The sequence below is a fragment of the Priestia sp. YIM B13551 genome (genome assembly GCF_042787905.1).
Taxonomy (GTDB): domain Bacteria; phylum Bacillota; class Bacilli; order Bacillales; family Bacillaceae_H; genus Priestia.
Map to the genome: position 1 here is coordinate 1 of NZ_JBHZOX010000007.1, position 181,035 is coordinate 181,035.

The window sequence follows — 181,035 nt, forward strand, 5'->3', positions numbered from 1 at the left end:
TTGATAGGTCAGAGGTGGAAGCGTGGCGACATGTGTAGCTGACTGATACTAATCGATCGAGGACTTAACCAAACTTTTAAAAGCGTAAGCTTTACTCAGCAAACTGTTACCTAGTTTTGAGAGAACAATCTCTTGTCTGGTGGCGATAGCGAAGAGGTCACACCCGTTCCCATACCGAACACGGAAGTTAAGCTCTTTAGCGCCAATGGTAGTTGGGACTTTGTCCCTGTGAGAGTAGGACGTTGCCAGGCCAATAAAAAGACTAGTCATTCAATGACTAGTCTTTTTTGTTTCTAAAAATTACAGCGTGAATTTAACTTTTAAATTATGTTACACTATAGTGGATTCATTTAATTTTTTATTATAAAAGTTCTTTTTGACGTTGTAAGAAACTTCTTTCGAACTGGAGGCTGCATTTTGGGTAAGAAATCAAAAAAAGTACTATACGAATTACAGGAAAATGAAACAATCGCAAGTTGTTTAGATCGGATGAAAAAAGACGGGTATATGCCCGTTCGACGTATGGAAAAGCCTATCTTTGAAGAAAAAGAAATAAATGGTAAAAAAGAGTACGTTCCAGTAAGACAACAGATTGTTTTCGAGGGCAAAAGTCTCTAAATACGAACATTTTAATGATAAAAATAGTAAACATTCGATTTTTGGGTTGACTTTTTTCTGGTTTGGCTGTTATTATTAAGTTGTCAATTGAGATATCCGAAACCTCATATAATAGTGGGAATATGGCCCACGAGTTTCTACCCGATGACCGTAAATCATTGGACTATGAGGAGAGTACAATTACTAAATAGGTAAACAAGATTCCTTTTCAAAAGGAATGTTGATACATGAAACCTAGGGTAGTTGTGGCTTTCCTTTAGTGAGCCATAACGTACCCTAGGTTTTTTTATAACGTGAAAAAGGAGCTTTTATTCATGAATGTAAAAGTTGCTGTTGTAATGGGCAGTCAGTCAGACTGGAGCACTATGAAATATGCGTGTGACATTTTAGATGAATTAAATATTGAATATGAAAAGAAAGTTGTATCAGCACATCGAACGCCGGATTATATGTTTGAGTACGCTGAAACTGCTAAAGAACGAGGGATTAAAGTTATTATTGCTGGCGCTGGTGGCGCTGCTCACTTACCTGGTATGATTGCTGCAAAAACAATTTTACCTGTAATAGGTGTACCGGTTAAATCAAGTAACTTAAACGGTTTAGATTCACTTTTATCGATTGTTCAAATGCCAGGCGGCGTACCGGTAGCTACAGTAGCTATTGGAAAAGCTGGTTCTACGAACGCTGGCCTGCTAGCAGCACAAATCTTAGCAACACAGGATCCCACGTTAAGTGATCAACTTGAAAATCGTAGAGAGTCTATTAAATCATCCGTGTTAGAAAGTAGTGATCAACTTGTCTAATTTACTTATACCTCCTGGTAAAACAATTGGAATCGTAGGCGGTGGACAGCTAGGAAGAATGATTGCACTATCTGCTAAAGAAATGGGTTATTACATTGCAGTGCTTGAACCAACAGAAGATTCTCCTTGCGGTCAAGTAGCAGATATTAAAGTCATTGGCAACTATGATGATAGAAAAGCGGTTGAACAGCTTGCTGAAGTGTCAGATGTCATCACCTATGAATTTGAAAACGTTGATGTTGAGATGATGAAATGGCTAGAAACAAAATGCTACGTGCCACAAGGCAGTCATTTACTAGCCGTTACACAAAATCGTCGTTTAGAAAAAGAAATGATTACAAAGCTTAATCTAGACGTTCCTGATTACGCAATCGTTACGACTGAAGAAGAACTTTTAAAAGCTGTCGAAACAATTGGTTATCCATGTGTCGTAAAAACTTGCCGAGGCGGATATGACGGTAAAGGGCAAGTTCTAGTGAAAAATGAGAATAATATTCGTGAAGCAGCTGAGCTATTAGCACAGTCGGAATGCATTGTAGAACAGTGGATGAACTTAGATAAAGAAGTATCAGTTATTGTACACCGCAATGCAAAAGGCGAAACGGTATGTTTACCAGTAGCTGAGAACATTCATAAGCATCATATTTTGCACCAAACGATTGTTCCGGCACGTATTACAGCAGATCAAGAAGCGAAAGCTCTTCAATATGCGCAAGAAATAGCAAAAGGATTAGATTTAGTTGGTACATTAGCAGTTGAGATGTTCTTAACTGAAGAAGGTCAGCTTTATATAAATGAAATGGCACCTAGACCTCATAATTCAGGTCATTATTCAATCAATGCTTGTGATCTTTCTCAATTTCAGCAGCATGTAAGAGCCATTTGTAACTGGACCCTAGCACAGCCGACTTTATTAAAACCTGCTGTTATGGTTAATCTATTAGGGGAACATATTGAGAACACAATGGCAAAAATCGAATGTTTAGATGATATGCACTTGCATTTGTACGGAAAAAAAGTTGCAAAAGAGAAGAGAAAAATGGGACATATCACGGTATTAGCTGATAAGATAGATGAGGCGATAGAAAAAGCCGAATCTCTAGGAATTTGGGAAAGAACGGAGGAAGTAACAACATGATTGAACGTTATACAAGACCAGAAATGGCAGCTATTTGGACAGAAGAAAATAAATTTAAAGCTTGGTTAGAAGTTGAAATTCTAGCTTGCGAAGCATGGTCAGAATTAGGACATATTCCGAAAGAAGATGTGAAGTTAATTCGTCAAAATGCATCTTTTGATATTAACCGCATCAATGAAATTGAACTAGAAACGCGTCATGACGTAGTAGCTTTCACTCGTGCAGTATCTGAAACGCTTGGTGAAGAGCGCAAGTGGGTACACTACGGTTTGACTTCAACTGACGTAGTTGATACAGCTCTATCTTATTTATTAAAGCAAGCTAATGAAATCTTGCTAAGTGACGTAGAGCGCTTTGTAGAAGTACTAAAGGAAAAAGCTCAAGAACATAAGTATACGGTTATGATGGGACGTACGCACGGTGTACACGCTGAGCCAACGACATTTGGTTTGAAAATGGGATTATGGTACGAAGAAATGAAGCGTAACCTAGAGCGTTTAAAACGTGCAGCAGCTGAAGTGGAATTCGGTAAAATGTCAGGAGCAGTTGGAACGTTCGCTAATATCGATCCTTTCGTTGAAAAATACGTATGTGAGAAGTTAGGAATTTCACCAGCACCAATCTCTACGCAAACATTACAGCGTGACCGTCATGCACACTATATGTCAGTACTAGCGTTAATTGCGACATCTATTGAGAAATTTGCAGTAGAAGTTCGCGGTCTTCAAAAGAGTGAAACACGTGAGGTTGAAGAGTACTTTGCAAAAGGTCAAAAAGGATCATCTGCAATGCCTCATAAACGTAATCCAATCGGTTCTGAGAACGTAACGGGACTTGCTCGCTTAATTCGCGGCTATATGGTTACAGCTTATGATAATGTACCGCTTTGGCATGAGCGTGACATCTCTCATTCATCGGCAGAGCGTGTCATCTTACCTGATGCAACGATTGCTTTAAATTACATGTTAAATCGTTTTGCAAACATTGTTAAAAACTTAACAGTATTCCCTGACAACATGAAGCGCAACATGGATCGTACACTAGGATTAATTTACTCACAGCGTGTACTGTTAACACTAATCAATAAAGGCATGGTACGCGAAGAAGCATACGACTTAGTACAGCCAAAAGCAATGGAAGCATGGGAAACGCAAGTTCCTTTCCGTTCTTTAATTGAAGGCGAAGAACGCATTACTCGCCACTTATCACCAGAAGAGATTGAAGATTGTTTCGATCATAAGCACCATTTAAAAAATGTAGATATGATTTTTGAACGTTTAGGTCTTTAATAAAAAAGGCAAGGCACGTCCTTGCCTTTATCTAAGAAAGTGTATCTGAATATTCTGTATGTAGAGGTGACAGCATGGAAAAGCAAGAGTTACTTTATGAAGGAAAAGCGAAAAAGATTTACGCTACTGATGAGCAAGATGTATTGTGGGTTGCTTATAAAAATGAAGCTACAGCATTCAACGGTCAGAAAAAAGCGGAGATTAGCGGAAAAGCACAGTTGAACAATCAAATTAGTAGTTTACTATTTTCAATGTTACATGAGCAAGGGATTACAACTCACTTTGTGAAGCAGCTTTCAGATCATGAACAAGCGGTTAAGAAAGTAGAAATTGTCCCGCTTGAAGTTGTTGTACGAAATGCTACAGCAGGAAGCCTTGCGAAGCGAATTGGCGTAGAAGAAGGTATTCGTTTTGAACAGCCAATCGTTGAACTTTACTACAAAGATGATGCGCTTGGTGATCCATTAATTCTTGCAGAACATGCGATTTTCCTTAAAGCTGCAACTCAAGAAGAGATTGATAGTTTAAAGGCACAAGCACTTCAAATCAACGAAATATTATCGAAATTTTTCAAAGATAAAGATATTTTCTTAGTGGATTTTAAATTAGAATTCGGCCGTACTTCTCAAGGCGACATTATTTTAGCGGATGAAATTTCACCTGACACTTGCCGCTTCTGGGATGTTCATACGAACGAAAAATTAGATAAAGATGTATTCCGCAGAGATTTAGGCGGTTTAACAGAAGCATACGAAAAAATCTTACAGCGAATCGGAGGATAACCCAACCATGTATAAAGTAAAAGTATTTGTCACATTAAGAGAAAGTGTATTAGACCCTCAAGGAGTAGCCGTTAAAAATTCATTGCACCGTATGTCTTATGAAGAAGTAGAAGAAGTACGCATCGGTAAATTTTTAGAGCTAACAATCGACAGCACAGATTCATTAGATGAACGCGTAAAAGAAATGTGTGAAAAGCTTTTAGTTAATACAGTAATTGAAGATTACCGTTACGAGGTTGAGGAGGTTGTCGTACAGTGAAATTTGCTGTAATTGTTTTTCCAGGATCAAACTGTGACGTCGATATGTATCATGCTATCAAAGATGAGCTTGGTGAAGAAGTAGATTACGTTTGGCACGATACAGAATCATTAGATCAATATGATGGTATCTTGCTTCCGGGTGGTTTCTCATATGGAGATTACCTTCGTTCAGGTGCTATCGCTCGCTTCTCAAATGTAATGGACGCTGTAAAAAAAGCAGCAAGCCAAGGAAAGCCAGTACTAGGTGTATGTAATGGATTCCAAATTTTATTAGAAGCAGGATTACTGCCAGGTGCTATGCGCCGTAATGAAAACTTAAAATTCATCTGTAAAACAGTGAATTTGAAAGTAGCTAATAACGAAACAATGTTTACAAATGCTTATGGCAAAGATGAAGTAATTGCTATTCCAGTGGCACACGGTGAAGGCAACTACTATTGTGATGAACACACGTTACAAAAATTGATTGAAAACAACCAGATTCTTTTCCAATACGCAGGTGATAATCCAAACGGAAGTCTTCAAGATATTGCAGGGATTACGAACGAAACAGGCAACGTATTAGGAATGATGCCTCACCCAGAAAGAGCGGTAAGCGATCTTTTAGGAAGCGCGGACGGACTTAAATTATTTCAATCAATCGTAAAGCAGTGGAGGGAACAAAATGTCGTTACTTCTTGAACCAAATGTAGAGCAAATTAAAGAACAAAAGTTATATCGAGACATGGGATTAACAGACGAAGAGTTTGCGAATGTAGAGCAACTGCTTGGTCGTACTCCTAATTATACAGAAACAGGCTTATTCTCTGTTATGTGGTCAGAGCACTGCAGTTATAAAAACTCTAAGCCTGTACTGAAAAAATTCCCTATCACGGGTGAAAAAGTATTACAAGGTCCTGGTGAAGGAGCTGGTATCGTTGATATTGGTGACAACCAAGCCGTTGTATTTAAAATCGAAAGTCATAACCATCCATCAGCGATTGAACCTTATCAAGGAGCAGCAACTGGTGTAGGTGGTATCATTCGTGACGTCTTTTCAATGGGAGCAAGACCGATTGCACTTTTAAACTCTTTGCGTTTTGGTGAATTAACTTCTCCAAAGGTTCGTCATTTGTTTGAGGAAGTAGTAGCGGGAATCGCAGGTTACGGTAACTGTGTAGGAATCCCAACAGTAGGCGGAGAAATTCAGTTTGAAGCTTCATATGAAGGAAATCCGCTTGTTAACGCTATGTGTGTGGGTTTAATTAATCACGAAGACATTCAAAAAGGTCAAGCTAAAGGCGTTGGCAACACGGTTATGTACGTAGGAGCAAAAACGGGCCGCGACGGTATTCACGGGGCAACATTCGCTTCTGAAGAACTATCTGATCAGTCAGATGAAAAGCGTCCTGCTGTACAAGTAGGAGATCCATTTATGGAAAAACTTCTTCTTGAAGCTTGCTTAGAACTTATCAAGTGTGACGCTTTAGTCGGTATTCAAGATATGGGTGCTGCGGGCTTAACAAGTTCTTCAGCAGAGATGGCAAGTAAAGCAGGTTCTGGTATTGAAATGAACCTTGATCTTGTACCTCAGCGTGAAACAGGTATGACACCATATGAAATGATGCTTTCAGAATCTCAAGAGCGCATGCTCATCGTTGTTGAAAAAGGCCGTGAAAATGAAATCGTAGAAATCGTAGAAAAATACGGATTAGAAGCTGTTTCAGTCGGTCACGTAACCGACGATAAGCGCCTTCGTTTAACTCATAACGGAGAAGTAGTCGCAGATGTTCCTGTAGATGCATTAGCAGAAGATGCACCGGTGTACCACAAGCCATCTCAAGAACCAGCATACTATCGTGAGTTCCAAGAGCAATCAGCATATGCTCCTACTGTTGAAAATCACAGTGATATGTTAGTAACACTTTTAAAACAGCCTACTATTGCAAACAAAGAGTGGGTTTACAACCAATATGACTATCAAGTACGTACAAACACAGTTGTATCTCCTGGATCTGACGCGGCGGTTGTTCGTGTACGTGATACAAATAAAGCATTAGCGATGACAACAGACTGTAACTCTCGCTATTTATACCTAGACCCAGAAGTAGGCGGCCGTATTGCAGTAGCAGAAGCTGCTCGTAACCTTGTATGTTCAGGTGCACAGCCTCTTGCAATTACAGACTGCTTAAACTTCGGTAACCCTGAAAAACCAGAAATCTTCTGGCAAATTGAAAAAGCAACAGACGGTATGAGCGACGCTTGCCGTGAGCTATCGACTCCGGTTATCGGCGGTAACGTATCTCTTTACAATGAAACAAAAGGTGAAGCAATTTACCCAACTCCTGTTATCGGAATGGTTGGTTTGATCGACGATATCAACCATATTACAACTCAATATGCGAAGCAAAAAGATGACTTAATCTATGTTATTGGTAAAGCTGAAGCAGAATTCGCAGGTACTGAGCTTCAAAAAGTACTAGAAAACGGTACGGTATTTGGGCATTCACCTAAATTAGATTTAGCAGTTGAAAAAACACGTCAAGATCAGCTTCTTCAAGCAATTCGTGAAGGTGCAGTTCAATCTGCTCACGATATTGCAGAAGGAGGATTCGCGGTAGCCCTAGCTGAAAAAGTGATGAACGGCAGCGGATTAGGTGTGGACGTAACGGTAGACGGCGAAGCAACAGCAGAGCTATTCAGTGAAACACAATCACGTTTTATCGTAACGGTTGCTCCAGAGAATAAAGAAAAATTCGAAATGCTTGTACAAGATGTAACATTAGTAGGACGCGTAACAGAAGACGCAACATTAACTGTTAAACATCAAGAAAATGTTCTTGTTCAATTATCAGTTGAAGAATTAACTACTGCTTGGAAAGGAGCGCTTCCATGCTTGCTGAAATCAAAGGCTTAAACGAAGAATGTGGCGTATTCGGTGTATGGGGACATGAAAATGCAAGCCAGATTGCTTATTACGGTTTGCATAGCTTGCAGCACCGCGGACAAGAAGGCGCTGGTATTGCTGTAACAGACGGAGAAAAAGTGACAGTAATGAAAGGCGTCGGTCTTGTTAACGAAGTATTTGGCCACGGAGAGTTAGAGCAACTAAACGGTAAAGCAGCAATTGGACACGTTCGTTATGCAACAGCTGGAGGCGGAGGGTTTGAAAATGTTCAACCCCTTCACTTCCGCTCTCATAGCGGAAGCCTTGCGTTAGCTCATAATGGAAACTTGGTTAATGCAAATGCATTAAAGCATCAGCTGGAAAACCAAGGGAGTATTTTTCAATCAACATCGGATACAGAAGTACTGGCTCACTTAATTAAACGAAGCGGCTATGAAGATATGAAAGATAAAGTAAAAAATGCTTTATCAATGGTTAAAGGCGCATACGCATTCGTTATCTTAACAGAAGATACGATGATGGTTGCACTTGACCCTCACGGATTGCGTCCGCTATCAATTGGACGATTAGGTGATGCTTATGTAGTAGCTTCTGAAACATGTGCATTTGATATTGTTGGAGCAGTTCATGAGCGTGATGTAGAGCCGGGTGAATTACTCATTATTAACGATGAAGGTATTCAATCAGAACGTTTCACATTAAACGTAAACCGCGCAATTTGCAGTATGGAATATATTTATTTCTCAAGACCAGATAGTAATATTGATGGAATCAATGTCCACTCTGCACGTAAAAATTTGGGGAAACAACTTGCAGTTGAGTCACCAATTGAAGCAGACGTTGTAACAGGCGTTCCAGATTCAAGTATTTCAGCAGCGATCGGTTTTGCAGAACAGTCAGGTATCCCATACGAATTAGGTTTAATTAAGAATCGATACGTAGGCCGTACATTCATTCAGCCTTCACAGGAACTGCGTGAACAAGGTGTAAAAATGAAGCTGTCTCCAGTACGTAAAATTGTAGAGGGTAAACGTGTTGTTATGGTAGATGATTCTATCGTTCGCGGCACAACAAGCCGTCGCATTGTTCGTATGCTTCGAGAAGCAGGAGCAACTGAAGTACATGTACGCATCAGTTCACCACCTATTAAAAATCCATGTTTTTATGGAATTGACACGTCGTCATCTTCTGAGCTAATTGCTGCTACGCGCTCTGTTGAAGAAATTCGTGAATTAATTGAAGCTGATTCACTTGTTTTCTTAAGCAACGAAGGATTAGTAGATGCAATCGGCAGACAGTATGAAGGCAACGGCGGACAGTGTATGGCATGTTTCACTGGAAAGTATCCAACTGAAATTTATCCAGATACTGTACACCCTCATGAAAAGGTAACTTGTTAGTTTTAACGTAAAAAAGGAGTGACAACATGTCATATTCATATAAACAAGCTGGAGTTGACTTAGAAGCAGGATATGAAGCTGTTTCACGTATTAAAAAGCACGTAGAACGAACTGCTCGTGCAGGTATTATGGGAACAGTCGGCGGCTTTGGCGGAATGTTCGATTTATCTACATTGAATTTAAAAGAACCTGTTCTTGTTTCTGGTACAGATGGAGTAGGAACAAAATTGAAGCTTGCTTTTCAAATGGATAAGCATGACACAATTGGTGTGGATGCAGTTGCCATGTGTGTAAACGACGTGTTAGCACAAGGAGCAGAGCCTCTTTACTTCTTAGATTATATTGCTTGCGGGAAAGCAGTTCCTGAAAAAATTGAATCGATTGTAAAAGGAATTGCAGACGGCTGTGAACAATCCAACTGTGCGTTAATTGGCGGAGAAACAGCTGAAATGCCAGGTTTGTACGAAGAAGATGAATATGATCTTGCTGGGTTTACAGTAGGAGCAGTAGAAAAGTCAGAAATTATTACTGGAGATGAGATTGAAGCTGGTCAGCTGTTGATCGGTATTTCATCTAGCGGTATTCACAGCAACGGCTACTCTCTTGTACGTAAAATTGTTGATGATCAAGGATTAAATCTTCACGAAACTTACTCTGGTTTTAATGAAAAGCTTGGAGTTGAGTTATTAACACCAACAAAAATATACGTGAAGCCGGTCCTAAAAGCATTACATGCAGCTAAGATTGCAGGTATGGCTCATATTACTGGAGGCGGATTTGTTGAAAATATCCCTCGTATGCTTCCTGAAGGTTTAGGTGTAGAAATCGATTACGGTTCTTGGCCAATTCCATACGTGTTTGATTTCCTTGAAGAGCAAGGCAAGCTGGACCGTAAAGAAATGTTTGAAGTATTCAACATGGGAATCGGATTTGTTTTGGCTGTTGAACCTGAAGATATGAATAAAGTCATTGAAGCAATTGAAAACGAAGGCGAAAAAGCATTTGTTATCGGACGTGTAAAAGAAGGAACAGGTGTTGAATTTGCTGGAGGGACGTTTGCATGATAAATATTGCAGTGTTTGCTTCTGGAAACGGCAGTAACTTTCAATCCATCTACGAAGCAACTCAGTCAGGTCGATTAAAAGCAAATATTGCGCTTGTTGTTTGTAATAAACCGGATGCATACGTAATTGAACGAGCAAAAGCATGTGGAATACCATGCTTTGTTTGTTCGCCTAAAAACTATGAAAATAAAGAAGCGTACGAGGAAGCAATTCTTGCAGAGCTTACATCAGCTAAAGTAGAATTTCTTGTTTTAGCAGGATATATGCGATTAGTTGGTTCGACGTTGCTTAAGCCATACAAAAATCGTATTGTTAATATTCATCCGTCGCTTTTACCTGCATTTCCTGGGATTGATGCTATTGGTCAGGCTTTTGATGCAGGAGTAAAAGTGATTGGAATTACCGTGCATTTTGTAGATGAAGGAATGGATACAGGACCAATTATTGATCAGCAGGCTATTCGCATTGAAAAAGGCGATACAAGAGAAACAGTTGAGGCCCATATTCATGAAATTGAACATCAATTTTACCCCGCGGTACTAAATGAATTATTTGAACAAGCCGCAGTTAAATAAATAGGATGTAACCTTGTCAAAAAAGTTTTAATCCTTTACTATGGTAGAGTAGTAGTGAAAGAAAGATTTTAAATGAGAGATCGGATCAGGAGGAGTTTACAAAATGACAGCAAAACGCGCACTTATTAGCGTATCTGATAAAGAAGGTATTGTTTCATTTGCACAAGAATTAAAGGACTTAGGAGTAGAAATTATTTCAACTGGCGGTACAAAGCGTACTCTAGAAGAAAACGGTATTGACGTTATCGGAATTTCTGAAGTAACTGATTTCCCAGAAATTTTAGACGGCCGTTTAAAAACATTGCATCCTAACGTTCACGGTGCTTTATTAGCGTTACGCGATAATGAAGAGCATCAAGCACAAATGAAAGAGCATAATATCTCGCCAATCGACTTTGTAGTTGTAAACTTATATCCATTTAAAAAGACAATTGAAAAAGAGGATGTAACGCTTGCTGAAGCGATTGAGAATATTGACATCGGTGGACCTACAATGCTTCGTTCAGCTGCGAAAAACTATCGTTCTGTCTCAGTTGTAGTAGATCCAAGCGATTACGCAACCGTAGTAGAAGAGTTAAAAGCTGATGGCAATGTTTCATTTGAAACCAATCAACGATTAGCAGCAAAAGTATTCCGTCATACGGCAGCTTATGATGCATTAATCGCTGAATACTTAACAAACATTACAGGTGAAACAACTCCTGAGAAATTAACAGTAACGTATGAGCGTGTTCAAGGCTTACGATACGGAGAAAATCCTCACCAACAAGCTTCTTTCTATAAAAAGCCGTTAACACAAAAAGGTTCTATTGCAACAGCTACGCAGCTGCATGGAAAAGAGTTATCATACAATAATATCAACGATGCAAATGCAGCTCTTCAAATCGTAAAAGAATTCAAAGAGCCGGCTATCGTAGCGATCAAACATATGAATCCTTGCGGTGTAGGTGTGGGTGAAACAATTGCTCAAGCTTATCAAAAAGCATACGAAGCGGATCCTACATCTATCTTTGGCGGTATCGTAGCAGCTAACCGTCCTATCGACCGTGAAACGGCTATTCAGTTAAAAGAAATTTTCTTAGAAATCATCATTGCTCCTGCGTTCGATCAAGAAGCATTAGATGTATTAACAGCTAAGAAAAACCTTCGTTTACTAACGATAGAGCTTGATGAAAAAGCAGAAAAAGAAGCTTTCTTAACATCTGTAAAAGGCGGCGTGCTTGTTCAGGATGAAGATGTGTTCGGATTTGATGATGCAACGATTACTGTTCCAACGAAACGCGAGCCAACAGAAAAAGAGTGGGCAGATTTAAAATTAGCATGGAAAGTTGTTAAAAATGTTAAGTCTAATGCTATTGTACTTGCAAAAGATGACATGACAATCGGCGTAGGGGCTGGTCAAATGAATCGCGTAGGCGCTGCAAAAATTGCGATTGAACAAGCTGGTGAAAAAGCACAAGGTTCAGCTTTAGGTTCAGATGCGTTCTTCCCAATGGGTGATACAGTAGAAGCAGCAGCTAAAGCAGGAATCACAGCTATTATTCAGCCAGGCGGATCAATTCGTGATGAAGAGTCAATTGCAAAAGCAGATGAATACGGCATTGCAATGGTATTTACAGGCGTAAGACATTTTAAACATTAATGAGGTGAAGAACGTGAATGTTTTAGTTATTGGAAAAGGCGGAAGAGAGCATACAATTGCATGGAAAGCTTCAAAAAGTCCACTTGTTAACGAAGTGTTTGTAGCACCAGGAAATCCGGGCATGAGAGATGTGGCAACGATTGTACCAATCGATGAAAGCAGCCAAGAAGAGCTTGTGCTATTTGCAAAAGAAAACAAGATTGGATTAACAATTGTTGGACCAGAAAATCCGCTAATTGAAGGCATTGTTGATCGATTTGAACAAGAAGGTCTTCCAGTCTTTGGACCGCGCAAACAAGCAGCGATGATTGAAGGAAGCAAAAGCTTTGCAAAAGAGCTCATGAAAAAGTATGATATTCCAACCGCAGCGTATGAAACATTTACGTCTTACGAGGAAGCAAAAGCATATGTGGAAAAGCAAGGCGCTCCAATTGTTATTAAAGCAGACGGCTTAGCGGCTGGTAAAGGTGTAACTGTTGCTTTAACAGTGGAAGAAGCTGTAGATACATTACGTGATTTTCTAGTTGACCAAAAATTTAAAGAAGCAAGTGCAAAAGTAGTTGTAGAAGAATTTTTGGATGGTGAAGAATTTTCATTAATGGCATTTGTACGCGGTACAAATGTATATCCAATGGTAATTGCACAAGATCATAAGCGTGCTTTTGACGGCGATCAAGGTCCGAATACAGGAGGCATGGGAGCTTACTCTCCTGTTCCGCAAATCAGTGATGCAGAAGTACAAGAGGCTGTAGAAAACATCTTACTTCCAATGGCTAAAGGATTAGCTGAAGAAGGCTGTGAGTATACAGGAATTCTATATGCTGGTCTGATTCAAACACAAAAAGGACCAAAAGTTATTGAATTTAATGCGCGTTTTGGAGATCCTGAAACACAGGTTGTACTGCCGCGTATGAAAAGCGATTTAGTCGATGTGCTTCTTCGCATTTTGAAAGAAGAAAAAGTAGAAATTGAATGGGATGATGAAGCGGCTATCGGAATCGTATTAGCAGCAGCAGGCTACCCAGAAGATTATCAAAAGGGTGCGCCAATTAACGGATTGGATGCGATTAGTGAAGACGCGCTTGTTTTCCACGCTGGTACAGCTTTAGAAAACGACACATACGTTTCAAACGGCGGCCGTGTTCTATTAGTAGGTGCTAAAGGAGCAACTCTTCAAGAAGCGCAGCAAGAAGTATACAAACAAATGGCTCATATCGATTTAGAAAAAGGCTTTTTCTACCGCAAAGACATCGGCCATCGTGCATTAACAAAAGCAGCTTTAAAATAAAAAAGGAGAGCTTAGGCTCTCCTTTTTACCTTACGAAGGATTATACGTTTCTTCATTTCCATTTGGATGGTGTTCATGTTCATCGTGTTTTTGACATGAATCATAAGCGTACGTAAGGGGGCAAAAACGTGTGATGCCTTCTGCCGCTTTTAAAGCTCCCATTAACCCTAGGAAGATGTATGAATCTTTGTACGGTCTGCGAGATAAACGAGATGTTGTCCAAGAAAGAAGGGTAAAGCCCAGTGTAAGTCGAATTAATGCGTTAACAATGCCGATATTTGGTTTCATGTTTTATCACCTTTATTCATAAAATTAATAACAGTTTCTGAATGCGTTTACATCAAGGATGTGTTACGATAAAAATACATAGTAAATTAGGGGGAATTTAGCATGCCGGAACAAAGATACCGCTGGAAAAGCAAACATATTAGACAGCAGCTCTTAGTATTAAACGGTCAAAAAGCACCAACTATTGTCTTAAAAGATGCAACATATTTGAACGCTCGAATGAAGCAGTGGAAAAAAGCACATATTTGGGTTTACCAAGATCGTATTGTATACGTTGGCTCAGAGATGCCTAAGCACACAGACGCTTCTACAGAGATTATAGACTGCAGTGAGAAATATGTGGTTCCTGGATATATTGAGCCGCATGTTCACCCGTTTCAGTTATATAATCCCCAGACTTTTTCCCAATATGCAGCCAAGCACGGAACAACGACTTTATTTAATGATAATTTAATTCTCGCTTTACAGCTTGAACAAAAAACGGCATTTTCATTGATTGAAGAAATGAAAACGTTACCACAATCGCTGTACTGGTGGTGCAGATTTGATTCGCAGACGGAAATTGATGAAGAGGCTGACATCTTCTCACATACGAACATTACTTCTTGGCTACAAAATGAAGCTGTCTTACAAGGAGGCGAACTGACAAGTTGGCCGAAGCTTTTAGACGGGGATGATTTAATGCTTCACTGGGTTCAAGAGACAAAAAGGATGAGAAAGCATATTGAAGGACATTTCCCGGGGGCATCAGCATTTACCTTGGCAAAAATGAAATTACTAGGGGCAGACAGCGATCATGAGTCTATGACAGGGGAAGATGTTGTTGCTCGGTTAACGCAAGGCTATGACGTTGCTTTGCGCCACTCTTCAATTCGGCCAGATTTGCCAAAATTGCTACAGGAGTTAAAAGAGCTGCAGGTAGATTATTTTGACCATATTACGATGAATACAGACGGTTCTCCGCCTTCTTTTTACCAAAATGGCGTGTCAGATATGTTAATTACATTAGCTATTTCAGAAGGGGTTCCCGTGTTAGATGCTTATAATATGGTTTCTGTAAATATTGCTCGCTATTATAACATGGAACATTTGCACGGGCATGTAGCAACAGGCTGTGTGGCTAATATTAATATTTTAGAAGATCCTATGCGGCCTACTCCGGTCTCTGTACTAGCAAAAGGAAAGTGGATGAAAAAAGAAGGCAAAGAACAAGCATTAGCCTCAGTAGAATTTCCTTGGGGAAAGTTTGGTTTTTCACCGCTAGAGTTGGACTTTGATTTAACGATGGACGATTTTCAATTTTCCATGCCAGTAGGCGTAAAAATGAAAAATGCTGTTATTATGGAGCCGTATTCAATTCACTTGAATGTGAGCGGAGATGTATTAGCCTCTGATCATGATGAAAGTTTTTTAGTGCTGGTGGACCGAGAAGGCAAGTGGCGGATCAATACGCTGTTAAAAGGATTTGCGACAAATGTATCGGGACTGGCGAGTTCATTTTCAAATACAGGTGATTTTATTTTAATTGGAAAATCGAAAAAAGATATGATGTGTGCATTTAAACGTATGAAAGAAATTGGAGGCGGTATTGTCATTACCGAAGATGAGAAAGTAGTATACGAACTGGATCTTCCGTTAAAAGGAGTCATGTCGAATCTGCCGATGGAGGAGTTAAGTAAACGAGAGGTAGAACTCAAGAAAGTGCTGGGTGAGCGAGGATACAAACACGATGATCCTGTCTATTCACTGCTGTTCTTTTCGTCTACACATTTGCCTTATATTCGTATCACGCCAGTAGGAATTTATGATGTTATGAATAAAAAAGTACTTTTTCCGTCTATAATGCGTTAAAATATAAAAGTATCAAAGGAATTTGAAATTTGTATGAAATTGGCTGTCTTCATACAGAATGAATGTATGTGCAAATAAATATAGAAACTGTATTTTATAGATAGAAACAACCAGTAAAGAAAGCCAATGATAAAGGAGTTCGATACGATGCAAATCAACAAACTACGAGGAAAAGAATTAGATCAGCTATTTCAAGCGATTTTATCATTAGAAAACATTGAAGAATGCTATCAATTTTTTGATGACCTATGTACAGTTAATGAAATTCAATCATTAGCACAGCGCTTAGAAGTGGCAAGAATGCTAAGAGAAGGCAACACGTACCATAAAATTGAGACGGAAACTGGAGCAAGCACAGCAACTATTTCCCGTGTTAAACGCTGCTTGAATTATGGAAGCGATGCGTATCAAATGGTGTTAGAACGCCTTCAAGAAGATTCAAATCAAAAGTAAAGCGTATGGCTGAAGCAGCCATACGCTTATTTTTTAATTAAAATTGAGTTGCTTCTTCAATGATATTTTTAAGGTCGCTAATTGCTACACGTTTTTGTTCCATTGTGTCGCGGTTACGGATTGTTACTTGATTGTCTTCTAATGAATCGAAGTCGAATGTAATACAGAACGGCGTACCGATTTCATCATGGCGACGGTAACGTTTCCCGATTGAACCAGCATCATCATAGTCAATCATAAAGTATTTTGCTAAATCTTCAAAGACAGCGCGAGCTTCGTTAGAAAGCTTTTTAGAAAGTGGCAATACAGCAGCTTTAAATGGTGCTAAAGCAGGGTGAAGCTGCATAACTGTACGAGAAGAGCCATCTTCTAACGTTTCTTCTTCATATGCATCAATCATATAAGCTAATGTTACACGGTCAGCGCCTAAAGAAGGCTCGATGCAGTAAGGTACATAGCGTTCGTTTGTTTCTTGATCAACATATTGGAAGTCTTCTCCAGAGTGTTCCATATGCTGCTTTAAGTCATAGTCTGTACGAGAAGCTACGCCCCATAGTTCGCCCCAGCCGAATGGGAACTTGTATTCAAAGTCCGTTGTTGCATTACTGTAGTGAGAAAGTTCATCATCATCATGGTCGCGAAGACGAACGTTTTCTTCTTTCATACCAAGAGAAAGAAGCCATTTGTTACATGTTTCTTTCCAGTAGTTAAACCACTCTAATTCAGTGCCTGGTTTACAGAAGAATTCAAGTTCCATTTGTTCAAATTCACGCGTACGGAATGTGAAGTTACCAGGTGTAATTTCGTTACGGAAGCTTTTACCCACTTGGCCGATACCGAACGGAAGCTTTTTACGCATTGAGCGCTGAACGTTTTTAAAGTTTACGAAAATACCTTGAGCTGTTTCAGGACGAAGGTAAATTTCATTTGTTGATGTTTCAGTTACACCTTGGTGCGTTTTGAACATTAAGTTAAATTGACGAATTTCAGTGAAGTTAGCTGAACCACACTCAGGACATGTAATTTCATGTTCTTTAATTAAGTCAGCCATTGCATCAAATGAAAGGCCGTCTACGATCATTTCAATGCCTTTTTCTTGAAGTTTTTCTTCAATTAATTTATCGGCACGATGACGAGCTTTACAATCCTTACAGTCGATCATTGGGTCATTAAAGTTTCCTAAGTGACCAGAAGCTTCCCATGTTTTTGGGTTCATCAAAATCGCAGCGTCTAAACCAACGTTGTATGGAGATTCTTGAATGAATTTTTTCCACCATGCTTTTTTAATATTGTTTTTTAATTCTACGCCAAGCGGGCCGTAATCCCATGTATTTGCAAGACCGCCGTAAATTTCAGATCCTTGAAATACAAAGCCGCGGTGTTTAGCGTGAGATACGATTTGATCCATTGTTTTTGACATTCTAATTCCTCCTGTAAATGGTAGTGATTCAAGCGAAACAAAAAGAGCGGGTACAAAAAAACTCTCGTCCCTGGGCATATCAACAATATGCCCAGGGACGAGAGTTTTTCCCGCGGTTCCACCCTGGTTGATACAAAATGTATCCACCTTCGTCTGTATATACTCCAGATTGCCTTTTCCTTAAACCATTCTCTAGGCTCCCACTGTCCCTAGTTCGCTTTGTGAAGAGGATTTAAGTACTATTGATCCTTCAGCGTATATCATATGAATTTTAGTAGCTATATATTAGCATATCCTATGCAGAGAAACAATAACCTTGTGCAAAATGGGCTTTTTTTGTGATGTTTTCTTCCGGAATTTGAGGATAAAACCATATCTTTTATACATATTTTTTGAAAACAAAAAACGTAATGAAAAGTTCGGTTTTCCTTTCATTTCACCCTCTTAGTTTTGTTATAATGAACAAATGGACGAGCGCGAACTTTTAAGTGTAAAGAAATGGAGGAACATATATGTATGATATTAAAGAGTGGAGACATGTCTTTAAATTAGATCCTAATAAAGAGATTTCAGATGCAGATTTAGAAAAAATTTGCGAATCCGGCACGGATGCGGTTCTTGTCGGAGGATCTGACGGAGTGACTCTAGACAATGTACTGCAGCTGTTAATGCGGATTCGCCGCTATACGGTGCCGTGTGCGCTTGAAGTATCAACAATTGACTCTGTCACACCTGGGTTTGATTCTTATTTTATTCCGACCGTTTTAAACAGCAAGGATCCAAAGTGGATTGTTGATTTACATCACGGGGCGATGAAGGAATACGGAGAGATCATGGACTGGGATGAAATTTTTGTAGAAGGATACTGCGTACTTAACCCCGAAGCAAAAGTAGCTGCGCTAACGGAAGCGAAAACAGATTTGAACACAGAAGACGTTGTAGCGTATGCTCGTATGGCTGAACGCATGTTTCATTTGCCCATTTTCTATCTAGAATACAGCGGAACGTATGGAGATCCTGAATTAGTGGCAGAAGTTAAAAATTCGCTAAATGAGACGAAGTTATTTTACGGCGGAGGTATTGAGACAAAAGAGCAAGCGAGTGAGATGGGAGAGCTAGCCGATACGGTTATTGTAGGAAATGTTATTTATACAAATTTAGCGGAAGCGTTAAAAACTGTAAAAGCAGTAAAAAAGAATATTGCACAGTGAAAAATAAATAAAGTAGAATAGAGAATATATGTTCGATATAGGCGGTGAAAACGTGAATTTTTTAAGTGAAAAATTATTAACAGGATTAAACCCTCAGCAGCAAGAGGCAGTTAAAACAACAGACGGACCACTATTACTTATGGCCGGTGCAGGAAGTGGAAAAACACGTGTATTAACGCATCGAATTGCGTTTTTAATGGCAGAAAAAGAAGTTGCACCTTGGAATATTTTAGCCATTACTTTTACAAACAAAGCAGCTCGTGAGATGAGAGAGCGTGTGGCAAGTATCGTTGGCGGAGTAGCGGAAGATATTTGGATTTCAACTTTCCACTCGATGTGCGTACGTATTTTACGAAGAGATATTGATCGTATTGGCTTTAATCGAAACTTTACAATTTTAGATTCAACGGATCAGCTGTCCGTTATTAAAAACATTTTAAAAGATCAAAACATCGATCCAAAAAAATTCGATCCGCGCTCGTTATTAGGAAGCATCAGTTCAGCTAAAAATGAGCTGAAAGTAGCGGAAGAATTTGATAAAACAGCAGCGGGACCATATGAAGAAGTTGTAAGCAAAGTCTACAAAGAGTATGAAAAGCGTTTAAAGAAAAACCAAGCGCTCGATTTTGATGATTTGATTATGACAACGATTCAGCTATTTAAACGAGTTCCTGAAGTGTTAACTTACTATCAGCGCAAGTTTCAATATATTCATGTGGACGAGTATCAAGATACAAACCATGCACAGTATATGCTGGTTCGCTTGCTAGCTGCAAGATTTGAAAATGTATGCGTAGTAGGGGATTCAGATCAGTCTATTTACCGCTGGCGCGGGGCTGACATTACAAATATCTTGTCATTTGAAAAAGATTACCCAAAAGCCAAAACCATTTTGCTTGAACAAAATTATCGTTCAACTAAAACGATTTTGGCTGCAGCAAACGGTGTCATTGCAAACAATATGAATCGTAAAGTGAAAAACTTATGGACGGAAAACGATGAAGGCCAGAAGATTTATCATTACCAAGCAATGAGTGAGCATGATGAGGCACAGTTTGTAGCACGTAAAATTAAAGAAGCAGTAGACAGCGGAAAGCGTAAATACAGTGATTTTGCCATTTTGTATCGTACAAATGCACAGTCTCGTGTGATGGAGGAAGTGCTGTTAAAATCCAATATTAATTATACAATTGTCGGCGGCATTAAGTTCTACGACCGCAAAGAGATTAAAGATTTACTTGCGTACTTGCGCTTAATTGCCAACCAAGATGATGACATTAGCTTAGCTCGTATTGTAAACGTTCCAAAGCGCGGAGTTGGAGCTACTTCAGTCGATAAAGTGGCCAATTACGGAAACGTTCATGACATTTCTATTTTCAAAGCGCTGGATGAAGTAGAATTAATGGGGTTAACAGGCAAAGCAACAAAAGCCCTTCGTGATTTCCAATCGATGATTTCGAATTTAGCTCAAATGCAAGACTATATGTCTGTTACAGAGCTTGTGGAACAAGTATTAGAAAGAACGGGATACCGTGAAGCGCTTAAAGTGGAAAAAACAATTGAAGCACAAAGCCGCTTAGAGAATATTGATGAGTTTTTATCTGTCACAAAAACGTTTGAAGAAGCAAGTGAAGATAAAAGCTTAGTAGCATTTTTAACCGATTTAGCACTTGTTGCTGATATCGATAAGCTTGACGACGAGGAAGAAGAAGAGAACGAACAAGTGATTCTGATGACGCTTCACTCGGCAAAAGGTCTAGAGTTCCCGGTTGTTTTTCTAATGGGTATGGAAGAAGGCGTATTCCCTCATAGCCGATCATTATTCGAAGATAATGAAATGGAAGAGGAACGACGCTTAGCCTACGTAGGGATTACACGTGCTGAACAAGAATTGTATTTATTAAATGCTCAAATGCGCACACTATTTGGTAAAACAAACGTTAATCCAAAGTCGCGCTTCATTGGAGAAATCCCAAGCGAGCTTGTGGAATCTTTAAATGAAGCAATGCGCAAACCTGCTGCTGGTCGTTCAGGGGCTTCAGCTTCGCCGTTTGCAGCGCGCCGACAAGCGGCCGTGGCAAAAACGAAGCTTGTGTCAACAGGCAGTGAATCAATTGGATGGAGCGTTGGAGATAAGGCCGAGCATAAAAAATGGGGAATTGGTACAGTTGTAAGTGTAAAAGGAGAAGGAGATTCAAAAGAATTAGACATTGCTTTTCCTAGTCCTACAGGTGTAAAAAGACTGCTTGCTAAATTTGCCCCGGTTACGAAAGTGTAATCGTGAAAAGGAGCTAGAATATGGAGTTTGAGACAGCAAAATCACGCGTTCAAGAATTACGTGACTTATTAAATCAATATGGCTATGAATATTATGTGTTAGATCAGCCATCTGTTCCAGATGCAGAATACGATAAGTTAATGAATGAGTTAATTGAGATAGAAGAATCATTTCCAGAATTAAAAACAGCTGACTCACCTACTCAGCGCATCGGCGGCCAAGTGCTCGATGCGTTTGAGAAGGTTCAGCATCAAACGTCTATGCTAAGTTTAGGAAATGCATTTAATGAAGAAGACCTTCGGGATTTTGATCGCCGAGTGCGCCAAGCCGTTGGAGATGAGTTTTCTTATGTATGCGAACTTAAAATTGACGGCCTAGCTGTATCTCTTCGCTATGAAGATGGATACTTAGTACTGGGGGCTACGCGCGGAGACGGTACGACGGGTGAAAATATTACTGAAAACTTAAAAACAATTCGCTCTATTCCACTGCGAATTAAAGAACCGTTATCAATGGAAGTTCGCGGAGAAGCATTTATGCCGAGAAAATCATTCGAAGCACTTAATGAAGCAAAAATGGAAAGGGATGAAGTTCCGTTTGCTAACCCGCGTAACGCAGCTGCAGGCTCACTGCGTCAGCTAGATCCTAAAATTGCGGCAAAACGTAATTTAGATATCTTTGTATATGCCATGACTGATACAGGAGAATTAGAAATCGACTCTCACAGCGAAAGTTTGAATTTGCTCGATGAGCTTGGTTTTAAAACAAATAGAGAAAGACAGACGTGTGAAACCATTGATGATGTGATTGCTTACATCGAAAGCTGGCAAACGCAACGTCCAGAACTATCTTATGATATTGATGGCATTGTTGTAAAAGTAGATTCATTTGATCAGCAGGCTGAGCTTGGAACAACGGCCAAAAGTCCACGCTGGGCTATTGCTTATAAGTTTCCTGCTGAAGAAGTTGTAACCAAGCTTGTAAATATTGAGCTGACGGTAGGCCGGACAGGGGTCATTACGCCAACAGCTATTCTGGAGCCGGTTCAAGTAGCAGGTACGACGGTACAGCGTGCGTCTCTTCACAATGAAGATTTGATTCGTGAAAAAGACATTCGCATCGGAGATTATGTCGTAGTGAAAAAAGCAGGAGATATTATTCCTGAAGTAGTGAATGTGATTGAGGAGAAGCGAACGGGAGAAGAGCAAGAGTTTACGATGCCTACTCACTGCCCGGAATGTGAAAGTGAACTGGTGCGTTTAGAAGGAGAAGTTGCGCTTCGCTGCATTAATCCAAGCTGTCCTGCTCAAATTCGTGAAGGACTTATTCATTTCGTGTCCCGCAATGCGATGAACATTGATGGACTTGGTGAAAAAGTTATATCGCAATTATTTCGCGAACAGTTAATTAAAGATGTAGCGGATATTTATACGCTGACAAAACAGCAGTTAATCGAGCTTGAGCGCATGGGTGAGAAATCTGCTGATAATTTGATTGCGGCCATCGAAGCATCGAAAGAAAATTCGCTTGAGCGTTTGCTTTTTGGTTTGGGCATTCGCCATGTCGGAGCAAAAGCTGCAAAGACGTTAGCTCAGCACTTTGAAACCATAGACAAGTTAACAAAAGCAACGTATGATGAATTAGTGGCAATTAATGAAATTGGTGCCAAAATGGCTGATGCTATTGTCGCTTACTTTACACAAGAAGAGGTTCAAGAACTTATACATGAATTAAAAGAGTATGGAGTAAACCTTACATACAAAGGACCCAAGCTTGTAAGTGTAGAAAATGTAGATTCTGTTTTTGCTGGTAAAACCGTTGTATTAACAGGTAAGCTTGAACAGCTATCTCGCAATGAGGCAAAAGCACAAATTGAAGCACTTGGCGGTAAAGTCACAGGAAGCGTAAGTAAAAAGACAGACCTTGTTGTGGCAGGGGAAGAGGCTGGTTCCAAACTGACAAAAGCTAACGAGCTTGAAATTGAAGTATGGGATGAGGCAAGGCTACTTACGGAATTAAATAAATAAGAGGTGTGTGTAGTTGAAAAAGATATTGTTACTTTCTCTTGCGGTCATGCTTGTAACTTCAGCGTGTGCACCGAATCTTTCGGACGATAAAGAGACTGTTCAACAAACCAACAACAAGAAAGAAAAAGCAGTTATTCCGAAGTATAGTATTTCAGATGATTATTACCGAACAATTCTTCCATTTAAAGCGGGAGTGGCAAGAGGCTTAGTAGCAGCAAACTTAAACAACCGCTTGGATGCGCAAGAATTTGAAACAGGTTTAATGCGCTTATCGACAGATAGCTATTCTCCGAAAAAATATGTGTATCAAGAAGGCCAGTACCTTGATAAAGATACTATTCGCTCATGGTTAAGCCGTAAGCTGAGCGATAAACAGTTTAAAGATCTTCAAAGCAAAACAAAAGATGCTACGGCGAAAAAGAAACTTAAGAATAATGGATTAAACCCAATTGATACAGAAAAAGGCGATTTGAAAACTCGTAACGAAACAAGTCCAATGTACTTAGCGAACATTACTGAGCAAGATTACCTTATCCAAGACGGAGACGACAAGGTAAAACTTGGAGGCGTCACAATTGGCCTGGCGATGAATTCTGTTCATTATTATACAGAAGAAAATGGTTATGCTCGTGAAAAACAACTAACTGATAAAAATATTGAAGAGCAAGGCAAAAAGATGGCCGATGAAATTGTGCAGCGGATGCGTAATATCAAGGGCTTAGAAAACGTTCCAATTCGAGTAGCGTTATTTAAACAAAGTGCTAAGGCTTCTTTAACGCCAGGTAACTTTATGGCTGTCGGAAATGCAGGTTCAAATGATACGGCCGTTGGCAGCTGGGATGATTTAGACGAGAAATATTATTTATTCCCATCATCAGATGCAACAAAAGATCACCGAGATGATGCGATGAAATTTGATGAGTTCAAAGCGCAAATCGAAGACTACTTCCCGAACTTTACAAGCGTAGTAGGGAAAGGGTATTACAAAGATGGACAGCTTCAAAAAATGACGATTGATATTCCCGTCCAATTTTACGGAAAAGGTGAAATTGTAGGATTTACTCAGTACGTTGCTGGTTTAATGCTTGATCATTTCCCTTCATATATGGAAACGAGTATCTCTATTAACTCAGTAAGCGGACCTGAAGCTCTCATTGTTAGAAAAGCAGATGAGGACAAGCCGTTCGTTCATATTTACGAAGAGTAAGCAAAAAAGACACTGCTCAAGCAGTGTCTTTTTCTAATTCTATGAAATTGCCTCCTATGAAGGAATGGCGTGAGAATTTTGTCTTGTAAACTTAGCAAGATAATAAGCAGCAAATGCAAATGCATCTTGTTCAGTTGTCCGCTCTTCATACGGGCGCTTTTTATCCAGCTCAAATTCTTTCTGATAATAAGGGATGTGATCTTGAATATAGTGGCGCAGCTCGTGAAAGATCGTTTCAATAAGCGGAAGATAGTCATCAAATTTAAAAATAAATATAATGCCGACTTCTCGCCAGTAAACGCCTGATGCAAACTGCAGGTATTCTGCTTCTTCTTCTCCAAGAGCAGAGACAATTTTATTGGCTTCGCATGAATCACAAAAAATTATAGGAATATGAAAGGCTTTATTTAAACAAGCAAAAACATCTTTTTGCAAGGTGGACAAATCCCACTTGAATTCTTCATCTAATACAAACCATCTTCCGCTTTGCTGATACACAGGGCGCTGGTGGATGACTGACTGTATAAGTATTTTATTCAATTTTTATAGCACCTCTTTTACGGTAAAGTAGTTATTCGTTTTCTTTACTTTCCCAAAGACTAGTGAAATTAAAACATGGTGGTGTGTTCATCTGAAGCATGTTTCTCTTTCTATCTATCTTTTCTAAAAAGAAGGTTATTTTATACCTATGCAAGAGAGAAATATTTTATGACGAAGGAAAAGTATGGAATGTTGTTTGAATGAAATGGATTTGGTATAAAATAGAAGTGATAAATGTAAGCCCTGTCTTGCCTGGCGGGGTTTTTAATATTTTAGGAACTAGTCTCAGAAATGTTGCCTGTTGCTAGTGAAGTTTGGTATTATCAGTATATTGTAGTGGGACGAATATTCGGAGGTGAAGGAACATGTCAAGAATTTCTGTTGATCAAGTAAAACACGTTGCAAACTTAGCGAGACTTGCGGTGACGGATGACGAAGCAGAACTATTTACAAAACAATTAGATGCTATTATTACATATGCAGAACAATTAGATGAGTTAGATACTACAAATGTAAAACCAACTTCTCACGTGTTGGATATGAAAAACGTAATGCGTGAAGATAAGCCAGCTAAAGGTTTACCAATTGAAGACGTAGTAAAAAATGCGCCAGACCACAAGGATGGCTACATTCGAGTACCAACTATTTTAGAATAAGGAAGGAGGCTTTACGATGTCTTTATTCGATCGTAAACTTTCAGAACTACATAGCCTTTTACACAAGAAAGAAGTACGTGTACAAGATTTAGTAGACGAATCATATAAACGTATTAATGAAGTAGATGATAAAGTAGGTGCGTTCTTAGCGCTTAATGAAGACAATGCTCGTGCTTATGCAAAAGAGCTAGATGAAGCACTACAAACAAAAGATGAATTTGGCCTATTATTTGGTATGCCAATCGGTGTAAAAGATAATATTGTCACAAAAGATTTACGTACAACTTGTTCTAGTAAAATTCTAGCAAACTTTGATCCGATTTATGATGCAACAGTTGTTCAAAAATTGCAGGCAGCTGAAGCGGTAACCATCGGTAAATTAAATATGGATGAATTCGCAATGGGTTCTTCAACTGAAAACTCAGGTCTTCAGTTAACGCGCAACCCATGGAATTTAGATTACGTACCAGGTGGATCTAGCGGTGGTTCAGCTGCAGCTGTAGCAGCAGGCGAAGTTCCGTTTTCTTTAGGTTCTGATACAGGTGGCTCAATTCGTCAGCCAGCTGCTTATTGCGGTGTTGTCGGATTAAAACCAACGTATGGTCGCGTATCTCGTTACGGATTAGTGGCATTTGCATCTTCTTTAGATCAAATCGGACCAATCACAAACTCTGTTGAAGATAATGCATACTTACTTCAAGCAATTTCAGGCGTAGACCCAATGGATTCTACTTCTGCTAATGTTGATGTACCGGATTATGTATCTGCTTTAACAGGTGACGTAAAAGGTCTTAAAATTGCTGTTCCAAAAGAATACTTAGGCGAAGGTGTGGGCGAAGAAGCTCGCCAGTCTGTTTTAGATGCACTAAAAGTGTTAGAAGGACTAGGCGCAACTTGGGAAGAAGTATCGCTTCCACACTCTAAATACGCATTAGCTACGTATTATCTATTATCTTCTTCTGAAGCGTCTGCTAACTTATCTCGTTTTGACGGCGTTCGCTACGGATATCGTACAGATAATGCTGAGAACTTAATCGAAATGTACAAGCAGTCTCGAAGCGAAGGCTTTGGAAACGAAGTAAAACGCCGTATCATGCTTGGAACATTTGCGTTAAGCTCTGGTTATTATGATGCTTACTACAAAAAAGCACAGCAAGTACGTACGTTAATTAAGCAAGACTTTGAGTCTGTATTTGAAAACTATGACGTTATCATTGGACCGACTACACCAACTCCATCATTCAAAATTGGTGAGAAAACAGACGATCCATTAACAATGTATGCAAACGATATTTTAACAATCCCAGTAAACCTTGCTGGAGTACCTGGTATTTCTGTGCCTTGCGGCTTATCAAATGGATTGCCATTAGGGTTACAAATTATCGGTAAGCATTTCGACGAAAGCACAATCTATCGTGTTGCTCATGCATTCGAACAAGCAACTGAGCATCATAAAGCGAAACCAGCACTGTAAGGGGTGAGATAAAGATGAACTTTGAAACGATTATTGGTCTTGAAGTACACGTTGAGCTTAAGACAAAATCTAAAATTTTCTCAGCAAGTCCAAACGCATTTGGTGCGGCTCCAAATGCTAACACAAGTGTAATTGACTTAGGTTATCCTGGAGTATTACCTGTGTTAAACAAAGAAGCAGTTGATTTTGCAATGAAAGCAGCGCTTGCGCTAAACTGTGAAATCGCAACAGATACAAAGTTTGACCGTAAAAACTATTTCTATCCGGATAACCCAAAAGCTTATCAAATCTCTCAATTTGATAAACCAATTGGCGAGAACGGTTGGATTGAAGTAGAAGTTAAAGGTGAAACGAAGCGTATTCGTATCAACCGACTTCATTTAGAAGAAGATGCTGGTAAGTTAACGCATACAGGCGATGGCTATTCACTAGTAGACTTCAACCGTCAAGGTACACCTCTAATTGAGATTGTATCAGAAGCAGATATGCGTTCTCCTGAAGAAGCATATGCTTATTTAGAAAAATTAAAATCAATTATTCAATATACAGGCGTATCTGATTGTAAAATGGAAGAAGGTTCACTTCGCTGTGATGCCAATATTTCTTTACGTCCAGTTGGACAAGAAGAGTTCGGTACAAAAGCTGAGTTAAAGAACTTAAACTCATTTAACTATGTGCGCCGCGGTCTTGAACACGAAGAAATTCGTCAAGAAAAAGTGTTATTGTCTGGTGGCTTAATCGAGCAAGAAACACGCCGTTTTGACGAGTCTACGGGCGAAACAATTCTAATGCGTGTAAAAGAAGGATCTGACGACTACCGCTACTTCCCAGAGCCTGACTTATTAGAATTACACATCGACGAAGAGTGGAAAGAACGCGTTCGTGCTTCGATTCCTGAACTTCCAGATGCTCGTAAAAAGCGCTATGTAGAAGAGCTTGGCTTACCTGCTTATGATGCAATGGTATTAACGCTAACAAAAGAAATGTCTGATTTCTTTGAAGCAACGCTTGCTGCGGGCGGAGACGCGAAGCTATCTTCTAACTGGTTAATGGGTGAAGTTTCTGCTTACTTAAACTCAAACCAAAAAGAACTTTCAGATGTAGCCTTAACACCTGAAGGTCTAGCTGGTATGATTCAATTAATTCAAGAAGGTACAATTTCGTCTAAAATTGCGAAAAAAGTATTCAAAGAATTAATTGAAAATGGCGGAGATGCAAAGAAAATTGTAAAAGAAAAAGGTCTTGTACAAATTTCTGATGATGCAACTTTACGTAAATTCGTAACAGATGCATTAGATGCAAACCCTCAATCTATTGAAGATTTCAAAAACGGTAAGGATCGTGCAATTGGCTTCTTAGTTGGTCAAATTATGAAAGCTTCAAAAGGCCAAGCGAACCCACCGATGGTTAATAAAATTCTTTTAGAAGAAATTAATAAACGCTAAATTTGATAACTAAATGTGAGGTGGATATCCATCTCACATTTATTATGAGTAAGGGCGATCGCGCTGAAGGTATGAATAAAAACCGAAACGTGAATATTGTATATCAAGGTTAATTTCTTTATAATATGTTTGTTCATGCCCCCTCTTGTTGATGATGTAATGTGAGGGGGCATTCTTTCACTGATAAAAGTAGGCAAAGATTTGTGACAAATTATCATTATTAGGATGATGAATATGAAAAGAGCGAGAATTATTTATAACCCGACATCGGGCCGTGAAATTTTTAAGAAAAACTTACCGGAAGTCTTGCAAAAGCTAGAGCAAGCAGGCTACGAAACATCTTGTCATGCTACAACTTGTGCTGGTGATGCAACAGAAGCTGCTAAAGTAGCGGTAGAACGTCGTTTTGACGTTGTAATTGCAGCCGGTGGAGACGGTACCATCAATGAAGTCGTAAACGGTATTGCCGGACAAGACTATCGCCCGCAGCTAGGTATTATTCCTGTGGGAACAACCAATGACTTTGCTCGTGCCATTAATGTGCCGCGCACGATTGAAGGCGCTATTGATGTCATTGTAGAAGGCGTAACAAAGCCAATTGACTTGGGCTGTGTAACAAACGACGGAGAAACGCATTACTTTGTAAATATCGCCGGAGGCGGCCGTTTAACTGAATTAACATATGAAGTGCCAAGCAAGTTAAAAACAATGCTTGGACAGCTAGCTTACTATTTAAAAGGCATGGAAATGCTTCCTTCTATTAAACCAACATCTGTTGAAATTGAGTATGACGGAAAATTCTTTGGCGGCGAGATTATGTTCTTCCTCGTTTCCTTAACGAACTCAGTCGGCGGCTTTGAAAAGCTGGCACCAGATTCTTCTTTAGATGACGGTATGTTTGATTTGATTATTTTAAAGAAAGCAAATTTAGCTGAATTTATTCGAATTGCGACACTTGCGCTGCGAGGAGAACATATCAATGATCCTCATATTATTTATACAAAAGCGAACCGTGTTAAAATTCATACGAATGATAAAATGCAGCTAAATCTAGATGGCGAGTACGGAGGGTTATTGCCTGGGGAATTTGTAAACTTATATCGCCATGTAGAAATCTTTGTTCCAAAAGCAACAGCTGAATTGATGGAAAAAAATGAGATCGCCTAATTGCGATCTTTTTTCATGCTTTTCTTTGTTTGGCTTTCGCTCTTATGGTACAATCAGTTCAGCATTTTCAAATGACTAAAAGGATGTAACGATAAATGGAAAAATTAAAACCACCTGTAGAAAAAAATGAATATATAGATGTTGCGTTTGAAGATTTAACGCATGACGGAGCGGGTGTAGCGAAAGTGAACGGATTTCCTGTTTTCGTTCAAAATGCGCTGCCCGGCGAAAGCGGCCAAGTAAAAGTCATTAAAGTAAAAAAAGGCTATGCGTTTGGCAAGCTTATCAAACACCATACAATTAGTGAACAGCGTGTTGAAGCACCTTGTCCGGTCTACAAGCAGTGCGGAGGCTGTCAGCTGCAGCATGTAAGCTATGAAGGACAGCTGCAATTTAAACAAAAGCAAGTAAAAGACGTCATGGCGCGAATTGGTCATTTACCTGACGTTCCGGTACATTCGACGCTAGGAATGAACGATCCTTGGCGCTATCGAAACAAAGCTCAAGTGCCCGTAGCAGAACGAGAAGGCGGTTTGGTCGCTGGGTTTTATCAGCAGCGAAGCCACGACATCATTAACATGGATGCCTGTTTGATTCAGCAGCAGGCAAATGATGATGTTGTTCAAGCAGTCAAATCAATCTGTGAAAAGCATGGCGTTTCTGCTTATCAGGAACAAAAACATAAAGGCTCGCTTCGTCATATCATGGCGCGTTACGGGCTTGTAACGGGTGAAATCATGGTTGTAATTGTGACTCGTACAGCTGAGCTGCCAAACAAAAAGCGTATTATAGAAGACATTATCGAAGCCGTGCCGAACGTAAAATCAATTGTTCAAAACGTAAACAGCAAGCGCACAAACGTCATTTTAGGGAACCAAACGAACGTACTTTGGGGAGAAGAATATATTTACGACTATATCGGCGACGTTAAATTTGCCATTTCAGCAAAATCATTTTACCAAGTAAACCCTGAGCAAACGAAAGTGCTTTATGACAAAGCGCTTGAGTATGCAGATTTAACAGGAGAAGAAACGGTAATTGACGCCTACTGTGGAATCGGAACAATCTCGTTATTTCTCGCTCAAAAAGCGAAAAAAGTATATGGCGTTGAAATCGTGCCTGAAGCGATTGAAGATGCAAAGCGAAACGCTGAGCTAAACGGTATTCACAACGCTGAATTTGAAGTAGGCGAAGCAGAAGTCGTCATTCCAAACTGGTACAAACAAGGCATCAAAGCGGACGTCATCGTCGTAGATCCGCCGCGAAAAGGATGCGACGAAGCTCTTTTGAATACCATCATTGACATGAAGCCGAAAAAAGTTGTCTATGTGTCATGCGGACCAGCAACTCTTGCGCGTGATTTAGCTATTTTAGAAAAAGGCGGATATGAGACGGTTGAAGTTCAGCCTGTTGATATGTTTCCGCATACGACACATGTGGAGAATGTGGCGGTCTTAAAATTAAAATAACTCTTCATCAAAGCTGCTATCTTAGTAAAGATAGCAGCTTTTTATTTTGAATAAGCAAGAAAAAGACAAAGTTAGAGTGCTCATACCAAAAGCAGATAAAACTCGATATAAAAGCGCTAATTGCCGTTATGTCCGTTTTATTTTGCCGTTTGTCCACCCCACCAACACAACAAATTTCTGAATATACTTTTTTTAAGGTTTTCAATATTTTAGGAATTATAATAAAGAAGCAATAAATGAAAACATTATATTTGTGGTAAGAGGTGAAAGGACATCATGTATAGAGCAATTGCTATTATAGCAGGTTCTGTGTTAATTGGATTTGCATACAATTGGTTTTTAATCCCCCATAAAGTGTTAAGCAGCGGCATTAGCGGTATTGCTATGATTATAGGAATTTTAACGCCTGCAAGCACGGGAACAATGAATTTTTTGTTGAATTTACCCCTTTTAATTATTGGTTTTATGAAGTTAGGAAAGCGGTTTGTTTTACATACCCTGCTGTCCGTTGTGGCTTTATCAATTGCTTTATACGTGATTCCCTTGAGAGCTGTTAGTACAGATCCTATTCTGTCAGCTGTTTTTGGAGGAGTTTTAACTGGAATTGGCGTAGGGTTTGTTTTTCGTCAGTCAGCTTCGACAGGTGGATTTGATATTATTGCGATGCTCCTTACGCATAAAAAAGAATTCCCGCTTGGCGCTATATTATCAGCGATGAATGCCGTGGTTGTGTTTGTTTCAGGTTTTTTTGTGAATTGGGACGCGGCTTTATATACGATGCTTTCGATTTTCGTCACAGGAAAAGTAGTGGATGCAATTCATACTCGCCATATTAAGCTCACGTTAACCATTATTACGAGAAAAGGTGAAGAAATGAAGCAGCAGCTTCTTACGAATTTGGTGCGCGGCGTGACGTTAATGAACGGTGAAGGAGCTTATTCAAGAGAAGACCGTAAAATATTAATGACGGTGATTTCACGCTATGAGCTTGCAAACCTCAAGCAGTTAATTCAATCGGTGGATCCTGAAGCTTTCGTAAATATTACGGAAACGGTAGAAGTAATGGGGTTGTTTCGACGGGATGCCTATTAATATATTTGTTATTTCAGCGCCCATTTATGATAAATAGCCATTTTTATAGTATAAAAGTTATAAAAAAAGCCTTAAGAGTAGTTCTTGAGGCTTTTTTTGCGTAAAATATGAGTAAGAAAATATCGTGTATGAAAAGTATAAAAAAGGGAATTTGATAGAGTACATAAAATATTGACATCAAAAAGGAGAGACTATATGACGGTAGAATATCAGTTAACGAAAAAGAAATATTACGAAACGTTTATGCAAGAAAATGAAAATCAGCCGCCTGTAAAGGTCCTTGGACAAGCTTATTACGAAGAGCAGCAAAAAGAGTGGTACGACTTATCGCTCGTTCGCTTAGCCCAGGGAGAAGTTTACTTCCATAATCAAGATTTTGAGTCCGCGATTTTTAAGTGGGAGAATGTAAATGGTGAATTTAAGCTGTGGGCGAAGAAAAATACAGCCGACGCGCATTATGAATTGGGATTGTCTACGCTAGCTGAAGAGCTTTACCTATCCATCGAAACGGATTCAAAAGTATTAAAAGCTGAAATAGCGCTAAAGCTGTTTTCGCTTTATACGGACCATAACAATATTGAACGAGCTTATGAAGTCATTAACGAGCTGGTTGCTTCTCAGCCGGATTATCCAAACGTCACGGCGATTGCACGCAGATTTTATGAAGAGCAAGAAGACTTTAACAGCGCAGTGGAGCTTGCGGTAGATGAATGTATTCGGACAGAATCGTTAAATTGGTTTGCGGTATTAAAGACTTACGTAGATAAAGGATATACAGCAAACTTTATCCCTAACTATTTTTATCAAGTGATGATTGCATTTTACAAAGTGGATCAAGTGTATTTCAAACAGCTTGTCTCAGCTTTATGGAAACAATATAAGAGCCAGCCTCCTTATCTTGCTTGGATTAAAACCATCAATGATATTTTCTTGAATATTGAAGTGGGCCTCTATGATTATTGGCAAGAGATTTCAACTCTTTATCAAGAAACGTATACCGACTTGATGGAAAGTGATCATTCTGTAAAGGAATTGCATGAAGTCATTCCGAACGTATTAACAAACTGGCTTAAAATTACCAATAAGTCACGTGCGTTATTTCCGTCTGCGGCCGTGCTTTCATGGAATGAAAAGTTTCCGTCAACTATTGATACCATTACAATCGAAAATGCAGGCAGATTAATTTTTGAGGCGCGTAACGACATTGATGGTCTTGAATATCACTACAAGCTTTGCCACGGCATTATTAAATGGGCTAATGAAAATGGTTTAGAAGTGGGGCACACCTTTAAATGGTGGGTAGATTTTTTATTAGATGCTCATACGACACACTTATTAATTACAGGAACAAATGCTGCAACGTCTTCATTTGTGGGATCGATTACAGAAGAAAAGGTACCGCAAAATCACGAAACAACCTTTGTGTTCATTCATGATGAGGAAGAATCTATCCAGCAAATCGCTGATCAAGAAATCATTCCGATGGAAACGATTGACGGAGCGGAGCAATCTCCTCACCAGGCGCTTGTAGAAGTGAAAAAACCTTTTGCGTTCCTTGATAAGCATAATTGTTCATGCATTATTACGCCAAGCTTTACAGAACAAGAGGCACGTGAGCAGGATGCATTTAAATATGCTCCTTTAGCAGATGGTTTACTGTTTGTGCTTGATGCAAAAGAATCGCTGCTTGATGAAGAAAGAGAATTATTGCTGGAGATAAAAGAGCATGCGCCAAATACGCCAGTTCATTTTGTCATCAACAATATGGACAGTCTTTATAATCAAGCAACGATTGAGCGAATTACAAAAGAATTTGAAGCAAGCATTGGAGCTGATTTCCCGCAGGCACATGTATTAGCCTATACGCCTCACTACGTATCGAGTCAGCACCACGGAGACTTGGCTCAGTTTATTAAAGCTAATTTCTATTACGATCCAAACGACGTTGGAGTAGAAGAGCGTGCGCGCAGACTGCTGTTCTTCATTCAAAGCATGCTAAAGAGCTTAGTGGAGAAGAGAAATCAAACAGAAAATCATTTGATTGAAAGCATTAAATGGAACGAAGATATGCTTGTGCGATTAAATGGCTTCTTGCATCGAGTAGATGACTTAGAACAAGAAAAAGCGAGTAGTATTGTTTCGGCTTATCACGGAATCAAAGAGGATATTAGCAAAAAGCTAAAAAATAAAATTCCTCGTTTACTCAAAAAGTCTTCAGAATTAGTGAAGGAAGACAGTGATTTTAGTACGGTTCATATTGAGCTGAATAAACAAATGAATATGCGCGTGGAAGAGCACTTGCAGCAAGATGTCCTGCCCAAGTTCCGCATTTCTTTAAAGGACTGGATTGCTACATCAAATGAAGAGCTGATTGCGAGTCAAGTAGACATTGAAGAAGTAGCAGAGTCATTAAATAAGATGTACAATGAGCAAAAATTAACGTTAGCCTGCGATTTTAAAGTACTGGACGACTGGCGCCGCGACGTTAATCGTATGGCTAATCGGGTTCAGCTGGATGAAGAAAATATTTTACTTCGCGTTAATCCAACGCAGCTCTTGTTAAAAGGAGCAGGAAAACTGTTTTCTTCCATTCTTCAGAACCAAACGCTGCTTTATAATCAATATAAAAAGTACATTGAAAGTCAAGACTATCAAGATATCACAGAATCAATGCTGGCAAAGTTTTTTATGCAATTTAATTTATTTGAGAAAAATTTAGAAGTTGATATTGAACTATTCTTTGAAAAGCCAAAAGAGGTTTTAAAAGAAACGATTGAAGAAACACAGGCGCATATTAATGAAAATCAAGACGTGTTAAGTCATATGAAAGCCAATCCTGAAGCTTACCATGATCCTTTAATATTATTCCAGCTTCGCTTGCGTCAGTATGAGTTAATGGTTAAAGCTACAGAAGAGGTACACTACAACGTATAAAAGGTGGAGCAGGATGTATTTAACGATAAAAGAAGCAGCAGAGTATCTATCTTTTCCTGAAGAATATGTGCAGAAATTGATTCAAGAAGGAAAAGTACGAGCTATATTTGATGGTGAAAACTACTTATTAAATAAAGAGCAGTTTAACACCCATTTAGAGCAAATGGAAAAGTACAAAAAACAAATTGAAGAATACCTAAATGAGCCTATCCCTGAAGACATGGATGTAAAAGATGAAGATTGAAGGCAGAAGCAGAAAACAGATGTTTTCTGCTTTTTTCTTTTGGAATGAAAGTGTTAAAAAAGGTAAGATATGAAAGAAATGTCGAAAAAAGTTGGAATTTCGTTAAAGATGTAGTCTTTTTAGATGCTTTTTTTATATAATGAAAGTATGCTAAACAAAAAGGAGAAGGTCTATGCAACGATCAAGACAGTTAAGGCTGATTTTATTGCTTGCCCTGATTGTTGTCGCTTCGTTTTTAATTATTATTATTTCGAAAACACAAGGGATTATAAGTCAGCAAACGACAAAAAAAGTAGAAAACACAAGCGTTGCAATTCTCACCTCTGATGTACTGACAGATCAAAGCTGGGGCAGTCTAGCTTATAAAGGAAAAATCAACATCGAGCAGCAGTATCCTGTTTCGGCTCAAGTTATTAGCGAAGTAAATACGAACCAAAAAATGAAGGAAGCTGCTGAAAAAGTTATTCAAAATGGAACAAAAGTCGTAATTGGACATGGAAGAGAATTTTCTACCGTTTTTACAGAACTAGCTCCTAAGTATCCTCATGTTCATTTCGTCACCATTCACGGTACTTCAATGTATAAAAACCAAACTGTATATACATTTGATCAAACAAAAATAGAGCACCTGGCAGGCACGGCAGCTGCCATGAAGACAAAAACGAAAAAAATTGGATTACTTGATACATTTGCAAAAGAAAAAAATCCAGGGTTCGAACAAGGAATCAAAGCGTATGATTCATCGATTGCTTTTTATTATCGAGTTGTAAACAGCCGAGACGATGGAGCAAAAGCAGTAAAGCTGCTCCGCGAGTTAAAAGCTCAAGGTGTCGATATCGTCTATGCTAAAGGAAATTCGTATAATCAAGAAGTTATTCAAGAAGCGAAAACACAAGGAATGTACGTAATAGGATATTTAGATGATCAGGCGTACATGGGTAGGTCTGTTATTTTAACAAGTGTGATAAATGATGTTCCTCAAGCTTACAACGTGATTATGAAAGACTATTTTAGTAAAAAAGGTCTTCCATCTGGAGAAGTCAAACTTGACGCCAGGGACGGTGTTTATAAACTAGCGCCTTTTGGACCGATGTACAGTAAGCGGGAAAAACAAATTTTATATTCGAAAGTTAGAATGTCTACACAGCCGAAGTAACTATGAAAAAGAAAGAGATGATTATGAATCAATTATTTCGCAACATGTCATTCCGTAGCCAAATATTAACGATTCTTCTTTTGATTACATTCATGTTAAGCGGGTTCTCTTTAGTTTTAGTGCATGCCATTGATAAAATGAATCATGTAAGCAACGAAATTAAAGATGAAGATGTTCCTCAAATGGTGTGGCTTTCTTATTGGGAAGAGCAGCTGAACATAAAAGAATACATTGTGAAAAATAATCTAAAGAACCCCACTGTCTCTTTGATAGAAGAATATCAATCATATGATACACGAGTTATCGAAAATAATGAAAGATATAAGCAGCCTGTGCCAAAATCGTTGATTCCACTAAAGGAAAAAATTGAGCTGCTGGATTTTAAGATTTCTAATAACGTGCAGGGACTGCTGAAGTACGGAGATATAGAGGGAGCAAAAGAGTATCTTAAGAGAAATTATTTGCCGGATCTGCATCAGATAAAAAAAGATATTAATAGTTCAAAAGAAGAGACGGTTGATTCACTTGATACACTATCAGATACACTGTCTGTCATTATTAAAGATTCATTAATTTTACTATTGATTTTAACAGTAAGTGCTATTGTGGCTTCTCTTTATGTTTCTTATCGTATGAGTGCGAGCCTTACGAAACCAATTGAACAAATGATTGAAAAAGTGAATGACATTGCAGACGGAGAATACGGTCTTGTTCTTCAAGACACAAAGCAAATCGAGCTGAAGCAGCTTTCGGCTTCTATCAATCAAATGTCGGTTAGTTTAGAAGATTCATTTTGGAAAATCATTAAAGATAAAGCATATCGCCAGCAGATCTTAAATTCACTGCCTGTTGGAATTATCACAATAGAAGATGAGACAAATAGTATATTTGCCAATACCTCAGCAAAGCAGTTTTTAGATCTCGACGAAAAGGATATTTGCGGGTATATGGAGGAATGTCCTGAATATAATACTGAATTTTGGAGCATGGTGAATTCGGGAGAAATTCACGAAAATAAAAAAGTATTATTTGGAACGAAAGAGACGTGCTATTGCTTTTTAGCCTCTCAAACGCAGCTGTTTAATGAGAAGAACGAGAGCATCGGAAGAATTTTTTATTTCATTGATATATCGGATACCGAAGAATTAGAAAAGCGAATGCATCAGTCTGAGAAACTTGCTCTAGTTGGAGAAGTGGCAGCCGGAGCTGCTCATGAGATTCGTAATCCTCTTGCCGTGATTCATGGATTTATATCTCTTATGAATCAGTCTCTCTCTGATGAGGAGAAAAAGCGTTTTTACCTGCCTCTGCTTATGAAAGAGTTAGAGAGGATTAATTACATCATTGAAGAAATGCTGCTGTTATCAAAACCAGGAGCTCCGGTAATGAAAAAAGTCAGTATGCAGGATATTATTAATGAGCTATTGCCTTTGATTACTCACTCAAGCAAATTTACAGAAAAAGATAAGCTTATCTTTGATGTGAAACTGCAGCCGCATATACTAAAGGTAGATGAAAAACAAATCAAACAAGTTCTTCATAATTTAATTCGAAACAGTATGGAAGCCATGGATGGAGAAGGAGTCATTACAATCTATTCACAGGTTCATGATGATAATTATTGTCTGTATATTGAAGATAATGGAAAAGGGATTCCTTTGCATATGCAGCAGTCGCTGTACCAGCCGTTTTCCACTTCAAAAGATAGTGGAACAGGTCTTGGTCTGCCAATTGCTCAGCGTATTCTAGAAAGCCACGGAGGACAGATTAAATTATTATCTACTTCTTCCCGCGGCACAGTTTTTGTTATTAAATTTCCTCTACATTAAGAAAACAGCCTCAAAAGGGCTGTTTTTTTAATGTGCTGTTAAAATAAGAGGACCGTTTTTCGTAATCGCAAGTGTATGTTCAAATTGAGCGGATAATTTACCGTCTGTTGTACGAGCCGTCCAGCCGTTTTTATCCATTTTAGAATGCCATGTACCAGCATTCACCATTGGCTCAATTGTAATAACCATACCTTCTTTTAAACGTGTACCTTTGCCAGCTTTTCCGTAGTGAAGAATTGTAGGCGCTTCGTGCATGGTATTTCCAATTCCGTGTCCTGTGAAGTCGCGTACGACAGAGAATTTTTCGCCTTCTACATAGCTTTGAATAGCGTGGCCAATGTCACCTGTGCGATTTCCTGGCTGTGCTTGCTCGATTCCTTTTAAAAGCGCTTCGTATGTAACATCTACTAGACGCTGTGCTTCGTCTGAAATGTCTCCAACGGTGTGAGTCCATGCGGAATCTGCTAAGCCCCCGTTTAAATTTACAACCATATCGATGGTTACGATATCGCCGTCTTTTAACGGTTTATTTGTTGGGAAGCCGTGGCAAATTTCATCATTTAAAGAAGCGCACGTTGCATATTGATATCCTTTGTATCCTTTTTGTTCCGGCGTTGCTCCGTGCTTTGCTAAGTACTCTTCAACAAATTTATCAATTTGCATTGTTGTTATGCCTGGTTTGATCATTTTAGCGATTTCTTTATGACAAGAAGCTAATAATTTACCTGCTTCGTGCATTAAATTAATTTCGCGTTCACTTTTTAATGTGATCATTGTTGTTCACTCCTTTTTTGATGTAACTTTACGAAAAAAGTTGAGCAGCGGTTATAGCGATGAAAGTCGACTATTCATCAGTTCATTCTTCTTTATTTGAAAATCCAAGAAATACAGAAGCCGTCTGCTATGGGGCGATATAAAATCATCCTTAATCATAACGCCCCATGGTAGGAAAATGCAAGATGCAGGCTTAAAAAGGAAGGGTTTGACGATAGGCATGTAGGGAAAACTGATAAATGAACGTTGAATTGGAGCATTCTCTATAACAAATGCGGTATGATATAGTAAAATAAATGAAACAAAACAATTCTTTAGGAGGGGTATAGGAAAATGAGTGAACATGGAAAATTTATTGGATTTGCAGGTACATATACAAAAGCAGGCAGTGAAGGTGTCTATACATTTACGTTAGATACGAAGGCTAAAAAGATTGTAGAAGTAAAAGCCGTGGCTAAAATTGAAAATCCTACATACTTAAATGCAAGCAAAGACAACGAACATCTTTATACAGTTATTAAAGAAGGAGAAAAAGGCGGAGTAGCTGCTTTTAAGGTTGATCCAAACACGGGGCAACTAAAGTTTGTAAACAAACAGCTGCTAGACGGCGCGCCTCCTTGCTATGTTTCAGTGAATGAAGATAATACGCTTGTTTTATCTGCTAACTTTCATAAAGGGAGCGTTGAGACGTATTCTGTTAATGAAGAAACAGGGGAAATTGAATATGTAGCATCCGTAGTGGAACATCCTCATTCAGATCTCAAAAAAGGACAACAAGGAAAACCGCACGTACACTATGCCGATTTTACTCCTGGAGAAAAGCACGTGGCCGTTGTGGACTTAGGTATTGATAAAATCGTGACATATGAAGTAGAAGAGAATAAATTGAAGGAAGTCAACAGTCTTTCTACATCTGTTGGTTCGGGCCCTAGACATTTAACGTTCCATCCAAATGGCCGCTATGCGTATGCAATGACAGAATTCAGCTCTGAAGTTTTATTTTTAACTTATGACGAAAGCAAAGGAAGCTTCACTCAACAACAAGCTGTTTCAACAATTCCAGCTGATTTTACAGAAAATAATCAAGGGAGTGCTATCCACATTTCTTCAGATGGCCGCTTTGTCTATGCAGGAAACCGCGGACATAACTCAATTGCAACATTCAAAGTAGATCAGGATTCTGGACAGTTAACATTCATAGAATGGACAGCCACTGAAGGCGACTGGCCGCGCGATTTTGTTTTAGATCCAACAGAACAATTCATTGTAGCGTCTAATCAAGAAACAGGAAACTTGGTACTGTTTGAAAGAGACAAAGAAAGTGGAAAGCTAACGCTTCTTCAATCTAACGTTACGGTTCCAGAAGCTGTATGCGTAAAGTTCCTCCATTATAAGTAATCGATGTAGAAAGCCAGACCTGATCAAAGAACAATCAGGTCTGGCTTTCTAAACCTAAGCGGCTGTCACTCCCCTTACGGAGTTAGTGTCATCCACATAGGTGAACCTTTGAGGGAATAATCAGGTAGTGCGCGTTCCTTAGCATCATTTATGATCTCAATTTTTGAAACGAGCATAATCTATATATGGAAGAAAAGCCCTTTTGGAGGGCTTTTTTTTTCTGGGGTTATAGTAGAATGAAGAGAGAACGCATGAAAGGCTGAGGTGAGAAGTGTGGAAGATATATGTAAATATCCAATTGTACAAGCTCCCATGGCAGGAGGAGTTTCGACGCCTAAACTAGCTGCGGCAGTATCTAATAGCGGAGGACTAGGGTTTCTAGCTGCGGGATATAAAAGTGCGCGTGAATTGGAGCAGGAAATTATAGAGATGCACTCACTTACGAAAAAAACTTTTGGAGTGAATCTGTTTGTGCCGACAAATGAAAAAGTAGCAGTTGATGCACTTGATTGTTATCAAAAAGAACTGTCAAAAGCAGCTGAATATTTGGAGTGTCAAGTTGATATACCAAAGAATGATGATGATGAATGGAATGCCAAGCTCGACATCATTCAAAAACATCGAGTACCTGCTGTGAGCTTTACATTTGGGTGCCCGGATCGAGAGATTGTAGCAAGTTTAAAAGGAATTGGAAGCCGTGTTTTCGTTACGATTACAACACCTCAAGAAGCCGAAGTGGCTTTGAGAGCAGGAGCGGATGCGCTATGTTTGCAAGGCATTGAAGCCGGCGGCCATCGATCTACTTTTTTAGAGAGTTCGGTGGATTACCCGCTTATGAAATTGCTGAAAGAAGTTCGCTCAATCACTAAAAAGCCATTGATTGCTGCGGGAGGGTTGATGACGGGGTCTGACATAAAACGTGTGTTACAAGAAGGGGCTTCTGCTGCCCAGTTAGGTACGGCTTTTATTTGTTGTCCAGAAAGCGGAGCGAGTGCTCTTCATAAAGAAAGCATTCTTCAAAAGCGTTTTAATGAAACAGGTGTCACACGAGCTTTTACAGGGAAACGTGCTAGAGGATTTGTGAATGCCTTTTTTATTTCCTATGATAAATCAGCACCATCCGCCTACCCTCATATTCATTACATGACAAAGCCTATTCGAGCAAAAGCTACACAAATGAATAATCCAGAGTACACTTCTTTGTGGGCAGGAACCGGATTTACGCTGGCAAAAAAACTGCCTGCACATCTTATTGTGGAAGAGCTTGTACAAGAACTAAATGAATGACGAGAATTACGGTGTTACTTGCTTTAAGTGCAAGCAGCTTTACATAAAGAAGGTGAACTTATAGTGCAAAACAAATTTACGATTGGACAAATGGCCAGACTGCATGATATTCCGGTTAAAACACTTCGCTATTATGATGAAATTGGCCTGTTCGAGCCTTACGAAGTTGATCCACAAACCGGTTATCGATATTATACGTTAGAACAATTTAAGAAATTAGATATCATTGTCTATTTAAAGCTGATGGGAGTTCCTTTAAAAGAAATTAAAAGAAAGATGGAGCACAGCAGCTTGGATGAATTTATTGAAACTTTAGCGGAATATCAGAAGGTAACAAAAGAAAAAATTCGTCACCTTCAAAGAGTGAATGTGCAGTTAACAACTCGAATGAAGGAATTAGAACAGACGAGACATATTAACCAAATAGGAGCCCCGTTCATAAAACACCTTCCTTCTCGTGAAGTTGTGCAAGTAAAAGCAGAGGTAGGTACGTTAGACGGGACTGAAAGTGTTCTCCGTGATTTAAAAAAGAAAATTAGTCATATTACCCCGATTATGATTGGGAAAGTAGGGTTTATGCTATCGGTAGAAAACGCGAAAAAACAACAATTTACAGATTACGATGGCATTTTTTTATTGGTCGAAAGTGATGTTTCTTTTAAGCATGAACTCGTTACGTTAATACCTGAAGGAGATTACGCATCTATTTATATGAGAGAAAAGAGAGATACCACAGGAGTCTATTACGATGCATTACTGAACTTTATTAAAGCGGAAGGATACAAAGCAGAAGGTCCTTTCTTAATTCGGCGGATTGTAGATTCATTTATTTCACATCATGAAGAAGAGCGGCTGACGGAAATTCAAATTCGAATTACGTCTTGACTATCCAGTAGCTGGAGGGTTTAAGATGAGACTATTGTAAAACTGCTGAAGGGAGAGACAACAATAGATGAATCAGCAAAGTATTTCCCAAGGAATGTCTTTAAGCCGAGGAAATCGTATTTTATTTATTTTAATTTTGGGTTCACTGAGCGCATTTGGACCGTTATCAATCGATATGTATTTGCCAGCGCTGCCGACGCTTGCGAAAGAATTGCATACTTCAGCTTCTTTAGCGCAGGTCAGTCTGACAGCTTGCTTATTGGGCTTAGCATTTGGGCAAGTGGTCATGGGGCCATTCAGTGATATTCGCGGAAGGAAAAAGCCGCTTGTAGCAGCATTAATCACCTATGCAGTTGCATCTGTTTTATGCGTGTTTGCACCGTCTATTTGGATTTTTATCGTTTTGCGATTTATTCAAGGTATGGCAGGAGCAGCAGGAATGGTTATTTCAAGAGCGAGCGTGCGAGACTTGTTTTCAGGTTCGGATTTAACAAAGTTTTTCTCCATGCTTATGCTTGTAAATGGCTTAGCTCCTATTTTAGCTCCGGTTGCTGGTGGACAGCTGCTGACGATTATGTCGTGGCGAGGAGTATTTGGTGTGTTAGCAGTGATTGGTGCACTAATGTTTTTTGCCGTTTTATTTGGTTTAAAAGAAACGCTTCCGCTCGAACGCCGTAAAGAAGGTGGATTAACAGAAGTACTGCGTACATTTGGCGTATTGCTAAAAGATGGTGTCTTCGTGGGATATGCGCTGGCGCAAGGTTTTATTATGAGTGCCATGTTTGCTTATATTTCAGGTTCTACATTTGTCCTTCAAGACATTTATGGACTATCTCCGCAGATGTTCAGCTTTGTTTTTGCTATTAACGGTTTTGGACTAATTATAGCTACTCAAGTGACAGGACGTTTAGCGGGTAAAATAAAAGAAGCAACTCTTCTTATGTATGGATTGCTTCAAGCAGCTGTTGGAAGCGTGCTTTTAGTGGCCGTGATTGTTACTCACATGTCCGTTATTTTGGTCTGCATCTTGCTTTTCTTTGTAGTATCGAGCGTAGGAATTGTGAACACAACCGTTTTTTCACTCGCTATGGAAAATCAAGCTTCGAACGCGGGAAGTGCTTCAGCGCTTCTAGGGTTGCTTCCGTTCTTGCTCGGAGCAGCCGTAGCTCCTCTTGTTGGTCTTGGAGGAGGGCAAAATGCTCTGCCGATGGGCATTGTGATTATGGTCTGCGATTTATTAGCATTAAGTGTGTACATGACGTTAGTGAGAAGGAAAACTGCATCATAAAAAAGCTACTTGGCTTTCAACAGCCAAGTAGCTTTTTTAGTTATTGAGCTTTGTGCTCGTGATTTTCAAACGGCATTGTAACGCCAAGCTTTTGTATTTCTTTTTTTGCATTTTCCAAAATGGTTTCAGCTTTCGCTTTTGTTTCAGCATCTACCCCGCTTAGAAAATCTTTCTTTTTAGCAGGAAAATTCACGCCAAGTTCTTTTAATTTGGCTTCCGCTTGTTCTTTAGTCAGCGTGCCGTCGCGAAACTGATCCATAATAGCTTTCGCTTTTTTCTTTGTAGCCGCATCTAAATTGTTAAAAGGACCGCCTCTATGTTCAGGAAAATTCACGCCAAGTTCTTTTAATTTGGCTTCCGCTTGTTCTTTAGTCAGCGTGCCGTCGCGAAGCTGATCCATAATAGCTTTCGCTTTTTTCTTCGTAGCCGCATCTAGATTGCTGAAGGGGCCGTCTTTGTGCTGAGGCAAGTTTACGCCGAGTTTTTGTAATTTTTCCTGTGCTTTTTTCATAATATCATCAACTTTTTGTTGTGTTGCATCATCCGTATTTGTTGTACTGCCATTTGTTCGCTCTACAACTGTTGAAGAGCTTGTTTCATCTTTGCTGGCTGCAAATGCCGTGGAGTTTGCAGCGGCCATAACTCCTAGTGTTAAACCGCTTGCCATGATATAACCGAATAGTTTCTTTTTCATGCTGTTGTCACTCCTTAAAAGTTATAGGGGTGTGGTACAGAGCTGTCCACAATTGTTAATGTAACCACCAATAGTGAAAAAATGGTGAAAATAGATAAAAAACGAAAAAATATAGACGTTTGTTGAACACTACAGCTCTTTTATTGGATAACAAAATGAAATTCGATATGATTTTATCTAAACAACAGCAAAAAAGAATGGAGACTTTATATAGATGAACGTTCTTAAAAAATTGGGAATAGCTTTGATAGTTACGATAGCGGTAAGCCTGGTATTTTTGTTTCGCGATGAGTTAAAGCCAGGTCCAACGCTAGAAGATTTTTCAGGAGCAACTGATTTGCATCCTGTCGTAGAAGAAAAGAAAAATAAACTTGTTCAACAAGCAAGTGACCAAGGAATCTCGATTGTCATTACGGAAGGTTTCCGTTCAAAAGAAGAACAAGATAAGCTTTATGCAAAAGGCAGGACGGAAGAAGGCAATATTGTTACCTATTCAAAGGGCGGCCAGTCTTATCATAACTATGGACTAGCTATTGATTTTGCTATTCAGTTAAAAGACGGAAGAGTTATTTGGGACATGGAATATGACGGTAATAATAACAATCAGTCTGATTGGATGGAGGTTGTAGATATCGCAAAAAATTTAGGATTCGAATGGGGAGGAGATTGGCAAGGATTTAAAGACTATCCACATTTTCAAATGAGTCTGGAAAATATAAAAGACCACACACGCTAATAAAGCGTGTTTTTTTTTAGAGGGATAATACAATTTCACTATATCTATGTCAGAACCTCTAACACGAATAGAAGCTTGTATTTTCTTTTTTGTTAATTTACCGTTAAGAGAATTATATATATTAATATAATAAAGATAATAGACGGATAATTAGAAAGAGGGGTGATTAGAGAGAACTGGCCCCTAAAAATGAAAGACAATTCGTATAAAGATATGCGTTAACTAATATAATCTATTGATTAAGCTTATACAAGTACCTTCAGCCTAGCGAACGTATGCTTACATATCGGCAAATGCCAACAAAGCCTTTTATTTTTCTAGCATATTTTATTTGAAGAAAGTTCATTTTGATTACAAAAAAGAGATAATTTGTCAACTGTTGACTTTGCTTTAAGGGTAAGAATATAATTTTTAACATATTTTAAATATTTTAAAAATTTAAATATTTATTGTTGTTCGCAAATTAGGAGGGGGAAAATGATTGTTTTTGACGGAGTGAATAAATATTACGGTGATTTTCACGTATTAAAAGATATCAATTTAACAATTGAAAAAGGTGAAGTTGTCGTCGTAATTGGACCTTCGGGTTCAGGTAAAAGCACGATGCTGCGATGCATAAATTATTTAGAAACAATATCTAACGGACAGTTAACGGTAAATAATATATTGGTCGCGGATAAAAAAACAAATATTAATAAACTGCGCCGCAATATAGGTATGGTGTTTCAGCATTTTTATTTATATCCGCATAAAACAGTTTTAGAAAATATCACTTTAGCACCTATGAAAGTATTGGGACAGTCGTCAGAAGAAGCTAAGAAGACAGCCCTATACTATTTAGATAAAGTCGGAATCGGTGAAAAAGCTAACGCCTACCCATCCCAGCTGTCAGGCGGCCAGCAGCAGCGTGTAGCTATTGCGAGGGGACTTGCGATGAAGCCAGAAATTATGCTTTTTGATGAGCCTACCTCTGCTCTTGATCCAGAAATGATTGGAGAAGTGCTGGATGTCATGAAAACATTGGCTAAAGAAGGAATGACCATGGTAGTTGTAACTCATGAAATGGGGTTTGCAAAAGAAGTAGCGGACCGCATTGTATTTATGGATCAAGGAAAAATCTTAGAAGAGGCAACTCCGGCTGAGTTTTACGAAAACCCGCAAGAAGAAAGGGCACGTTTATTTCTTAGCCGTATTTTAAATCATTAATTGTTTAATAGGGGGAGTAATATGAAGAAATCAAAAACGTTTTTAAAGGCAGCTGTGCTTTCATTAGCAGCGGCTATGATGTTAGCAGCTTGCGGAGGGAAAAGTGAAGAAACGAGTGGATCATCAGCTAAAAAAGATGCGCTCACTGAAATCAAAGACCGAGGGAAAATCGTCATTGGAGTTAAAAATGATACGCGTTTGTTTGGCTTAAAGAATCCAAAGACGGGTGAAGTAGAAGGTTTTGATGTTGATATTTCTAAGCAGCTGGCTAAAGAGATTTTAGGCGATGAAAACAAGGTAGAATTTAAAGAAGTTACGTCCAAAACAAGGGTTCCTCTTCTTCAAAAAGGAGATATTGATGCTGTTGTTGCAACAATGACTATTACAGATGAACGTAAAAAAGAAGTAGACTTTACGGATGTATATTTCCAAGCTGGACAGTCTCTGCTTGTGAAAAAAGGCAGTAAAATTAAAAGCGTTGATGATTTGAAGAAAGGTACTAAAGTGTTGGCTGTTAAAGGATCAACTTCAGCTATTAATATTCGCGAAAAAGCACCAGAGACAACGGTATTAGAGTTTGAAAACTATGCAGAAGCATTTACAGCTTTAAAATCTAAGCAAGGAGATGCTTTAACAACTGATGATGCTATTCTTTATGGAATGGCTGATGAAGATCCTTCTTATGAATTGGTAGGAAAGCCGTTCACAGAAGAGCCTTATGGCATTGCTGTGAAAAAAGGAAACAAAGAGCTGGTAGATGCCTTAAACGATGCGCTTAAAAAGATAAAAGACTCTGGAAAATATGATGAAATTCACGACAAGTGGATCAAACAATAAGCGTACAGTTTTCTTTTCTCAGGATGAGCAGCATTATGCTCATCCTGCTTGTTTAGTTGAAAGGAGGAAGAAAATTGCTGGATTTTTCAATTCTGACGAACAATATGGATCTTTATTTAGAAGGTTTTAAGTACACCATTATCGCCAGTCTGATCGCTTTAGTGGCCAGCTTTGTACTTGGCACGATCATTGCGGTAATGCGAATAGCCCCTCTCAAAATAGTAAATGTAATTGGTACGGTCTATGTAGAGTTCATTCGAAATATTCCCCTTGTGGTTATCGTCTTTTTTATTTTTATTGTGGCGGGAATCAGCGGTACAGCTGCCGGAGTGCTGGGACTAACTATTTATACGGCAGCTTTTATAGCCGAAGCCATACGAGCGGGAATTATGGCTGTTCCAAAAGGGCAGCTTGAAGCGGCACGTTCATCCGGCCTTACGTACGGTCAGGCGATGCGGTTCATTATATTGCCTCAAGCCATTAAAATCGTCATTCCTCCTCTTGGAAATCAATTCATTAATTTAGTCAAAAACTCATCCGTGTTAGGGATTGTTGCTGGTTTTGATTTAATGTATCAGGCAGATCTTGTTTCCTCTCAAACTTACGTAGTGTTTGATGTGTATATTTTTGTGGCTCTGTTCTATTTAGTTCTAACCATTCCGTTAAGCTTAGGAGTTGGTTATCTTGAGAAACGTCTTGGTAAAACAAGCTGAAAGGAGTGAAAGTGATGGATTTTATGGGTGCTTATTCTCCTGATCACCTTTCCTTCTTAATGGAAGGATTTTGGGTCACTTTAAAAGTGGCATTCATTTCGATTGTGTTAAGTTTTCTTATTGGAAGTATAGTAGGTATTTTAAGGTATGCCCGCATTCCAGTTCTGTCTCATGTACTCGCTTTTGTCGTAGAAATTATCCGGAATTTGCCGCTGCTTTTAATTATCTTTTTTACATACTTTGCTTTACCTGAAATCGGAATTGATATGGAAATTACGTCAGCAGCGATTGTGGCCCTCACTGTATTTGAATCTGCTATGATTTCAGAAATTATCCGAAGCGGATTGAAATCAATTGAAAAAGGACAAATTGAAGCGGCGCGTTCATCAGGTTTAAACTATTATCAAACGCTTCGTTTCGTTGTGCTGCCTCAAGCTTTGCGGAGAATGGTACCTCCTTTAGTTAGTCAATTTATTTCCTTATTAAAAGATACGTCGCTTGCAGTAGTGATCGCACTTCCTGATTTGCTGCATAACGCTCAAATCATTTACGGACAGAAACAAAGTTACGTAGTCCCAATGTTTTTGATCATCGCGATGATGTATTTTATTGTAAACTATGCTTTATCCATCATTGCAAGAAGACTAGAAGTCAAAAGGGTGTAGATACTCTTTTGACTTTATTTTTGGAAAATAAATAACATTGACAATGTATTAATTCAACGCATAAAATGACTAAAGTAACAGTGGTAAAATCAGATCATTTTCATTCATCATAGAGAAGAAAAACAGTGTTGGTTCACCCCCTACTGAATATCCGGTAGGGGTTTTTGCGCAAGAAGTGATTTGGTTAAACTAACACGTAAAATGAACAGAAGGGACGGGCATCATGGAAAAACAAGATCAAAATTTAAAAAAAGGTCTGTTGCCTCGTCATGTGCAGCTCATTGCGCTTGCCGGTATGATTGGGACAGGTATTTTTAAAGGTAGTGCTGATACGCTAGGTATTGCAGGACCAAGTGTTGTACTGGCGTATTTATTTGGCGGTCTTATCTTATTTATTGTAATGACAGCATTGGCGGAGATGGCAATTGTCTATCCGAATATGAACGTACAAAATTTAGTGCATAAGGCATTCGGTACGCAAACCTCTTTTATTGTAGGGTGGCTGTACTGGGTGAACTGGATTGTCGTGACAGTTGTTGAACTGCTTGCGGGAGGAAGCTTTTTGAAGTTTTGGTTCCCTTCTGTACCTCTTTGGCTCTTAAGCTTTCTCTGTGCAGTGCTGATTGTAGGGATGAATTTATTTCAAGTTAAGTATTACGGAGAAATTGAGTTTTGGTTTGCCGGTATTAAAGTAATTGCTCTTACCGCTTTTATCATTTTGGGAGCTTTCATTTTATTCGGTGTGATTCCAAGTGATGTGCAAAACCCCTGGGCAAATTATACGGCTCATGGAGGCTTTTTCCCTCACGGCATGAGCGGTGTGCTGAGTGCCTTTTTAATTGTGATGTTCTCTTACGGCGGAGCTGAATTAATTGGTGTGGCCGTAACGGAAACAAAAGATGTGAAAAACGTGTTACCGAAAGTGATCAAAGGCACAGTATGGCGGGTGATTGGCTTTTATATTTTGCCTATTTTAATTATTTGCGGCCTTATGCCCTGGAATTCTGTATCAGGACAAGACAGTCCATTTGTGCAAGTGTTTAGTATCACCGGACTGCCGGGTGCGGCTCATATTATGAACTTCGTTTTATTAACGGCCGTTTTATCAGCAGCGAATTCAGGGATGTATGCAACTTCGCGTACGCTCTATGCTATGGCTCAAAGCGGAGAAGCATCAAAGCGCTTCTTGAAAGTTTCGAAAAACGGTATTCCGATTAATGGTTTGATGATTACGGCTGTTTGTATTTTAATGGGTGTGTTTTTAGCTTATAAAACACCGGATAATGTAATTAGTTATTTAATGACCATTCCCGGCTTCACGATTATTCTTATTTGGGTAAGTATTTGTTTAGCTCAATTAAAGCTGCGTAAAGGGTATAAAGAAAAGCCGTTTTTCGCATTAAAGTGGTTTCCTTATACAACGCTCTTTGCAACAGCAGCACTGCTTGTTATTTTTGTATCATTTATGTTTAACAAAAACAATGTGATTGGATCCAGTGTATGTGCGGTTATCTTGGTCGTACTCCTCATTTTTTCATTTATTAATAAAAGTCGAAAAGAAAAAAAGTTTGAAGTATAGCAAAAAGGCAATATACTAGAAAGACGAGGATAAAAGCTTGTCTTTCTTTTTTTTGCGGAAATTTCTGTATCACGTTACATATTTCTAGATGAAATGTTTAGTTAAATAAATAAAGGATGAGGACTACAATGGAATCAAATAATGTATTTACAACAAACCCAAAGAAGAAATCAAAGCACTTAGCCGTGATTTCTTTGGCGATTATGGGAGTGGGCTTCGTTGCCACAATGCCTTTTGGTGATTCAATTTGGGGTCGGTTGCTTCAAGGTGGGTTCGAAGCTGGATTAGTCGGCGGATTAGCGGATTGGTTTGCCGTTACGGCTCTTTTTCGTCACCCTTTAGGCATTCCTATTCCACACACTGCGCTGCTTCCTAAAAACAGACAGCGTATTACAAGAGGGCTAGTCTCAACCCTTGAAAACGACTGGCTGTCAAAAGAAAGTATTCAAGAAAAAGTAAAAAGAATTGCGTTTACACAGCGTTTGCTTCCGATTGTTCGAAAAGGTGTTCATTCGGAAACGATTCAACAAAAAGGAACCGCACTGCTTGTTGATGCGATTAATCGTGTGGATACAGAGAAAGTCGTTCCTATTATTGAAAAAGAGCTCAAATCATCGCTTTCAGCAATAGAGTTAAAGCCTATTGTGCATTCGATTGTTGGAGAAGTGGTAAAAAATCAGTATGATGAAAAAGCGCTTGATGTTCTTTTAAATAAAGGGGAGAGCTGGATTAAAAAAGAAGAAACGCAGTATCAGCTTGGAAGTATTGCTAAAAATGCGCTTGATAATATTGAGCTTGATGGTATTTTACAATTTGCTCTCAAATCATTTCAAAGCATGATTAATGAAGAGAAGCTAGGGTCTATTTTGCAAAATTTATTGCTTTCTATTACAGGGCGTCTTCGTAACGAAGAGGATGAATACCGCCTTGCTTTGGTAAACGGAATTAGAAAAGAGCTGCAAGGCTTGGAGCAGAATGAAGAACTTCTTGAAAAATTAGAAGCATGGAAACAAAAAACGATTAATGAATTAAACGTAACGAATAAATTAACAGAAATCGTCGATAAAATGAAAGCGAAAGTGATAGCATTCATTGAAAGCCCTGAATTTATGAAAAGCTACGCCGTTCCTTACGTAGAGAGCTGGCTGAATGCTCTTGAAGAGGATGTACAGCGTCAAGAAGCAATTGATACGGCTATTCAAAAGCAAATCATGAGCTTTGTAGACGAGAATCATTCGAAAATTGGACAGCTTGTTCAAGAAAACTTAGATAAATTAGATGATGAAACACTTGTGGATATGATGGAAAACAATGTCGGAAAAGATTTGCAGTGGATTCGAGTGAACGGAGCTCTATGTGGATTCTTAATTGGTATTGTATTAACGGTTATTAAATTAGCGGTATAAAAAAAGAAGCACGCTCCTTTTGGAGTGTGCTTTTTCTATTAATCATCTATTTCTACACTGATCACGCCGCCGTTTTTGGCATCTACTGAAACAGTTGCTTCACGTTTATCGGCTGTGTCAATTTCAATTTCATATACTAAACGGTTGTTTTCTTGGTCTAGATCCGTTTCATTGACGGTTCCTTTAGCGCTCTTTAAAGCTGTTTTTATCGCTTGATCTAATGAAATAGCAGGGGAAACGTTTTGAAGTTCCTCTTCTTTCTCATCTTCACCGTCTTTTTGCTCTTCATCAAATTCAATGATTTTACCGCTGCTGCTGTCAATGTCTACATCGTATTCTTTATTACCTTTTGTGATGTCTACTTCATATTGTTTAACGCCGTCATCTACGGCTAATTGGATATTTGTAATGTCGCCGCCGTCTGTTTTTTGAAGGGCAATGTCTTTTGCCTTTGCTTCTTCAATCGTTGTGGTTTGCTTCTTATCATTGCTTTTGGACTGGTCTGTCATTGCATATGCGCTTGCACCTAATCCACCGACTAGTACTGCACTGGCTAAAACGGTTGTAATAACTTTCATATGTTATGGCCTCCTCGATTTGTTGTTAAGACTATCTTAGCTAATGAACTTTAAAGGAAAAGAAGAAGAAGTTTAAAATTTTCTTAGAAATAAATAAAAATGGATAAAAAAAGCACAGCTTTCCGCTGTACTTTTAATCATCGTCATTTTCATAGGTGAGGGAATCTACATGTCCGGAGTAAGCATTTATCATCACTTTAGCTTCTCTTGTTTTAGACTGATCAATTTCGACTTCGTAAAAGGTTTGGCCTTCTTCCTCTTCTATTTCAACTGAAGAAAACGTTCCTTTTACTTTTTGTAAAGCAATGTCTCTTGCTTGTTCCATTGAAATGAGAGGCTCGTCGGATGTAGGAGAAACTGGTGGTTGCTCGCTCTTTTTTTGCTCTTCTTCTGTATTATTTTTAGTTTGAGTAGACGTTTGTTTCTCTACTTTTTGTTTGATTAATGACTGGACTTCTCCATTTTCTCCATTTACTGTGATGTGGTATGGAATATCATCTTTAAGCAAAGTGATTCGATAAATCGGTTCATCATCTTTTTGAGAAAAGCTTGCATTTTCAATAGTGCCGCCATATTTTTGCTGAATCATACTGCTGACGTCAGATTCGGATAAAAGTGTATCAGGACGATTCACTGCTTTTGCTATTCCGTAAAAGCAAGCTGAACCAACAGCAAGAAAAATAAGTATAAAAAGCACCGTTTTCTTCATACATTCACCTCCAGTATCTTAAAAAGTAGTATAGCAGGCAATTCTTAAAAATCTCTAAGAAAAGGCGAGAAATCAAAGAGGAAAGGAAACCGTTACTGATGTCCCTTTTCCTTCTTGGCTGTTAATCTCAATACGCCCGCTATGAGCTTCTACAATCTTTCGAGCAATGGATAATCCAAGTCCAGAACCACCGGTTTCTCGATTTCTTGCTTTATCTACGCGAAAAAAGCGTTCATACACGTTTGATAAGTCTTCTTTTGGAATACCAATTCCTTGATCTGTGACCGTAATCATAAAGCTTTTGCTTCTTGTTATGGTTACCTCTACCGCTTTTTCACTATATTTAATGGCATTATCTAAGAGGATGTACAGCAGCTGCTTTAAGCGTTTTTCATCCGCTGTTACGACGGGATGATCCGTTTTTATATTTAAATAAATGGTTCGTTCAAAGGCTTGTTCTAGATGCTTGATTGTTTGGTTACAGACGGCCGCCGCATCTACGTGTTCCATGTGAAGCTCCCACTGCGACTCATCTTTCGCAAGCACCAGCATTTGAGACGTAAGCTGTTTCATGCGTAAAGACTCAGAGTGAATAGCTTCGATGGCTTCTTCTAAAATATCCGGCCGCTTCATTCCCCAGCGTTTTAGCATATTGGCATAGCTTTCTACAACGGTCAGGGGTGTTTTTAATTCATGAGAAGCATCGGATACGAACTGCTCTTGTTTTTTATAGTTTTCCTCTAATAAATCCATCATATTATTGAAGGTGTTGGCCATTTGATCTAACTCATCTTTAGAAGGAGAAGAGAGGTCAATTTTTTTGAATGTGCGAGACACTTGAATTTCTTCCATAGTATGAATAAGAGATTTGATAGGCCGCAAAATAATTTTACTTAAAAGCCGTCCAGCAAATATAGTTGGAATTAATATAACAAGAGAGGCAATGAGCAAGATAAATTTTAATGTCTGCAGAGATTGTTCCACATCTGCCAGTTGTTCCGTGACTTCCAAAGAAACAACTTCACCGTTCGTCCAAATGACAGGGGTGTGTGAAATCGCGTATAGATGGCCGTCATCTTCTTTGATGCTTGTTTGTTCATTTGAATAATAGGAATAAGGTAAGTCCTGAAGCTCTTTCGTTTGATCCGTAACGGATACAACTAAAGGACTGCCGGATTTGGGTAAAATACGAATCATCCCGTTAGGAGGCAAATAGGCACGAAGCAAATTGGCTTGTTTAACCGTCGCACTTGTTTGCTTTAGCCCATTTGTTACATTGCTTGTTTCTGCTTGCAAACGTTCAATTGCGTTGTCTTCCATGGTCTTCTTGAAAATGAAGTAAATCGAACTGTTTGCAATTACTAGTAAAATAAAAAGCAGCGCAGTTGATGTAAGAATAATCTTTGTTTGTAGTTTCATAAGCTACTCCTTCAGCATGTAGCCAACGCCGCGCACTGTTTGAATGTAAGGAGTTGAAAATGAAGCATCAATCTTTTTACGTAAATAACGAATGTATACGTATACAATATTTGTGTCTCCGTAATAATCAAATCCCCAAACGTTTGTAAGAAGCTGTTCAAAGCTCAGCACTTGATTTTTGTTTTGAAGCATATAGACAAGCAAATCATATTCTTTAGGAGTCAGCTCAATAGCTTCATTTTCACGCGTAACTTCTCGCGTTTTTTCGTTAACGACTAAATTGCCTAGTTGAAGAGTGGCCGTTTCTTGTTCAGCAGGCGATGTTGATGCAGGATGGCGAAGCCATACGCGAATGCGTGCAAAAAGCTCTTCAATTTGAAAAGGCTTTGTAATGTAGTCGTTCGCTCCTAAATCTAGTCCGCTTACCTTATCAGGAAGGGCGTCTCGAGCTGTTAATAAGATAACGGGCGTTTGATCATCATTTGCTCGAATGCGACGAAGTACTTCGAGTCCGCTCAGTTCAGGAAGCATCACATCTAAAAGCAGCAAATCCCAATCGTGTTCTTGAAACTCTGCCAATCCTTCTGTTCCAGTGTAAGCCATGCCCGTTTCGTACCCTTCATGTTCAAGCTCGAGCTGAATTAAACGAGCAATTTTGCGCTCATCTTCTACAATTAAAATTCTGCCTTTACTCAACAAAAATTCCCCCTTGTGTCTATGTATAGTTGCGTACATTATAGCACGGAGAGATTGGAGGTGTATAAAAACAGCCGGAGGTTAGTCCGGCTGTTGATCTGCTGAAAGAGGAAGGTGCAAGATAATGGCAGTGCCTTCGTGAAGAGTAGATCTTACTTCGATATGTCCTTTATGAAGTTCACAAATAGCTTTTGCGATGCTCATGCCAAGTCCAGCACCTTCTGTTTTTTCGGTTGTATTTGTGCCGCGGTAATAGCGGTCAAATAAATTTTTCTGCGTTTCTTCATCCATTCCAATTCCATCATCTTGAATCGTAATCAAGACGCAGTCACTTTTTATCGCGGTCGAAATCGTAATGGTAGTGTTCTTAGGGTTATGTTTAATAGCATTAAAAATTAAATTATCAAGCATTCGTTCAAACCAGCGCGGGTCAGCTTGAATAAAAGGTTGAAGATGAGCGGGCACATAAGAGAAGTGAACATTTTCAATGGTTCTATCGTTAACGAATTTTAAAACAATATGCTGAAGTAATTGATGAACGTCCACTTTTTTTGTTTCTAAAACAACCACGTTATTTTTAAGCTTAAAGGCCAATGAAAAATCCTCTACAAGCTCCACCATGTATTCACTTTTATCACGGAGTGTTTGGCCAATTTCTTTTAACTCTTCTTCGTTCCAATTGTAATGGCCGCTTTCAAGCATATGCCCATATCCTTGAATCGTTGAAAGAGGTGTGCGCAAATCATGTGATATTCCCGTCATCCATTCTTCGCGAGTAGTTTCTAGCTGCTTTCGTTCTTTTTCAGCTAAGCTAAGCTGCTCCGCCATCTCATAAAAAGCTGTGATTACTTCTGAATACAAACGATATTGTAAGCGTACTTTTCCATTCTTCCGAAAGACGCGCTTCCGCTCTTTTTCTGTTAGCACTTCTGAATAGTTTCCGCTTCCCATGCGCCCGAGCCAGCTCGTGAAGAGAAGTAAGGGGCCACCGTAACGAAAAGCGTTCCAGATGGAAAAAGTGATAGTGGCTATAAGAACAGAAACAGCCACGATAATGGAGATCATCCAGGCTGTTCGAATAATAGATTCATCGGTTATACTGTGGTAATTATTGGGAGTGTAAAAAATCCATGAAATTTTCTTCTTCGAGTCATGGAATACAGTAGCTGTTGAATCATATTTATCTTGTTCAATTTTTCGGGAAATAATTTCTAAAGGATCGTAATGTTTTTTTTCTTTAGGCATTCTAATGGAAGCTAAGATATCACCGTTATCATTTAAAATTTGAAGCGAAGCATTTTTTTCTTTTAACGCCTTTTTGATAAGAGGGATATCGCTTTTTGGAGGCACACCTTCTTTATTATAGTTAGCATACATAGCATATAGCTGGTCTTTTAAATCACTTTTATAGCCCAAAATATAATAAGTAGGTGTAGTCAAAAAGGTATCAAGTTCTGTTACTACACTATAGCCTCTAAATTTCTTGGTTTTATCCATTTCTAATAATTCGGAAAGACCGTATTGGTGGGGCAAGTCTTTTGGGGAGTTAATTTCTCCAATTACTTTTCCTTGTTTGTTCAGCACTTGATACCATAGTCCTTCCTGTTTAAGCTGTTTTGCTAAATCTTCTGAAACGTTCGCTTTCCCGTTTTTAACCGTTGTGTCCGTAGTTAATACGCTAAGTGATCCAGAGGGCAAGTCTCTTTTGATATCTTGCTTTGTAAGGTAATAGCCTAGAAATATTAAAGCGCAAAAAAGAATGCAGCAAACACATGCAATAATCGCAATAAACTGAAATGAAAAATGAAAGGTCAACCTTCTTTTAATTGATTTCATAGCGCTTTTCCGTTCACTAATTTATATCCAAGTCCGCGCACCGTAACTAAATGCTTTGGACTGCTAGGATTATCTTCAATTCGTTCTCGAATTCTTCGAATATGTACGGTTACTGTATTGTCGTCTACAAACTGATTGTATCCCCAGACGGCTTCAAGCAGCTGTGATTTAGAAAGAACAATATTCATATTTTTACAAAAGTGAAGAAGCAATAAAAACACTTGTGCGGGGCAAGAAACCGTTTGACCGTCCACAATGAGTTCTCCTGCCGATTCATCTACAGTAAAACGATCAAACTCATAGCGATTTGATGATTGTGGTTCCGTTCTTATAGAAGTTCCTTCAGTCAGTGCTTGCTTTCTGCGCAGTCGTGCTTTAATTCGTGCTGCAATTTCTAAAGGATTAAACGGCTTAGTTACGTAGTCGTCTCCTCCCATGGCGAAACCCGTTAGTACATCCAAGTCGGATACTTTGGCTGTTATGAATAAAATATACGCGTTTGAGAGCTCACGAATTTTAGGACAGATATCAAATCCGCTTTGATCGGGAAGCATTACGTCCAACAAAATAATATCAATTGTTTGATTATGTAAAACATCCAGTGCTTCTTGAGCGGTGTGAGCTTTATAAATTTGGTTGAATCCTTCTTTTTTTAATACTGTCTCCAGCATTTTGACGATGGCAATTTCATCATCAACTAGCAATATAGACGCATCTTCCAACGTAAATCACCTCTGTTTCATTTCATACGTATTCGATTTTAGCATAAGAACATTACGAAAAGATTAACAAAATTGGAAAATGTTAAAGAAAAGATAATCTCCCGTTTATTTTCTTGAAAACTTCATTTCATATACTAAATATACAGACACATAGTAAAGGAGTTAAAAGGATGAGTAATGATTTTAGGCGGGTTAAAGTAATTGATAGTATGAGAGGATTCAGCTTGTTTGGTATTTTACTAGCGAATATGCTGATTTTTCAATATGGTATTTACGGAAAGGATATGACTCATCTCTTCTCGCTATCACCAAGTGATTCAGCAGCCTATGTCTTTTTAAAAGTCGCGGTAGAAGAAAGTTTTATGCCAATCTTTACTTTTTTATTTGGTTATTCAATGGTGAAGATGAAAGAAAGCTTAGAAAGAAGGCAGTTAGGAGTAAAAAGGCATTTCTTTCGCCGCTTTCTTCTGCTTCTAGGGTTTGGCCTACTGCATGGAGTACTTTTATGGGAAGGAGATATTCTTACATTTTACGGAATGATGGGGATATTTTTATTAGTTTTCTTTTTAAACCGTAAAGCTAAAACGCTGTTGGTATGGGCATCGATTTTACTAGTTCTTACGGGAGCAGCTGGTTACGGTTCATTAAACGATAATATGTATCTTCTTAGTGATAAACAAACGCTTACCACATACGTAAAAGATACGATTCATGTGTATGGAAGTGGAACTTATGAACAAATTAAAGACCACCGCAACAACGTTGATCCGATGAATATAGCAGGATATAAATTTGCTTTTGCCTTCTTGTTTACGCCATTTATAATGGGCGCTTTGTTTTTATTTGGTATGTACGCAGGAAAGAAAAAGTGGTTTTACGACGCTTCAGCTAATCAAAAACAGTATGGCCGTTGGGCAGCCGCGCTGATTCCGCTTAGCTTGCTGTTAAAAGGAACTATGTACGTATGGCCAGATGCTAATTGGGCTGGTTCTACACATATGTTAGGTGGGAGTCTCCTATCTCTTGGTTATATTGCAGGTTTTGCTTGGGTATATGCGAAATGCGAGAAGTCATTTTTGATGAAGGCTTTTGAAAGCGTAGGCAGGATATCGCTTAGTAATTATTTAATGCAAACGGTTATATGCACGACGATTTTTTACGGTTATGGATTAGGTTATTTCGGAAAGCTCGGCATGATAGCAGGGATTTTTGTCTGCATAGGTATTTATGGAATTCAGCTGATCGGCAGTTATATGTACGTGCAAAAATTCCAAACTGGACCGGTGGAAAAGCTGCTGCGCATATGGACAAATTTTTCTTGGAGTGGAAAGCCAAAAGAGAAAAAAGCTTTACCGATAGAAGTAAATCATCCTTTTGTTGGATGATAGGGGTCAAACTTATGTGAAAAGGAGATTTTAAAAATGTGGGCTATTAGTGTAAAAGAGTTTCAAAGCTTATTTAAAAGTGTTAAATCAATTATCGTTATTTTAATCGTATGCGGTGCTTCCTATGGAATAGCCCATATAGTTAGTCAACTTGGAGGTCAACTGACGAGTGCACAGATTCGAGATGGAGCCAACGGGGGAATTTTGGTGATGCTTCTCGGGTTCGGACCTTTATTTATTTCAAGTCTTTCTCATAATGTTATTAATCAAGAAATTAAAACAAGAACAGCAAGGTTTTTAGTTACCAAAACATCAAGAGAGCGTATTGTACTAGGGAAATTCTTAGGTATTTGTTGTTTCTGGCTTGTTTGTATCTCTATTTCATTTCTACTGATTGCGTTTATTTCACATCATGTTTCTTTTTATATATTTTTAGAGTGCCTGCTATTCACCGTTTGTATCATTTCATTTGTTTTAATGCTTTCAGCTTTAATGCCAAGCCCAACTCATACTATGTTTTTATCAATTATTTTATCGTTTGTTCTACCGGTACTGAGTGGATGGAGCATATTTTCATCAAAAGCGTACATTGCATGGTTTAAGTATGTGACACCTTACTACTATTTAAAGCTGGAGAAAGGGTATCTAACAGTTCTTCTTATTTTTGCAGCACTTTGTTTATGTACGGCACTTTGGAATTTTAAAAGGAGAGAAGTATAATATGTATGCCATTGAAACAAGTAAATTAACTAAAAAATATGGATCTAAAACAGTTGTTAACGGTATTAATTTACAGGTACCACAAGGAGAAATTTACGGGTTTTTAGGAAGAAACGGAGCAGGAAAGTCTACCTTTATTAATATGCTTACCGGCGTTTCATTTCCTTCAGCAGGAGAATTTACGCTGCTGGAACAGAGTGATATTGATTTAGAGCTTCAGAAGAAAATAGGTGTGCTTCCTGACTATGCTAACTTTTATGATGAGATGACAGCGCTCAATCATTTGCGCTATTTTTTAAAGATAAACGGCCATCGTTTTTCGAAAGAACACTGTAGTAATGTACTGAAGAAAGTAGGATTAGAAGGACATGACCATCAGAAAGTTGGAAAGTTTTCATTTGGAATGAAAAAGAAGTTAGGAATTGCTCAAGCAATTGTAACAGACCCAGATCTTATCTTTTTAGATGAACCAACTTCTGGAGTAGATATTGAATCTGCTCTCTACATTCATGAACTAATAAGAGAACTCCAAAATCAAGGCAAGACAATTTTTATGACGTCTCATAATTTAAATGAAGTTGAGAAGATTTGTACACGTGTAGCGATTATGAAAAATGGGGTCATTTTAATAGAAGGTACAATGGAAGAGCTGCGCTTTCAATATCAAGCGAAAAAAACGGTGATGATCAAACATGATCCTTATCCAAACAGTCACAAAGAATACATTCAACAGTTTTTCCGTACGTTGAGTCCCGAAGTTGAATACCATCACATGTACACAAAAGTGATGCTTCAAAAAGAAAGAAATATTCCTCTTATTATTCGCGAATTGATTCAATGCGGCATCGACATTTATCAAGTTCACGTCGAAGAACCTTCTTTAGAAGAAATCTTTTTGCAAAAAAATATTGTGGATCACTCACAGGTGAGTTAATGGGCGAAAGGCCGTTGATTTACTACTCAGCCTGAATACATTATTTATAAATACCAGTTAGGAAGCTTCTGACAAAAACATGTTCATTTTCTCAAGAAACTGATAAGATAGCTAATGACATTTAAAAATAAGAAAGGATTTCGATTATGTTATCAGCTATTAATTCAGTAGATTATACCATTTTCCATGCGGTGAATCAGTACGCTTCGCATGTGAAGTTTGTAGATTCGCTGATGGTATTCTTTGCAGATTATGCCCAGTACGTACTTATCGTTTTACTCGGTTTGTTTTTACTTATTAATAAAAACGGCAGCCGTGTTGTAGCATTCCAAGCTTTATGTGCTTGTGCCACCGGAGTCATTATCAATAAAGTGATTAGTTTATTTGCTTATCGAGATCGTCCGTTTATCTCTCACCACGTGAATCAGCTTATTGATCACGCCGCAAATTCTTCATTTCCAAGCGATCATGCTACATCTGCATTAGTTATCACTTTTACCATTTGGCTGCATTTCAAACGTTCAGGGCGCATGTGGGTTGTCATGGGCGTACTCATTGCCTTTTCACGCGTATGGGTTGGCGTTCATTATCCATTCGATGTGTTAACAGGAGCCGTTTTAGGCTGCGTGCTGGCGCTGTTTATTCATTATGTTATTTTTAATACGAAACTGATGAGGGCTATTACCAACTTGTCTATTTTTCGAAAATCAGCTTATGACGAACAGTCTCAATATTATTAAGAAAAAGTCGCAAATACGCGGCTTTTTTTATTGGGAAATTTTTAATGTATTTAATACTTGTTTTTTAAAATTAAATTGTGTACAATTAAATTACAGAAACGATAAATAAAAAACTTTTAATAAAATTAACGAAAAAGAGGAGAGGTTTATACATGAAAGCTTTATATGAAACAACAGTCGTTAACACAGGTGGAAGAACAGGGGAAGTTCACTCTTTAGATAACATCTTTAACTTAGACGTTGCAACACCTCCAGCGCTTGGTGGAGAAGCAACAACAGCAACAAACCCAGAGCAGCTGTTTGCAGCTGGATACAGTGCTTGTTTCAACAGCGCGTTAGAATTTATGTTGAAAAAACATAACGTAGAAATCAAAAGCAGTGAAGTAAAAGCTACTGTTCAGCTGCTTCCTGATAAAGCTGATCAAGGAGTGAAAATTGGAGTAGCGCTTGAAGCTCATATCGAAGGCTTAGATTTAGAAACAGCGAAAAAATATGTAGACCTAGCTCACTCATACTGCCCGTATTCAAAAGCAATCAGCGGTAACGTAGACGTAACGGTAGAAGTAGTTTAATTGCTTTAAAAAGCCTAAGCATGTAAAGCTTAGCAGGGCTTTTTTATTTGAATTTTCTCTATTCATTTGTAAGAAGTACTAGTATAATGAGGAAGAAAATGAATCATTCGCACAGTTTAGGTGCTCTTACATAGCGTAAGAGGTAACAGGGAATCGAGTGCAAATCTCGAGCGGTCCAGCCACTGTAAGCAGGGAGTTTTCTATCTTATCGTCACTCAAAACGGGGAAGGCGGTAGAAAATGATGATCTCAAGCCAGGAGACCTACCTATTCTGTACACTTGACTCTTCTAGGAAAGAGGCGGTGTATCAAGGTACGCAGTGAGCAATTGCTGTTTATTTTCATATGCCGACACATCCTCAATTTCTATAGAATTGAGGCTTTTTTACGTTTTATTTTAAAAAAAGGAGTGTAGGAAATGGAAGGTTTATCAGTTTTTTTACTTGTCTTTTTATTAGGAATCAGGCACGGATTGGATGCAGATCACTTAGCTTTTATTGATGGCCAGACTCGATATAATTGGCGAATGGGCAGCCGTTTTGCCCCGTGGGTCGGAACGCTGTTTTCACTAGGTCACGGAGGAATGGTGGCCGTCACGGCCGGAGTGCTGGGCGTGGTGATGAAGAATTTTACGTTTCCATCGTATTTCGATCATTTTGCATCTTGGGTATCCATTATCTCTCTCTTTCTAATCGGGACATTAAACACATATCATTTGCTTCGAACCAAAAATAAAGAGGAAGAGTTTCAGCTGAGCGGGTTAAAAGGAAAGTTTATTCCGAAAATCGCAAAAGGAACAACGAATCCTTTTTTAATTATTCTTGTAGGAGCATTGTTCGCTTTAGCAGCCGAAACGGTCAGTCAAACGGCCGTGTGGTCTCTAGCTGTAGGGAACGCAGGCAAGTATACGCCGCTTTTGTTAGGACTAGTGTTTATGTTTGGTATGATGCTTACAGATACAATCGATTCGATGATTGTACATAAAATGGTGAATGAATCGAGTAAATTTGGACAATCTGCTTCCCGCTTGATGGGCTGGGTTATTGTTGTCCTCGCGTATGGTGTGTCATTCTATTTAGCATTCACTTTCTTTAACCCATGGGCCGAAGTAAACTTTGAAATGGTTGGCGTTATTCTGTTTATTTTTTTAGTGTCTATGTTTGTTTTTGTGAGTGTGAAGTCAAAAGGGAAAAATATTAAAATAAATGTCAATTAGTCAAACGAAAGCTTTAATCTGATGAAGATTGAAGCTTTTTTGTATGAATTTGTTGAAGTTTATGGCTATTTTCGGTCGGTTATGAATAAGTTAAAGTATTATCTGTATTTAAAGGATGGAAAATTGTCTGAAAACCATTATAATTAAGGATAATTTAAGGTCGTTATGTGAAACGTAGAACATAGTTATACGTACGATAAATAAAAGCATTTAATGCAAGCAGCAGGGGTTGTTTGGAGGAGGAATTGATTTGAGTCAGGTAATGGTAGAACAAAGCGTGTTTAGTTATTTAAAAGAACACGAACAAGAGATGCTTGAAGATTTAGTTGGATTTGTGAAAAAAGAATCACCGTCCTACAGTAAAGAGTTAGTAGATCAGTGTGGAATGTATTTAACGCAGCTGTTTCATAAACGGTTAGGGGTAGGATACGAAATCATAGAAGAAAAAGAAGTAGGAAACCATTTGAAATTTACGATTGGAGAAGGAGAAAAGCAGCTTTTAATTATCGGTCACTTTGACACGGTATGGGAAAAGGGAAGGCTGAGTCTAAGAACAGAGGGAAACAAGCTGTACGGTCCGGGAATTTTAGACATGAAAGGCGGCATTGTGCAATCTATATGGGCGATTAAAGCGATTCAAGAGCTTGGCTTATCGCTCGATAAAAAAATTGTGTTTTTCTGCAATTCGGATGAAGAGATTGGGTCAATTTCTTCTAAAAAATACATTGAAGAAGAAGCACAAAGGAGTGAAGCAGTGCTAGTAGCGGAACCGGCGGTGGCGGGTTCAGGCGCGTTAAAAACGTCGCGCAAAGGAGCGGGAATTTTCACCGTGAAAGCATGGGGACGAGCAGCACACGCGGGTAATCACCACAAAGAAGGAATCAATGCGATTGAAGAGCTGGCGCGCCAAGTGATTTTCTTGCAGGGCTTAACAGATTATGAAAAAGGTACAACGGTGAACGTTGGGACATTTACGGGAGGCAGCGGTACAAATGTAGTGCCGGAATATGCAGAAGCGCACGTGGATTTACGTGTTTCTACAGAAGAAGAAGCAAAACGCATGACGGATATTATTTTGAATTTAACACCCATTTTAAAAGGGATTAAGCTCGAAGTAACGGGAGGAATGAATCGTCCCCCGATGGTCAAGTCTAAACAAACGGAAGAGCTATTTGAATGTGCTCAATCAATCGCGGCCAAACTGGGTATGAAATTGGAAGAAGCAGCTGTGGGCGGCGGAAGTGATGGCAATTTTACAGCGGCCATTGGTGTTCCCACGTTGGATGGATTAGGAGCATGCGGAAAAGGAATACATGCGGAATATGAACATATTCAAATTGATACGTTGTCCGAGCGTTCTTCTTTATTTGCCAATTTGCTGCTGCAAATATAAAAAAAGCCCGCCTCAAACGGCGGGGACTAATCTGAAAGCTTATATTGGGAGAGTATAAGCTTTCTTTTTTTATTTACTGCTTTCTTCTTGAAGAGAAAAGGCAGTTTCTTTCTTTTTGAATACCACTGCATCAAGAGCAAGGAACTGGCTTCCTGCAAGAAATAAGTGAGCAGACATGGCAATTAAGGCAATATCAAACTCAAACCCGCCAACAAATCCGCTTTTAAGCTTGGCTGTAAAAATGGCGCCAAGCATAACTGCCACAAATAAAGCAGATACGACTCTTGTTGCTAGGCCAAGAATAATAAGAACCCCACCTACAAGTTCAATGGTTGCAACAATATATGCCATGAAACCAGGGATTCCTAAGCTATCGAAGAACCCTACTGTATTTTCAATCCCGCCTTGCCATTTTTGAAAGCCGTGTACTAAAAATGTAAAACCTAATACTAAACGAATAATAAGTGAACCAATTTCGACGTTTTTATTCACTTTACTTCCTCCTTTAAGTGTGTTTGAAAAACACTACATTATGTAGTGTAAAAGCCCGAAAAAAGAAATGTAGTAATTAAATCAGAAAGTCTTTCTTATTTGGATAATTTTACAACATTATGAACATCACACTACACATTGTAGTGTGATGTTTGTCCCCAGTCAAGTGAAAATATAAAATTAGACCATTTGGCATACAAAAATTTTCTGAAGAGCACTTGAAAAATCCTTTAATTATGTACAAGTTAGTCCCTTATTTTCAATCTTATTCTCCAACATGCTATACTGATGGCGGAGGTGTTACGATGCGTTTAGAAAATAAAAGAGTTATTGCGCTTGTTAGTGCAGACTTTGAAGATCTAGAACTATGGTATCCAGTGATGCGTCTTCGAGAAGAAGGAGCAGAAGTACATTTAGTTGGAGAAAAAGCAAACGAAACGTACATGGGGAAATACGGTGTTCCAGCCGTATCGGACTACGCTTTTAAAGATGTTGATCCAGCTGAATATGACGCTATTTTAGTACCTGGAGGCTGGGCGCCGGATAAACTGCGCCGCTACCCTGAAGTAATTGAAATGGTTCGTCATATGGATGAACAGCAAAAGCCAATCGGCCAAATCTGCCATGCAGGATGGGTATTAATCTCTGCAAAAATCTTAGATGGCCGAAACGTAACAAGTACGCCAGGAATCAAAGATGATATGGAAAATGCGGGAGCTATTTGGCATGATGAAGCAGTCGTAATCGACGGTCACATCATCTCAAGCCGCCGTCCGCCAGACCTTCCTCCTTATGCAAAAGCATTTGCTGATGTACTAGCAGAGCAATAAGAAAAAGCCGAAACCAGTGTGGTTTCGGCTTTTTTGTAAGATCCGCTAAAAAAGAAATGATAAAGTAAATAAAAAACCATCATTAAAAAAGCGAGCAGATGCATCTGCTCGCTTTTGTTCGTGTTTCTTATCAGTAACTTGCTTTTGCAAGTGTAAAAACAAAATGATTACTTTCTTTATAAAATCCATGATTACGGTTTTTGTATGTTTCGTTGTTGTTAGGGCACAATTAGCATTGATTGTGCTTGCATGGATTTCATCCATTGCCGCGGTTTGTTTTTCCACATGATCGATTAACCTAAACGACGCAAGCCCTACCTCTCTTGCATCCTTACGGCTCCGAAGCCGATCCAGTGTGAATAAGTTTTGTTCAAAGACATGTGTCGAATGCCAGTATTTTTACCTTGCATTGTACGATACATCCTTTCAAGTTACTTTCACTATGTCCAGCTCTTAAAGAAAAGCCAGAAATATAAATATAACACCTCAGTTGATCTATGTCAAATAGAAAATATGATTTTTTCACGTGAAACAATTGCAGCTAAAACATGGTTAAGTAAAGGGATATCCTTTTTATATAGAAGAGTTTTTTGATACGATAAGCTAGAGGAATCCTAGAGGAGGATTAAATATGAATAAAAATGAACAGTTTCGAAATGAAGTATTGAGCAGTGTAGAATCATTAACATATGAACAATTAAATCAACAGCCAGCATCTAATACATGGAGCGTTATGCAAGTATTAGAACATTTATATTTGATGGAGCGCATGATTGTTTCACGTGTAAAGGATCAGTTAGAAAACGGTGTGGATCAGCCGACTGAAGATAAGCCGTTTCATTTAGCGGTAGACCGTTCACGGAAAGTAGATGCACCGGCTCAAGTTACGCCTTCTAATGAAAAGCAGACATTAGAAGAAATGAAGAGTACGCTGGCAGAATCAAGAGCGGCTTTAATAGAGCTAGAAGAAACAGCAAGTGAAGACAAGCTAAAGCAAAAATCATTTCCACACCCTGTGTTTGGGTTAATGGATTTAAAGCAGTGGATTGATTTTATTGGCTATCATGAAAAGCGTCATCAAGAACAAATAGAAGAAATCAAAGCAGCAATTGGTGCATAAAAAAAACAGGCAGTCCGCCTGTTTTTTTATTTTTGGACCAAAATAGGATAGTCCGACATCATCCAAATACCAACACTGTATGTTTGGGGATTATGGTTCCCTACGGTAGAGCCTGTTTGAATCGTAAACGAGAGTTGCAGAGGATCCTGATCGTAATAAATTGTTTGCTTGGTGGAAGGGGAATAAAGGCGCTTCGGCGGGATTTTAGGAACCGTATCCGTCGTGTTAACAAAACAGCGGCTATTTGAAACAAGATTTGTGTATGTTTGAACGAATTGAGGATCACCTACTCGAGGAGCTCCGTAGTTGTACATTGTAACTTCTGGAAAAGATGCGTTTGTGGCGACATCTAAGGCATGAAGAACAGCGAGTGCGCCACCTAGGCTATGCCCCGTTATATAAAGTGGCTTGGGGGCAAGGGACTGATACGTTTCAAAAATTTCATCACGGCATGATTCGTAAACGGCTAAAAAACCTTCGTGGACGAGACCGGCTTGTTGATTGTATGGATAAGGGCGCTGCCTAATGCGAGCATCAGCAATCCAGTCTGCCTCAGATTGAGTTCCTCGAAAGGCAATTACGATAGAGTCATCAGATTCTAAAATAAAACCAAACCATTCTTGCACCCCTACGGCAGAAGCTTTAAACGATTTAATAAGCCGGTAGCCTTCAGGTACATCAAATGTGCCTCCCTGTGCGTATTGCTTATAAGCTAAGACGCACGCATAAAGAAGGTCTAGAGCTAAAGGACGATAAAATAAAGGCTCTATTCTCATCATTGTTTTTCACACCTTCTAATAGAAAATAACTCCTATAGCCTATGTGTTCCTGATAAGAAAGGTGCAGATATCTCTCTTTTGAAAGCGATAATTACGGAATGTAAACGGTTTATCGTTGGATGTTTTTGAGGATTTTATAAGTTTTTTTGTGTATTTTAACTAAAAATGAGTTTTAATTTAGAGTTTTATTGTTAAAATTTATAATTTAACTTATAATTTAAAATAGTCTGAATATAAAATAAGGGGGTTATCGTTTGGAGCAATTTGTAACGAGTTTGAATAATGTGCTATGGAGCACACCTGTTATTTATGGGTGTCTTGCGATCGGCCTGTTTTTCTCAATTTTAACGAGGTTTTTGCAGGTAAGACACTTAAAAGACATGGTTATGCTGATGTTTCAGGGTAAAAGCTCAGAAGCAGGAGTTTCTTCCTTCCAAGCCCTGTCTTTAGCGCTGTCGGGACGAGTCGGAACAGGAAACATTGCTGGAGTTGCAACAGCTATCGCTTTTGGAGGTCCAGGAGCTGTATTTTGGATGTGGGCAGTTGCTTTTATTGGTGCTTCTAGTGCATTCATCGAATCAACACTTGCTCAAATTTATAAAGTTAAACAAGATGGCCAATATCGAGGTGGTCCAGCGTACTACATTGAAAAAGGAACAGGTATGAAATGGTATGGCATTTTATTTGCTATTGCAGCACTTGTTGCGATGAGTATCTTAATGCCGGGCGTTCAGTCTAACTCCATCGCGCTTGGCATCGACAACGCATTTGGCGTTAGTCCAACGGTTACAGCAGTAGGATTAGTTATTATTCTTGCTTTTATTATCTTTGGAGGCGTTAAGCGTATTGCAGGAGTGGCCCAATTCGTTGTACCTTTTATGGCACTTGGGTATATTATTTTAGCTCTTATTATTATTGCCATGAACATTTCCGAGTTGCCGGGAGTTATCGCTCTTATTTTTAAAAGTGCTTTTGCATTAGATTCTGCTTTTGGAGGAATCGTTGGTTTAGCTGTTTCTTGGGGAGTTAAGCGCGGTATTTATTCAAACGAAGCAGGGCAAGGAACAGGTGCACACGCAGCAGCTGCAGCAGAAGTTTCACACCCAGTGAAACAAGGTCTTGTACAAGCTTTTTCGGTTTATATTGATACACTGTTCGTTTGTTCAGCGACAGCGTTTATGATTTTATTTACAGGCATGTACAATACGGAAGGACCAGGCGGTTCATTTATTATTTCAAATCTACCGGGTGTAGAAGCAGGACCTGGATTTACACAAGCTGCTATTGAAACAGTGTTGCCGGGGTTCGGAGCTGGCTTCGTGGCAGTTGCCCTATTCTTTTTCGCGTTTACAACGATCATGGCTTATTATTACATTGCTGAAACAAATATTGCTTACCTAACTCGCGGAAAGAACGGAAAGTGGGCTATGTTTGCATTAAAGCTTGTCCTTCTAGGAGCTACGTTCTACGGCTCAGTTAAACAAGCATCACTAGCTTGGGCGTTAGGAGATGTCGGGCTTGGTATCATGGTATGGCTAAATTTAATTGCTATCTTAATTTTAGCTAAGCCTGCGTTAGTTGCATTAAAAGACTATGAAGCTCAGAAAAAACAAGGGGTAGACCCTGTATTTGATCCTGTTAAGCTGGGAATTAAAAATGCAGACTACTGGGAGAAAGAATATAAGAAAGATGAGTCACAAGTTTCGTAAACAAGAAAATCCTCACATATGTGAGGATTTTTTTATGAAGAAAGTGAGACAGATGAGTTATTTAAGTTATATCGATCCTTCAAACAATGAATACGGTGTAGTTCTTCAAGCAGATGGTGAATTGCAAGCAGTTCGTAAAGCATTGTTGTTTCTGTTGAAAAAGGGTGATCCCCTCTGTTTTCTTCCTGCTTATGTGCCCAAAACCTTTGTTTTAAAGTCAAAACAAGCGTTTGATGCTGCAAAGAGCTTTTATATTGTTCATTTTGTAAGACATTATGAAAGGAAGTGAATGTATCCCATATTACTTGATGTCTTGCACTTTGCAGCTGATGAGCAGGCAAATAAATTAAATTACCAATATGGTAGATAAGCTGCCTCATAAGAGAAAGTTTCTTATATTCATAGTGGAATTTTCTCATAGCTGTACGAGTGAAATGATGAAACTTCCATTCTTTTCGCTGATACTCACAAAGCGTCTCAATTTTTTCAATTTCAGCGGAAAGCTGCTGAAATTGAAGCTTTGTTTGTTTATGACAAGCATGTACTTGGGAAAGTTCGCTTCCTCTTTGCTGTAAAACGCTGCTCATTTGTTTTGAGAGACTTTGAATTTTCCTCGTAATAATCGGTGTATAATTAGGAGGAAGGACGATGATATTCACAAGTGAAGAAGTAAGCAGCCCAATACTGGTGGTCGCTAAGCGAATTAAAAACGAGATGAAATAATGATCGTGCACAATCGTCAGCATAGCCACCCCTGTTAGCGTGGCAACGAGTGTTCCTGCATGCAAACGCAATTTAGAACAGGATATAATAGTAGAAACAGCAACAAGCATATAGGTAAGCGGCGTCACTCCTAATAGAAATGTGTAAAGCATGGCAAAAGCAGCTCCGATTGCTGAAGCAGGAAAGCGGATGAAAGCTTTTTTAATAGAATCGGCAGCTGTTGGTTCAATCGTAACAATAGCTGTAATAACAGCGAGCATATACGGCCAGCCAATGGACTGGCAAATGAGCGCAGTTTAAAAAACGGCAATGCCTGTTTTAATAATACGACCGCCTAAAAAATTGAATTTTTTTATGTTAATCATTATGCATACCTTCTTTAAAACAGTTAGTAATTAAATTATAAGGCATATTAAGGTGATAGGAAAACACGTCTTAAAAACTAGCTTTTAAAAAACGAATAAATATACTATAATTTGTTTAAATATTTAAAAGAGGAGTACAACTAATGAAACAATTAATAAATGAAACAATTAATAACTTACAGGATACATTTTATGATGTAAGCAAATATATTGGGCAAAATCCTGAGCTTGGTCACGAAGAATTCAAAGCGTGCAAAGCATTAACGGATGTTTTAAAAGAACAAGGGTTCACAGTTGAAATTGGTACATGTGACTTGTCAACGGCTTTTACTGCTGTTTATGACAGTCAAAAGCCAGGTCCGTCGATTGGGTTTATGGCTGAGTACGATGCTTTGCCGGATCTCGGACATGCATGCGGACATAACTTAATTGGAACCATGTCGATTGCAGCTGGTATTGGTCTTAGTAAAGCAGTTGCAGAAACAGGCGGTAAAGTATACGTATATGGAACGCCTGCAGAGGAAACACGAGGCGGCAAAGTAACGATGGCCGAGCAAGGCATTTTTAATCATTTAGACGTAGCTATGATGGTACACCCTTATTACTGCCACCAAAAAAGCGGACGTTCTCTTGCGATGGATGCCATTCAGTTTGAGTTCTTCGGAAAATCCGCGCACGCAGCTGCTGCTCCTCATGAAGGAATCAACGCGTTAGACGGCGTATTACAAACGTTCAACAGCATTAATGCGCTTCGCCAGCACGTGAAGCCGGATGTACGTATTCATGGAGTGATTACAGAGGGAGGCAAGGCGGCCAACGTTGTACCGGATTATGCAGTAGCACAATTTTATGTCCGCGCTTCAACTCGTGCATATGTAGATGAAGTGACAGAGAAGGTGAAGGCATGTGCAAACGGCGCTGCTCTAGCCACGGGAACAAAATTAAAAATCTCAAACTATGAGTTTTCTTATGATGATATGCAAACGAATCAAACATTATCCGATGTCTATACAAATAATCTCATCTCATTAGGCGTGAGCGAACAAAGCATTACGGAAGACCAAGGCGATCATGGATCTTTAGATATGGGGAATGTAAGTCAGGTTGTTCCGGCTATTCATCCGTATATTCAAATTTGTGATGATTATTTTGTTTGTCATACGCACGAATTTAGAGAAGCAGCTTTAAGTGAGCAAGGAAGAGAAGCAATGATACTTGGGGCACAAACAATGGCATTAACAGGGTATGACGTATTAACAAATCAAACGCTGCTCCAAAAAATCAAAGAAGAATTTAATGCTACAAAGTAAGAGATAATGATAAAACCATACCAAATAATACGCTTGCGATTGCAAGCGTATTATTTAGTATGAGAAGCGGGACTGAATGGTTTGGAAAATTTGACCGTGGCGCTGTTCATCGCTCGCAGCTCGAACAATGCGGCTTTGAATTCGAGCATTTGTGATTCTTCTAGCGATTGATTGATAAAATGGAACGGTTTCTACTTCATCTTTAATGGATTCAGAGACCCCTTCTTGAAAAGTATTTGGCAGTTTTATGTTTAATGAAATCTGTGGGTAGCTGCCTGATAAATCATAATAGGCTTTAGAAAACCAGTCAAAGTGTTTAATTTCATCCTGCCGAATACCTAATATAGCTTGTTGAAACTGATTATTAGGAGCCAGTTCTGCTAAGCGTGTATAGTAGTGAATAGCGGAAAACTCATCGCTTACAGCTTTGTTTATATCTCTTAGAAGCTGTTCGTCTAGTCTTGTATCATCTTCCCAATATTCTTCATGCCGGGAGTAAAATTCATACATATGGATATACCTCCTCACCGTTTTGTTCTCTTGTCGTCACCATCATCGTATGTATAGACGAGAAAAGGCGTACATTAAAAGAAAAAAGTTTAATAAAATGGTAAAAAGGGTATGTGCAGAGAATAGTATCAAAAAAGACAGAGGTTATCTTATGATTAAAATTGTAGCTAAAACCAAAGAAGGAGCTATTAAAGAAATAGAAATGAATGAGATTCGTTCAAGGCATGACTTTCAATGGTATTGGGTTGATTTTTACAATCCCACCGAGGAAGAAAAAAAGCAGCTTGAACAATTTAATTTTCATCCTTTAGCAGTTGAGGACTGTTTAAATCAAGGTCAGCGCGCTAAATTTGAGCTGTATGATGAGCATTATTTTTTAGTCTATTATGCCCTTCATAAAGAAGAGCTTGAGCACTTAGAAGTATCTGCGTTTGTAGGGGATAACTTTTTAGTCACTTACCATATGGATAAGCTAACGAGCGTGGCTAGGGTGTGGGAGCTTATTAAAAAAGACCCTGAAGCTACCGAAGATGGAACATGGGATATCATGTATGAACTCTTAGATCATACCGTTGACGAATACTTCCCCGTGCTTTATAAATTTGAAGATCACATAGACGACATTGAAGACAATGCAAAAGACGAACCTATGGATGAATTAATGAGGCAGCTTTATGACATCCGAAGTGATTTGTCACGAATGCGCCGCATTTTAAACCCCATGAGAGATTTAATGTATCGTATTATGTCAACTAATGCGTTAAAAGCAAAAGAGCAGGTTCGCTATTTTAATGATATTTATGACCACTTATTAAATATGATTGAAATTATGCAGGCGAGCAGGGATTTGTCAAATGATATTCGAGAAAGCTTTATGTCCATTAACTCGGATCGTATGAATTCAATTATGTTTACGCTAACGCTTATGTCAGCTATTTTCTTACCGTTGACGTTTATTGCTGGTCTCTATGGCATGAACTTTTCATATATGCCGGAACTGACGGGGAAATATAATTATTTTATTGTACTTGGCATTATGATTGGGCTTGTAGGCGTAATGGTCTTTGCCTTTTATAAAATGGGATGGTTCAAATATCGAAAAGGACCTAAACTATAAAGTAGATTGTTAACCTTCCTGTATAAATGTTAATCAACTCAGTAAAACTGAAATTAAATAAGCGAAGATCTTATCTGACTCTAGATAAGATCTTTTTCTTGTGCTATAAACAAGAAAAGCAGGGAAGCGAGGGAAGAATGTGAAACACGGAAGAATGGGGCTGCGAAGCATCACGGTGCTGCTTGTATGCATGGTGGTGATTCTATCGCTATTGTTAACGGATTTATTAGTTAGCAGTTCAATTGGAAAAAATATTCGAGATCAACAGGCTGAAAAAGCTCGGACTATTGCTACGATTATTTCAGAATCAACGAACGTGAAAGAAGGACTAGAAACAAAAACACCTCAGTCAATTCAAGAATTCACTAAACGAATTCGTAAAAAATCAAGCGTCTTGTTTATCGTTGTTATGGATATGAATGGAATTCGGCAATCTCACCCAGATCCTAAAAAGATAGGAAAGAGGTTTGCCGGAGGCGATGAGCAAAAATCATTGCACGGAAAATCTTATGTATCTGTATCAAAAGGAACGCTCGATAAATCTCTGCGCGCTTTTGCACCTATTTATAATGAAAAAAATCAACAAATTGGCGCAGTAGCTGTGGGGATTTCTTTGAATAATGTAAATGAAGCAATTAGAGATGGGCATCGTCGAATTGTTTTAGGTTCATTAATTGGTTTACTTGTAGGCGTTCTTGGTGCTATTTTATTAGCGAATTACATAAAGAAAATTTTATTTGGCTTGGAACCTTCTGAAATTGCTAAAATTCTAGAAGAGAGAAGCATCATGCTGCAGTCGGTTCGTGAAGGAGTGATAGCTGTTGATAAAGAAGGTAATATTACACTTGCTAATCGTTCTGCACGCCGCTTATTTGTTAAAGCAGGGTTAGCACCAGAGCCAATCGGTTTGTCTATTCGAGAATATATGCCCACCTCCAGGTTGGACGACGTTTTGTCTACGGGGGAATCTCATTACGATGAAGAGCAAGTCATAAATGGAGTAGCCATTGTGGTTAATAGGGTTCCGCTAGTAGTAAACGAAGAGATTGTAGGGGCACTTTCTACGTTTCGGGATAAAACAGAAGTTAATATCTTAGCAGAACAGCTAACAGGTGTTAAAATGTATGTGGAAGCGCTTCGAGCACAATCGCATGAATTTATGAATAAACTTCATGTGATTTTAGGAATGGTGCAGATGAATTATTATGATGAGCTAAAAACGTATATTCATCAGCTTGTTAATCACCGTGTCGATGAATCTAGTTCAGTGACTAAATCTATTAAAGATCATGCGTTGGCAGGGTTCCTCATGGGCAAAATGAGTTATGCTAGAGAGGAAAGCGTAGAACTGACGTTTTCCGCTGATGAAGTTATTCCAGAACCTTCAGATCCACAAGTTACTCATCATCTCATTACCATTATTGGAAATTTAATTGATAATGCAATTGATTCAGTTTGTCATCAAGCCTCTAAAAAAGTGTCCGTTATGCTTGTGTATAAAAACAATAAACTTACGATTCAAGTCACGGATACAGGCTGCGGCATTCCTTCCGATACAATGAATCAGATTTTCAAGAAAGGCTTTTCTACAAAAGGCACGAGCAGAGGGTTTGGGCTGCATTTAGTGAAGCAAACGATTGATGAACTAGGTGGCCAAATCGTCATTGACTCATTTATAAATAGCGGTACCACATTCTATATTGATATTCCGTACGAAACAAGGAGAGATCAAGTTGATTAAAGTATTAATTGTTGAAGACGACCCAATGGTTGCTCAGTTTAATCAAAAGTACATTGAAGAGATAGAGGGGTTTACAGTGGTCGCTGTTGCTCATTCGGGTCATGAAGCCTTGGTGAAGGTAAATGAATATCAAGTTGATTTAGTGCTGCTTGATGTCTTTATGCCTGGACAAAATGGTTTGAAAGTTTTACAAGAGATTCGAACAAAACAAGAGGAAATAGATGTCATTTTTATCACCGCTGCTTCGGATGCCCAAACGATTCAGCAAGCTCTACGCTACGGAGCGATTGATTATTTGATTAAGCCTTTTACATTTGAACGCTTTTATCAAGCACTTTCGGCTTACAAACAAACATTTCGTACGTTAAAACAGCAACCTCAGCTTAATCAACAGGAATTAGACGGGCTGCTGTCTAATAAAAAAATAAAAGAAGCTCCGGTAGAGCCGTTGCCTAAGGGTTTAACGACAGGAACATTAGAAGTTATCGTAGAAGCCATTGAGCATCTTAAAGATCACCCTTTTTCGACTGATGATGTAGCTGAAAAAACGGGAATTTCAAGAGTGTCTATTCGGAAATATTTAAAATTTCTAACAGATATAGGTCTTCTTGGAGAAAGAATGACTTACGGCACAATAGGACGACCTGTGTATGCGTACTTATACAATGAACAAAACCGTCACTTGCTGCATCACTACCTCGTTGACTTTGAAAAATAAAGAGATTGACCTGTCAGAGACGTCCGGTGCTATTTTGTCAGTGTGAGAATATTTTACTGTAGAGTGCGGGTGAGTTAAGTGGTATGGTTGATAATAACAAAGGAAAAAACAAGTCGTTTGACTGAAAAAGAGGTGGTTTCTTGATTGAAAGCATAGAACGCTTGACTGAATTACTGTTATCAGGGAATCAAGATGAAGCTTGGAATATTGTGTGGAAAAAAAGACAGCAGGGTTTCGATACATTTTATATTTTTCAGCAATTCATTTCAGTGTCAATGGCTCAAATCGGTATGATGTGGGAAGAAGATGAAATTTCAGTGGCTGATGAACATTTAGCTACTACTACCTGTGACTATGTTTTGTCACGCTATCAATTGTGCATAAGACAAGAAGTTATTAAAAATGAAAAAAAAGGTCTGTTTTTGTGCATAGAAAATGAACAGCATTTTTTAGGTTTAAAAATGATTTCCATTCTCTTTGAAGAGCACGGATGGCAGACGAAACTTTTAGGAGCAGATTCTCCGCTTTTACATGCAACGCACGCTGTTGAACAATGGAAACCTGATTTAGTAGGAATCTCGTTCAGTTTAACTCATCATATAGAAAAAGCAAGCGAATATATAGAAGGATTACAAAAGACAAAACATCAGCCGCTTATTTTAGTTGGAGGCCGAGTAGTTTCAAACTATAAGTTTCCTCTTGTTCAAACAAATCAAGTTCGATTTATTGCACAGTTAGAGGAGTTGAAAGAGTTTTTTCATTATCAATCAATTAGGGGGATTAAGGTTGTCGACTATTAAATATGCTCCGCTTCCTGTTTTTATTATGGATGAGGAAATGAATATTCTAGCGCAATCTGATGAAGCAGCCGCTTTATTCGGAGAGGTTCAACATTTTTTAGAAATTGTTGACGAAGATAGTCAGAACAAAGCTAGAAAACGATTAGGGCAGAAGAAAAAAATAAAAACAGAATTAGTCATGCATTCGCGCAAAGCTAAAATGTCTCTTTATACCGTGAATTGCAAATGGGAGCAAGATAAGGCACATGTAATATGTGTAGAGGAAGATTCTCAAATTAGAATTCTTTCAGAAAAAATCGAACAACATACAGCGCGTTTATCTGAAACAGACTTAGAACTGCTGCTGCAAAAAGAACGATTAGAAAAAGCAATGAACCGAGTTATAGAACTGTCGGGACCGTTTATTCATTTATCGAACAACATGGTGCTTATACCTCTGTTTGGCGATTTGTTTGAGGAAGTCATCATGAAAAATGAACATCGGCTGCTCAGACAAATAGATGAAGAAACGGTTGATCGAGTTATCATTGACTTTAATGGAATAGGTCAAATTGATGAACGAGGTGTTGCAGCCCTAGAACATTTAATATGGGAATTTCAGCTAATGGGTGTACAGATTTATTTAACAGGTGTGACACCCGATCATAGTCAATGGCTTCACCAGTATCATTTTCAAGCAAATGTAAAATCTATTAGTAACTTAGGTCAGGTCATTCATCAATTTTTTACAACGGCATGAAATGACTACAAAAAGTGAACACTTCATATAAAGACAATAAGACAGGGGATCAATACTGATAAACAGGTGATTAAAATTTGGTGAAACACGCGCGTAAAGTAGCTTTAAGAATTTCAATTATATATATCATTATTGGCGCTGTATGGATCTTGATATCTGATAATATATCTAGAACATTAGCGCAAGGTCGTTTTGAAGTATATATTTTTTTTCAACAATACAAAGGTTGGTTTTTTATTTTAGCTACGGGGATTATTTTGTACGGGTTGGTATATAGGAGAGCTTATAAACTAGTGGAGTCCCAGCAAGAGCTCGTAGTAAAAGAACACGAACTTCAAACGAGCAATCAGCACTATCAATCTTTATTCAAACATAATCCCGATGGCGTTTTTGAAATAAGTAAAACGGGTGAAGTTCTTCTTGCTAATCCAGAAGGTGAAGCAATCGTTGGATACTCCAGTGAAGAATTACAAAAGATGAAACCTTCAGCTCTTATCGCAGCTGAAGAGTTTGATATGTGTAAAGAGTATTTTAAAGAAGTGCTGAATGGAAAAGGTGCTAAGTTCGAAATGAATGTGATCAATAGAAAGAGAGAAAGACGGTTGCTTAGGTGTTCTTTGCTTCCCATCATCGTTCATAAGCAGGTAGTAGGTGTATTTATGATTGCACGCGATATTACTACATACCGTCAAGATGAAGAGCTTATGATAACCTCGGAAAAAATGTCGGTTATTGGACAAATGGCAGGTGCCGTCGCACATGAAATTAGAAACCCGCTTACTTCTTTAAAAGGCTTTGTACAGGTTATGCAAGCCTCTAAGGAAACAAATGACACATATTTAGATATTATGATGTCTGAAATCGACCGCATCAACTTAATCTCCAGTGAAATGCTCATTCTTGGAAAAAAGCAGCATGTATCTTTTGAAAAGACCAATTTATGCGAGATTTTAAAACAAGTTATTACCCTAATGGAAGCGCAGGCCAATTTAAATAATGTTTCTATTTTATTGAAAGAAACAGCCAAAAGGCCTATTTATGTTTCAGCTGATGCAAATCAGTTGAAACAAGTGTTCATCAATGTGATTAAAAATGGTGTAGAAGCTATTATGGAGAAAGGTCATATTACAATAACAGTTGAAGAAAAAGATACACGAGCATTGATTCACTTTGAAGACAATGGAATCGGAATGAGTCAAGAGAGGATTGAACAAGTAGGAACGCCGTTTTATTCTACAAAAGAAGCTGGCACTGGCTTAGGGCTGGCCGTGTGTTACAAAATCATGGAGCGTCATCAAGGTACCATGCATTTTAAAAGCGGTAAAGGAAAAGGGACAACGGTTACTATTGATATGCCAATTATAGAACGAAACAGCCGCCTCTCGTAGTTCAGAGAGGCGGCTGTTTTCTTGAAAAAGAGGCAGTAAGCAGATGAGCCCTTTGCGTCTGGATCCATATAGGACATAAAACCTCCTTCTTATACAAGTTTTCGTTCATAATAAAGAGGATCATATTGTTTTCTATAGAAGCAATAGTGTATCATAGTTGAAGCTATGTTTATTGATGTAGAAAAGTTAAGGCAACAACCGATTTTTCTACTGACGGATTGACAGGGTCCCTTGGGATAAGGAAGGTTTATTTATAAATAGAAATTAAGGTCAGTATTAACGCACATCACATGGCGACTGATACATTCGTTTAATTGAAATGAAAAAAATCGTTTATAATATCGAGAAAAGCATGGAAAAGGAGATAGATATGAGTCAGTTTATAGAGACTTTACAGCCTTTTTTACAAGAGGCGTGGAAAAAAGCAGGGTTCAATGAGCCTACTGCTATTCAAACGAAAGCTATTTCAGAGATTTTAGCTAATAAAGATGTAATAGGAGAATCCCCAACGGGAACAGGAAAGACGCTGGCATATTTGTTGCCTGTCTTACATCGCATTCAGCCGGGACCATCTCATATTCAAGCAGTTATTTTAGCATCTTCCCATGAATTAGTTATGCAAATTCACGGTGAAATTCAAACTTGGTCGCAGGGAAGCGGTATTTCAAGTGCTGCGTTTATTGGCGGAGCAAATATGAAACGACAATTAGAAAAACTCAAAAAACGTCCTAATATCATTGTTGGTACCCCAGGACGTTTGAACGAGCTAATTAAAATGAAGAAATTAAAAATGCACGAAGTCAAAACAATTGTGATTGATGAGGCGGATCAATTGTTTGTACCTGAGCATTTTCAAACGGTTCAACAGATTGTAAAAATGGCGTTAAGTGATCGTCAAATCCTAGTCTTCTCAGCTACTGTATCAGAACGTACCAAATCGCTAGCGAAAGATATGATGAACCATCCTCTTGAAATAGAGGTAGGAAGAGACGAACTTCCAGCTTCGAAGGTAGAGCATGTATACATCAAAAGTGAAGCTAGAGATAAAGTGGACGTGCTTAGAAAACTAGTTCGTCAAGAACAAATGAAAGCTTTAGCCTTTTTTAAAGGGATTGATACTCTCATCGAGTTTGAAGAGAAATTAACATTTAAGCGTGTAGAAGCAGGCTCTTTACACAGTGAAACGAAAAAAGAAGATCGTGCTACGACCATTAAAGGGTTTCGAAAAGGAGATTTCCCTGTCTTATTAGCAACGGATGTCGCAGCTAGAGGATTAGATATTAAGGGATTGACGCATGTAATTCACATCGATGTTCCTCAAGATGCAGATCAATACGTACATCGCTCAGGTAGAACAGGCAGATCGGGAGCAGAAGGTACAGTCATTTCTCTTGTGACTGAACGTGAAGAACGAAATTTAAAACAAATCGCACGTGAACTTCAACTTTCATTAGTGAAAAAAGAACTTTATATGGGTGAAATCGTGGATGACGGAACAAAAGAGCAGTCCCGTACAGCTAAAAAACCTTCAAAAAAGCCATTTAACAAGAAAAAGAAACAAAAAGGTCGAATGTAAACTAGGTATTATTCCTTTTTATAACAGCAGTGTCACAACCTAAAAAGCAACGTCTACTGCTTTATTACAGCAGCCTGGCGTTGTTTATTTTCTCTATTTTACCTGTATAAATAAGTAAAAAAAGAGAAATGTAGATATTTTTTCCTAGGTATGAAAATAGTTTGAATGATGGATTTTGTTTTTTGTAACCTTATTTTAACATTACTTTAAGAGACTTCTAATAAAAGAGGAAGAAGGACGTGGGGACATTTTATGGATGCAATTGATGATCTCTTTGACGACATAGAGCGAAGAAGAAAAAGTAAAGAATATAGTCGAGATGCAGATCAATTAGAATCATATTTACATGAAGTTCAACGTATCATGGAATTTCTTGAAGAGGGTATCTATCTGTTTCAAAATTCGCACCAACAATATGCGTCAGATTGGTCAGGGCGTTCTAAGAGCTCATATGAGGATATTTATAATGATATTACGCAATCTACTTTTCATCTGTACGACGTAAGGGATGAATTGTTTCAAACTTTACGCTTAGAAATTTCACGATTAAGAGAGTTAGCATCGGCGTAATAAATAACATTATCGACTCACTCCTTTAGAAAGTGAGTCTTTCCGTATAGGCTTAAAAAATGTTTGGATGATGACTGAAGGCTTACAAGAGATAGGGGGACGGACATACATGGAGATAAAAGTAAATCCAGAGGTGCTGCAGACATTTGCAGAGCGAATTCAGCAGTCTCATTCACAGACGGCTGATGCACTTCAAAAACTAAGCTGGGAAGCTACAAATCTACATTTCTTGTCTGTTGCAGATATTGATAAAGTGCTGGACTTGCAGGAAGAGTTACAGCATATGATTCGCAAACTTGATTCGCTAACGGAAAACGCACATTTATTAGTAAAAGACACTGCAGAACAAATGAGAAAAGCAGATGGAGAGCTAGAAGGCTCTTCAGGCTGGACGGAGTTTTGGTCGAGCGTGTGGAGCGATGGGAGCACCCATTCACAAGATACGTGGAATGACATAAAGAACTTAAAAGAATGGAATACGTATGACAATATGCATAGAACGATTGAAAAACCTTTAGGTACTCTTAATGTTATGTGGAATTCGCTTTCTATGTCTTGGGAAGAAAAAGTAGTGAATGGTTCTACATGCAGTCGAACGGAATTTTTTACTTATGGCGTTATTCAAATGGGGTTGGGCATTTTAAGTCAGGAAATGAATCCTTCAAACATTATGTTTAGTGACAGCACAGAGGAAGTGAAGAGAGAATGAATGAAGTATATGATGGCGCTGGAAGTGAAATGGTACAGTTCCTTACAGGGTTGTCTCAGCAATGAAATATACATTTAACTTATTAGAAAAATCATTAATTGAAGCAATGAAAGATAATAAGAAAATTGCTCAATTTTATAAAACTTTAATGAATAGCAATTTATGGCTAGTTGTTAGTTCAGAGCATGGAGCATCAGATATATTAATTGCAGAGCACTACGTTCAGACGATGAAAAGCGCAGCGTACCGATATTTACCTGTTTTTTCGTCAAAATATCCGATTGAACAGATGCTGAAAGATGAAAAGACCGTATGCGTATCATTTAAGGATATGCTGCCTGTATTAAATGAAGAAATAGCGATATTACTTAACCCTGACACGCCTCTCTCAAAATTATTCATCCCCGAAGAAATAAGGATGTTAAAAGAAGATCAAAATTATTTTAAGCAGTAGCCAAAAAATAAAAAGCGCATGTGCTTTTTCAAAGCATGTCTGAATCTTAAATAAATAGAAGATATATAAAGAGGCAGGGCCTTAAATAGGCTGCTGCTTTTTTATTACTAGTAAATAGTTCTATAGATAATGAACAAAAATGTAATTTAATAGTCTTATAGTTTTTATTTTCCTTTAAATAGGTACCTATAGATCAGATGGAAAAGGTTTAAATGAGAACAAAATCTTGGTTATTTAGGTTTTATTTGCATTTTTTAGGGGTATTTGTAGATACATATTCTCATTTTTGGAGGCTTTTGCAAGTAACCTTTGACCTTAACACTAGAGTTTCTTACAATAATAGTAAATATATAAACCGAAGGAGAGATATGTATGTCAGGGATTATTCGCGTAACACCAGCAGAGCTTCGCGACATGGCAGGTCGTTATACTAACGAAAGCGGTCAAGTTCAAGAATTAGTAAGCCGTCTTGATACAATGAAAAATCAACTTCAAGACATGTGGGAAGGTGCTTCAAGCGAAGCGTTTGCTGCTCAATACGAAGAATTAAAGCCTTCTTTCGTTGAAATGTCTAACCTACTTACAAAGATTGCTAAGCAATTAGATGACTCTGCAAACGTTCTTGAAGATACAGATAACCAAATCGCTAGCCAAATCCGCGGTTAACTTCATCTAATAATCTAAGTGAAGTAATAAAAGGAGCGCCCTATTCTCAAAAGATGAAGGCGCTTTTTCTATGTTTTGAGGTGATGAAACCCTATGTATATAGAAGTAACAGTAGACTTAAAGCACTATAAAGGTGATCGGTTCGATTTGCGACTATCAAACTATCATTCACTCAAAAAAGTAGTCGAGATCGTTTGGCAAGCTAAAAAGATTACTCAATCACCAAAGGACGGTGCGTGGATACGTGTTTCAAATAAAAATCTTATTTTCTCGGGAAATGAGACGATGATTAACTGCGGAATTACCACAGGTGATTGTATCGAAATTCTCTAAAGGAGTCTATTAGAATGTCAGAGAAGAAACCGACTTACTTAGAAGAACAGCTCGAAGCTGTAATGACACGTCATAATAATGAATATACATTTGTTTTTCAAAAAGAAAAAATTCGACTTAATCGTTCTGTTGAAATTGAAATGTTAAAGGATGTAAACACGGCTTTTCAAAAAGAAATCATGATGAGCGATGATGAACTTAAAATAACAATTAAGCCTACCTCTGAATTTCAACCTTTTACAGCATTAAGAGGAAAAGAAGAACATCAAAAGTGGCTGTTTGCAGATCAGCTTATCAAACAGGTAAAGCAGCATTCTTTTTCAAGGCTGCATTTGTTGATTTGTCCAGAAAATATCATTTTTGATAAAAGTTTAAGTCCGGCTTTTTTACATTATGGAGTCAAAGAAAGTTTACCTCCTTATGAGTCTAACGAGGAACAAAGCTTTCAAGAGTTAAAGGCTACGATAGCAGCGGCCGTTGACTCATCGCATACATTTGAACAGTATTTTAAGTTATATGAGACCTTGCAATTAAAAGAAGACGCTAAAAAAATAATGCATATCAGCAATGAGGAAGAGTTGAGTCAATTTGTTCAGCATAAGCTAACCCAAATTGAAAAGCATCAAAAGACACTCGTTCAACTTCCTCAAAAACGCTGGACTATTTTTAAGTTTTCATCTGTGGGTATACTTGTCTTATTAATTCCAGCTCTTATTTATACTTTTTACTCTTACTTTTTTGCTCAGCCGAAACAAGAAGCATTTGTAGAAAGCAACGAATACTTTCTTGAAAAAAACTACAGCAAAGTAGTCGACACACTTGAAGATTATGACATTGAAAGCATGCCTAAAATTGTGCAATACGAAATAGCAACTTCCTATCTTGTTAATGAAAAGTTAGGGGAGGAGCAAAAAGCAAATGCTTTAAAGACTATTACGCTTCAGTCAGATCCTCAGTATTTTGCCTATTGGTTTTACATTGGCCGAGGAGACAACAAAAAAGCGCTAGAAGTCAGCAGGTTGTTAGAAGAACGTTCATTAATTATCTATGCACTAATGAAATACGAAGGTCAGCTAAAGACAGACAACGATTTAGCGGCTGATAAAAAGCAAGAGGAGCTTGATAAAGTAGCGAACGAACTTGAAGAATTTAAGAAAGAAAATGATCAGCAAGAAGCGGAAGCAGCCAAGCAGCAAGAAGAGAAACAAGCTGAGGAGGCACAGGCGGCCAAGCAGCAGGAAGAAGATCAGAAAGCTGCAGAAGCCGAGAAAAAGAAACAAGAAGAGCAGAAAAAACAGCAGGAAGACCAATCGAAGTAGGGAGGTAGTTGTATGAATATGCTTTGGGTAGTTAGTGGGCAAACGTATCAGCAGCTGCCTGTAGATTTTAAAACCTTTCGCCAAGCAACGGTTGGAAACACTCAGCATCAAACTTTTACGTTTTCCTATCCGTTTGAGAAAGGGCAAATGACGCTGTCATCTGAAAAGAACGGCCGGCTCTTAATTTCCTACGGAGAAGAAAGGATAGCAGAGCTATCTGTTTCTGAGTCGTTTGTATGGCGAGAACAAGGACATGCTTTAACCTTTGTCCTTACAGAGACGGCTGTTAAAGAAGCTGTCTATTATATTGATTACGGATCAGAAGTTTCGTTTTCCACAAGTGATGAAGCAGCTGATGTGTATCAGCAGAAACAAAAGTGTGTAGTAGAGCCAAAAGAAGGATTTTACTTATCAAAGATAAACGGAAAGTGGAAGGTCTTTTATAACCAAGAACCGCTTTATCTTAACGGACACCGACTAGAAGAGAATACGAACCTTCAGCCCGGAGATCTTATTTTATGGTCTTCTATGACGATTCAATTGATCGAAAAAGATTTGCTGAAGATTCAAAGCTACTACGATTATGCATCTAAGCTTCCAGCTACGGCACAGCCTATTTCTGAAATGAAAAAGAAGTACCCGGTTTATAGACGGACACCGCGCATGATATATGATTTGCCTAATGATAAGGTAAGCTTGTCCTTTCCGTCTCAGGACAATGATGAAAATAACCGAAGCTTATGGCTTACTATTTTACCGCCATTAGTCATGCTTTTAGTCATGGGTACGGTCTCGATTATTCAGCCTAGGGGAATTTTTATTATTATATCTGTCATGATGTTTACGACTACGCTGATTGTATCTACCGTTCAATACTTCAAAGATAAAAAACAGCGCAAGAAGCGGCAGGAGCGTCGTCGTCGAATTTATACAAAGTATTTAGAAAACAAGCGCGAGGAATTACAAGAACTAGTATCAGTTCAACGAGATGTATTATCTTATCATTTTCCGACGTTTGAACGAATGAAATATTTAACAGAACAGATTTCTGATCGAATTTGGGAACGAACTGTAGAAAGCAGTGATTTTTTACAGGTGCGCCTTGGAACAGGAACAGTTCCTGGAAGCTACCAAATTTCTTTGAATAGCGGAGATATGGCTAATCGAGAAATTGATGATTTGCTTGAGCAGTCTCAGCACATGGAAAAGGTCTATCGAGAAGTGAAAAATGCCCCTGTCACCGCTCATTTAGGTTTAGGCTCTATCGGTCTGGTAGGAAAGATGAAAACGGTGAAGAATGAACTGCATCAGCTTGTAGGACAGCTGGCATTTTCCCACAGTTATCATGACCTAAGATTCGTATTCATTTTTGATGAAGAAGAATATAAAGAGTGGGAATGGATGAAATGGCTTCCTCATTTTCAGCTTCCGCATTCTTTTGCGAAAGGTTTCATCTATAATGAACAAACGAGAGACCAGCTTTTATCTTCTATTTATGAAATGCTGAGAGAACGCGATTTAGATGAAGCAAAAGGAGAAGGGGTTTTCTTGCCTCACTTTGTTTTTATTATTACGAATCAGCAGTTAATTGCAGATCACGTTATCTTAGAGTATTTAGAAGGATATCACCCTCACCTTGGGTTCTCTGCGATATTTGCGGCAGAGACAAAGGAAAGCTTAACGGAGCATGTTCATACACTCGTCCGTTATATTAACGAATCCGAGGGGGATATATTAATTCAAAAGCAAAAAGCTGTGAATATTCCATTTCAGCTTGATAAACACACGCTTGATTATAATGAAAGATTTGCAAGGATGCTGCGAACATTGGATCACCAAGTCGGCATGACCAACTCAATTCCAAATAGCGTTTCATTCTTAGAATTATTTAAAGCAAGAGAAATTGGTGAGTTGGATATCGTGCAAAGGTGGCAAAGCAATGAATCAGCTAAGTCGCTAGCAGTTCCCATTGGTTTAAAAGGAAAAGAAGATATTGTTGAACTAAATCTTCATGAAAAAGCTCACGGCCCTCATGGATTACTTGCAGGTACGACGGGGTCAGGGAAAAGTGAATTCTTACAAACGTACATTCTTTCTCTAGCGGTGAATTTCCACCCCCATGAAGTTGCGTTTTTATTGATTGACTATAAGGGCGGAGGAATGGCTCAGCCGTTTAAAAACATGCCTCATCTGCTTGGAACCATTACAAACATTGAAGGAAGTAAGAATTTTAGTACAAGAGCCCTAGCTTCTATTAAAAGTGAATTAAAACGACGCCAGCGCTTGTTTGATAGATATGAAGTCAATCACATTAATGATTATACAGATTTATATAAGCAAGGTATGGCAGAAGAACCTCTGCCTCATTTATTCTTAATCTCGGATGAATTTGCCGAGTTAAAAAGTGAAGAACCAGAGTTCATTCGGGAATTAGTCAGCGCGGCGCGCATTGGACGTAGTCTGGGCGTTCATTTAATTTTAGCGACGCAAAAGCCAGGCGGTGTTATTGACGATCAAATTTGGAGTAACGCGCGCTTTAAAGTAGCTTTAAAAGTCCAAGATGCCGCTGACAGTAAAGAAATTTTAAAAAATGCGGACGCTGCTTCTATTACGGTGACGGGTCGAGGCTATCTGCAGGTTGGAAATAATGAAGTGTATGAACTGTTTCAGTCAGCTTGGAGCGGCGCGCCGTACATGGAAGATACGTATGGGGCTGAAGATGAAGTCGCCATTGTCACAGATCTCGGTTTGATTCCTTTATCTGATGTATCTACTCAGCAGACGTCATCTAAACAAGCGGAAGCAGAAATTGATGTTGTGGTGCAAAAAATTGAAAAAACGCAGCAGGAACTAGCTATCAAAAAATTAAATAGTCCATGGCTGCCGCCTCTTAAAGAAAGATTGCTTCGCAGTGAGTACAAAGAGAAGCGAGACGGCGTATTCCCAATTGGCTTGAATGATGAACCGGAAAAGCAAAGCCAAACGGTATATAACTATCAGCTGATGGACGATGGAAACATTGGTATATTTGGTTCGTCAGGATACGGTAAATCGTTTACAGTCATGATGTTGCTTCTTAGTCTAGCTGAAAGACAGAGCCCGGAGCAGCTTCATTATTACATTTTTGACTTTGGAAACGGCACGCTGCTGCCGCTTCGTCAGCTGCCTCATACGGCGGATTATTTCTTAATGGATCAGATGCGTAAAATTGAAAAATTCATGACGATTATCAAACAAGAAATCGCAAGGCGAAAGCAGTTATTTCAACAGCGGGAAGTTAGCAATATCAAAATGTATAATGCTCTAAGTACAGAAGAGCTTCCTCTAATTTTTATCACGATTGATAATTTTGATCTTGTCAAAGAAGAAATGCAAGATCTAGAAATGCAGTTCACACAGCTCGTGCGTGACGGTCAGTCTTTAGGAATTTATATGATCTTTACTGCGACGCGCGTGAATTCTATTCGTCAGTCGCTTATGAATAACTTGAAAACAAAAGTTGTTCATTATTTAATGGATCATTCAGAAGCGTATTCTATTTTAGGACGTACGCCGTATGCGCTAGAGTCTATTCCAGGCCGGGCTATTATCAAAACGGATCAACCTTATTTTGCGCAGCTGTTTTTACCTGCGGAAGGAAAAGATGATTTTGAAATCTTTGATGCAGTTAAGCTGCACATTCAACGATTAAAGAATCAATATGCTGATGCTACTGTTCCGGAGCCTGTACCAATGCTGTCATCGAAACTTGTACTTGCCGAGTTTATGACGGACAGAAGGGTTATTCGGGAAAAAGGAGTCATTCCTCTTGGATTAGATGAAGAGTTTGTTCGACCGGTGCATATGAACTTTACGAAAAATAAGCATTGCATCGTCATGGGGCAGACGCAAAAAGGAAAGACAAATATAGTGAAGGTCATACTGCAAACAGCGCTTGAACAAGGCGTGAAGCAAATCGGACTATTTGATTCGGTTGACCGCGGTTTATCAAGCTATGCAGCTGAAGAGCAAGTTGTTTACATGGAAACAAAAGAACAGATTATTGACTGGCTTGATTTAACTGAAGAACGATTGCAGCGACGTGAAAATAAGTATTTGGAAGCAGTGCAGGAAGGAACGGTACACAGTCTTTCATTTGCCCCGATCATGCTTGTAGTAGACGGATTTGTAAGATTCCAGCAAAACTTAGACAGCGTCCTGCAGGATCGTATTACAAAATTGATGAAAAATTATAGTCACCTGGGCTTTAACTTGATTGTTGCAGGGAACAACAATGAGTTTTCAAAAGGATTTGACGCGTTAACAACAGAAGTGAAGCAAATTAGCCAAGCCGTGTTGCTGATGAAGAAAACAGAGCAAAGCTTATTTACACTTCCTTATGACCGAAAAGAAGCCGATGTTAACCCTGGCTTCGGTTATTATATTAAAAGTGGAAAAGAAACAAGAATTCAAATCCCGCTATGTGTAAGTGAAAGGAAGATCTTAACATGACCGAACAGCGTAAGTATACACTTAAAGTCATATTAGCTGTTGTTTTAATTTTGGCTCTTCCTTCTTTCTTTTTCCAGTATATTGGAGACAACCCGCTGCAAGTCACAGAAAACTCAACAAGAACGATTGCGGTTGTTAACGAAGATAATGGAGTAAAAGAAAATAGTGAAAAAGCGATAGAATTTGGAGAAAAAGTGACTCCTCTTTTACAGGAGGGGTCGGATTATCAATGGACCGTGCTTGGACGAAGCGCAGCTACAAGCGGTTTACAGAATGGGAAATATGATGCGGTTATCTATATTCCCTCGACCTTCTCACAAAATATTTTATCGTATCAGGAAAAAAATCCAGAAAAAGCTACTTTGGAATACAAAGTTCAAAGTCAGCTTAACGCAGTTAATAAGGAAAAAGTAGTAGGGGAATTAGAAGATGCTACTACAAAGGTTAATAATGAAATGTCCTCTTTGTACTGGAGTTATGTATCACAGGAAGTAGATAAGGTACGCGGACAGTTCGATAAAATTCTAAATAAAGAAATCGCCTTTCAAAAAACAATGGTCGCTTTTTATAAACCGAATTCAAAAGATTTAGCAGGTGAATTAAATGATCAAAAGAAAATTCTTCAGCAAATCCAAGATAATGTAAATAAAGCAGAAAAAGGTTCAAGCGACAGACAAGGCGACGTAGAACAGGTTGAAAAGAATTTAAACAGCTTCATTGAATATGTAAATCAATATCAAACATATCAAGAAACACAGAAACAAATGCTTGAAAAAACGCAGGCTCAAAGCGTCGCTGCGATTCAAGAAGAGTTGTCTTCCCTTGAATCTAATCAGCCAAGCTCTAAGCAAAATTTTAATGAGCAGGCCAATCAAGTGTTTAGTGGCTTATCTTCCATTCAACAGCAGTTGGATCAAAATCAAAAAGCCGTCGGAGAACTTGGAGAACAACAAGCGGATAACGTCAGTGAACAAGAAAAAGCTCTGCAAGATTTGAACGGCCAAATAGTCAGTTCATATAAACAGCAGTCTGAGCAAACAACCCTAAATCAAATTGAAAGTAAGCTAAAGCCGCTTCGTGCGCAGCTAGAGACAGCTTCATCAAATGAGGGTGGCGGAGGCTCAACGGATCCAGGAGAAGATGGCGAAGCTCAGCCAGATCCAAATCAAGGCGGAGAGACGCCAACGGACCCTGGGGAAGATAACGGAACTCAGCCAGATCCGAATCAAGGTGGAGAGACTCCGACGGATCCTGGAGAAGATGACGGAACTCAGCCAGATTCCGGTCAAGGCGAAGGAACGTCAGAACCAATTAAAGTGGATTTATCTCAGCAAACAGCAAAGCTTGATGATATATCAAAAGGACTTGAAGACTTAGAACAGCAGCTCCAAGGAATGGTGAACGAAACACCTGAAGCGCCTGAAGCGCCTGAAGCACCTGAAGCACCTGAGACATCTGAGGGAACGGAAACGCCTGAAACATCGGACACAGCGGATGCATCAGGTACATCCAATGCTGTGAAAAGTGCGCTTGAAAAAGTGGCTAATCTGAAAACACAGGTACAAGCAGTCAAAGATGAGCTGCAAAATGTAACCGTTCAGCCGGAAGCTTCAGGAGAAAATACGGATGCGCTGAAGCAGAAAATTGCCAGTTTGGAAGCAGACGTTAAGTCTTTGACAGCACAGAAAAACAAAGCAGAGAAAGACTTAGAAGAAGCAACCAAGTCGTCGAGCGGTCAAATTGCTAAGCTTCAAGAAGAAAATGAACGATTAAAAAAAGAGAATGAAAAGTTGAAAGAAGACGGCAAAAAGCCTTCTAAAGGTAGTGTGGATGTAGACAATCTCATTACGATGATTAAAAACAAAGAAGATAAAATTTTATCTTCTCCAAACCTTTCAGCTTCTCGCAAGGAAAAGTTGAGCAATACATTCTCAGGTAAGATTCAAAGCAGCAGTGCAGAAGATCTGCTAAAGTACTACGGTGATTTATCGCAGTATGATTTGACTTTAGCTCAAATAGGAAATACAGACATACAGAACAGCGTCCTTAACAATGACTCTATTAAAGGAAGTTTGCAGCAGGCGTTAGCTGGCACCGTCTCTTCTCAAGATGCACGTAAGCAAATCCAACAAAACCTGTCGCTAACAAAAGAAGAGTTAGCACAGTTCCAAAGTTCAGTGCAAGATTTTGCTGATCAATATGGACAAACAGTTGATGCTGAACAAGAATCTATTATGGAAGAGCTATCAGCTATTCAAGAAAAAGCAAATGCAATGAATCAAGAGCTTCAATCTAGCGCAGGTGAAGATCAAGCATTAGAAAAGAAAGAAGCTCCGGACGTAACGGGCTTAATGACGCTGCAGCAAAGCATGGGTCAAGAGTTGAAGGGAATGAACGAACTCATTTCATCTTTAGGTGAAAGACAAGCTAATGTTGTCACATACACAGATGAATTGCAGAAGCGTGTAAATGAAGTCCAGGATAAAGCTGACACGCTTAACAGCAAGTGGGCCCAAAACGTGGATTCAACGAAGTTGGTTCGCGGCCAGGTATACCGTTTGTTAAATAATACATTAGTAGATGGACAGAATAATGATTACGTTTATCATTATTTAGCGAATCCTCTTCAAGTAAGCGGTGAAGTGCCGGCTGAAAAAGTAAAAGAGGTTCCACCAGTTGTCATTTTGGTTATTATCTTAATCAGCAGCTTACTAATTGGCTATTTCAGTCAATACTACCGACATGCACCTATGCTTGTGAAAGGTACGCTGTTTGGGTTATTGAATTTGATTGTAGGGTTAATGGTAAGTATCTTTAGCCTTAATATTTATTCGTTATCGGGAGACCGGGCAATGGAATGGTCAATCTTTACGATCGTCTTATTGCTTGCTTCATCTACACTCGTACGTATTGCTTTCTTATTAGGAAGCTTCGCTGGATGGGTGACGACAGTAGGGTTGATTTTATTTTATATTACCCCGCTTCTTAACTTATCTATGCCAAACTTTAATTACGAAGATCCAGTATCTAAAGTATATATGTCAATTCAATATGATACGCAGTCTCTGTTTGGACAGGCGCTTATTGTATTACTGGGAATGACTGCCGTTTTAATTGTTCTGCCATCTATTATTCGTGCTTTAAAGACGACTAAAGAGGTTGAAAATGATGAAACCTATAGTGCTTAATAAGAAGATTGGAAGTATTGTTCTTATTTTTTCACTTCTTTGTTTCCCTATAGCAGCAGCGGCTGAAGCTGATGACGGAAACGTTGAAGAGATTAAACCAAATGTATATAAGGATGATCCGATTAATTTGGACCCCGAATCTTTGCTAGAAAATAAAAAAGAAGTAGGAAATATTCCGGAGGAAATAAAGGATCTTACATTTGAAAAAGAGGAAGATGCAGAGAAAGAGAGCTTAAAAGAAAGTCTTTTTGCGAACGCATCAGCTGAAGATAATACGATTTCTGCGAAAGCAAAAGAATATAACTTGTTTTCTTCTAAAAACACTTCCTACAAGAAAGAGCAAACAGAACAAACTGCTTCTGAAAAGTCATCAGACCTACAATGGTTTTATTTATTATTGATTGGTGTGGGGGTTGTTATATTATTTGCGGTTTTAATACCGCGCATCAGCCCTCAGCCTTCTGTAAAAAAATGAAAAAACCTCGCTGTTAATCAACAGCGAGGTTTTTTCGTATAGACGCAGGCTTATAGGCGGCGGAAGCCTTCTTCAAACAAATAATCTTCTGCTTCTTCGTAAGATAGAAATGCTGCCTCTAAATTCAAGCCAGAATAAACATTCCACAGGTCATCTTCATGAACAAGTAAAAGCGTTGCATTGTCTGGGCCGTTCCAGCGCTGTTCATTTCCATTCCCTACAATAGCTTCTTCTCTAGCTGTATCAGGAAGGGTAGACAAAGATTCAATAGAAGCTTCAATAATAGAGCGAAGCTCTTCTTCTGTATAATCACGGATATTTACAAGACCTTTGTCATTTGTTTCATATCCTTTTAAAAACCCTGCATATACAAATCCATTTCCGTTAGGATGCAGATGATGCACAACAACCGTTTTATCGTACACGCTTTCTTCATAATGAAAATTCACGCGTCCTAAAGATACATCTTTTCGATGCAGCTCTGGAAACGATGAAATAATAGCTAATTTTTCGTCAAAACTAAGCATAGACAATCCTCATTTCTATTTAAATCATTTCATTTTCTGAAATAGTATAAGCTCTTTTACGATTCGGTTGATTATACCATATATAAAGAAAGACACATAATGCTTTTTCCAATGTGGACTTTTAAAAATATAACCCTTCGCATAAAGTGGCCGTCACTGTAAAGAAGAATACATCTTTTTCACTATAAAACTTAACAAAAAAGAGGCAGGGAATTCACAGTGAAAAAATAATATAAAGAGGTGGAAGAAAACTAGTTTTCAAACCTATCATAAGGAGGAATAAAAAAGTGAAATTATACGCTCTGTGTAAAAAAACATGGGCAATGTCCCTGCTTATTTTTGTTCTTTTAGTAAGCTTAACTCCTGTTAGTCAAGCAGCCGCGTTTTTATCTGTTGCACAAGCTCTTGAGAATCAAAACAACAGTGTACAAACGGTTAAAGGATATGTAGTAGGTCAACCTACAGGCACATCTACAGTTATTACAAGCAATTACCCAAACGATTATGCACTTGCTCTTGCTGACAGTTCAAATGAAACCAATACAGACAAGATGGTGTACGTTCAAATTCCTTCAAATTTGCGAAGTACATTTGGACTTCAAAGTCACTCGGAGTTGAAAGGGAAAAGTCTTACTGTTACGGGCACACTCACTCCTTATTTTTCACACTTTGGAATAAAATCAGTTACTTCTATCAGTACAGAAACAGGAGGAACTGATCCCGCTCCAGATCCCACAGAGCCAACCGTTCCAGTAGAAGACTATTATCGTACTGCAGCTGAAAAAACAGGAAACAGCTTAAAGACAGAGCTTCATAACATTATTGATCATCACACAGAACTGTCGTATTCAGCCGTATGGGAAGCTTTAAAGAAAACGGATGAAGATCCAGCTAACGCAAATAACGTTATTTTGCTCTACACGGGGCGTTCACAGGCTAAGAGTACAAATGGAGGCGGAGTGGACGATTGGAACCGTGAGCACGTCTGGGCAAAGTCTCACGGGGATTTTGGAACAGCTATGGGACCTGGAACAGATCTTCATCACTTACGTCCAACCGATGTGTCTGTAAACAGTACGAGAGGAAACTTAGATTTTGATACCGGAGGAACGGAACATAGCGAAGCACTCGGAAATTATTTTGACAGTGATTCATGGGAACCTCGAGATGAAGTAAAAGGCGACGTGGCTCGTATGTTGTTTTATATGGCCGTGCGCTATGAAGGCGATGTAAGTGATGAGCCTGACTTAGAACTTAATAACACAGTGAATAATGGCACTGCTCCTTATCACGGGAAATTATCTGTGCTTCTTCAATGGAATGCCCAAGACCCAGTAGATGATCGAGAACGACGTAGAAATGACATTATTTATTCAGACTATCAGCATAACCGCAATCCGTTTATTGACCATCCTGAATGGGTGAATGAGATTTGGAACTAATGAAGAAGGCGTCCTGGCGGGGCGTCTTTTTTTATAAAAGAAAAAGGAAAAAACTAAAATCTGCCGAATACCTATAGGTGATTTTGAAAAAATGGAGGGAAGATATGAAACAGCTATGTAAAAAAGGATTGGCTTTCGTTTTGATGTTCATTTTTGTTAACGCTTTCATTTTGAGTCCAATTAACGGAGCGGCTGCCGTAGATGGAAAATCAATGAATCCAGGTTACAAAACCTATTTAATGGCGCCTTTAAAAAAGGTAACAGACTATACAACATGGGAAGCGTTTGAGAACGATTTACGCAAAGCGAAACAAAATGGATTTTATGCAGTGACAGTAGACTTCTGGTGGGGAGATATGGAGAAAAACGGCGATCAGCAGTTCGATTTTTCCTATGCTCAGCGATTTGCTCAAGCAGCTCGTAACGCAGGTATAAAGATCGTTCCTATTATTTCTACTCATCAGTGCGGCGGTAATGTAGGAGATGATTGTAACGTTCCGCTTCCGTCTTGGGTATGGAACTTAAAAAGTGATGACAGCCTTTACTTTAAATCTGAAACAGGTACGACAAATAAAGAAACGCTAAGCCCGCTTGCAACCGACGTTATTTCTAAGCAATACGGAGAGCTCTATACGGCATTTGCGCAAGCGTTAGCACCTTATAAAGACGTGATTGCTAAAATCTATTTATCAGGAGGCCCTGCAGGTGAAATTCGTTATCCGTCTTATACAGCAGCAGACGGAACCGGCTATCCGTCTAGAGGGAAATTTCAAGTGTATACGAACTTCGCCAAAAGCAAGTTTCAATCATATGCTTTGACTAAATACGGTTCACTCGCCGGCATTAATCAAGCATGGGGAACCAATTTAACGTCTGCATCGCAAATTTTACCGCCATCAGATGGCTATCAGTTCTTAAAAGATGGTTATTCAACAGCTTATGGAAAAGATTTCTTAGCATGGTATCAAGGAGCTTTGGAAGATCACACAAAACGTATTGGACAGTTAGCTCATCAGGCTTTTGATTCCACCTTTAACGTACCAATCGGTGCAAAAGTGGCAGGAATTCATTGGCAGTATAATAATCCCACGATTCCTCATGCTGCAGAAAAACCTGCTGGATATAATGATTACAACGCGCTTTTAGATGCGTTTAAAACAGCTAAATTAGATATAACGTTTACGTGCTTAGAAATGACGGACAGCGGAAATTATCCGGAATATTCTATGCCAAAGACGCTTGTACGCCAGGTAGCAGGTATTGCGAATGCAAAAGGAGTTGTTTTAAACGGGGAAAATGCTTTAACTATAGGCAGTGAAGATCAATATAAAAAAGCAGCTGAAATGGCCTTTAACTATAATTTTGCAGGATTTACTTTGCTTCGTTTCTACGATGTTATTAACAATGATACGCTGATGGGGCAATTTAAAAATACGTTGGGCGTTACACCTGTTGCGCAAACGGTTGTAGTAAAAAATGCGCCAACTGCATTAGGAGAAACGGTTTATATTGTTGGAGACAGAGCTGAGCTAGGTCAGTGGGATACGTCCATTTATCCAATTAAATTAACATATAATTCATCTACAGCTGATTGGAGAGGCACCGTCTATTTTCCTGCGAGTCAAAATGTTCAATTTAAAGCAATTGTGAAGAGAGCTGATGGATCGTTAAAAGCATGGCAGCCTTCGCAGCAATATTGGAGCGTGCCGTCAACAACAACGACTTATACAGATAATTGGTAAAACAAAGCCGCATAGCAAACGCTATGCGGCTTTGTTTTGAACACAAGAATTATTTCCAGTTCGTTTGAATAAATTCATCTCGCCCAGAATTAGCGCGGTCTTCTTTATAATGCTTTGGATTTTTCTTGTGGAAATCTTGGTGATACTCTTCGGCTTCATAAAACGTAGAGGCAGGAAGAATGCTTGTCACGATTGGTTTTTTAAAACGTCCGCTTTCTGCGACCTCTAGCTTCGTCTCTTCAGCTGCCTGTTTTTGGCTGTCGTTATGGTAAAAAATTGCTGTTCGATACTGCGAGCCGCGATCTTGAAATTGACCTCCGTCATCTGTTGGATCAATTTGCGGCCAATAAAGATCTAATAAACGTTTATACGGAAACACTTCGGGGTCAAATGTGATTTGAACCACTTCGTAGTAACCGCTTGTTCCAGATTTTACTTGCTCATAAGTAGGGTTATCCACAGTTCCCCCCATATATCCTGATACAATGCCGTGAATACCTTCTAGCTCTTCAAAAGGTGTAACCATACACCAGAAACATCCACCTGCAAATGTAGCTTTTTCCATACGTAATCCCTCACTTAATCCGTTGTTATGAAGGGTATTATAACAAATTTATATTGAAACAGCTAGAAAAGGGTTTGTAGTCTGTGTAAAAGCTGTGGATAAAGATGAATATCCACAGCTTTTACACAATAAACTCGACTGTTTTGAAGATTGAAAAATGAAGGAGAGAATAAAGAAAAAATGATAGAATAGATAAGATGTATATATCGATTTAGAAGAAATTGTACAACAGAAGTACAATCTACGGACTGGACTTTGGGGTGCTGATGGCATCTAGAAAAATAAAGTTAGTACGTTAGTAACAAGAGGTAAGAAACAGCATATTCGCGCTGTTAAATAAATATACAAAGATAATAGGAGAGTTGAATATGTTACAAGATAATCTCATCCTAGAGCACTATGGATTAAACGAATTAAATTTTGATACGATCAAAAGCTACCGGGATCGGTTTGCTGAAGTAAAACCAGCTCATCCTTGGAATGCGCTTGAAACAAAGGAGTTTTTATACAAAGTAGGAGCTTGGGGAAAGGTTAGAGATACCCATAAAGAAGGAGTCACACTCGCAGGCCTGCTTTTATTCAGTGAAGAACGGATTATCACAGAAGTTTTACCACAATACTTTTTAGAATACCGGGAAAGTAAAGGAAACGAAGAATGGACAGAGCGCTTTACCTCTCAAGACGGGACGTGGTCAGGAAATATCTTTGATTTTTATTTTCATATTCATGAAATTGTTCGTAATAGCGAACCCCAGCCGTCAATCGCTTCCTCTTTAACAGAAGTTTTGATTAATATGCTTATTCATGCAGATTATAATGGCGAGGGCGGCGTTATTTTAGAAAAGCAACCTTCACATTACGTTTTTTCTAATCCAGGTCTTTTGTTAGTACCTACAGATTCAGTTTTTAGCAATACCGTTAGTCAGCTTCGAAACCCAAATATCGTTAAGTTATTCAGTTTACTAGGGTTATGTGAACGTTCGGGCTCTGGTTTGAAAAAAGTAAAGCAAAATTGGAGCTTGCATCATTATAAAACACCGGCTATTGATCAAGATGTTTCTATGCATCGTACAGTGGTCACGTTATCTCTGTCCACTCAAGAAAGACAGGTAAGTTCTTCTGAAAAAGACACTTACAATACGTCCATAACCGATTTGGGAAATAATTTTAAAGATGTCGAAAAATATCAAAATACACCTGAAAACGATGTCGAAATTGACTCCTATAATAAAAATAGATACTCCTATAATAAAGAATTAATAGAGGAGTTAAAGTCATATAATAACGATGTTAACTCCTTAAATAAAGAAGATGACTACTATAATAATGAGAGTAACTTATATAATAACGATGTTAACTCCTATAATAAAAATCATAACTCCTGCAATAAGGAACAAGAAGAGGATTCTTCTAATTTGGTAAATGTGGAGAATATTGATACGAAGCTATGGGGTATTGCAGCGCTGGCTCGTGAAAAAAAACGGCTTTCGCCGAATCAGATGGAACATATTATTCTTGAGTTATGTAAAGAAAAACCGCTTATGCTTAAAGAGTTTGCTTATTTACTAGAAAGAACGCCGGATGGAGTACGTAATAATTATTTAACAAAGCTATTACGAAAAGGACAATTACAGTTGAAATATCCAAATCAGCCAAACCATCCAAAACAGGCATATTTATTTAATAAGAAAGATATAGAGAAATAAATCAAGCAACCGATAGAACATATAGAGATTAAGCTGCAAAAAATTGATAAGGAGGAGTTTGCTAAAAGCTATAGATTTAAGGGGGAAATTCACCATAAAGTTGTGCCAAGCTGTCAGACTCTCTTTATATGAGTTCTGGCTCGTATAAAGGAGGAAAAAGAGTGTGAAAAGCAAGTGCGTTCTTATTTTTCTGGTGGTTGTATGGCTGTTTAATATGGGGAAAGGAATAGGATGTGGATCAAAGGTGAATGCAGAGATGAATATACCGCTGTCGACGTGGGTGTGGGATACAAAGAAATGGATGCTGAACCAAGAAGCTATCCTCGAAAAGCTTCAAGAAAAAAAGGTGACAAACGTTTATTTACAAATTGATACTCATCTTTCACCTTCCGTATATAGGCATTTTATCCAACAAGCACAAGCCAAGGGCATAAGTGTTTACGCGCTTGACGGCGCTCCTTATTGGATAGGGCCTTCTGGTATAGAAGAGCAGGAAGCATTTTTTAATTGGATAACAGTTTACCAAGCAGAAGCAGACGAGCAACAGCAATTTTCAGGGGTTCATTTGGATGTAGAGCCTTATTTGTATAAAAGTTGGGAAAATAATCGCGTGAAAAGTATTCTGCAGTATCAATATGTTATTTCTCAAGCCGCTGTACAGTCCCATGAGTTACACTTGCCGCTTGCTGTAGATATACCGTTTTGGTTTGACGAAGTTCCATTCAAAAATAGCAATGGTTCCGGTTCGCTGGGGCGGTGGGTTATTCAGTACGCTGATGAAGTCACAATTATGGCGTACCGAAACCACGCAGATCAAGAAAACGGTATTGCTGAAATAACAGAAAATGAACGCAAGTGGGGACGTGTACTATCCACTCCGATTGAAATAGGGGTAGAAACGATGGCTTCAGATGAAGGAGAATACATTTCTTTTTCTGCTAAAGGAGAAGAAAAGATGATGCAAGAGCTGGGTATGTTGCTTACGGAGTGTCAAGCTGAAAATCCTCCAAGCAGTATAGCTGTTCATTATTTTGATAGCTGGCTACAGATGAAGCCATGACAACGAAAAGACCGCTGCATCGCTGCAGCGGCCTTTTTGGGTTTAGGGAGTATAGATACAATATAGCCATTTTATTAAAGGACTATACATAAAAAAAGTAACCATTTAAAAAATGGCTACTCACACAAAGGGGGGGAACTTAATCTTATCATTCCCACTTTTTCTAAAAGATATGCCTCTTTTAACCCGTTTTTTTAAAATAATTTAGTCGTCCAAGATTCGCAGTTCCACACGTCTGTGACAACATCTTGATAAAATTCAGGTTCGTGGCAAATAATTAAGATACTTCCTTTGTATTCTTTTAAAGCTCGTTTTAATTCATCTTTCGCATCTACATCTAAGTGGTTTGTAGGCTCATCCAGTACAAGAATGTTGGTTTCATTGTTAATCAGCTTACATAGACGAACTTTTGCTTTTTCTCCACCGCTTAGAACTTCTACTTTACTTTCAATATGTTTTGTTGTTAAGCCGCATTTAGCTAAAGCTGCACGAATCTCGTATTGGGTAAAGTGAGGAAACTCATTCCATACTTCTTCAATACACGTATTGTAATTAGCCGTTTTGATTTCTTGTTCAAAATAGCCAATATGCTGGTAATCTCCTTTTTCTACAGAGCCTGAAATCGGTTTGATTTCTCCTAAAATACTTTTTAAAAGAGTTGTTTTCCCGATTCCATTTGCTCCTACAAGGGCAATCTTTTGACCTCGCTCCATTTTTAAATTCAGTGGCTTAGAAAGCGGCTCTTCGTATCCAATGACTAAATCAGATGTTTCAAAAATTAATTTGCTTGAAGTACGAGCACCCTTAAAGTTAAACTCTGGTTTTGGACGCTCTTGAGCTAGTTCAATTACTTCCATTTTATCGAGCTTTTTTTGACGGGACATGGCCATATTTCGTGTCGACACACGGGCTTTGTTTCTCGCTACGAAATCTTTTAAATCTGCCATTTCTTGCTGTTGTTTTTTATAAGCTGCTTCAAGCTGCTGTTTTTTCATCTCATATACTTTCATAAAATCGTCGTAGTCTCCTACATAGCGATTTAACTCTTGGTTTTCCATATGATAAATTAAATTGATCACGCTATTTAAAAATGGAAGATCGTGAGAAATTAAAATAAAGGCATTTTCATATTCTTGCAAGTAGCGTCTCAGCCACTCAATATGCTGTTCATCCAAGTAGTTTGTAGGCTCATCAAGTAAAAGAATTTCTGGTTTTTCAAGCAGCAGTTTGGCTAATAATACTTTCGTACGCTGTCCGCCGCTTAAATCCTGTACATCGCGATCTAAGCCGATATCTTCTAATCCTAATCCGCGTGCAATTTCTTCGACTTTTGCATCGATAACGTAAAAGTCATTGTTTGTTAAGAGGTCTTGAAGCGTACCGACTTCTTCTAATAGTTTTTCGAGTTCTTCTGGTGATACCTCCGCCATTTTCTCATAGAGGCCATTCATTTGAGCTTCTAAATCAAATAAGTATTGAAAAGCACTTTTTAGTACATCACGAATAGAAAGGCCGCGCTCTAATGCTGTGTGCTGATCTAAATAGCCAACGCGCACTTTTTTAGACCATTCTACTTTTCCAGCATCCGGTTCTAGCTTGCCTGTAATGATGTTCATAAATGTTGATTTACCTTCGCCGTTTGCTCCAATTAAGCCGACGTGTTCACCTTTTAACAATCGAAATGATACATCGTTAAAAATCGCACGGTCACCAAAACCATGGCTTAGATTTTTTACGTTTAATACACTCATGCTGACACACCTTTTCTTTTAAAATATCTATCGTACGTTTCGTTATAAACAAATTGATTCATAACGATTATAGCGAACTTATATACATAAATCCATATGAGTTTTCCAGCCTTGAAAGTCATATAAAATTCACTCGCGTCTTCCTTTCACTTCATTCATACTATATATATCAATGTAGAAAATCCTTCATGACGAAGGGACGGTTATATCGAATCATTCAAATAGAGTATATAAAAGAATAAAAAGGCAGGGGGAAAAGAAATGAACATTCATACGATACTAGTGGCAGGAAGAATGCATAAAGAGCTGCAGGAGATAATCAATCAAAAGCAGCTGTCTCAGACGTTTCGATTTATGGAAGAGCAAGACGTTACAATTGAAGATTTAGACTGGGCTGACGCGCTTTTATCCTTCGGTCCAACGAATTGCTTTGAAGATCATAGCTTTAAATGGATTCATTCTCTCGGCGCAGGAGTCGACCGGTTCTTAGAAAGCGGTAATTGGAAAAAGAGTGTGATGTTAACACGTACGGTTTGTTCATTCGGTCAGCGAATCAGTGAATATTGTCTTAGCTATATGCTAGCTGAACTTCAGCACCACGCACAGTTTCAGCATCAGCAAAAACAAAAGCAGTGGAAAGTGGTAGAGCCTAAGCAGCTTTCTACTCAAACGGTCATAATTTACGGAACAGGTGAAATCGGCGGGCGTCTTGCAGCCGTTTTAAAATCTTTTGGTGTACGAGTAATTGGTGTATCTAAAAGTGGAAATGAAAAGCCGTCATTTGATCAAGTGGTCTCGATTTCGAAGGAAAAAGAATTGCTAAAAGAAGCCGATTGGATTATTAGTACAATGCCCCTAACACATGAAACAAAAAGCTACTTTGATCCAAAATGGATGAATGTAGTTGAAAATGCATACTTTATAAATGTTGGACGAGGAGCAACTGTAGATGAAAATGCGTTAGTAGAGGCTATTGAGCAAAAACGTATTCGAAAAGCATACATAGACGTGTTTGAGCATGAGCCGTTAACGAAAGAATCTTCTTGGTGGGATCATTCAAACATCATCATAACACCTCATATTTCAGCGGTGACTACGCCTGAAGAAGCCGTCGAGTGCTTTGTTGAAACGCTGCAAAAAGTTGAACAAGGCGAATTGCCTTCTAACTTGGTTAATATTGAAAGAGGCTATTAAAGCATTATGATGCGCGTTTCCGCTATGAGAATGGTATACTGAAACTTGCTTTTCTTGAACGAAAAGAATGAAATCTGTTCTTCTAGGGGGGAACAAACGTTGAAGCAAGAAGAATTATTTGAACAAGCACGTGTATTTATAGAGACGTGTTACGCTGAACTTGAAAAAAGCGAAGCGGATAAAAACAAGCGGTTAAAAGAAATCCATCAGCAAATTATGTCACTCGGACATTATGATCATACATTTGAAGAGTTAGAGCACGGAGCCCGTATGGCTTGGAGAAACAGCAATAAATGTATCGGACGGTTATTTTGGCAATCGCTTAATGTATTTGATAAGCGAGAGGCAAGCACAGTTGAAGAGGTAAGAGACGCGCTTTTTCACCATATTGAATACGCAACAAATGACGGGAAAATCCGGCCTACTATTACGGTGTTTAAACCGAAAATGAAAGCAAAAGAGCCGGTTAGAATATGGAATCATCAGCTAATCCGCTATGCTGGATATGAGATGGAATACGGTATGGTAGGAGATCCTGATTCTATTGCGTTCACGGAGGTTTGCCGAAATTTAGGATGGGAAGGTGAGAGAACTCACTTTGATGTTCTTCCTCTGGTACTGCAAGTTAATGAAGAGTCACCTCGATGTTTTGAGATTCCAAAACATTTAGTGAAAGAAGTAGCTATTACGCATCCAGAACTTCCTGAATTTGAAGACTTACAGTTAAAATGGTACGCTGTCCCGATGATTTCAGATATGAAGCTAGAAATTGGAGGGATTGATTACGTCGCGGCACCGTTTAATGGATGGTACATGGGGACTGAGATTGGGGCGCGAAATTTAGCGGATACGTATCGCTATAATCAACTTCCAAAAATAGCTTCTATGATGGGATTGAACATGGATTACAACGCGACGCTTTGGAAGGACAAAGCTCTTGTTGAATTAAATGTTGCAGTGCTTTCTTCTTTTAAACGAGAAGGAGTTAGCCTTGTAGATCATCACACCGCTGCTCAGCAATTTCACTTGTTTGAAGAAAGAGAGCAAAAAAATGGCCGCGAAGTGACTGGGAACTGGACGTGGTTGATCCCGCCGGTTTCGCCAGCTACCACGCATATTTTTCATAAGCCTTATAAAAATAAAGTATTATCACCAAATTATTTTTATCAAGACACTGCTTATTAAATGAACAAAAAAGAGAGTACGCATTTGTACTCTCTTATTACACGTTAATTAATTTTTGTGTTTATCAAGCAAGTTAGCAAGTACATATGTTTTGTACTTTTCTACTTTGCGGCCTTCGTGGTTGCGAACTCCTCGTTTCTTAAGTTCCTCAACATACCAACCTTTGCTTCCTACGTGCATACTCAAACACCCTTTCGTCATTTTTTTAGGATGAACAGAATGAGGTTCATTGTCTGCTCGAATGGAGACATCTTGTCTTTCCAATACGTGCCTCATTGTAACATCTTTTATTTTATGATGAAAGGGAAAAAGGTTAAAAAAACGAGAATGATTTCAAATGAATTTTAGTTTACTCATTCCTCGTTTTTTTGAGATAGAAGGAGGAGGTTTAATTCATCTTTATTTTGAATTAGATCTTCTAGCGTATATTGATCTAATACCTTAATGAAGGCTTGCATGGCTTCATGTAAAACACTTTTTAACTTACAGACGGGGCTAATAATGCAGAAGTTTCCTTCACGGTCAAAACATTCCACGATATGAAAATCTTCTTCTGTTTGACGTACCACTTTTCCGATATTAATGTCTTTTGGAAGCTGAGCTAAACGAATACCGCCGTTTCGTCCTCGGATCGTTTCAATTAAGCCAAGTTTTCCAAGCTCGTGAATGATTTTCATAAGATGGTTTTTTGAAATATTATACGCTTCAGCAATTTCTTTTATATTGCTTAGTTTATTATTATCGCGAACGCCTAAATATAATAAAACTCGCAGTGAGTAATCTGTATATTGTGTGAGCCTCATCTTTTTACCTCTTCTCTTACCAGCAGCTTATATATCTATAATAGCATGTCTATATCTAAGAAATACAGAAAGAATGCTCACATTTTTGACGAGGCGAATTTGTGAACATTTCTTTAAATATGTATATAAAATATATCTTTTTGAGTTAGATGTGAGTATTATAAAGATGTATTAAAAATATATCTTTTAAAAATGAATCTTTCGGAGGCGAAAGTTATGAAACAAACAACTATTTCTATTGTAAAAAGTACAGTTCCTGTTTTAGAAAAGCATGGTCAAGCAATTACCACTCGTTTTTATGAGATGCTTTTTGAACAGTATCCTTCTTTAAAAAATGTATTTAACCAAACAAATCAAAAAACAGGACGTCAGCAAATGGCGTTAGCTAATACAGTTTATGCCGCTGCGCAGTACATCGATCGGCTTGAAACGCTGCTTCCAGTTGTAAAGCAAATCGCTCATAAACACCGCAGTATCGGCGTAAAAGCAGAGCACTATCCAATTGTCGGAGAGTTCTTATTAAAAGCAATTAAAGATGTTTTAAAAGAAGCTGCGACCGATGAGATTATGGAAGCTTGGAAAGAAGCATACGGTGCCATTGCGGATGTATTCATAAGTGTGGAGCAAGAATTATATGAAGAAGCCGAAGAAAAAGGATGGAAAGATTATAAAAAACTAATGGTTCATAAAAAAGTAAAAGAAGCAGAAGACGTGTACTCGTTTTATTTAATATCACCTGATCAAAAAGCGCTGCCTGCTTTTCTGCCAGGTCAGTATGTGAGTGTACGAATTCCTGGTCAAGAGTATTTATCCATTCGTCAGTACAGCTTATCTGGCTATCCAAACCAACCATACTATAAAATTACGGTGAAAAAAGAAAAGCAAATGGAAGACGGGGTTGTGTCAACTTATTTACATGACCAATTGAAAGAAGGAGACTTGCTTGAAGTCAGCGTTCCAGCAGGAGATTTTGTCTTAAAAGAAAATAGTAAATCAGTATTTATCAGCGGAGGTGTAGGAATTACTCCAATGATGTCAATGCTTCATCAAGCACTGGAAAACAATCAAGAAGTAACATTTATTCACAGTGCTAAAAATGAGCAGTTTCATGCAATGAAACAAGAGCTTCAATCGTTGTCAGAGACACATACGTTTGAACAACACGTTTTCTATAGTCAAGCGCAAACAGAACAGCATGATGAACATATAACGTATGGTCGCTTAACTAAAAAAGAGCTAGCTAAATATGCCGGCGATAAACATGCATATTATTATGTTTGTGGATCTTCTTCATTTACGCAAATGGTGTTAGAAGGCCTAGCTGAAATGGGTATTTCCCAAGAAAATATCATGTATGAATCGTTTGGCCCGAAAATGAGTATGACTCCTTCCGCATAAATGTATGGAAAAAGGGTAAAAAGCTAACAGTAGACAATACTGTTAGCTTTTTTTATGAAAGGGAGTTTAAAGATGACAAATAAGCAGTATGACATGGTGGGAATAGGAATAGGACCTTTTAATTTAGGCTTAGCGGCCCTTGCTGAGCCTCTTGATGAAATTGATGCCGTCTTCTTTGATAAAGAAGAGAAATTTGAATGGCATCCGGGCATGTTAATTGACGGCACGGACTTGCAGATTCCGTTTCTAGCAGACTTAGTTACATTTGCGGATCCAACAAGCCCCTATTCTTTTCTAAATTATATTCACAAGCAAAAACGCTTGTATCCGTTCTTTTTCTTTAATCGTTTTGACATTCCGCGTCAAGAATACAACGAGTACGCAAAATGGGTAGCGGAGCAGCTATCTTCCTGCCACTTTTCTTCAAAAGTTGTAGACGTGATACCGAAAAATGAAGAAGAGTATTATGAAGTAAAGGTAGAAACACCTGAGGGAATTCAAACAGTAAATGCTAAACACGTTGTAATGGGAACAGGAAGCATTCCACTTCTGCCTCCGGCTTTTGAAGAAAAGCTGAATGAGCATATCTTACACAGCAGCGGCTATTTACATAAAAAAGAAGAGATTCAAAAAGGAAAGCATGTAACAATCGTTGGTTCAGGGCAAAGTGCTGCAGAGATTTTTCTTGATTTACTAGAAGAACAGAATGAACATCATTACCACCTTACATGGTTTACAAGATCCTCGAATTTTTTTCAGCTTGATCAATCCAAGCTTGCTCAAGAGTTATTTTCGCCAGACTATGTAAATTACTTTCATTCGCTGTCTTTTGAGGAACGTACAAGCACGGTAGAAGATTTAAATCCTTTACGTCACGGAATTGAATCTTCTACCTTAACGAAAATCTATGATTTACTTTATCATCGTTCGCTTAAAGGAAAAGTACCCGTTACGATTCAAGCTTCGACTGAAGTAAGTAATATTCATAAAAAAGGAAATGGATATGAGCTCGAGTGCAAACAATTAAAGGCTGAACGCTCTTTTCAATACGAAGCGGATCGTTTGATATTGTCCACAGGCTATAAGCCAAAAATTTCGCCGTTCATCGAACGAATAAAAGATGATATCCAATGGGAAGATGACAAGCGTTTCAAAGTCACAAAAGATTACCGGCTTGTCTTTAAACAACCCCGTAACCACCACTTTTTTACTTTAACCAATATCGAACATTCACATGGATCTGGCGCAACAAATCTTGGTTTATCCGTTCAGCGCAATCAGCGTATTCTGAACGTGATTGCAGGAAGAGATGTGTACCCAGTTCCAGAAGAGACGACGTTTCAGACATTTAATTTGTTTTGAATTTCTGATTTATAAAAATCTTCAATGTGGTTTTTGATTATTGTAGAAAAGTTTTTTACTCATAAACTATGTTTAAAAGAATAGTGTACGGGTATTTTATTTATAGAACATTAGGACACAAATCAATTAAGGAGTTGCTTAGAATGAGTAAGAAAATTGCAGTATTAGTAACAGATTTATTTGAAGATGTGGAATATACAGATCCAGCCAAAGCCTTTGAAGAAGAAGGCCATACGCTAACAAAAATCGACGTTAAAACAGGTGAAGTAACAGGTAAACAAGGCGAAACAACATTAACAATTGATAAAGCAATTGCGGATGTAAAACCAGAAGATTTTGACGCATTGTTTTTACCGGGAGGTTTCTCACCAGATATCTTGCGTGCGGACGATCAAGTCGTAGCTTTCACAAAATCATTTATGGATGAAGGCAAACCGGTTATGGCTATTTGTCACGGACCACAGCTGCTAATCAATGCTGAAACATTAAAAGGACGTGACGTAACTGGTTTCAAATCAATTGCTATTGATTTGAAAAATGCAGGTGCAAACTTCCATGACAAAGAAGTGGTGGTATGCGGTAATCAACTAGTTACAAGCCGTACACCAGACGATATGGAAGCATTTGTACGTGAATCAGTAAATGTCTTAAAATAAGTAAATAATATTAGTAAAAATTTCTGTAAAAGGCGATAACAGGGTGGTTTACCACTCTGGTGTCGCCTTTTTTGTATGTAACGATTTTGACGAGGAATTTACAGTTATATTACTGCATTGGATGAAGCGGTTTCTAAAAGAATATGAAAACCTTTTATTATCAATAGATAGAAGCCCCGTAACACAATCGAAATATTTTTTACATAAATGAAAGTATAATTTTGGTAGCTTAAAAGACGTTGCGAGTTTCATAGTTTTCATGCAACAATTAGGGTGCATCACGAGATTGGCTTGCTACAAGCTTAGATGCGTTGCGGTTTTACAAAAAACTTTATTATCACATAGGAGGATTTCAAACATGAAGAAAAGGTTTCGTATTGCCACTGTCGCAGGTGCCGTATCATTAGGATTACTAACAGCAGGACAAGCAAATGCAGCAGCTCCTGATTGCAACACTCCAAAACAAATTAACATTAAAGATGCTCAAGCAGCACAAAATATAAATGTAGATGAGCTATTAAAGAAATTTAACGCTCAGGGACAATCTGCTCAAGCAGCAGCTCCACAACAAGAAACACAAGCACCAGAGCAAGCTGAAGCAGCTCCACAGGAACAAGCACAAGCACCAGAGCAAAGTGAAGAAGCAAAAGCTCCGGAGCAAACACAGCAAAACACAAAAGCTCAACAATCAGAAAATACTGATAAAGCAGAACAAACAAAAGACGCTAGTCAATTTGAACAAAAGGTCGTAGATTTAGTGAATCAAGAGCGTCAAAAACAAGGTTTAAAACCTTTAACACTTAACAAAAAGTTAAGTGACGTTGCACGCACTAAATCAAAAGATATGATGGACAAAGGCTACTTTGACCACAATTCACCAACATATGGTTCACCATTTGATATGATGAAACAATTCGGCATTGAATATACAACTGCAGGTGAAAACATTGCAAAAGGTCAGCAATCTCCTGAAGATGTAATGAATGCTTGGATGAATAGTGACGGTCACCGCAAAAACATTCTAAACCCTGATTTCACTGAAATTGGTGTTGGATATGTAAAAGGTGATACTACGTACTGGACTCAACAATTTATCGGTAAGTAATACAAAAAGAGCAGGATATACCTGCTCTTTTTTGCGTTTTTAGCTGTCCAATTTGGGTATAGTAAAGTAAGAACACGTAAAGGAGTGCCTTAAATTGGGACGTATATTAAAAAAAATTCTAGTCGCTGTTTTCCCTATCCTTTTAAAAGAAGGATATCGTCATTATAAAAATCGTAAAACTCGAACTACGCCGTCTAAAGGATATAAATAAAAAGGACTCGAAAGAGTCCTTTTTATTTTATGCTTGAACGGTGATATGCTTGAATTCTTTTACGTTAAATAATCCTTTGTCGGTTAATTTTAGACAGGGAATAACAGGCAAGCTTAAGAAAGATAATGTCAGCAGCGGGTTGAATTTCTGTGAAATATCAAGCTCATGAAGAGCCCCGTGAAGCTGCTTAAGTAAGCTGTTTACTTCATTGTAAGGGTGAGGTGACATTAATCCTCCAATGGAAAGAGGGAGGGAGCCAATCACTTCATTGCCTTGTACAATAACAATACCTCCGCCGATTTCTTCAATTGCCGCAATTGCTTTTGCTAAATCTTCATCATTTGTTCCTACGGCTACGATATTATGTGAATCGTGAGCAATCGTGGTAGCAATCGCTCCGTCTTTTAACTGAAAACCTTTTACAATCCCAAGACCAATATTCCCTGTTAGATGATGACGCTCCACAACAGCCATTTTCAGCTGATCGTTTTCTACAGAAGACTGAAATTCGTTTTGCTTCACTTGAACTTCTTCTACAATATGATTTGTAAGCAGGCTGTTTGGATTAATTTCAATAATATTAGCGCGATTGTGCTGAAGTGGTATGGTAAGTTTTTTAATGGAAAACTCTTTCAGATGAACAGAATTCATTAGTTCTGTTGGAAGATCAATTTGTTCTTCTTGAACAGAAAGCATCTCTCCATTTTCAGCAATAAGCTCTCCGTTTTGATAGACATGTGCTGCAGATATATTGGTTAAGTCGTCTAATAGGATAAAATCCGCTTTGTAACCAGGAGCAACCGCACCTCTATCTTTTAATCCGTAGCATTCAGCGGCATTTAATGAAGCCATTTGAATCGCAATTAACGGATCCAGCCCGAGTTCAATAGCAAAACGAACATTGTAATCAATAGAACCTTCCGTTAATAAATCATCTAGGTGTTTGTCATCTGTACAGAATAAAAATCTGCGCGAGTTCCGTTCATTTACAGCAGGTAATAATTGTTTCAAATCTTTAGCGACAGAACCTTGGCGGATCAGAACATACATCCCGCGCTGAATACGTTCAATTGCTTCTTCTGCTGTTACGCATTCATGATCTGTTGAAATGTTAGCGGTACGATAAATATTAACGCCCGTAGCGTCTAGCCCTGAGCCGTGCCCATCAATTACGCCGTTTGCATCGTTAGCTGCTTGTAATTTATCGAGCATATCGTCATCTCCATCTCGCACAGCAGGGAAATCCATCACTTCTGCTAATCCAAGCACGCGAGGGTGAGAGAAAAATGGCGCTAAGTCAGCTGCTTTTAAGACGGCTCCAGAGCTTTCAAAAGGAGTTGCTGGCACGCTTGAAGGTAAGTTCACAAATACGTCTAAAGGAATGGAATCCGAGTTTTGAAGCATAAACTCAATACCAGATTTCCCTGAAACATTCGCAATTTCATGAGGGTCCGTTACGACAGTTGTGACGCCTCTAGGTACAAGAAGTTTTGAGAACTCTTTGGGTGTAACCATTGATGATTCAATGTGAACGTGTCCATCAATGAATGTAGGAGAAATGTATTTTCCTTTTGCATCCACGACGTTATTCCCATCGTATTGCCCTATTCCAACAATCACTCCATCAGCAATCGCAATATCGGCTTCAATGATGGAAAGCGTAAAGACATCGATAATTTTTCCGTTTTTCACTACAAGATCTGCAGGTATTTTTTTATTGGCAACAGCAAGCTGTTTTTTTAAGGTTGTTTTTGTATTTGACATGAATGTGACTCCTCTCATTGTATAACTGAATAACAATGAAGGACTATGTAAGGGAGAACATAAAGAAGAATAAAAATACAGTATGAATGATGTTCAACCCTCGTAGTCCAACTATTTACGGTAGTTCGGTAGAAACTCTTGGACCCTATTTCCAAGACTATACGAGCTTTAGGTATTTCGATACATTCTATAGACAAATAATAAAAACGTCAATTCCTAATAAAAAAGAAAGATTTTTGGGAATATTTCATCTATGTGTATGTAAACGATTTAACTCTTATTTGCTCGCTAAAAGGTGCAGCATTCATGTATAGAAAAAAATGTAGAAAAAACCGTCAATGGCTATTAGTCATTGACGGAGTTGTCATTAAGCTTGTTTACGCAGTGTACCTAATTCTTCCGCGATCGCTTGCATTTCACTTGGGCTAAAAGAATCTTTTCTCATTACCATATCGTATAAGTACTTTAAGTCTTCATACATTTCTTCGTCAAAAGCTTCAGCTTTAATTGCTCCGATATTTAGCATGCGCAGTTTTTCACTAATGCTATCGACCATATGTTTAATATTTTCTGGAGATTTTACTGATAAATCCACTTTGTTCATCCTTCCAGTTGCGTTTTTTTTATTGTAACATGTTTTTATCGTGTGAACACTTTTATGTCAGGTTCTTATTCACAGAAGAGTGGAAACGATATAAATAAAAGAAAACTATTTTTTAGTTTAAAAATGATTGTATATAATGTTTGTAATAAGGGAAAGGAGTCGAGACTATGATTAACGTATTATTCGTTTGTTTAGGAAATATTTGTCGTTCACCCATGGCAGAAGCGGTCTTTAAAGATATGGTGAAGAAAAAAGGGCTAGAAGGACAAATTCACGTAGATTCTGCAGGCACAGGAGGCTGGCACAAAGGCAATCCTCCTCATGAAGGGACGCAATCTATTTTAACGAAAAACAACATTGATTTTAAAGGGCAAACAGCAAGACAAGTGATTCAAGAGGATGTAGCTAAATTCCATTATATTATTGGAATGGATGTCGAAAATGTAGGAAACCTGAGAAGGATGGCTGGACATACTAAAACAGGTTATATTGCAAGGCTTTTGGATTTTGTGCCCGATTTACATATTGAAGATGTGCCTGATCCTTATTTCACGGGAAATTTTGACGAAGTATATGACTTAGTTCAAGAAGGATGCAAGGCTCTTTTAGACGAAATTATAGAGAAGCATTTCTCGGAATAAGCGATACTTAAAAAATAAAAAACGGAGGAGAAACGACAAATGGGTAAACGAAATAAGCTAGTAGAAGGTATTGTCATTGGAGCAATTATAGGAGGAGCTGTTTCTTTATTTGATAAAGAAACAAGAACTTCCGTCATTCAAGGAAGTAAAAAGCTGAAAGACAAAACAACAACTCTTATTCAGCACCCTGAACTTGTAACGGATACTGTCAAAGAGAAATATGAAACCATCCGCACGACCATCGAGCAAGTTTCTGAAGATGTATCATTTGTAGCTGGAAAAGTAGAAAAGTTAAAAGAAACAACGCCTCAGGTGATGGAAATTGTAAACGATACAAAAGAAGTATTTGTGGAGAAGTATGGTGATGAACAAAAATAAATAAGGAGGCACATATGGCTGGAATGTACATAAATAACATCGTAAGGTTTGGCAAAGAACTGATGGGCCGCATTCATCGAGATGAGCTGCCCAGTTTATCGGCTGAATTGGCTTATTATTTGCTGCTCTCGCTATTTCCTTTTTTAATTTTCTTAATTACGCTGATTGGATTTTTGCCATTGGAATCAACAGACCTGCTTGACTTGGTCGAAAATGTAGCGCCACAGCAAACGCTGCACATGATTGAAAGCAACGTTTCTCATATCATTGGTTCTCATAATGAAAAGCTATTGTCCTTTGGTATCATTGCGACGATGTGGTCTGCTTCAAATGGAATTAATGCGATCGTAAGAGCATTTAACCGAGCGTATCACGTACAAGAAAATCGGCCTTTTTTAGTGGCGAGAGGTATGGCAGTTCTCCTTACTTTTGCGATGATATTTGTTATTATTGTAGCGCTTTTACTTCCGGTTTTCGGTCATATGATTGGCCTTTATTTATCGTCTACGTTTGGGTTTTCAGAAACTTTTCTAGCTTTATGGTCTGCTTCCCGCTGGATTATCAGCGGTCTCATTTTGTTTACTGTTTTTACGGGGTTATATTACTTTGCTCCTAATAAAAAGCTGCTGATTCGAAATGTTGTAAAAGGAGCCGCTTTTGCTACGGTCGGATGGACAGTGGTATCGATGCTGTTTGCGTATTACGTAAATCATTTCAATAACTATACAGCTACATATGGAAGCTTGGGCGGAATTATTATCCTGCTTATTTGGCTGTACCTATCGGGGATGATTATCGTTATTGGAGGAGAAATTAACGCTATTTTCTACGACCGTCGAGTTAAATCTTCATAGTCACAAATTGGGATGAAATCATTCGCAAGATAATGAGCATACTAACAAAGTGAAAGGGAGGTTTTACATCATGACAAAGCATACAAAAAAAGACGGAAGCAATACAAAGCAAAATAAAAAGAGCCAGCCAAAGCATAAAACAAGCAACAGCCAAAATGGACAAAACGGTTACCATTAAGGTATTGATTTCCATAATAAAAAGCCTAACAAATACGTTAGGCTTTTTTGCGTTAAGATTTTAGCAAGCGAAGGCCGTTTAAGATAACTAAAATGGTGCTGCCTTCGTGACCTATAACACCAAATGGCATATCAAGCACTTGGAAAAAATTCGAACAAATTAATAAAAAGATGACGGCAATAGAAAAAATAACGTTTTGCTTCACAATTGAGTTCATTCGTCTGGAAAGAGCTACTGCATCCGAAATTTTTGATAAATCATTTTTCATTAAAACGATATCCGCTGTTTCAAGTGCCACATCCGTTCCTTCTCCCATGGCTACTCCAACGTTAGCAGTAGCAAGAGCAGGTGCATCGTTAATGCCATCTCCCACCATTGAAACGGTAGGGAATTTTTCTTTTAATGCTTTAATTTTATCTACTTTCGCTTCAGGCAAACATTCTGCAATGTATTCATCGACGGCACATTCTTTTGAAATGGCTTCGGCTGTTTTTTCGCTGTCTCCTGTAATCATGACGGTATGAATACCCTGCTCTTTAAGAGATTTAACAGCGTCTACAGCTTCTGTTCGTACAACGTCTTTTAGCGCAAGCAATCCTACAATACCATGCTGGTCTTTTGCGTACACAATCGTTTTTCCTTCACTGGCAAGCGTAGATGAAATCCCATTTTCAAATTCAGCTGCATCTTCTTTACCTACAAAATCTGCTTTTCCTATCTTCCATGTATCTCCTTGAAGAGACCCGATGACACCATATCCGGGAACGTCTTCAAGCGAATCTGGCTGAACGAGCGTCAATTCCTGCTTATTTTTCACAAAGTCAACAATGGATTGAGCAAGCGGATGATTGGACTGACGTTCAATTGATGCGATTTTAACAAGAAATTCCTGTTCGTTCATACCAGAACGGACAATGACATTTGTCACTTCTGGTTTTCCTTTTGTTAACGTTCCTGTTTTATCAAAAGCAATTGCGCTTAAATGACTTAATCTTTCCAAATGCACGCCGCCTTTGAACAAAATTCCTTTTTTTGCTCCGTTTGAAATAGCAGATAGTGAAGCAGGGGTAATAGATGCAACCAGAGCGCAAGGAGACGCCACAACTAAGAGAATCATTGCACGGTAAAATGTCTCGGTCCAGCTCCATCCAAGCACATAGTGTGGGAGGAATAACATAACTGCCACAACCGATAGAACAATTTTTACGTATGTGCCTTCAAATCGTTCAATAAACAATTGAGAAGGCGACTTTTCACTTTGAGCCGTTTGAACAAGCTGAATGATCTTTTGAAACAGCGTCTCAGCACTTGGCTTTGTCATTTTAATGGTAATGGCGCCTTTCACATTCACCGTGCCCGCGAATACTTCATCATCGAGCTGTTTTAGTACAGGAACAGATTCCCCTGTAATAGCAGCCTGATCAATCGTTGTTTGACCTGAGACAACAATACCATCGGATGGCACTCGTTCACCCGGCTTAACTAACAGCAAGTCACCGATTTGTAAATCGGAAATGGATACAATTTCTTCTTGATCTCCAATCAGACGCGTTGCTTCTTGCGGCTGTAAATTCATCAAGGCGCTAATTTCTCGGTTGCTTTTATTCATGGTGTATGTTTCTAATGCACCGCTTAATGCAAAAATGAAAATAAGCATAGCACCTTCTGTCCAGTAGCCAATTACAGCCGCTCCAATGGCTGCAATAATCATTAACATTTCGACATTCAATTCTTTATTTTCAATCGTTTCTTCAATACCTTCTTTTGCTTTAGCAAATCCGCCTATCACGTAAGCTAATACAAAGAGCGTAATAGATACAGCAGTATCCTGCTGTTTTGACAGCAGCCAGCCGGCTAAAATCAGCACGCCGCTTAACAGTGCAGCAATGAGTTCACCATGTGTTTTTAATACGTTGACAGCAGAAGATGTTTGAGGCGTTTGTTCTTGTTTTTTAGGTAACGCATTTTCCATACAAATCCTCCTTGAACGATAATTGAGAAGAATAATCACAATCATTACCCCTAAAAAAACACGAAAGCTGCCATCTCAGCGATAGCAGCACATTTTTTCAGTTCTTCTCTTTTAAATTGGGATATTTAGTATAGTATAGCACGGAACAAGCAAGGAGGTAACGACTAACGCCTAAAAAATAAAAACAGAATGCAGCTGGACGTCTGCATTCTGTAAAAAACGTACTACATATCTAAATGTTCTTCATAATATTTATAAGCGGAAGTGTAAATGTGCTCGATATCGGCATCCGTCATGTACATTAAGGTTTCACGGTCAATCCCCTTCATTGTTTCAATAAATGTAATCATGTTTTTGCGTTCTTGTCTGCTCATTTATTATTCTCCTCTCCATCTGTTTTAATACAGTTTATTATATTTAATTGTATTATATAACAGAAAAAGTATTTTGTGTGGATTTTTTTTAAAAATAGGCAAAAAAATTTAGAAAGACGTAAATAATTGACTATATAGAAAAAGGTGTTTTATAATTTATATATGAACATATGCTCATATACTTGCATATAATGAACGGAGAGATGTTATGAAAAAAGATGAACATTCGTTTTTATCGCCTCAAACGGTAGAAGAAGCGTCAAGAATACTAAAAGCTATTTCAGATCCTACGAGAATGAAAATTCTTTATTTGCTATTTCAAGAAGAGTGTTCAGTCGGTCATATGGTTGAAGTGCTTGGTGTTTCACAATCAGCTATTTCACATCAGTTAACTCACTTGCGTCATTTACGTTTAGTAAAATATCGCCGTGAAGGAAATACGTATTTCTATACGTATGATGATGAACACGTAGTTGGAATTTTGCATCAAGTAATTCAGCACGTAGAATGCGCACATAACGAATAAAAGGAGGGGCTTTGTATGAGTCATGATCATCACCACCATCATCATGGTCACCATCACCATTTTGATACACAGCGTGAAGGCAACAAAAAAGGTCTGTTAATTGCACTAATTATCACCGCGGGTATTATGGTTCTTGAGTTTGTTGGAGGGCTTTTTACAAATAGTCTAGCGTTATTATCCGATAGTGGACACATGCTTTCTGATACAAGCTCACTTGCTCTTAGCCTTGTGGCGATATGGTTTGCTAACCGGGCTGCATCGGCTAAAAAAACGTACGGTTATTATCGTTTTGAAATATTAGCGGCTCTTTTTAACGGAGTGGCACTGTTTGTAATAGCAGGATTTATCATCTATGAAGCCTATCAGCGCGTATTAGAGCCGCAGTCTGTAGCAAGCGGCAGCATGATGTTGATTGCTACTGTTGGTTTACTCGCTAATTTAATCAGCGCCTGGTCACTTATGAGACAAGGCGATGTAAAAGGAAATGTAAATTTACGCAGCGCTTACTTACACGTATTGGGAGATGCTTTAGGATCTATTGGAGCTATTGTAGCGGGGCTTCTTATGATGCTGTTTGGATGGTATATTGCTGATCCTATTATTTCTGTAGTTGTGTCTGTATTAATTTTAAAAAGCGCTTGGGGCGTGCTTGCTTATAGCGTTCATATTTTGATGGAAGGCTCTCCTGAAGGAGTGGATCACAGTGAAATAAAAAACCTTCTTGAAAACATTGAAGGAGTCAAAGATGTGCATGATTTACACATTTGGACGATTACTTCAGGACTGGACTCATTGAGCTGCCATATGCGCGTAGAAGATGAAAAAGATTGTCAGCAAATTTTGCAAAAAGCCATTGATTTAGTACACGATCACTGCGGCATTGAGCATACGACGATACAAATTGAAAAATCAGCTCTTCAGCACCGGACGCTAAAAGTTTAAAAACAAACGAGAACTTATAAGTTCTCGCTTGTTTTTTGCTGCATAGGCATTTTTTGTCCGAATACAAAAAGAATGATAAAAATAAAGCCAAGCATCCCGCTAATAATATTAAAAAAGCTGATATGGTGAAAGAACTGAATAAAAGTACCGCCTATGTAAGGGCCGGCAAGGCTTCCGATACTAAAAGCAATGCCGCATAGTAAATTACCTGTAGGCAGTAGACGAGCAGGAATCAAATCCGTCATATAGCTGATTCCTAAACTAAACGTCGAGCCTACAACCATGCCAGCTATAAATAAACAAGCTACTAATGGAATAGCGGTCTCTTCCAAGAGACTTGCTGTAAAAAACGTAACGGCTCCAATTGATAAAATCCATCCTAATACCAATTTCCGTCCGAATTTATCGCTCAGTATGCCAAGAGGAAGCTGAAACACAATAGCTCCAACTGCAAAGGAAGTCAAGAGGAGTGAAATAAACTCTACTTGCAAACCAATTCGTAAGCCATATACAGGAAAGCTTCCGTTCAGTGATGATTCTAAAAATCCATATCCAAAAGGCGGCAAAAAAGCAATCCAAGCATACTTAGCCGCCTTAGAAAATCGCTTAGCCGTTTCTTTTAATGAATTAACCTCCACTTCCTGTAGGGGAAATTCATTTTTTATCAAAAATAAAAACACCCATGTTATGAGGCAGAGAGCTGAAGAAATCACAAAAGGAAGCGCTTGATTAATTTCAATTAACGTCGTCATTAAAGGGCCAACAGCAAAACCAATACCGAAAAAAAGCCCGTACAATGAAATGTTTCGACCTCGTTTATCAGCAGGTGAAGACGATGTAATCCACGTTTGAGTACCAAAGTGCAGCGCGTGATCTCCTATTCCAATAAATAAACGGAGCACAAACCAAAAAACAACAGATTTCCACAGGGGAAACAAAGCTAAAGATACAATAACTAAAAGTCCGCCTGCTGCGATAATTGGTTTATATCCGTATCTGCGAAGCGGCGCTTCCATGAAAGGAGAAATAAATAAAATGCCTAGGTACAATCCAGTTGCGTTTAATCCGTTTATAGTAGAAGAAAGACCGTCTTTCTCAAAAATAATAGCAATTAAAGGCAGCAGCATACCTTGGCTGAATCCAGAAATGGCGACAAGGCTAACTAAAATCCAGAAACGTTGTTTATGAGTAGCACTCATAGCATTCAACCTCTTTTTATCTATATTTTGTCAATCTAACTGTTTAATCGTACAAGGAAAACGCTTTATTGACAAGGTTGTAAACGGTCGTTGCTGTCTGTTTGACATCTTTGTATAAGAAGAGTAGAATAAAACATGTAAATAGTTACATGTTTTTATTTACAATAAAGAAGTGATCGCTATGATAGAACCAGTACTTAAGAAAATAGCGACATTCACAATCAATGTCGGTACAGCGATTGTCATTGGTCATACAGGAAGTGCAAAATATAAACGCTTACACAACTGCGTTTTTCTAGGCATTGCTGTGAGACACCCAGACCGCGTTGTGTTAGACATATACGAAGTGTTATACATCAAAGGGGCGATATAAAAATGGAAAAATTTATTGGAAATCATATGATTTACACATACGAAAACGGATGGGAATATGAAATTTATATCAAAAACGAAAATACAATCGATTATCGTATTCATAGCGGAATGGTAGCAGGACGATGGGTTCGCGACCAAAAAGTAGATATTGTGAAATTAACAGAAGGTGTATATAAAGTATCGTGGACTGAGCCGACTGGAACAGATGTATCTTTGAACTTTATGCCTGATGAAAAACGGATGCACGGCATTATTTTCTTCCCAAAATGGGTACATGAACATCCTGAAATTACCGTGTGCTATCAAAATGATCATCTTGATTTAATGCATGAATCCCGTGAAAAATACGAAACATATCCGAAATACGTTGTACCCGAATTTGCTGACATTACATTTATCAAAAATGTCGGAGCGAACAATGAGGAAGTTATCGCTCAAGCGCCTTACGAAGGAATGACAAATGATATTCGCGCCGGAAAATTAATTTAACACAGAGTCATAAAAAAGGCTGAGACAAAAGTATTTTAGTTGAAAGAAGATCCGAACGATGAATTGAGATTCTTGATGGAGAATCAAATTCGTTCGGATTTTTTTATGGTGACGGTGTAACAAGTATCCATATTGAGAGTAGTTGGTTATATAAAAAGCGGTTTATAATGAAGTAAAGGAGTGAAGAAAATGGAATTTAACATGAAAAAAGAAGCGGGGTTTACGACAGATCTTCCTTATGGGGAGCTACATATCGCTGGAGATGAAGAGTATGGCTTTCGGCCGTATCAGTTAATGGTATCCTCCATTGCTGTTTGCAGCGGAGGCGTGTTAAGAAAGATTCTAGAGAAAAAAAGAATCGCTTTTTCCGATTTACGCATCCAAGCTGATGTGACGCGAAATGATGAAAAAGCGGGGCGAATCGAAAAAATTCATTTGCACTATATCATCACAGGAGAAGACCTTCCATTAGACAAAATTGAAAAATCAATTGAGCTAGCACGAAAAAATTGTTCGATGCTACAGTCGGTTATTGACAGTATTGAAGTGACAGAAACCTTCGAAATTAAATGAGGTTGGTACAAAAGTATTTTAGTTGAAGAAGATCCGAACGATGAATCAAATTCGTTCGGATTTTTTATGGTGTTGTTACAAGCGGTTCAGCTCCTTGCTCCCATTTGTTCGTCTTTAGATGGAATGGACTTAGCTACGTCTCAATCTCATATTTCCTTTGGTTTGCTTCCGGCTTTATCAAAATAGCGCATGCGTTCAGGAGTCAGCTGAAGAAGCAAATAATTTGGGTCATCTGGACTTTTAATCCACTCTTTTAACTTTTCATTCCAAAATTTCTTTTTTAACTCTTCGTTTGTTTCTACATTTACTTTGGCTTCTACCTCTACATACGGATCACTCCAACCTTGCCCATCATAGCCTAACAAAATATGAACGTAAGGGTTTTTTTCTAGTTCTTCGACTTTATGGGTATCTTTATTGGTGGCGGTGTAGAGCACAAGATCTTCATGAAAAAACATCATAAAGCGCGAATAAGGTTTTCCATCTTGAATTGTAGCTAACGTTCCAATTGTATAGTCATCCAATACGGATAAAATTTGATTTTTCACATCATTATTGCTCATTTTTTCACTCCTTCTTATATCTTTTTACCCTTGGTAGTTTGGCTGATTTTTAACTATCTTAATCAAAAATCAATTAAGGGTTTATCATTTATAAAAATAGGTTAAAAATACTAACATTGACGGTGAGTCTATACAAATTCCATTAATTTGATATGATTGATTTTGTTGTCAAAAAATGAATAAGGTAGGTGTACATATCGATGATCAATCGGATTTTTCTTATAGCGGTTATTCTTGGGGTGCCGCTATCTGTTATTGGGCACATGATGCACTGGTCAGATGTTCTTATGTTTATTATTTACTGTTTAACAATCATTGCCCTCGCAGCTTTCATGGGGAGAGCAACAGAGAGCTTAGCTGTTGTAGCTGGTCCTCGAATAGGCGGTCTATTAAATGCTACGTTTGGTAACGCTGTAGAATTAATTATTTCTATTTTTGCTCTAAAAGAAGGCCTTACAGCTGTGGTTCTTGCATCGTTAACCGGTTCTGTATTAGGAAATCTCCTTCTTGTAGGCGGTCTTTCATTCTTCATCGGGGGATTAAAATTTAAGCGTCAAGAATTTAATGTCTATGATGCAAGACATAATTCTGGATTATTGATCTTTGCCGTTATCGTTGCGTTTGTTATTCCTGAAGTGTTTGCTAGCGAAATGGACGAAGCGAAGACCATGTCCCTGAGTGTGGGAATATCCATTATTCTCATCATCTTGTACTTAGCGGCGTTATTTTTTAAGCTGGTAACGCACCGAGGCGTGTATCAGCATAAAAGTGAAGAAGTGGAAGAACATGAGGAGCCAGAATGGTCAATGTGGAAAGCGATTACTGTTCTCTTTTTGTCTACGTTAGCTGTAGCTTACGTATCCGAAAGCCTGGTTAGTACAATCGAAATTGTATCCGAAAGTTTTGGGTGGAGTGAGCTGTTCATCGGGGTCATCATTGTAGCGATTGTTGGGAACGCGGCAGAGCATGCTTCGGCTATTATTATGGCCGTGAAAAATCGTATGGGTGTAGCGGTTGAAATTGCTGTTGGATCCACTTTACAAGTCGCGATGTTTGTAGCACCAATATTAGTGTTAGTTTCGCTGATGTTCGAAAGCCAAATGTCTCTTGTCTTTACCTGGCCTGAGTTGATTGCCATGGTAACGGCCGTATTTTTAACGATTGCTATTTCTAATGACGGAGATACAAACTGGTTCGAAGGTGCAACTCTTTTAGGTGCTTATATTATTATGGGAATTGGTTTTTATCTTATTTAAAAAAGAAGAAGCTGGGACAAACATGTTTTAGTGGAAGGAAGAATCCGAACGATGAATCGTTCGGATTCTTTTTGTGTAAGTAAATAGAAGAATTTCCCTTTCGGTATTCAGGATAAAACAGGAGATGTTTGAAAAAACTATGGTTGCATTCATTAACGATGTTGAAAGGAGTTTCTAGATGTTACGTAAATTGCTTTTATTTGTGTTTACCATCATTATTTCATTTTCATGTTCAACGAAGATCGCCATTGCTAAAACAGCTCAGCCTACCATCAACGTGCCTTCTTCAGCTTTAAATATTTCAAAAGAAAATACCTATCCAAATGCTAGTCAAGACACGCCATATTTGCAGCCGAGTGAGTTTACAAAAGAGCTCATTGAAACATCAAATGTAAAAATTGAAAACCCTGATTTAATTCGTATATTAAATGAATCAAACATTTCTAAAACTCCATGGGCAATTGGTTTCAGAGCAACCGTCTTTTTAGGACAGTGGCCATTAAATTACGAATCAACAGAAACAAACGTTAACTGGCAGCACCAGCGAATCAATACAAATCATTATGATAACAGAGCAGGAAAAACTCAGTACAAAATGATGTACAGTCAGGAAAATCAAAGTCATGTAAAAGGCGGATTAACAGCAAAAGTGCCTCAGCCTGATCATGTTAAACAAATGATGCTAATTGAAGCAGCTAAAAAAACAAAGCTCACTTTATCATTTCAAACGTTTGTAGGTGCCGGAACGAAAAAAGACCAGGTCTATAACGTAGCTCCTAAAAAAGTAGGTTATCTGTATGCGTATACGCCTGCTGTAAGTGAAAAGGGAAAAGTAACATATGGAGAAGTGTATGTCACAGTAAAAGGCAGCAAGCGCTCAATTGTGGTGAGAAATGTAACGTCTCAAGGAATTGGAGCATGGATTCCAGTACAAGATTATGTTTCCTTAAGCTTTGGAGCTTATGACCAGCCGAGATAACAAAAAAGAGATTCCCACGATGGAATCTCTTTTTTGTTATTTTGTAATGCTCGCTTGGAGTTTGCTGAAATCAGTATCTTGATAATAGCTGTTTTTCACCAAAATATTAGGTCCCAAACAAGACACTGCTGAACAATGACAGCTAAGTTCTTTAGAAATTGTGCTTTGCTGCCACGTATCAAAAGCGTCTGTAAGCTTTGTATCTTGAATGTTGCCAAGAGGAGGCGTATCACCAAAATCCGTTACGATAATATCTCCGTCGAAAATATTTACATTTAGGCGAGAGCGCCCGTCTGGATCGTTTCGAACAGTTACATTTTTACTGCTATATAAGCGCTGTAAGAGCGTTAAGTCTTCCTCATTATTGCTGCATGCATAAAATGGTAACGTGCCGAATAGCATCCACACATTTTCATCTCGAATATCAAGAAGGTGATGAATAGCTTGACGCATTTCAGGAAGAGATAATGTTTCTAGAGTGCTAGCAAAGTCACTTGGATACATAGGGTGTACTTCATGACGCTGACAAAGCATTTCATCAACAATTTGACGATGAATCTTTTCCATATGAGGAAGCGTACGTTTATTTAACATCGTTTCAGCTGATACGGTTACACCTGCTTTTACAAGCGCGCGGCTGTTTTCAATCATACGGTCGAAATATTTGGCGCGCTGCTCATAAGTAGGCTTTCGCTCCATCATTGCAAAGCCAGCTTCCACAAAATCGTCCATCGTTCCCCAGTTGTGAGAAATATGTAAAACATCTAAATAAGGAATGATTTGTTCGTAACGAGCAAGATCTAATGTTAAATTTGAATTAATCTGTGTACGGACACCTCGTTCATGTGCATACTTTAATAAAGGCACCACATAATTTTTCACAGAAGATAGAGACATCATCGGCTCTCCGCCGGTAATGCTTAACGCTCGAAGAGTTGGAATTTCATCCAGACGTTTTAAAATTAAATCAAGCGGCAGTGCGTTTGGGTCTTTTGGCTGCAGCGTATATCCAACTGCGCAGTGCTCACATCGCATATTACAAAGTGTCGTTGTGGTGAATTCAACGTTTGTAAGCGTCGGTTTGCCATATTGTTTCATATCTAAATACGCTTCCCACGGATCGAACTCCGGGGTAATTCGTTGTAAAGTGGCCATAAAAAAACTCCTTTTATTTTTCCGTAAAGTGAAATGATGATGAAAACATCTCACGGTCCGTCCTGATAGACTAAATTATACGTCTCATTCAAAACGGACACCAGTGACTATTATGGATTTTATTGCTTTTAGTTGTCAAATATGAAAGTATTCGTTAGGATATAAAGAAATACGAATGAAAAAGCTATATCAGGAGGGTTTAAAGTGGGAAACGCCGTTCGAGATAAAGATTCACAAGTACGTTATTTAAAAGATCGTTTAAATATGTTTGTACACGTATTAGACTCCATGGAGCCTGAAAACACAGATCTAGAAGACATTGACCGTTTGATTACGATGATTGATGACCTTGAAGCAAAATGTGAGCAGTTTAAAAAAGATAAAGAATGAACAAAGGAAAAAGCGCTAGAAAAACTAGCGCTTTTTTGCTTGAAGTGGAAATCCTCCTATAAAGGTCTTTCGAAACAATTTTTGAAGGAGTATAATAAATTTTGAAAGTTGTACGACAGATAGATAAATACATACATTAGCGGGATATGGGAGGAATTAAGTGATGATTGAAGCTTTAAAACAAAGCATGTACGATTTAATTGTTGAAACATCTACAAAATTGCCAAAAGACGTTCGACGTGCTATCGCAAAGGCAAAAGCGCGTGAAAATGCAGGAACGCGTGCAGCAATGTCTTTAGCGACCATTACCAATAATATTAAGATGGCGGATGATAATTTATCGCCAATTTGTCAAGATACGGGTATGCCAACATTTAAAATTAAAACCCCTGTAGGAGTGAATCAGCTTCAAATTAAAGAAGCGATTTATTGGGCAATTGAAGAAGCAACAAAGCACGGAAAGCTTCGCCCTAACTCCGTAGATTCGTTAACGGGAGAAAACAGCGGTAATAATTTAGGCGGCGGCACGCCGGTTATTAAGTTTGAACAGTGGGAAAATGACTATATTGATGCGCGTCTTATTTTAAAAGGCGGCGGCTGTGAAAATAAAAACATTCAGTACAGCCTGCCTTGTGAAGTAGAAGGTTTAGGTAGAGCTGGCCGTGATTTAGACGGCATTCGTAAATGTGTGATGCACTCTGTGTATCAAGCACAAGGTCAAGGCTGTAGTGCCGGCGTCATTGGTGTTGGAATCGGTGGCGACCGTACAACAGGCTATGAATTAGCAAAAGAGCAGCTGTTCCGAAATTTAGATGACGAAAATCCAAATTCTCAGCTGAAAGAATTAGAAGAGTATGTAATGGAAAATGCCAATAAGTTAGGAATTGGTACAATGGGCTTTGGCGGAGAAACGACATTACTTGGCTGTAAAGTCGGCGTAATTAATCGTATTCCTGCTAGCTTCTATGTGTCAGTTGCGTATAACTGCTGGGCTTACCGTCGTTTGGGCGTTAAAATTAATGCCGATACAGGAAGCGTTCAAGAGTGGCTGTATCAAGAAGGCGAAGAAGTAGATTTTAATAAAAATGCAGGCGCAGAAGACAAACAAAATGCGGATGAAACAAAAGAAGTTGTATTACAAGCACCTATTACAGAAGAGCAAATTCGTGAATTAAAAGTTGGCGACGTGGTGCGCATCAACGGTATGCTCTACACAGGACGCGACGCTATTCATAAGCATTTAACAGATCACGATGCGCCAATTGATTTAAATGGACAAATCATTTATCACTGTGGTCCGGTTATGTTAAAAGATGAAGATGAAAAATGGCACGTAACCGCTGCAGGACCAACAACAAGTATCCGTGAAGAACCTTACCAAGGAGATATTATGAAGAAATTTGGTATCCGCGCGGTTATCGGTAAAGGCGGTATGGGTCCTAAAACGCTTGCTGCTCTTCAAGAGCATGGCGGTGTGTACTTAAATGCGATCGGTGGAGCTGCACAGTACTATGCTGATTGTATCAAGAGCGTAGAAGGCGTTGATTTGATGCAGTTCGGTATTCCTGAAGCAATGTGGCATTTAAAAGTAGAAGGCTTTACAGCTGTAGTGACGATGGATTCACACGGAAACAGCTTGCATGCAGATGTAGACAAGTCTTCATTTGAAAAGCTTGAGCAATTTAAAGAACCGGTATTTAAATAAACATACGTCCGGAACGTATGGTAAAAAGTAACGTTCATGAACGAGAAAATTGAGTGGATACTAAGCGTAAAATGACTTCCGAAAGGAGCTTCTTATGCGCCGGTTCACCTTTTTTCTCGTTTTTTTATTCGTGATGTCAACAGGCATAGCATCTGTTGAAGCACAAATGTATCCAAACACTCCGATCAGCTGGGGATTTCAAAAAAGTAAAAATCACAAGCCCGCATCCGCAGGTACAGCTTATGAACAAATTCTTGCTAAGTATGATGCTTTTTACCTCGGAGATACAAATAAAAAAAATATTTATTTAACGTTTGACAACGGTTATGAAAATGGTTATACACCGCAGGTATTAGACGTGCTCAAAAAAAGAAAGGTTCCTGCCACGTTCTTTGTAACAGGACACTATTTAAAAGAAGAGCCTAAGCTAATTAAGCGAATGGTAAAAGAAGGGCATATTGTCGGCAATCATTCATGGCATCACCCTGACTTAACTCAAGTGGATGACGCACGTTTTAAAGAGGAATTACAAAAAGTAAAAGATGAATACAAGAATATTACTGGTCGTGATGAAATGAAGTATCTTCGCTCACCTAGAGGTGTATTTAGTGAACGAACGCTAGCTCTTTCAAAGCAAGAGGGCTATACGAATGTATTTTGGTCACTTGCATTCGTTGACTGGAAAGTGAATGAACAAAAAGGCTGGCGCTACTCATACGACAATATGATGGCTCAAATACATCCAGGTGCAATCATGCTTCTGCATACCGTTTCAAAGGATAACGCAGATGCATTAGATCAAGCAATTGTGGATTTAAAAAAGCAGGGCTATACGTTTAAAAGTATTGATGATTTAATGAACGAACGCAAACAAATGAAGAAAAGTCCTTCTGAAACGAAATAAAGATAAAAACCGACGGGAATGTTTCTCCTGTCGGTTTTTTGCTGTTGAAGTGTTATAATATGCGTTGATGTCTTTTTTAAAGCGATACGGTCTAATAGGTTTTAAGCAGCTAAGGACCGTTAATAACTATATAAAGAATTTAAACTAATCGGAGTTGGTCTCATGAATAAACCAAAAACTGAAATGAAAGTTCAAAAAGGACAAACGTTTCCGTTAACGATAAAAAGACTCGGTATTAATGGAGAAGGCGTAGGATATTTTAAGCGCCAAGTCGTCTTTGTACCAGGAGCATTACCAAATGAAGAAGTGGTTGTAGAAGCAACAAATGTCCAGCATAAGTTTGCGGAAGGGAAAATCAAGCGAATTCGCAAAAAATCTCCTCATCGCGTAGATGCGCCCTGTCCTATTTATGAACAGTGCGGAGGCTGTCAGCTTCAGCACTTATCCTATGAAGGTCAGCTAGAATCTAAGCGCGATATTGTTCTGCAAGCGTTCGAACGTCACAGTTCATTAAAAAAAGTAGAGGAAAAAACACGCCAAACAATTGGCATGGAAGATCCTTGGGGCTATCGTAATAAATCACAGTTCCAAGTAGGTGTAGATAAACAAAAAGTCATCGCTGGTTTGTATGGACTGAATTCTCATCGACTGATTGACATTGAAAACTGTCCTATTCAGCATGGAGCCACGAATCACGTGACAAAAGAAATAAAACGAATTTTACAAGATCTTCAAATTCCTATCTACAATGAACGCAAACGCCGTGGTATTGTACGTACCATCGTATCTCGAGTAGGATTTGAAACGGGTGAAGTGCAAATTGTCTTGATCACGGCTAAACAAGAAATTCCGAAAAAAGAGCTGCTGATTAAAGAAATTCAGCGCCGCCTACCGGAAGTGAAATCGCTCGTACAAAACGTAAACGGCCAAAAAACATCGCTTATTTTTGGAGACGAAACGTTTACACTCGCTGGAAAGTCGGTGATTCAAGAAACGTTAGGAGATATCTCGTTCGAACTTTCAGCGCGTGCATTTTTCCAGTTGAATCCTCTTCAAACAGTGAAGCTATATGATGAAGTAAAAAAAGCAGCTGCGCTAACAGGCAATGAAAAAATTGTAGATGCTTACTGCGGAGTAGGTACAATTGGCTTATGGCTTGCTAAAGATGCCAAAGAAATTCGCGGAATGGATACGATTGAAGAATCGATTGTAGACGCGAGAAAAAATGCCAAAGATCATGGATTTGAGCATGCCACATATGTGACGGGTCCAGCTGAAAAGTGGATGCCGAAGTGGGTAAAAGAAGGCTGGAAGCCAGACGTAATCGTCGTTGACCCGCCGCGAACAGGCTGTGATGACAAGCTTCTAAAAACGATTTTACAAGTGAAGTCAAAGAAAGTGGTTTACGTTTCTTGTAATCCATCCACATTAGCGAAAGATGTGCAGCAGCTGTCGAAGGCTTATCATGTTGATTACATTCAGCCTGTTGATATGTTCCCTCATACGGCGCACGTGGAATGTGTCTCGCAACTCATTTTAAAAGAAGGCAACTAACCCTTTGGGGGAAGTTGTCTTTTATTTGTTCTGAAAAGGATTTATAAAGGTATAGTGAATATCAATATTCCCGTCTATGCAAACGGTTATTTTTTCTACTAAGGAATGTAACAATTTAGAGTCAAGGTCTTTAAGTGGAAAGAAATTCTTTAATTTATTACCTAACTCTATAGTGTAATTTTCATTTGTACATTCTTCAAGATTTTGATGAATTTGAGCTTTAATTATATCTAGTTCTTTAAGTTTTTTGTCTGTTAGCTCTCTATATTCAATTAACTCTTGTTTGGTTATTACCTGTTCAGTATATAAATTAAGGTATTCAAGCTTTTTTAAGCGTAAATCTTGAATTTGATTATTCACATTAGACATTTCTTTTTGAAATTCTTGCTGTTTTTGCTCGAGCTTTTTCATCAGGCTTTTCATCATAGAATCATCTTGAAAGGCCTGAAATAGCTCTTTTAAGTAAGCAAGAACTATCTCCTTTAATTTGAGCTCTTTAACAGCTTTTTTGTTTAAACAATAAAAATCGCCATACTTAAGGTTTCCACCACACCTATATCCTTTTTGGTTAAATTTATACCACATACCTCGTCCACATTCTTTACAGTATAATACATTTGTGAAGAGATGCTTTTTAGGTGCTTTGCCTATTCGAGTTCTGCTTTGTAACATTCTCTGTACAGCTTCAAAAGTCTCTCTTGAAATAATGGATTCGTGCATATCTCGATGAACAATAAGGTTTTCTTCATCAAGAGTACGTCGCTTCGTAGTAGTTACTGAGATCCTTTCTGTTTTATGTTGAACTAAATCACCACAGTAGTGTCGATTCTTCAAGATGTTTTTAATGGTAGAAGCGTGCCATAAAGTAGACGCATTTGCTTTTTTAGCTACTTGCGAAGGGGTGGGAACACCTTCAGCTATTAAAGTTTTGGCGATAGAGTCCATTCCTGTTCCTTCCAAATAACAGTTAAATATCCGACGGACGATGTCAGGTGATTGATCGTGACGAATTTTTAATTTGCCACCATCGTTATAGTACCCATACGTAGGGTTAGATCCTGTGAACTCGCCTCTAACAGCTTTTGTACGCTTGGATGCTTTATTTCTTCGACTATTATTTAAAGATTCGTTTTCATAAAGCCAAGCATATAAACCAAAGTTCTGTACCTCGCCAGTAAGAGTGTTAATGGAGTTATCAAGGCAAACAATATGAATATTATTTAACTGACAAATGTCTCTTAATTCATAAGATAAACGACCGTTTCGAGCTAAGCGAGAAAGTTCTTTAGCTAAAATCACATCAAATAATTTAGCTTTTCCATCGGCAATTAAGGATTTTAAACCCGGTCTGTCAACTTTTGTTCCAGATTTTTTATCAGTGTAAACCTTAACGATTTCCCAGTTGTTTTCGTTAGCATAGTTACGAAATAAATCAATTTGATTATCAATAGATGTTTTTTGTGAATCAAACTCTGTTGAAACACGGGCATAGATAGCGCACCTCATATACAATCACCACCAATAGTAATTTTATATTGAGATGTTAACGGGTTATAGGTTTAGTATTAACCAAATTTTGTATTCTTAAATTATTAGCCGTATAAACGCTTTGAATGCAACATAAGTTATGACTTGTACAACTAATAATAAAAAAGAAGCTACCTATTAGAGTAAAGGGTTCTATTCAGGGGTGCTTTTTTAATGAATGACACAAGAAATGACTTATGAGATTAGCGAAAGAAGGGATTGATGAGGGGAGGAGTAATTATTTTTTGAAGAAAAGGGTATAACTAAAAAAAGCCGATCATATAGAAATATGATCAGCTTATCTTTATGTTTTATTGTTAATTTTTAAAGGCTGTCTGGCCCTTCTTTTAATTCTTTTAACACGAGATGAAGATCGAATAAGAGTGTTTGATCCAGAAAATGGTTTTTCCCGCCAGTTTCTAGATACATATCGCTCATTTTAGAATATAATGAGTTTACATTTCCCCAATCGGTAAAGTCTTCACTTATTTTCCACAAAATGTGATAAGGCTTTTTTAAAATGTAATTCAATTCATCAGCATACTTAGACTGGGCGTGTTCTTCCAATAATTTTAGTAGATCTTCTAATGTCTTATCGGGAAAATATTCTTTAAAAAGCTCTTCGGGACTACATAATAACTGGAGAGTGAGTTTATTTTCTTTCCTTATAAATTTAAAACTTATTGGATAAGGTAATGGCCATTTTTTATCTTTAAACATTAATGCATTTGGTGGAATTTCAGTCTTCCAAAGATATGGTTTAAGCCAACCTGAGTTTGTAAACCAGAACTCTTTAAATGTAATGTTATATTTATGAGCAATGTTGCTATATTCTTGTTTCGGATATCCATTTACAGTATGCCTGAAATTTTCTGCAAATCTTCTAGATGCTCTTTTGAATATTCTATTATTAATTTTCTGGTTGAATTTCAAAAATTTAATGGTGCTTTTATCTTCCAAGCTTAGATCTCTAGTTAATGTATGATTATCAATTATGGCTTTATGGTTATTATTTAAACTTTGACATTGATTGAAAACGTTTTCCTTAAGAACTGTAAGCTCTTCAAGAATATTGAGATAATGCAGGATAAAGGTTTTGACTGTTTCAGCATCCTTTGTACTTCTCTGTATAAGGTAACTTAAATGATCATAAGAAAATGTTTTATACATCTCTTCTGTTCCGCTCAACTCTTCATAGTCTAAAGTTAAGAAAATAGGTAAGATTGTATATCCATCAAAGCACCGTTTAACAATATTGTAACAGTCTTCTAACTGTTTAGATCCCTTTGTTGAGTCTATTTTATTTTCAATAAAAAATACTAGCTTATGTTCTTCTGATATACCCAATATGTCAATTCTTCTATCTTCAGGATTTCCATTTTCTGACCATTCTCTTATTATTTTTACATCGTTAAAATCAAGGGTGTGCTCATCGTAAATTTCATCGTATTCCACATAAGAATATAATTTAATATTCGGAAACTCTTTATCACAATCATTATAAAGTAAAACAGAACGAAGAAAGTTATTAATAAATTCATCTTTGATTTGATGATTTCCATTAGGGTCTAATAACCAAGCTAAAACATTTGAATGCCTGTTTTCTGATCTTACAACTCCTAAAACTCTAAAAGGATCAAATAAATTTAATGAATGTTTCAACTGAATAAAATCATTATCAGTTAGTAATTTTTTTGCCATAGATCTTTTCTCCTCATATTTTTCTGATATTTACTAAAATTACATTTTAATATTACTATAAAAAATGCAATTTAGGTAAAATATCACTATATATTCGGTTAGGAAATGAGTAGCATTCAACTATGTATTAAAAATGATAACTAAGAAAAAGCAAATTGAATGAACATTAATGATCTTTTTAATGAAATGCTGATTCAGAAAATATATAGAAAAGACATTCCGTAAAAAGAGAGCTGCGTCCACAATATTGTCATTTATGTATAAGTTTTTAGAGAGTAGCTTAAAAGAGAACTTTTTAATATCAGAGCAACTTCTTTTTTACTTTCTCATTAATTCTCTCTGAGGTCATCCGCAAAGTTGTAATGAATTTGAATAATCCCTTCAGTTGTACAGGTAATATTCTTTACTAAAGAATGTAAGGTTTGTGGAGCAAGATCTTTTACTAAGAAAGAGGTCTTTAATTTGTTAACTAAATCATTAGTGTAACCTTCACTTTGACCTTCAGTAAGTTTTTGATCAAGTTGAGCTCTATTGATATCCAGCTCTTTAAGTTCTTGGTCAACTAACTCTTTATACTCAATTAGTTCTTCTTTTGTTATTGCCTGTTCTGTGTATAAATTAACATAGACTAGTTTTCTTTTACGTAACTCTTTAATTTGATGCTCTACATTAATTAGCTCTTGCTGCATTTTTTTGAGTTTCTTATTAGCTTTATTCAATAAATTTTCCGTAAAAGAATCATTGTGGAAAGACTGAGATAGCTCTTGTAAATCACTAAGAATGACGTTCTTGAGATCTTTCTCTCGAACAACCTTTCTATTCAAGCAGTAAGTGTCTCCATACTTAAGGTTTCCACCACACCGATATGCTTTTTGATTAGCTTTATACCACATACCTCGCTTGCAATCTTCACAATACAACATATTTGTAAAAAAGTGCTTTTTAGGAGCTGTAGCACTCCGAGTTCTACTTTGTAACATCTTCTGTACAGCTTGAAAAACTTCTCTTGAAACAATTGGTTCGTGTGTATTTTGATGAATGATAAGGCTATCTGTACCAAGCGCACGACGCTTTGTAGTTGTTACTGCAATAGTTTCAGTTCTATTTTGAACTAAATCGCCACAATAATGTTGATTCTTTAAAATATTTTTGATGGTAGAAGCGTGCCACAAATGAGATGCATTTTTCTTTTTAGCTATTTGAGAAGGGGTAGGGATTTTTTCGGCTGTTAAAGATTTGGCAATAGAGTCCATCCCAGTCCCTTCTAAATAGCAGTCAAATATACGGCGTACTACATTGGAAGTTTCATCGTCACGAATTTGAAGTTTGCCATTTTCGCTATAATAACCATAAAGGGCAGTAGAACCCACAAACAGACCTCTTCGCGCCTTTGCCTGTTTTGCTTGTTTGTTTCGTCTGCTAGTGTTAGCAGCTTCATTCTCATAAATCCAAGTATATAACCCGAACTTATCCATATCTCCGTTAGTAGTATCAATTGAATGATCAAGACACACCATATGAATTTTATTTGCTAGGCAAGTATCTCGCAGTTCATAAGATAAACGACCATTACGAGCCAACCGAGAGAGTTCTTTAGCTAAAATTACATCGAACAGACCTTTTTTAGCATCTTCAATCAGAGCTTTTAAGCCTTTCCCACGTCCTTTTGTAGCGGAGCTTTCATCTGTATAAATTTTTGTGATTTCCCAGTTTTTCTGAGCAGCATAGTGATGAAAGAAATCAATTTGATTACCGATAGAGGTTTTCTGAGAATCAAATTTAGTTGAAACACGGGCATATACAGCACATCTCATATGAAATCACCGCCAAAATTAATCTTTTGTAAAGGCGATGCTGCGCTTGAAGAAATAGTGAGGACCGTTGTTTTAATTCTAAAAAAAATATAGTGTGAAATAATTTGTATTGACATAAAAATTCTCCTTGTTGTAGTAATTGGTCTATGTATAAATTTCGGTAGTTTGTCCATACTGATAATACTTTTCGGGAATACGTCCAAATTGGTATACCAGTTTGGACGTATTATCGAACAAGCCCTAGATAAAATCCCTTATAACAAGGGATTTCTGCAGTTGATGCTAAACAGTTAAATTTCTAATAAATTGTGTTCGGTTTTTCGACCAATCAATTTGTTTTAATTTCGATAGTGCATCCATTATTCACTGCAAGCAGGCTGTAAGAAATCAAAGATGTTAGTCTTATAATGAATATGTGGCTTTTGATCAGTTGAAATCAGGATGAAATCAACAAAGTATAAGATAATCAGTCTTTTTTCTGAGGTGTCTAATTGATGCTCTAAAATTTCGTTGAATCTTGGAAAGAAGTGGTCTAATTCAACTGCTCGATAATAGTTATCCAAGGCATTTAACACCTTTTCATATTCTAATAACGAATTTTGATTTTGGTTCAGCATAGCTAATATTTGTAGCTCTAACTCACGATCGTTTATTTCCTGTGCTTGTTTTAACTTTTTGGAGAGATTGTTGATAGTAACGTTTATTTCAAGAACTACCTTTTCAAATTTAGCTTTCATTTGTTTAAGTACCTCTAAAGTTAGTTTTTTATTTTGTTCTGATAATGCAAGTTGTTGAACACACTCAAAAATCATTGGAACTAAACTTTTATGAACGTCGTGAATACATACTTTATATTGGCAATGCTTGCAAACATAATAATGATATTGATACGTAGTTCCATTACGTTTAGTGGAACCATTTTGAGTGACCATAGTCTGGTGGCAGTGATGGCACCTAAGCTTGTTAAGAAACAGAAAAGGCGTATCTAGCCGACCGAATGCTATTTGAACTTTTTTGTTGTATTGATGTAACTGAAGGTGAAAATCACTTACTATAGGTTCGTGTGACCCTTTAAAGATGAAAACATTTTTTTCATCTTTTATCTTTGGAATATTCCAAGTGAGATTACCTGTATAAACAGAATTTTTAAGTATGTTTTCTATGGTACTTGAACGCCATTGTTTTCCTTTAGGCGAAGGAACACCAGCTTCGTTTAAGAGGAGAGCAATCTTCTTTAGTGATTTTCCCCAGCTGTAAAGAAAGGAAATGAACGAAACTACTTCAGCGTCTTTGTTTGGTACAAGCTGTTTATCTATTTGTGTATATCCATAAGGTATAGTTGAACCAGGACGAACAGGTCTTTCTTGTTGAAGTTCAGCTTTCAAGTTGCTCAATGCACGCTCCGACTTTACCTCTGATTCGTGTTGAAACAATAGGAAGTTCATCTTTAAATTCATACTATCTGGATCAATAGGGTCGTTTGATTGTGTTGTGTATACTTCAAGATTAGGTAAACTTTCTAATAATGGGCGATAAAAATCGATTGTGAAAGAATACCCCGTCCTATCCATACGAGAAACCTCGTGAAAAATAACGATTGGAACATTCATTTCAATCATTTTCTCCCTTAGTTTCATTAGCTCCTTTCTCTGATTTGCTCGCTTGGAAAATGCACTTGTAACATCTTCAATAACAATAAAATCATCTGGTACATTTAATTGATTTCTTTTAGCGAATTCTTGAATATGTTGTTTTTGAATTTCCACGCTGTTATTTTCCTGTTGTTTATAAGAAGATCTTCGAATATACCCAAATGCTAGCCTCATACGAGTTCACCTTCATCAAAAATATATTGGCTTTGAAAGTCTGCAAGATAGTCAAATTTGCTAATTTCAATGTTTATCGCCTGGGGATAAACATCCAGACGTTTAATGAGCATAGACATAAGAAAGAAAAGGTTCGTCTTTTTACAGTTATTCAAATATTCTTTTGTTAATTTAGTTAAATACTTATTTTCTAACAACAGCTCTTCCTTTGTGTTAATTTCACTGAGAAATAGCTGCTGATTATCTTCTAAATTAGATAATTCAATATAAGAAGGGTGCTCTCTCCAATTTGTTAGCTCATCATTTTCTATAATGATTTTTTGGAGTATTCGGTTCTTCTTCTTAGAAATCGATGTTAATTTTTCGTCAATAGGCTTTCGGATATATCGAAGGTAAGCACGAGAATCTTTAATGATTTTCTCTGTGTTAAGCTGCCTAAGGGCTTTATCTAAAGTTGTATTAATGATGCAAATCAAATCTTTAGTTGATAGAATAATTTTTGGATGGTTTGATTTACTTGAACAATAGTACCAAGCTTTATCTTCCAAGACATTAAAGTGAAATTTCATTAACTTCTTGCATTTTCCGCAATACGGTTGGAAAATGTCCTCGGCTATTAGCTGTTCTTTTTTCTCTACGTATTTTGAAATAATCACATTTTTTGTCTGTAAATCTTTGAATTGTGCTAACGATAAATAGGGTTCAACGTGTGAAAGTCTATTTTCGCCGTTACTTAAATCATATCCGGCGTAAAAAGGATCAGTTGCAAGTTTAAGAAGTTCATCTGGCGTCTTTTTTAGGCCTTTTTTATAGCGCTGTAATACTACATCTAACTCCTTAATTGTTTGGATTTTTGATACATCTTTGAAAAATTCTCCAATAGCGTTTTTCTTTATAGAATCTTTAACGTATTTTTTTGTTTCTTTTTGTTTAATGTATCCGAATTTTTTAGCAGGGTATCTTTTTCGTGCCTCTGCGCTTCTTCGTGCAATATTTTTCCCTTCGATATCTCCCACAATGTTCATTACTCCTTCAATCAGAGTACTATCTGTTGCTTCTTGATGACCGCTTGATGTGAAAACAATTTGAACATTATGTTTTTTGCATAGCCATACAAAATAGTTTGATTCGTAAAAATCACGGAATAGCCGAGAACGATCAAAAGCATAAATGGTTTTAACTTGGCTATTTTGAATCATAGTGATTAATTTTTTCATTTCAGGTCGACGTTCAATACTCAATTTATTTGCTGAAACCCCATACTCGTTAATAATAAAAATTTCACTGGGAAGATACTTTTGACGGTATATTGCATCTGCTGACTCTTGCATATTTAGATCTTGTCCAACTGTACTAACACGTCTAAAAAAAACTTTATATTTATTTTGCTGTTGATTATTCATTTTTTATTTCTTTCCCTTCTCTAACGTTTGATAAAGCAATTTAGCTTGTAGTCTATGAGGAATCTCTAATTGTTCAACGATAATACGTTGAATTAGATGTTGAATCCATAAATCTGTAACAGTGTTTACTTCTGATTCTGTTTGTAATTGAACTTTTCTTCGCATAAAATACACCTCCGCCTACCAGCTTTGACGCAAGTAGGCATATTTTATACAAAGGTGATTTCGGTTACTTATATAATTCAGTCTTCAAATTTCAATTCAAGTTGTAACTGAACAGGTTCTCGATTCTCTGCGCAATTTATAAAAACTTTGATTATTCCTCTTTTTTGACCAGGAAATAATTCAAACTTGTTTTGTTTCATAATAGTCTCTCCATTTTTGTGAGTTAAGGAAGCTTTCTAAGAGAAAAGGAGATAAATAACCTTTCCTCTGAAGCTCTTCTAATTGCTGAATAAATTCTTTGTTAGGTAGTGCTTTACTTTTATATGTAATAGAACTCAAGCGCAGTCACTATCCAAGCTGTTACTTTCAGTTAAAGAATCATCTTTTAATTGTGAGTTCATTATCTTGTCTAACTCAGTAACTAATAAATCTTGAATAATATTCTTTACATTAACTGCTTCTTCTGGTGCGGCGTAGCAGCGAATAACTTTCAAATGTACTCTCTCCTTTTTCTTCTATTAAATTTTTCATCGGGATTATATTCTTTAACTTTTAAAAAAAACAAGGGTCTGAAGAAAAAAATCAAACTTTTTTTAAAATATTTTTTATAGCCAATTATTTATTTTTAAATACTGTTATAAATAGGTCTTTAGGAGGTATCGGTAAGTCTTTAGAAGGAATTCAGTCATTATATTTCTAAGGGGTAATGCTGTATAATGTAAGGTACATATGTGTTTATATGACTTTTATTTTTGAGGTGTAATAATGATTACTGGAGAATTAAAAAACAAAATAGATAAAGTCTGGGAAACATTCTGGACAGGCGGTATTACAAATCCACTTACTGTGATTGAGCAGTTTACTTATCTACTTTATATAAAAGGCTTAGATGATAATGAGAAAAAGAAGGAAGCGGATGCTGAGCTACTAGGCTTAGAATTTGAAGGTATTTTTCCTAAAGATAAGCCTCAACTGCGTTGGTCTATTTTCTCTAATATGGGACCTGATGAAATGTTTGAAGTTGTAACTCAAGAGGTTTTTCCATTTATTAAAGATTTAGGCGGCAAAGAATCAATCTACTCTAAATTTATGAAAGATGCTATTTTTGTAATTCCAACACCATCTTTGCTAGCAAGAGTCGTGGCGGGTATTAATGGATTACTTCAAGCAAGTAATTCTGATGGGAAAAAAGATACTCTTGGAGATCTATATGAGTATTTGCTGTCAAAACTTTCTACAGCGGGAACGAATGGTCAATTTAGAACGCCGCGACATATTATTGATATGATTGTCCGTCTAATGAAGCCAATGCCAGAAGATATAATTGTTGATCCTTCAGCAGGTTCAGCTGGTTTTCTTGTAGGGGCAGGAGAGTACTTAAAAGAAAATCATAGTGATATGTTCCTTATTCAAGGTTTAAGAGAACATTTTAATCAGAATATGTTCCACGGGTTTGAAATGGACGGAACTATGCTTCGAATTGGTGCAATGAATATGATGCTGCACGGTGTGGATAATCCTAATATTGCTTACCGCGACAGTTTGTCGGAACAGAATAAAGATAATGAGCAATATACATTAGTTCTTGCTAATCCGCCATTCAAAGGTTCTCTAGACTATGAATCGGTTTCAGGTGATTTATTGAAAGTAACAAAAACTAAAAAAACAGAGCTCCTATTTTTAGCGCTGTTCCTACGAATGTTAAAGAAGGGAGGACGCTGTGCATCTATTGTTCCAGATGGTGTTTTATTTGGGAGTTCTAAAGCTCATAAATCTATACGTCAGGAAATCGTGGATAACCATAAACTAGAAGCAATTATTTCGATGCCATCGGGAGTGTTTAAGCCTTATGCAGGGGTTTCTACTGCAATAATAATTTTTACAAAAACAAGTGCTGGTGGTACAAGTAATGTTTGGTTTTATGATATGAAAGCAGATGGTTACTCTTTAGACGATAAGCGTAATCCAATTGAGTCTAATGATATCCCTGATATTTTGAAGAGGTTTAATAATTTGGAGACTGAAAAAGAAAGAGAACGTACAGAACAATCTTTCTTTGTAAAGGCTGATGAAATTCGTGAAAATGGCTACGACTTATCTATTAATAAATATAAAGAGGTTAAGTATGAAGAGTTGGAATTTGATAAACCAAAAGATATCATCTCAACTATAAAGAAGCTAGAAGATGAGATATTAATCCACTTAAATGAACTTGAAGAATTAATTTAGAGAGTAGTGGTAAGATGAGATTATATAATATAAGACTAGGTGATATTTGTAAGGTTAAAGGAGGATTTGCATTTAAAAGTAAGGATTTTATTGACAACGGAGTACCAGTTATAAAAATAGCGAATATTTACAAAAATGAAGTGGTAGTTAATCAATCAACAAGCTATGTTGATTCGGGTTTTTTAGATAAATATAAAGATTTTATTGTTAAAGAAGGTTCACTTCTTATAGCACTTTCAGGTGCTACAACAGGTAAATTCGGAATTTATAAATCAACTGATGAAGCACTACTCAACCAACGTGTTGCGATGATAGTCCCTGACGAGGATAAAACAACTACAAAATTTATATATTACTGTTTACAAGGTTTACAAAAACAGATTTTTGATAAGGCTCTCGGAGCTGCTCAGCCAAATATAAGTCCAAAGGAAATAGAAGAGTTTAGTATTATGTTTGGGGGAATGGATTATCAAAATAAAGTTGTAAAGTTGCTTGATACGGCACAAATCCTTATAAAAAAACGTAAAGAGCAAATTAGCGCCTTATCGTCCCTCAGACAAAGTGTATTTTTAGATATGTTCAGTAATTATGATTCTATGAAAAAAGTAAAGATATCAGAGCTAATTGATTCATTAGAAGCAGGGTTAAGTACAGGTGGAGAAAGTAAAGAAAAACAAGATGGGGAGTATGGCGTATTAACTGTTGGTGCAGTTACAAAAGGAGTATTCAATCCCAAAGCCTATAAAGTGCCTACTAAAGAAATAAAAAATCCCAAAAGGATAATTCATCCTACTAAACAAAGTATATTATTTAGTAGAGCAAATACTAGAGAGTTAGTAGGAGCTTCTTGTATTGTAGAGAGAGATTATGGTGATTTATTCATTCCAGATAAGATTTGGAAGATTAAATTGAATTTAGATTGCGTTAATCCATACTATTTTGTCACATTTATACAGCAAGAATTTTTTCGGAAAAAGCTGTCTAAAGAAGCAACCGGGACAAGTGGTTCAATGTTAAATATATCTCAACAGAAATTCAAGAATATGGAAATATACCTACCATCTATTAGTCAACAGAATGAATTCGCTGAGGTTCTTGAAAGAATTTCCTTTAGTAAATCAAAACTTGAAAAAAGCCTTGTAGAATTAGAAAACAACTTTAGCTCCCTTATGCAACAAGCATTTAAAGGAGAATTATTTAATTAATTTGTTATATGTAACATAGTCTAATGAATCTCTAAGGGGGGGAAGGAATTGTTAAACAATTTTAGCTTTCTACAGAAAAAGACTCAGTTTGTTAATTTTGCAAATGCTTGCTTGGAGGCAGAAAAAAGCCTTCAAGTAAGTCCTGCTACCTGTGCTATTCTAACACGACGTGCATTAGAACTTTCTATAAAATGGTTATACGCCTCTGATAGCGAATTAAAGGTTCCATATCAGGATAACTTATCCAGCTTAATACACGAGCGGACATTTACGTTAATAATAGATGAAGATTTGTTTCCGTTAATAAAATATATTATCAAATTAGGGAATGTAGCGGTACATACAAACTCCATCATTACTAGAGATGAAGCGGTACTAGCATTACACAATCTTCACCAATTTATTGATTGGTTAGACTATTGTTATTCAGAAGATTATTCAGAGTCTGAATTTAAGGAAGAACTTCTTTTGACTGGTAAAGAACCAAGAAAAAGACCAGAAGAATATAAAGAGCTTTATGAAAAGCTGAGCTCAAAGGATCGTAAACTTGAAGATTTAATGAAAGAGAATGCAGAGCTACGTAAAGATTTAACGGAAAAACGAATTGAAAACACGGAGCAATACGATTTTCAAGTAGACGAGCTTTCCGAATTGAATACGAGAAAAATTTATATTGATTTAGAGCTGAAATTGGCAGGCTGGGAATTTGGCAGAGACATTCTTGAGGAGTATCAAGTTGATGGAATGCCAAACAATCAAGGTATTGGCTTTGTAGATTATGTATTATTGGGCGATAACGGCAAACCAATAGCGGTAGTTGAAGCCAAGAAAACTTCTTATGATGCAAATAAAGGAAAGCAACAGGCGAAGCTGTATGCTGACTGTATTGAACAAATGCACGGGCAGCGCCCTATAATCTTTTATACAAATGGGTTTGATATCCGCCTTTGGGACGATACTAATTATCCAGAACGAAAAGTGTCTGGGTTTTATACGAAATCCGACCTGCAATTATTAATTGATAGACGTACAATTCAGCGGCCATTAACTAATATTGAGATTAAAGCTGAGATTTCTAACCGTTATTATCAAAAAGAGGCTATCCTTTCTGTATGTGAAGCAATTCAAGCAAAACAGAGAAAATCGCTTTTAGTTATGGCAACTGGTAGTGGTAAAACAAGAACCGCTATTTCACTTGTGGATGTTTTAGTGCGACATAATTGGGTGAAGAATGTTCTTTTTTTAGCTGATCGAAAAACACTTGTATCGCAAGCCAAGAAAAACTTCAATAATCTCCTCCCTAGTATGACATTATGTAATTTACTAGACAATAAAGACAATCCTGAATTAAGCCGAATGGTATTTTCTACTTATCCAACAATGATGAATGCCATTGATGATACAAAACGAAAAGATGGAAATAAATTATTTACTGTAGGGCACTTCGATTTAATTATCGTAGACGAGAGCCATCGAAGTATTTATAAGAAATACCGAGCAATTTTTGAATATTTTGACGGCATTACATTAGGACTAACGGCTACACCAAAAGATGAAATTGATAAAAACACTTACGACATCTTTGGTTTGGAAACGGGTGCCCCTACTTATGCTTACGAATTAGAGCAAGCTGTAAAAGATGGCTATCTCGTGGAGTATCGCACAATTGAATCTACTTCCAAAATTCTAGATGATGGAATTCGATATGATGAGTTATCAGATGAAGATAGAGAACAATACGAAGACACTTTTGACGAAGAACAAGGTCAAGAAATCAGCAATTCTGCTGTGAACCAGTGGTTATTTAACCACAGTACAATCGATCAAGTATTAAATGACTTGATGGAAAAAGGTATTAAGGTAGAGGGTGGAGATAAACTAGGTAAAACTATTATCTTTGCAAATAATTCGAAGCACGCTGAGTATATTGTAAAACGTTTCGATCATATATATCCACAATATAATGGAAAGTTTGCTAGTCAAATCGACTATCAAACTGATTATGTTGAAACTTCTATTGAAGACTTTTCAACCAAAGATAAACTGCCTCAAATTGCAGTTTCTGTAGATATGTTAGATACAGGAGTTGACATACCTGAAGTTGTAAACCTGGTATTCTTTAAAAAAGTGCGTTCTAAATCAAAGTTTTGGCAAATGATTGGGCGCGGCACTCGTCTTTGTCCAAATCTTTTTGGAGTAGAACAAGATAAACAATATTTTTTAATCTTTGATTATCTGCGGAATTTTGAATTTTTTCGTGAAAATCAAAAAGGAATTGAAGGGAAAGTTTCAGTTGGATTAACTGAACGAATCTTTAATATGAAAATAGATATTATTAAAGAACTTCAAGCACTTGATTTTCAAGAAGAGTCTTATATTAATCATAGAAAAGAATTAATCGAAGATGTTTACCAAGAAATTCACCGGTTAAATGATGAAAATTTTCAAGTGAGAATGCACTTGCAGTTTGTACATAAGTACAAAAATCGCTCAAATTGGCAAGCTCTTTCCGTTACAAATGTAAGTGAAATTCAAGAGCATATTTCTCCTTTAATTCTTTCAATTGTAGATGATGAGTTAGCTAAGCGCTTCGACAATGTTATGTATTCAATTGAATTAGCTAAATTAACATCAAAAAGTGCAGGTAGACCAATAAAAAGTGTTGTTCAAACGGCTGAAGAGTTATCGAAGCTTAGTACTATCCCGCAAATTAATGCTAAACGAGATATATTAATAAAAGTACAATCGGAAGAATTCTGGGAAGAGGCGAATATCTTTGAATTAGAAGAAGTGCGTGCAGCTATTCGTGAACTGATGAAGTTTCTAGAAAAAGAAAAGCAAAAAGATTATTACACTAACTTTAGTGATATGTTCACAGTTATTAACAAAGAAGAAGCGGCATTTTATGGATCTAATGATCTCCAGAATTACCGTAAAAAAGTGAACCGATACCTAAAAGATCATCAAGATCAAACAGCTATTTATAAGCTGCGACATAATAAGCCGTTAACTAAATGGGATGTGGAAACTCTTGAAGGAATCTTATGGAGTGAATTAGGTACAGAAGATGATTATAAAAAAGAGTTCGGTGATACTCCAATAACAAAATTAGTAAGACAAATTGTAGGTCTCGATCAGCAAGCGGCTAACGAAGCCTTTTCAGAATTCCTTAATGAAGAAAAGCTAAACGTTAATCAAATAAAGTTTGTCAAACTTATCATTGATTATGTGGTGAAGAATGGTACTTTGGAGAAGAAAGTATTGCAGGAAGATCCGTTTCGTAGTTTAGGTAGTGTGACGGAGCTGTTTAGAGATAATATAGCTGATGCTCGCGGGATTATTGGAATAATCGATAGTATTAATAGAAATACAGAGGAGTTTGAAGGAGCTTAATTGCTGTTATCCCCATTTCTATCTTGAAATGGGGATAACATTTTTATTCTCTAACATAAAAAATAATTAAATAAAGTTTGTTTGGGAGGAATTCTAGTGAGTTATATTCTCAGTGAAGATATATCTGTTACTCACGAATTTATAAAGAAACATATAAATTTTGTGTTAGATGATTCAAATACCTATAATACTTTCTTTGAGGAATTTCAGAGATACTTTCTCAGATCTGTCCTGTCTCCAAAACCTTTTGAAAATTTTTTATCAATTCTTAATGGCAAGGAATTAGAGGATAAAGAGATAAAGTACTTACGAAATAATCTGAGAAGAATATTTTCGAATGAACAACACTATAAAGGTATTGTAGGGGAGCATTTGTTCGCTTTCTATTATCATAAAATGGTGAGTGATTTGTTGTGGGCACACGGACCAAAAGGTCGGTCATCTGCTGAACCAGGTATTGATTTTATAACTTTCACTGGTAATAAAGATGTTAAAGAGACTATAAAAATTACAATATGGGAAACAAAAACCACAGAAAATTCAGTTACAACTAGAGCAAGTCAAATATATGACTTTTTCAGTGAAGATGGAAGTTTTGAAGAAAACATTGATAGTGAAATCACAGCTATTCAACAATTATTTGATAATGCCCCAGATAGTGGTTTAAAGGAAGTTGTAGGAGATCTTTATAATATTGTTATTAACCGAGATACGAGATTCTGTATTGGTGCTTCAGGTATATCACCCTTGAATAGTACAACTGAAGGAACATTTAAAAAATTTGCTGAGTGTTTTTTAGGGGAAATTTCTAAAGAGCAAAGGCTTGTGAAATTTTTATTTATTGAGCTTTTAGGTAATATACTTAATGATTTGAGGGATAATATATGGAACAAATTACAAGCGATATAAACCTTGAAAATCTTTTAATCGAACTAAAAATCTCTGAAGAGGTCGATAGTTTTAAACGAATACTACAAAATATATTTGTTCATTGTATTAATTTAGACGTTAATCAGATAAACGTGAGTGAAGAAGACCTTAATAGAACAATTAAGCTTATAAAAAATCTTGAAAAAATCTCAATATATTTATTTTCCGAATACAATAATTCGTTTAAAAGTTATGATAATGAGTCTAGAAATAAAGCAATGGAATTAACTGCTCTGGTTTCAGATAAGATCGGAGATTACTTAAAGCACGTTAGTGAAAAGCAATTATCATCTCTAGATATTGAGAAAGTAATGTTTAAACAGCTTAAATACTATTGGAAATCCTCGGTTGCATATACTTTGGGAAGTAATGCTCCAAATAGCATAGTGGTTGCTAAAAAGTTAGGTGATGTTTTATTTGACTTATCAGAAAAATCTATTATTAATGAAGATAAAAACGATTTATACGTCTTTTCTTTTTACCTACTAAGCAGAAAATTAATTAGTAACATAGAAGATTATATTGGAGATTCTACGTTAATTGATATTTTTAATAGTTTAAGAAAGTTTATTCAATCAGGAGACAAATCATTTATAAGTTATTTGTTTTCTAAACTTGATGAGCAAATTAATTCGTATTTAGAATTATTTGAAACTAATTACTACTGGCACTTAAGATACCTTAAATTATGTATTGAGACAATTATTAACAATAGCGTATGGAATAATTTACAGGATATTTTTTCGAGTGACTACATACAACAGTTAATTAAGTCTAGGCCTCCTGTAATAGAGTTATGGCCAAATCAACTTGAAGTAATTAATAATGAAGACAGCTTTATAAAGAATGATAATATAAAAAGAACTCTAATTAATTTCCCTACTAGTGGAGGAAAAAGCTTACTTGCAGAGTTTGCTATTGTTAAGCAACTAGAAAATGATATTACAAAAAAATGTTTCTATATAGTACCGACTAATGCATTAGTGTATGAAGTAACTAAAAGACTTCGTGAAAGATTTAGAAGGCTAGGGTATTCTGTTTCAAGTTCGCTTAATGGTTACGAACCTGATCTCGTCTCTGGTAACTACTTTGAAGAGCATATAATAGTTACTACCCCAGAAAAGCTGGATATGATAGTTAAGAATAATTTATCAGAAGATATACTTAGTGAAACTTCATTAATAATATTTGATGAATTTCAAAAGATTCAAGACAGTAGTAGAGGATGGTTAATAGAAGGCAGTATAGTTTTTTTAATAAATCACTACCTATTTAAGGATATAAAGCTTATGTTCTTGTCAGCAATCATCGATAACGGTCCTTTAGTCTTAAGTTGGGTTGATGATGAAAGCCTTTCTAATTCTGATTATATTCCAGATTCTTGGAAGCCAACCACTAAAATAAAAGGGATAGCAAAGTATGAATATAAGAAAAAAGGGAGATTTTGGATTTCGATTCCAGAAGAACATAGGTACTATAAAGAGCCATACAATGCCTTTTGGGCACAGTCAAAAATTAATTATTTGATTGGCAAGCGAGAAATCGACATTAACATTTTTGACTTTCCTAGATACCATTATAAGGAAAATAGAAAACTGGTCAAAGATGAGAATCTTAAGTATGAAAATTTTATTATGGGAGTAGCCCAAAAACTGAAAAATATGGGAGGAAGCTTAATCTTCTTTCACACTAGGGAAGACTGTGAAAGTTTTGTGAGAGATTATGTGCCATTCTTTCCTGAAAAGCTTGAAATAAGTCAAGAAGTAAAATACCTAATAGAGTATATTGAAAAGAGACTTGGTAAGGATCATCTATTAGTTATAGGTCTAAGAAAGGGGCTTGTCTACCATCACGGAAGTTTGCCTATGGATGTAAGAGAAGCACTTGAGGATTACTATGCCAAGGGCTATATTCAAATTATGGTATGCACTACAACTCTAGTTGAGGGGGTTAATTTCCCAATACAAAATTTTATTCATACAGGAAAGAAATACGAAGGACAGAGGACACTCTCCTCTGGAGATTTTAAAAATATAGTAGGAAGAGCTGGTAGAGCATATCAGAGTACTTTTGGCCAAATTATATATATTGATTTTTATTGGGGGAATAAAAATATAATTGATGAGCACTTGAATTATGAAAAGCATCCTAATAATGTTGAGAGCTCTATTTTAAGGGATGAAGAACTTTTCAAGGCTACCGAAGAATTGGATGAATTAAATGATGATCAAAGTGAAGATTTTATAACTAAATTAACGGAGAAAAACTTTATTAAGTCTTTATTGCTTTACTATAATTCATTGTCAGATGAAATAGAGAATGTTGACACTATACTAAAGAATACTTTTTTTGCAAAGCAAATAGAAAAAGAAAAATTTAAAAAGATTTCCGTGTTGTCTAAAAAGGTTTATTCATTTTATGATACTAGGCCAAAGCAGGAATTAATAAGAGTCCAGGAAAGTGGATTGTCATTTACATCATTTAGATTGTTAACAGTTATAGCAGAAGAGATAGTGGAAAATTATAAAGAAAATGGACCTTTACTCTCTTTAAGAAATATTTTGACTCAAGATGCTTATGCTAAAATAATTAGTTTTCCAGAAAGCTACAAGTTTAAGGTTAGAAAAAGTACATCGGGCTCAGGTTTAGTCGAAATTGATGATTATAACCTTTTTATTGATTGGGTAGAAAGTGATTTAACTTTAAAAGAACTTTCAGAAAAATATTTTAGTTCAGTCGATCTTAACTATCAGATGACCAGAATTGTGGAATATGTAAAAGATATGTTTGAATATAAACTTCCTTGGGTGTGTGGTACACTTTCGAGTTTAATATTGGAGCATTTAGGTTTCGTTGAGTATTTTGCTTGCCTTCCTAGTTTTATTAAATATGGAATTAATAGAAGTATTGATGCTAATTTATTCAAATTGGGATTTAATTCCCGAGAAACTGTAAAGGATTTATCTGCTTATATACAAGATCATACCACTTATGAAAATTTGGAGGAGTTGAGGGATTATCTAAAAACTATGGACCCCCTTGAATTTTTAAATGAGAAAGAGAACCTTTCTTCATTTGAAGTAAGAAAACTTGTGCATTTAACTAACAGCTATAAAGAGATGACCGCTCTATTTGATGGGGAAAACGCTATAGAATCTTATTTGGCTGGTACCCTCCATTACTTATGTAAACTCTCAAATCTGGATTTAGTCTTAGGGGAATTAGTTAGCGGTGCTGAACTTAAACTAAAGAGAGAATTAGATAACTTTTATGATGAATATGCAATAGAAGTTTACTTTAAAGAGTACAAAATCGGTTATATTCCTAGAAAAATTAATGAAGAAGTTTCATACTATCTAGATTTAAATACTGAATATTCATTAAAAACTAAAAGTGTTGATGTGATAAATAAGGAGACATTTATTGATGTGAAGTTACTTCTCTCATTTGACTTATTGTAAAAGGGGGAGATAACGCTTAATACTGCCAAACAATAGTCTTTTTATATAGTTGAATAAAACGAACTGTTAGATCATTTTTTAGATTAGCCTTTATATGTTGTCAAATATCTAAAAATAGGATAATTATAAATAAAAAAGTAAGAGCATTATATTTATAATTTGTATAATGCTCTTATAATATTTGTCTTGTCTTGTTAAGGTTAGAGATACATTCCTAAATGACTTCGGATTGTATTAATAGAGAGTATTCTATATTTTCCGTAGTAATTAACGTGTTTTGATGCTTTATTCAGGTCTATATTTGTAAAATCTTTTTCTCTATTTTCTAGCTTTGCCAGAATCTCCTCTAAATGCAGCTTTAGAGAATGACTTTTACTGTGTTCGCGTAATTTTTTAATTTTATTTATTGTTGTACTTAAAATAATTTCTAATTCCTCTTTTGAGAACATTCTGATAGCTAAAGTTGAACCTTGGATTTTATAGATGTTCTCATTATCTTCCTCGATATTATTAATAATTTCATCAATTAATGTATGGTCATTTTGGATAGCTTTTTTGATTATTGTGGAGATTTCGTGACGCATCAAAATTCCTTGGTTTATAGAATATTTATCAATATCTAACATATTTAATAAAATATTAAAGTCTTTTGTTGAGCAATCTTTTTTAACCTTCTCCTCTACAGTTACTAACAAATCTTCGCGGATTTTGTTAAGAAAAGTTAGTGGTGAATGGTAGGTAAGCATATTGTCGTAAGGAATAAGGAAGTTTGAGGTTATTGATAATAATTTGTATAGTTCCTCCAAATCGAAGGTATCTTTATCCATTTTTAAATAAATTTCTTTTATTATATCTATCCACATAATATAATCTTCTGCATATAAAGTAGAAGAAATCAACATTGAATAGAATTCCCTTGCCACTTCTCTATGACTACCTCGAATTTGACCTGCTGAACCTGCAACAGTGCTTCTATTGAATAGAGGTATCCATTTTTCTTTAGTAACCTTAGAATAAGCCCCTGACCATAGAATCGGCAAGGTATTATTTGGAACGTTATAAAAGAAAATAATTGTTTCTCCTACATCTCCCCATCCAAGGTATAGGTCTTTATCTTTTTTTCTAAATAAACCACTTCCATATTTCAAATTGAATTCAATAAATTCATTGTTATTACTTGCATATGCTGCTCTTCTAATGTGAGGTGCTATAACTTCTACCGGAGCATTTTCTTGAATGTTTTCAATAGCCTTTCTCATAGCAATTAGTGAAATAAAGGATAATTTTGCTGCTTTTTTTTGCTTAGTTAATAACCAACGTCTATTCCTTATAACAAATTTAACTGTGCTATTGTTTAGAAATTGGTTTCCAGTTCCTGTGAAATCATCTAAAAAAACAATCTGATCATAGTTAGAGATATCATTTCTAGTCACAGCTTCCTGATTTTTTATTTTTGATTCAGGTATACTATTTGATGTTCTAAAGAAATAACCAATCATCTGTCCACTTTTTCCAGATGAACCTAAAGGAATGAATAGGGTTTTTTTTATGTCTGTTTTGTTTTTTATTTGCCATTCTACAAAAGAAAGTTTACAAAAGTTCTTTACGGCTTCGCTATCGTAATATTGAATTTTCGAAAAAATTTTACTAGCAATATCTTTATCTTTATCATTATCGAACTGATCAATCCATTCCTGAACCTTATGCTTACCAAAAGTATCAATTAAATCACTAGTAAAGGTCATATGAAATGTGAATTTAAAGAAATCTTTATAGTCTTGATTTGTTTTTTCATCTTCTGAAGCTTCTAATAGTTCTTTTAGTTCTTTATAACTATTCATCTAAAACTCCTTTTTAAATTGTTTATTTTTAGTGATATATTATAATTTTCTTTTATACCTATATTATGGATTTAGAACAAATGTTTGTAAATATATTTTACGTGTAAAGCGTTTTTTTAAGAAATATTGTATAATTATTACAATCTATTCATAGGAGGAGCAATAAATAAGATCTTTAAAATTTGTAATATCTATTACAAATTCTATTAGTGGAGGTATACATATGTTAACCATTAATAAAGTTCTGGGATTTGCTGGTCTAGATATGTCTAAAAGTATTAAAGTTGCAAGACATATGGATACTAGAGGTGTAGATGTACACGAATTATACACCAATGGATATTTTAATTTATATCAATCTTATCAAGAAAAAAATGTTTTCAAAGATTGTGATTACCTTGTGTCGTGCTTAGGGATTGAAAATAATCAAGCATTATTCATAGGTGTTTATGAAGTAGGAGATGTAACAAAGGTAGAGGGGCTCCCAGATCACCTAGATATTCCATATAGAGGAAAGGCAAAAGTTCATAGTAAGTATAAGTACGAGTTGAAAAAACTGAATGGATTTGAAGACCTAGAAGGAAGATTAGTAATTAAGTGGCAAAACATAGCGCAGGCTTGGTGTATGAAAATTGATACAAATGAAAAAGAAGTGGTGCAATTATTACCTAAAGGTTATATCAGAGATTTTCCTGGTTACTTAGAAATAAATCTCCCTTTTGTCGAACTGCAAGGCGTTATTAACGATCCTACAGCTAATAGCGTTTGGCATAGGATGCTTTCTTCAGTAGGAGGAGTATACTTAATTGTAGATACTTATAATGGCTTACAATATGTTGGTTCTGCTTCTGGAAAAGAAGGGATTCTTGGGCGTTGGAAAGAGTATGCTAAAAATGGTCACGGTGGAAATAAGAAATTAAAAACTATCATTGAATCAGAACCTAACCGTGTTCAAAAATTCAAATTTTCAATCCTCCAAACATTACCAAGGACATTAACTAAAAATGAGGTACTAATAGAAGAAAGTAAATATAAACATAAACTAGGTTCGAGAGCATATGGTTTAAATCTAAACTAAATACAGAGCAAAATATTATTACAGAAAAGAGGAAACACAATATAAGTGTCTTCTCTTTTTTATCTTCTACAAATAAATATTTATTAAGATCTAAAGGGCAAGCTACAGTGGATATAGGTGCTTTTTAGTTTCTACCTTTCAAAATTCTCGCCATACAAATCCATTCTCCACATTTTAATATCGTATAGTCCACTATCGATTTTCTGTTTTTCTTCTCTCAGATAGTCAATAAGTTCTTTTGGATAATGTCCTGTGTTGTAATCCAATTGAATATCATCTTCTGGGCTATATAACATTACACAAAATATAGCTCCTTTTAAATAATCCATACCCAAGCAATAAAGCATAGAGATATCACGGGTCCTAAAAACAAACATTAAACGATACTTCTCTTCCATACAATTCTCCTATACATAAAATTTTATTTTTGTTACGTTGAAATAAAATCAAAAATAACTAGTTAACTTTTATGAAGAGACCCGCTAACATCTCTTGTGTTGTCATTTACAATCCGCACATGTGGAGAATGTGGTAAGTTTGACGTTAAAGAAATGAATAGAAAAAGAGTAAAGGGCAGATTTGATTCTGCTCTTTTTTCTTTGAGCTGTACTTTTATTAATGGGGGAATTGTTAAAATTAAACATCTGTTCTTTTAGAGTAAAAAATATTTTAGTATAGTGAATCGAAATTCCCATAAAGTCTAGATTTAGAAAGTTTTACATCGCTAAAGAGAAATTACATAAGAGGGTTAATGCTTTTAAAACAAACTATAATGACGTGTTTTATACAAATAATAAACGCAAATTCTATCCCAAAACCCAAACCTTTAACCACATCGATAATACTATAGTAATAAAACTAATAAAAAGTATGTACAGAGGTGGCAGAGGTCAAAATGGACTCAATGTTTTTAAAAGGGCTTACGGGCGAAGTGGTAACGCCAAAAGACCCAATTTATGAGGAAGCTCGTCAGGGATAGAATCGTGCTGTTAATAAATTTCCGCTTGTGATTGTATACTGTGAAAAAAAGCAGGATGTTGTGAATGCGATCCGCTGGGCGCGCAAGCATCGTGTTGATATTCGCATTCGATCTGGCGGTCATCATTATGAAGGGTATTCTACGGGTGACTGTGTATTAGTCATTGATATTAGTCGATTAAATGGGTTGAAATTAGATAAAAAACGGAACATTTTAAAGATGGAAGCAGGAGCGGAAAATACGGAAGTGTATGATTTCATCGGTTCGAACGGATATGTGTTTCCAGGAGGAACGTGTCCGACTGTTGGGGTATCTGGCTTTACACTTGGTGGAGGTTGGGGACTTTCGAGCAGACTTTACGGGTTAGGGTGCGACAGCTTGATAGAGCTAGAATTAGTCAATTATGAAGGAAGGCTCATTAAGGCAAACAAATCGTGTAACGCGGATCTTTTTTGGGCATGCCGCGGTGCCGGTGGCGGTAACTTTGGCGTTGTGGTAAGCATGACGTTTCAGCTTCCAAAGCCCACGAACAGCTCTGTGACGCTCGTTCGATTCTTTTATGTAGGTACTACAAAGGAGAAGCAGGCACAAGTGATGAATATATGGCAAAACTGGCTGCCTAAACTGGACAAACGTATGACGCTAGTTGCAAGCATTTTATAATGCAGGAGGAGAAGGGTTAGGCATATTTGCAAACGGATTCTTTTACGGCTCCCCAGAAAGAGCTCGGGAGATTTTGCAGCCTTTTGCAGAAGTAGAAGGGTTTCAAGTAGAGCTGGAATCATTATCTTTTCTTGAAGCGGTAAAAAAAATAGAAGCAACCTATCCTCCGTCTGAAAAATTTAAGTCAACGGGAAGATTTGTGCATAGAAGCTATTCACGTGGTGAGCTTGAAAATCTTGCAGATCTCATACAGCGTCCGGCAGAAGGTTCCGTGTATGATGCGATTTCTTTTTATGCACTAGGAGGAGAAATTCGCCGTGTTGGTAAAAGAGAAACGGCTTTTTTCTACAGAAACGCCAGATATATTATGGGGTTTCAGTCTGTCTGGACAGAAGATGTATTTGCAAGAGCAAACAGAGATTGGCTTCGCAAGCGATTTGAATATATTAAAAGTATTACGGTAGGTTCCTATGTGAATTTTCCTATCAGCAACCTGAGAAACTACGAACGTGAGTATTTTGGAGACAACGCAGAGAGATTAGAAAGAGTGAACAAAAAGTATGATCCGTTTAATGTGTTCAGGTTCCCGCAAGGACTCAGGTAGCGCGAGGAAAAGGATACTAAGTTGACGATTGAAACTGTTCAATTACCTTCTGTCGAAGAAGGTAAATAAATGAAAGTAATCTTTCCTGTTGACAAAGCATCTAACTGGTATTAGAATAAACAACTATTCGACAGTCATTCTATTGATTGAAAAAATTAATACGTAGAAAGCTATGATTGCTATGGATCACACTATAGCAGGAGCAGCTTCTGGAGAGATCGCGATAGTTTCGCGACGCCGAAGGGTTCACAATCTCAGGCAAAAGGACAGAAGAGTACCGGATATTTATTTGGCATGTTACTAATTGGTAGCATGTACCTTAATATTTGTTATTCTTATGACCATGAGATTGGAGCGCATCCAATCTCTTTTTTTTATTGGACTTTATTTGTAGTCCGCACGATCGCATCAAAGGTTTTATTGTTAGGAGGAGTTAGAGTTGGAACAACGAGAATTAAAGAGGGATTTATCCAATCGTCATGTTCAGCTAATCGCGATTGGGGGAACCATTGGTACGGGCTTGTTTTTAGGTTCTGGTAAAGCAATACAGCTTGCAGGTCCCTCTATCATCTTTGCTTATTTAATTGTTGGTATTGCGCTTTTCTTTGTGATGAGAGCGCTAGGAGAACTACTGCTGTCTAAAGCAGGTTATCAATCGTTAACAGATATTGCTGAAGAGTATCTTGGACCGTGGGCGTCATTTGTAACGGGATGGACCTACTGGTTTTGCTGGATTATGACAGCTATGGCTGATGTGATTGCAGTTGGCGTATATGTGAAATATTGGTTCAATATTCCTCAGTGGATTCCCGCACTTATTTGTGTAATCATTTTATTAGGTCTTAACTTATTAACCGTAAAATTATTTGGAGAATTAGAGTTTTGGTTTGCTTTAATAAAGGTTATTACGATTCTTGCATTAATTATTATTGGCGTTATTTTGCTGGTAATGGGATTTAAAACAGACGCGGGATCCGTTACTGTTCAAAACATTTGGAATCACGGAGGACTGTTTCCAAATGGGGTTTCAGGTTTCTTACTTTCATTCCAAATGGTTATATTCGCATACGTCGGGGTTGAATTGGTAGGGGTATCGGCAGCAGAAACATCAAATCCCCAAAAAAATATTCCATCGGCCATTAATAAAATTCCGCTGCGAATCTTATTTTTCTATGTTGGGGCGCTTATCATCCTTTTATTTATTAACCCGTGGATGGAATTAAATGCAGCAGAAAGCCCATTTGTTAAAACCTTTAGTTTAGTCGGAATTCCGCTTGCTGCTGGAATTATTAATTTTGTTGTATTAACTTCAGCCGCTTCTGCTTGTAATAGCGGAATGTTTTCAACAAGCCGTATCTTATATAATTTAAGTAAAAATGACCAAGGGCCATCTAAGTTTGCAAAACTGAACAAAAACCACGTACCAAGCAACGGATTGTTTGTATCTACGCTGGTCATCTCAGCGGGAGCTCTTTTAAGCAAACTTATACCAGACCAAGCTTTCGGCATCGTCACGACCATTAGCGCTATTTGTTTTATTTGGGTGTGGAGTATCATTCTTATTTGCCATCTAAGGTATAAAAAGACGCGTCCGCAGCTGCATGCAGCATCAGCATTCAAAGCACCGTTAACACCATTTATAAACTATGTTGTGCTAGCTTTGTTTGCGGTGATTCTTGTTATTATGCTGTTTTCTGACGCGACGCGCCCAGCCTTATTGTTGACGCCCGTTTGGTTTATTCTCTTATTTATTTTTTACTGGACTAGAAGGAAAAAGAAAATAAAACTTTAAAGGCTAGAAAATCAGCAGGGAATAAACATGATTTTTTATAAAAGAATATAGTAAATTTCTGACCTCATCACTCCGTGATGAGGTCTTTTTAGTGGAGGATAAATAATTGATTTCTACTGCATGAATAAAATGCAGGAAGCAAAGTTTATAGAAGAAAACTAAAAATTTGTTCTAACAGAAAACACAGTGAGAAAGCTCATAGTTTTCTGATAGGAATGTAGAACAAATTGCTTTTCTTCTATGTCTAAAGATGGAATTCCGTCATTTATATGGAAAAGTTTTCATTTTACAGTACAATGGAGGTAGACTTCATTAGATTAAGGTGAACAAACATGAAATGGTTTAAATCTCATACGTTTTGGAAAATCTTCACGATTAATGTGCTTCTTATTTGTACCGTACTGACGCTAATGTTTATTGTTTCAAGAGTGATGCTGCCTAATATTTCTCAAGATCAATATCGACAGGTAACTGATAAAACCGTCAAGAGAATGAAAGAGCAAATTAACGTCGTCATTAAAGATATTTGGAGCCTGGGCGACGAGGTACAGCAAGATCCTATTTTTTTATCGGATGATGAACAAGAAATAGACGAAGAATTGCAGAAAATAGTTAATATTTCACCGTATATCGATAGCGGAACCATTTTTAATGTAAAAGGGTATGTTGAGCATTATTACCCGAATGATTTAAAGAATATGAAACATGTGAACTTAAGTAAAAGAAAATATTTTCAAGAAGCGCTGCGAACCAAAAAAATATATTTAAGCGATGTCGTTTCAGCAGATACAAAGCACTACATTGTGGTGATGGCGATTCCTATTTTGGATGGGCAGCAAAATGTAAAAAAGGTTGTAAATTTAGCGCTGCGAATTGAAGAAAATAAAAGTTTTCAATCCATCTTTCAAACGTTTGATATAGGAGAGAACGGCTATACATTTATTGTAGACCGCAATGGTAGAATTATTTCCCACCCAGAGAAACAGAGAATCGGTGAAAATGCTAAGAAAAATGAAATCGTTCAGAAAACGATGAATCATAAATCAGGATATCAGCGGGTTGTGAACACCGAAGGTAAGTATTTCTTTGCGTCTTTCGAATATATTCCTGTTTTGGATTGGGGAATTGTCGCTGAATTACCCGTTGAAGAAATTTACAGGCCTTATGAAATGTTTGAAAAAACGCTTTGGATCGTTTCAGGCGTTACGATTTTACTGCTTTCTTTTTTTACTGCGTTATATGCAAGGCAAATTGTGAATCCTATTCATAAACTATATGAATTGGCGAGACAAGTAGCGCGCGGGAATTTTAATCAAAAAATTCCGGAACGAGAAATTGAGCGGGGCGAAATCGGTATTTTATCTAAACAGTTTAATGAAATGATTAGCTATATACGCCATTCTAAAGCAAATTTACAGCAAAAAGAAAATCAGCTGCAGGAACAAAAAACGTTTTTAAGACAAGTTATTGACATTAATCCAAGCTATATTTATGCTATCAATCAAAAAAGGGAATTCATTCTCGTTAATGAATCTTTTGCGATGCTCTTAGGTGAAAAATCTGATGACTTAATTGGACAATCGATTGATAAATATCAGTTCAACCTTCAATCAGATCTTTTATATAAAGGGGAGTTTTCAAACTGTACCCAAAAAGGGATGGTATTAGAAGAACAGTTTAAAGATTCGAAAGGAAACCGGCGCTGGGTCGAAACAGCAAAACTTCCTATTATGAATGAAAAACAGGAAGTGATTCAAATGCTGTGCGTATCGACAGATATTACGGAGCGTAAAAAGGCAGAAGAGAAGCTTAGAACTTCTGAGAAGCTTGCCGTGGTAGGAGAACTTGCAGCTGGAGTGGCTCATGAAATCAAAAATCCTTTAACTTCTTTAAAAGGTTTTGTTCACTTATTAAAAGAACAACATCCTAAAGATGCTTTGTATATAGATATCATGGAAACTGAATTAGAACGAATGAATGGAATCGTAGAAGAATTTTTGATGTTAGGAAAACCACAGGTAATGAAGGTTGAATCTTTGAACATGCAAGCGCTTGTTCAAGAAGTGTGCTCACTTCTTGAACCTGAAGCAGTAGAAAAGGAAGTAGCTTTCATATTTGAAAGAGACGACCAGTTACCAAAGGTGTATGGAGATAAAAATCAGTTAAAACAAGTATTTATTAATATTATTAAAAATTCTATCGAAGCAATGCCTGAAGGAGGAGCTATTCATATTACGATTAAAGTAAAAGAAAACCACCTTTGGCTGCAGCTTGCTGATGAAGGACAGGGTATTCCTCCTGAACGGTTAGCGAAGATAGGTGAGCCTTTTTATAGTACAAAAGAAAAAGGTACAGGGTTAGGACTGATGGTCAGCTATCGGATTATTAAAGCTCACCACGCGCAGATGACGTTTTCTAGTCAGTTAGATAAAGGAACAAGTGTGGATATATTGTTTCCAATCATAAAAAAGTAGGGGAACTTCCCCTACTTTTTATTATTATACTTATAATATATCAAAAGCGTTGATGGTACTAAAATAAATGAAAGTGCTAAAGAAGATATCCACAGGTTAACAAGAAGTTAACTGCTGAATTATATAGGATATTCACAACTTTATCCACACTATTCACATTTTTTCAGAAAATTTACATAAAAATTACCCACTGTTATTTCAAGTTATGAAAGCGTTAATATGCATATTCAATAAAGTTATACACATTATCCACATAATTGTGGGTAAACTTTGTGGATATAGTAGAGTGTTAAAAAACGTAAATCATACGCTTGAAATCTTCGTGTTATTATTTTTACATAATATAAAAACGTCCTTCCGATACAAACTGTACAGAAAGGACGTTGGGATGATCAAGCGTTGGATAGAGATGTTTTGCCTCACTTATTTTTTCGTGTAGCCGCCTGCACGGTCTGCTTTTTTAAACTCGCGGCCGTAATAGATTTCTTGAGCGCTACTTAACGTATTTTTTGCGTTTTCTTTTCGTTTTTTTTCAGACATAAAAAAACCTCCAATTAACGTTTTTCGATCATGCTACTTATTTTTTCCAGAATTTCTCGTTTTTAATCATAAAAAAAGCTCTCCGTTACACGGAGAGACTCTTACGCTTCTTTAAGCTGGTGATCTTCTTGAACGTCTTGCTCGTGACGCAAGTAGTATAATGTATACAAGTCTTTTGGAATTTCGTATAAATCATATACGTCTTCATGTTGATTAATTTCATCGTATAAAGCTTTGTGTGTTTCATTCGCAAGTACTGCATAAGGCAGTTTTTCTGCAGCCTTAATAGACCTAATATTAATTTTGCGAATTCGCATAAAAATTCGCTCTATATTTAACTCAAAGAACAGTTCATTAAAGAACGCTTCTTTTGCAATTTGATTATATCCTTTTCCATGAAACGGTTTGCCAAGCCAAGTGCCTAAAAAACCAGCTTGGTCCTGTACATCAAATAAATTAATGGTGCCGATAGGGTTACCCCATTCGTCTAAAATCGTGCGAGAAATAATTTCTCCATGATCTTCTGCTTCCATCGTTTGTTTAGTCACAAATAAAAATTCTTCATAGGAATGGGCTTTATGACGAACAAAAGGGAAGACATCAGGATGTACCATGAGTTCGTATAGAGATTGACAGTCATTTAGGTCACGTTTTTTTAACATAACTTTTCCCTCCTGATCGAGGGTATATACAGACTCCAATCAAGTCCCCACCCTCGAAATTTTTTAATAATTAAAAAAATTTCGGGGTGGGAATCGAACCCACTAGAACCAGTTACCTGGTGGCGCACCATTTGCCTTCCCATTACAAGTCAACAAACATAAAAAGTCAACGTGTGATGTTTATGCTTTTGTGAAATTCACATGCTTCTAAACGTATCATACTAAAAAAAATAAAAAAAGAAAATAGGTAAAATGTTAATTTTTTTTAAATAATATTTTACCATCTATCATGGTGAAAAGGGGCTTTGCTAAGTAGTGAAAGGGATGATGGCTCCATAGCACTAAATCAGCGTCTTTTCCTGCTTCGATACTGCCGATTCGCTGATCAATACGGAGATTTCGAGCAGCAGCAATCGTGATGCCTTCTAATGCTTTTTGTTCTTCGAGTCCTTCACGTACGGCAATGGATGCACAAATATTTAAGTACTGAATGGGCGTATAAGGGTGGTCTGTTGTAATGGAAACTTCTACTCCTTCATTGCAGAGAGCTTGATAGGTTTTCCACGTTTTATTTTTCAATTCAACCTTTGAGCGGCGTGTTAAAGTTGGTCCCACGCTTACTTTTAAGTTTCTTCCACTTAGCTCTTTAGCAATTAAGTGACCTTCTGTACAGTGTTCAATACGAACGTCTAAATTAAATTCATCTGCTAAGCGCAGAGCTGATAGAATATCATCGGCTCGGTGAGCATGAATTCGAACGGGAATCTCTCTATTCAGTGCTTGAATGAGCGGTTTGATTCGCAAATCATCTTTATTGTCACTGCTTTTTGCATGATAAAAGGCTTCTCTCAGCATCCCCATAATGCCCATTCGTGTAATGGATTCTTTATTGCCATGGCTGTGGATTCGTTTTGGATTTTCTCCTAGCGCAATCTTAAGTCCAGCTGTCTCTTGAATCAACATTTGAGAAATACTTGTTCCGGCTGTTTTAATAACGGACGTTGTACCTCCGATCACATTTGCACTTCCAGGCATAATGTGTACAGACGTAATACCCGCTTCAATGGCATCTTTAAACCCAGGATCTAAAGGATGTACGCTGTCAAAAGCTCGGATATGGGGAGTCATAGGCTCGATTGTTTCGTTAGCATCATTTCCCGCCCAGCCGGTTCCTTCATCATATAGTCCTAGATGTGTATGAACATCAATAAATCCAGGGAATAAGTAGCGCTGTTTGCAGTCAATGACTTCTACTTGAAGAGGAGGCTGCAAGTTTGGCCCAATTAAAACAATTTTTCCATCTTGAATGAGCACATCACTATTATAAATAGGTTTTGACGTAATAGGATAGAGCGTTGCATTTTTCAAGAGAATGGTTTTCATAAAGGATGCTCCTATCTATCGGCAGCTTAGTCACCTGTTTTAGGTAAATATCAGAAAATAACTAGAGTAAATCTCGCAATGCATCTTCTAATACAGTATATGTAAAAATGTAATTCTGTTGAATCAATTTTTCAGGTAAAACACGCTGTCCTTTCAAAATAATCATACTCATTTCTCCCATCAGCAGCTGAAGGCCAAAGCTAGGTACGGGCATCCAGTGAGGGCGATTTAACACTTTGCCAATCGTCTTTCCAAACTCTTTCATTTGAACAGGGTTTGGGGCAGTTACGTTAACAGGTCCTTCTATTTGTTCGGTATGAATACAATAATCAATAATTTTGACGACGTCTTGAAGATGCACCCAAGACATCCACTGCTCTCCCGAACCAACTGTTCCTCCTGCAAATAATTTATAAGGAAGGGCAGTAGAAGGGAGTGCCCCGCCATCTTTGCCTAATATAACGCCGAACCTTGTTAAAACAGTACGAATATTGAGTTCCATCGCTTTTAACGCTTCATTTTCCCACTTTTTTACTGTTTCAGCTAAAAAATCTGTGCCCATGGATGGAGAAGCTTCTGTGAACGTTTCTGTAGTTGATGTCCCGTAATAACCAACTGCGCTTGCGTTTACATAAAGGGACGGTTTTTCGGGTAAGGCAGCCATAATACGAAGGATTTCTTGAGTAGAAGAAAGGCGACTTTCCACAATGGCTTTTTTGCGCTCGTCCGTCCAGCGGCCGCTGTTAAGTGAAACGCCAGCTAAATTGATAAAAACGTCTGCTCCTTCTACATGCTCTTCAGGTTGGCTGTTTTCTTGCATCCACTCTACATATTTAAGTTTCGGATCTCTTGCAGCTTTATCTGCATTGCGTGTTAAAATATATACATAATGTTTTTGTGTTAAAAAATGTTTTGTTAAAGCTTTACCTACGAATCCAGTTCCTCCAGCAATAACAATTTTCATACGAATTTCCTCCTTTATTGAGATAAATAAAAATGTGTATGATACGTTTGGCGGTTCTTCAGCCATCAATTTAATAAGAAATATGAGGTGAAGGTTATGCCTGTTGTCACAAAAATCACAACGCAAAAGAATAGCGGTGAACGTTATAATGTGTATTTAGATTACGGTAAAGGTGAAGAGTTTGGCTTTGGTGTTGACGAAAATGTCCTCATCAAATATGACTTGAAAAAAGGTCGTGAGCTTGATGAATTTGAATTAACGGAAATTCAGTACGCAGATGATGAGAAAAAAGCTTATAATTTAGCGATCACTTACTTATCTTATCGAATGCGCTCTGAAAAAGAGGTACATGATTATTTAAAGAAAAAAGAAATTAACTCTACTATTATTCAACAAGTTATTCAGAAATTAGTCAGCCACCGTTATTTAAATGATGAAGAGTTTGCAAAAGCATTCGTGTTAACTCAAATGAACACGACATCAAAAGGACCAAATGTGATTCAAAGAGAATTAAAAGAAAAGGGAATTTCTGATTCCATTATTACCCTTAGTTTATGTGAATACCCTGAAGAACAGCAAATTCAAACTGCTGTGAAATTAATTGAAAAGTTAAAAGGGAAATATAAAAAATTATCTCAAGTAATGATGAAACAAAAAATGGAACAAGCATTGGCAGTGAAGGGCTATTCATTTTCTATTATTCAAGAAGCATTTCAGCGCACGAATACAGAAAAAGAAAGCGATGAAGCATGGGAAGCTCTGCAATACCAAGGAATGAAAGCTCATCGTCGTTTTTCAAAGTATGAAGGCTGGGAATATCAGCAAAAAATGAAGCAGGCTCTTTATAGAAAAGGATTCTCTATTGACCAAATTCAATCATTTCTAGATTCTATTGAAGAGGAATAAAGGCGGGACAAAAGTATGTTAGTTGAAGGGAAATCCGAACGATGAATCGAGATTCTTGATGGAGAATCCAACTCGTTCGGATTTTTTCAGTGTGATGGTAAACGTAAACTTCATATGTTTAGTTGCTTCTAGCAGTTGATTGGAGGGCAAGACGAAGACTCCTGCCGTCCCCGGAAAGGGAGAAGTCCTGCACGGAAATCAACCGCTGTGTCACAAGCAATTCCTATAAGATCATTTATACAATTTGTTTATCTTTAGATTAGATTGATGTAGGTATGTTTCACTCTTTTTTAAAACAAAATATCTTCTGAGTCATTCTGCTGTTTATAAATAATCTCAGCAATTTCTGAAGCCGAGCGCAATCGGCTTTTATCTTTAATGTGGTTGTTGTGATCCCAAAAAGGGGTATTCATGCCTCCCATGTAAGCTGCAATCACATGAAGGCTGGTATCTTTGTATTCCACTTTTAAACTTTCTGTAAATCCCCTTACGCCAAACTTACTTGCCACATAGACGCTTTCATTAGCTTTCCCGCGAAGTCCTGCAGTTGAAATGATATTCATAACTTTAGGTTCAGGTCTCGTCAAGAGATGAGGCATAAGCGCTTGTGTTAAAAAAATAGTTCCTTTTACATTTGTATCGATGACTTCATCGATGGCTTGTTTTGTATAATCGGTCAAAGGACCAAAATGTCCAATGCCTGCATTGTTGATAAGGATATCTACTGAATGCTGCACCAGCAGTTTTTCTACAGATTTTCCTACTTCTTCATACTTTGTAATATCTACAGACATCGTATATACGTTGTCTCCTAGCTCATGCTGCGCCTCTTTTAATTTATATTGATTGCGTCCAGCTAGAATGACGTTGTAGTCTTTTGCGTAAAATTTAGCGAGTTCTTTTCCAAGACCCGTCGCACCGCCCGTGATTAGCACTGTTTTCATTCCCAAAACTCCCTTTTCATAGTCTCCCTTTAGTTATACCTTTTGTTATAATAAAATGAAAGCAAACAAGGGGGAAAACAGCATGTCTGAAAAACGTTACAGCGATATGACGACGTATGAACTTCAACAAGAAATTGGGTCTCTTCAAGAAAAAGCACGAAAAGCTGAACAGCTCGGCATGGTCAATGAGTATGCAGTATTAGAAAGAAAGGTAACAATGGCTAGGTCGTATTTATTGGATCCCGAAACGTTTAAAGCAGGGGAAGTATATGAAATTCAAGGAGATCCGGGTTCATATTTTAAAATTGATTATATGAACGGAGTTTTTGCGTGGGGATTTAGGCTTGGCTCACCGCAAAACGAAGAGGCATTGCCTATTTCCATGTTGAAAAAATAAAGGGATAAACAAGCAGCACGAAGTGTGCTGCTTGTTTGATTTCTATATTCACTCTATTTTTAAACGTAAAGCAAGCGGTTATTCTTCGCGCTCATTAGAAGCATGCATACGTTCTTGAGGATGCGTGTTAATAGTTCCATTTGCACGTTTTGAAGCGTACTCAGCTTTTGCTCGAGGTTCGCCTTCAAACTTAGTATGATGTTGGTTTGGAAAATCTTTTGCTTTATTGCGCATCGATACCTCTCCTTTTACAACAGAAAGCGTTGCGGTTATGATATAGTACATGAGGGAGTGAATAACTCCGCATTTATAGTGTAAGTTAAAAGTGCAAACATACTCATAAAGAATTTTGGTAATCGAGGTGTTCTTATGAACGATATATTTGAAAGATTAACGAATCAGCTATTAAATAAAAACAGTTCGCTCTCATACGCTCAAGCTCGCACGTGGGTTGAACTTTTCTGGGAAGATTTTGAGTCATCTTACGCAAAAGCAGGATATGATTATAAAGGTAAAGAAGCGACGGAAAAGGTTGTTACGATGTATATCAACAGCTACGGTGACAAACTTCATGAAATCGCGGTTAAAAACCCTAAATATCAGCATTTATTAAATAACGATGACTATTTAAAACATTAAATAAAAACGAACCGTCTTCTCAAGACGGTTCGTTTTTGGGTTTCATATTTGTTCTTGTTATGATTAGTGCGGGAGGTAATCAAGCTTTTTACGCAATTTTTTCTCACTGAAAATCCAACCTGTGTATGAGCAAATAATATTTAAATCGTAATCAAGCTGGACCACGGCTACAAATGGATAGTAATCCTTGCTGCGGTAGCGTAAATCAATAAAGCGCACTTCAATATGGTCGTTATATTCGTCCAGTTCCCATCTATAAATAGGTGAAAATGAAAGAAAAGCAGATAAATTTTCATCTTTTTTCGCTACTTCAATTACAGCGGATTCAGGGATTGGAACTTTATCAAACGTATCATAAATAAAAATTTCTTCTCCGATTGCTCTTCCTACGTGAAAATACTTTTCGGTCGTCACAGCTAAATGCCAGTGAGTGAAACGCATTGTAGGAGAGATATTGAGCTTGATTACATCAGGAAACTGTTTTCGAAGCTTCTTGGCGATCTGGTGGCGCATATAAAAGCGCAGTCCATAGTAAAACGCCAATAGCACATACAGCGTAATGAATGTTGGTCCCGGCTCTGCTCCAGCAAACCAAATGATAATCGCAAGGACGTGAGCTGAAAAAATCACGTAATCAAACGTGTTGATTACGCCAAGCGCAATCCATTTATTTGTGAAAGGCCGTAAAGCTTGCGTGCCGTAAGCGTTAAAGATATCAACAAAAACGTGAATAATGACGCCTGCAAAGGTCCACATCCATAGATGCAGCAAGTTAGCTCCTGGCAGCAGAAGCGAAAGAATGAGCACAATAAGCAAAGGCCATAAAATAACAGCCGGGATAGAATGTGTAATTCCACGGTGATTGCGGATATACTGTGCATTGTTTCGCAGCTTTAAAACAGTGTCTAAATCAGGTGCTAATGACCCGGCCATTACGCCAATCATTACAGCATCCAGTGTGGCTGTATTCGCAGATACAGTGGGGTCTAATGTTGCAAGGCCGCCTAAAGCGATTCCCATTGCAATGTGTGTACCAGTATCCAGAGCGAACTCCTCCTTTGTAAAATGACAATCTTAGATTATCCTAATTCAGCATGGAAGCTGGATTTAGGGCGAAAAATCTCGCTTTATTACTAACGCAGCAAATTAGCTGTTTTTATTCATTATTTGAACAATTCATTTTACTATTCATATTTGTAGTTGTTATAAGGTTATCATAAAGTTACTAAGATTCAAAAAGCAACACATTGTATATGTATAGTTAATACCTCGGAGGCTATGACGTGAAACAAAGTAAAGATATTGTACAAAATTTCGATATTCGAGCATTTCAAGATGACTTAATCTCTTGGTTTGAGCAGGAACAGCGCATTCTACCTTGGCGTCAAGATCAGGACCCTTATAAAGTGTGGGTATCTGAAATTATGCTTCAACAAACGAGAGTAGATACGGTCATTCCGTATTTTAATAATTTTATTAGCAAATTTCCCACTATTAAAGATTTAGCTTATGCGAATGAAGATGATGTGTTAAAAGCGTGGGAAGGATTAGGCTATTATTCCCGTGCCCGTAATTTACAAACCGCCGTTCGAGAAGTTCACGAACAATACGGGGGAGAAGTTCCAAATACGCCAGCAGAAATCTCTAAACTAAAAGGAGTAGGCCCTTATACAACAGGAGCCATTTTAAGTATTGCATACGGAGTGCCGCAACCTGCTGTAGATGGAAATGTCATGCGTGTGCTATCGCGCATTTTATCCGTTTGGGATGATATTGCAAAACCGAAAACAAGAAAGCTGTTTGAAGATATCGTGCATGAAATTATTTCAAAAGATAATCCTTCCTATTTCAATCAAGGCATGATGGAACTTGGTGCCATTGTCTGTACACCAACTTCTCCTTCCTGTTTATTATGTCCAGTTCGCGAACACTGCCGTGCATTTGAAGAAGGAGTGCAGAATGAGCTTCCTGTTAAATCAAAGAAAAAAGCGCCGCGTGCTCTTCAGCTTGCTGCAGCGGTGATTAGAGACGAGGAAGGAAATTATCTGATTCATAAACGTCCAAGCAAAGGACTTTTAGCTAACCTATGGGAATTTCCAAATATAGAAGTAGATCTTAGTATAGCGCCAGATCATCAGCAGCTTCACGCATTTATTCAAAATGAGTACGGAGCCGATATTAAAATCCATGCACCGTTTACGACGATTCAGCACGTGTTTTCTCATATCGTCTGGAATATCACAGTATATGAAGCAGAGCTTATAAGTGATATCAGTGCATTAAAAAATTTGAAAGTGGTTTCTGAAAAAGATTTAGAACAATATGCATTTCCTGTTTCCCATCAAAAAATCTTAAAAGAATATTTACTTGTTAAATAAAAGAAGCGCGGATAAACTCCGCGCTTCTTTTTATTTAATCATATGATACATGCGTGCCGTGTGTGTAATCTGCTTCCTGGCGCTGTAACCCGCCCCGTGCTTCAATTTCTTTAATAATTTGCTGATGAATACTTTGTCCTTCAGCATTTAAATACGGCGTTATTTGCTGTAAAGAATGATGGAAAAACGCAAGCTCGCTGTCTTTCCACTCGCTTTTAGAAATCATTGAAAGAGCCGTCATGTCTCTACCTACATACATTCTATTCACCTCATTCATTTCATCAAGTTTTATCTATTTTCCCTATATTACTTGTTTCTTATGCGATAAAATCAGTACAATGTAAAGATAATACGATACATAAGGGAGATGACATCATGTCACAAAAGGTAGCACTAGTTACGGGAAGCAGCAGAGGTATTGGTAAAGAAATTGCCTTACGTCTGGCTAAAGAAGGATACGATATTGTATTAAACTATGCACGAAGCAAAAGTGCAGCGCAGGAAGTAGCAGAAGAAATCAAAGCATTAGGCAGAGAAGCATTAGTTGTTAAAGCAAACGTAGGAAAAGTAGAAAAAATTAAAGAAATGTTTGAGCAAATTGATGAAGTATTCGGTCGCTTAGACGTATTTGTAAGTAATGCAGCGTCAGGAGTTTTACGTCCTATTATGGAATTGGAAGAAACTCACTGGAACTGGACAATGGATATTAACAGCAAAGGATATTTATTCTGTGCACAAGAAGCGGCTAAACGTATGGAAAAAGTAGGCGGAGGAAAGATTGTTACCATCAGTTCGCTTGGGTCTATTCGCTATTTAGAAAATTATACAACAGTAGGCGTGTCAAAAGCTGCTGTAGAAGCGTTGACCCGCTATTTAGCAGTGGAGCTGGCTCCAAAGAATATTGTGGTAAATGCTGTATCTGGAGGAGCTGTGGATACAGAAGCATTAAAACATTTCCCAAATCGCGATGAGCTTCTAGATGATGCACGCAAGCATACTCCAGCTGGTCGTATGGTGGAACCAAAAGACATGGTAGATGCAGTTATGTTCTTAGTGTCCGATCAAGCAAATATGATTTGCGGTCAAACGCTTATTATTGATGGAGGGCGTTCACTTTTAATGTAAGGTAAATGTATTTTGTGCTTGCGCCTTAAAATACTGAAAAAAGTTTGCATACCCTATTTACCTCCCGGGCATATTAATTTTCGTGGAGGTGATTACAATGGCAAAACAAACAAACAAAACAGCATCTGGTACAAGCACACAACACGTGAAACAACAAAATGCTCAAGCATCTAAAAACAACTTCGGTACTGAATTTGGTAGCGAAACAAATGTACAAGAAGTGAAACAACAAAATGCACAAGCAGCGGCAAACAAAAGCCAAAATGCTCAAGCATCTAAAAACAACTTCGGTACTGAATTTGCTAGCGAAACAAGTGCTCAAGAAGTGAGACAACAAAACGCACAAGCTCAAGCAAAGAAAAACCAAAACTCTGGTAAATACCAAGGTTAATATCAAAAGCGAACTTAACGTCTTTCATACGGCGATGTTAAGTTCGCTTTTTCTTATATAAAAAGCAACAAAGTATGACAAAACTTCTTGAAACTTTACACAACTCGTCAAAGGAATCTGTATCACCTAAACAGAATGTTAACAGAAGTGCCGCGTGTATGGTTAAAGCAAATAGGGAGGAGCTATCGTATGAAAAAATTTGATGAGCTAGTGACTCAACAATTGGAGACCATGGATCAACTTCTGTTTTTGCAGTCTGAGATTGAGCGCTGTCAGGAAATCGAAGGTGAACTAATAAAACTTCATGAAGAAGCAAAACTTCATTCTGTGCAAGGTGAGATTAGTGAAATGAAGCTAAAATTAAAAGAGATTCAATTGACGTTTGAAGCACAAACCGAAGACATTATTCGTACATATAAAAGTGAAGGGGCTTGCTCTACACTTGCTTAATGAACATTGATGTGTCACTTCCTCTCTTTTTTAAGGCTGCCAAGCAAAGGAAAAGTAGGGGGAGTGGCTTTTTTGAACTCAAGAAGGTTAGCACATTTGTGTTAAAATGAGAGAGAAACCGTTATAATAAACATAAGACAAATGGAGACGTTATATGAATTTTTTTAAGTGCTAAAATGAAAGTAGGTATTGGAGATGGGAATTCCGGTGGAAGGAGAAACAATTCAAATACACAGCTACAAGCATAATGGACATATTCATCGCGTGTGGGATCGGACAACCGTATTAAAAGCAACCAATAACTTAGTGATTGGAGGAAATGATCGTACGGTCGTTACAGAATCAGATGGACGAACATGGGTCACAAGAGAGCCTGCAATTTGTTATTTTCATGCTCAGCAGTGGTTTAACGTCATTGGGATGATCCGTGAAGATGGAATTTATTATTACTGCAATATCAGTTCGCCGTTCATTTATGATGACAATGAAGCGCTCAAATATATTGATTATGATTTAGATATCAAAGTCTATCCAGATATGACATACACCCTTCTTGATGAAGATGAATATGAGAAGCATCGAAAAGAAATGAATTATCCAGAAGTGATTGACCGTATTTTACATAATCACGTCGAGGAGTTAAAAGGTTGGATTCGACAGCGAAAAGGCCCGTTTGCTCCAGATTTCATTGACATTTGGTATGAGCGTTTTTTAACATATCGGCATTCTTGATGAATGATCTAGAGAACATTATGTTAGGCCGTCTAAAGCTGACTGTTTGATATAATGTTCTTTTTGGCGTTATGCTCACCATCTTTTAGAAGAGATAAAAGCACTAAAAAATCGACGCGTGTACATATACTAAGAAAGCTTGCCCTCATAGATAGAAAGGGGAGATTTTATGGGAAGTATAAGACGCTACATGAAGTTTGTACAGCCATACAAATGGCAAATTGTCGGCACTGTATTAATTGGTATTATTAAATTTGCTATTCCTTTATTAATTCCGCTGCTTTTGAAATATGTTTTGGACGATATCGTAAATGGACATGGCATGTCTTCTTCTGAAAAAGTTCATAAAATGGTGACGATTATGGGGATTTCGTTTGTTATATTTTTAGTGTTAAGACCTCCCATTGAATATTACAGGCAGTATTATGCTCAGTGGGTATCGAGCAAAGTACTATATGATATACGGGATCAGCTGTTTAGCCATATTCAAAAGCTTAGCTTACGTTATTATGCAAATACTCGAGCGGGTGAAGTGATTTCACGAGTCATTAATGATGTAGAGCAAACAAAAAACTTTGTTATCACAGGCTTAATGAATGTATGGCTTGATATGATGACGATTGTAATAGCCATTGTGATTATGTTTACGATGAATGTACCTTTAACACTGGTATCGATTATTTTGCTGCCGGTTTATGCGTTCTCTGTAAAATATTTTTACAGTCGTCTTCGCCATTTAACAAGAGTCCGTTCGCAGGCTTTAGCGGAAGTGCAAGGGCACTTACATGAAAGGGTTCAAGGGATCTCTGTTATTCGCAGCTTTGCTATTGAGCCTCATGAGCAGAAACAATTTGATAAGCAAAATTCAAATTTTCTACAAAAAGCAATCAATCATACGAATTGGAATGCAAAAACATTTGCAGTAGTAAATACCATTACCGATTTGGCGCCTTTAATCGTGATTACATTTGCTGGATATCAAGTCATCACAGAAAGTCTTAGCGTAGGAACGATGGTAGCATTTGTTGCCTACATTGACCGCTTGTATAATCCGCTTCGCCGCTTGGTTAATTCATCGACTACGCTCACGCAGTCTGTTGCATCTATGGACCGGGTGTTTGAGTTCATTGATGAAGAATACGATATTACAGACAAGAAAGATGCAAAAGAATGCACTGAGCTTCATGGAAAGGTGCAGTTTGAGCACGTTTCATTTGCTTATGAAGAAGAAGAAAAACCGGTGATTCATGATATTAATTTAGATGTAGAAAAAGGAAAATCCGTTGCGTTTGTTGGAATGAGCGGAGGCGGGAAATCCACGCTTATCAGCTTAATTCCGCGCTTTTACGATGTGACAGAGGGCAAAATTCTCATTGATGACATTGATATCAAAACCTATAAAGTACGCAGCCTGCGAGATAAGATTGGAATCGTCCTGCAGGATACGGTGTTGTTTAGTGACACGGTTAAAAACAATATACTGCTTGGAAAGCCAGGAGCGACAGATGAAGAAGTAATTGCTGCGGCAAAAGCCGCAAATGCCCACGATTTTATTATGAATTTGCCTGAAGGATATGATACAAAAGTGGGAGAGCGGGGAATGAAGCTATCAGGGGGACAGAAGCAGCGTATTTCCATTTCGCGCGTATTTTTAAAAAATCCAGCTATTCTTATTTTTGATGAAGCCACTTCAGCTCTAGATTTAGAAAGTGAGCACTATATTCAAGAAGCATTAGCTGAACTAGCAAAAGATCGCACGACCTTCATTGTAGCCCATCGTTTATCTACAATTACTCATGTTGATGAAATTGTACTTTTAGAAAATGGAAGAGTAGTCGAACGAGGTTCTCATGAGGAGTTAATTAAGAAAAAAGGTCATTACTATCAGCTCTTTAACGTTCAGCAGCTTGATACAATTTAAAAACACCACCTATTGTCTAACAATAGGTGGTGTTTTTAATCTTCTTGTCGCTGATGATTAATATCAAATGAGTTATCATCTTTGTGATAGTTTTGGAACGTATCAATCAGCTTATCAAGATGCTCTAACTCTTCACTATACTCAATGATGACAGAGATCAAAGGGAAGATATGATAAATAACCTTATTCTCTTCATCATTATCGTATATTTTGTACTGCATAAATTTATCGATTAAAGCTCGTTTTCCAACGCAGGCTTCGTTTGGTACAGTAGTGGTTGGCTGTACGCGTAATTTCCCAATGAATTTTAATAATACTTGCTCATGATACATTAACAGGCACTCAACTTCAGATTTGATTAAATCTTGAAATTGCTGTGGCATGACCTGGAGATCATTTTCTACTCGGTGGAGTAGCTTCAAGGTTGTAAGAGCTCGTGTTGTTACGGTAATCATTTGACGAAATAAAACGAGCTTGCGTGACTTAACAAAACGTTTTTTGGTTGAATAAGTGCGTTCTTCTTTGTAAAAATCGAAAAGTTGATTCATTTTAGCCACATTGTCTTTCATTTTTTCAATGTCTTCTTTTAACAATGTGTGCTCAGATGCGTGATAAAGATTCATGCGAATCCATTTAATAATTTCTTCCGTTGTGCTTACAATTTTATAATACAGCTTTGTTTCATACTTTGGCGGAATAAAAATAAGATTGACAATAAATGCTGAGAATACCCCAAGTAACACTGTACCAAAGCGTATAAGTGCATATTCAACGAAATTATCTCCTGGATTTTCCATGATTGCAATTACTGTCACAAGCGCAAGCCCAATTGTATTATTAATACGTAATTTTAAGTTGACTGCGATGACAACAACAGCGGTAAAACCAATAATGATGGGATGGGTACCAAAAATAAGTCCAAAACAAACTGCAGAAGCAGCTCCAATCACATTCGCCTGTATTTGCTCCAATATTGTTAAATAAGATCTGTAAATAGACGGTTGAATTGCAAAAACTGCCGCAATTGCCGCAAATATTGGAGATGGTAAACTTAGAAATTCACCTAATAACAATGAAAGTGTAATGGCAATTCCCGTTTTTAAGATGCGGGCACCAAGTTTCATGTGCGTTCGTAGTTCCTTTCTGTAAAAAAGTTTTTTCGTTATGAAGAATGTTCCCCAAAACAAATGATAAATTGCAAAAATCAATCCTTCTTTATTACATAACCTGTTGGAAATAATATAAACAATAACATACTATACAAGGTTTAAGAATGGATATCAAGAGAAAACAAGCAGAAAAATAAGGGTATTTCTCGGGATTTTTCGACAGGCTGACAAAAAGGAGATGACGCGTAAGAAATGGTTATGAAAGGTGGGAATGTTCTATAAGGAAACCCAAAGGTAAAACGAAAAAGAGGTCGAGACATAACGAAATAAATTCAATCTCAAGACGAACAAATGGGATACATGAGCTGAACCGCTTGTGACACAGCAGTTGATTTCCATGCAAGACTTCGCTTTCCGCGGGCGGCCGCTAAGCCTCCTCGTCGCATACGCTCCTGTGGGGTCTCACCTGTTCTGCTTTTCCCGCAGGAGTCTTCGCCTTGCCCTCCAATCAACTGCTAGAAAGACCTACACGCATGAAACTATATTCACCATAACAAAAAAAACGAACCACAAATCAAACATGTTGATTAATGGTTCATTTTTCACTTCGTCTAAAATTCTTTTATCTCAGCCTCTTTAGAATAAGAATTAGCGTTCTTCACTTAATTGTTTAAATGCTTTTTCTACTGCTTCTAATGTCTCGGCAATATCTTGTTCTGTATGAGCTGTAGTAAGGAACCATGCTTCATATTTCGAAGGAGCTAAGTTGACACCTTGGTGGAGCATTAGTTTAAAGAAGCGTGCGAATAATTCGCCGTCTGTATTTTCTGCTTGTTCATAGTTTTTGACCGTTTCCGTTGTAAAGTAGACAGTAAGAGCGCCTTTCAATCGATTGATAGTGATAGGCATGTTATATGTACGAGCATGTTTTAAAATACCTTCTTCGAGCATCGCCCCTAGCTTATCCAACTGTTCATAAACACCTTCTTGCTTTAGTACTTCTAGGCAAGCAATTCCAGAAAGAATAGAAGCTGGGTTTCCTGCCATTGTACCTGCTTGATAAGCGGGTCCAAGCGGCGCCACTTTTTCCATGATTTCTTTTTTACCGCCGTAGGCTCCGATTGGAAGGCCGCCGCCGATGATTTTTCCAAAGGCAGTCAGATCAGGTTTTACACCAAGTAAATCTTGAGCTCCACCGTACATAAAGCGAAACGCTGTAATAACTTCATCGTAAATAACAAGTGCTCCAGCTTCGTGAGTCAATTCGTTGACTTGTTCTAGAAAGCCAGGTTCAGGCTCAACAATTCCAAAGTTTCCAACGATTGGTTCTACTAAAACAGCCGCAATCTGATCGCCCCATTTTTCTAATGCTTCCTTGTAAGGCTCAATATCGTTAAAAGGAACTGTGATGACTTCATTAGCGATACTTTTTGGTACACCTGCAGAGTCAGGAGTTCCGAGTGTAGAAGGGCCAGATCCAGCTGCCACCAATACAAGGTCTGAATGGCCGTGATAGCAACCTGCAAATTTAATAATTTTATCGCGTCCAGTATAAGCGCGTGCTACACGGATCGTTGTCATAACGGCTTCTGTTCCAGAGTTGACGAAGCGCACTTTATCTAATGCGGGCATCGCTTCTTTGAGCATTTTAGCAAATGTGACTTCATGAGCAGTTGGAGTACCGTAAAGAACACCCGTTTCAGCTGCTTTTGTAATAGCTTTCGTGATATGAGGATGAGCGTGTCCCGTAATAATAGGACCGTAAGCTGCTAAATAGTCAATATATTTATTTCCATCAACGTCCCAGAAATAAGCTCCGCTTGCCTTCTCCATTGCAATAGGTGCTCCGCCTCCTACGGCTTTATATGAACGTGAAGGGCTGTTAACGCCGCCTACAATATGTTCGAGTGCTTCAGCGTGTAATTGTTCTGATTTTGTAAATTGCATAGTATGCCTCCTAATGAAAAGTTCAACTTCTTTATTCTATCAAACTTATTTGTTTCTTGAAAAACATTCGAGAACGTGTATGATAGAAATTTGTGAGCTAACTGCTAGAAAATAGTTCCTCGTCTCTTGGAGGAGTTGCTAGCAAGGGCGCTGGAAACAATAAAAGAAACCACTAATACGTCGACGTAACGGAGGGAATACAATGAAAAATGCTATTGAGGTGAATCAACTTCGTAAAGAATTTAAAGCCTATTCTAGCCGCTCTGGCCTTAAAGGGGCATTCCGGGATTTATTTACCCGTAATTATAGAGTCATGAAAGCGGTGAACGATATATCGTTTACCGTAAAACAAGGGGAAATGGTAGGGTATATAGGAGAAAACGGAGCGGGGAAATCGACCACAATCAAAATGCTGACAGGAATCTTAACTCCTACTTCAGGCGACATTACCGTAAATGGAATGAATCCTCATAAGGAAAGAGAAAAGTTTGCCCAAACGATTGGTGTTGTTTTTGGTCAACGCTCTCAGCTGTGGTGGGATATTGCCGTACAAGAATCTTTTCGCCTGTTAAAAAAAGTATACAAAGTGTCAGATGAAGATTATAACGCTCATATGGAGCATGTTATTCAAACTTTAGATATTGGACCGCTACTAGATAAGCCGGTGCGAAAGCTTTCGCTAGGTCAAAGAATGCGCTGTGAGCTGGCTGCTGCTCTTATTCATAATCCGCCGCTTCTATTTCTAGATGAACCGACGATCGGTTTAGATGTACTAGTTAAATTAAAAATCCGCCAATTTTTAAAAGAAATTAATGAAAAATATAATACGACGATTTTGCTTACGACACATGATTTAGCAGATATTGAAGCTTTATGTGAACGCGTCGTAATGCTGGATGAAGGCAGTATTATTTATGACGGATCGCTGCAAAAGCTGCGTTCGAATTGGGGAGATCTTAAACAAGTTACGTTTGAATTTGGAACCGCGCCAAATAAAGAACAGTTGAAGCTATTGACGCAAGGGATGCCTGTTAACTGGATTGAAGGTGATCAAAAATATTTGTGGACAGCGCAGCTTCAAAATAAAGGGGACTTGATGTCGCAGCTGATTGCTAAAGTGGTGGCAAAGCATGAAATCAGTGATATTAACATTGAAGAAATTTCAACGGAAGAAATCATCCGCAACATTTATGAAGAAGGTGTTGTGAATGGATAAATATATAGAGATGATACGCATTCGCTTTTTAATGATGCTGGCGTATCGGACGAATTATTACAGCGGAATATTGATTTATGCTATTAATATTGGTGCTTACTACTTTTTATGGTCCGCTATTTATGGAGGAAAAGAGAATATTCAAGGGTTATCCATTACCCAAATGACAACGTATGTAGCAGTTTCATGGATGGCAAGAGCCTTTTATTTTAATAACATTGACCGTGAAATGGCAATGGAAATTAAAGATGGCAAAGTGGCAGTAGAGTTAATTAAGCCTTATAGCTACCTTGGTATGAAAACAATGCAAGGACTGGGAGAAGGGATTTTTCGGCTGCTGTTTTTCTCAGTGCCCGGCATGATTATTGTCGCGTTTTTATTTCCAGTACAGTTCTCAGCAAATGCAGCAACATGGCTTTATTTTGGACTGTCTTTAATTTTTAGTTTCATTATTAATACACAAATTAATTTATTAACGGGTATTACGACTTTCTTTCTCTTTAACAATGATGGACTCATTCGAGCGAAGCGCGTTGTTATTGATTTGTTTTCAGGACTTCTTCTGCCCATCAGCTTCTATCCTTTCTGGGCGCAACATATTATGAGCTATTTCCCTTTTCAAGCCATTAGTTATATTCCGAGCATGATTTTCACAAATGGATTTAAAGGGCAGGAAGTAATAAATGCTCTTATCACACAAGCAGTTTGGTCAGGACTTCTATTTATCCCTATTGCATGTTTGTGGAACATAGCGAAGAAAAAAATGGTTATTCAAGGAGGGTAGTCTATGAAAATGTTTTATTTTTCGATTTTTTTTCAGTACATTAGTCAATATATGAAAACAAGGCTTCAGTACCGCACCGACATGGTAGTTGAAATCATTTCAGACTTATTGTTTCAAACAGTTAATTTGATTTTTATTTTAGTTGTATTTGGACATACTCAGTCTCTGCACGGATGGTCACGAGAGGAAATTATCTTTATTTATGGTTTCTTTTTGGTCCCTTTTGCTATTTTTTCGTCTTTCTTTAACATTTGGGATTTCAACGAGCGGTACATTGTTAAAGGAGAAATGGACCGAATTTTAACGCGGCCAATTCACAGTTTGTTTCAAGTTATTTTAGAGCGGATGGAACTAGAATCATTGTTTGGTGGTATCACAGGGATTGCAGTAATGGCTTATGCTGCGTCTTCTTTACATCTTCATTTCCAGTGGTATGATGTTTTTATTTTTCTATTATTTATTTTAGGAGGAGCGCTTGTATACGCAGGAATTTTCATCGCCTTAGCAAGCATAGGCTTCTGGTCCGATGCCAGAACCTCTATTATGCCTACTATTTATAATATTGGAAACTACGGAAGGTATCCTGTAGATATTTATAATAATGTCATCCGATATGTTTTAACGTGGATTCTTCCTTTTGCATTTGTAGGCGTATATCCAGCTGCTTATTTCTTAGGAAGGTCAGAATGGTATGGATATGCATTTTTAACTCCAGTTATAGGAATCGTCTTTTTTGTAATCTCTATTTTCTTATGGAATACAGGGGTCAAAAAATACAGAGGAGCAGGCAATTAAATGCCTGCTCTTTTTGGTGGCTTCGGAGTAGTAATGAATGGACAAGAACGCGCGTATAGTGGTAGTAGAGTATAAATTAAAGGAGTAGAATGATGGTTATTTTTCTAATCCTCGTTATCATTGTTTTTGTAATTGGTAGTATGAAGTTTCTCTTTGAAAAAGAACTTGGAGAATTTCATTTTTTCTCAATTGGTCATTTCTTTGTCTTGTTTTATTCATATATTACAGTTTTATTGGGATTTAGCCTTATTTATACAGTATGTGAGATGGGGAGTATTCCAGTATTAAGCGGAGGGTTTGAACATGAAGGTCATTATTTTTATACCCTGTTTAACAGTATGTATTTCAGCGCAGCGACGTTATTTTCAGTAGGCTACGGAGATATGTATCCGGTTGGAATTGGGAAATTATTTGCAACTTTTGAAGCGTTTATCGGCTATATTATGCCTGCAATCTTTGTGATGCGAACTGTTACCCGCACTTAAACTTGTCATCTTATCTAATATTGGGTACGCTATTCAAAGAAAATGAAAAGCGTAAAGGAGAAGATAAATATGACAGCTGTAGTTGGAGAAAAAGCACCCGATTTTGTATTGATGTCTACAAATGGAGAGCAAGTATCACTAGCGTCGATGAAAGGCAAAAACGTTGTGCTGTATTTTTATCCGAAAGATATGACGCCAGGCTGTACAACAGAAGCCTGTGATTTCAGAGATCAGCATGAAAATTTTGAAGAGCTAGATGCGGTGATTCTAGGAGTGAGTCCGGATCCAATCGACAAACACCATAAGTTTATTGATAAGCACGGCCTTCCATTCTTACTTTTAGCTGACGAAGATCACAGCGTAGCTGAAGAGTATGGAGTATGGACACTGAAAAAAAACTTTGGAAAAGAATATATGGGCATTGAACGCTCCACTTTTATCATTAATAAAGAAGGAATGCTCGTAAAAGAATATCGCAAGGTTCGAGTGAAAGGGCATGTGGAAGAAGCTTTATCATTTATTAAAGAAAAAATGGCATAAAAACAGGCAGATAACTAGAGCAGTTTTAGTCTTTGAACATACAATATCAGTGTAGGGCATACCTCCTCAGATGTTAATATATTTAAAAGTGTGGATTGATTTCCACACTTCTTTTTTTGCATAAAATATATGAAAAATTTCTACTTATTACATAAAATAGGAATAGGCATCAAGTTGACAAAACGTGGGTAAAACATGTAGACTAATTATAAGAATTATAAAGTAATAATACTTACAGAAGAGGGGTGCATGACGTGTCAAATCATTTACAAGAAGCCCTTGAAACGTTAAAAGGTACTGGCGTTCGTATTACACCACAACGTCATGCTATTTTAGAGTATTTAATCAATTCAATGACACATCCAACAGCAGATGATATTTATAAAGCGCTGGAAGGTAAGTTTCCAAATATGAGTGTAGCAACCGTTTACAATAATTTAAGAGTATTTCGCGAAGTAGGTATTGTAAAGGAACTAACATACGGTGATGCATCAAGCAGGTTTGATTATGTTACAACAGAGCATTACCATGTGATTTGCGAAAGCTGCGGAAAAATTGTGGATTTTCATTATCCTGGTTTAGACGAAGTAGAAAAGCTGGCTGCTCATATTACTGACTTTGATATTAGTCACCACCGAATGGAAATTTACGGAACGTGTCCTGATTGTACGGCTAAAAAAGCGCATTAATAAGCTGATAGTAGTGATACTATCAGCTTTCTTTTTGTTTTTTTCTATTATACTTTTCGTCGAATTGTTTTCCTTCAAGAGACTGGTCAAGCGTAAGCGGCTCGTTGCAATACATACACATATCTACGCGCCCTAGCATTTTGGTTTGCTTTTGACATGTAGGGCAGGTTACTTGAACCGCTTTTGTAGAAAGCATGCCAATCCAGAAATAAACGCCGGTACTAGCTACGATGCACAGCAACCCCAAAAGCATAAAAATAGTCATTAGCCAGACTGAAGACCGAAAGAAAATTCCCCCATACATAACAATGAAACCAACAAAGATCAGGCTGAGTGCAAACGTGCGAATCTTGTTAATTTTATTTGAATACTTTATCCCCATCAGTATCCCTCCTGTTACCAATATATCATAGAGTGAGACAGTGAATGATAATAAAAATTGAATCTTCGGAAAATTATCGTTGGTTTTTGAGCTTTCTGAATGATTTCCATAATTCTGAGTGGGATATCCGTTATACATCGTATATAATAAAAAAAGAAATCTTAGTCCATAGCCTTTAAAAGTTTGAAAAATATTTGTTTATTACAGTTAGGAGAGCTCAAGATGGAAGATGTTTTACGGCCAATATATCAAGAAAGAGCTAGCAATAAAGACACACTAGGTATTTTACTGATTGAAAAAAAGAAATCAGAATCTCCAGTGACGGATAATTTGGATGCTATCTTATTTATTGTGACCAAAACTACAGAAACGTCTCTTTTTATTAAACAATACGAATATGAAAATGAGCGTGCGGCACTTTATATGGCTTCTGAACAGCAAATGAGTGAATGGATTATGAATGGGACGAACCGCCGTATTATTGATTGGATCTTAAATGGTAAAGTGCTATTTGATCGCAACGAATATATGGAAAATTTAAAGAAACGCTTAATTGATTTCCCTAGAGAAGATCGGACAAAGAGAATAGGTGTCGAGTTTGCTAAGTTGATTCGCCGATTTAAAGAAGGAAAAGACTTTTATGCGTCTAATCATTATTTAGATGCATTCAATCATGTCATTCATGCTCTTCATCATTTAGCACGACTGTCTGTGTTGGAAAATGGATTTCACCCAGAAGTGACAGTATGGAACCAAGTGAAAAAAATAGAACCTGAAATTCATCGTCTTTACGAAGAACTAATTATTAGCCAAGAAGAGGTTAGCAAGCGTTTAGAGCTGCTTTTCTTAGCGAGTGAATTTCTAGTAAATAAAAAAACTGAATTGGGTGCCAAGCATCTTGTTCATATTATGAAAAGTGAAAAGCAGGAATGGACGTTTAATGAACTGGTTCATCATCCCGAAATACGCCCTTATGCTATTGATTTAGGAATACTTCTTGAGTTTTTAATTGAAAAAGATATCATTATGGTAAAAAAAGTAGAAACCAAGGGAAAGAGTTTGTACCATAGACACTATGTGGCGAAATGATAGAGAGGATAAAGGGTATCTGATACGGTGCGGTTATGACGTGTAGATACCCTGACATATGACTTTATAGCCTGGATAAAAGGTTTTTCTAAAAAAACACGATTTATTTTAAAAAATCTATTGACGCTTTAAAATATCCGTGATAAATTTATATACGTCGCCGATGAGCGATACTAAATTTATCAAAAACTTGAAAAAACTTCTTAAAAAAGTTGTTGACAAGAAAGAGATAAACTGGTAAGATTAAAAAGTCGCTTAAGAGCGGCGGTTGAACTTTGAAAACTGAACAAAGCGACAAACGTCAACGTTAATTTTTATTTTTTAAATGAGCAAGTCAAACATTTCTTCGGAGAGTTTGATCCTGGCTCAGGATGAACGCTGGCGGCGTGCCTAATACATGCAA

At 37.6% G+C, this 181,035-nt stretch carries 165 protein-coding genes, 2 rRNA genes, 2 pseudogenes and 4 riboswitches; of the genes and pseudogenes, 119 read left to right on the forward strand and 50 right to left on the reverse strand.

Translation table 11 applies throughout. The features are described 5' to 3' along the window. Positions 1–135: 135 nt before the first annotated feature. The 14 genes from rrf to purD all read left to right on the forward strand — a co-directional run bounded on the left by rrf (position 136) and on the right by purD (position 13,747). Positions 136–251: ribosomal RNA gene (gene rrf, locus ACFX4N_RS24810) — 5S ribosomal RNA — on the forward strand. Positions 252–417: 166 nt separating this feature from the next. Continuing rightward, positions 418–618, forward strand: coding sequence for an NETI motif-containing protein (locus tag ACFX4N_RS24815; RefSeq protein WP_057240125.1), 201 nt, complete (start codon positions 418–420; stop codon positions 616–618). 84 nt (positions 619–702) lie between these two features. Continuing rightward, positions 703–804, forward strand: a riboswitch (purine riboswitch). Between the two features lie 128 nt (positions 805–932). Next, the gene (gene purE, locus ACFX4N_RS24820; RefSeq protein ID WP_013055034.1) at positions 933–1,421 is read left to right on the forward strand and encodes a 5-(carboxyamino)imidazole ribonucleotide mutase; all 489 of its coding nucleotides are present in this window, start codon (positions 933–935) and stop codon (positions 1,419–1,421) included. After that, on the forward strand, positions 1,414–2,559 hold the full coding sequence (gene purK, locus ACFX4N_RS24825; RefSeq protein ID WP_013081438.1) for a 5-(carboxyamino)imidazole ribonucleotide synthase: 1,146 nt from the start codon (positions 1,414–1,416) through the stop codon (positions 2,557–2,559). Before purE ends, purK begins: the two co-directional genes overlap by 8 nt. After that, positions 2,556–3,848 carry an adenylosuccinate lyase gene (gene purB, locus ACFX4N_RS24830; RefSeq protein ID WP_013055036.1) on the forward strand — a complete coding sequence of 431 codons (1,293 nt, stop codon included), beginning with the start codon at positions 2,556–2,558 and terminating at the stop codon, positions 3,846–3,848. Before purK ends, purB begins: the two co-directional genes overlap by 4 nt. A 74-nt stretch (positions 3,849–3,922) precedes the next feature. Continuing rightward, positions 3,923–4,630: a phosphoribosylaminoimidazolesuccinocarboxamide synthase gene (purC, locus tag ACFX4N_RS24835; protein WP_013055037.1), complete on the forward strand. Its 708-nt coding sequence runs from the start codon at positions 3,923–3,925 to the stop codon at positions 4,628–4,630. A gap of 7 nt (positions 4,631–4,637) precedes the next feature. After that, a complete protein-coding gene (purS, locus tag ACFX4N_RS24840; protein WP_013055038.1) occupies positions 4,638–4,889 on the forward strand; it encodes a phosphoribosylformylglycinamidine synthase subunit PurS in 252 nt (83 codons plus the stop codon). Next, complete coding sequence (gene purQ / locus ACFX4N_RS24845; RefSeq protein WP_013055039.1) at positions 4,886–5,572, forward strand: phosphoribosylformylglycinamidine synthase subunit PurQ; 687 nt, start codon at positions 4,886–4,888, stop codon at positions 5,570–5,572. Before purS ends, purQ begins: the two co-directional genes overlap by 4 nt. After that, entirely contained in the window at positions 5,556–7,787 is a 2,232-nt protein-coding gene (gene purL / locus ACFX4N_RS24850) for a phosphoribosylformylglycinamidine synthase subunit PurL (RefSeq protein ID WP_328143162.1), read from the forward strand. The genes purQ and purL overlap by 17 nt, the downstream gene beginning before the upstream one ends. Further along, complete coding sequence (purF, locus tag ACFX4N_RS24855) at positions 7,763–9,178, forward strand: amidophosphoribosyltransferase (RefSeq protein ID WP_013055041.1); 1,416 nt, start codon at positions 7,763–7,765, stop codon at positions 9,176–9,178. The genes purL and purF overlap by 25 nt, the downstream gene beginning before the upstream one ends. 26 nt (positions 9,179–9,204) lie before the next feature. Further along, positions 9,205–10,242 carry a phosphoribosylformylglycinamidine cyclo-ligase gene (gene purM, locus ACFX4N_RS24860; RefSeq protein ID WP_013055042.1) on the forward strand — a complete coding sequence of 346 codons (1,038 nt, stop codon included), beginning with the start codon at positions 9,205–9,207 and terminating at the stop codon, positions 10,240–10,242. Next, on the forward strand, positions 10,239–10,817 hold the full coding sequence (gene purN / locus ACFX4N_RS24865; protein ID WP_013055043.1) for a phosphoribosylglycinamide formyltransferase: 579 nt from the start codon (positions 10,239–10,241) through the stop codon (positions 10,815–10,817). Before purM ends, purN begins: the two co-directional genes overlap by 4 nt. 103 nt (positions 10,818–10,920) lie before the next feature. Further along, positions 10,921–12,459 (forward strand): bifunctional phosphoribosylaminoimidazolecarboxamide formyltransferase/IMP cyclohydrolase, encoded by a 1,539-nt coding sequence (gene purH, locus ACFX4N_RS24870; protein WP_013081443.1) that lies wholly within the window; start codon positions 10,921–10,923, stop codon positions 12,457–12,459. A gap of 13 nt (positions 12,460–12,472) precedes the next feature. Continuing rightward, on the forward strand, positions 12,473–13,747 hold the full coding sequence (purD, locus tag ACFX4N_RS24875) for a phosphoribosylamine--glycine ligase (protein WP_013055045.1): 1,275 nt from the start codon (positions 12,473–12,475) through the stop codon (positions 13,745–13,747). Between the two features lie 30 nt (positions 13,748–13,777). Here purD and ACFX4N_RS24880 read toward each other — a convergent pair whose 3' ends face one another. After that, positions 13,778–14,035, reverse strand: coding sequence for a YgaP family membrane protein (locus ACFX4N_RS24880; RefSeq protein WP_057275203.1), 258 nt, complete (start codon positions 14,033–14,035; stop codon positions 13,778–13,780). Positions 14,036–14,137: 102 nt separating this feature from the next. On the opposite strand from ACFX4N_RS24880, the gene ACFX4N_RS24885 reads away from it, so the two are divergent. After that, entirely contained in the window at positions 14,138–15,886 is a 1,749-nt protein-coding gene (locus ACFX4N_RS24885; protein WP_013055047.1) for an adenine deaminase C-terminal domain-containing protein, read from the forward strand. A gap of 147 nt (positions 15,887–16,033) precedes the next feature. Continuing rightward, positions 16,034–16,339 (forward strand): YerC/YecD family TrpR-related protein, encoded by a 306-nt coding sequence (locus ACFX4N_RS24890; RefSeq protein WP_013055048.1) that lies wholly within the window; start codon positions 16,034–16,036, stop codon positions 16,337–16,339. A 37-nt stretch (positions 16,340–16,376) separates the two neighbouring features. On the opposite strand, the gene ACFX4N_RS24895 is transcribed toward ACFX4N_RS24890, so the two are convergent. After that, positions 16,377–17,759 carry a glycine--tRNA ligase gene (locus ACFX4N_RS24895; RefSeq protein WP_013055049.1) on the reverse strand — a complete coding sequence of 461 codons (1,383 nt, stop codon included), beginning with the start codon at positions 17,757–17,759 and terminating at the stop codon, positions 16,377–16,379. A gap of 512 nt (positions 17,760–18,271) precedes the next feature. On the opposite strand from ACFX4N_RS24895, the gene pcrB reads away from it, so the two are divergent. From pcrB to ACFX4N_RS24915, 4 genes are read left to right on the forward strand one after another with little or no spacing between them, the layout of a single operon-like run. Then, positions 18,272–18,970, forward strand: coding sequence for a heptaprenylglyceryl phosphate synthase (gene pcrB / locus ACFX4N_RS24900; RefSeq protein WP_192101032.1), 699 nt, complete (start codon positions 18,272–18,274; stop codon positions 18,968–18,970). A 52-nt stretch (positions 18,971–19,022) separates the two neighbouring features. Beyond that, the gene (pcrA, locus tag ACFX4N_RS24905) at positions 19,023–21,248 is read left to right on the forward strand and encodes a DNA helicase PcrA (RefSeq protein ID WP_013055051.1); all 2,226 of its coding nucleotides are present in this window, start codon (positions 19,023–19,025) and stop codon (positions 21,246–21,248) included. A gap of 20 nt (positions 21,249–21,268) precedes the next feature. Continuing rightward, on the forward strand, positions 21,269–23,275 hold the full coding sequence (ligA, locus tag ACFX4N_RS24910; protein ID WP_057275204.1) for an NAD-dependent DNA ligase LigA: 2,007 nt from the start codon (positions 21,269–21,271) through the stop codon (positions 23,273–23,275). A 13-nt stretch (positions 23,276–23,288) separates the two neighbouring features. Further along, positions 23,289–24,482, forward strand: a complete 1,194-nt coding sequence (locus ACFX4N_RS24915; protein ID WP_013055053.1) for a CamS family sex pheromone protein — start codon at positions 23,289–23,291, stop codon at positions 24,480–24,482. A 54-nt stretch (positions 24,483–24,536) separates the two neighbouring features. Here ACFX4N_RS24915 and ACFX4N_RS24920 read toward each other — a convergent pair whose 3' ends face one another. Then, positions 24,537–25,022 (reverse strand): DUF3920 family protein, encoded by a 486-nt coding sequence (locus ACFX4N_RS24920; protein WP_053488222.1) that lies wholly within the window; start codon positions 25,020–25,022, stop codon positions 24,537–24,539. Between the two features lie 365 nt (positions 25,023–25,387). On the opposite strand from ACFX4N_RS24920, the gene gatC reads away from it, so the two are divergent. From gatC to ACFX4N_RS24970, 10 genes are all read left to right on the forward strand, one after another. Further along, positions 25,388–25,678, forward strand: a complete 291-nt coding sequence (gatC, locus tag ACFX4N_RS24925) for an Asp-tRNA(Asn)/Glu-tRNA(Gln) amidotransferase subunit GatC (RefSeq protein WP_013055055.1) — start codon at positions 25,388–25,390, stop codon at positions 25,676–25,678. Positions 25,679–25,694: 16 nt separating this feature from the next. Further along, complete coding sequence (gene gatA, locus ACFX4N_RS24930) at positions 25,695–27,152, forward strand: Asp-tRNA(Asn)/Glu-tRNA(Gln) amidotransferase subunit GatA (protein WP_013055056.1); 1,458 nt, start codon at positions 25,695–25,697, stop codon at positions 27,150–27,152. 14 nt (positions 27,153–27,166) lie between these two features. Beyond that, complete coding sequence (gene gatB / locus ACFX4N_RS24935) at positions 27,167–28,597, forward strand: Asp-tRNA(Asn)/Glu-tRNA(Gln) amidotransferase subunit GatB (RefSeq protein WP_013055057.1); 1,431 nt, start codon at positions 27,167–27,169, stop codon at positions 28,595–28,597. Between the two features lie 234 nt (positions 28,598–28,831). Beyond that, positions 28,832–29,764 carry a diacylglycerol kinase gene (locus tag ACFX4N_RS24940; protein WP_016762783.1) on the forward strand — a complete coding sequence of 311 codons (933 nt, stop codon included), beginning with the start codon at positions 28,832–28,834 and terminating at the stop codon, positions 29,762–29,764. Between the two features lie 95 nt (positions 29,765–29,859). Then, a complete protein-coding gene (rlmD, locus tag ACFX4N_RS24945; protein WP_029324650.1) occupies positions 29,860–31,233 on the forward strand; it encodes a 23S rRNA (uracil(1939)-C(5))-methyltransferase RlmD in 1,374 nt (457 codons plus the stop codon). Between the two features lie 276 nt (positions 31,234–31,509). Further along, positions 31,510–32,325 (forward strand): YitT family protein, encoded by an 816-nt coding sequence (locus ACFX4N_RS24950; RefSeq protein WP_013055060.1) that lies wholly within the window; start codon positions 31,510–31,512, stop codon positions 32,323–32,325. A gap of 195 nt (positions 32,326–32,520) precedes the next feature. Further along, entirely contained in the window at positions 32,521–35,259 is a 2,739-nt protein-coding gene (locus tag ACFX4N_RS24955; protein WP_057275205.1) for a GTPase domain-containing protein, read from the forward strand. 13 nt (positions 35,260–35,272) lie between these two features. Continuing rightward, positions 35,273–35,503 carry a helix-turn-helix domain-containing protein gene (locus ACFX4N_RS24960; RefSeq protein ID WP_013055062.1) on the forward strand — a complete coding sequence of 77 codons (231 nt, stop codon included), beginning with the start codon at positions 35,273–35,275 and terminating at the stop codon, positions 35,501–35,503. A gap of 172 nt (positions 35,504–35,675) precedes the next feature. After that, positions 35,676–36,659 (forward strand): BMP family ABC transporter substrate-binding protein, encoded by a 984-nt coding sequence (locus tag ACFX4N_RS24965; protein WP_025601306.1) that lies wholly within the window; start codon positions 35,676–35,678, stop codon positions 36,657–36,659. 23 nt (positions 36,660–36,682) lie between these two features. After that, positions 36,683–38,488, forward strand: coding sequence for an ATP-binding protein (locus ACFX4N_RS24970; protein WP_025601308.1), 1,806 nt, complete (start codon positions 36,683–36,685; stop codon positions 38,486–38,488). A 27-nt stretch (positions 38,489–38,515) separates the two neighbouring features. Here ACFX4N_RS24970 and map read toward each other — a convergent pair whose 3' ends face one another. After that, positions 38,516–39,262, reverse strand: a complete 747-nt coding sequence (map, locus tag ACFX4N_RS24975) for a type I methionyl aminopeptidase (RefSeq protein WP_013055065.1) — start codon at positions 39,260–39,262, stop codon at positions 38,516–38,518. Positions 39,263–39,595: 333 nt separating this feature from the next. Between map and ACFX4N_RS24980 the strand changes: the two genes are divergently transcribed. The 4 genes from ACFX4N_RS24980 (at position 39,596) to ACFX4N_RS24995 (ending at position 44,120) form a co-directional block, all read left to right on the forward strand. Next, entirely contained in the window at positions 39,596–40,660 is a 1,065-nt protein-coding gene (locus ACFX4N_RS24980; protein WP_377263218.1) for a lactonase family protein, read from the forward strand. A 273-nt stretch (positions 40,661–40,933) separates the two neighbouring features. Next, positions 40,934–41,947 (forward strand): NAD(P)H-dependent flavin oxidoreductase, encoded by a 1,014-nt coding sequence (locus tag ACFX4N_RS24985; RefSeq protein ID WP_082611994.1) that lies wholly within the window; start codon positions 40,934–40,936, stop codon positions 41,945–41,947. Positions 41,948–42,010: 63 nt separating this feature from the next. After that, on the forward strand, positions 42,011–42,832 hold the full coding sequence (locus ACFX4N_RS24990; protein ID WP_013055068.1) for a MerR family transcriptional regulator: 822 nt from the start codon (positions 42,011–42,013) through the stop codon (positions 42,830–42,832). Positions 42,833–42,899: 67 nt separating this feature from the next. Beyond that, positions 42,900–44,120, forward strand: coding sequence for a multidrug effflux MFS transporter (locus tag ACFX4N_RS24995; protein WP_192101035.1), 1,221 nt, complete (start codon positions 42,900–42,902; stop codon positions 44,118–44,120). Positions 44,121–44,160: 40 nt separating this feature from the next. Here the strand turns inward: ACFX4N_RS24995 and ACFX4N_RS25000 are convergent, their stop codons facing one another. Next, complete coding sequence (locus ACFX4N_RS25000; RefSeq protein WP_098448885.1) at positions 44,161–44,814, reverse strand: hypothetical protein; 654 nt, start codon at positions 44,812–44,814, stop codon at positions 44,161–44,163. Positions 44,815–45,028: 214 nt separating this feature from the next. Between ACFX4N_RS25000 and ACFX4N_RS25005 the strand changes: the two genes are divergently transcribed. The 7 genes from ACFX4N_RS25005 (at position 45,029) to ACFX4N_RS25035 (ending at position 51,956) form a co-directional block, all read left to right on the forward strand. Next, on the forward strand, positions 45,029–45,550 hold the full coding sequence (locus ACFX4N_RS25005; protein ID WP_013055071.1) for a M15 family metallopeptidase: 522 nt from the start codon (positions 45,029–45,031) through the stop codon (positions 45,548–45,550). Positions 45,551–46,027: 477 nt separating this feature from the next. Then, positions 46,028–46,756 (forward strand): amino acid ABC transporter ATP-binding protein, encoded by a 729-nt coding sequence (locus tag ACFX4N_RS25010; protein ID WP_013055072.1) that lies wholly within the window; start codon positions 46,028–46,030, stop codon positions 46,754–46,756. 21 nt (positions 46,757–46,777) lie between these two features. After that, the gene (locus tag ACFX4N_RS25015) at positions 46,778–47,593 is read left to right on the forward strand and encodes a transporter substrate-binding domain-containing protein (RefSeq protein WP_013055073.1); all 816 of its coding nucleotides are present in this window, start codon (positions 46,778–46,780) and stop codon (positions 47,591–47,593) included. 74 nt (positions 47,594–47,667) lie between these two features. After that, entirely contained in the window at positions 47,668–48,306 is a 639-nt protein-coding gene (locus ACFX4N_RS25020; protein ID WP_013055074.1) for an amino acid ABC transporter permease, read from the forward strand. Positions 48,307–48,320: 14 nt separating this feature from the next. Beyond that, entirely contained in the window at positions 48,321–48,971 is a 651-nt protein-coding gene (locus tag ACFX4N_RS25025; protein WP_013055075.1) for an amino acid ABC transporter permease, read from the forward strand. Between the two features lie 223 nt (positions 48,972–49,194). Continuing rightward, positions 49,195–50,550: an amino acid permease gene (locus ACFX4N_RS25030; RefSeq protein WP_013055076.1), complete on the forward strand. Its 1,356-nt coding sequence runs from the start codon at positions 49,195–49,197 to the stop codon at positions 50,548–50,550. 128 nt (positions 50,551–50,678) lie between these two features. Beyond that, entirely contained in the window at positions 50,679–51,956 is a 1,278-nt protein-coding gene (locus tag ACFX4N_RS25035) for a DUF445 domain-containing protein (RefSeq protein WP_013055077.1), read from the forward strand. A 38-nt stretch (positions 51,957–51,994) separates the two neighbouring features. On the opposite strand, the gene ACFX4N_RS25040 is transcribed toward ACFX4N_RS25035, so the two are convergent. From ACFX4N_RS25040 to ACFX4N_RS25065, 6 genes are all read right to left on the reverse strand, one after another. Next, positions 51,995–52,534, reverse strand: coding sequence for a PepSY domain-containing protein (locus tag ACFX4N_RS25040; RefSeq protein ID WP_013055078.1), 540 nt, complete (start codon positions 52,532–52,534; stop codon positions 51,995–51,997). A gap of 133 nt (positions 52,535–52,667) precedes the next feature. After that, the gene (locus ACFX4N_RS25045; protein ID WP_192101036.1) at positions 52,668–53,243 is read right to left on the reverse strand and encodes a PepSY domain-containing protein; all 576 of its coding nucleotides are present in this window, start codon (positions 53,241–53,243) and stop codon (positions 52,668–52,670) included. 72 nt (positions 53,244–53,315) lie between these two features. Continuing rightward, on the reverse strand, positions 53,316–54,662 hold the full coding sequence (locus ACFX4N_RS25050) for a HAMP domain-containing sensor histidine kinase (RefSeq protein ID WP_053488227.1): 1,347 nt from the start codon (positions 54,660–54,662) through the stop codon (positions 53,316–53,318). Positions 54,663–54,665: 3 nt separating this feature from the next. Beyond that, positions 54,666–55,397, reverse strand: coding sequence for a response regulator transcription factor (locus tag ACFX4N_RS25055; protein ID WP_272767659.1), 732 nt, complete (start codon positions 55,395–55,397; stop codon positions 54,666–54,668). Positions 55,398–55,439: 42 nt separating this feature from the next. Beyond that, entirely contained in the window at positions 55,440–57,194 is a 1,755-nt protein-coding gene (locus ACFX4N_RS25060; protein ID WP_301264115.1) for a sensor histidine kinase, read from the reverse strand. Continuing rightward, positions 57,191–57,916: a response regulator transcription factor gene (locus tag ACFX4N_RS25065; RefSeq protein ID WP_057245292.1), complete on the reverse strand. Its 726-nt coding sequence runs from the start codon at positions 57,914–57,916 to the stop codon at positions 57,191–57,193. The genes ACFX4N_RS25060 and ACFX4N_RS25065 overlap by 4 nt, the downstream gene beginning before the upstream one ends. Positions 57,917–58,086: 170 nt before the next feature. Between ACFX4N_RS25065 and ACFX4N_RS25070 the strand changes: the two genes are divergently transcribed. The 7 genes from ACFX4N_RS25070 to ACFX4N_RS25100 all read left to right on the forward strand — a co-directional run bounded on the left by ACFX4N_RS25070 (position 58,087) and on the right by ACFX4N_RS25100 (position 64,875). Next, positions 58,087–59,301 carry a DUF418 domain-containing protein gene (locus ACFX4N_RS25070; protein ID WP_192101038.1) on the forward strand — a complete coding sequence of 405 codons (1,215 nt, stop codon included), beginning with the start codon at positions 58,087–58,089 and terminating at the stop codon, positions 59,299–59,301. A gap of 36 nt (positions 59,302–59,337) precedes the next feature. Continuing rightward, a complete protein-coding gene (locus ACFX4N_RS25075; protein WP_057275211.1) occupies positions 59,338–60,021 on the forward strand; it encodes an ABC transporter permease in 684 nt (227 codons plus the stop codon). A gap of 1 nt (position 60,022) precedes the next feature. Further along, the gene (locus ACFX4N_RS25080; protein WP_377263225.1) at positions 60,023–60,955 is read left to right on the forward strand and encodes an ABC transporter ATP-binding protein; all 933 of its coding nucleotides are present in this window, start codon (positions 60,023–60,025) and stop codon (positions 60,953–60,955) included. A 146-nt stretch (positions 60,956–61,101) separates the two neighbouring features. Further along, positions 61,102–61,695, forward strand: coding sequence for an undecaprenyl-diphosphatase (locus ACFX4N_RS25085; RefSeq protein WP_025752866.1), 594 nt, complete (start codon positions 61,102–61,104; stop codon positions 61,693–61,695). A gap of 152 nt (positions 61,696–61,847) precedes the next feature. Continuing rightward, positions 61,848–62,267: an organic hydroperoxide resistance protein gene (locus tag ACFX4N_RS25090; RefSeq protein ID WP_013055083.1), complete on the forward strand. Its 420-nt coding sequence runs from the start codon at positions 61,848–61,850 to the stop codon at positions 62,265–62,267. Between the two features lie 101 nt (positions 62,268–62,368). Further along, a riboswitch (cobalamin riboswitch) is annotated at positions 62,369–62,551 on the forward strand. Between the two features lie 133 nt (positions 62,552–62,684). Then, positions 62,685–63,482: a HoxN/HupN/NixA family nickel/cobalt transporter gene (locus ACFX4N_RS25095; RefSeq protein ID WP_013055084.1), complete on the forward strand. Its 798-nt coding sequence runs from the start codon at positions 62,685–62,687 to the stop codon at positions 63,480–63,482. Positions 63,483–63,711: 229 nt separating this feature from the next. Next, complete coding sequence (locus ACFX4N_RS25100) at positions 63,712–64,875, forward strand: M20 family metallopeptidase (protein WP_013055085.1); 1,164 nt, start codon at positions 63,712–63,714, stop codon at positions 64,873–64,875. A gap of 69 nt (positions 64,876–64,944) precedes the next feature. Here the strand turns inward: ACFX4N_RS25100 and ACFX4N_RS25105 are convergent, their stop codons facing one another. Continuing rightward, entirely contained in the window at positions 64,945–65,367 is a 423-nt protein-coding gene (locus tag ACFX4N_RS25105) for a DoxX family protein (protein ID WP_025601701.1), read from the reverse strand. A 305-nt stretch (positions 65,368–65,672) separates the two neighbouring features. On the opposite strand from ACFX4N_RS25105, the gene ACFX4N_RS25110 reads away from it, so the two are divergent. Beyond that, positions 65,673–66,197, forward strand: a complete 525-nt coding sequence (locus ACFX4N_RS25110; RefSeq protein ID WP_013055087.1) for a type 1 glutamine amidotransferase domain-containing protein — start codon at positions 65,673–65,675, stop codon at positions 66,195–66,197. Positions 66,198–66,242: 45 nt separating this feature from the next. Here the strand turns inward: ACFX4N_RS25110 and ACFX4N_RS25115 are convergent, their stop codons facing one another. Further along, on the reverse strand, positions 66,243–66,482 hold the full coding sequence (locus ACFX4N_RS25115) for a hypothetical protein (RefSeq protein WP_013055088.1): 240 nt from the start codon (positions 66,480–66,482) through the stop codon (positions 66,243–66,245). A gap of 346 nt (positions 66,483–66,828) precedes the next feature. On the opposite strand from ACFX4N_RS25115, the gene ACFX4N_RS25120 reads away from it, so the two are divergent. Then, a complete protein-coding gene (locus ACFX4N_RS25120; RefSeq protein ID WP_328125851.1) occupies positions 66,829–67,317 on the forward strand; it encodes a DinB family protein in 489 nt (162 codons plus the stop codon). A gap of 26 nt (positions 67,318–67,343) precedes the next feature. Here ACFX4N_RS25120 and ACFX4N_RS25125 read toward each other — a convergent pair whose 3' ends face one another. Next, entirely contained in the window at positions 67,344–68,096 is a 753-nt protein-coding gene (locus ACFX4N_RS25125; protein ID WP_035439339.1) for a lipase family protein, read from the reverse strand. A gap of 254 nt (positions 68,097–68,350) precedes the next feature. Here ACFX4N_RS25125 and ACFX4N_RS25130 point away from each other — a divergent pair, with 254 nt between their 5' ends. Beyond that, a complete protein-coding gene (locus ACFX4N_RS25130) occupies positions 68,351–69,805 on the forward strand; it encodes an alanine/glycine:cation symporter family protein (protein WP_013055091.1) in 1,455 nt (484 codons plus the stop codon). A gap of 32 nt (positions 69,806–69,837) precedes the next feature. On the opposite strand, the gene ACFX4N_RS25135 is transcribed toward ACFX4N_RS25130, so the two are convergent. Further along, on the reverse strand, positions 69,838–70,788 hold the full coding sequence (locus tag ACFX4N_RS25135; RefSeq protein WP_377263228.1) for an aromatic acid exporter family protein: 951 nt from the start codon (positions 70,786–70,788) through the stop codon (positions 69,838–69,840). Positions 70,789–71,036: 248 nt separating this feature from the next. Here ACFX4N_RS25135 and ACFX4N_RS25140 point away from each other — a divergent pair, with 248 nt between their 5' ends. Further along, positions 71,037–72,203, forward strand: coding sequence for a M20 family metallopeptidase (locus tag ACFX4N_RS25140; RefSeq protein WP_192101042.1), 1,167 nt, complete (start codon positions 71,037–71,039; stop codon positions 72,201–72,203). Positions 72,204–72,257: 54 nt separating this feature from the next. Here ACFX4N_RS25140 and ACFX4N_RS25145 read toward each other — a convergent pair whose 3' ends face one another. Next, on the reverse strand, positions 72,258–72,713 hold the full coding sequence (locus ACFX4N_RS25145) for a ferritin-like domain-containing protein (RefSeq protein WP_013055094.1): 456 nt from the start codon (positions 72,711–72,713) through the stop codon (positions 72,258–72,260). A 151-nt stretch (positions 72,714–72,864) separates the two neighbouring features. Between ACFX4N_RS25145 and corA the strand changes: the two genes are divergently transcribed. The 3 genes and pseudogenes from corA to ACFX4N_RS25160 form a co-directional block, all read left to right on the forward strand. Further along, entirely contained in the window at positions 72,865–73,830 is a 966-nt protein-coding gene (gene corA / locus ACFX4N_RS25150; protein WP_057275216.1) for a magnesium/cobalt transporter CorA, read from the forward strand. 154 nt (positions 73,831–73,984) lie between these two features. Beyond that, entirely contained in the window at positions 73,985–75,571 is a 1,587-nt protein-coding gene (gene dcuS, locus ACFX4N_RS25155) for a DcuS/MalK family sensor histidine kinase (protein ID WP_013055096.1), read from the forward strand. Continuing rightward, positions 75,564–75,896: pseudogene (locus tag ACFX4N_RS25160) on the forward strand (response regulator); the annotation flags it as partial. The gene dcuS and the pseudogene ACFX4N_RS25160, both read left to right, overlap by 8 nt. A 241-nt stretch (positions 75,897–76,137) precedes the next feature. Here ACFX4N_RS25160 and ACFX4N_RS25165 read toward each other — a convergent pair. Further along, entirely contained in the window at positions 76,138–76,287 is a 150-nt protein-coding gene (locus ACFX4N_RS25165) for a DUF952 domain-containing protein (protein ID WP_350494489.1), read from the reverse strand. Positions 76,288–76,429: 142 nt separating this feature from the next. On the opposite strand from ACFX4N_RS25165, the gene ACFX4N_RS25170 reads away from it, so the two are divergent. From ACFX4N_RS25170 to essA, 13 genes are all read left to right on the forward strand, one after another. Continuing rightward, the gene (locus tag ACFX4N_RS25170) at positions 76,430–77,089 is read left to right on the forward strand and encodes a cobalamin B12-binding domain-containing protein (protein WP_013055098.1); all 660 of its coding nucleotides are present in this window, start codon (positions 76,430–76,432) and stop codon (positions 77,087–77,089) included. After that, a complete protein-coding gene (locus ACFX4N_RS25175; RefSeq protein WP_013055099.1) occupies positions 77,076–77,828 on the forward strand; it encodes an STAS domain-containing protein in 753 nt (250 codons plus the stop codon). The genes ACFX4N_RS25170 and ACFX4N_RS25175 overlap by 14 nt, the downstream gene beginning before the upstream one ends. Before the next feature lie 80 nt (positions 77,829–77,908). Beyond that, complete coding sequence (locus tag ACFX4N_RS25180; protein ID WP_234015017.1) at positions 77,909–79,216, forward strand: ATP-binding protein; 1,308 nt, start codon at positions 77,909–77,911, stop codon at positions 79,214–79,216. A gap of 370 nt (positions 79,217–79,586) precedes the next feature. After that, positions 79,587–80,792: a DEAD/DEAH box helicase gene (locus ACFX4N_RS25185; RefSeq protein ID WP_013055101.1), complete on the forward strand. Its 1,206-nt coding sequence runs from the start codon at positions 79,587–79,589 to the stop codon at positions 80,790–80,792. A 252-nt stretch (positions 80,793–81,044) separates the two neighbouring features. Next, positions 81,045–81,362 carry a hypothetical protein gene (locus ACFX4N_RS25190; RefSeq protein WP_013055102.1) on the forward strand — a complete coding sequence of 106 codons (318 nt, stop codon included), beginning with the start codon at positions 81,045–81,047 and terminating at the stop codon, positions 81,360–81,362. Positions 81,363–81,471: 109 nt separating this feature from the next. Beyond that, a complete protein-coding gene (locus ACFX4N_RS25195; RefSeq protein ID WP_013055103.1) occupies positions 81,472–82,071 on the forward strand; it encodes a WXG100 family type VII secretion target in 600 nt (199 codons plus the stop codon). 61 nt (positions 82,072–82,132) lie between these two features. Then, on the forward strand, positions 82,133–82,525 hold the full coding sequence (locus ACFX4N_RS25200; protein WP_013055104.1) for an SseB family protein: 393 nt from the start codon (positions 82,133–82,135) through the stop codon (positions 82,523–82,525). Between the two features lie 372 nt (positions 82,526–82,897). Then, positions 82,898–83,191 (forward strand): WXG100 family type VII secretion target, encoded by a 294-nt coding sequence (locus tag ACFX4N_RS25205; RefSeq protein ID WP_013055105.1) that lies wholly within the window; start codon positions 82,898–82,900, stop codon positions 83,189–83,191. Between the two features lie 93 nt (positions 83,192–83,284). Continuing rightward, entirely contained in the window at positions 83,285–83,524 is a 240-nt protein-coding gene (yukD, locus tag ACFX4N_RS25210; RefSeq protein WP_057275218.1) for an ESX secretion system protein YukD, read from the forward strand. A gap of 14 nt (positions 83,525–83,538) precedes the next feature. Further along, entirely contained in the window at positions 83,539–84,843 is a 1,305-nt protein-coding gene (essB, locus tag ACFX4N_RS25215; protein ID WP_057275219.1) for a type VII secretion protein EssB, read from the forward strand. Positions 84,844–84,855: 12 nt separating this feature from the next. Continuing rightward, on the forward strand, positions 84,856–89,334 hold the full coding sequence (gene essC / locus ACFX4N_RS25220; protein WP_377263233.1) for a type VII secretion protein EssC: 4,479 nt from the start codon (positions 84,856–84,858) through the stop codon (positions 89,332–89,334). Beyond that, a complete protein-coding gene (esaA, locus tag ACFX4N_RS25225) occupies positions 89,331–92,522 on the forward strand; it encodes a type VII secretion protein EsaA (protein WP_377263235.1) in 3,192 nt (1,063 codons plus the stop codon). Before essC ends, esaA begins: the two co-directional genes overlap by 4 nt. After that, complete coding sequence (gene essA / locus ACFX4N_RS25230) at positions 92,503–92,997, forward strand: type VII secretion protein EssA (protein ID WP_377263237.1); 495 nt, start codon at positions 92,503–92,505, stop codon at positions 92,995–92,997. The genes esaA and essA overlap by 20 nt, the downstream gene beginning before the upstream one ends. A 50-nt stretch (positions 92,998–93,047) precedes the next feature. Here essA and ACFX4N_RS25235 read toward each other — a convergent pair whose 3' ends face one another. Then, complete coding sequence (locus ACFX4N_RS25235) at positions 93,048–93,524, reverse strand: hypothetical protein (RefSeq protein WP_013055111.1); 477 nt, start codon at positions 93,522–93,524, stop codon at positions 93,048–93,050. 287 nt (positions 93,525–93,811) lie between these two features. On the opposite strand from ACFX4N_RS25235, the gene ACFX4N_RS25240 reads away from it, so the two are divergent. Continuing rightward, entirely contained in the window at positions 93,812–94,966 is a 1,155-nt protein-coding gene (locus ACFX4N_RS25240; RefSeq protein ID WP_192101046.1) for an endonuclease, read from the forward strand. Between the two features lie 104 nt (positions 94,967–95,070). Further along, on the forward strand, positions 95,071–96,708 hold the full coding sequence (locus tag ACFX4N_RS25245; RefSeq protein WP_013055113.1) for a family 14 glycosylhydrolase: 1,638 nt from the start codon (positions 95,071–95,073) through the stop codon (positions 96,706–96,708). 49 nt (positions 96,709–96,757) lie between these two features. Here the strand turns inward: ACFX4N_RS25245 and msrA are convergent, their stop codons facing one another. Then, complete coding sequence (msrA, locus tag ACFX4N_RS25250; RefSeq protein ID WP_192101047.1) at positions 96,758–97,273, reverse strand: peptide-methionine (S)-S-oxide reductase MsrA; 516 nt, start codon at positions 97,271–97,273, stop codon at positions 96,758–96,760. A 368-nt stretch (positions 97,274–97,641) separates the two neighbouring features. Between msrA and ACFX4N_RS25255 the strand changes: the two genes are divergently transcribed. Further along, complete coding sequence (locus ACFX4N_RS25255) at positions 97,642–98,979, forward strand: ATP-binding protein (protein WP_301264120.1); 1,338 nt, start codon at positions 97,642–97,644, stop codon at positions 98,977–98,979. Between the two features lie 163 nt (positions 98,980–99,142). Continuing rightward, a complete protein-coding gene (locus ACFX4N_RS25260; protein ID WP_274589071.1) occupies positions 99,143–100,039 on the forward strand; it encodes an amidase in 897 nt (298 codons plus the stop codon). 194 nt (positions 100,040–100,233) lie between these two features. On the opposite strand, the gene ACFX4N_RS25265 is transcribed toward ACFX4N_RS25260, so the two are convergent. Beyond that, entirely contained in the window at positions 100,234–101,790 is a 1,557-nt protein-coding gene (locus ACFX4N_RS25265; RefSeq protein ID WP_013055117.1) for an ABC-F family ATP-binding cassette domain-containing protein, read from the reverse strand. Between the two features lie 261 nt (positions 101,791–102,051). On the opposite strand from ACFX4N_RS25265, the gene ACFX4N_RS25270 reads away from it, so the two are divergent. Continuing rightward, a complete protein-coding gene (locus tag ACFX4N_RS25270; RefSeq protein WP_057275226.1) occupies positions 102,052–102,984 on the forward strand; it encodes a D-2-hydroxyacid dehydrogenase in 933 nt (310 codons plus the stop codon). A gap of 99 nt (positions 102,985–103,083) precedes the next feature. After that, on the forward strand, positions 103,084–104,169 hold the full coding sequence (locus ACFX4N_RS25275; RefSeq protein WP_057275227.1) for a nitric oxide synthase oxygenase: 1,086 nt from the start codon (positions 103,084–103,086) through the stop codon (positions 104,167–104,169). A gap of 48 nt (positions 104,170–104,217) precedes the next feature. On the opposite strand, the gene ACFX4N_RS25280 is transcribed toward ACFX4N_RS25275, so the two are convergent. After that, on the reverse strand, positions 104,218–104,349 hold the full coding sequence (locus ACFX4N_RS25280) for a YflJ family protein (RefSeq protein ID WP_016762840.1): 132 nt from the start codon (positions 104,347–104,349) through the stop codon (positions 104,218–104,220). Between the two features lie 173 nt (positions 104,350–104,522). Continuing rightward, complete coding sequence (locus ACFX4N_RS25285) at positions 104,523–104,972, reverse strand: Rrf2 family transcriptional regulator (RefSeq protein WP_028410145.1); 450 nt, start codon at positions 104,970–104,972, stop codon at positions 104,523–104,525. 216 nt (positions 104,973–105,188) lie between these two features. On the opposite strand from ACFX4N_RS25285, the gene hmpA reads away from it, so the two are divergent. From hmpA to ACFX4N_RS25305, 4 genes are all read left to right on the forward strand, one after another. Continuing rightward, positions 105,189–106,370: an NO-inducible flavohemoprotein gene (hmpA, locus tag ACFX4N_RS25290; RefSeq protein ID WP_057275229.1), complete on the forward strand. Its 1,182-nt coding sequence runs from the start codon at positions 105,189–105,191 to the stop codon at positions 106,368–106,370. Positions 106,371–106,442: 72 nt separating this feature from the next. Beyond that, entirely contained in the window at positions 106,443–107,732 is a 1,290-nt protein-coding gene (locus ACFX4N_RS25295; RefSeq protein WP_353880251.1) for a lysine N(6)-hydroxylase/L-ornithine N(5)-oxygenase family protein, read from the forward strand. Between the two features lie 143 nt (positions 107,733–107,875). Beyond that, positions 107,876–108,388, forward strand: coding sequence for a type 1 glutamine amidotransferase domain-containing protein (locus ACFX4N_RS25300; protein ID WP_013081517.1), 513 nt, complete (start codon positions 107,876–107,878; stop codon positions 108,386–108,388). A gap of 358 nt (positions 108,389–108,746) precedes the next feature. Next, entirely contained in the window at positions 108,747–109,493 is a 747-nt protein-coding gene (locus tag ACFX4N_RS25305) for a CAP domain-containing protein (RefSeq protein ID WP_057275231.1), read from the forward strand. 238 nt (positions 109,494–109,731) lie between these two features. Here the strand turns inward: ACFX4N_RS25305 and ade are convergent, their stop codons facing one another. Together ade and ACFX4N_RS25315 are read right to left on the reverse strand one after the other, a co-directional pair. After that, positions 109,732–111,468, reverse strand: a complete 1,737-nt coding sequence (gene ade, locus ACFX4N_RS25310) for an adenine deaminase (RefSeq protein WP_057275232.1) — start codon at positions 111,466–111,468, stop codon at positions 109,732–109,734. A gap of 83 nt (positions 111,469–111,551) precedes the next feature. After that, a riboswitch (purine riboswitch) is annotated at positions 111,552–111,653 on the reverse strand. A 182-nt stretch (positions 111,654–111,835) separates the two neighbouring features. Beyond that, complete coding sequence (locus tag ACFX4N_RS25315) at positions 111,836–112,063, reverse strand: DUF1128 domain-containing protein (protein WP_013055127.1); 228 nt, start codon at positions 112,061–112,063, stop codon at positions 111,836–111,838. Between the two features lie 176 nt (positions 112,064–112,239). On the opposite strand from ACFX4N_RS25315, the gene ACFX4N_RS25320 reads away from it, so the two are divergent. Genes ACFX4N_RS25320 through ACFX4N_RS25330 form a run of 3 tightly spaced genes read left to right on the forward strand, consistent with a single transcriptional unit; the run spans position 112,240 to position 113,945 of the window. Beyond that, entirely contained in the window at positions 112,240–112,713 is a 474-nt protein-coding gene (locus ACFX4N_RS25320; protein ID WP_013055128.1) for a low molecular weight protein-tyrosine-phosphatase, read from the forward strand. A gap of 39 nt (positions 112,714–112,752) precedes the next feature. Beyond that, complete coding sequence (locus ACFX4N_RS25325) at positions 112,753–113,091, forward strand: hypothetical protein (protein ID WP_057275233.1); 339 nt, start codon at positions 112,753–112,755, stop codon at positions 113,089–113,091. Between the two features lie 14 nt (positions 113,092–113,105). Further along, on the forward strand, positions 113,106–113,945 hold the full coding sequence (locus tag ACFX4N_RS25330; RefSeq protein WP_013081521.1) for a YihY/virulence factor BrkB family protein: 840 nt from the start codon (positions 113,106–113,108) through the stop codon (positions 113,943–113,945). Positions 113,946–114,175: 230 nt separating this feature from the next. Here ACFX4N_RS25330 and ACFX4N_RS25335 read toward each other — a convergent pair whose 3' ends face one another. Both ACFX4N_RS25335 and ACFX4N_RS25340 read right to left on the reverse strand, forming a co-directional pair. Next, positions 114,176–116,095 carry a heavy metal translocating P-type ATPase gene (locus ACFX4N_RS25335; protein WP_098547289.1) on the reverse strand — a complete coding sequence of 640 codons (1,920 nt, stop codon included), beginning with the start codon at positions 116,093–116,095 and terminating at the stop codon, positions 114,176–114,178. A 224-nt stretch (positions 116,096–116,319) separates the two neighbouring features. Beyond that, positions 116,320–116,469, reverse strand: a complete 150-nt coding sequence (locus ACFX4N_RS25340; protein ID WP_013055132.1) for a BH0509 family protein — start codon at positions 116,467–116,469, stop codon at positions 116,320–116,322. A 208-nt stretch (positions 116,470–116,677) separates the two neighbouring features. Between ACFX4N_RS25340 and ACFX4N_RS25345 the strand changes: the two genes are divergently transcribed. Both ACFX4N_RS25345 and ACFX4N_RS25350 read left to right on the forward strand, forming a co-directional pair. Further along, positions 116,678–116,995: an ArsR/SmtB family transcription factor gene (locus ACFX4N_RS25345; RefSeq protein ID WP_013081523.1), complete on the forward strand. Its 318-nt coding sequence runs from the start codon at positions 116,678–116,680 to the stop codon at positions 116,993–116,995. Between the two features lie 15 nt (positions 116,996–117,010). Further along, positions 117,011–117,937: a cation diffusion facilitator family transporter gene (locus tag ACFX4N_RS25350; RefSeq protein WP_057275235.1), complete on the forward strand. Its 927-nt coding sequence runs from the start codon at positions 117,011–117,013 to the stop codon at positions 117,935–117,937. Between the two features lie 14 nt (positions 117,938–117,951). Here the strand turns inward: ACFX4N_RS25350 and ACFX4N_RS25355 are convergent, their stop codons facing one another. Beyond that, positions 117,952–119,136 (reverse strand): MFS transporter, encoded by a 1,185-nt coding sequence (locus ACFX4N_RS25355; RefSeq protein ID WP_057275236.1) that lies wholly within the window; start codon positions 119,134–119,136, stop codon positions 117,952–117,954. A gap of 181 nt (positions 119,137–119,317) precedes the next feature. Between ACFX4N_RS25355 and ACFX4N_RS25360 the strand changes: the two genes are divergently transcribed. From ACFX4N_RS25360 to ACFX4N_RS25370, 3 genes are all read left to right on the forward strand, one after another. Continuing rightward, positions 119,318–119,509, forward strand: a complete 192-nt coding sequence (locus ACFX4N_RS25360; RefSeq protein ID WP_057275237.1) for a DUF3237 domain-containing protein — start codon at positions 119,318–119,320, stop codon at positions 119,507–119,509. A gap of 2 nt (positions 119,510–119,511) precedes the next feature. Beyond that, positions 119,512–120,000, forward strand: coding sequence for a phenolic acid decarboxylase (locus ACFX4N_RS25365; protein ID WP_043975666.1), 489 nt, complete (start codon positions 119,512–119,514; stop codon positions 119,998–120,000). Positions 120,001–120,189: 189 nt separating this feature from the next. Next, on the forward strand, positions 120,190–120,573 hold the full coding sequence (locus ACFX4N_RS25370; protein ID WP_057275238.1) for an OsmC family protein: 384 nt from the start codon (positions 120,190–120,192) through the stop codon (positions 120,571–120,573). A gap of 146 nt (positions 120,574–120,719) precedes the next feature. Here the strand turns inward: ACFX4N_RS25370 and ACFX4N_RS25375 are convergent, their stop codons facing one another. Then, the gene (locus ACFX4N_RS25375; protein WP_013055138.1) at positions 120,720–121,136 is read right to left on the reverse strand and encodes a pyridoxamine 5'-phosphate oxidase family protein; all 417 of its coding nucleotides are present in this window, start codon (positions 121,134–121,136) and stop codon (positions 120,720–120,722) included. A gap of 200 nt (positions 121,137–121,336) precedes the next feature. On the opposite strand from ACFX4N_RS25375, the gene cax reads away from it, so the two are divergent. Together cax and ACFX4N_RS25385 are read left to right on the forward strand one after the other, a co-directional pair. After that, entirely contained in the window at positions 121,337–122,392 is a 1,056-nt protein-coding gene (cax, locus tag ACFX4N_RS25380) for a calcium/proton exchanger (protein WP_057275239.1), read from the forward strand. Between the two features lie 178 nt (positions 122,393–122,570). Beyond that, positions 122,571–123,371, forward strand: coding sequence for a YfkD famly protein (locus ACFX4N_RS25385; protein ID WP_013081530.1), 801 nt, complete (start codon positions 122,571–122,573; stop codon positions 123,369–123,371). 36 nt (positions 123,372–123,407) lie between these two features. Here ACFX4N_RS25385 and yfkAB read toward each other — a convergent pair whose 3' ends face one another. Next, positions 123,408–124,526 (reverse strand): radical SAM/CxCxxxxC motif protein YfkAB, encoded by a 1,119-nt coding sequence (gene yfkAB, locus ACFX4N_RS25390; RefSeq protein WP_013055141.1) that lies wholly within the window; start codon positions 124,524–124,526, stop codon positions 123,408–123,410. A gap of 204 nt (positions 124,527–124,730) precedes the next feature. Here yfkAB and ACFX4N_RS25395 point away from each other — a divergent pair, with 204 nt between their 5' ends. The 4 genes from ACFX4N_RS25395 to rlmD (ACFX4N_RS25410) all read left to right on the forward strand — a co-directional run bounded on the left by ACFX4N_RS25395 (position 124,731) and on the right by rlmD (ACFX4N_RS25410) (position 129,079). Further along, positions 124,731–124,916 (forward strand): SE1561 family protein, encoded by a 186-nt coding sequence (locus ACFX4N_RS25395; protein ID WP_013081532.1) that lies wholly within the window; start codon positions 124,731–124,733, stop codon positions 124,914–124,916. Between the two features lie 163 nt (positions 124,917–125,079). Beyond that, the gene (locus ACFX4N_RS25400) at positions 125,080–126,621 is read left to right on the forward strand and encodes a fumarate hydratase (protein WP_013055143.1); all 1,542 of its coding nucleotides are present in this window, start codon (positions 125,080–125,082) and stop codon (positions 126,619–126,621) included. A 94-nt stretch (positions 126,622–126,715) separates the two neighbouring features. After that, entirely contained in the window at positions 126,716–127,525 is an 810-nt protein-coding gene (gene pdaA / locus ACFX4N_RS25405; protein WP_053488244.1) for a delta-lactam-biosynthetic de-N-acetylase, read from the forward strand. A gap of 162 nt (positions 127,526–127,687) precedes the next feature. Then, positions 127,688–129,079 carry a 23S rRNA (uracil(1939)-C(5))-methyltransferase RlmD gene (rlmD, locus tag ACFX4N_RS25410; RefSeq protein WP_377263246.1) on the forward strand — a complete coding sequence of 464 codons (1,392 nt, stop codon included), beginning with the start codon at positions 127,688–127,690 and terminating at the stop codon, positions 129,077–129,079. Between the two features lie 21 nt (positions 129,080–129,100). Here the strand turns inward: rlmD (ACFX4N_RS25410) and ACFX4N_RS25415 are convergent, their stop codons facing one another. From ACFX4N_RS25415 to ACFX4N_RS25445, 7 genes are all read right to left on the reverse strand, one after another. Beyond that, positions 129,101–130,585 carry a recombinase family protein gene (locus ACFX4N_RS25415; RefSeq protein ID WP_377263248.1) on the reverse strand — a complete coding sequence of 495 codons (1,485 nt, stop codon included), beginning with the start codon at positions 130,583–130,585 and terminating at the stop codon, positions 129,101–129,103. Positions 130,586–130,930: 345 nt separating this feature from the next. Beyond that, a complete protein-coding gene (locus ACFX4N_RS25420; protein ID WP_377263250.1) occupies positions 130,931–132,307 on the reverse strand; it encodes a PDDEXK-like family protein in 1,377 nt (458 codons plus the stop codon). A 329-nt stretch (positions 132,308–132,636) separates the two neighbouring features. Continuing rightward, on the reverse strand, positions 132,637–134,121 hold the full coding sequence (locus tag ACFX4N_RS25425; RefSeq protein ID WP_377263252.1) for a recombinase family protein: 1,485 nt from the start codon (positions 134,119–134,121) through the stop codon (positions 132,637–132,639). Between the two features lie 359 nt (positions 134,122–134,480). Beyond that, a complete protein-coding gene (locus ACFX4N_RS25430) occupies positions 134,481–135,947 on the reverse strand; it encodes a recombinase family protein (protein WP_377263254.1) in 1,467 nt (488 codons plus the stop codon). Continuing rightward, complete coding sequence (locus tag ACFX4N_RS25435) at positions 135,944–137,350, reverse strand: recombinase family protein (RefSeq protein WP_377263256.1); 1,407 nt, start codon at positions 137,348–137,350, stop codon at positions 135,944–135,946. The genes ACFX4N_RS25430 and ACFX4N_RS25435 overlap by 4 nt, the downstream gene beginning before the upstream one ends. 3 nt (positions 137,351–137,353) lie before the next feature. After that, positions 137,354–137,515 carry a hypothetical protein gene (locus ACFX4N_RS25440; RefSeq protein ID WP_377263257.1) on the reverse strand — a complete coding sequence of 54 codons (162 nt, stop codon included), beginning with the start codon at positions 137,513–137,515 and terminating at the stop codon, positions 137,354–137,356. A gap of 335 nt (positions 137,516–137,850) precedes the next feature. Further along, entirely contained in the window at positions 137,851–138,009 is a 159-nt protein-coding gene (locus ACFX4N_RS25445; RefSeq protein ID WP_377263259.1) for a hypothetical protein, read from the reverse strand. A gap of 271 nt (positions 138,010–138,280) precedes the next feature. On the opposite strand from ACFX4N_RS25445, the gene ACFX4N_RS25450 reads away from it, so the two are divergent. The 5 genes from ACFX4N_RS25450 to ACFX4N_RS25470 all read left to right on the forward strand — a co-directional run bounded on the left by ACFX4N_RS25450 (position 138,281) and on the right by ACFX4N_RS25470 (position 148,733). Beyond that, complete coding sequence (locus ACFX4N_RS25450) at positions 138,281–139,744, forward strand: type I restriction-modification system subunit M (protein WP_377263261.1); 1,464 nt, start codon at positions 138,281–138,283, stop codon at positions 139,742–139,744. Positions 139,745–139,758: 14 nt separating this feature from the next. Further along, on the forward strand, positions 139,759–140,949 hold the full coding sequence (locus ACFX4N_RS25455) for a restriction endonuclease subunit S (protein WP_377263263.1): 1,191 nt from the start codon (positions 139,759–139,761) through the stop codon (positions 140,947–140,949). A gap of 48 nt (positions 140,950–140,997) precedes the next feature. Next, complete coding sequence (locus ACFX4N_RS25460; protein WP_377263265.1) at positions 140,998–144,342, forward strand: DEAD/DEAH box helicase family protein; 3,345 nt, start codon at positions 140,998–141,000, stop codon at positions 144,340–144,342. A gap of 96 nt (positions 144,343–144,438) precedes the next feature. Further along, complete coding sequence (locus ACFX4N_RS25465; RefSeq protein ID WP_377263267.1) at positions 144,439–145,251, forward strand: hypothetical protein; 813 nt, start codon at positions 144,439–144,441, stop codon at positions 145,249–145,251. Beyond that, positions 145,227–148,733 (forward strand): DEAD/DEAH box helicase, encoded by a 3,507-nt coding sequence (locus ACFX4N_RS25470; protein WP_377263269.1) that lies wholly within the window; start codon positions 145,227–145,229, stop codon positions 148,731–148,733. Before ACFX4N_RS25465 ends, ACFX4N_RS25470 begins: the two co-directional genes overlap by 25 nt. Positions 148,734–148,933: 200 nt before the next feature. Here the strand turns inward: ACFX4N_RS25470 and ACFX4N_RS25475 are convergent, their stop codons facing one another. Then, complete coding sequence (locus tag ACFX4N_RS25475; protein ID WP_377263271.1) at positions 148,934–150,574, reverse strand: phosphoribosyltransferase-like protein; 1,641 nt, start codon at positions 150,572–150,574, stop codon at positions 148,934–148,936. A gap of 223 nt (positions 150,575–150,797) precedes the next feature. Here ACFX4N_RS25475 and ACFX4N_RS25480 point away from each other — a divergent pair, with 223 nt between their 5' ends. After that, the gene (locus ACFX4N_RS25480) at positions 150,798–151,652 is read left to right on the forward strand and encodes a GIY-YIG nuclease family protein (protein ID WP_377263273.1); all 855 of its coding nucleotides are present in this window, start codon (positions 150,798–150,800) and stop codon (positions 151,650–151,652) included. A gap of 131 nt (positions 151,653–151,783) precedes the next feature. Here the strand turns inward: ACFX4N_RS25480 and ACFX4N_RS25485 are convergent, their stop codons facing one another. Beyond that, a complete protein-coding gene (locus ACFX4N_RS25485; protein WP_377263275.1) occupies positions 151,784–152,050 on the reverse strand; it encodes a hypothetical protein in 267 nt (88 codons plus the stop codon). A gap of 497 nt (positions 152,051–152,547) precedes the next feature. On the opposite strand from ACFX4N_RS25485, the pseudogene ACFX4N_RS25490 reads away from it, so the two are divergent. The 3 genes and pseudogenes from ACFX4N_RS25490 to ACFX4N_RS25500 all read left to right on the forward strand — a co-directional run bounded on the left by ACFX4N_RS25490 (position 152,548) and on the right by ACFX4N_RS25500 (position 158,164). Then, positions 152,548–153,898: pseudogene (locus tag ACFX4N_RS25490) on the forward strand (FAD-binding oxidoreductase). A gap of 199 nt (positions 153,899–154,097) precedes the next feature. Next, positions 154,098–154,178, forward strand: a riboswitch (glycine riboswitch). A 159-nt stretch (positions 154,179–154,337) separates the two neighbouring features. Further along, on the forward strand, positions 154,338–155,690 hold the full coding sequence (locus tag ACFX4N_RS25495) for an amino acid permease (RefSeq protein ID WP_057275242.1): 1,353 nt from the start codon (positions 154,338–154,340) through the stop codon (positions 155,688–155,690). Positions 155,691–156,022: 332 nt separating this feature from the next. Further along, on the forward strand, positions 156,023–158,164 hold the full coding sequence (locus ACFX4N_RS25500) for a PAS domain-containing sensor histidine kinase (RefSeq protein WP_057275243.1): 2,142 nt from the start codon (positions 156,023–156,025) through the stop codon (positions 158,162–158,164). Positions 158,165–158,587: 423 nt separating this feature from the next. On the opposite strand, the gene ACFX4N_RS25505 is transcribed toward ACFX4N_RS25500, so the two are convergent. The 4 genes from ACFX4N_RS25505 to ACFX4N_RS25520 form a co-directional block, all read right to left on the reverse strand. After that, the gene (locus ACFX4N_RS25505) at positions 158,588–158,704 is read right to left on the reverse strand and encodes a YfhE family protein (protein WP_013055148.1); all 117 of its coding nucleotides are present in this window, start codon (positions 158,702–158,704) and stop codon (positions 158,588–158,590) included. 101 nt (positions 158,705–158,805) lie between these two features. Beyond that, the gene (locus tag ACFX4N_RS25510) at positions 158,806–159,366 is read right to left on the reverse strand and encodes a GNAT family N-acetyltransferase (protein ID WP_013055149.1); all 561 of its coding nucleotides are present in this window, start codon (positions 159,364–159,366) and stop codon (positions 158,806–158,808) included. A gap of 255 nt (positions 159,367–159,621) precedes the next feature. Continuing rightward, the gene (locus ACFX4N_RS25515; protein WP_013055150.1) at positions 159,622–160,749 is read right to left on the reverse strand and encodes an amidohydrolase; all 1,128 of its coding nucleotides are present in this window, start codon (positions 160,747–160,749) and stop codon (positions 159,622–159,624) included. A 61-nt stretch (positions 160,750–160,810) separates the two neighbouring features. Next, the gene (locus ACFX4N_RS25520; RefSeq protein ID WP_013055151.1) at positions 160,811–161,713 is read right to left on the reverse strand and encodes a TIGR01777 family oxidoreductase; all 903 of its coding nucleotides are present in this window, start codon (positions 161,711–161,713) and stop codon (positions 160,811–160,813) included. Between the two features lie 96 nt (positions 161,714–161,809). Here ACFX4N_RS25520 and recX point away from each other — a divergent pair, with 96 nt between their 5' ends. Further along, positions 161,810–162,619 carry a recombination regulator RecX gene (gene recX / locus ACFX4N_RS25525; protein WP_028410123.1) on the forward strand — a complete coding sequence of 270 codons (810 nt, stop codon included), beginning with the start codon at positions 161,810–161,812 and terminating at the stop codon, positions 162,617–162,619. A 135-nt stretch (positions 162,620–162,754) separates the two neighbouring features. Beyond that, positions 162,755–162,877, forward strand: a complete 123-nt coding sequence (locus ACFX4N_RS25530) for a hypothetical protein (protein WP_257128630.1) — start codon at positions 162,755–162,757, stop codon at positions 162,875–162,877. 32 nt (positions 162,878–162,909) lie between these two features. Here the strand turns inward: ACFX4N_RS25530 and ACFX4N_RS25535 are convergent, their stop codons facing one another. Continuing rightward, a complete protein-coding gene (locus ACFX4N_RS25535; RefSeq protein ID WP_013055153.1) occupies positions 162,910–163,563 on the reverse strand; it encodes an SDR family NAD(P)-dependent oxidoreductase in 654 nt (217 codons plus the stop codon). 82 nt (positions 163,564–163,645) lie between these two features. Between ACFX4N_RS25535 and ACFX4N_RS25540 the strand changes: the two genes are divergently transcribed. Continuing rightward, positions 163,646–163,960, forward strand: a complete 315-nt coding sequence (locus tag ACFX4N_RS25540; protein ID WP_013055154.1) for a YfhH family protein — start codon at positions 163,646–163,648, stop codon at positions 163,958–163,960. Positions 163,961–164,038: 78 nt separating this feature from the next. Here the strand turns inward: ACFX4N_RS25540 and ACFX4N_RS25545 are convergent, their stop codons facing one another. After that, positions 164,039–164,194 carry a small, acid-soluble spore protein K gene (locus tag ACFX4N_RS25545; protein ID WP_013055155.1) on the reverse strand — a complete coding sequence of 52 codons (156 nt, stop codon included), beginning with the start codon at positions 164,192–164,194 and terminating at the stop codon, positions 164,039–164,041. A gap of 135 nt (positions 164,195–164,329) precedes the next feature. On the opposite strand from ACFX4N_RS25545, the gene ACFX4N_RS25550 reads away from it, so the two are divergent. Continuing rightward, complete coding sequence (locus tag ACFX4N_RS25550) at positions 164,330–164,599, forward strand: YfhJ family protein (protein WP_013055156.1); 270 nt, start codon at positions 164,330–164,332, stop codon at positions 164,597–164,599. Between the two features lie 63 nt (positions 164,600–164,662). Here ACFX4N_RS25550 and ACFX4N_RS25555 read toward each other — a convergent pair whose 3' ends face one another. Continuing rightward, positions 164,663–165,643 (reverse strand): metal-dependent hydrolase, encoded by a 981-nt coding sequence (locus ACFX4N_RS25555; protein WP_029324552.1) that lies wholly within the window; start codon positions 165,641–165,643, stop codon positions 164,663–164,665. A gap of 239 nt (positions 165,644–165,882) precedes the next feature. Between ACFX4N_RS25555 and mutY the strand changes: the two genes are divergently transcribed. After that, positions 165,883–166,977 carry an A/G-specific adenine glycosylase gene (gene mutY / locus ACFX4N_RS25560; protein ID WP_013055158.1) on the forward strand — a complete coding sequence of 365 codons (1,095 nt, stop codon included), beginning with the start codon at positions 165,883–165,885 and terminating at the stop codon, positions 166,975–166,977. A gap of 34 nt (positions 166,978–167,011) precedes the next feature. Here the strand turns inward: mutY and ACFX4N_RS25565 are convergent, their stop codons facing one another. Further along, the gene (locus ACFX4N_RS25565) at positions 167,012–167,236 is read right to left on the reverse strand and encodes a hypothetical protein (RefSeq protein WP_025752758.1); all 225 of its coding nucleotides are present in this window, start codon (positions 167,234–167,236) and stop codon (positions 167,012–167,014) included. A gap of 116 nt (positions 167,237–167,352) precedes the next feature. Here ACFX4N_RS25565 and fabL point away from each other — a divergent pair, with 116 nt between their 5' ends. The 5 genes from fabL (at position 167,353) to ACFX4N_RS25590 (ending at position 171,596) form a co-directional block, all read left to right on the forward strand. After that, entirely contained in the window at positions 167,353–168,102 is a 750-nt protein-coding gene (gene fabL / locus ACFX4N_RS25570) for an enoyl-[acyl-carrier-protein] reductase FabL (RefSeq protein WP_013055160.1), read from the forward strand. 97 nt (positions 168,103–168,199) lie between these two features. Beyond that, positions 168,200–168,493 carry a gamma-type small acid-soluble spore protein gene (locus ACFX4N_RS25575; protein WP_013055161.1) on the forward strand — a complete coding sequence of 98 codons (294 nt, stop codon included), beginning with the start codon at positions 168,200–168,202 and terminating at the stop codon, positions 168,491–168,493. Between the two features lie 189 nt (positions 168,494–168,682). Then, complete coding sequence (locus ACFX4N_RS25580; RefSeq protein ID WP_013055162.1) at positions 168,683–168,943, forward strand: YgaB family protein; 261 nt, start codon at positions 168,683–168,685, stop codon at positions 168,941–168,943. A gap of 195 nt (positions 168,944–169,138) precedes the next feature. Further along, complete coding sequence (gene ntdP, locus ACFX4N_RS25585; protein WP_013055163.1) at positions 169,139–169,675, forward strand: nucleoside tri-diphosphate phosphatase; 537 nt, start codon at positions 169,139–169,141, stop codon at positions 169,673–169,675. Between the two features lie 169 nt (positions 169,676–169,844). Beyond that, positions 169,845–171,596 (forward strand): ABC transporter ATP-binding protein, encoded by a 1,752-nt coding sequence (locus ACFX4N_RS25590; RefSeq protein WP_013081549.1) that lies wholly within the window; start codon positions 169,845–169,847, stop codon positions 171,594–171,596. Between the two features lie 35 nt (positions 171,597–171,631). Here the strand turns inward: ACFX4N_RS25590 and ACFX4N_RS25595 are convergent, their stop codons facing one another. The 3 genes from ACFX4N_RS25595 to ACFX4N_RS25605 all read right to left on the reverse strand — a co-directional run bounded on the left by ACFX4N_RS25595 (position 171,632) and on the right by ACFX4N_RS25605 (position 174,652). After that, positions 171,632–172,720, reverse strand: coding sequence for an FUSC family protein (locus tag ACFX4N_RS25595; protein ID WP_013055165.1), 1,089 nt, complete (start codon positions 172,718–172,720; stop codon positions 171,632–171,634). A gap of 323 nt (positions 172,721–173,043) precedes the next feature. Then, positions 173,044–173,217 (reverse strand): hypothetical protein, encoded by a 174-nt coding sequence (locus ACFX4N_RS25600; RefSeq protein WP_171843283.1) that lies wholly within the window; start codon positions 173,215–173,217, stop codon positions 173,044–173,046. Positions 173,218–173,353: 136 nt separating this feature from the next. Further along, positions 173,354–174,652, reverse strand: coding sequence for a glutamate-1-semialdehyde 2,1-aminomutase (locus ACFX4N_RS25605; protein ID WP_013055166.1), 1,299 nt, complete (start codon positions 174,650–174,652; stop codon positions 173,354–173,356). A 202-nt stretch (positions 174,653–174,854) separates the two neighbouring features. On the opposite strand from ACFX4N_RS25605, the gene ACFX4N_RS25610 reads away from it, so the two are divergent. The 6 genes from ACFX4N_RS25610 (at position 174,855) to perR (ending at position 179,161) form a co-directional block, all read left to right on the forward strand. Then, complete coding sequence (locus tag ACFX4N_RS25610; RefSeq protein ID WP_013055167.1) at positions 174,855–175,868, forward strand: ABC transporter ATP-binding protein; 1,014 nt, start codon at positions 174,855–174,857, stop codon at positions 175,866–175,868. Next, positions 175,861–176,652: an ABC transporter permease gene (locus ACFX4N_RS25615; RefSeq protein WP_043977886.1), complete on the forward strand. Its 792-nt coding sequence runs from the start codon at positions 175,861–175,863 to the stop codon at positions 176,650–176,652. Before ACFX4N_RS25610 ends, ACFX4N_RS25615 begins: the two co-directional genes overlap by 8 nt. A 9-nt stretch (positions 176,653–176,661) precedes the next feature. Next, positions 176,662–177,447 carry an ABC transporter permease gene (locus tag ACFX4N_RS25620; RefSeq protein WP_057275247.1) on the forward strand — a complete coding sequence of 262 codons (786 nt, stop codon included), beginning with the start codon at positions 176,662–176,664 and terminating at the stop codon, positions 177,445–177,447. Between the two features lie 92 nt (positions 177,448–177,539). Next, entirely contained in the window at positions 177,540–177,932 is a 393-nt protein-coding gene (locus tag ACFX4N_RS25625; protein ID WP_013081554.1) for an ion channel, read from the forward strand. Between the two features lie 69 nt (positions 177,933–178,001). Continuing rightward, positions 178,002–178,472: a thioredoxin-dependent thiol peroxidase gene (gene bcp, locus ACFX4N_RS25630; protein ID WP_013055171.1), complete on the forward strand. Its 471-nt coding sequence runs from the start codon at positions 178,002–178,004 to the stop codon at positions 178,470–178,472. A 254-nt stretch (positions 178,473–178,726) separates the two neighbouring features. Further along, positions 178,727–179,161, forward strand: coding sequence for a peroxide-responsive transcriptional repressor PerR (gene perR, locus ACFX4N_RS25635; protein WP_013055172.1), 435 nt, complete (start codon positions 178,727–178,729; stop codon positions 179,159–179,161). Between the two features lie 22 nt (positions 179,162–179,183). Here perR and ACFX4N_RS25640 read toward each other — a convergent pair whose 3' ends face one another. Continuing rightward, on the reverse strand, positions 179,184–179,543 hold the full coding sequence (locus ACFX4N_RS25640; RefSeq protein ID WP_013055173.1) for a YgzB family protein: 360 nt from the start codon (positions 179,541–179,543) through the stop codon (positions 179,184–179,186). A 222-nt stretch (positions 179,544–179,765) separates the two neighbouring features. Between ACFX4N_RS25640 and ACFX4N_RS25645 the strand changes: the two genes are divergently transcribed. Both ACFX4N_RS25645 and ACFX4N_RS25650 read left to right on the forward strand, forming a co-directional pair. Continuing rightward, positions 179,766–180,632 carry a nucleotidyltransferase-like protein gene (locus ACFX4N_RS25645; RefSeq protein ID WP_013055174.1) on the forward strand — a complete coding sequence of 289 codons (867 nt, stop codon included), beginning with the start codon at positions 179,766–179,768 and terminating at the stop codon, positions 180,630–180,632. Between the two features lie 343 nt (positions 180,633–180,975). Next, a 16S ribosomal RNA gene (locus tag ACFX4N_RS25650) occupies positions 180,976–181,035 on the forward strand; the annotation flags it as partial.

Bases quoted from the DNA above. Each gene is read 5' to 3' on its own strand.
- ACFX4N_RS25590 (WP_013081549.1), top strand. From the start codon at position 169,845: ATGGGAAGTATAAGACGCTACATGAAGTTTGTACAGCCATACAAATGG.
- ACFX4N_RS25625 (WP_013081554.1), top strand. From the start codon at position 177,540: ATGGTTATTTTTCTAATCCTCGTTATCATTGTTTTTGTAATTGGTAGT.
- ACFX4N_RS25565 (WP_025752758.1), bottom strand. From the start codon at position 167,236: ATGTATGTAGGTAGAGACATGACGGCTCTTTCAATGATTTCTAAAAGC.
- cax (WP_057275239.1), top strand. From the start codon at position 121,337: ATGATCAATCGGATTTTTCTTATAGCGGTTATTCTTGGGGTGCCGCTA.
- msrA (WP_192101047.1), bottom strand. From the start codon at position 97,273: ATGGAAAAAGCTACATTTGCAGGTGGATGTTTCTGGTGTATGGTTACA.
- ACFX4N_RS25420 (WP_377263250.1), bottom strand. From the start codon at position 132,307: ATGGCAAAAAAATTACTAACTGATAATGATTTTATTCAGTTGAAACAT.
- purN (WP_013055043.1), top strand. From the start codon at position 10,239: ATGATAAATATTGCAGTGTTTGCTTCTGGAAACGGCAGTAACTTTCAA.
- gatA (WP_013055056.1), top strand. From the start codon at position 25,695: ATGTCTTTATTCGATCGTAAACTTTCAGAACTACATAGCCTTTTACAC.
- ACFX4N_RS25340 (WP_013055132.1), bottom strand. From the start codon at position 116,469: ATGAGCAGACAAGAACGCAAAAACATGATTACATTTATTGAAACAATG.
- ACFX4N_RS25550 (WP_013055156.1), top strand. From the start codon at position 164,330: ATGAACGATATATTTGAAAGATTAACGAATCAGCTATTAAATAAAAAC.
- ACFX4N_RS25620 (WP_057275247.1), top strand. From the start codon at position 176,662: ATGTTTTATTTTTCGATTTTTTTTCAGTACATTAGTCAATATATGAAA.
- dcuS (WP_013055096.1), top strand. From the start codon at position 73,985: ATGGGGCTGCGAAGCATCACGGTGCTGCTTGTATGCATGGTGGTGATT.
- esaA (WP_377263235.1), top strand. From the start codon at position 89,331: ATGACCGAACAGCGTAAGTATACACTTAAAGTCATATTAGCTGTTGTT.
- ACFX4N_RS24940 (WP_016762783.1), top strand. From the start codon at position 28,832: ATGAAAAGAGCGAGAATTATTTATAACCCGACATCGGGCCGTGAAATT.
- ACFX4N_RS24890 (WP_013055048.1), top strand. From the start codon at position 16,034: ATGCAAATCAACAAACTACGAGGAAAAGAATTAGATCAGCTATTTCAA.
- ACFX4N_RS25245 (WP_013055113.1), top strand. From the start codon at position 95,071: ATGAAACAGCTATGTAAAAAAGGATTGGCTTTCGTTTTGATGTTCATT.
- ACFX4N_RS25535 (WP_013055153.1), bottom strand. From the start codon at position 163,563: ATGAAAACAGTGCTAATCACGGGCGGTGCGACGGGTCTTGGAAAAGAA.
- purE (WP_013055034.1), top strand. From the start codon at position 933: ATGAATGTAAAAGTTGCTGTTGTAATGGGCAGTCAGTCAGACTGGAGC.
- essB (WP_057275219.1), top strand. From the start codon at position 83,539: ATGTCAGAGAAGAAACCGACTTACTTAGAAGAACAGCTCGAAGCTGTA.
- ACFX4N_RS25480 (WP_377263273.1), top strand. From the start codon at position 150,798: ATGTTAACCATTAATAAAGTTCTGGGATTTGCTGGTCTAGATATGTCT.
- purL (WP_328143162.1), top strand. From the start codon at position 5,556: ATGTCGTTACTTCTTGAACCAAATGTAGAGCAAATTAAAGAACAAAAG.
- ACFX4N_RS25135 (WP_377263228.1), bottom strand. From the start codon at position 70,788: ATGCTCGCTGTTATTACAGCTATTGTTACGATTGAACCAACAGCTGCC.
- ACFX4N_RS25385 (WP_013081530.1), top strand. From the start codon at position 122,571: ATGTTACGTAAATTGCTTTTATTTGTGTTTACCATCATTATTTCATTT.
- ACFX4N_RS25595 (WP_013055165.1), bottom strand. From the start codon at position 172,720: ATGAAACTTGGTGCCCGCATCTTAAAAACGGGAATTGCCATTACACTT.
- ACFX4N_RS25295 (WP_353880251.1), top strand. From the start codon at position 106,443: ATGACAAATAAGCAGTATGACATGGTGGGAATAGGAATAGGACCTTTT.
- purH (WP_013081443.1), top strand. From the start codon at position 10,921: ATGACAGCAAAACGCGCACTTATTAGCGTATCTGATAAAGAAGGTATT.
- ACFX4N_RS25140 (WP_192101042.1), top strand. From the start codon at position 71,037: ATGAAACAATTAATAAATGAAACAATTAATAACTTACAGGATACATTT.
- ACFX4N_RS25610 (WP_013055167.1), top strand. From the start codon at position 174,855: ATGAAAAATGCTATTGAGGTGAATCAACTTCGTAAAGAATTTAAAGCC.
- ACFX4N_RS25145 (WP_013055094.1), bottom strand. From the start codon at position 72,713: ATGTATGAATTTTACTCCCGGCATGAAGAATATTGGGAAGATGATACA.
- essA (WP_377263237.1), top strand. From the start codon at position 92,503: ATGAAACCTATAGTGCTTAATAAGAAGATTGGAAGTATTGTTCTTATT.
- ACFX4N_RS25280 (WP_016762840.1), bottom strand. From the start codon at position 104,349: ATGCACGTAGGAAGCAAAGGTTGGTATGTTGAGGAACTTAAGAAACGA.
- ACFX4N_RS25015 (WP_013055073.1), top strand. From the start codon at position 46,778: ATGAAGAAATCAAAAACGTTTTTAAAGGCAGCTGTGCTTTCATTAGCA.
- rlmD (WP_029324650.1), top strand. From the start codon at position 29,860: ATGGAAAAATTAAAACCACCTGTAGAAAAAAATGAATATATAGATGTT.
- ACFX4N_RS25360 (WP_057275237.1), top strand. From the start codon at position 119,318: ATGATAGAACCAGTACTTAAGAAAATAGCGACATTCACAATCAATGTC.
- ACFX4N_RS25305 (WP_057275231.1), top strand. From the start codon at position 108,747: ATGAAGAAAAGGTTTCGTATTGCCACTGTCGCAGGTGCCGTATCATTA.
- ACFX4N_RS25085 (WP_025752866.1), top strand. From the start codon at position 61,102: ATGTTATCAGCTATTAATTCAGTAGATTATACCATTTTCCATGCGGTG.
- recX (WP_028410123.1), top strand. From the start codon at position 161,810: ATGCCTGTTGTCACAAAAATCACAACGCAAAAGAATAGCGGTGAACGT.
- ACFX4N_RS25320 (WP_013055128.1), top strand. From the start codon at position 112,240: ATGATTAACGTATTATTCGTTTGTTTAGGAAATATTTGTCGTTCACCC.
- ACFX4N_RS25005 (WP_013055071.1), top strand. From the start codon at position 45,029: ATGAACGTTCTTAAAAAATTGGGAATAGCTTTGATAGTTACGATAGCG.
- ACFX4N_RS24970 (WP_025601308.1), top strand. From the start codon at position 36,683: ATGAATCAATTATTTCGCAACATGTCATTCCGTAGCCAAATATTAACG.
- ACFX4N_RS25440 (WP_377263257.1), bottom strand. From the start codon at position 137,515: ATGCGAAGAAAAGTTCAATTACAAACAGAATCAGAAGTAAACACTGTT.
- ACFX4N_RS25330 (WP_013081521.1), top strand. From the start codon at position 113,106: ATGGCTGGAATGTACATAAATAACATCGTAAGGTTTGGCAAAGAACTG.
- ACFX4N_RS25035 (WP_013055077.1), top strand. From the start codon at position 50,679: ATGGAATCAAATAATGTATTTACAACAAACCCAAAGAAGAAATCAAAG.
- ACFX4N_RS25265 (WP_013055117.1), bottom strand. From the start codon at position 101,790: ATGAGTGTATTAAACGTAAAAAATCTAAGCCATGGTTTTGGTGACCGT.
- ACFX4N_RS25515 (WP_013055150.1), bottom strand. From the start codon at position 160,749: ATGAAAACCATTCTCTTGAAAAATGCAACGCTCTATCCTATTACGTCA.
- ACFX4N_RS25195 (WP_013055103.1), top strand. From the start codon at position 81,472: ATGGAGATAAAAGTAAATCCAGAGGTGCTGCAGACATTTGCAGAGCGA.
- ACFX4N_RS25125 (WP_035439339.1), bottom strand. From the start codon at position 68,096: ATGATGAGAATAGAGCCTTTATTTTATCGTCCTTTAGCTCTAGACCTT.
- ACFX4N_RS25645 (WP_013055174.1), top strand. From the start codon at position 179,766: ATGGAAGATGTTTTACGGCCAATATATCAAGAAAGAGCTAGCAATAAA.
- purM (WP_013055042.1), top strand. From the start codon at position 9,205: ATGTCATATTCATATAAACAAGCTGGAGTTGACTTAGAAGCAGGATAT.
- ACFX4N_RS25580 (WP_013055162.1), top strand. From the start codon at position 168,683: ATGAAAAAATTTGATGAGCTAGTGACTCAACAATTGGAGACCATGGAT.
- ACFX4N_RS25055 (WP_272767659.1), bottom strand. From the start codon at position 55,397: ATGTACGCAACTATACATAGACACAAGGGGGAATTTTTGTTGAGTAAA.
- ligA (WP_057275204.1), top strand. From the start codon at position 21,269: ATGGAGTTTGAGACAGCAAAATCACGCGTTCAAGAATTACGTGACTTA.
- purS (WP_013055038.1), top strand. From the start codon at position 4,638: ATGTATAAAGTAAAAGTATTTGTCACATTAAGAGAAAGTGTATTAGAC.
- hmpA (WP_057275229.1), top strand. From the start codon at position 105,189: ATGAAACAAACAACTATTTCTATTGTAAAAAGTACAGTTCCTGTTTTA.
- ACFX4N_RS25060 (WP_301264115.1), bottom strand. From the start codon at position 57,194: ATGAAATCAATTAAAAGAAGGTTGACCTTTCATTTTTCATTTCAGTTT.
- ACFX4N_RS24885 (WP_013055047.1), top strand. From the start codon at position 14,138: ATGCCGGAACAAAGATACCGCTGGAAAAGCAAACATATTAGACAGCAG.
- ACFX4N_RS25375 (WP_013055138.1), bottom strand. From the start codon at position 121,136: ATGAGCAATAATGATGTGAAAAATCAAATTTTATCCGTATTGGATGAC.
- ACFX4N_RS24960 (WP_013055062.1), top strand. From the start codon at position 35,273: ATGTATTTAACGATAAAAGAAGCAGCAGAGTATCTATCTTTTCCTGAA.
- ACFX4N_RS25285 (WP_028410145.1), bottom strand. From the start codon at position 104,972: ATGAGGCTCACACAATATACAGATTACTCACTGCGAGTTTTATTATAT.
- gatC (WP_013055055.1), top strand. From the start codon at position 25,388: ATGTCAAGAATTTCTGTTGATCAAGTAAAACACGTTGCAAACTTAGCG.
- ACFX4N_RS25010 (WP_013055072.1), top strand. From the start codon at position 46,028: ATGATTGTTTTTGACGGAGTGAATAAATATTACGGTGATTTTCACGTA.
- ACFX4N_RS25640 (WP_013055173.1), bottom strand. From the start codon at position 179,543: ATGGGGATAAAGTATTCAAATAAAATTAACAAGATTCGCACGTTTGCA.
- ACFX4N_RS25435 (WP_377263256.1), bottom strand. From the start codon at position 137,350: ATGAATAATCAACAGCAAAATAAATATAAAGTTTTTTTTAGACGTGTT.
- ACFX4N_RS25485 (WP_377263275.1), bottom strand. From the start codon at position 152,050: ATGGAAGAGAAGTATCGTTTAATGTTTGTTTTTAGGACCCGTGATATC.
- ACFX4N_RS25350 (WP_057275235.1), top strand. From the start codon at position 117,011: ATGAGTCATGATCATCACCACCATCATCATGGTCACCATCACCATTTT.
- ACFX4N_RS25415 (WP_377263248.1), bottom strand. From the start codon at position 130,585: ATGAGGTGCGCTATCTATGCCCGTGTTTCAACAGAGTTTGATTCACAA.
- ACFX4N_RS25575 (WP_013055161.1), top strand. From the start codon at position 168,200: ATGGCAAAACAAACAAACAAAACAGCATCTGGTACAAGCACACAACAC.
- ACFX4N_RS24950 (WP_013055060.1), top strand. From the start codon at position 31,510: ATGTATAGAGCAATTGCTATTATAGCAGGTTCTGTGTTAATTGGATTT.
- pcrB (WP_192101032.1), top strand. From the start codon at position 18,272: ATGTATGATATTAAAGAGTGGAGACATGTCTTTAAATTAGATCCTAAT.
- corA (WP_057275216.1), top strand. From the start codon at position 72,865: ATGATTAAAATTGTAGCTAAAACCAAAGAAGGAGCTATTAAAGAAATA.
- ade (WP_057275232.1), bottom strand. From the start codon at position 111,468: ATGTCAAATACAAAAACAACCTTAAAAAAACAGCTTGCTGTTGCCAAT.
- ntdP (WP_013055163.1), top strand. From the start codon at position 169,139: ATGGGAATTCCGGTGGAAGGAGAAACAATTCAAATACACAGCTACAAG.
- ACFX4N_RS24965 (WP_025601306.1), top strand. From the start codon at position 35,676: ATGCAACGATCAAGACAGTTAAGGCTGATTTTATTGCTTGCCCTGATT.
- ACFX4N_RS25090 (WP_013055083.1), top strand. From the start codon at position 61,848: ATGAAAGCTTTATATGAAACAACAGTCGTTAACACAGGTGGAAGAACA.
- ACFX4N_RS25325 (WP_057275233.1), top strand. From the start codon at position 112,753: ATGGGTAAACGAAATAAGCTAGTAGAAGGTATTGTCATTGGAGCAATT.
- ACFX4N_RS25520 (WP_013055151.1), bottom strand. From the start codon at position 161,713: ATGAAAATTGTTATTGCTGGAGGAACTGGATTCGTAGGTAAAGCTTTA.
- ACFX4N_RS25270 (WP_057275226.1), top strand. From the start codon at position 102,052: ATGAACATTCATACGATACTAGTGGCAGGAAGAATGCATAAAGAGCTG.
- yukD (WP_057275218.1), top strand. From the start codon at position 83,285: ATGTATATAGAAGTAACAGTAGACTTAAAGCACTATAAAGGTGATCGG.
- ACFX4N_RS25345 (WP_013081523.1), top strand. From the start codon at position 116,678: ATGAAAAAAGATGAACATTCGTTTTTATCGCCTCAAACGGTAGAAGAA.
- ACFX4N_RS25255 (WP_301264120.1), top strand. From the start codon at position 97,642: ATGTTACAAGATAATCTCATCCTAGAGCACTATGGATTAAACGAATTA.
- ACFX4N_RS25075 (WP_057275211.1), top strand. From the start codon at position 59,338: ATGTGGGCTATTAGTGTAAAAGAGTTTCAAAGCTTATTTAAAAGTGTT.
- ACFX4N_RS25470 (WP_377263269.1), top strand. From the start codon at position 145,227: ATGGAACAAATTACAAGCGATATAAACCTTGAAAATCTTTTAATCGAA.
- essC (WP_377263233.1), top strand. From the start codon at position 84,856: ATGAATATGCTTTGGGTAGTTAGTGGGCAAACGTATCAGCAGCTGCCT.
- ACFX4N_RS25025 (WP_013055075.1), top strand. From the start codon at position 48,321: ATGGATTTTATGGGTGCTTATTCTCCTGATCACCTTTCCTTCTTAATG.
- bcp (WP_013055171.1), top strand. From the start codon at position 178,002: ATGACAGCTGTAGTTGGAGAAAAAGCACCCGATTTTGTATTGATGTCT.
- ACFX4N_RS25300 (WP_013081517.1), top strand. From the start codon at position 107,876: ATGAGTAAGAAAATTGCAGTATTAGTAACAGATTTATTTGAAGATGTG.
- ACFX4N_RS25045 (WP_192101036.1), bottom strand. From the start codon at position 53,243: ATGAAGAAAACGGTGCTTTTTATACTTATTTTTCTTGCTGTTGGTTCA.
- pdaA (WP_053488244.1), top strand. From the start codon at position 126,716: ATGCGCCGGTTCACCTTTTTTCTCGTTTTTTTATTCGTGATGTCAACA.
- ACFX4N_RS25095 (WP_013055084.1), top strand. From the start codon at position 62,685: ATGGAAGGTTTATCAGTTTTTTTACTTGTCTTTTTATTAGGAATCAGG.
- ACFX4N_RS25190 (WP_013055102.1), top strand. From the start codon at position 81,045: ATGGATGCAATTGATGATCTCTTTGACGACATAGAGCGAAGAAGAAAA.
- ACFX4N_RS25355 (WP_057275236.1), bottom strand. From the start codon at position 119,136: ATGAGTGCTACTCATAAACAACGTTTCTGGATTTTAGTTAGCCTTGTC.
- ACFX4N_RS25040 (WP_013055078.1), bottom strand. From the start codon at position 52,534: ATGAAAGTTATTACAACCGTTTTAGCCAGTGCAGTACTAGTCGGTGGA.
- map (WP_013055065.1), bottom strand. From the start codon at position 39,262: ATGATCACATTAAAAAGTGAACGCGAAATTAATTTAATGCACGAAGCA.
- ACFX4N_RS25450 (WP_377263261.1), top strand. From the start codon at position 138,281: ATGATTACTGGAGAATTAAAAAACAAAATAGATAAAGTCTGGGAAACA.
- ACFX4N_RS25050 (WP_053488227.1), bottom strand. From the start codon at position 54,662: ATGAAACTACAAACAAAGATTATTCTTACATCAACTGCGCTGCTTTTT.
- ACFX4N_RS25365 (WP_043975666.1), top strand. From the start codon at position 119,512: ATGGAAAAATTTATTGGAAATCATATGATTTACACATACGAAAACGGA.
- ACFX4N_RS25370 (WP_057275238.1), top strand. From the start codon at position 120,190: ATGGAATTTAACATGAAAAAAGAAGCGGGGTTTACGACAGATCTTCCT.
- ACFX4N_RS24980 (WP_377263218.1), top strand. From the start codon at position 39,596: ATGAGTGAACATGGAAAATTTATTGGATTTGCAGGTACATATACAAAA.
- ACFX4N_RS25545 (WP_013055155.1), bottom strand. From the start codon at position 164,194: ATGCGCAATAAAGCAAAAGATTTTCCAAACCAACATCATACTAAGTTT.
- ACFX4N_RS24995 (WP_192101035.1), top strand. From the start codon at position 42,900: ATGAATCAGCAAAGTATTTCCCAAGGAATGTCTTTAAGCCGAGGAAAT.
- ACFX4N_RS25030 (WP_013055076.1), top strand. From the start codon at position 49,195: ATGGAAAAACAAGATCAAAATTTAAAAAAAGGTCTGTTGCCTCGTCAT.
- purF (WP_013055041.1), top strand. From the start codon at position 7,763: ATGCTTGCTGAAATCAAAGGCTTAAACGAAGAATGTGGCGTATTCGGT.
- ACFX4N_RS25080 (WP_377263225.1), top strand. From the start codon at position 60,023: ATGTATGCCATTGAAACAAGTAAATTAACTAAAAAATATGGATCTAAA.
- ACFX4N_RS25200 (WP_013055104.1), top strand. From the start codon at position 82,133: ATGAAATATACATTTAACTTATTAGAAAAATCATTAATTGAAGCAATG.
- ACFX4N_RS24880 (WP_057275203.1), bottom strand. From the start codon at position 14,035: ATGAAACCAAATATCGGCATTGTTAACGCATTAATTCGACTTACACTG.
- ACFX4N_RS25425 (WP_377263252.1), bottom strand. From the start codon at position 134,121: ATGAGATGTGCTGTATATGCCCGTGTTTCAACTAAATTTGATTCTCAG.
- fabL (WP_013055160.1), top strand. From the start codon at position 167,353: ATGTCACAAAAGGTAGCACTAGTTACGGGAAGCAGCAGAGGTATTGGT.
- ACFX4N_RS25185 (WP_013055101.1), top strand. From the start codon at position 79,587: ATGAGTCAGTTTATAGAGACTTTACAGCCTTTTTTACAAGAGGCGTGG.
- yfkAB (WP_013055141.1), bottom strand. From the start codon at position 124,526: ATGGCCACTTTACAACGAATTACCCCGGAGTTCGATCCGTGGGAAGCG.
- ACFX4N_RS25235 (WP_013055111.1), bottom strand. From the start codon at position 93,524: ATGCTTAGTTTTGACGAAAAATTAGCTATTATTTCATCGTTTCCAGAG.
- ACFX4N_RS25120 (WP_328125851.1), top strand. From the start codon at position 66,829: ATGAATAAAAATGAACAGTTTCGAAATGAAGTATTGAGCAGTGTAGAA.
- gatB (WP_013055057.1), top strand. From the start codon at position 27,167: ATGAACTTTGAAACGATTATTGGTCTTGAAGTACACGTTGAGCTTAAG.
- ACFX4N_RS24955 (WP_057275205.1), top strand. From the start codon at position 32,521: ATGACGGTAGAATATCAGTTAACGAAAAAGAAATATTACGAAACGTTT.
- purB (WP_013055036.1), top strand. From the start codon at position 2,556: ATGATTGAACGTTATACAAGACCAGAAATGGCAGCTATTTGGACAGAA.
- ACFX4N_RS25000 (WP_098448885.1), bottom strand. From the start codon at position 44,814: ATGAAAAAGAAACTATTCGGTTATATCATGGCAAGCGGTTTAACACTA.
- ACFX4N_RS25455 (WP_377263263.1), top strand. From the start codon at position 139,759: ATGAGATTATATAATATAAGACTAGGTGATATTTGTAAGGTTAAAGGA.
- ACFX4N_RS25070 (WP_192101038.1), top strand. From the start codon at position 58,087: ATGAGTAATGATTTTAGGCGGGTTAAAGTAATTGATAGTATGAGAGGA.
- ACFX4N_RS25615 (WP_043977886.1), top strand. From the start codon at position 175,861: ATGGATAAATATATAGAGATGATACGCATTCGCTTTTTAATGATGCTG.
- ACFX4N_RS25400 (WP_013055143.1), top strand. From the start codon at position 125,080: ATGATTGAAGCTTTAAAACAAAGCATGTACGATTTAATTGTTGAAACA.
- ACFX4N_RS25205 (WP_013055105.1), top strand. From the start codon at position 82,898: ATGTCAGGGATTATTCGCGTAACACCAGCAGAGCTTCGCGACATGGCA.
- ACFX4N_RS25605 (WP_013055166.1), bottom strand. From the start codon at position 174,652: ATGCAATTTACAAAATCAGAACAATTACACGCTGAAGCACTCGAACAT.
- rlmD (WP_377263246.1), top strand. From the start codon at position 127,688: ATGAATAAACCAAAAACTGAAATGAAAGTTCAAAAAGGACAAACGTTT.
- purC (WP_013055037.1), top strand. From the start codon at position 3,923: ATGGAAAAGCAAGAGTTACTTTATGAAGGAAAAGCGAAAAAGATTTAC.
- ACFX4N_RS25505 (WP_013055148.1), bottom strand. From the start codon at position 158,704: ATGTCTGAAAAAAAACGAAAAGAAAACGCAAAAAATACGTTAAGTAGC.
- ACFX4N_RS25475 (WP_377263271.1), bottom strand. From the start codon at position 150,574: ATGAATAGTTATAAAGAACTAAAAGAACTATTAGAAGCTTCAGAAGAT.
- ACFX4N_RS25430 (WP_377263254.1), bottom strand. From the start codon at position 135,947: ATGAGGCTAGCATTTGGGTATATTCGAAGATCTTCTTATAAACAACAG.
- ACFX4N_RS25110 (WP_013055087.1), top strand. From the start codon at position 65,673: ATGCGTTTAGAAAATAAAAGAGTTATTGCGCTTGTTAGTGCAGACTTT.
- ACFX4N_RS25510 (WP_013055149.1), bottom strand. From the start codon at position 159,366: ATGTTAAAAAAACGTGACCTAAATGACTGTCAATCTCTATACGAACTC.
- ACFX4N_RS25335 (WP_098547289.1), bottom strand. From the start codon at position 116,095: ATGGAAAATGCGTTACCTAAAAAACAAGAACAAACGCCTCAAACATCT.
- ACFX4N_RS25540 (WP_013055154.1), top strand. From the start codon at position 163,646: ATGTCTGAAAAACGTTACAGCGATATGACGACGTATGAACTTCAACAA.
- ACFX4N_RS24895 (WP_013055049.1), bottom strand. From the start codon at position 17,759: ATGTCAAAAACAATGGATCAAATCGTATCTCACGCTAAACACCGCGGC.
- ACFX4N_RS25500 (WP_057275243.1), top strand. From the start codon at position 156,023: ATGAAATGGTTTAAATCTCATACGTTTTGGAAAATCTTCACGATTAAT.